At 59.0% G+C, this 226,113-nt stretch carries 222 protein-coding genes and 1 pseudogene (2 of these 223 running past the window's edge); 122 read left to right on the top strand and 101 right to left on the bottom strand.

Going from position 1 to position 226,113, the window contains the following annotated elements; all coding sequences use genetic code 11:
* Window positions 1-633 carry the 3' end of an MFS transporter gene (locus K0B93_RS08460; protein ID WP_219866790.1) on the top strand. 873 nt of this gene lie to the left of the window's left edge, so the window shows 633 of its 1,506 coding nt (coding positions 874-1,506); the start codon falls outside the window, past its left edge; the stop codon is at window positions 631-633.
* A 154-nt stretch (window positions 634-787) separates the two neighbouring features.
* Here K0B93_RS08460 and K0B93_RS08455 read toward each other — a convergent pair whose 3' ends face one another.
* The 3 genes from K0B93_RS08455 to K0B93_RS08445 form a co-directional block, all read right to left on the bottom strand.
* Complete coding sequence (locus tag K0B93_RS08455; protein ID WP_219866789.1) at window positions 788-1,204, bottom strand: globin; 417 nt, start codon at window positions 1,202-1,204, stop codon at window positions 788-790.
* A 155-nt stretch (window positions 1,205-1,359) separates the two neighbouring features.
* Entirely contained in the window at window positions 1,360-2,991 is a 1,632-nt protein-coding gene (locus tag K0B93_RS08450; RefSeq protein WP_219866788.1) for an antiporter, read from the bottom strand.
* A 255-nt stretch (window positions 2,992-3,246) separates the two neighbouring features.
* The gene (locus tag K0B93_RS08445; protein WP_219866787.1) at window positions 3,247-4,392 is read right to left on the bottom strand and encodes an NnrS family protein; all 1,146 of its coding nucleotides are present in this window, start codon (window positions 4,390-4,392) and stop codon (window positions 3,247-3,249) included.
* A 113-nt stretch (window positions 4,393-4,505) separates the two neighbouring features.
* On the opposite strand from K0B93_RS08445, the gene K0B93_RS08440 reads away from it, so the two are divergent.
* Window positions 4,506-5,069 (top strand): YIP1 family protein, encoded by a 564-nt coding sequence (locus K0B93_RS08440; protein WP_219866786.1) that lies wholly within the window; start codon window positions 4,506-4,508, stop codon window positions 5,067-5,069.
* Here K0B93_RS08440 and trhA read toward each other — a convergent pair whose 3' ends face one another.
* Together trhA and K0B93_RS08430 are read right to left on the bottom strand one after the other, a co-directional pair.
* Window positions 5,070-5,735, bottom strand: a complete 666-nt coding sequence (trhA, locus tag K0B93_RS08435) for a PAQR family membrane homeostasis protein TrhA (protein ID WP_219866785.1) — start codon at window positions 5,733-5,735, stop codon at window positions 5,070-5,072.
* A 287-nt stretch (window positions 5,736-6,022) separates the two neighbouring features.
* Window positions 6,023-6,733, bottom strand: a complete 711-nt coding sequence (locus K0B93_RS08430; protein ID WP_219866784.1) for a Crp/Fnr family transcriptional regulator — start codon at window positions 6,731-6,733, stop codon at window positions 6,023-6,025.
* Between the two features lie 203 nt (window positions 6,734-6,936).
* Between K0B93_RS08430 and K0B93_RS08425 the strand changes: the two genes are divergently transcribed.
* Window positions 6,937-7,854: an AEC family transporter gene (locus K0B93_RS08425; protein ID WP_219866783.1), complete on the top strand. Its 918-nt coding sequence runs from the start codon at window positions 6,937-6,939 to the stop codon at window positions 7,852-7,854.
* On the opposite strand, the gene K0B93_RS08420 is transcribed toward K0B93_RS08425, so the two are convergent.
* Window positions 7,851-8,510: a cation transporter gene (locus K0B93_RS08420; RefSeq protein WP_219866782.1), complete on the bottom strand. Its 660-nt coding sequence runs from the start codon at window positions 8,508-8,510 to the stop codon at window positions 7,851-7,853. The genes K0B93_RS08425 and K0B93_RS08420 overlap by 4 nt on opposite strands.
* Window positions 8,511-8,593: 83 nt before the next feature.
* A complete protein-coding gene (gene cadR / locus K0B93_RS08415) occupies window positions 8,594-9,052 on the bottom strand; it encodes a Cd(II)/Pb(II)-responsive transcriptional regulator (protein ID WP_219866781.1) in 459 nt (152 codons plus the stop codon).
* Window positions 9,053-9,312: 260 nt separating this feature from the next.
* Here cadR and K0B93_RS08410 point away from each other — a divergent pair, with 260 nt between their 5' ends.
* The 3 genes from K0B93_RS08410 (at window position 9,313) to K0B93_RS08400 (ending at window position 11,939) form a co-directional block, all read left to right on the top strand.
* Window positions 9,313-9,810, top strand: a complete 498-nt coding sequence (locus K0B93_RS08410; RefSeq protein WP_219866780.1) for a DUF4175 domain-containing protein — start codon at window positions 9,313-9,315, stop codon at window positions 9,808-9,810.
* A 79-nt stretch (window positions 9,811-9,889) separates the two neighbouring features.
* A complete protein-coding gene (locus K0B93_RS08405; RefSeq protein ID WP_219866779.1) occupies window positions 9,890-11,491 on the top strand; it encodes a BCCT family transporter in 1,602 nt (533 codons plus the stop codon).
* A complete protein-coding gene (locus tag K0B93_RS08400) occupies window positions 11,481-11,939 on the top strand; it encodes a universal stress protein (protein ID WP_219866778.1) in 459 nt (152 codons plus the stop codon). The genes K0B93_RS08405 and K0B93_RS08400 overlap by 11 nt, the downstream gene beginning before the upstream one ends.
* Here the strand turns inward: K0B93_RS08400 and K0B93_RS08395 are convergent.
* The 5 genes from K0B93_RS08395 to K0B93_RS08375 form a co-directional block, all read right to left on the bottom strand.
* Window positions 11,936-13,459, bottom strand: a complete 1,524-nt coding sequence (locus K0B93_RS08395) for an FAD-binding domain-containing protein (RefSeq protein ID WP_219866777.1) — start codon at window positions 13,457-13,459, stop codon at window positions 11,936-11,938. The genes K0B93_RS08400 and K0B93_RS08395 overlap by 4 nt on opposite strands.
* Window positions 13,456-13,599, bottom strand: coding sequence for a DUF2256 domain-containing protein (locus K0B93_RS08390; protein WP_324124437.1), 144 nt, complete (start codon window positions 13,597-13,599; stop codon window positions 13,456-13,458). Before K0B93_RS08390 ends, K0B93_RS08395 begins: the two co-directional genes overlap by 4 nt.
* A gap of 79 nt (window positions 13,600-13,678) precedes the next feature.
* A complete protein-coding gene (locus K0B93_RS08385) occupies window positions 13,679-14,296 on the bottom strand; it encodes a cation diffusion facilitator family transporter (protein WP_219866776.1) in 618 nt (205 codons plus the stop codon).
* Window positions 14,297-14,371: 75 nt separating this feature from the next.
* The gene (locus K0B93_RS08380; RefSeq protein ID WP_228743331.1) at window positions 14,372-14,986 is read right to left on the bottom strand and encodes an SCO family protein; all 615 of its coding nucleotides are present in this window, start codon (window positions 14,984-14,986) and stop codon (window positions 14,372-14,374) included.
* Complete coding sequence (locus K0B93_RS08375) at window positions 14,983-15,825, bottom strand: cytochrome c oxidase assembly protein (RefSeq protein WP_219866775.1); 843 nt, start codon at window positions 15,823-15,825, stop codon at window positions 14,983-14,985. Before K0B93_RS08375 ends, K0B93_RS08380 begins: the two co-directional genes overlap by 4 nt.
* A 128-nt stretch (window positions 15,826-15,953) precedes the next feature.
* Between K0B93_RS08375 and K0B93_RS08370 the strand changes: the two genes are divergently transcribed.
* Window positions 15,954-17,642, top strand: coding sequence for an HAD family hydrolase (locus K0B93_RS08370; protein WP_219866774.1), 1,689 nt, complete (start codon window positions 15,954-15,956; stop codon window positions 17,640-17,642).
* A 30-nt stretch (window positions 17,643-17,672) separates the two neighbouring features.
* Here K0B93_RS08370 and K0B93_RS08365 read toward each other — a convergent pair whose 3' ends face one another.
* Window positions 17,673-18,380: a substrate-binding periplasmic protein gene (locus K0B93_RS08365; protein ID WP_219866773.1), complete on the bottom strand. Its 708-nt coding sequence runs from the start codon at window positions 18,378-18,380 to the stop codon at window positions 17,673-17,675.
* Between the two features lie 104 nt (window positions 18,381-18,484).
* Window positions 18,485-20,017, bottom strand: coding sequence for a cryptochrome/photolyase family protein (locus K0B93_RS08360; protein WP_219866772.1), 1,533 nt, complete (start codon window positions 20,015-20,017; stop codon window positions 18,485-18,487).
* 201 nt (window positions 20,018-20,218) lie between these two features.
* Between K0B93_RS08360 and hemN the strand changes: the two genes are divergently transcribed.
* The 3 genes from hemN to K0B93_RS08345 all read left to right on the top strand — a co-directional run bounded on the left by hemN (window position 20,219) and on the right by K0B93_RS08345 (window position 23,667).
* The gene (gene hemN / locus K0B93_RS08355) at window positions 20,219-21,637 is read left to right on the top strand and encodes an oxygen-independent coproporphyrinogen III oxidase (protein WP_219866771.1); all 1,419 of its coding nucleotides are present in this window, start codon (window positions 20,219-20,221) and stop codon (window positions 21,635-21,637) included.
* A gap of 130 nt (window positions 21,638-21,767) precedes the next feature.
* On the top strand, window positions 21,768-22,763 hold the full coding sequence (gene ubiU, locus K0B93_RS08350) for a ubiquinone anaerobic biosynthesis protein UbiU (RefSeq protein ID WP_219866770.1): 996 nt from the start codon (window positions 21,768-21,770) through the stop codon (window positions 22,761-22,763).
* Window positions 22,764-22,776: 13 nt separating this feature from the next.
* Window positions 22,777-23,667, top strand: a complete 891-nt coding sequence (locus tag K0B93_RS08345; RefSeq protein ID WP_219866769.1) for a U32 family peptidase — start codon at window positions 22,777-22,779, stop codon at window positions 23,665-23,667.
* A 6-nt stretch (window positions 23,668-23,673) separates the two neighbouring features.
* Here the strand turns inward: K0B93_RS08345 and K0B93_RS08340 are convergent, their stop codons facing one another.
* From K0B93_RS08340 to K0B93_RS08310, 7 genes are all read right to left on the bottom strand, one after another.
* A complete protein-coding gene (locus K0B93_RS08340) occupies window positions 23,674-24,144 on the bottom strand; it encodes a cytochrome c (RefSeq protein WP_219866768.1) in 471 nt (156 codons plus the stop codon).
* A 45-nt stretch (window positions 24,145-24,189) separates the two neighbouring features.
* Entirely contained in the window at window positions 24,190-27,348 is a 3,159-nt protein-coding gene (locus K0B93_RS08335; RefSeq protein ID WP_219866767.1) for an efflux RND transporter permease subunit, read from the bottom strand.
* Window positions 27,345-28,718, bottom strand: a complete 1,374-nt coding sequence (locus tag K0B93_RS08330; protein ID WP_219866766.1) for an efflux RND transporter periplasmic adaptor subunit — start codon at window positions 28,716-28,718, stop codon at window positions 27,345-27,347. Before K0B93_RS08330 ends, K0B93_RS08335 begins: the two co-directional genes overlap by 4 nt.
* The gene (locus K0B93_RS08325; RefSeq protein ID WP_219866765.1) at window positions 28,702-29,340 is read right to left on the bottom strand and encodes a TetR/AcrR family transcriptional regulator; all 639 of its coding nucleotides are present in this window, start codon (window positions 29,338-29,340) and stop codon (window positions 28,702-28,704) included. The genes K0B93_RS08330 and K0B93_RS08325 overlap by 17 nt, the downstream gene beginning before the upstream one ends.
* Before the next feature lie 269 nt (window positions 29,341-29,609).
* Window positions 29,610-30,113 carry a ubiquinone anaerobic biosynthesis accessory factor UbiT gene (ubiT, locus tag K0B93_RS08320; protein ID WP_219866764.1) on the bottom strand — a complete coding sequence of 168 codons (504 nt, stop codon included), beginning with the start codon at window positions 30,111-30,113 and terminating at the stop codon, window positions 29,610-29,612.
* 177 nt (window positions 30,114-30,290) lie between these two features.
* On the bottom strand, window positions 30,291-30,947 hold the full coding sequence (narL, locus tag K0B93_RS08315; RefSeq protein WP_219866763.1) for a two-component system response regulator NarL: 657 nt from the start codon (window positions 30,945-30,947) through the stop codon (window positions 30,291-30,293).
* 65 nt (window positions 30,948-31,012) lie between these two features.
* Window positions 31,013-32,872 carry a histidine kinase gene (locus K0B93_RS08310; protein ID WP_219866762.1) on the bottom strand — a complete coding sequence of 620 codons (1,860 nt, stop codon included), beginning with the start codon at window positions 32,870-32,872 and terminating at the stop codon, window positions 31,013-31,015.
* A 199-nt stretch (window positions 32,873-33,071) separates the two neighbouring features.
* On the opposite strand from K0B93_RS08310, the gene K0B93_RS08305 reads away from it, so the two are divergent.
* The 15 genes from K0B93_RS08305 to K0B93_RS08235 all read left to right on the top strand — a co-directional run bounded on the left by K0B93_RS08305 (window position 33,072) and on the right by K0B93_RS08235 (window position 51,732).
* A complete protein-coding gene (locus K0B93_RS08305; RefSeq protein WP_219866761.1) occupies window positions 33,072-34,340 on the top strand; it encodes an MFS transporter in 1,269 nt (422 codons plus the stop codon).
* Window positions 34,341-34,453: 113 nt separating this feature from the next.
* Window positions 34,454-38,197, top strand: coding sequence for a nitrate reductase subunit alpha (locus tag K0B93_RS08300; RefSeq protein WP_219866760.1), 3,744 nt, complete (start codon window positions 34,454-34,456; stop codon window positions 38,195-38,197).
* Complete coding sequence (gene narH / locus K0B93_RS08295) at window positions 38,194-39,768, top strand: nitrate reductase subunit beta (RefSeq protein WP_219866759.1); 1,575 nt, start codon at window positions 38,194-38,196, stop codon at window positions 39,766-39,768. Before K0B93_RS08300 ends, narH begins: the two co-directional genes overlap by 4 nt.
* A gap of 10 nt (window positions 39,769-39,778) precedes the next feature.
* Window positions 39,779-40,519 (top strand): nitrate reductase molybdenum cofactor assembly chaperone, encoded by a 741-nt coding sequence (narJ, locus tag K0B93_RS08290; RefSeq protein WP_219866758.1) that lies wholly within the window; start codon window positions 39,779-39,781, stop codon window positions 40,517-40,519.
* A gap of 20 nt (window positions 40,520-40,539) precedes the next feature.
* Complete coding sequence (narI, locus tag K0B93_RS08285; RefSeq protein WP_219866757.1) at window positions 40,540-41,217, top strand: respiratory nitrate reductase subunit gamma; 678 nt, start codon at window positions 40,540-40,542, stop codon at window positions 41,215-41,217.
* Window positions 41,218-41,276: 59 nt separating this feature from the next.
* Window positions 41,277-42,083, top strand: a complete 807-nt coding sequence (locus K0B93_RS08280) for a peptidylprolyl isomerase (protein ID WP_219866756.1) — start codon at window positions 41,277-41,279, stop codon at window positions 42,081-42,083.
* A 138-nt stretch (window positions 42,084-42,221) separates the two neighbouring features.
* Window positions 42,222-42,971, top strand: coding sequence for a Crp/Fnr family transcriptional regulator (locus tag K0B93_RS08275; RefSeq protein ID WP_219866755.1), 750 nt, complete (start codon window positions 42,222-42,224; stop codon window positions 42,969-42,971).
* Window positions 42,972-43,014: 43 nt separating this feature from the next.
* Window positions 43,015-43,401: a putative zinc-binding protein gene (locus K0B93_RS08270; RefSeq protein WP_219866754.1), complete on the top strand. Its 387-nt coding sequence runs from the start codon at window positions 43,015-43,017 to the stop codon at window positions 43,399-43,401.
* Window positions 43,402-43,436: 35 nt separating this feature from the next.
* Complete coding sequence (locus K0B93_RS08265) at window positions 43,437-43,838, top strand: ribonucleotide reductase subunit alpha (RefSeq protein WP_219866753.1); 402 nt, start codon at window positions 43,437-43,439, stop codon at window positions 43,836-43,838.
* A gap of 162 nt (window positions 43,839-44,000) precedes the next feature.
* Complete coding sequence (nosR, locus tag K0B93_RS08260; protein ID WP_285368281.1) at window positions 44,001-46,103, top strand: transcriptional regulator NosR; 2,103 nt, start codon at window positions 44,001-44,003, stop codon at window positions 46,101-46,103.
* A gap of 65 nt (window positions 46,104-46,168) precedes the next feature.
* Window positions 46,169-48,067, top strand: a complete 1,899-nt coding sequence (gene nosZ, locus K0B93_RS08255) for a TAT-dependent nitrous-oxide reductase (protein WP_219866751.1) — start codon at window positions 46,169-46,171, stop codon at window positions 48,065-48,067.
* A 59-nt stretch (window positions 48,068-48,126) separates the two neighbouring features.
* Entirely contained in the window at window positions 48,127-49,392 is a 1,266-nt protein-coding gene (locus tag K0B93_RS08250; protein ID WP_219866750.1) for a nitrous oxide reductase family maturation protein NosD, read from the top strand.
* The gene (locus K0B93_RS08245; RefSeq protein ID WP_219866749.1) at window positions 49,392-50,324 is read left to right on the top strand and encodes an ABC transporter ATP-binding protein; all 933 of its coding nucleotides are present in this window, start codon (window positions 49,392-49,394) and stop codon (window positions 50,322-50,324) included. The genes K0B93_RS08250 and K0B93_RS08245 overlap by 1 nt, the downstream gene beginning before the upstream one ends.
* Window positions 50,321-51,151 carry an ABC transporter permease gene (locus K0B93_RS08240; RefSeq protein ID WP_219866748.1) on the top strand — a complete coding sequence of 277 codons (831 nt, stop codon included), beginning with the start codon at window positions 50,321-50,323 and terminating at the stop codon, window positions 51,149-51,151. Before K0B93_RS08245 ends, K0B93_RS08240 begins: the two co-directional genes overlap by 4 nt.
* A gap of 14 nt (window positions 51,152-51,165) precedes the next feature.
* Entirely contained in the window at window positions 51,166-51,732 is a 567-nt protein-coding gene (locus K0B93_RS08235; RefSeq protein ID WP_219866747.1) for a nitrous oxide reductase accessory protein NosL, read from the top strand.
* A gap of 25 nt (window positions 51,733-51,757) precedes the next feature.
* On the opposite strand, the gene K0B93_RS08230 is transcribed toward K0B93_RS08235, so the two are convergent.
* The 5 genes from K0B93_RS08230 to ytfE form a co-directional block, all read right to left on the bottom strand.
* The gene (locus K0B93_RS08230) at window positions 51,758-52,339 is read right to left on the bottom strand and encodes a DUF6448 family protein (RefSeq protein WP_219866746.1); all 582 of its coding nucleotides are present in this window, start codon (window positions 52,337-52,339) and stop codon (window positions 51,758-51,760) included.
* Between the two features lie 109 nt (window positions 52,340-52,448).
* Window positions 52,449-53,624 carry an AraC family transcriptional regulator gene (locus tag K0B93_RS19405; protein ID WP_219866745.1) on the bottom strand — a complete coding sequence of 392 codons (1,176 nt, stop codon included), beginning with the start codon at window positions 53,622-53,624 and terminating at the stop codon, window positions 52,449-52,451.
* Between the two features lie 22 nt (window positions 53,625-53,646).
* The gene (moaA, locus tag K0B93_RS08220) at window positions 53,647-54,639 is read right to left on the bottom strand and encodes a GTP 3',8-cyclase MoaA (RefSeq protein WP_219866744.1); all 993 of its coding nucleotides are present in this window, start codon (window positions 54,637-54,639) and stop codon (window positions 53,647-53,649) included.
* Between the two features lie 129 nt (window positions 54,640-54,768).
* The gene (locus tag K0B93_RS08215; RefSeq protein WP_219866743.1) at window positions 54,769-57,057 is read right to left on the bottom strand and encodes a nitric-oxide reductase large subunit; all 2,289 of its coding nucleotides are present in this window, start codon (window positions 57,055-57,057) and stop codon (window positions 54,769-54,771) included.
* A complete protein-coding gene (gene ytfE / locus K0B93_RS08210) occupies window positions 57,050-57,733 on the bottom strand; it encodes an iron-sulfur cluster repair protein YtfE (protein WP_219866742.1) in 684 nt (227 codons plus the stop codon). The genes K0B93_RS08215 and ytfE overlap by 8 nt, the downstream gene beginning before the upstream one ends.
* Window positions 57,734-57,924: 191 nt before the next feature.
* On the opposite strand from ytfE, the gene K0B93_RS08205 reads away from it, so the two are divergent.
* From K0B93_RS08205 to K0B93_RS08195, 3 genes are read left to right on the top strand one after another with little or no spacing between them, the layout of a single operon-like run.
* Window positions 57,925-58,140: a hypothetical protein gene (locus K0B93_RS08205; RefSeq protein ID WP_219866741.1), complete on the top strand. Its 216-nt coding sequence runs from the start codon at window positions 57,925-57,927 to the stop codon at window positions 58,138-58,140.
* A gap of 46 nt (window positions 58,141-58,186) precedes the next feature.
* Window positions 58,187-58,555, top strand: coding sequence for a YbaN family protein (locus tag K0B93_RS08200; protein ID WP_219866740.1), 369 nt, complete (start codon window positions 58,187-58,189; stop codon window positions 58,553-58,555).
* 21 nt (window positions 58,556-58,576) lie between these two features.
* Window positions 58,577-59,014, top strand: a complete 438-nt coding sequence (locus tag K0B93_RS08195; protein WP_219866739.1) for an Rrf2 family transcriptional regulator — start codon at window positions 58,577-58,579, stop codon at window positions 59,012-59,014.
* On the opposite strand, the gene K0B93_RS08190 is transcribed toward K0B93_RS08195, so the two are convergent.
* Both K0B93_RS08190 and K0B93_RS08185 read right to left on the bottom strand, forming a co-directional pair.
* Entirely contained in the window at window positions 59,002-60,093 is a 1,092-nt protein-coding gene (locus K0B93_RS08190) for a fatty acid desaturase family protein (RefSeq protein WP_219866738.1), read from the bottom strand. The two genes, K0B93_RS08195 and K0B93_RS08190, sit on opposite strands and share 13 nt — an antisense overlap.
* 51 nt (window positions 60,094-60,144) lie before the next feature.
* Window positions 60,145-61,248, bottom strand: a complete 1,104-nt coding sequence (locus tag K0B93_RS08185; protein WP_219866737.1) for a ferredoxin reductase — start codon at window positions 61,246-61,248, stop codon at window positions 60,145-60,147.
* Between the two features lie 192 nt (window positions 61,249-61,440).
* Between K0B93_RS08185 and K0B93_RS08180 the strand changes: the two genes are divergently transcribed.
* A complete protein-coding gene (locus K0B93_RS08180) occupies window positions 61,441-62,070 on the top strand; it encodes a TetR family transcriptional regulator (protein ID WP_219868069.1) in 630 nt (209 codons plus the stop codon).
* On the opposite strand, the gene K0B93_RS08175 is transcribed toward K0B93_RS08180, so the two are convergent.
* Window positions 62,067-63,503, bottom strand: coding sequence for a WS/DGAT/MGAT family O-acyltransferase (locus K0B93_RS08175; RefSeq protein ID WP_219866736.1), 1,437 nt, complete (start codon window positions 63,501-63,503; stop codon window positions 62,067-62,069). The two genes, K0B93_RS08180 and K0B93_RS08175, sit on opposite strands and share 4 nt — an antisense overlap.
* Before the next feature lie 221 nt (window positions 63,504-63,724).
* Here K0B93_RS08175 and K0B93_RS08170 point away from each other — a divergent pair, with 221 nt between their 5' ends.
* Genes K0B93_RS08170 through K0B93_RS08160 form a run of 3 tightly spaced genes read left to right on the top strand, consistent with a single transcriptional unit; the run spans window position 63,725 to window position 66,229 of the window.
* Window positions 63,725-64,108 carry a CidA/LrgA family protein gene (locus K0B93_RS08170; RefSeq protein ID WP_219866735.1) on the top strand — a complete coding sequence of 128 codons (384 nt, stop codon included), beginning with the start codon at window positions 63,725-63,727 and terminating at the stop codon, window positions 64,106-64,108.
* Window positions 64,101-64,838: an LrgB family protein gene (locus tag K0B93_RS08165; RefSeq protein ID WP_219866734.1), complete on the top strand. Its 738-nt coding sequence runs from the start codon at window positions 64,101-64,103 to the stop codon at window positions 64,836-64,838. Before K0B93_RS08170 ends, K0B93_RS08165 begins: the two co-directional genes overlap by 8 nt.
* Before the next feature lie 32 nt (window positions 64,839-64,870).
* Window positions 64,871-66,229 carry a TrpB-like pyridoxal phosphate-dependent enzyme gene (locus tag K0B93_RS08160; protein ID WP_219866733.1) on the top strand — a complete coding sequence of 453 codons (1,359 nt, stop codon included), beginning with the start codon at window positions 64,871-64,873 and terminating at the stop codon, window positions 66,227-66,229.
* 112 nt (window positions 66,230-66,341) lie between these two features.
* Here the strand turns inward: K0B93_RS08160 and K0B93_RS08155 are convergent, their stop codons facing one another.
* The 4 genes from K0B93_RS08155 to tmpT all read right to left on the bottom strand — a co-directional run bounded on the left by K0B93_RS08155 (window position 66,342) and on the right by tmpT (window position 72,178).
* Window positions 66,342-67,901 carry a SpoVR family protein gene (locus tag K0B93_RS08155; protein ID WP_219866732.1) on the bottom strand — a complete coding sequence of 520 codons (1,560 nt, stop codon included), beginning with the start codon at window positions 67,899-67,901 and terminating at the stop codon, window positions 66,342-66,344.
* A complete protein-coding gene (locus K0B93_RS08150; RefSeq protein WP_219866731.1) occupies window positions 67,898-69,193 on the bottom strand; it encodes a YeaH/YhbH family protein in 1,296 nt (431 codons plus the stop codon). Before K0B93_RS08150 ends, K0B93_RS08155 begins: the two co-directional genes overlap by 4 nt.
* 33 nt (window positions 69,194-69,226) lie before the next feature.
* Complete coding sequence (locus K0B93_RS08145) at window positions 69,227-71,149, bottom strand: PrkA family serine protein kinase (RefSeq protein WP_219866730.1); 1,923 nt, start codon at window positions 71,147-71,149, stop codon at window positions 69,227-69,229.
* 375 nt (window positions 71,150-71,524) lie between these two features.
* Entirely contained in the window at window positions 71,525-72,178 is a 654-nt protein-coding gene (gene tmpT / locus K0B93_RS08140) for a thiopurine S-methyltransferase (RefSeq protein WP_219866729.1), read from the bottom strand.
* Window positions 72,179-72,253: 75 nt separating this feature from the next.
* On the opposite strand from tmpT, the gene K0B93_RS08135 reads away from it, so the two are divergent.
* Entirely contained in the window at window positions 72,254-73,189 is a 936-nt protein-coding gene (locus K0B93_RS08135) for a D-2-hydroxyacid dehydrogenase (RefSeq protein WP_219866728.1), read from the top strand.
* A gap of 60 nt (window positions 73,190-73,249) precedes the next feature.
* Here K0B93_RS08135 and K0B93_RS08130 read toward each other — a convergent pair whose 3' ends face one another.
* On the bottom strand, window positions 73,250-74,497 hold the full coding sequence (locus K0B93_RS08130) for an OmpP1/FadL family transporter (protein ID WP_219866727.1): 1,248 nt from the start codon (window positions 74,495-74,497) through the stop codon (window positions 73,250-73,252).
* A gap of 200 nt (window positions 74,498-74,697) precedes the next feature.
* Between K0B93_RS08130 and K0B93_RS08125 the strand changes: the two genes are divergently transcribed.
* Window positions 74,698-76,059: a YihY/virulence factor BrkB family protein gene (locus K0B93_RS08125; RefSeq protein WP_219866726.1), complete on the top strand. Its 1,362-nt coding sequence runs from the start codon at window positions 74,698-74,700 to the stop codon at window positions 76,057-76,059.
* Here K0B93_RS08125 and K0B93_RS08120 read toward each other — a convergent pair.
* The 4 genes from K0B93_RS08120 to K0B93_RS08105 form a co-directional block, all read right to left on the bottom strand.
* Window positions 76,042-77,088: an HDOD domain-containing protein gene (locus K0B93_RS08120; protein ID WP_219866725.1), complete on the bottom strand. Its 1,047-nt coding sequence runs from the start codon at window positions 77,086-77,088 to the stop codon at window positions 76,042-76,044. The two genes, K0B93_RS08125 and K0B93_RS08120, sit on opposite strands and share 18 nt — an antisense overlap.
* A 110-nt stretch (window positions 77,089-77,198) precedes the next feature.
* Window positions 77,199-78,428 (bottom strand): DUF445 domain-containing protein, encoded by a 1,230-nt coding sequence (locus tag K0B93_RS08115; protein ID WP_219866724.1) that lies wholly within the window; start codon window positions 78,426-78,428, stop codon window positions 77,199-77,201.
* A gap of 258 nt (window positions 78,429-78,686) precedes the next feature.
* Window positions 78,687-79,427 (bottom strand): 16S rRNA (uracil(1498)-N(3))-methyltransferase, encoded by a 741-nt coding sequence (locus K0B93_RS08110; protein WP_219866723.1) that lies wholly within the window; start codon window positions 79,425-79,427, stop codon window positions 78,687-78,689.
* Between the two features lie 15 nt (window positions 79,428-79,442).
* The gene (locus K0B93_RS08105; protein ID WP_219866722.1) at window positions 79,443-80,792 is read right to left on the bottom strand and encodes an adenosylmethionine--8-amino-7-oxononanoate transaminase; all 1,350 of its coding nucleotides are present in this window, start codon (window positions 80,790-80,792) and stop codon (window positions 79,443-79,445) included.
* 132 nt (window positions 80,793-80,924) lie between these two features.
* Here K0B93_RS08105 and K0B93_RS08100 point away from each other — a divergent pair, with 132 nt between their 5' ends.
* The gene (locus K0B93_RS08100) at window positions 80,925-81,215 is read left to right on the top strand and encodes a DUF2505 domain-containing protein (RefSeq protein WP_219868068.1); all 291 of its coding nucleotides are present in this window, start codon (window positions 80,925-80,927) and stop codon (window positions 81,213-81,215) included.
* 8 nt (window positions 81,216-81,223) lie between these two features.
* Here the strand turns inward: K0B93_RS08100 and K0B93_RS08095 are convergent, their stop codons facing one another.
* The 3 genes from K0B93_RS08095 to K0B93_RS08085 all read right to left on the bottom strand — a co-directional run bounded on the left by K0B93_RS08095 (window position 81,224) and on the right by K0B93_RS08085 (window position 83,505).
* Complete coding sequence (locus tag K0B93_RS08095) at window positions 81,224-81,970, bottom strand: amino acid ABC transporter ATP-binding protein (protein ID WP_228743329.1); 747 nt, start codon at window positions 81,968-81,970, stop codon at window positions 81,224-81,226.
* Between the two features lie 13 nt (window positions 81,971-81,983).
* On the bottom strand, window positions 81,984-82,655 hold the full coding sequence (locus K0B93_RS08090; protein WP_219866721.1) for an amino acid ABC transporter permease: 672 nt from the start codon (window positions 82,653-82,655) through the stop codon (window positions 81,984-81,986).
* A 91-nt stretch (window positions 82,656-82,746) separates the two neighbouring features.
* The gene (locus K0B93_RS08085) at window positions 82,747-83,505 is read right to left on the bottom strand and encodes a transporter substrate-binding domain-containing protein (protein ID WP_219866720.1); all 759 of its coding nucleotides are present in this window, start codon (window positions 83,503-83,505) and stop codon (window positions 82,747-82,749) included.
* A gap of 302 nt (window positions 83,506-83,807) precedes the next feature.
* On the opposite strand from K0B93_RS08085, the gene K0B93_RS08080 reads away from it, so the two are divergent.
* Window positions 83,808-85,343, top strand: a complete 1,536-nt coding sequence (locus K0B93_RS08080) for an arylsulfatase (RefSeq protein ID WP_228743328.1) — start codon at window positions 83,808-83,810, stop codon at window positions 85,341-85,343.
* Window positions 85,344-85,470: 127 nt separating this feature from the next.
* Here the strand turns inward: K0B93_RS08080 and metF are convergent, their stop codons facing one another.
* The 4 genes from metF to K0B93_RS08060 all read right to left on the bottom strand — a co-directional run bounded on the left by metF (window position 85,471) and on the right by K0B93_RS08060 (window position 90,161).
* Window positions 85,471-86,340, bottom strand: a complete 870-nt coding sequence (gene metF, locus K0B93_RS08075; protein ID WP_219866719.1) for a methylenetetrahydrofolate reductase [NAD(P)H] — start codon at window positions 86,338-86,340, stop codon at window positions 85,471-85,473.
* A gap of 13 nt (window positions 86,341-86,353) precedes the next feature.
* Window positions 86,354-87,748, bottom strand: a complete 1,395-nt coding sequence (gene ahcY, locus K0B93_RS08070; protein ID WP_219866718.1) for an adenosylhomocysteinase — start codon at window positions 87,746-87,748, stop codon at window positions 86,354-86,356.
* Window positions 87,749-87,812: 64 nt separating this feature from the next.
* Window positions 87,813-89,003 (bottom strand): methionine adenosyltransferase, encoded by a 1,191-nt coding sequence (gene metK, locus K0B93_RS08065; protein WP_219866717.1) that lies wholly within the window; start codon window positions 89,001-89,003, stop codon window positions 87,813-87,815.
* Between the two features lie 156 nt (window positions 89,004-89,159).
* The gene (locus tag K0B93_RS08060; protein WP_219866716.1) at window positions 89,160-90,161 is read right to left on the bottom strand and encodes a metalloregulator ArsR/SmtB family transcription factor; all 1,002 of its coding nucleotides are present in this window, start codon (window positions 90,159-90,161) and stop codon (window positions 89,160-89,162) included.
* 225 nt (window positions 90,162-90,386) lie between these two features.
* Here K0B93_RS08060 and tkt point away from each other — a divergent pair, with 225 nt between their 5' ends.
* The 6 genes from tkt (at window position 90,387) to K0B93_RS08030 (ending at window position 97,414) form a co-directional block, all read left to right on the top strand.
* Window positions 90,387-92,387 (top strand): transketolase, encoded by a 2,001-nt coding sequence (gene tkt / locus K0B93_RS08055; protein WP_219866715.1) that lies wholly within the window; start codon window positions 90,387-90,389, stop codon window positions 92,385-92,387.
* Window positions 92,387-93,421, top strand: a complete 1,035-nt coding sequence (locus K0B93_RS08050; RefSeq protein WP_219866714.1) for a type I glyceraldehyde-3-phosphate dehydrogenase — start codon at window positions 92,387-92,389, stop codon at window positions 93,419-93,421. Before tkt ends, K0B93_RS08050 begins: the two co-directional genes overlap by 1 nt.
* Before the next feature lie 29 nt (window positions 93,422-93,450).
* Window positions 93,451-94,611: a phosphoglycerate kinase gene (locus tag K0B93_RS08045; protein WP_219866713.1), complete on the top strand. Its 1,161-nt coding sequence runs from the start codon at window positions 93,451-93,453 to the stop codon at window positions 94,609-94,611.
* A gap of 79 nt (window positions 94,612-94,690) precedes the next feature.
* Window positions 94,691-95,755, top strand: a complete 1,065-nt coding sequence (gene fba, locus K0B93_RS08040) for a class II fructose-bisphosphate aldolase (RefSeq protein WP_219866712.1) — start codon at window positions 94,691-94,693, stop codon at window positions 95,753-95,755.
* A gap of 294 nt (window positions 95,756-96,049) precedes the next feature.
* Window positions 96,050-97,039: a DnaJ C-terminal domain-containing protein gene (locus K0B93_RS08035; RefSeq protein WP_219866711.1), complete on the top strand. Its 990-nt coding sequence runs from the start codon at window positions 96,050-96,052 to the stop codon at window positions 97,037-97,039.
* Between the two features lie 15 nt (window positions 97,040-97,054).
* Complete coding sequence (locus K0B93_RS08030) at window positions 97,055-97,414, top strand: chaperone modulator CbpM (protein ID WP_219866710.1); 360 nt, start codon at window positions 97,055-97,057, stop codon at window positions 97,412-97,414.
* A gap of 19 nt (window positions 97,415-97,433) precedes the next feature.
* Here K0B93_RS08030 and K0B93_RS08025 read toward each other — a convergent pair whose 3' ends face one another.
* Window positions 97,434-97,607 carry a DUF6435 family protein gene (locus K0B93_RS08025; RefSeq protein ID WP_219866709.1) on the bottom strand — a complete coding sequence of 58 codons (174 nt, stop codon included), beginning with the start codon at window positions 97,605-97,607 and terminating at the stop codon, window positions 97,434-97,436.
* Between the two features lie 235 nt (window positions 97,608-97,842).
* Here K0B93_RS08025 and K0B93_RS08020 point away from each other — a divergent pair, with 235 nt between their 5' ends.
* A complete protein-coding gene (locus K0B93_RS08020) occupies window positions 97,843-99,783 on the top strand; it encodes a methyl-accepting chemotaxis protein (protein ID WP_219866708.1) in 1,941 nt (646 codons plus the stop codon).
* 42 nt (window positions 99,784-99,825) lie between these two features.
* Here the strand turns inward: K0B93_RS08020 and K0B93_RS08015 are convergent, their stop codons facing one another.
* A complete protein-coding gene (locus K0B93_RS08015; RefSeq protein ID WP_219866707.1) occupies window positions 99,826-100,791 on the bottom strand; it encodes an NAD(P)H-dependent flavin oxidoreductase in 966 nt (321 codons plus the stop codon).
* Between the two features lie 127 nt (window positions 100,792-100,918).
* Between K0B93_RS08015 and K0B93_RS08010 the strand changes: the two genes are divergently transcribed.
* From K0B93_RS08010 to K0B93_RS08000, 3 genes are all read left to right on the top strand, one after another.
* Window positions 100,919-101,647 (top strand): DsbA family protein, encoded by a 729-nt coding sequence (locus K0B93_RS08010; protein WP_219866706.1) that lies wholly within the window; start codon window positions 100,919-100,921, stop codon window positions 101,645-101,647.
* Window positions 101,648-101,779: 132 nt separating this feature from the next.
* Window positions 101,780-102,799, top strand: a complete 1,020-nt coding sequence (locus K0B93_RS08005; protein WP_219866705.1) for a rhodanese-related sulfurtransferase — start codon at window positions 101,780-101,782, stop codon at window positions 102,797-102,799.
* A 22-nt stretch (window positions 102,800-102,821) separates the two neighbouring features.
* On the top strand, window positions 102,822-103,553 hold the full coding sequence (locus tag K0B93_RS08000) for a DUF481 domain-containing protein (RefSeq protein WP_219866704.1): 732 nt from the start codon (window positions 102,822-102,824) through the stop codon (window positions 103,551-103,553).
* On the opposite strand, the gene K0B93_RS19400 is transcribed toward K0B93_RS08000, so the two are convergent.
* From K0B93_RS19400 to K0B93_RS07975, 5 genes are all read right to left on the bottom strand, one after another.
* Window positions 103,554-104,501, bottom strand: coding sequence for a YbgA family protein (locus K0B93_RS19400; RefSeq protein WP_219866703.1), 948 nt, complete (start codon window positions 104,499-104,501; stop codon window positions 103,554-103,556). It lies immediately after the preceding gene.
* 80 nt (window positions 104,502-104,581) lie between these two features.
* Window positions 104,582-106,819: a glycosyltransferase gene (locus K0B93_RS07990; protein WP_219866702.1), complete on the bottom strand. Its 2,238-nt coding sequence runs from the start codon at window positions 106,817-106,819 to the stop codon at window positions 104,582-104,584.
* On the bottom strand, window positions 106,816-107,874 hold the full coding sequence (locus K0B93_RS07985) for a lysylphosphatidylglycerol synthase transmembrane domain-containing protein (protein WP_219866701.1): 1,059 nt from the start codon (window positions 107,872-107,874) through the stop codon (window positions 106,816-106,818). The genes K0B93_RS07990 and K0B93_RS07985 overlap by 4 nt, the downstream gene beginning before the upstream one ends.
* A gap of 65 nt (window positions 107,875-107,939) precedes the next feature.
* Window positions 107,940-108,983, bottom strand: coding sequence for a DUF6160 family protein (locus K0B93_RS07980; RefSeq protein ID WP_219866700.1), 1,044 nt, complete (start codon window positions 108,981-108,983; stop codon window positions 107,940-107,942).
* Window positions 108,984-109,164: 181 nt separating this feature from the next.
* Window positions 109,165-109,824, bottom strand: a complete 660-nt coding sequence (locus K0B93_RS07975; protein WP_219866699.1) for a GntR family transcriptional regulator — start codon at window positions 109,822-109,824, stop codon at window positions 109,165-109,167.
* Window positions 109,825-110,072: 248 nt separating this feature from the next.
* On the opposite strand from K0B93_RS07975, the gene K0B93_RS07970 reads away from it, so the two are divergent.
* Together K0B93_RS07970 and gloA are read left to right on the top strand one after the other, a co-directional pair.
* Window positions 110,073-111,212 (top strand): alkane 1-monooxygenase, encoded by a 1,140-nt coding sequence (locus K0B93_RS07970; protein WP_219866698.1) that lies wholly within the window; start codon window positions 110,073-110,075, stop codon window positions 111,210-111,212.
* A gap of 511 nt (window positions 111,213-111,723) precedes the next feature.
* Window positions 111,724-112,272, top strand: a complete 549-nt coding sequence (gloA, locus tag K0B93_RS07965) for a lactoylglutathione lyase (RefSeq protein WP_219866697.1) — start codon at window positions 111,724-111,726, stop codon at window positions 112,270-112,272.
* 6 nt (window positions 112,273-112,278) lie between these two features.
* Here gloA and K0B93_RS07960 read toward each other — a convergent pair whose 3' ends face one another.
* The 7 genes from K0B93_RS07960 to K0B93_RS07930 form a co-directional block, all read right to left on the bottom strand.
* Window positions 112,279-113,235: a DMT family transporter gene (locus tag K0B93_RS07960; RefSeq protein ID WP_219866696.1), complete on the bottom strand. Its 957-nt coding sequence runs from the start codon at window positions 113,233-113,235 to the stop codon at window positions 112,279-112,281.
* On the bottom strand, window positions 113,232-113,888 hold the full coding sequence (locus tag K0B93_RS07955; protein WP_219866695.1) for a LutC/YkgG family protein: 657 nt from the start codon (window positions 113,886-113,888) through the stop codon (window positions 113,232-113,234). Before K0B93_RS07955 ends, K0B93_RS07960 begins: the two co-directional genes overlap by 4 nt.
* Window positions 113,885-115,324 carry a LutB/LldF family L-lactate oxidation iron-sulfur protein gene (locus tag K0B93_RS07950; RefSeq protein WP_219866694.1) on the bottom strand — a complete coding sequence of 480 codons (1,440 nt, stop codon included), beginning with the start codon at window positions 115,322-115,324 and terminating at the stop codon, window positions 113,885-113,887. The genes K0B93_RS07955 and K0B93_RS07950 overlap by 4 nt, the downstream gene beginning before the upstream one ends.
* Window positions 115,321-116,100 carry a (Fe-S)-binding protein gene (locus tag K0B93_RS07945; protein WP_219866693.1) on the bottom strand — a complete coding sequence of 260 codons (780 nt, stop codon included), beginning with the start codon at window positions 116,098-116,100 and terminating at the stop codon, window positions 115,321-115,323. The genes K0B93_RS07950 and K0B93_RS07945 overlap by 4 nt, the downstream gene beginning before the upstream one ends.
* A 91-nt stretch (window positions 116,101-116,191) precedes the next feature.
* On the bottom strand, window positions 116,192-117,223 hold the full coding sequence (locus tag K0B93_RS07940; RefSeq protein ID WP_219866692.1) for an asparaginase: 1,032 nt from the start codon (window positions 117,221-117,223) through the stop codon (window positions 116,192-116,194).
* The gene (locus K0B93_RS07935) at window positions 117,220-118,623 is read right to left on the bottom strand and encodes an aspartate ammonia-lyase (protein ID WP_219866691.1); all 1,404 of its coding nucleotides are present in this window, start codon (window positions 118,621-118,623) and stop codon (window positions 117,220-117,222) included. The genes K0B93_RS07940 and K0B93_RS07935 overlap by 4 nt, the downstream gene beginning before the upstream one ends.
* Before the next feature lie 74 nt (window positions 118,624-118,697).
* Window positions 118,698-120,176 carry an alanine/glycine:cation symporter family protein gene (locus K0B93_RS07930; protein ID WP_228739339.1) on the bottom strand — a complete coding sequence of 493 codons (1,479 nt, stop codon included), beginning with the start codon at window positions 120,174-120,176 and terminating at the stop codon, window positions 118,698-118,700.
* A gap of 178 nt (window positions 120,177-120,354) precedes the next feature.
* Here K0B93_RS07930 and K0B93_RS07925 point away from each other — a divergent pair, with 178 nt between their 5' ends.
* On the top strand, window positions 120,355-121,170 hold the full coding sequence (locus K0B93_RS07925; protein WP_219866690.1) for a helix-turn-helix domain-containing protein: 816 nt from the start codon (window positions 120,355-120,357) through the stop codon (window positions 121,168-121,170).
* A 47-nt stretch (window positions 121,171-121,217) separates the two neighbouring features.
* On the opposite strand, the gene K0B93_RS07920 is transcribed toward K0B93_RS07925, so the two are convergent.
* The 4 genes from K0B93_RS07920 to atzF all read right to left on the bottom strand — a co-directional run bounded on the left by K0B93_RS07920 (window position 121,218) and on the right by atzF (window position 128,124).
* On the bottom strand, window positions 121,218-121,487 hold the full coding sequence (locus K0B93_RS07920; protein WP_219866689.1) for a ComEA family DNA-binding protein: 270 nt from the start codon (window positions 121,485-121,487) through the stop codon (window positions 121,218-121,220).
* Window positions 121,488-121,869: 382 nt separating this feature from the next.
* Window positions 121,870-122,586 (bottom strand): GntR family transcriptional regulator, encoded by a 717-nt coding sequence (locus K0B93_RS07915; protein ID WP_219866688.1) that lies wholly within the window; start codon window positions 122,584-122,586, stop codon window positions 121,870-121,872.
* Between the two features lie 55 nt (window positions 122,587-122,641).
* Window positions 122,642-126,274 carry an urea carboxylase gene (gene uca / locus K0B93_RS07910; protein ID WP_219866687.1) on the bottom strand — a complete coding sequence of 1,211 codons (3,633 nt, stop codon included), beginning with the start codon at window positions 126,272-126,274 and terminating at the stop codon, window positions 122,642-122,644.
* A gap of 14 nt (window positions 126,275-126,288) precedes the next feature.
* The gene (gene atzF, locus K0B93_RS07905) at window positions 126,289-128,124 is read right to left on the bottom strand and encodes an allophanate hydrolase (protein WP_219866686.1); all 1,836 of its coding nucleotides are present in this window, start codon (window positions 128,122-128,124) and stop codon (window positions 126,289-126,291) included.
* Window positions 128,125-128,472: 348 nt separating this feature from the next.
* On the opposite strand from atzF, the gene urtA reads away from it, so the two are divergent.
* The 13 genes from urtA (at window position 128,473) to K0B93_RS07840 (ending at window position 139,820) form a co-directional block, all read left to right on the top strand.
* Window positions 128,473-129,771 carry an urea ABC transporter substrate-binding protein gene (gene urtA, locus K0B93_RS07900; RefSeq protein WP_219866685.1) on the top strand — a complete coding sequence of 433 codons (1,299 nt, stop codon included), beginning with the start codon at window positions 128,473-128,475 and terminating at the stop codon, window positions 129,769-129,771.
* 85 nt (window positions 129,772-129,856) lie between these two features.
* The gene (gene urtB, locus K0B93_RS07895) at window positions 129,857-131,461 is read left to right on the top strand and encodes an urea ABC transporter permease subunit UrtB (RefSeq protein ID WP_219866684.1); all 1,605 of its coding nucleotides are present in this window, start codon (window positions 129,857-129,859) and stop codon (window positions 131,459-131,461) included.
* 3 nt (window positions 131,462-131,464) lie between these two features.
* Complete coding sequence (urtC, locus tag K0B93_RS07890; protein WP_219866683.1) at window positions 131,465-132,589, top strand: urea ABC transporter permease subunit UrtC; 1,125 nt, start codon at window positions 131,465-131,467, stop codon at window positions 132,587-132,589.
* Window positions 132,586-133,410, top strand: coding sequence for an urea ABC transporter ATP-binding protein UrtD (urtD, locus tag K0B93_RS07885; RefSeq protein ID WP_219866682.1), 825 nt, complete (start codon window positions 132,586-132,588; stop codon window positions 133,408-133,410). Before urtC ends, urtD begins: the two co-directional genes overlap by 4 nt.
* On the top strand, window positions 133,410-134,108 hold the full coding sequence (gene urtE / locus K0B93_RS07880; RefSeq protein ID WP_219866681.1) for an urea ABC transporter ATP-binding subunit UrtE: 699 nt from the start codon (window positions 133,410-133,412) through the stop codon (window positions 134,106-134,108). Before urtD ends, urtE begins: the two co-directional genes overlap by 1 nt.
* Window positions 134,105-135,001 carry an urease accessory protein UreD gene (locus K0B93_RS07875; protein WP_219866680.1) on the top strand — a complete coding sequence of 299 codons (897 nt, stop codon included), beginning with the start codon at window positions 134,105-134,107 and terminating at the stop codon, window positions 134,999-135,001. Before urtE ends, K0B93_RS07875 begins: the two co-directional genes overlap by 4 nt.
* Window positions 135,002-135,042: 41 nt before the next feature.
* Window positions 135,043-135,345, top strand: coding sequence for an urease subunit gamma (gene ureA / locus K0B93_RS07870; protein ID WP_219866679.1), 303 nt, complete (start codon window positions 135,043-135,045; stop codon window positions 135,343-135,345).
* 156 nt (window positions 135,346-135,501) lie between these two features.
* Window positions 135,502-135,819 (top strand): urease subunit beta, encoded by a 318-nt coding sequence (locus K0B93_RS07865; RefSeq protein ID WP_219866678.1) that lies wholly within the window; start codon window positions 135,502-135,504, stop codon window positions 135,817-135,819.
* Between the two features lie 148 nt (window positions 135,820-135,967).
* A complete protein-coding gene (gene ureC, locus K0B93_RS07860) occupies window positions 135,968-137,671 on the top strand; it encodes an urease subunit alpha (protein WP_219866677.1) in 1,704 nt (567 codons plus the stop codon).
* 33 nt (window positions 137,672-137,704) lie between these two features.
* Window positions 137,705-138,235: an urease accessory protein UreE gene (gene ureE, locus K0B93_RS07855; RefSeq protein WP_219866676.1), complete on the top strand. Its 531-nt coding sequence runs from the start codon at window positions 137,705-137,707 to the stop codon at window positions 138,233-138,235.
* Window positions 138,213-138,920 carry an urease accessory protein UreF gene (locus K0B93_RS07850; protein WP_416383205.1) on the top strand — a complete coding sequence of 236 codons (708 nt, stop codon included), beginning with the start codon at window positions 138,213-138,215 and terminating at the stop codon, window positions 138,918-138,920. Before ureE ends, K0B93_RS07850 begins: the two co-directional genes overlap by 23 nt.
* 32 nt (window positions 138,921-138,952) lie before the next feature.
* Window positions 138,953-139,591 (top strand): urease accessory protein UreG, encoded by a 639-nt coding sequence (gene ureG, locus K0B93_RS07845; protein WP_219866675.1) that lies wholly within the window; start codon window positions 138,953-138,955, stop codon window positions 139,589-139,591.
* Between the two features lie 43 nt (window positions 139,592-139,634).
* Window positions 139,635-139,820: a hypothetical protein gene (locus K0B93_RS07840; protein WP_219866674.1), complete on the top strand. Its 186-nt coding sequence runs from the start codon at window positions 139,635-139,637 to the stop codon at window positions 139,818-139,820.
* Between the two features lie 319 nt (window positions 139,821-140,139).
* Here the strand turns inward: K0B93_RS07840 and K0B93_RS07835 are convergent, their stop codons facing one another.
* From K0B93_RS07835 to K0B93_RS07825, 3 genes are all read right to left on the bottom strand, one after another.
* Entirely contained in the window at window positions 140,140-141,666 is a 1,527-nt protein-coding gene (locus K0B93_RS07835) for a hypothetical protein (protein ID WP_219866673.1), read from the bottom strand.
* Between the two features lie 192 nt (window positions 141,667-141,858).
* Window positions 141,859-143,202, bottom strand: coding sequence for a hypothetical protein (locus K0B93_RS07830; RefSeq protein WP_324124351.1), 1,344 nt, complete (start codon window positions 143,200-143,202; stop codon window positions 141,859-141,861).
* A 130-nt stretch (window positions 143,203-143,332) separates the two neighbouring features.
* Window positions 143,333-144,013 carry an arginine N-succinyltransferase gene (locus K0B93_RS07825; RefSeq protein ID WP_219866672.1) on the bottom strand — a complete coding sequence of 227 codons (681 nt, stop codon included), beginning with the start codon at window positions 144,011-144,013 and terminating at the stop codon, window positions 143,333-143,335.
* Window positions 144,014-144,178: 165 nt separating this feature from the next.
* On the opposite strand from K0B93_RS07825, the gene K0B93_RS07820 reads away from it, so the two are divergent.
* On the top strand, window positions 144,179-145,450 hold the full coding sequence (locus tag K0B93_RS07820) for a mechanosensitive ion channel family protein (RefSeq protein ID WP_219866671.1): 1,272 nt from the start codon (window positions 144,179-144,181) through the stop codon (window positions 145,448-145,450).
* A gap of 258 nt (window positions 145,451-145,708) precedes the next feature.
* Window positions 145,709-145,930, top strand: a complete 222-nt coding sequence (locus K0B93_RS07815; RefSeq protein ID WP_416383198.1) for a metallophosphoesterase family protein — start codon at window positions 145,709-145,711, stop codon at window positions 145,928-145,930.
* On the opposite strand, the gene K0B93_RS07810 is transcribed toward K0B93_RS07815, so the two are convergent.
* Entirely contained in the window at window positions 145,931-146,374 is a 444-nt protein-coding gene (locus K0B93_RS07810) for a DUF3010 family protein (protein ID WP_219868063.1), read from the bottom strand. It lies immediately after the preceding gene.
* A gap of 29 nt (window positions 146,375-146,403) precedes the next feature.
* Window positions 146,404-146,748, bottom strand: coding sequence for a PBPRA1643 family SWIM/SEC-C metal-binding motif protein (locus K0B93_RS07805; protein WP_219866670.1), 345 nt, complete (start codon window positions 146,746-146,748; stop codon window positions 146,404-146,406).
* Between the two features lie 211 nt (window positions 146,749-146,959).
* Here K0B93_RS07805 and K0B93_RS07800 point away from each other — a divergent pair, with 211 nt between their 5' ends.
* The 6 genes and pseudogenes from K0B93_RS07800 to K0B93_RS07775 all read left to right on the top strand — a co-directional run bounded on the left by K0B93_RS07800 (window position 146,960) and on the right by K0B93_RS07775 (window position 151,316).
* Window positions 146,960-147,322 (top strand): STAS/SEC14 domain-containing protein, encoded by a 363-nt coding sequence (locus tag K0B93_RS07800; RefSeq protein ID WP_219866669.1) that lies wholly within the window; start codon window positions 146,960-146,962, stop codon window positions 147,320-147,322.
* A gap of 99 nt (window positions 147,323-147,421) precedes the next feature.
* Window positions 147,422-147,811, top strand: coding sequence for a hypothetical protein (locus K0B93_RS07795; protein ID WP_219866668.1), 390 nt, complete (start codon window positions 147,422-147,424; stop codon window positions 147,809-147,811).
* Window positions 147,812-147,963: 152 nt separating this feature from the next.
* Window positions 147,964-149,001 carry a transcription termination factor Rho gene (gene rho / locus K0B93_RS07790; RefSeq protein ID WP_285367360.1) on the top strand — a complete coding sequence of 346 codons (1,038 nt, stop codon included), beginning with the start codon at window positions 147,964-147,966 and terminating at the stop codon, window positions 148,999-149,001.
* Between the two features lie 160 nt (window positions 149,002-149,161).
* Window positions 149,162-149,425: pseudogene (locus tag K0B93_RS07785) on the top strand (glutathione S-transferase family protein); the annotation flags it as partial.
* Between the two features lie 218 nt (window positions 149,426-149,643).
* On the top strand, window positions 149,644-150,411 hold the full coding sequence (locus K0B93_RS07780; RefSeq protein WP_219866667.1) for a TIGR01458 family HAD-type hydrolase: 768 nt from the start codon (window positions 149,644-149,646) through the stop codon (window positions 150,409-150,411).
* A 14-nt stretch (window positions 150,412-150,425) separates the two neighbouring features.
* On the top strand, window positions 150,426-151,316 hold the full coding sequence (locus K0B93_RS07775) for an alpha/beta fold hydrolase (protein ID WP_219866666.1): 891 nt from the start codon (window positions 150,426-150,428) through the stop codon (window positions 151,314-151,316).
* Window positions 151,317-151,345: 29 nt separating this feature from the next.
* Here K0B93_RS07775 and K0B93_RS07770 read toward each other — a convergent pair whose 3' ends face one another.
* A complete protein-coding gene (locus tag K0B93_RS07770; RefSeq protein WP_416383197.1) occupies window positions 151,346-151,834 on the bottom strand; it encodes an Lrp/AsnC ligand binding domain-containing protein in 489 nt (162 codons plus the stop codon).
* Window positions 151,835-152,023: 189 nt separating this feature from the next.
* Between K0B93_RS07770 and ald the strand changes: the two genes are divergently transcribed.
* Window positions 152,024-153,148: an alanine dehydrogenase gene (gene ald, locus K0B93_RS07765; protein WP_219866664.1), complete on the top strand. Its 1,125-nt coding sequence runs from the start codon at window positions 152,024-152,026 to the stop codon at window positions 153,146-153,148.
* 49 nt (window positions 153,149-153,197) lie between these two features.
* Complete coding sequence (locus tag K0B93_RS07760) at window positions 153,198-154,586, top strand: alanine/glycine:cation symporter family protein (RefSeq protein ID WP_219866663.1); 1,389 nt, start codon at window positions 153,198-153,200, stop codon at window positions 154,584-154,586.
* A 285-nt stretch (window positions 154,587-154,871) separates the two neighbouring features.
* On the opposite strand, the gene K0B93_RS07755 is transcribed toward K0B93_RS07760, so the two are convergent.
* On the bottom strand, window positions 154,872-155,036 hold the full coding sequence (locus tag K0B93_RS07755) for a hypothetical protein (protein WP_219866662.1): 165 nt from the start codon (window positions 155,034-155,036) through the stop codon (window positions 154,872-154,874).
* Here K0B93_RS07755 and K0B93_RS19245 point away from each other — a divergent pair.
* The 4 genes from K0B93_RS19245 to K0B93_RS07730 all read left to right on the top strand — a co-directional run bounded on the left by K0B93_RS19245 (window position 155,035) and on the right by K0B93_RS07730 (window position 157,452).
* Window positions 155,035-155,673 (top strand): DUF4177 domain-containing protein, encoded by a 639-nt coding sequence (locus K0B93_RS19245; RefSeq protein WP_228743327.1) that lies wholly within the window; start codon window positions 155,035-155,037, stop codon window positions 155,671-155,673. The two genes, K0B93_RS07755 and K0B93_RS19245, sit on opposite strands and share 2 nt — an antisense overlap.
* Before the next feature lie 3 nt (window positions 155,674-155,676).
* Window positions 155,677-155,934, top strand: coding sequence for a membrane protein insertion efficiency factor YidD (yidD, locus tag K0B93_RS19470; protein WP_219866661.1), 258 nt, complete (start codon window positions 155,677-155,679; stop codon window positions 155,932-155,934).
* Window positions 155,912-156,307 carry a TM2 domain-containing protein gene (locus tag K0B93_RS07735; protein ID WP_219866660.1) on the top strand — a complete coding sequence of 132 codons (396 nt, stop codon included), beginning with the start codon at window positions 155,912-155,914 and terminating at the stop codon, window positions 156,305-156,307. The genes yidD and K0B93_RS07735 overlap by 23 nt, the downstream gene beginning before the upstream one ends.
* 104 nt (window positions 156,308-156,411) lie before the next feature.
* Window positions 156,412-157,452, top strand: coding sequence for a sodium:calcium antiporter (locus K0B93_RS07730; protein ID WP_219866659.1), 1,041 nt, complete (start codon window positions 156,412-156,414; stop codon window positions 157,450-157,452).
* Window positions 157,453-157,477: 25 nt separating this feature from the next.
* Here K0B93_RS07730 and rlmF read toward each other — a convergent pair whose 3' ends face one another.
* On the bottom strand, window positions 157,478-158,410 hold the full coding sequence (gene rlmF, locus K0B93_RS07725; protein ID WP_219866658.1) for a 23S rRNA (adenine(1618)-N(6))-methyltransferase RlmF: 933 nt from the start codon (window positions 158,408-158,410) through the stop codon (window positions 157,478-157,480).
* A 260-nt stretch (window positions 158,411-158,670) separates the two neighbouring features.
* Here rlmF and K0B93_RS07720 point away from each other — a divergent pair, with 260 nt between their 5' ends.
* Window positions 158,671-159,528: an ion transporter gene (locus tag K0B93_RS07720; RefSeq protein WP_219866657.1), complete on the top strand. Its 858-nt coding sequence runs from the start codon at window positions 158,671-158,673 to the stop codon at window positions 159,526-159,528.
* Window positions 159,529-159,608: 80 nt separating this feature from the next.
* Here the strand turns inward: K0B93_RS07720 and K0B93_RS07715 are convergent, their stop codons facing one another.
* Window positions 159,609-161,234 (bottom strand): hypothetical protein, encoded by a 1,626-nt coding sequence (locus tag K0B93_RS07715; protein WP_219866656.1) that lies wholly within the window; start codon window positions 161,232-161,234, stop codon window positions 159,609-159,611.
* A 261-nt stretch (window positions 161,235-161,495) separates the two neighbouring features.
* On the opposite strand from K0B93_RS07715, the gene K0B93_RS07710 reads away from it, so the two are divergent.
* The 3 genes from K0B93_RS07710 (at window position 161,496) to K0B93_RS07700 (ending at window position 164,616) form a co-directional block, all read left to right on the top strand.
* Entirely contained in the window at window positions 161,496-163,274 is a 1,779-nt protein-coding gene (locus K0B93_RS07710; protein ID WP_219866655.1) for a DEAD/DEAH box helicase, read from the top strand.
* Window positions 163,275-163,657: 383 nt separating this feature from the next.
* Window positions 163,658-164,140, top strand: coding sequence for an FKBP-type peptidyl-prolyl cis-trans isomerase (locus K0B93_RS07705; protein WP_219866654.1), 483 nt, complete (start codon window positions 163,658-163,660; stop codon window positions 164,138-164,140).
* A gap of 20 nt (window positions 164,141-164,160) precedes the next feature.
* Window positions 164,161-164,616, top strand: coding sequence for a metallophosphoesterase family protein (locus K0B93_RS07700; RefSeq protein ID WP_219866653.1), 456 nt, complete (start codon window positions 164,161-164,163; stop codon window positions 164,614-164,616).
* A gap of 72 nt (window positions 164,617-164,688) precedes the next feature.
* Here K0B93_RS07700 and K0B93_RS07695 read toward each other — a convergent pair whose 3' ends face one another.
* The 3 genes from K0B93_RS07695 to K0B93_RS07685 all read right to left on the bottom strand — a co-directional run bounded on the left by K0B93_RS07695 (window position 164,689) and on the right by K0B93_RS07685 (window position 166,740).
* Entirely contained in the window at window positions 164,689-165,117 is a 429-nt protein-coding gene (locus K0B93_RS07695; protein WP_219866652.1) for a c-type cytochrome, read from the bottom strand.
* Window positions 165,118-165,342: 225 nt separating this feature from the next.
* A complete protein-coding gene (locus K0B93_RS07690; RefSeq protein ID WP_219866651.1) occupies window positions 165,343-165,945 on the bottom strand; it encodes a DUF938 domain-containing protein in 603 nt (200 codons plus the stop codon).
* Between the two features lie 54 nt (window positions 165,946-165,999).
* Window positions 166,000-166,740 (bottom strand): NYN domain-containing protein, encoded by a 741-nt coding sequence (locus K0B93_RS07685; protein WP_219866650.1) that lies wholly within the window; start codon window positions 166,738-166,740, stop codon window positions 166,000-166,002.
* 241 nt (window positions 166,741-166,981) lie between these two features.
* On the opposite strand from K0B93_RS07685, the gene K0B93_RS07680 reads away from it, so the two are divergent.
* On the top strand, window positions 166,982-167,746 hold the full coding sequence (locus K0B93_RS07680) for a hypothetical protein (RefSeq protein ID WP_219866649.1): 765 nt from the start codon (window positions 166,982-166,984) through the stop codon (window positions 167,744-167,746).
* A 45-nt stretch (window positions 167,747-167,791) separates the two neighbouring features.
* Here the strand turns inward: K0B93_RS07680 and K0B93_RS07675 are convergent, their stop codons facing one another.
* The 4 genes from K0B93_RS07675 to K0B93_RS07665 all read right to left on the bottom strand — a co-directional run bounded on the left by K0B93_RS07675 (window position 167,792) and on the right by K0B93_RS07665 (window position 170,999).
* Window positions 167,792-168,241, bottom strand: a complete 450-nt coding sequence (locus K0B93_RS07675; RefSeq protein WP_219866648.1) for a hypothetical protein — start codon at window positions 168,239-168,241, stop codon at window positions 167,792-167,794.
* Window positions 168,242-168,556: 315 nt separating this feature from the next.
* Window positions 168,557-169,096, bottom strand: a complete 540-nt coding sequence (locus K0B93_RS07670; RefSeq protein ID WP_285367379.1) for a pyridoxamine 5'-phosphate oxidase family protein — start codon at window positions 169,094-169,096, stop codon at window positions 168,557-168,559.
* A 712-nt stretch (window positions 169,097-169,808) separates the two neighbouring features.
* Window positions 169,809-169,937: a hypothetical protein gene (locus tag K0B93_RS19340; protein ID WP_267460727.1), complete on the bottom strand. Its 129-nt coding sequence runs from the start codon at window positions 169,935-169,937 to the stop codon at window positions 169,809-169,811.
* Window positions 169,938-170,006: 69 nt separating this feature from the next.
* Entirely contained in the window at window positions 170,007-170,999 is a 993-nt protein-coding gene (locus K0B93_RS07665) for an MBL fold metallo-hydrolase (protein ID WP_219866647.1), read from the bottom strand.
* Between the two features lie 185 nt (window positions 171,000-171,184).
* Between K0B93_RS07665 and K0B93_RS07660 the strand changes: the two genes are divergently transcribed.
* The 5 genes from K0B93_RS07660 to K0B93_RS07640 all read left to right on the top strand — a co-directional run bounded on the left by K0B93_RS07660 (window position 171,185) and on the right by K0B93_RS07640 (window position 176,372).
* Window positions 171,185-172,501 (top strand): ferric reductase-like transmembrane domain-containing protein, encoded by a 1,317-nt coding sequence (locus tag K0B93_RS07660; protein WP_219866646.1) that lies wholly within the window; start codon window positions 171,185-171,187, stop codon window positions 172,499-172,501.
* A gap of 293 nt (window positions 172,502-172,794) precedes the next feature.
* Entirely contained in the window at window positions 172,795-172,953 is a 159-nt protein-coding gene (locus K0B93_RS07655) for a hypothetical protein (RefSeq protein ID WP_219866645.1), read from the top strand.
* 323 nt (window positions 172,954-173,276) lie between these two features.
* A complete protein-coding gene (locus K0B93_RS07650; protein ID WP_219866644.1) occupies window positions 173,277-174,101 on the top strand; it encodes a substrate-binding periplasmic protein in 825 nt (274 codons plus the stop codon).
* Between the two features lie 96 nt (window positions 174,102-174,197).
* The gene (locus tag K0B93_RS07645) at window positions 174,198-174,662 is read left to right on the top strand and encodes an AtaL-like protein (RefSeq protein ID WP_219866643.1); all 465 of its coding nucleotides are present in this window, start codon (window positions 174,198-174,200) and stop codon (window positions 174,660-174,662) included.
* A gap of 138 nt (window positions 174,663-174,800) precedes the next feature.
* Window positions 174,801-176,372: an inorganic phosphate transporter gene (locus K0B93_RS07640; protein ID WP_219866642.1), complete on the top strand. Its 1,572-nt coding sequence runs from the start codon at window positions 174,801-174,803 to the stop codon at window positions 176,370-176,372.
* On the opposite strand, the gene K0B93_RS07635 is transcribed toward K0B93_RS07640, so the two are convergent.
* The 5 genes from K0B93_RS07635 to K0B93_RS07615 all read right to left on the bottom strand — a co-directional run bounded on the left by K0B93_RS07635 (window position 176,350) and on the right by K0B93_RS07615 (window position 179,431).
* A complete protein-coding gene (locus K0B93_RS07635) occupies window positions 176,350-176,595 on the bottom strand; it encodes a hypothetical protein (RefSeq protein WP_219866641.1) in 246 nt (81 codons plus the stop codon). The genes K0B93_RS07640 and K0B93_RS07635 overlap by 23 nt on opposite strands.
* 42 nt (window positions 176,596-176,637) lie before the next feature.
* Window positions 176,638-178,446: a Na/Pi cotransporter family protein gene (locus K0B93_RS07630; protein WP_219866640.1), complete on the bottom strand. Its 1,809-nt coding sequence runs from the start codon at window positions 178,444-178,446 to the stop codon at window positions 176,638-176,640.
* Window positions 178,443-178,934 (bottom strand): MOSC domain-containing protein, encoded by a 492-nt coding sequence (locus K0B93_RS07625; RefSeq protein WP_219866639.1) that lies wholly within the window; start codon window positions 178,932-178,934, stop codon window positions 178,443-178,445. The genes K0B93_RS07630 and K0B93_RS07625 overlap by 4 nt, the downstream gene beginning before the upstream one ends.
* 23 nt (window positions 178,935-178,957) lie before the next feature.
* Entirely contained in the window at window positions 178,958-179,161 is a 204-nt protein-coding gene (locus K0B93_RS07620; RefSeq protein ID WP_219866638.1) for a hypothetical protein, read from the bottom strand.
* An 84-nt stretch (window positions 179,162-179,245) separates the two neighbouring features.
* Window positions 179,246-179,431, bottom strand: a complete 186-nt coding sequence (locus K0B93_RS07615; RefSeq protein ID WP_219866637.1) for a hypothetical protein — start codon at window positions 179,429-179,431, stop codon at window positions 179,246-179,248.
* A 229-nt stretch (window positions 179,432-179,660) separates the two neighbouring features.
* On the opposite strand from K0B93_RS07615, the gene K0B93_RS07610 reads away from it, so the two are divergent.
* Window positions 179,661-180,104 carry a cupin domain-containing protein gene (locus K0B93_RS07610; RefSeq protein WP_219866636.1) on the top strand — a complete coding sequence of 148 codons (444 nt, stop codon included), beginning with the start codon at window positions 179,661-179,663 and terminating at the stop codon, window positions 180,102-180,104.
* A 29-nt stretch (window positions 180,105-180,133) separates the two neighbouring features.
* Here K0B93_RS07610 and cls read toward each other — a convergent pair whose 3' ends face one another.
* The 5 genes from cls to K0B93_RS07585 all read right to left on the bottom strand — a co-directional run bounded on the left by cls (window position 180,134) and on the right by K0B93_RS07585 (window position 184,369).
* Window positions 180,134-181,546, bottom strand: coding sequence for a cardiolipin synthase (gene cls / locus K0B93_RS07605; RefSeq protein ID WP_219866635.1), 1,413 nt, complete (start codon window positions 181,544-181,546; stop codon window positions 180,134-180,136).
* A 213-nt stretch (window positions 181,547-181,759) separates the two neighbouring features.
* A complete protein-coding gene (locus K0B93_RS07600) occupies window positions 181,760-182,362 on the bottom strand; it encodes an NUDIX hydrolase (RefSeq protein WP_219866634.1) in 603 nt (200 codons plus the stop codon).
* Between the two features lie 168 nt (window positions 182,363-182,530).
* Window positions 182,531-182,737, bottom strand: a complete 207-nt coding sequence (locus K0B93_RS07595) for a cold-shock protein (RefSeq protein ID WP_070964605.1) — start codon at window positions 182,735-182,737, stop codon at window positions 182,531-182,533.
* A 318-nt stretch (window positions 182,738-183,055) separates the two neighbouring features.
* Window positions 183,056-183,724, bottom strand: coding sequence for a glutathione S-transferase family protein (locus K0B93_RS07590; RefSeq protein WP_219866633.1), 669 nt, complete (start codon window positions 183,722-183,724; stop codon window positions 183,056-183,058).
* Window positions 183,725-183,847: 123 nt separating this feature from the next.
* Window positions 183,848-184,369 carry a hypothetical protein gene (locus tag K0B93_RS07585; protein ID WP_219866632.1) on the bottom strand — a complete coding sequence of 174 codons (522 nt, stop codon included), beginning with the start codon at window positions 184,367-184,369 and terminating at the stop codon, window positions 183,848-183,850.
* Between the two features lie 257 nt (window positions 184,370-184,626).
* Here K0B93_RS07585 and K0B93_RS07580 point away from each other — a divergent pair, with 257 nt between their 5' ends.
* Together K0B93_RS07580 and K0B93_RS07575 are read left to right on the top strand one after the other, a co-directional pair.
* Window positions 184,627-186,219 carry a BCCT family transporter gene (locus K0B93_RS07580; RefSeq protein WP_219866631.1) on the top strand — a complete coding sequence of 531 codons (1,593 nt, stop codon included), beginning with the start codon at window positions 184,627-184,629 and terminating at the stop codon, window positions 186,217-186,219.
* Window positions 186,220-186,339: 120 nt separating this feature from the next.
* On the top strand, window positions 186,340-186,795 hold the full coding sequence (locus K0B93_RS07575; RefSeq protein WP_219866630.1) for a GatB/YqeY domain-containing protein: 456 nt from the start codon (window positions 186,340-186,342) through the stop codon (window positions 186,793-186,795).
* A 17-nt stretch (window positions 186,796-186,812) separates the two neighbouring features.
* Here the strand turns inward: K0B93_RS07575 and K0B93_RS07570 are convergent, their stop codons facing one another.
* Window positions 186,813-187,775, bottom strand: coding sequence for a DUF6635 family protein (locus K0B93_RS07570; RefSeq protein ID WP_219866629.1), 963 nt, complete (start codon window positions 187,773-187,775; stop codon window positions 186,813-186,815).
* A gap of 92 nt (window positions 187,776-187,867) precedes the next feature.
* Between K0B93_RS07570 and K0B93_RS07565 the strand changes: the two genes are divergently transcribed.
* Complete coding sequence (locus tag K0B93_RS07565) at window positions 187,868-188,227, top strand: rhodanese-like domain-containing protein (RefSeq protein ID WP_219866628.1); 360 nt, start codon at window positions 187,868-187,870, stop codon at window positions 188,225-188,227.
* 28 nt (window positions 188,228-188,255) lie between these two features.
* Here K0B93_RS07565 and K0B93_RS07560 read toward each other — a convergent pair whose 3' ends face one another.
* Window positions 188,256-189,149 carry a patatin-like phospholipase family protein gene (locus K0B93_RS07560; RefSeq protein WP_219866627.1) on the bottom strand — a complete coding sequence of 298 codons (894 nt, stop codon included), beginning with the start codon at window positions 189,147-189,149 and terminating at the stop codon, window positions 188,256-188,258.
* 47 nt (window positions 189,150-189,196) lie between these two features.
* Window positions 189,197-190,075 carry a hypothetical protein gene (locus K0B93_RS07555; RefSeq protein ID WP_219866626.1) on the bottom strand — a complete coding sequence of 293 codons (879 nt, stop codon included), beginning with the start codon at window positions 190,073-190,075 and terminating at the stop codon, window positions 189,197-189,199.
* 110 nt (window positions 190,076-190,185) lie between these two features.
* On the opposite strand from K0B93_RS07555, the gene K0B93_RS07550 reads away from it, so the two are divergent.
* The 14 genes from K0B93_RS07550 to K0B93_RS07485 all read left to right on the top strand — a co-directional run bounded on the left by K0B93_RS07550 (window position 190,186) and on the right by K0B93_RS07485 (window position 202,270).
* Window positions 190,186-191,322, top strand: a complete 1,137-nt coding sequence (locus K0B93_RS07550; protein WP_219866625.1) for a 4Fe-4S dicluster domain-containing protein — start codon at window positions 190,186-190,188, stop codon at window positions 191,320-191,322.
* A complete protein-coding gene (locus tag K0B93_RS07545) occupies window positions 191,319-191,789 on the top strand; it encodes a cyclic nucleotide-binding domain-containing protein (protein WP_219866624.1) in 471 nt (156 codons plus the stop codon). The genes K0B93_RS07550 and K0B93_RS07545 overlap by 4 nt, the downstream gene beginning before the upstream one ends.
* Window positions 191,789-192,616 (top strand): FAD/NAD(P)-binding protein, encoded by an 828-nt coding sequence (locus tag K0B93_RS07540; RefSeq protein ID WP_219866623.1) that lies wholly within the window; start codon window positions 191,789-191,791, stop codon window positions 192,614-192,616. Before K0B93_RS07545 ends, K0B93_RS07540 begins: the two co-directional genes overlap by 1 nt.
* A gap of 1 nt (window position 192,617) precedes the next feature.
* Window positions 192,618-193,400 carry an oxidoreductase gene (locus K0B93_RS07535; RefSeq protein WP_219866622.1) on the top strand — a complete coding sequence of 261 codons (783 nt, stop codon included), beginning with the start codon at window positions 192,618-192,620 and terminating at the stop codon, window positions 193,398-193,400.
* The gene (locus tag K0B93_RS07530) at window positions 193,390-194,679 is read left to right on the top strand and encodes a Ni/Fe hydrogenase subunit alpha (RefSeq protein WP_219866621.1); all 1,290 of its coding nucleotides are present in this window, start codon (window positions 193,390-193,392) and stop codon (window positions 194,677-194,679) included. Before K0B93_RS07535 ends, K0B93_RS07530 begins: the two co-directional genes overlap by 11 nt.
* Complete coding sequence (locus tag K0B93_RS07525; protein ID WP_219866620.1) at window positions 194,672-195,151, top strand: hydrogenase maturation protease; 480 nt, start codon at window positions 194,672-194,674, stop codon at window positions 195,149-195,151. The genes K0B93_RS07530 and K0B93_RS07525 overlap by 8 nt, the downstream gene beginning before the upstream one ends.
* On the top strand, window positions 195,144-195,425 hold the full coding sequence (locus tag K0B93_RS07520) for a hydrogenase/urease maturation nickel metallochaperone HypA (RefSeq protein WP_219866619.1): 282 nt from the start codon (window positions 195,144-195,146) through the stop codon (window positions 195,423-195,425). Before K0B93_RS07525 ends, K0B93_RS07520 begins: the two co-directional genes overlap by 8 nt.
* Window positions 195,422-197,761, top strand: a complete 2,340-nt coding sequence (gene hypF / locus K0B93_RS07515) for a carbamoyltransferase HypF (protein ID WP_219866618.1) — start codon at window positions 195,422-195,424, stop codon at window positions 197,759-197,761. Before K0B93_RS07520 ends, hypF begins: the two co-directional genes overlap by 4 nt.
* Window positions 197,734-198,000 carry a HypC/HybG/HupF family hydrogenase formation chaperone gene (locus K0B93_RS07510; RefSeq protein ID WP_219866617.1) on the top strand — a complete coding sequence of 89 codons (267 nt, stop codon included), beginning with the start codon at window positions 197,734-197,736 and terminating at the stop codon, window positions 197,998-198,000. Before hypF ends, K0B93_RS07510 begins: the two co-directional genes overlap by 28 nt.
* The gene (gene hypD / locus K0B93_RS07505) at window positions 197,997-199,103 is read left to right on the top strand and encodes a hydrogenase formation protein HypD (protein WP_219866616.1); all 1,107 of its coding nucleotides are present in this window, start codon (window positions 197,997-197,999) and stop codon (window positions 199,101-199,103) included. The genes K0B93_RS07510 and hypD overlap by 4 nt, the downstream gene beginning before the upstream one ends.
* A gap of 25 nt (window positions 199,104-199,128) precedes the next feature.
* Window positions 199,129-200,142, top strand: a complete 1,014-nt coding sequence (gene hypE, locus K0B93_RS07500; protein ID WP_219868058.1) for a hydrogenase expression/formation protein HypE — start codon at window positions 199,129-199,131, stop codon at window positions 200,140-200,142.
* A gap of 117 nt (window positions 200,143-200,259) precedes the next feature.
* Entirely contained in the window at window positions 200,260-200,955 is a 696-nt protein-coding gene (locus tag K0B93_RS07495; protein ID WP_219866615.1) for a VWA domain-containing protein, read from the top strand.
* Between the two features lie 715 nt (window positions 200,956-201,670).
* Window positions 201,671-201,763 carry a hypothetical protein gene (locus tag K0B93_RS19465; protein WP_219866614.1) on the top strand — a complete coding sequence of 31 codons (93 nt, stop codon included), beginning with the start codon at window positions 201,671-201,673 and terminating at the stop codon, window positions 201,761-201,763.
* Between the two features lie 129 nt (window positions 201,764-201,892).
* Window positions 201,893-202,270 (top strand): DUF1622 domain-containing protein, encoded by a 378-nt coding sequence (locus K0B93_RS07485; RefSeq protein ID WP_219866613.1) that lies wholly within the window; start codon window positions 201,893-201,895, stop codon window positions 202,268-202,270.
* Here the strand turns inward: K0B93_RS07485 and K0B93_RS07480 are convergent, their stop codons facing one another.
* Window positions 202,271-202,894 carry a TetR/AcrR family transcriptional regulator gene (locus tag K0B93_RS07480; RefSeq protein ID WP_219866612.1) on the bottom strand — a complete coding sequence of 208 codons (624 nt, stop codon included), beginning with the start codon at window positions 202,892-202,894 and terminating at the stop codon, window positions 202,271-202,273.
* 208 nt (window positions 202,895-203,102) lie between these two features.
* Between K0B93_RS07480 and K0B93_RS07475 the strand changes: the two genes are divergently transcribed.
* Entirely contained in the window at window positions 203,103-204,053 is a 951-nt protein-coding gene (locus tag K0B93_RS07475) for a homocysteine S-methyltransferase family protein (RefSeq protein WP_219866611.1), read from the top strand.
* Here the strand turns inward: K0B93_RS07475 and K0B93_RS07470 are convergent.
* A complete protein-coding gene (locus K0B93_RS07470) occupies window positions 204,030-205,001 on the bottom strand; it encodes a ribonuclease Z (protein ID WP_219866610.1) in 972 nt (323 codons plus the stop codon). The genes K0B93_RS07475 and K0B93_RS07470 overlap by 24 nt on opposite strands.
* A gap of 183 nt (window positions 205,002-205,184) precedes the next feature.
* Here K0B93_RS07470 and K0B93_RS07465 point away from each other — a divergent pair, with 183 nt between their 5' ends.
* Window positions 205,185-205,670, top strand: coding sequence for an NADAR family protein (locus K0B93_RS07465; protein ID WP_219866609.1), 486 nt, complete (start codon window positions 205,185-205,187; stop codon window positions 205,668-205,670).
* Here the strand turns inward: K0B93_RS07465 and codA are convergent.
* The 3 genes from codA to codB are packed head-to-tail and all read right to left on the bottom strand — an operon-like array spanning window position 205,659 to window position 208,852.
* The gene (gene codA, locus K0B93_RS07460; RefSeq protein WP_219866608.1) at window positions 205,659-206,915 is read right to left on the bottom strand and encodes a cytosine deaminase; all 1,257 of its coding nucleotides are present in this window, start codon (window positions 206,913-206,915) and stop codon (window positions 205,659-205,661) included. The genes K0B93_RS07465 and codA overlap by 12 nt on opposite strands.
* 29 nt (window positions 206,916-206,944) lie before the next feature.
* Window positions 206,945-207,568, bottom strand: a complete 624-nt coding sequence (locus K0B93_RS07455; protein WP_219866607.1) for a PucR family transcriptional regulator — start codon at window positions 207,566-207,568, stop codon at window positions 206,945-206,947.
* Window positions 207,569-208,852 carry a cytosine permease gene (codB, locus tag K0B93_RS07450; protein ID WP_219866606.1) on the bottom strand — a complete coding sequence of 428 codons (1,284 nt, stop codon included), beginning with the start codon at window positions 208,850-208,852 and terminating at the stop codon, window positions 207,569-207,571.
* A 282-nt stretch (window positions 208,853-209,134) separates the two neighbouring features.
* Between codB and K0B93_RS07445 the strand changes: the two genes are divergently transcribed.
* Window positions 209,135-209,782, top strand: a complete 648-nt coding sequence (locus K0B93_RS07445; RefSeq protein WP_219866605.1) for a DUF1294 domain-containing protein — start codon at window positions 209,135-209,137, stop codon at window positions 209,780-209,782.
* A gap of 20 nt (window positions 209,783-209,802) precedes the next feature.
* On the opposite strand, the gene K0B93_RS07440 is transcribed toward K0B93_RS07445, so the two are convergent.
* Window positions 209,803-210,717: a DMT family transporter gene (locus K0B93_RS07440; RefSeq protein WP_219866604.1), complete on the bottom strand. Its 915-nt coding sequence runs from the start codon at window positions 210,715-210,717 to the stop codon at window positions 209,803-209,805.
* Between the two features lie 123 nt (window positions 210,718-210,840).
* On the opposite strand from K0B93_RS07440, the gene K0B93_RS07435 reads away from it, so the two are divergent.
* The 10 genes from K0B93_RS07435 (at window position 210,841) to K0B93_RS07390 (ending at window position 219,233) form a co-directional block, all read left to right on the top strand.
* Window positions 210,841-211,737, top strand: a complete 897-nt coding sequence (locus K0B93_RS07435; RefSeq protein WP_219866603.1) for a LysR family transcriptional regulator — start codon at window positions 210,841-210,843, stop codon at window positions 211,735-211,737.
* A gap of 135 nt (window positions 211,738-211,872) precedes the next feature.
* Complete coding sequence (locus tag K0B93_RS07430; protein WP_219866602.1) at window positions 211,873-212,097, top strand: hypothetical protein; 225 nt, start codon at window positions 211,873-211,875, stop codon at window positions 212,095-212,097.
* The gene (locus K0B93_RS07425) at window positions 212,097-212,723 is read left to right on the top strand and encodes an NAD(P)H-dependent oxidoreductase (RefSeq protein ID WP_219866601.1); all 627 of its coding nucleotides are present in this window, start codon (window positions 212,097-212,099) and stop codon (window positions 212,721-212,723) included. Before K0B93_RS07430 ends, K0B93_RS07425 begins: the two co-directional genes overlap by 1 nt.
* Window positions 212,696-212,989 (top strand): antibiotic biosynthesis monooxygenase family protein, encoded by a 294-nt coding sequence (locus K0B93_RS07420; RefSeq protein ID WP_219868057.1) that lies wholly within the window; start codon window positions 212,696-212,698, stop codon window positions 212,987-212,989. Before K0B93_RS07425 ends, K0B93_RS07420 begins: the two co-directional genes overlap by 28 nt.
* Window positions 212,990-213,070: 81 nt before the next feature.
* Entirely contained in the window at window positions 213,071-214,066 is a 996-nt protein-coding gene (locus K0B93_RS07415; protein WP_219866600.1) for an NADP-dependent oxidoreductase, read from the top strand.
* Between the two features lie 150 nt (window positions 214,067-214,216).
* Window positions 214,217-215,518, top strand: a complete 1,302-nt coding sequence (locus K0B93_RS07410; protein ID WP_219866599.1) for an MFS transporter — start codon at window positions 214,217-214,219, stop codon at window positions 215,516-215,518.
* A 67-nt stretch (window positions 215,519-215,585) separates the two neighbouring features.
* A complete protein-coding gene (locus tag K0B93_RS07405) occupies window positions 215,586-216,041 on the top strand; it encodes a DUF4112 domain-containing protein (protein ID WP_219866598.1) in 456 nt (151 codons plus the stop codon).
* Between the two features lie 121 nt (window positions 216,042-216,162).
* A complete protein-coding gene (locus K0B93_RS07400; RefSeq protein ID WP_219866597.1) occupies window positions 216,163-216,603 on the top strand; it encodes a universal stress protein in 441 nt (146 codons plus the stop codon).
* 106 nt (window positions 216,604-216,709) lie between these two features.
* Window positions 216,710-218,635, top strand: coding sequence for a CocE/NonD family hydrolase (locus tag K0B93_RS07395; RefSeq protein WP_219866596.1), 1,926 nt, complete (start codon window positions 216,710-216,712; stop codon window positions 218,633-218,635).
* Window positions 218,636-218,705: 70 nt separating this feature from the next.
* Window positions 218,706-219,233, top strand: a complete 528-nt coding sequence (locus tag K0B93_RS07390) for a cyclic nucleotide-binding domain-containing protein (protein WP_219866595.1) — start codon at window positions 218,706-218,708, stop codon at window positions 219,231-219,233.
* Between the two features lie 56 nt (window positions 219,234-219,289).
* Here K0B93_RS07390 and K0B93_RS07385 read toward each other — a convergent pair whose 3' ends face one another.
* A complete protein-coding gene (locus K0B93_RS07385) occupies window positions 219,290-219,916 on the bottom strand; it encodes a class I SAM-dependent methyltransferase (RefSeq protein WP_219866594.1) in 627 nt (208 codons plus the stop codon).
* A 105-nt stretch (window positions 219,917-220,021) separates the two neighbouring features.
* Between K0B93_RS07385 and K0B93_RS07380 the strand changes: the two genes are divergently transcribed.
* Window positions 220,022-220,924, top strand: coding sequence for a LysR family transcriptional regulator (locus K0B93_RS07380; RefSeq protein ID WP_219866593.1), 903 nt, complete (start codon window positions 220,022-220,024; stop codon window positions 220,922-220,924).
* A gap of 66 nt (window positions 220,925-220,990) precedes the next feature.
* Window positions 220,991-223,024 (top strand): alkyl/aryl-sulfatase, encoded by a 2,034-nt coding sequence (locus K0B93_RS07375; RefSeq protein ID WP_219866592.1) that lies wholly within the window; start codon window positions 220,991-220,993, stop codon window positions 223,022-223,024.
* A gap of 4 nt (window positions 223,025-223,028) precedes the next feature.
* Here K0B93_RS07375 and K0B93_RS07370 read toward each other — a convergent pair whose 3' ends face one another.
* Entirely contained in the window at window positions 223,029-223,913 is an 885-nt protein-coding gene (locus K0B93_RS07370) for a LysR family transcriptional regulator (RefSeq protein ID WP_219866591.1), read from the bottom strand.
* An 89-nt stretch (window positions 223,914-224,002) separates the two neighbouring features.
* Between K0B93_RS07370 and K0B93_RS07365 the strand changes: the two genes are divergently transcribed.
* Window positions 224,003-224,752 (top strand): NAD(P)H-dependent oxidoreductase, encoded by a 750-nt coding sequence (locus K0B93_RS07365; protein ID WP_219866590.1) that lies wholly within the window; start codon window positions 224,003-224,005, stop codon window positions 224,750-224,752.
* 28 nt (window positions 224,753-224,780) lie between these two features.
* Here K0B93_RS07365 and K0B93_RS07360 read toward each other — a convergent pair whose 3' ends face one another.
* Window positions 224,781-225,473, bottom strand: coding sequence for a c-type cytochrome (locus K0B93_RS07360; RefSeq protein WP_219866589.1), 693 nt, complete (start codon window positions 225,471-225,473; stop codon window positions 224,781-224,783).
* A gap of 169 nt (window positions 225,474-225,642) precedes the next feature.
* Between K0B93_RS07360 and K0B93_RS07355 the strand changes: the two genes are divergently transcribed.
* Window positions 225,643-225,951 carry a hypothetical protein gene (locus K0B93_RS07355; RefSeq protein ID WP_285367424.1) on the top strand — a complete coding sequence of 103 codons (309 nt, stop codon included), beginning with the start codon at window positions 225,643-225,645 and terminating at the stop codon, window positions 225,949-225,951.
* Between the two features lie 118 nt (window positions 225,952-226,069).
* Window positions 226,070-226,113, top strand: the start of a protein-coding gene (locus K0B93_RS07350; RefSeq protein ID WP_219866588.1) for a hypothetical protein. Its footprint extends 604 nt past the window's final position; 44 of the gene's 648 nt are visible here — the first part of the coding sequence; its start codon is at window positions 226,070-226,072; its stop codon lies off the right edge, out of view.

Below are 226,113 nucleotides of genomic sequence, written 5' to 3'. Positions count from 1 at the left end.
AACAGCGTGGCTGCGCTGAACAGCACCTACTTTGCCAATTTTGGCGCCGAACTGGCCGTGGTCTCCATGTTGCCGATGTTTTTCGAGCAAACCTGGAGCCTGAGCGCGACTGCCGCAGGCCTCATCGCCGCCTCGTTTGCCTTCGTGAACCTGGTCGCCCGTCCCATGGGTGGGCTGGTGTCTGACCGGATGGGGAACCGCCGTTTCGTGATGCTCAGCTACATGCTCGGTATTTCCGTTGGTTTTGCCCTGATGGGGCTGATGAACTCCAACTGGCCGCTGATCATTGCGGTGGGGATTACCGTGTTCACCTCCTTCTTTGTCCAGGGAGCGGAGGGAGCCACCTTCGGCATCATACCCTCCATCAAACGCCGCCTGACAGGACAGATTTCCGGCATGGCGGGGGCCTACGGTAACGTGGGTGCGGTGGTTTACCTGACCATCTTCACCTTCGTCACCCCGACCCAGTTCTTCTACATCATTGCCGCGGGCGCCTTTATCAGCTGGGTTCTGTGCGTCATGTGGCTGAAGGAGCCGGAATCCGGCTTTGCCGAGGAGTACCAGGTGTCGTCGGTGGATCTTCAGATCGAGGAAGAGGAACGTCGCCGCCAGGCCGCTGCAACTGCGGGCTGATATTCGAAAGGGAGGCCAAAACCGCCAGGAGTAATCCTGGCGGTTTTTTTTTATTCAAGGAATTCCGGTGCCCCATACACGCTGAAGGCCGACGACCGTCTGCCAGGTACTCACTCCACGATCCCGCTCCTCGCGCGAGACCGTGCCGGGGCGGTCAGAAGTGGTCGTATCCGAACTTCATGTAGGTGATTCCGGGGCTCAGGATCAGCCTCCAGGCCAGTTCGACATCGTCGCAGAAGTCCGGATCGTAGGCCTTGACCGTGTCGATCAGGCACTCGAGCCAAAGGTCATAGAGGTGGGGTTTAATGTTCAGCTGGGCGGCGCTGTGCAGGTAAGCGATTCTTCGAAGCACATCGTCAATGGTGCCGCTGGCGTAGAACGCGACCAGGCTGAAGAACGATTTTTTCAGCATTCGGCGTTGCACATTCATATCCGTATTTCGAAATAGAATGCGAACTTCCGACGAGGATTTCAGGAAGCGCCGGTAGAAGGCCTCAAAGAACTCAATACCATCCGGCGACTCCAGGAGGACTCGGTCATAGCTTTCGTCAAAGATGTCATCGAACGACATGACAACCTCCGGTCTTTGATAGGAAGGCATAGCTCATATTTTAAAAGTAGCAGTCCAAAGGTTACATAACCATTCCGGTGAGAGGCGGTGCCTTGCCCGGCAAAGAAAAGCCCCGGTGCCATTGCTGGGACCGGGGCTCGAAGGGGGTGTGGGAATTACGGGTTCTTGATGTAGGCGTTCTTGCGCAGATAGAACCACCAGTTAACCAGCAGGCACACCGCGTAGAAAACCGCAAAACCGTACATGGCCACCTCCGGAGTGCCGGCCTGGATCTCCTGGCCCATCACCCGTGGCGCAATGAAGGCGCCGTAAGCGGCAACTGCCGATGTCCACCCCAGTACCGGGCCTTTCTGCTGCTGATCAAAGATGAAACCAATGCTGCGGAAGGTAGACCCATTGCCGATACCGCTGGCCGCAAACATGATGATGAAGAGGATCAGGAAGGGCGCGAAATAGGTGTTCGGATCGGTGCTGTTGTACGCCAGCATCATCACATAGCCGGTTGCGACCGAGGCACCGACCATCACCACCGAGATAATCTGGGTGACGATGGAGCCGCCCACCTTGTCGGAAATCCAGCCGCCGACTGGCCGGATCAGGGCGCCGACGAAAGGTCCCATCCAGGCCCAGGTGAGCGCGCTGGGGGCATCCGGGTTAACAACGCGTGTCATGGTGCCGTCCGCGGCGACTTCCATCATGTTGCCGAAAATGACGCTGATGGACAGCGGCAGCGCGGCCGAGAAGCCGATGAATGAGCCGAAGGTGAGGATGTACAGCACGGTCATGGACCAGGTGTGCTTGTTGCTGAAAATCGCGAACTGGTTCTTGATGTTCGGTTTGATGTCGCCAGGGATCAGTCGCAAGAGCGCCACGGTCAGCACAATGGTAACCGGCAGTGCCAGCCACATGTTCATCATCTGCAGTGCCCAGACACCGGCGATGGAAGTCAGCAGGCCGACGCCGTAGAGGCCGAGGATCTTGCTGAAGGCGGAAAGAGGGCTGCCCGGGTTGGGGGTGACCACTTTCAGGTTGTTCATACCGAACCAGCTGGCGAACGCCAGGGGAATCAGGAACAGCAACCAGATAAATCCGGCATTCTGGATCCAGGTGTCGGTGCCGGCATCAATGCGACCAATCAGGGTGCCGCTCGGGCTTTGCAGTTGCATCGGGTCGCCGGCCAGCGCCCCAAAAATGCCAATGGTCATGACCAGGGGGATCACAACCTGCATGGTGGTGACGCCAAAGTTACCGAGGCCGGCGTTCATGCCGAGGCCATAACCCTGCTTGCTCTTCGGGTAGAAGGTGCTGATGTTACTCATCGAACAGGCGAAGTTGCCGCCGCCGATACCGGAGAGCAGAGCCAGAGCCTGGAACACAATAAAGGGGGTGTCCGGATTCATAAGGGCGATGCCGGTACCCAGGGCAGGAAGCATCAGCAGCGAAGTGGTGAGAAACACCGTGTTGCGGCCACCGGCAATCTTGATCATGAAGGAGGCCGGAATCCGGAGGGTCGCGCCGGAGAGACCGGCGATGGCGCTTAGTGTAAAGAGTTGTTCAACGGAGAAAGGGAAGCCCAGGTTTTTCATCTGGGTGGTGATCATCCCCCACATCAGCCAGACGGCAAAGCCCATCAGCAGGCTGGGAATGGATATCCAGAGGTTGCGGGTAGCTATGCGCTTGCCTTCACTCTCCCAGAAAGACTCGTTCTCGACGTCCCAGTGTTCGATGTCGGCATTGGTCCTGTCTTTGGCGCCCATCGGTCCGGCGTCTGTTGTGCTATTAGCCATGATTTTGCTCCTCGGTTTGCTAACCCGGAGCCACGGCACCCGTGGCTTCTTGGGCTTTGCGGACATTGTGCAAATCAAGTAGCAAGCCAGGTCTTGATGAACATCAAGGAAGATGTTGGGTCAATTTTACTCGCGTTTTATGACAGTTTCAGTGACTGTGTCCGTGTCTAAAAAAGCAATAAAAACATATCGTTGTGGTGGTTGTACGCCCAAGGTGGTAGCCGGGCAGGCGCAGGATTCAGTGGAGGTAGCCAATCATTTCCGGCGCTGTTGGCTGTGGTGAAACAGGGTGAGAAGCAGGATCGCGACCATTCCGTAAGCCGTGGCCCAGGCCAGGGCGGATATCCAGAGCGCCTCTGGATGGGCAAACGGAGTGGCACCCGCGTACAGCCGAGCCAGTACAGCCACCGCCATGGCGAAAGCGATGCCGTGTACCTGCCAGGCTGGAGGAAAGGTCCGTCTCGCCCTCTGCCAGGCCAGGCGTAGCATCACACTGAGAGACAGGGTGCCGAGAGCGCCAATCGTAATCACATGCAACGCCGGTAAGGGATCAATTCCCTGCAAAAGCCTAACTCCCGTTATGCCCGCTCCGCCAGCCAGCCAAAAATAGCCAATAGCAAGCACCAGCAAGTCGTGCCGGTTCACGCAATACGAGAGTTTCCAGCGCGCGGTACGGATCACAATAAGAGCGGCTGACGATACTAAAAGAAGGCCGGTAACCGAGTCTGCAAGGGGCATGAACACCAGTATCAACGCCGCTGGCAGAATCACCAGAAGCGCACCTTCAATTCGTGGCTGCACCCTGGCTTCTATTGGAATGCCCCGCTTTTCCAGCGTTCCGGCCACAGCCGGGGCGATAATTCTCCCGCCCATGAATGTCATCAGCAATAACAGACCAAGAATGGCGGCCATCATGATCCGTCGTGTGTCGGGTACTGGAAGCTCGAAATCAGGAGGAGCAGCCGCCGCAATCCAGAAGATGACTGACAGTAGGCACAGAACCAGGATCAGCGGCCCGGCGATCTTGTTGCGCCACTTTTTGGCCGCCTGGAATCTTGGGACGGCGTAACGGGCAAGCAATAATGCAAACGCCGGGCTCAGCAGCTGGGATACCAGGCTGGCGGGCAACAACACCCAGCACAGGCGGGCCGCCAGCCAAAGCAGAAACAGGGGGGCCAGTACTTTCCAGGGTTGGGGACCAAGGGTATAGCCGGCAATCAGGGCCAACGCAAAACCGAAAATCAGCTCATGGCCATGTCCGGCGCCCAGAAGCCCCGCGGGCCACCCGGAACCTGACAGCACCGCATTAATCGACAAGGGCACGACCAGAGCTGCCCATACAGCTGCCGCCGGAAAAAACAGCCAGAAAGCGTGAAACGGTTTTGTCGTTGCTTTTGCCATTAGCCTGTTACCGATGCGGTGGCGCCGTCTTGCCTGAGATCATTGGGGCTTCTTGACCGTACAGACTGGCCCGGCTATCACTAAAATATAAGAACTGGTGAAAGGGGTTCATCATGTCTATTGCTAAATTGTTTCGCTTGCCCTTCTCGGGCAACGGCGTGTGGTTGGAGCTGCAACGCCAGAACTTCTCCATTCCTTTCCTTGCCTGGGCGGTGGTTGTTCCCTTGTCATTTCTGCCGCCGGTGCTGCTGTATTACGCCGGAACCCATTACGGCGCCGCCTTTCTGGCCGGGTTTGCCGACAAGGAGTGGCGTTTTATAACCACCATACTGTTCCTGGCGGAATTGCTGACGTTTTTTGTTATGGGGTGGCTTATCCGCGCCGTTCTTGAGGGGGACAAACTGGAAATCAGTTACCAGGACTCCTTCCTGTTGGCCGCAGTTGCGCCCATTCCCTTGTGGTTGTCATCCCTGGCGCTGCTGGTTCCTGTGCTGGCGGTAAGCGTTGTGGCTGTCGCTGTCGGTATGTTCCTGTCCTGCGCTCTGGTTTACCAGGGCGCCCGGTCTCTGTGCCACCGCTCCGACAACGATGTTGTCACCATGTCTGCCACCTACACCATAATGGCGGCGTCTCTGCTGGCCTGGGGTATCCTGATGGCAATGGTGTGGGCGTTCTGATCACACGGTGTAGGGAAGCACGCCGTAATAGATGGCACTGAAGTGAAGCGCACTGCCGCCGATGACAAACAGGTGCCACACCGCATGCATGTAGGGGATGCGGTCAGCCAGGTAGAAAATCACGCCGGCGGTATAAACCACTCCGCCGGCGATGGTCAGGTAGAGTGCGGTCTCGCTCAGGCTGGCAACCAGGTCGGAGGAGGCAAAGGTGATCAGCCACCCCATGGCAACGTAGATACCCACCCGGGCCAGTTTGAATCGATTTTTGAAGATGATCTTGAGTACGACGCCGGTCAACGCCAGTGACCAGATCACGGCAAACAGGGTCCAGCCGACGGTACCTCGCATGTTGACCAGCAGGAACGGAGTGTAGGTGCCCGCAATCAGCAGGAAGATGGCGCAATGATCGAGGGTTTTGAAAGCGCTCTTGAGTTCCGGGTGTCGCGCGCCGTGATAGAGGGCTGATGCCAGGTAAAGGAGGATCAGCGACGCGCCGAAGATACTGAAACTTACCAGCTTCCAGGTGTCCCCCAGCTGGCTTGCCCCAACGATCAGCGCGATCGTTCCAATCACGCTCAGAATGGCGCCAATTCCATGCGTCGCGCTGTTCAGCCATTCCTCGATGCGATGGTGGATGGACGTCGACGGAACTTCGTTGGTGGTCATGGTAACGGTACCTGTATTGGTCATGCCGGTACGGTACGTGAGCGTACAGGTGTACGCAACACTGCCAGATGAACATCCTGTGATCATGCTCAGAAAATCTGAACAACCTGCCTGAAATGTTCCGATATCACCCCGACGGTGTCGTCGTTAAGCTTGTTGTCATCAGTTTAGTTCAGGTTAGAGACGTCAGTGCACCAGCACGGCGTGACCTCATTGCCGAATTAACATATTGCGGAAAGCGTTGAGCATTTCAGGCAGTAGGGCATGGCCCTGCTGCTTTTTTTTGTTCAACGAAACGTTTTTTTCGTGGCTCCGGTTTTCAGGCGGGAGAAGGTGGCCGGTACGACTCCCAGCCACGAGGCCAGTTGGTTGTCCGGCACCCGCTTGACGAGTTCGGGGTATTCTTCCAGCAGCAGCTGATAGCGGTCCCGGGCTGGCAGGGTGTGTTTACGGAATTCACGCATGCTGGTCAGTTCTGCCAGCTCTTCGGTCAGAGCCAGGGCAAATCGGGGCCAGAGGCCTTCTCCGTGGGCACGAATGGTCGAGCGAAAGCGGGAGAAGTCCGCAACCCACAGCGTTGCCGGAGTAACCGAAGTCAGGCACAGGGTGTTGCGAACTGTGCGGGTGCGGCCAAACACCGGCCAGACCATGTCGCCCTCGGAGAAGAAGTGATGGATCGCCACCTTTCCGCTCGGGGCCTCCCGGAACAGTCGAAGAATGCCGTACTGGATGAGGTAAACGCGGCCCCAGGGCCGGTCGTGCTTTTCCAGTATGGTTTCGGCGTCGATACGCTGGGGCTGGAAAAGCCCCGACAAATCGGTCAATAGTCGCGTGTCCGCGTCATCCTGATTGTCGTTGAGGCGAATACCGAACACTCGACTCAATCCATGGAGCAGTGCCTCCGACTCCGAAGCCGATTCCTGCCGAACAATGCCCGCGTCCTCTTGCCCGAGTAGGCAGGGGGAGGAGGACATGTCCGGCCTGACGATGCTGTTCATGGCGTAGACCCTGTAATGACTGATCTGGCAATTATGGTAGCAGAGCGGCGCGGCACGAAATGATCTAAGTCATCGTGGTCCGGTAAGAATCTGATCAGAAAAGAAAAAGCGGAATTTTTGGAGGGCTGTAAATGGCCGTCCTACCGGGTTCGCGCTACACTTTGCGGTTTCGTCCGCCCGACTCTCTTCTGCCCGGAGTACTCATGGCCGCTGCGCTGGCATTGTTTATCAAGCTGATCCCCCTGTACGTGACCGTCGCGCTTGGCTGGGTGGCTGGCCGTTATCTGGAAGCCAGCGGCAGGCATATCGCCGGCATCATGCTGTACATCGTCACACCCTCGGTGGTGTTCTCGGGGGTGATGGCCGCGCCCCTGTCTCCGGAGGTCATTTTCCTGCCATTCCTGACGTTCGGAATAGCCTCGGTGCTGGGTATTGTTCAGCTCAAGCTGGCAAGGAAAGTCGTTACCGATGGCAGCGCCAGCATCATGCCCTTGTGCGTAGGCTCCGGGAATACCGGTTATTTTGGTGTGCCTGTGGCCCTGTTGCTCTTCGGTGAAGAAGGGCTCGGGCTCTACATTGTGTGCATGCTCGGCACCACCCTGTTCGAAAACTCGGTGGGGTTCTATCTCGCCGCCCGTGGCCGGTATGACCTGAAGGCCGCACTCTGGCGGGTCGCGAAGCTGCCATCGGTATATGCTTTTCTGGCCGCCGTATTCCTGAACCTGTCCGGCATCCGTATTCCGGACATGTTTGTTCCCTTGTTCGATAATCTGCGGGGCGCCTACAGTATTCTCGGCATGATGATCATTGGCATGAGCATTACCAGTTTTCGGGGATTGGCGGGCAATATCCGCTTCACCGGCCTGGCTTTCTTCGGCAAATTCGTGGTCTGGCCGTTGGTTGCCATCCTGTTCTGGTGGCTGGATGCCAATGTGCTGGGAATTTATGAGCCCGCCGTCCACAAAGCCATGTTCCTGATTTCAATCACTCCGATCGCCGCCAATACCGTGGTTATCGCGACCCTGCTCGACACATCCCCACGGCAGGCGGCGGGCACGGTGCTACTCACCACCCTGTTCGCCCTGGCGTTCATCCCGGTAATGATCTCCCTCGCATTCTAGCGGGAGCCCGATGACGAGGTGTTGGCGGCTGGCTGCATGGATTCGGATCGAGCCTCTGCAATGTCCTTGCGGGCATGGCGAACCACGCTCACGCCGGCCGTGACCGCGAGAGTCCCCATGATGGCCGCAACCATCAGGTCAGGCCAGGCGCTGCCGGTACCGAAGACCCCAAGCGCCGCCCCCATAACGGCAATGTTGCTGATGGCGTCGTTCCGGCTACACAGCCACACCGAACGCATGTCGGAATCGCCCTCCCGGAATCGGAACAGCATGACAGCGACACTGACGTTAGCGGTCAGGGCCAGCAGGCCGACGGCGCCCATGGTCAGAGGCTCGGGAGTAATGCCGGTTTGGGCGATCCAGATGGCGCGCGCCCAGACCACCAGGCCAAAGGTGGCCATGGTCAGGCCCTTGATCATCGCCGCCCGGCCGCGCCAGAGCATACCCATGGAGAGGACGCTCAATGAGAGGATGTAGTTGGCACTGTCGCCAAAGAAATCGATGGCGTCGGCCATCAGCGAGACCGAGCCGGATTGAATGCTGGCAATTCCTTCCACCAAAAACATCGCGAGATTGACCCACAGGGCAATCCATAAGGCGCGTCGGAACCCGGGCGCCGGTGATTTGGGGTCGGGGGCAGAGCAGGTGCACGCCATTACAAACCTCCTGATGGTGTTTTTAGCCATTTAAAACCCTGTAGTTGCTACAGAGTCAACCGGCTGCATAGGGGACGGGGCAGTCAGCTGTGGCCCTGGCCGTGGGTACCGGGTACATGGTTGTGTTTGTCAGAGGTTTCGAGGACTTCCAGTTCCGTAGTGAGGCCGTCAAGAATGCCACACTCCCGGACGGTCCGGCCCTCCGAGCAGGCTCTCTGAAGGTGTTCGAGCGTCTTTTCCAGACTCGCCAGCTCCTGCCGACGCTCGCGAACGTGGTGCAGGTGCCTTGCCAGCAAGGCGTCTACACCGCTGCAATCTGCCTCCGGATTCTCGGCAAGGCGAATCAGTTCGCGGATTTCGTCCTGCGCCATATCCAGGTTGCGACACCGTTTGATGAACAGCAGGCGATCCAGGTGGGCCGGACGATAGGACCGGTAACCGCTGGCGGAACGGTCAGGTTCCGGAAGCAAACCGATCTTTTCATAGTATCGGACGGTTTCAACGGGGATCTTGGCCCGTTTCGAAATTTCGCCAATTTTCATAGTGTTTCCGGTCTGTGGTCCGCGGTTTCCGGTCAACGTTCTCAGATTCAGGCGCATGGCTTTATCACCATAGCGCTCCGTGATGACCGGGACAATAAACAAACCGGGAAGCGGCCTGCGGTCAGCCTGCGCGATGTGTTTGCCGGGGAAAAATGACACACATCAACCCCGTGTCAGGCTTGTGCAAAAAATTCAGTTTCGGTTCAGTTTTGGCAACTACAGTGAAAGAGTACCGACAATCCTAAGCAAGGAGTTTGACTATGGTTTCCATGAAAAAAATCGTTGCCGTTGGTGTCCTGGCAGCCGCCCCGGTTTGGGCTTTCGCCCATGGCAGTGAGGGACCCTACTCAGGACACGGGCCTGGCATGATGATGAGCCCGGAACAGATGGAACAGATGCACCGTAACTGGTCGAGAATGGACGGCATGATGCAGCAGGTTCCCGAAGCCAGTTCGCCAGCCGAGCGCCAGCGTCTGATGGAGGAACACTGGGAGGCGATGGAAGAACAGATGGAGCTGATGCACCAGGGCATGATGGGGCCCGGCATGATGGGTAATAGCCAGGGCATGATGAACAATGGCCAGGGCATGATGAACAATCAGGGACAAAAGCAGTCTGGAAACGCCCAGGGTAAGGGGTCGGGAGCTGCCGGCATGGGTTATGAGCAGCGCATGGAAATGATGGACCGTCGTATGGACCAGATGCAGATCATGATGGAGCAGATGTTCAAGCATCAGCAGCAACTGAACCGGAATTGATCTCTGTCGTTCTTGAGCCGGAAGTGTGTGATAGCGTGAGGCCTTTCGTGACTCTTTTCTGAAATAATCGGAGGCTCTTGTGCTGGAGCGCCTGCAACGCCGATTAGGGCTGCAGACGATACCCGGGGTGTTCTTCACCGCTGCGGGAATGGCGGTCATGTTTGTGATCGTTGCCATTCCCTTTGATGAGGAAGTCTCCGGGCTGTTCGGGATTCTGACTGGCTGGGTGGCCAGTCATCTGGGTTGGTTCTATATCCTCTCGGTTACATCCCTGCTGCTGTTCCTTCTGGCTCTTGCCGTCAGCCGGTATGGCACTATCCGGCTGGGCAGTGACGATTCCCGCCCGGATTATTCCAACCTGACCTGGTTCACCATGTTGTTCGCAGCGGGTATTGGCACCATCCTGATGTTCTGGGGCGTAGCCGAGCCGATTTCCCATTTTTCCGAACCTCCCTTCGAGGGGGTCCGAGCGGGTAGTGAGCGCGCGGCCAGTGATGCCATGACCATCGCGCTTTACCACTTCGGCCTGCACACCTGGACCATCTTTGCCATGCCGGGGCTGGCCATCGGCTACTTTGCCTATCGGCACAATCTGCCCATGCGCATCAGCAGCCTGTTCTACCCGATTCTGGGGGACCGGGTTTTTGGTCCCTGGGGATGGGCGGTGGATGTCATTGCTGTGCTCGGCACCCTGTTCGGGGTTGCGACGTCGCTGGGCCTGGGCACTCTGCAGTTGAACAGCGGCCTGGCTTACCTTTTTGGTATCCCGTCCACGGGAACGGTTCAGGTTCTGTTGATCGCAATCATCGCCGGCATTGCGGCCACATCGGTGGCCCTCGGGCTGGACAAGGGGGTCCGGCGCCTGTCCCAGCTCAATATCGTGCTCGCGATAGTGCTTATACTGTTTGTGATAACCGTTGGGCCGACCGTTTTTATTGCCGAGGGCATCGTACAAAGTGTCGGAGATTATCTTGATGCCCTGCCGTGGCTGGCCTTCTGGACTGAAACCTTCAGGGATTCGGACTGGCAACGCCAGTGGACACTGTTCTATTGGGCCTGGACCATTTCCTGGGCACCCTACGTGGGAATATTCATTGCCCGGATTTCCCGTGGCCGAACCATCCGTGAGTTCGTCGCGGGCGTTCTGTTTGCGCCGACGGCTTTCACTGTGCTGTGGTTTGGCGTTTTTGGCCTTGCAGCGATTGACGTGGAGATGAACGGCAAGGTCGCGCTGGCTCAGCAGGTCCAGCAGGATCCATCGGTGGCAATCTTCGCGTTTCTTGAGGCGTTTCCCCTCGCCGACCTGGCCTCGTTACTCAGTGTAGTGATCATTATCATCTTCTTTACCACGTCGTCGGATTCCGCCTCGCTGGTTATCGACATGCTGACACGTCGGGACGACCAGCCATCGCTGGTGCGTCAGCGCATCTTCTGGGCGGCGGCCCAGGGTGTAATTGCCGCAAGTCTGTTGCTGGCTGGCGGTCTGGATGCACTGCAGAATGTGATTACCTCCCTGGGCCTGCCGTTCTGTGTGCTGCTGATCTTCATGGCAGTGGCACTGTTCCGGGCCCTGAGAGCGGATTACCGGGGTTACTCGGTCAGTGAGCTGGTGCAGGGACGTGCCTTCCCGGATGTGGAAGCCGTTAAGGTATCCCAACAGGAGAACCAGGATGTACAGTAAAATCTTGATTGCCATCGATCCTGAGGACGACGGTGAGGGCAAGCGGGCTCTTGAAGAGAGCGTCAAACTGCTCGATCAGGCCGGGGAATTGCACCTCGCCAGCGTCTTCAGTCCCGGCGGCGCCGGTTTCTTTCCCCACGTCACTGAAGATGCACCAGAGGAAAAAGAGGCGGAAGTACGGGGCACGCTCAGCCTGTTGGCCAGGAAATATCTACCGCTGAATCAGAACGCGACCTTGCACGTGGTGGCGGGCAACGCGGGCGAGAAACTGGTCGCGTTGGCGGGTACTACCTGTGCGGACCTGATGATCCTGGTATCGCGCGGTGCTACCGGGCGGTGGCCTCTGCGTCGTGCAACGGTGGAGTACGTCTCCGTCAACGCGCCCTGTGCGGTACTGGTGCTTCCGGCACTGTTGAAAGCGCCCGAAGAGGACGGTGAGGGACACTAATCGAACAGCGACAGTTGCGGACTGTCTGGCCCAGGCCCTGACGGCGTCCGGGGTCGCTGTTGCACGGGGCCCTTTCGGCTGCCATGACGATGCAGCACCCGGTCGGTTTCCTCGCGGGATACCTTGTATTTCCGGAACTCGCCAATCGCCTTGCGGGCGGCTCGCGCTGCCTGTTCGTGGTCACACACCGGGCTTATGTAGGTGTTACCACCGAACCGTTCCTTTTGCGCTGGCGTCATCAGCCAGGGCGTGTGAATCAGCTCCGCCGGCAGGCCTTTCAGTTCGGGTATCCATTGCCGGATGAATTTCCCTTCGGTGTCCAGCTTCCGGCTCTGCAGAACCGGATTGTAGATGCGCAGGGCGTTAATGCCGGTAAGCCCGGACTGCATCTGCGCCTGCGGATAGTGAATGCCGGGCTCGAAATCGGTGAATTGGCGAGCCAGGTGCAGGGCCGGATCGCGCCAATGCAGCCAGAGCTGGTAACTGGCTACGGCCATCAACATGGCACGCATTCGGAAGTTGATCCAGCCGGTCTGGCGAAGTGAACGCATGCAGGCGTCCACCAACGGCCAGCCGGTCTGCCCCTCCTGCCAGCGTTGCAGTCGCTCGGAATCGCCGGGGCCGGACTTCAAACCTTCCAGCTCCCGGTGCATGGCCCGGAACTCCAGTTCCGGCTCGTCTTCCAGTTTCTGGATGAAATGGCAGTGCCAATGCAGGCGAGAGCGGAAGCTGGTCAGGCTGCGCTTTTTCCGGGGCAGGCTGTTGGGGTGTTGGCCGGTATACTTGGCTCCCTGATAGATCTCCCGCAGGCTGACGGTGCCGTAGGCAATGTGCGGACTGAGTCGGGAACAGGCGCGCACCGCACTGGCCGGGCTGGAAATGTTGTATTGGTAGCCGACACAGCGCCGTTCCAGAAAGGAGGTCAACAGCTTCTCGCCCCGCTGGCTGCCGCCGGACTGTCGGTCGGGGCATGGTGTGGCGTCGGCCAGGCTTGGTGTGGTGGCCTGGGCCGCCAGGTCGTCGAGATTGGCGGGCGCTGCCAAGCGCTCCGGGGCAGCGACGGTTTCCTGCCGCATGATTCGCGTCCAGGCCTCGTCCCAGAGGTCCCGGTCCGGCAGCCGGCGAACCACGCCAAACTGCTGCCATTCCCGGAATTCGATCCCCTGTTCCTGGCACCAGCCGATCACGGCTTTGTCCCGGTCGAAGGTCCACTGGCCACCGGTCTCCTGGTGGCAGAAGACCCGCTTGATGCGGTGTGTGGATTTGAGCCGGTCAAGCGCCTCGTGCACGGGGCCGACCATCACCAGCAGGTTGCTGCCTTTGCCTCGGAGCTGCTTCCGCAGGTCCGACAGCGACTCCTCGATGAACTGCCATTGCCGCCTCGAGGTGTCCGGCAGTTGCCAGTACCCCGGCTCGATCACGTACAGCGGAATCACGGGCTCCCCGAGGTCCGCCGCAGCGGACAGCGGAGCGTGGTCGCGAGTGCGCAGGTCGCGCTTGAACCAGACGACGCTGGTCATAAGGGGGTACTCCGGTTACGTCGGCAGCGCTCGCTGCAGTAACGAACGGCTTCCCAGTCCTTTGCCCATTTCTTACGCCAGGTAAAAGGGCGGTGGCAGACCGGACAGGTTTTCGAAGGCTGATTCGGTTTCTGGTGCACGATAACGGTCGTATGTCCTGTCAGTAGCGGAAAAATACGTTACCGGTGCCAGTGAGGATCAGCAAACACCGGGCCGGGCTCAGCAACAGGCAACGTTTGGACAGTTGCTCTCTGCCCGCTCCCACTGGATGGTGACGTGCCGGATATTGAAGTCGTGAGCCAGCATCTGGGTAGCCTGTTCAATCAATCGGTCGTCGTCCGAGGCATCCGGCTTCACCAGGTGCACCGTCAAGGCATTTTCTGTGGTGCTGAGTGCCCAGATATGGAGGTGATGGACCGATCTCACACCGGGCAGGCGGTTTAGCTTCTCGTACACCTCGCGGGGATCAATATCCCTGGGCACGGCGTCCACGGCGAGGGTGACCGAATCTTTCAGCAGTTGCCAGGTCCCAAAGAAGATCACCGCTGCGATCACCAGACTCACCAGTGGGTCAATCCAACTGATGCCTGTCAGGATGATCACCAGTCCGGCGACCACGATACCCAGCGAGACCGCAGTGTCTGCTGCCATGTGCAGGAAGGCACCGCGAATGTTGAGATCGCCTTTCTGCCCGGCCAGAACGCCGTACACGGCTTCGATGGCAACGAAGGCCAGGTTCAGAATAACGGCAACGGCAAAGGCCCGGTTATGGGTGTTGAAGTGGTCACTGTGGCTGTGGCCATGACTGTGCCCATGACCATGAGGGTAACTGTGCATGAGTAAAAGCCTGTCCCGATCGTTTAACGGTCGCATTGCAAACCCTGTAGTCGTTACAGGGTCAAGGGTCTACCATCACCCTTCCGAAGCCAGGGCGGTCAGATCCTCGCTCATCATCTTCGGTGTCAGACCGGGACGAAACAGCAGGCGGGCATTGCCGGCACCGTCGAACACATAAACGGCGGCACTGTGGGATACCTGGTAGTTGCCGTCGGCGTCGGGTTCGTCGTAACCGAAGGTCGTGCGGTACCGCTTGGTGAGGTCTCGCAGCGCCGGTTCCCCGCCGGTCAGGCCGATGATGTTCTCGCCAAAGAAATCCACATAGCTGGCTATGCGTTCCGGCGTGTCCCGATCCGGGTCCACGCTCACGAACAGGGTTGTCACCCGGTCCTGCAGGGTCTCCGGCATCTGGTTGATGGCCTTGCTGAGGGCAGTCAGGGTGGTCGGGCAGACATCCGGGCAGGAGGTAAAGCCGAAAAACAGCAGGCGTATCTGCCCGGCGGAATCGGCTTCAGTCACCGGCTCGCCAGCGGAGCCGGTCAGCGTGAATTCCAGGTCCGGCATCAGGCTGCTGATGTCCTTGCCTTGCCAGGTCTCGCTGTCAGAACAGCCGGACAGCGTCAGCACAAGGCCAAGCAGGGCGGCAACACAGGGGCGAAATCGGGAGGTGGGCTTCCTGAACGGCATCATGACGCGGGTCCTTCGGTTACGGTGTCGCAACGGGTGAACTTGCCGTCCTCGTGCATGGCGCGGCGAAGGATGATCAGGATGCCGAGGATGCTCATCATCGCCGGTGGAATCCAGGTCAGCAGTCCACCCAGTAGCTGATCGGTTGCCGGTGGCATGGGCCAGGCCCGGCCACAGACTTCGTATACGTCGTAAACCATGCCCCGGGAGAACACAATCCAGGCGCCGAGAATCATCTGTGGAATCGCCACCAGGGCCAGCAACAGAATTCGTTTGCCATAGCCCAGAGCGTTGGTCAGCACCGGCGATCGGGCATCGAAAATCAGCCACCAGAACAACAGGCCATCCAGCAGCATGCTCCAGTTCATGAGCCAGTAGAGCTGACGGCTGAGCATGGCGTCGAAATGGATTGGTGGCCAGAGCCAGAAGTAGATCAGACCGACAAACAGTACCGAGGCCACCACCGGCTGCTGAAGCATCCGGTACAACAGCCCCAGCGGCTTGAGCAGACGACGCCCACGAGAACCGATCACCCTGTGCCAGAAGCGCAGAACCGGCAGCGGGTTGGACAGCGCAATCAGTATGGGGCCCAGATGATGAAGTATGAGGTGCTGGCCGCGGTGAACAAAGAACATGTACTGGGAGTAGTAATCAAAGCGGGTCTGCATCACGCCGTAACAGAGCAGTACCCCCGCCACAAAAGTCAGAATCCGGCCTGAACCCGGTCGCTCCTTCTCCGGCAGGCGCGGTAACGCCAGCCCGTACAGGCCCAGTACCACCATGAAACTGAGTACCGTCAGCGGTGAAAAATCGTAGGGCAGCAGGTAGCCGGCAGCAGACATCGGAAGCACTCTTTGTGTGCAAGTACAGGAAACAGCGTTTATCTTTTTTATCAGAGCCCCCCGAGTCTTACCGGCATGGCGGCGGATTTCAAGACCGGTTCAATCAGGTTTGCGGACGGAGAGAGTGCATGGCGCGATTCACCGATTCCATAGTGGCGCCTTCGGTGCTGATTTTTGACTGGCACGGCACGCTGGTGGACACCCACGACGCCATGTTCAGCGCCATGGAAGACATGCTGCCCCAGCTGGAGGAGTTGAACCTTGTCGAGCGGTTGTTGCCGGAGGAGAAATGCCGGACGGCAGACGATGCCAGGCTGGTGCGCTACATCCGCATCTTCCGGCGCCTGCACCCGCGGATTCTGGCGGAACGCCGGGTCTCCCGGACCGATATCTTCAACGCCATTTTCGGTGACGACCGCGACGCCAAACTGACAGCCCACAAAGCCTACAACGAGGCGTACCGGCGGTACTTCGGCAAGGTCCGGCCCTTTCAGCCGGGCGCCTATGAGTACCTGTCTGCGCTCAAGGCCATGGGCATTAAGCTGGCGGTCTCTACCAACCGGAACCGGGAGTTCCTGGACCGGGAGCTGGTGACCGTGGACGAAGGCCGCTGGCAACATCTGTTTGATGCGACCGTGTGTGCCGACGACGTCACCGAGTACAAGCCAGACCCGGAAGTCATCCTCAAGACACTGGAGAAACTGGGGCTGCCCGCGGATGATCGCGCCTGGTATGTGGGGGACAGCTATGTCGACATGCTGACGGCGAATAAGGCGGGAGTGGCCGGGGTATTCTATAACGGCGCATGCTGGGAACCCGACCGTATCAACAGCTGGTTTTCCTTTCGCGATGCTCCGTCGGCCATTCTCGATAGCTTCGAAGACCTGCTTGACCTGCTGGCGCTGCTGGAACGAAGCCACCCGGAGGCGTTCCGTCAGGCACCGGCCGAAGTGCGACCCAAACCCTTTCCGCCGCCCCGGCGACCGGAACCGCGGGTCGAGGCCGACTGGCATCCCGCGGTGGTCAAGCTTATCCGCCCCTCGGTGGTGCTGTTCGACTGGCACGCCACCCTGGTGGATACCCTTGATGCCATGTACCACGCCGTGGATGACATGCTGCCGGACTTTCACAAGCTGGACCTGATGGACCGCATGATGGCGCCCGAGGACAGCAAAACTCCGGAGGATGCGCGGCTGGTGGCCTATGTCCGGGAGTTCGCCCGCCTGCACCCGAAGGTGAAGGCCGACCGGAAAATTTCCCGGACCGATATTTTCGAGGTGCTGTTTGGCGACGATCAGGAGGCCAAGCAGGTTGCCCACCGGGCCTTCAATTATCACTACCGCACCCATTACGGCACGGTGAAGGCGTTTGAACCCCGGGTGCGGGATGTGCTTGAAGGACTGCGACGACTGCATATGCAGGTGGGTGTGATCACCAATCGCGACCGAGAGTTCTTCGAACATGAGCTGGCGGCAGTGGAGGACACCGGCTGGACCCACCTGTTCGATGTGGACGTGTGCGGCGATGACACGCCCCTGCGCAAACCGCACCCTGACCAGCTGTTGCTGGCGGTGCAGAAACTGGATTACCCGCCGGACCCCAGTGTCTGGTACATCGGGGATAGCACCACCGATGTGATCGCCGCCAAACGTGCGGGTCTGACCTCGGTCTTTTTTAACGGTGCCCAGTGGGATCTGCCCTGGCTAAGCCGGATCTTTCCGGGCACTCACAAGCATCCGGATAAGCCAGACGTCGTGGTCAACGATTTTTCGGAGTTCTGGGCACTGGTACTTGCCTGTGAGGTGGGGCCGCCATAACCGCGAGAAAGTGCAGGGTGCTCTCGTCCCTCAGGAAATCTGACCGCCCCTGCAATCGGCCAGGTAGCGGTTGAAACGAGACAGAAACCCCGGGTTTTCGCGGGTAAAACCGTTGCTGAGGTACAGGTACAGCGGCGCGTGGCGAAGAAAACGCTTGTGCAGCTTTTCCCTGGCGCCATCATTGTCGGTCTTCAGCCCCGCCATGACACGCTCGTCCATCACCGCCGCATCAATCCGGTTGCGCTCGAGTAGGGCCAGTAACTGCCCCGGCGAGGCTACAGTGAGGAAGATCTCATAGCCATTCGCCATCAGCCAGGACTCCTCGCTGCTGCCATCCACCACGCCGATTCGTGCAAGACGTGTATCGAGCTCTGGATCGACGGTGAAGAAGTACCATTTAGCCATGGCTACAGGTGCACTGCGGCGTGCGGTGGTGTCGAGCTTCGCCGAGGGATCAATTGCAAAGTAGCCATCGACCCGGTTGCGGCGTAGGGAGTGGATCGCCCGTTTAGGCGGCGTCACCCGGATGTTCGCAGACCAGCCGGCCTGCCCGGCTGCGCAGGCAATCGTTTCAACCGTCTCGCCGGCAACCTGACGTCGGAGGTCCGGACTGATGGCGTCAGTCACCTGGTAGGGTGGCGCCTCGAACGTGTAGAGGTTGAGTTCACGGGTCTGAGCCTGGCATACCGGGATTAAGAGAGCGCCCAGCAGGCCAGCAATGAAAGGCCGCATGTTCATGATGACCGTACTCGTTGCGCCGCGTGTTTGCTGTTCTTTGAGCGTAGCATTCCTGGCCGGGCTTCACTCTTGAACTTTAGGAGGTATTGCTCGATCCATCTGGCCTACAGCTGCTCAATTGTCGCCAGTAACGCATCGCCCCGTTTAAGCAGCGCTTCCCGTCTCTCCGGCTTTTGTTTGTCCCAGTTGCGATACATCATGCCCATCCGAGGATTCCCCGCGAATTGGTCCCGGTGGCGGTTGATAAAGTGCCAGTACAGGGCATTGAAGGGGCAGGCATCGTCTTCCGTGCTCTTGTTCACCTTGTAGTGACAATTGCTGCAATGGTCGGACATGCGATTGATGTATTTGCCACTGGCGGCGTAGGGCTTGGAGCCGAGATAGCCACCATCGGCGTGCATCACCATGCCCAGCACGTTCGGCAGCTCGACCCAGTCGTAGGCGTCGGCGTAGACCGCCAGGTACCAGTCGCAGATCTCCTCGGGGGTAACGCCGGCGAGCAGGGCAAAGTTGCCGGTGACCATCAGGCGCTGGATATGGTGGGCGTAGGCGTTGCGTCGGGTGGCATCAATGGCCTTGTTCATGCAGCGCATCCTGGTCTCGCCGGTCCAGTAGAACCAGGGCAGGCTGCGGGTGTTGCCAAGGCGATTCTCCCTGGCGTAATCCGGCATGTGCAGCCAGTAGATCCCCCGGACGAACTCGCGCCAGCCGATGATCTGGCGGATAAAACCCTCCACCGCGTTGATCGGTGCCCGGCCCGAGTACCAGGCCTGGGCGGCGGCCTCACACACGGTCAGGGGATCCAGCAGGCCGCAGTTGATGTAGGGGGAGAGAATGGCGTGAAACAGCCAGTCCTCGGTGTCGGAGATGGCATCCTGATAATCGCCGAAACAGGGCAGGGCGAAATCAATAAAGTGTTCAAGCGCCGCCTTCGCGTCCTCGGGCGTGACTGCGAAGTGGAAGTCCTCGGTGGTGCCGAAGTGATCGGCAAAATGTTTGTCCACCAGTTCAATCACTTCCCGGGTGATGGCATCAGGTTGGACGCGGAACGGAGCAGGCGCAGGCGGTTTGCCGGTCCACTTTTTCCGGTTGTCGGCGTCGAAGTTCCATTGGCCGCCCTCGGGCTCGCCATCACCCGTCATCAATAAACCGGTTTTTCGGCGCATTTCCCGGTAGAAAAACTCCATTCGCAGCTGTTTTCGTCCTTCTGCCCAGGCTGAGAACTCCTGCTTGCTGGCGATGAAACGGGTGTCCGGGCGAATCTCCACTGTCACGCCCAGCCGCTCGTGCCAACGACTGATCTGTTCGTGAAGCCGCCACTCTCCGCACTCGGTGGTGATGACGCTTCCCGCTCCCAGCGTTTTCAGCTGGTCGGCAACGACGGCTTCCAGGCTCTGGAGGTCGTTGTCCGGATGGAACGTCTGGTAATGCACTTGCCAACCATCCCGTTCGAGACGGTCTGCGAAGTGCCGCATGGCGCTGAACAGCAGCACGAGTTTCTTCTTGTGGTGATTGGTGTAGCCGGCCTCCTCGCCGACTTCGGCCATGACGATCCGGTCCCTCGTCGGGTCGGCATCAACGAGGGCGCTGATGTCGGGGGTCAGTTGATCGCCCAGGATCAGGATCAGGTTGGCCATATCAGGATGCTCCTCAGGTTCCAGCATGCCCCAAAGGGGGTAGCCTGAATACGCCAAGGGCACAAGGGTGGTTCAAAAGTCGGCGTGTTAAAGTGAAAGTCATCATCAACTGACCCGCATCAAGGGGCGACGGGCAATCGTCCGTGATAATGGGCCAACTTTCCGGTTTACGGATTCATTCCGACGTTCAGAGTTATATTTATGGCTTACGAAACCGCCGTCGCAGCTGCAGCAAACGATCTTCCGGCTTTCATCTGGGATGATGCCCTGATCCGCCGTTATGATCTCAGTGGCCCCCGTTACACCTCGTACCCGACGGCCGTGGAGTTCACCTCCGATTACACGGTGGAAGACATGGTGCAGGCGGCTGCCCGCAGCAAGGCCAGTGGCCGGCCATTGTCCCTGTACACGCACCTGCCGTTCTGTGCGCACCTCTGTTATTACTGCGCCTGCAACAAGGTAATCACCAAGAAACGCGACAAGGCGATGCCCTATGTCGAGCGGGTGCTGAAGGAGGCCGCGATCCAGTCGCGCCTTTTTGGGGCCGACCGGCCGGTGCAACAGCTGCACTGGGGCGGCGGCACGCCAACCTTCCTGCCGCGGGATGTGATGCAGCACCTGATGGCGGGCTACGGCGAACTCTTCAACCTGCAAACCGGCGACGAGCGTGACTACAGCGTGGAAATCGATCCCCGTGAGGTGGACCAGGATACCCTGCCCACCCTGTGGGAGCTGGGTTTTAACCGCATCAGCCTGGGTGTCCAGGATGTGAATCCGAAGGTGCAGAAAGCGGTAAACCGCATCCAGCCAAGGGAGATGACGGAGGCGGTACTGAATGAGGCACGCCGGATCGGTTTCCGGTCCATCAACCTGGACCTGATCTACGGCCTGCCGTACCAGACGCCGGAGAGTTTTGCCGAGACCCTGGAAGCGGTGATCGAGATGTCACCCGACCGTCTGTCGGTGTTCAGCTATGCGCACCTGCCGGACCGGTTCTATCCGCAAACCCGTATTCTGTCGGATACCCTGCCCACGCCCCAGCAGAAGCTGACGATCCTGCACAACACCATCAACCGCCTGCTGGAGGCCGGGTACGAGTACATCGGCATGGACCACTTCGCCAAGCCGGACGACAGCCTGGCGGTGGCCCAGCGGGAGGGGCGTCTGCACCGGAACTTCCAGGGTTACACCACCCACTCCGACTGCGACCTGGTGTCTCTCGGGGTTTCCGCCATCGGCCAGACCGACGATGCCTATTTCCAGAACAACCACGACCTGCCAGCCTGGGAAGCGGCTATCGACGCTGGCCAACTGGCGATTACCCGGGGTGTGGGCCTGAGCCGCGATGACCGCATCCGCCGTTGGGTGATCGGCCAGCTGATCTGCCAGTTCCGTCTGGACCGCGAGCAGTTTGCCGACACCTGGGGCGAGGATTTCGACCGCTACTTCGCCGATGAACTCAACCGCCTGCGGCCGATGATCAAGGATGAACTGGTGTCTGACGAAGGTCAGGTGCTCCAGGTTCAGCCTGCCGGTCGGTTGCTGATCCGTGCGATCTGCCAGATCTTCGACCTGTATAGGAAGGAAGGCGCCAGTCAACGGTTCTCCCGGATAATCTGAAATCGGGGTCAGAAGATCGGGGTCAGAAGAAGGCTTTCTTCTGACCGCACCTTCACTCCGCTGACAAAGGTCAAGGCACTCGCCCATCCCGGGCGCTACCCTCTAACCACTCATTCCAGCGGAGAAACCCATGGAACTCGTGTGCCCGGCCGGCAGCCTGCCGGCCCTGAAAACCGCCGTGGATAATGGTGCCGACGCGGTCTACTTCGGCTTCCGCGACAGCACCAACGCCCGCCAGTTTGCGGGCCTGAATTTCAATGACAAGCGCGCCGCTGAGGGCATTGAATACGCCCATTCCAAAGGCAGCAGGGTCTTCTGTGCCATCAACACCTACCCGCAGCCGGAGGGCTGGGAACAGTGGAAAAGGGCTGTCGACCGTGCTGCAGGCCTGGGTGTCGATGCCATCATCCTGGCCGACATGGGCCTGCTCGATTACGCCGCCAGCCGCTACCCGAATATTCCGCGCCACCTCTCGGTGCAGGGCTCTGCCACCAGCTACGAGGCGCTGTCGTTCTACAAAGATAACTTCGACATACGCCGGGCGGTGCTGCCCCGGGTTCTGTCTCTGGATCAGGTGCGGGGTGTCGCCAAACACAGTCCGGTGGAACTGGAAGTGTTCGCCTTCGGCAGCTTGTGCATTATGGCCGAGGGTCGCTGTTACCTGTCGTCGTACCTGACGGACGAATCGCCCAACACCCGCGGCGCCTGCTCTCCGGCGAAGGCCGTGCGTTGGCACGAGACGCCGGAGGGGCTGGAGTCCCGTCTGAACGATGTCCTGATTGACCGTTACGGCCAGGGTGAATCGGCCGGTTACCCGACCCTCTGCAAAGGCCGGTTCGAGGTGGAGGGCAGCGTCTACCATGCCATCGAGGAACCGGTCAGTCTGAATACTCTGGACCTGTTACCTGACTTGCAGGCGCTGGGCATCAGTGCGGTGAAGATCGAGGGTCGCCAGCGCAGCCCCGCCTACATTGCCGACGTGGCCCGCACCTGGCGCCAGGCCCTGGACAACCTGGAAAGAACGCCGGGAATGTTCACCGTGGAGAATGACTGGCGCAACACCCTGTCCGGGCTCTCCGAAGGCGGCCTGACCACCCTGGGCGCCTATCATCGCAAGTGGAAATAAGGTTCTGCCAATCATGATGAAACTTTCTCTCGGACCCATCCTGTGGTTCTGGTCCAAGCAGACCGTGTTCGATTTCTACGCCAAAGCCGCCGAATGGCCGGTGGATACCATCTACCTGGGTGAGGCCGTCTGCTCCCGGCGCCGGGAACTGAAGCCGGACGACTGGTTTGATCTGGCCCGGGACCTGAAAGCCTGCGGCAAGGAGGTGGTGATCTCCACCCAGACCCTGATCGAGTCGGAAGCGGATCTGCGTCGCCTGCGCCGGATCTGCGATCAGAATGAGTTCCTGGTGGAGGCCAACGATCAGAGTGCGGTGCAGGTCGCCAGCCGCCACCACATTCCGTTTATTAGCGGCCCTTCCATGAACATTTACAACGTCGCCACGCTCAAGGTGCTGGCGAAGCAGGGACTGAAAGGCTGGAACCTGCCGGTCGAGCTGGGCAAGGAGACCCTCGAGCAGCTGATCAACGGCCTGAAACAGGAAGGCCTGGAACTGCCCGCCGAGGTGTTCGCCTGGGGTTTTCTGCCCCTGGCCTGGTCGTCCCGCTGTTTCACTGCCCGCCATTACAACCTGCCCAAGGACAACTGCGAGTTCCGTTGTTTGCAGCATCCGGACGGCATGGAGTTGCGTTCCCGCGAATCCCGGGAACTGTTCCGCCTGAACGGTATTTCCACGCTCTCGGGGTCCCGATACGACCTCACGCGTGAACTGCCGGAAATGGAGCGGATGGGCGTGAACACGGTGCGCCTGAGCCCGGAACACCAGGGCATGGAGGAAGTGGTAAAACGCTTTGATCAGGTACGCCGGGGTGAAGTGCCTGCCACCGACCCGCTGCACCTGGTGGAGGCACCACCCTGCAACGGATACTGGTATGGCAAGCCGGGAATGGACCTGATCCGCTGAGGCCGATCAGTCCCTGACGGGTTTGACGCCAGGAAAGCGGTCAGACACATACGTGCTGTGACACTGGATGCAGTTGCCTGTCATTTTGCCGAACAGCTTGTGTTGCTTCTCCGTGTCGTCATTCCTGCCGGCCTCTGCCAGCGATGCCGCGAGTTGATGAAACTCCTTGTCCAGCTTGATAAAGCCTTCTGGTACGGCCGACATCAGATCTTTACGATCCTGTTCAGTGAGTGATTGCTGCAGGATGAAACTGTCGTAAATATCCCGGGCTTGCTTCGCAACCTTGTCATGCTGACCCATAACGATGGCCGAATGGATCTGTCCCATCGCCGTCTGAATCGATCGCATCTCTTCGCGCAGCAGTCGATCCAGTTTGCCGGTGAGCTTGGGAGTGACCGGTTCGGCAGCCGTGGCAGCGAATGACACAGTAAGGCTCAGGATGAGGATGCTCAGAAGCGAACTGTTTGTTTTTGTCATGAAGATGCCCCCTCTGTCGATGAATGTTGAGCGTCGTTCAGGCTATCAGTGTTGAGTAGTTTGCCTGTTGAGATATGTTAACTGTCCGCTGTCTGTTGAATCCTCAAGGCTATGGGGGTTGGACGAAGTGGCCCACCCCAGATCTTCCAGGATGACGTAGAGCGCCGGCAAACCCAGTAACACGACCAGAGTCGACACCAGCAGGCCGAACACCACGGAAATCACCAGCGGAATCACCGCCATGGCCTGGGTGCTGGTTTCGGCCAGCAAGGGCAGCAGGCCGGCTACGGTGGTGCTGGTGGTGATCAGAATGGCCCGGAACCGGTTCCGGCTGGCGGCGCCAGCGGCTTCGACGGTGCTCATGCCCTGTTCCCGATAGCTTTTGATGAACTGCACCAGCAGGATGGCATTGTTGACTACAATGCCGGCCAGTGAAGCAGCGCCGATCAATGATGGCATGGACAGGTTATAGCCCATGAGCAGGTGGCCCCAGGCCGCCCCCATGAAAGCCACCGGAATGGACAGCATCACGATGATCGGCTCCAGATAGCTGCGGAACTGGAACGACAGGATCAGGAAGATGCCCAGCAGGCCGATCAGCAGGCCCCGGGCGATGGACTGGCCGGTTTCCCGGGAGCGGGCGGTCCGGCCTTCCACCTGTAGAGTGATTTCCGGCCATCGTTCGCGAAGCTCCGGAAACACACGGTTCTGAAGATCGGTGACGATGGCATCGGCGTTGGTCATACGTCCGTTCACATCCGCCGACACTGTGACGGTGCGTAGACCGTCAATGCGGGTAACCTGGGCCCACTGACGCTCGTCGGTAATATCGGCCACCTCCCGCAGCGGGATCATCTGGCCATTCTTGCCGGTGATGACCGTGTCTTCCAGGAACGCCCGGGTAGTGCGCTCGGCGCGGCTCTGGCGGACCAGAATCTCGATGTGCTGGTCGCCGATCTGCACCGTATCGACAATATCGCCCAGCAACCCGGTGCGTATCTGGCCGGCGACATCGCTGGCGGTCAGGCCGAGGGCCAGGGCACTGTCTTTCAGTTTCAACGTGCGCTGGGGTTTGCCGGGGCGGAGGTCGTCCAGCACGTTGAAGGTGCCGGTGTAGTCGGCCACGTCGTTGCCCAGGTAGCGGGCCGCTTCTTTGAGATGGTCCAGGTCGCTGCCCTGCAATCGGATCTCGATCGGAATGCCCGCCGGGCCGAATCCCGGTTCCTGAATGGTCAGGGCAATCAGGCCAGGAATATCGCCGATTTCCTGGTACCAGCGGTCGGTCACGGTGGCCAGATCAACGGTGCGGTTTTCTGCGGTGAGCAGGTCGGCCATCACCGTGGCCACATGGGCGCCTTGCTCGCCGGCACCGGAGTGCTGGTTGAAGCGGGTCTGGACATTGCGCACCAGAGCCTGGCCATCCGGTTGCTCGGGGCTGTATTCCTTGTTCAGCCGGAGCATGGCTTCGGTAATTCGGTTGGTGATTTTCCGGGTCTGGTGCAGGGGGGTGCCCTGCGGCATCAGTACCCGGGCTTCCAGGACATCACCGTCGATTTCCGGCATGGCCTCCATACGCACATGGCCGCCCGCCATAAGGCCGACAGACCCCAGCAGAATGATCAGCATGCCGGCCAGCACCCCGTAGCGAAAGCGGATGGCGGTATCGGCCAGTTGCCCCAACGTTTCCCGGCTTGTTTCAAAGCCCCGGTCAAACCGCGCGCGAAAGCGGGAAACGGGTTTGTCCCGGCCTTTGCCCAAACCACTTTTCAGGTGATGGGGCAGAATCCAGAAGGCTTCGATCAAAGAGGCGGCCAGGGCGGCAATCAGCACCACCGGCAGGACTTCCAGTACCGAGCCCAGTTCGCCGGCCAGAAATGCCAGGGGTAAAAACACCGAGACGGTGGTCAGAAACGACGACAACACGCCCGGCAGGATTTCCAGGGTGCCATGGGTCGCGGCCTGCAGAGGCGTAGCGCCTTCAGTGGCATGGCGTGCAATGTTCTCGGTGATGACCACCGAATCATCCATCACGATGCCAATGGCCATCAGTAACGCCACCAGGGTGATCATGTTCAGGGACAGCCCGGTCAGGGCCATCATCACGAAGGCGCCGGCAAAGGCCGCCGGCAGGCCGAACAGTGCCCAGAAGGCCAGCCTGGGCCGGAAGAACAGGGCCATCACCAGCCCCACCAGCAGCAGGCCGGTAATGCCATTGCCGACCAGCATCTGCAGGCGGTCCTTGACGATGGAGGTCATATCCTGGGTGATCTCAAGGTTCACTGTGCCATTCCGCCGGCGCTTTTCCTCGGCAATAAAAGCCTGAAGGGCATCCATCACCCGCAGGGCATCTTCACCGCGGTTTTTGTGGATTTCCAGAATGATCGCCCGCTGGCCGTTGAACTCGGCGCGCTCTTCCTGCCGTTCATAAGTCTCAGACAGGGTGGCAATATCGCCCAGAGTGAGCACGGCACCGGCCTGGCCGCCCAGCACTGGCAGGTTGGTCAGCGTCTGCAAAGACCGGCGCTCGTCCACGAAACGTAGCTGGATATCCTGGCTGTCGGTTTCCAGGGTGCCCAGGGGCATGTCAACATTCTGACCAGTGATGGCCCGGGCGACATCCCGCACGCCCAAGCCGTACTGGCGCAACAGGTTCTGTGATATCTCCACCTGCCATTGGCGCTGGGACAGGCCCACCGGCACCACATCAGCTACGCCATCAATGGCAAACAAACGGTCTTCCAATTGGTTGGTATAGCTTTCCAGGTGGGCGAAACTCATGGGGCCGGTGACAGCAATGGCGGCCACCAGGTCGGTGCGGTAGAGCTCCCGGATGATCGGGTCTTCAGCTTCTTCCGGCAGGTCGGTAAGGCCTTCGATTTCGGTGCGGATATCGTCCAGAAACCGGCCCATATCGCCGCCGGATTCCATGCTGGCAATAGTCTGGGCCTGGTTGTCCCGGGCGGTACAGGTAACCTCCTGCATATGGTTCACCCGCTGCAGGGCTTCGCTCAGACGCTGGCAGAGGGCTTCCTCCACATCGGCAGCCGTGGCGCCCCGGTACTCCATGGTGATACTCACTTCCGGCGGCAGATAGTCCGGAAAGGTTTCCCGGGTAAGGCTGGGGGCGGCAAACAGCCCCGCCGCCAGTATCAGAATCAGCAGCAGGTTGCCCGCCGTGGGATGGCCCGCGAACCAGCGGATCATGGCTGATCTCCCGAGGCCGGTTGTTGCCCGATTTCCCCGGCAGCCTCGACCGCTTGGGAAGCCAGCAGAGTTCCGTCGATGGCGGGTACCAGATCATCCAGAACCAGCCGGTCTCCCGGTTTCAGGCCTTCACTGATAACGGCCAGATCCCTCTGCTGCCAGGCGACCGTGACTTCTCTTCGCTGCAGGCGATTGTCTTCATCGGCGAGGTAGACCACGCCCTGATGAACAGTGCTGGCCGGGATTACGATAACCGGCCGGGGAGTGGGGGCGCTAATACTGGTCTGCACGAACATGTTTCGTACCAGCGGCGGGCGGGCAGGCGGATTGGCGTTGCGGTAAGGTTCTTCCACCGAGATCACCGCCTGAACAGTCCGGGTGGCCGGGTCGAGACTGCTGGTGACCCGGGTAAGTTTCCCGGGCCAGTGGGCATCCGGCACGTTGGTGGGGGTTACCCGGACCTGCAGATCGCCCAGGGAGAATTGGTCATGAAAGTCGGTGAAGTTGTTGGTTGTGCCGGCGCCGGGTTCCGGCAGGCTGTCGTCCGACAGTTGTGACAACACCCGGCGCAGTTCTGCTACTTCCAGCTGCACTGTGGCCTCGGCCCGGGTTATGTCGTCGGCAATGAACAGGCTCTGGCCGGGGCTGACATGCTGGCCGATGTCGATATCGGCCTGATGGACCCGCAGGTCCCAGAGTGCTTCAAAGCGGGTGTCTTCCAGGTCTTCCCGGGCACTGGCAAGCGCGGATTCCGTTCTGGCCTTGCGGGCCTCCAGGGTATCCCGCCTGACAGGAATCAGGTTCAGCTGGTTTCTGAGGCTCTGGACCGCCTGTTCCTGCTGCAGGGTTGCCCGCTGTTGCTCGTCGTACCGGGTTTCAGAGAGGGCGCCCCGCTCGGTCAGGGTTCTTGCCCGGTCCAGTTCCCGCCTGGCCAGCGTCAGCCGGCGTTCTTCCAGCTTCAGCAGCTCACCCGTATTGCGCTCTTCCTGCGCCAGTTGTCGCAGTTCGGCTTCGATGCCTGCCAGATCCGCCTGGGCGGAGGCTTCGGCCAGTTCATAACGGGTGGGGTCGATCTCAAGCAACCGTGTGCCCGCGGCGATCAGGTTGCCGCTCTCCAGCTCCGGGTGCTTCCAGATAACCCGCCCGCCAACATTGGCCACAGCGTTCCAGCTTCGGGCCGGCAGCACCTGGCCATAGCCCCGGGCTTCGGTACGGAATTCCCGGGGCGTGACTGTCATTATGCGCACCGGGGTAGCGGCTACCTGCGCCTCTGCCCGTTCCGGCGGTTGTTTCAGCTCTATCATGATCACGACAAAGACGATGCCGGTCATCAGAGCCAGAGCCAGAGTCAGTTTATTTTTCCGGGTCATCGGGCTTCTCCTGAAAGCTGGCGCTGTATAGTTTGAAGATTCGGGGTGCCGCCTGCTCAAGGGTATGCATCTCGCCACTGACCATGGCCTGAACTACCAGCCCCTGAATAGCACCGAGATACAGCACCGCCGCAGCCTCGATATCGATACCGGAGGCGATGCGCCCCTGCTGGATGCCAAGATTCAGCAGCCCGACCACCTTCTTGCGGTAGCGGGCGAGTGTCTGGCGGATGATAGTTTTGGCGGGGCCGTTGTCTGGCTTCTGCAATTCCCCCAGCATCAGTCGCGGAATACCCGGGTGCCGGGCGATAAAGCCCACGTGGGCCAGGAACATGGCTTCCAGTGCCTGGTCTGCCTGCTGGTGTTGGTCGGCGGCACTGAATACCTGGCGGGTGAGCTGCTCTGACACCCAGCCCGCTACTGACTCCCACAGCCGGTTCTTGTTGGGGAAGTGTTTGAACAGGGCGCCCTGCGACAACCCCACTTCATCGGCAATACGGGCCGTGGTGAGGGTGGCCGGGTCCTGTTCGCTGCAAAGCTGGACGACCGCTTCGATGGTGGCAGACTGGCGCAGTTCGGTGCTCTGGTAGGCGCGTTTGGAGCCTTTTGGCTTTGTTGACATGGTAATACCAAAAGAAAGTAATCAATTACTTTATTCTGAAAGCCCGAAATGGTTTTTGCAACAATCTTCGAGTGTGAGGCGGCTGATGTCGTTTCCGGGTTCTGCCGTGGAATCGGGTTCTCCTTCCCTGGAAGTGGCTCGGGACCGGACCGGGTGGATACCAGCAAAAGCGCTAATGGGCAGCTATGGCGAGCCAAATGCGCCGGACCCTCTCCGAGGTATGCCTTTGAGCCGCCAGGTCTGCCCGGCACTGGGCTTGGGAAGCCCGGTTACGAGTTTGGGAACAGTGTCGTCCGAAAGCTGACAGTCCATTCCAGACCATCCAGCAGGTTCTTCAGCGCCAGCCCCAGCTCGGTGTCCCCCTCAATGACCAGACGGCGCTGGAAGAAGAGCTGGTCCGGGTCCTGACGCCGTTCGGCCAGGGTTCGGAATGCTGACAGGGAGCCGCGGATGATAGCTTCCCCTGAGCCGTCAACCACCCTCAGCCTGCCCGACCAGAATCCCAAAGTAATACCCGGGTGACCCTCGTTCAATTCCAGGCGGATCTTCCGTCCCTCGAAATCATCAAACTCGCCCTCGGCAATGGCCCGGGCGAACAGACGATTCAGGGGTGCTTCGGCCGCCAGTTGTTTGACCGGCATGGGGATGCGCTGGTCGACAGCGCCAAGCAGCGGGGCGGGGGACGGAAGGTATTCCCGGAGTACCGTCAGGGACTGGTCGAGTAATGGGTGGTGTGCGGGGAACGCGGTCAGTTTGGGTAACGAAAGGTGCATCGTCGGCTCCGTTATCTGGGACGGAGGCAGGGTAGGGGAAAACTGGTTTGGGGGCTTTGATATAACTCAGGGGGTGAAAGTGGGGTCAGAAGAAGGCTTTCTTCAGATCCCCGGGTGGCGGTGAAGTTGGGGTCAGATGAAGGCTTTCATTTGACCCCTTCTTTGGGCCGGCTTCCCTCAGCGGTGCAGACCTTCTTCCACGGCCCAGACCGCCACTTCCACCCGGGAGCGCAGGTTCAGCTTTTTCAGCAGGTGCTTCACGTGCACCTTCACGGTGCCGTCGCTTATGTCCAGTTTGCGGCCGATCATCTTGTTGGAGAGCCCCTCGGCAATCAGGCGGAGGATATCCTTTTCCCGGGGTGTCAGGCTGTCGAAGTCCGGGCGCGAAGCCTGCTGCGGCTTGTTGGAGCGCAGGGCCTGGGCCAGCAGTGTGGTGAGGCGCTCGCTGATCACCATCTTGCCGACGGCGGCCTGGTGCAGCTGCCGGATCATATCCTCCGGTTCCATATCCTTGAGCAGGTAGCCGTCAGCGCCTGCGCGCAGCGCGGCTACCACATCATCCTCGTGATCGGAGACAGTGAACATGATGATCCGGGAACTGATGTTCTGTTGCCGCAGTTTCTCAAGGGCTTCGATGCCGTTCATCTCGGGCATGTTCAGATCCATCAGGATCAGGTCCGGCTCGATTTCCGTGGCCAGGCGAATGCCGTCTGAAGCGTTGTTGGCTTCACCAACCACTTCCATATCGTCTTCCATTTCGATCAGCTGCTTGATGCCCTGGCGCAGAAGCGGATGATCATCAATCAGCAGAATGCTTGCGGGTATATCTGACATGGTTACTCTGGTTTCCTTTTCTGCGTTCCGGCGTGCTTGGAGGCCGCCCGTGTGTGTGGTCCGGATCAGGCGCTGGAGACTTCGGTCGGGATAAGGTTCCGGCTTTTCGGGATGAAAGACAATGACACTTCCACACCGCCTTCCTCCCGGTTCTGAACCCGTACCTGCCCACCCAGTGTTCGGGCGCGATCCTGCATGATGACCATTCCATAATGATTGATGGGCTGGTCGCCCTCGGGCAGGCCTCTGCCGTTGTCACGGATCCGGGCTTTCACTTTCGGTGACTCGAAGATTATATCGACTTCAACTTCGCTGGCGTCGGCATGCTTTACGGCGTTGGCAAGCCCTTCCCGAACAATCTGGAGGGTATGTATTTCCTCATTGGGCGACAGCGTATTCGGCGGCAGGTTGTAGACCAGTTGCACCGGCTTGCCGAGCCGTTCTGAAAATTCTTCAACGGTGTGTTTGAGCGCGGAAGACAGATCCGGGGTGTCCAGCTTCAGCCGGAAGGTGGTCAGCAACTCGCGCAGTTGCCGGTAGGCGCTGTTCAGGCCCATGCTGAGTTCATCCAGGATGGCCTCGTGGGTCGCCTCTTGCTCGCCGGTGATGTTGAGCCTGCGCAGGCGCGCTACCTGCATCTTCAGGTAGGACAGCGACTGCGCCAGTGAGTCGTGCAGCTCCCGGGCGATAACCGTGCGTTCTTCCGCCAGGGTCAGCTGCTGCTCCTCGGTAATCTGCCGCTCGAGGAAGATTGCGGTGGCCAGCTGATCGCTCAGGATTTCCAGCAGCTGGCGGGCGGTCGGTGCCAGATCCATCTGGACAGGGTACCAGACTTCCAGTGTCCCCAGCAGATGTCCGGGGGTGCGGATGGGCAGCAACAGGCGGCGGCCGTCATTGTTTTCAATCGGTAGGTCTTCGTACTGCTCGGGTTGCACCAGGCAGGCGTTGCAGTGGTGGTCCCGGCAATAGAAGGGGCGCTCCCGGGTCGCGGTGGTGACGGCCTGAATGGGCTGGGAAGAGTCCCGGTCATGAAGGTAGATCTGGATCGGGCCAATACCGAGCAACTGCTCCAGTTGCTGGAGCATGGGCACGGCGCCGTCGCACAGGTCGTGATTGGCGAACAGGCCATGACTGGCGGTATGAAGGAGCTGCAAGGCCGCGTTGCTCTTTTCCAGCTCATCGGTTTTGGTCCGGACGCGTTCCTCCAGTTCGTGATAGGTCAGGGCCAGCTCACTCGTCATCTGGTCGAAGGCATCGCCAAGCTGGGCCAGCTCATCGGAGCCTCTCAATTGAGCCTTGTGAGAAAAGTCGTGTTGCCGGACAGCGTCGGCAATGTCGACGAGTTTTCGCAGCGGACGCAACACCCGGTTTTTCATGTCAATGAACAGGGCGAGAATAATCAGGATGGAGAACGCGAGACTGATGATCTGGATCATGTGCAGCAGATCGATCCGGGCTTCCGTGCGCTCTTCAAGCATGGTGACCAGCTGGTCCACCTCGCGAACGTAGGTGTCCGTCGCGGAAATCAGTTGGGCACTCACCAGCGATCCGGGATCATGATTTTTCAGGGCTGGCTGCAGGTTGGACTGCCAGGTATCCAGGATCGACTGGTACTGCCGCGCCAACGGGTGCTCGGTATTGTCGGGTATGGCCTGGATAATACCAACATTAACCAGGCGCGCCATGTACTTCTCGGTCAGCGCCTGAAAAGCCTCGTTATCGCGCTCATGGTCGCGGGAGCCAGCCGCCCTCGACAGCAGCTGAAAGGCCCCCATCCGGAGTGCGCCGGCCTGATTTATGGCCGTTGCATTGCCTTCGATGCTTTTGGACACGGCGAGGGTGGCGGCCATGCTCACCAGAGCGGTCAGTATAATGGCTCCGACCACAACCGAGAGCCGGTTCACGAGAGATGTTCTGGATTTCATCAATAATCGTCTTGTCGGTTGCCCTGACACGATGCCGGAAGCATCAGCCTTCAAGGTAGTTGATGACGGCATTGGGTCGTGTTTTCTACCTCCTTGAGAATAGTCACTTACCCCAAGAGGCGATAGCCCATCATAGTCTTTGACCGTTTACAGGGCAAAAGATGAAACTGAAAGTTGGGTTTTGCAGGGAGAGCCATCTATGACGGCTGATTGGGAACGTGAGGAGGACCGGCTGACCTCGCTGGCCGTTGTCCTTCCGCTTGCGCTGATGGGGTTTGTTATTGCATCCGGCTGCTGGACATTGTTTGCCGTGGCCGGCGTGCACGTGCGGGCGGAGTTGGCGCTGACCAGCCTCCAGTTTGGCTTCCTGCTGGCGATGCCCATGGCGGTCAGTGCCTTCCTGGCGATCCCCGCCGGGCTGGCGGCACAGAACGTCGGAGCGCGCCGGGTCATGCTGTTATGCCTGGCGGGGTTGGCGCTCTGCATGATGCTTTTGCTGGTGACGAGGAGTTATGTCGGGTACCTGGTGGCTGCGGGGGGGCTTGGCCTGGCGGGCGGCTTTTATTGCGCCGGCCTGCAGTTTGTTACCGGCCACTGTCGGCCCGCACGTCTGGGGCTTGTGCTGGGGGTTTTCGGAAGTGGCGTTACTGGCGCCGGATTCAATTACTATCTGGTTCCGTTGTTTCACGAGGCCTTTTCCTGGCGGGGAGTCGCCCTGGCGTACCTGGTGGCACTGCTCCTGATTCTGGTCCTGATGGTGATGTTAACGTCGTCGGATGACGCCGGCGCGGACGCCGGTTCCCCGGTCAGGCTGGGCAAGCGGTTTGCTACCATCGCGCTGAATCGCCGCTGGCAGGTCTGTGCCTTTTTCGGCGTGGTTGCGGGCAGTTTTTTTGCCCTGGCACTCTGGTTGCCCGACTATTTGTCCTCCCAGTTCCGACTGGACGTCCAGACCGGTGCCCGGCTGTCGCAGTGGTTCGTGGTGCCGGGGGCCCTGGCTCAGATCGTGGGCGGCGCGCTGTCAGACCGGTACGGGTCGGCTGCCGTCATCAGCCGATCGCTGGTGGCCTGCCTGATCTCCCTGTTTGTGCTTTCCTACCCACCGATGACGTTGTTCATCCGGGGCGGCGAGACCGTCATTGAACTGGAGTTCGCGTTACCCCTGTTCGTCGAGGCCCTGTTCGTGGTGGCGCTGGGGCTTGCCCTCGGCTGTGCCATGGGCAGTCTGCAGCGGCTGGCGATTCTGGGCAGCACTTCCTCCGCGGCCCTGGTGGCCGGTCTCCTGCTGGTTGGCGCCTGCTCCGTTGCTTTTCTGCTGCCGGTGATTTTCGGCGCCGTGAACCACTGGCTGGGTATCCGTACCGCGGTGTTCATGATTCTGTTTGCCCTGCTGGCCGGCTGCCTGTGGATGTTCGCCCGGGACAGCCGCCATCGTGAACGCCGGTCCTTTCTCCACCGGGGGATATGAGCGCCCTACCACCAGTGAGGTAGGGGCAGGTTATGAGGTAGTAACCACGCAGATTTCGGGGATTTTCTCACACACAATGGTCTCAAATCGGAACAACGATCCGGAGAGAGACCATGAGTCATTTGATCGACAAGCTGAACTACTTCAGGAAGAAGCGCGAGCCGTTCGCCAACGGGTACGGTGAAACCCACGATGTCTCCCGCGACTGGGAAGACAGCTACCGCAAACGCTGGCAGCACGACAAGATTGTCCGCTCCACCCACGGCGTCAACTGCACCGGTTCCTGCAGCTGGAAAATCTACGTCAAGAACGGTCTGGTCACCTGGGAAACCCAGCAGACCGATTACCCCCGTACCCGTGCCGACCTGCCCAACCATGAGCCTCGCGGCTGTCCTCGTGGCGCCAGCTACTCCTGGTACATGTACAGCGCCAACCGCCTGAAGTACCCGTTGATGCGCAAGCACCTGATGAAACTCTGGCGCGCGGCGAAAGCACAGCATAACGATCCGGTCGAAGCCTGGGCCTCGATTGTCGAAGATCCCAAGAAGACCGCCGAGTACAAACCTCGCCGTGGCATGGGCGGCTTCGTGCGTTCCAGCTGGGACGAAGTCAACGAGCTGATCGGTGCGTCCAACGTCTACACCGCAAAGCAGCACGGTCCGGACCGCATCATCGGTTTCTCCCCGATTCCCGCCATGTCGATGGTGTCCTACGCCGCCGGTAGCCGCTACCTGTCGCTGATCGGTGGCGTGTGCATGAGTTTCTACGACTGGTACTGCGACCTGCCTCCGGCCTCGCCGCAAACCTGGGGCGAGCAGACCGACGTGCCCGAGTCCGCCGACTGGTACAACTCCGGCTACATCATCGCCTGGGGCTCCAACGTGCCCCAGACCCGGACCCCGGATGCGCACTTCTTCACCGAGGTTCGCTACAAGGGCACCAAGACCGTCGCCATCACGCCGGACTACGCGGAAGTGTCCAAGCTGTCCGATGAGTGGCTGAACCCGAAGCAGGGCACCGACGCCGCGCTGGGCATGGCCATGGGCCACGTGATCCTGAAGGAGTTTCATGTCGACAAGCCCAGCGAGTATTTCACCGACTACGTACGCCGTTACACCGACATGCCGTACCTGGTCATGCTCGATGAGAAGGACGACGGCAGCTATGTGCCGGGCCGGTTCCTGCGCGCCAGTGACCTGGTGGATGGCCTTGGTGAAGAGAACAACCCCGAGTGGAAAACCATCGCCATTGACGAGGCCTCCGGCGAGCTCACCGCTCCCAATGGCTCCATCGGCTATCGCTGGGGCGAGAAGGGCAAGTGGAACCTGAAGCAAACCGCCAAGGGTTCCGACGTCAATCTGCAGCTGTCGATGGTCGAGAAGCACGACGAGGTCGTCGATGTTGCCTTCCCGTATTTCGGCGGCATCGAGCATGACCATTTCCAGCACGTCGAGATCAAGGACATCCTCAAGCACAAACTGGGCACCCGCAAGGTGCAGCTGGCGGACGGCTCCGAGGGTCGTGTAGTGACGGTCTACGACCTGATGGTCGCCAACTACGGCATCAGCCGGGGCCTGGGCGAGGAGGACGGCGCGACGTCCTACGACGAGGTGAAGCCGTACACGCCGGCCTGGCAGGAAAAGATCACCGGCGTTCCGGCCGAGAAAGTGATTCGCATCGCCCGTGAGTTCGCCGATAACGCCGACAAGACCAAGGGCCGTTCCATGGTCATCGTCGGGGCCGGTATGAACCACTGGTACCACATGGACATGAACTACCGCGGCCTGATCAATATGCTGATCATGTGTGGCTGCGTTGGCCAGAGCGGTGGTGGCTGGAGCCACTATGTCGGCCAGGAGAAACTGCGCCCGCAGACCGGCTGGCAGCCGCTGGCGTTTGGCCTGGACTGGCAGCGTCCGCCGCGGCACATGAACTCCACCTCCTTCTTCTACGCCCATTCCGGTCAGTGGCGCTACGAGAAACTGGGTGTGGACGAAATCCTGTCGCCGCTGGCGGACAAGTCCAAATTCGGTGGCAGCCTGATTGATTACAACGTGCGTGCCGAGCGCATGGGCTGGTTGCCCTCCGCGCCTCAGCTCAACCGTAACCCGCTGGGCATTGCCGCCGAGGCGGAAAAGGCCGGCATGGAGGTGGCGGATTATGTGGCGCAGTCCATGAAGGACGGTTCCCTGGCCTTCGCCAGTGAGGATCCGGAAGCGCCCCAGAACCACCCGCGCAACCTGTTCATCTGGCGCTCCAACCTGCTGGGTTCGTCCGGCAAGGGCCATGAGTACATGCTGAAGTACCTTCTGGGTACCACGAATGGCCTGCAGGGCAAGGATCTTGGCCATGAAGGTGGCGCGAAGCCGGAAGAGGTGAAATGGCATGACGAGGCGCCGGAAGGCAAGCTCGACCTGCTGGTGACCCTGGACTTCCGCATGTCCACCACCTGCCTGTATTCCGACATCGTTCTGCCGACGGCCACCTGGTATGAGAAGAACGACCTGAATACCTCGGACATGCATCCGTTTATTCACCCGCTGACCGCCGCCACCGATCCGGCCTGGGAAGCCCGCAGCGACTGGGAGATCTACAAGGGCATCGCCAAGTCCTTCTCGAAAGCCGCCGAGGGCCACCTCGGTGTCGAGAAAGACGTGGTTACCCTGCCACTGTTGCATGACGCCCCGGCCGAGCTGGGCCAGCCGTTTGACGTGAAGGACTGGAAGCGGGGCGAGTGCGACCTGATCCCCGGCAAGACCGCCCCCAGCTTCATCACCGTGGAGCGGGACTACCCGAACACCTACGCCCGTTTCAGCTCGCTTGGCCCGCTGATGGACAAGCTGGGTAACGGTGGCAAGGGCATCAGCTGGAACACCGAGAAGGAAGTGAACTTCCTCAAGGAGCTGAACTACACCCACATCGACGGTGCCAACGCGGGTCGTCCGAAGATCGAGTCCGCCATCGATGCGGCGGAAGTGATCCTGACCCTGGCACCGGAAACCAACGGCCAGGTGGCGGTCAAAGCCTGGGCTGCGCTGTCCGAGATGACCGGTCTGGACCACACCCACCTGGCCACCAACAAGGAAGAGGAGAAAATCCGCTTCCGGGACATTGTGGCGCAGCCGCGCAAGATCATCTCCAGCCCGACCTGGTCTGGCCTCGAAGACGAGCACGTGTCCTACAACGCCGGATACACCAACGTCCACGAGCTGATTCCCTGGCGCACCCTGACCGGCCGTCAGCAGTTCTACCAGGACCACGAGTGGATGCGCGCCTTCGGTGAAAGCCTGCTGGTTTACCGGCCGCCTATCAACACCAAGGCCGTCGGCAGCATGCTCAACCAGCGCAGCAACGGTAACCCGGAGAAAGCGCTGAACTGGATCACGCCGCACCAGAAATGGGGCATCCACAGCACCTACAGCGACAACCTGCTGATGCTGACCCTCTCCCGCGGTGGTCCCATCGTGTGGCTGAGCGAGGATGATGCCAGGGACATGGGCATCGAGGACAACGACTGGATCGAGCTGTTCAACGCCAACGGTGCCATTGCGGCCCGGGCCGTGGTGAGCCAGCGGGTAATGCCCGGCATGGTGATGATGTACCACGCCCAGGAGCGGATCGTGAACGTGCCCGGATCGGAAATCACCGGCACCCGGGGTGGTATCCACAACTCGGTCACCCGGGTCTGCCCGAAACCGACCCACATGATCGGCGGTTACGCCCAGTATTCCTACGGGTTCAACTACTACGGCACCGTCGGCTCCAACCGCGACGAATTCGTGGTGGTGCGCAAGATGCACAACGTCGACTGGCTCGATGGCGAAGGCAATGACACTGTTCAGGAGGCTGTAAAATGAAAATCCGTTCCCAAGTCGGCATGGTACTGAACCTGGATAAGTGCATTGGTTGCCACACCTGTTCAGTGACCTGCAAAAACGTGTGGACCAGCCGTGAAGGCATGGAGTACGCCTGGTTCAACAACGTCGAGACCAAGCCCGGTATCGGCTACCCGAAGGAGTGGGAGAACCAGGACAAATGGAAGGGCGGCTGGATGCGCGACAGCTCCGGCAAGATCCGTCCGAAGATCGGTGGCCGTTTCCGGGTCCTGGCGAACATCTTCGCCAACCCGGACCTGCCGGAGATCGACGATTACTACGAGCCGTTCGACTTCGATTACCAGCACCTGCACACCGCCGGCGACAGCAAGCATCAGCCGGTCGCCCGGCCGCGCTCGCTGATCTCCGGCCAGCGCATGCAGAAGATCGAGTGGGGCCCGAACTGGGAAGAAATCCTCGGCACCGAGTTCGCCAAACGCCGCAAGGACAAGAACTTCGACCAGGTGCAGGCGGACATCTACGGCCAGTTCGAGAACACCTTCATGATGTACCTGCCGCGCCTGTGCGAGCACTGCCTGAACCCGGCCTGTGTCGCCAGCTGCCCGAGCGGCGCCATCTACAAGCGTGAGGAAGACGGCATCGTCCTGATCGATCAGGACAAATGCCGTGGCTGGCGCATGTGCGTCTCCGGCTGCCCGTACAAGAAGATCTACTTTAACTGGAAAACCGGCAAGTCCGAGAAGTGCATCTTCTGCTACCCGCGCATTGAGGCCGGTATGCCGACCGTGTGCTCCGAGACCTGTGTCGGCCGCATTCGCTACCTGGGTGTACTGCTGTACGACGCCGACCGCATCGAGGAAGTGGCCAGCGCCCCTGGGGAGCAGGAACTGTATGAAAAGCAGTTGGAAATCTTCCTGGACCCGTTCGACCCGAAGGTGATCGAGCAGGCGAAGAAAGACGGCATCCCGATGAACGTCATCGAAGCGGCCCAGCAGAGCCCGGTCTACAAGATGGCCGTGGACTGGAAACTGGCCCTGCCGCTGCACCCGGAATATCGCACCCTGCCCATGGTGTGGTACGTGCCACCCCTGAGCCCGATCCAGTCCGCCGCGGAAGCCGGCAAGGTCGAGTTCGATGGCGTGCTGCCGAAGATCGAAAGCCTGCGGATCCCGGTCAAGTACCTTGCCAACCTGCTCACCGCCGGTGACGAGAAACCCATCGTTCGTGCCCTCAAGCGGATCATGGCCATGCGGCTGTACAAGCGCGCCCAAACCGTGGAAGGCAGAGAGGACCTGCGGGCCCTCGAAGAGGCCGGGCTCACCAAGGCCCAGGCCGATGAAATGTACCGCTACCTGGCGATCGCCAATTACGAGGACCGCTTCGTGATTCCGACCAGCCACCGCGAGCTGGCCAAAGAAGCCTTTCCCGATGCCACCGCCTATGGCGAGCGCAACGGTTGCGGCTTCAGCTTCGGCGATGGCTGCAATGGCGACAGCGATTTCAACATGTTCGGTGGCCGCAAGCAGACCACCAGCATGGTGCAGAAGCTGTCGACCGTGAAGCAGGTTGACCCGAAACAGCTGCAGGAATAAGGAGGCCGAGATGCAACTTCTGAAAGTACTGGCACGGGTTCTTGAGTACCCCACTGAAGAACTCCAGGCCTCCAAAGATGCCCTGGTAGCGGCGGTCCTTGAGGACCCTCGGCTGCCCGGGCAGAACAAGGAACAGCTGCTTCGTGGCGTGGAAAGGGTGTGCGCCGGCGACTTGCTGGACATGCAGGAGAACTACGTCGCCATCTTTGACAAAGGCCGGGCAACCTCCCTGTTGCTGTTCGAGCACGTGCACGGGGAATCCCGTGACCGCGGCCAGGCCATGGTGGACCTGATGGAGCAATACCGCGCCAACGGCCTGGAGATCGACGCCAAGGAGCTGCCGGACTACCTGCCGTTGTTCCTGGAATACCTCTCTACCCGCCCATGGGATGAAATCCGCAACTGGCTGGAGGATATCCACCACATCCTGGGCCTGCTCGGCGAGCGCCTTTACCAGCGTGAGAGCTTCTATCACGTGGTGATGGATTCGTTGCTGGTGCTGTCCGGGCGCACGGTGAATCGCCAGGAGCTGGCCCGGATCGTGGCCTCGGAAGAGCGCGATGACACCCCGGAGGCCCTGGATAAAGTCTGGGAAGAGGAAATGGTGAAGTTTGTCGACGATCAGGGCGGTTCCTGCAGTACCGGCGGCGTGGTAGGCCAGCGCCGCCGGGAACTGGAGCAGACCCAGACCATTCACCTGAGTGATCAACTGATGACGGATGCCACACCCCGTCGGTCAGGGCGCGCCTGAGGGCGCAGGAGGAAATGACAATGTCTTACCTGAATACACTGCTATTTGGAATCTACCCGTACGTGGCCATCGCCGTGCTCGTACTCGGAACCTGGGCGCGTTACGACCAGGGGCAGTTCACTTGGAAAGCACATTCCAGCCAGATGCTGCGCAAGAAAAACATGGTGATGGCCAGTGGGCTGTTCCATGTTGGCGTGCTGGTGATCTTCTTCGGCCACCTGGTTGGCCTGCTGACCCCGCACGCGCTCTACGAGCCGTTCATGACCCCGGGCACCAAGCAGGTGATGGCGATCGTCGTCGGCGGCATTGCGGGCGTGATGGCGATTGTGGGTGGCGGAATGCTTGCCTGGCGCCGGCTGACCGACCCGCGCGTGAAGGCCAGTAGCACCTTCGCTGACAACATGATCATTGTGATCCTGGTCATCCAGCTGGCACTGGGCCTGCTCACCATTCTGCCCACCCTGGGCCATCTGGATGGCGGCACCATGCTCAAGTTCTCTGCCTGGGCCCAGGGGATCTTCACCCTGCAGGGCGGCGTAGCGGACTACATTGCCGACGTGCACTGGATCTACAAGACCCACATCTTTCTGGGACTGACCATCTTCGTGCTGTTTCCGTTCACCCGCCTGGTACACATGCTCAGCGTACCGGTGGAGTATTTTGGCCGGAAATACCAGGTGGTGCGCAAGCGCGCATAAAGCAAAACAGGGGGCCGGTGAACATGTTCACCGGCCCCGACATTACCGAGGCGACTACCATGCAACTCATCCCCGTCGGCGACGCCGAAAAGCCCAGAAACCAGTTCCCGCCGGTGTACGTGGGTGACACCCTGATCACCGAGGACGACATTGCCCGGGAAATGCAGCACCACCCGGCCCAGGAAGTCTCCGAAGCCTGGCACGAAGCCGCCAGGAGTCTCGTGCTCCGAGAACTGCTCCTGAAGCAGGCAAGCCGCCTGAAGCTGGACGAGATCACGGACGAGGAAGATCGAATCGCCCGGGTGCTGGAGCTGGAACTCAACGTTCCCGACCCCGTTGAGCAGGACTGCGAACGCTTCTATGCGGCGAACCCCAGCCGGTTCCGCAGCCCCACACTCATGGCAGTCAGCCACATTCTGCTGGCGGCGGCCCCGGACGATGTGCAGGAGCGAATTCGGCAGGAAGAGGTCGGTCGCCAGCTGCTGGCTGCTCTGCTTGATAGACGCTCCCGTTTCACCGACCTGGCCAGGCAGTACTCCGCGTGTGAGTCCCGACACCAGGACGGCAGCCTTGGCCAGATCAGCAAGGGCCAGACGGTCGAAGAATTCGAGCGCCCGGTGCTCAGTATGGAGGAAGGGCTCAGCCCGGAACTGATCGAAACCCGTTACGGCTGGCACATCGTTCGTGTCGATCAGCGCATCGACGGCGAACAGTTGCCCTACGAGCACGTCAAGCCGCAGATCCGACAGTACCTGAGCGAGAGCGTGACCAGACGGGCATTCCGTCAGTACCTGCAGGTGCTGGCTGCGGAAACCGGGGTGGAAGGCGTAGACCTGGAATTGCCGGATTCGCCGTTAATGCAATAGCACCTGACCTCTCCGATCGAACTCAATTACTCCGGAATAGCACCGGGACTACCCCCAACGGGGGAGCGATTTTCAAGCCGTGTCCTTCTAGTATTTAAAATATGATTTTCAATGCATGAATATGCAGGAGGGCACGCCATGGCGGTGATGCAAACAGCCGAAACCCGCTACGCCAAACCGGTGCTGATCGCTGTAAACAAACCATTCGACGATGAAGACGGTCTGGGGAACCTGCGCCGCCACGAGCTGTTCCGCAGCCTTGCAGGTAAAGATCTCGAACAGCTCGTTCAACAGTCTCGGCGCCTCCGCCTCGGTCACCACCAGTTGCTGTATCGGCAGGATATGCCGGCCCATCATTTCTTCTTTGTGATCTCCGGCCGCCTGCGTCTGTACCGACTGGACTCCTCCGGCATCGATCGCACTCTCGACAGCATCGCGCCGGGCGATTGCTTCGCTGAAGTCATGATTTATGCCGATCCTCCCCGGTACGCCTGCTACGCCGAAGCCCTGAAATCCAGCGAAGTGCTGATGATCCCCGTCAAAGCCTACCGGGAATTGATTGATCGACACCCGGAGTATGCCCAGGCCGCACTTCGCCATTACGCCAAGCGGGCGGTCTCCCGATTCCATGAACTGGAGATCATGACCGTCCAGAATGCCCGCGACCGACTGATTCGCTACCTGATCGACCTGCTTCCCAATGGCGTTGAGCAGGCCGGGGAAGTGGAGTTGCCGCTGCCCAAATGCCTGGTGGCCTCGCGTCTGGCCATGCAGCCGGAGACCTTCTCCAGGATCCTGGCCGACCTGAAAGCCAACGGCCTGGTCCGGGTCAATCGGAGCAAGCTGTTTATATCCGACCCGCAGCGGCTGGTCGAAATCAGCCAGTGAGCCCTGGCCCCAATTCCTCCAGGTTCTTTTCGCAGGAGGCTGTGTGACATCAAGAAAGCAACGCCCGCTTATCTATGCCTGTTCCGGCTGCTCCGATGTGGCGCAGTTGGCGAACAACGTCGCCGTCAGGTTGGATCACGCCGGAGAGTTTGAAATGTCCTGCATTTCCGGCGTCGGCGGGCACGTGCCGGCGCTGGTGAAAACCGCCCGGTCCGGTCGCCCGATCACCGTGATTGACGGTTGCCCGCTGCATTGCGCCCTGAGCTGCCTTGAGAACGTAGGGGTGACACCGGATGAGCACGTCCGGTTGTACGAATCCGGCTTCAGGAAACGTTATGGCCAGAGCTATGGAGAGGAAGCTGTTCGTGACGTCTGCGAGCAGGTCCTGGACCGTCGGGATAATCCGCAGCTAATCGCCCGGCAGGGGTGATCCGCTTTGCCTCATTTTATTCAGGAAATTGTCACATGATCAGTAACTACAGCGATTTGGTGCAAACAAGCCTCGCCCAGGTCGATGCCCAGCGGTTCCTTTTCGTTTTTTGCCGGGCCGAGTTGCCCGAAGACGCCTCCGCCGAAGAGAAGGACGCCTTCCAGCGAGGCGAGGGCGGTGCCCTGACTCCGGTGATCTGCGTCGACAAGACCCCGGAGGAGGCGCCGGATTTCGCGACCCTCGTGGAAGAGTCCCGCAGTACCGGTCAGGACTGGGACATGGTCTTTGTCGCGGCAATGTCGGGTCGTGGCGGCATGGAGCCCTCTTCCGACGAAGCCAAGCAGCCCCTGACGATGATGGTGGAGTCGATTCGACTGGGGCATATCTCCAACTACTTGCCGCTTAATACCCGGGGCGAAGCCGTCTCGCTGCAGTAATCCAGACGGCCGAAGCGCGCTGCGGCCTATCTCGTGAGTGGTATGTGATTTTTGTTAATTGGATCTAGACTAATTCTTAGTCGGGTTCTTCGGGAGACTGACTTGAGCGCACTGTTACGCACCGCCACCGGTCTTTTTTTCGCCGCCATTTTTGCGGTCGGCGTGCTGGCGCCAGCCGCCCGCGCCGAGGTCGTGAACGAGTACGAGCCGGTGGCCGCCCGTCAGGTGATTCAGAAAGCGTTTCCTTCAGTAACGGAGGTGCGTCCCCGGGAAGGCAACCGGGCAATACAGGAGCTGTACGCCGGCGACGAGCTCAAGGGCTATGTCTATCAGAGCCTCGATTTCGTCCAGACACCGGCCTATTCGGGCAAACCGATCAACGTGGTGGTAGTGCTGGACACCGATGGCCAGATCGTCCAGAACCGGGTCATCGAGCACCACGAGCCGATCCTGCTGGTCGGCATCCCCGAAAGCAAGATGCACGACTTTACCGATCAGTACATCGGTCTGAAAGCCGACCAGCGGGTGACCGTTGGCGGCACCTCCAGCGAGCGCAAGGTTGCTGTGGACGGTCTGTCCGGGGCCACCGTCACGGTGATGGTGATCAACGAAGTGATCATGCGCTCGGCCCACAGGGTTGGTGCCGAGCTGGGGCTGGTGGCAGGTGCCGGTGACAGCCGGCCGCCCATGTCGGAACTGGAAATCGGGCCCTTCGTGCCCCGGACCTGGCAGGAGCTGACCGGTGAGGGCTCTGTGCGCCGGCTGCTGTTGACCCGCGGTCAGGTTGATGAGGCCTTCGAGGGCACGGCTGCCGCGGAGGTGGACAAGGCCGCGCCGGAAGAACGGGACGACCCCCTGATTGATCTCTACGCCGCTTACCTGAATGTCCCTGCCATCGGCCGGAATCTGTTGGGTGAGAGCCAGTACCAGTGGCTGAGCTCGGAACTCAAGGAAGGCGAACACGCCATTGCCGTGCTGGCCAAGGGCGACTATTCCTTCAAAGGTTCCGGCTATGTCCGTGGTGGCATCTTCGACCGCATCCAGATTCGTCAGTACGGTGACACCTTCAATTTTCGCGACCTCGATTATTACCGTCTGAGCGACGTTTACGCCGAAGGCATGCCCGATTTCGATGAAATGGCTATCTTCGTTGTCAGGCAACAGTACAACTTCGACCCGGGCACGGAATGGACCCTCGAGCTGACCGTCAAACGCCAGACCGGCCCGCTGGACAGTGAGTTTCAGGTCTTCCCGCTCACTTATCAGTTGCCGGACCAGTACTACACCCGTCCGGAGCCGGTGCTGACCGAAGAGGAAATGCTGGCGGACCAGCCTATGTGGGTGCAGGTGTGGTACCAACGCGAATTCCAGATCGTGGTCCTCAGTCTGGGTATCGGTGTGCTGATGTTCATCCTGTTCTTTCAGGACTGGCTGGTGCAGAAGCCGACCATCTTCCGGTGGATCCGTCACGGCTTCCTGGTCTACACCCTGTTTTTCATCGGCTGGTATGCCCTGGGGCAGCTTTCCATCGTCAACGTGCTGACCTTCGTGAACAGCGTCATCCGTGGCTTCAGTTGGGAAACCTTCCTGATCGATCCAATGCTGTTCATTCTCTGGGCGGTCGTGGCCGCGATCATACTGCTGTGGGGGCGCGCGGTTTACTGTGGCTGGCTGTGCCCGTTCGGGGCCCTGCAGGAGCTGCTGAACGAGATTGCCCGCAGGCTCAAGGTGCCCCAGTACACCGTCCCCTTCGCCTGGCATGAGCGGTTGTGGGCCATCAAGTACATCATTCTGCTGGTGCTGTTCGGGGTCTCCCTCGAGTCCATGGCCACTGCCGAGCGGCTGGCCGAGGTGGAGCCGTTCAAAACCGCCATCACCCTGAAGTTCGATCGCAGCTGGCCCTTCGTCACCTACGCCGTCCTGCTGCTGGTGGTCAACCTGTTTACCCGTAAGGTGTTTTGCCGGTACATGTGCCCGCTCGGCGCGGCCCTGGCATTGCCGAGCAAATTGCGGGTGTTCGACTGGCTCAAGCGCCGGAAGGAGTGCGGCAATCCTTGCCGGCTGTGTGACCACGAATGCGAGGTCCAGGCCATTCATCCTGACGGTCACATCAATTACATGGAGTGTCATTACTGCCTGGATTGCCAGGTGACCTATTTCAACGACCAAAAGTGCCCGCCACTGATCGTCAAACGTCGTGGCAAACGCCGTGGTCACAACGCGCCAGGCCACCCGGACGAGATTCCGGTGGTGCAGGTGCCATGAGCAGTGAAAAAACTAACCACCAAACCAGAAGCAAACCGCCATTACCAATAACGGAGTTGGACGCGATGAAAAAGAGAGATGAGCTAATCAAGGATGCTTCCGAAACCGCAGAGAGCGGCCTCAGTCGCCGGCGTTTCATGGGGGCCGCTGCGCTTGCGGGCGTAGCCGGAGCAACGGGGCTGGGTACGGCTGTCATGTCCCGGGAGGCGTTTGCGGCAGCCGCCGAGGAGGCCCGCAACAACTTCGTGGTGCATCCCGGTGAGCTGGACGAGTATTACGGCTTCTGGAGTGGCGGCCATTCCGGTGAGGTGCGGGTTCTGGGTGTGCCCTCGATGCGGGAGCTGATGCGAATTCCGGTGTTCAACGTTGATTCAGCCACGGGCTGGGGCATCTCCAATGAAAGCAAGGACGTTCTGGGGCATGACAACACCCACCTGAATGGCGACGCCCACCACCCGCACATTTCCATGACCGATGGCCGGTACGACGGCAAGTACCTGTTCATCAACGACAAGGCCAACACCCGGGTAGCCCGGATCCGCCTGGACATAATGAAGTGTGACAAGATCACCACCATTCCCAATGTGCAGGCGATCCACGGTCTGCGACTGCAGAAGGTGCCCAAGACCAAGTACGTATTCTGCAATGCCGAGTATGTGATCCCGCATCCCAACGATGGCAGTGATACCAGCCTGGAGAGCAGTTTTACCATGTTCAACGCCTTGGATGCCGAGACCATGGAAGTGGCCTTCCAGGTGATTGTCGATGGCAACCTGGACAATACCGATGCGGATTACACCGGCAAATACGCCTGCTCGACCTGCTATAACTCCGAGAAGGCGCTGGATCTTGCAGGCACTATGCGCAACGACCGCGACTGGGCGGTGGTGTTCAACATCGAGCGAATCGAAAAAGCCGTCGAAAACGGCGACTACAAGACGCTGGGGGATTCCAGTGTCCCGGTGGTGGACGGTCGCGCGGGCTCGGAATTGACCCGCTACATCCCGGTGCCGAAGAACCCGCACGGTCTGAATACGTCACCTGACGGCAAGTATTTCATTGCCAACGGCAAGCTGTCACCCACCTGCACGGTGATTGCTATCGACAAGCTGGATGCCCTTTTCGCCGGTGAACTCAAAGAAGAACGTGACGTGGTGGTTGCGGAGCCGGAACTGGGTCTCGGGCCCCTGCACACCACCTACGATGGTCGTGGCAATGCCTACACCACCCTGTTCATCGACAGCCAGATCTGCAAGTGGAACATTGCCGATGCCATCAAGCACTACAATGGTGAGAAGGTGAATTACATCCGCCAGAAGCTCGATGTGCATTACCAGCCCGGCCACAACCACGCCTCGCTGACCGAGTCCCGTGATGCGGATGGCAAGTGGCTGGTGGTGTTGTCGAAGTTCTCCAAGGACCGTTTCCTGCCGGTCGGGCCTTTACACCCGGAGAACGATCAGCTGATCGATATTTCCGGCGAGGAAATGAAACTGGTGCACGACGGCCCGACCTTTGCCGAGCCCCACGACTGCATCCTGGTGCGCCGGGACCAGATCAAGACCAAGAAGATCTACGGCCGCGACGATCCGTTCTTTGCCTCGGCCCGGGAGCAGGCGGAAAAGGATGGCGTTACCCTGGAGGCCGACAACAAGGTCATCCGCGATGGGAACAAGGTGCGTGTATACATGACCTCGATTGCGCCGCAATACGGCATGACCGAGTTCAAGGTCAAACAGGGCGACGAGGTGACGGTTTACGTGACCAACCTGGATACCATCGAGGATGTGACCCACGGATTCTGTATGGTGAACCATGGCGTCAGTATGGAGATCAGTCCCCAGCAGACCTCCTCGGTGACCTTTGTGGCGGACCGTCCCGGGGTTCACTGGTACTACTGCAACTGGTTCTGTCATGCGCTGCATATGGAGATGCGGGGCCGTATGATTGTCGAGAAGGCCTGATCCTTGTCGCGCCGGAACCCCGTCGTGGGGTTCCGGTTTTCCTCTTTGAGACCCGATTGATGTACCGACTTTTGCGTTACGGGGTGGCCCTGGCAATCGCCTTACTGTCGTTGACCGCCAGTGCCGACCTGCAGCAACGGCTCGATGCCCTGGCCCCGGGCGCGACCTTCGAGCTTCCTCCCGAGCACCTGTCGCCGCTGACTATCAAGGTGCCCGGGGTGACCGTGACCTGTGCGCCCGAGACCGTGATTGACGGAGAGCGGCAGGGAAATGCGGTGGAAATCCAGGCCGAGGGCGTGACGTTCCGCGGGTGCCTGGTGCGCAACTGGGGCGACAACCTCAACGAACTGGATGCCGGGATTTTTGTGGCGCGGGAGGCCCGTGGCGCGGTGGTGCAGGGTAACCGGTTGCAGGGCCCGGCCTTTGGCGTCTGGCTGGATGCCACGCCGGACGTGACGGTGCGCAACAACACCATTCGCGGCGACGCCAGCATGCGGCCGAACGATCGCGGCAATGGGATCCATCTGTTCAATACCACCGGTGCGCTGGTAGAGGATAACGACATCCGCCAGACCCGGGATGCTATCTATATCGAGACCGCCAATCACAACGCCATCCGCAACAACGTTATGGCGGATCTCCGTTATGGCATTCACTACATGTATTCCATGGACAACCTGATTGAGGGCAATGTCACCCGGGGAACCCGGACCGGCTATGCCCTGATGCAGAGCAAGCGCCTGCGGGTGCTCAACAACCGGTCCGAGAACGACGAGAACTACGGTATCCTGATGAACTTCATTACCCAGTCAGAGCTGCGCGGGAACGTGGTGACCGGGGTGTCCCAGGGGCAGACCGCCGGTGTTGCGATCGGTGGTGCCGAGGGCAAGGCCGTGTTCATCTACAACTCCCTGTACAACACCTTTGCAGGCAATGTATTTGCCGACAGCAACATCGGCATTCACCTGACCGCCGGTTCGGAAGACAACCAGGTGTTTGGTAATGCCTTTGTGAACAACCAACAGCAGGTCAAATATGTCGCGACCCGTACCCAGGAATGGTCCCGCGAGGGCGAAGGCAATTATTGGAGCGATTACCTGGGCTGGGATCGAAATCAGGATGGGGTGGGGGATGTGCCCTACGAACCCAACGACAATGTTGACCGGTTGCTGTGGAAATACCCGGAAGCCAGGATCCTGATGTTCAGCCCGGCGGTCGATACCCTGCGCTGGGTTCAGGATGCTTTCCCTGTGGTAAAGTCCGCCGGCGTTTCTGATTCCCATCCCTTGATGCGCATCCCCACCGATTTGCGACCGGAGAGCTGATGAGCTGTTTTCGTCTTGAAAATGTGAGTTTCCGCTACGATAAAAAACCGGTATTGAAGGGTATCGATCTGCGCCTGGAATCGGGTGAGATCCTGGGCCTGTTTGGTCACAACGGGGCCGGTAAGACCACGTCCATCAAACTGATTCTCGGGCTGATGCAGCCGACCCAGGGGACCGTTTCGGTCCTGGACGGGCATGCGGGGGATCCGGAGGTGGCCCAATTCATCGGCTATCTGCCGGAGAACGTCATGTTCTACCCGCAGCTTACGGGCCGCGAGATCCTCAGCCACTTTGCCCGTCTGAAGGGGGCTTCGCCCGGACAGGTTCCCGAGTTGCTCAGCCAGGTGGGGCTGGCTGATGCCATGGATGCCCGCACCAAGACCTATTCCAAGGGCATGCGCCAGCGACTCGGTCTCGCCCAGGCGCTGCTGGGGAAACCTAAGTTGCTGATGCTCGATGAGCCCACCGTGGGCCTGGACCCGGTGGCAACGGCAGACCTTTACCGGCTGCTGCGGAAGCTGCGTGACGAGGGCACCGGCATCGTGCTCTGCTCCCACGTGTTGCCCGGTGTTGAACCCTATATCGACCGCGCAGCCATTCTCACCGACGGTGCCCTGCAGGCGGTCGGTGACCTGTCGGCACTGAGGCGGCAGGCCAACATGCCGGTCACCCTGTCACTGGATCCGGCGAACAGCATTTCCGCCCTGGAGAAGGTGATTGATGGCGCCTCCTCGAGCAATGGCCTGATGATCAAGACCGAACACGGCCGCTTGCGGGTGGACGTGCAACCGAGCGAGAAAATGCACCTTTTACGGGCAGTGATGGCCTCCGGGGAAGTGGCGGATATCAGTATCCACCAACCTAGCCTGGAGGATATCTACGTGCACTTCATCGGCTCTGGCGGCCTGGCCCACCGCGGAGGCAGTCAATGAACAGCATCTGGACTATTGCCCGCAAGGAACTCAGCGACAGTCTGCGTAACCGCTGGCTGCTGGCCATTTCCCTGGTTTTTGCGACGCTGGCCCTGGGCATCGCCTGGTTCGGCGCCGCCGCCTCCGGGCAAGTTGGCTACGCGTCCACCCCGGCGACCATCGCCAGCCTGGCCAGCCTGGGGATTTTCCTGATCCCGCTGATCGCACTGTTACTGGCCTACGACGCCATCGTTGGTGAAGAAGAGGGCGGTACCCTGTTGTTGCTGATGACCTATCCCCTCAGTCGCAGCCAGTTGCTGTTTGGAAAATTTCTCGGCCATGGTCTGACCCTGGCCCTTGCCACCTTCATTGGCTTCGGAGTAGCCGGTATCGCCATTGCACTTCTGGTGGAGGATGTTCGCATTGCCGGTCTGGCGGTCGCCATGTTCCGGTTTATTGCTTCCACGATCCTGCTGGGATGGGGCTTTATTGCGCTGGCGTACCTTGTCAGCGTCCGGGTCAGCGAGAAACCGGTTGCGGCCGGCCTGGCCCTGGCAATCTGGTTTTTCTTCGTGCTCGTCTTCGACCTCGCGCTGCTCGGCACACTGGTGGCGAGTCAGGGCCAGTTCAGCTCAGAGCTGTTGCCATGGCTGTTGATGCTCAATCCGACCGACATCTACCGCCTGCTGAATATCGTGGCCTTCAGCGATAGCGCCGAACTGAACGGAGTTCTCAGTCTTGGCGCCGAACTGCCAATCGGGGCCGCCGGGCTCTGGTTTGGATTGGTGCTCTGGTTTACTGTTCCCCTGACCGGGGCCATATTCCTGTTTCGAAATCGCCGTATCTGACTGGAGCTCTATTGATGTATTGCACCAACCAATATCTGCGCTTGGGATTCCTGATCCTGACGACCTTCCTGTTTGCCGCCTGTGGAAACAACGGGGAGCAGGCCGATGCAAAGCCCCAGCCGGTGCACTTTGCCTCCGGCGACGAATGCCACGTCTGTGGCATGGTAATCGAAGGATTCCCTGGTCCGAAAGGAGAGGCCATTACCGGGAAAGACCAGCGCGTGCGCAAGTTCTGCTCAACTCGCGATATGTTTGCCTGGATGCTCCAGCCGGAAAACGTGAATCGCGCTCACACCCTGTATGTTCACGATATGGCCCAGACCGACTGGCAAAGTCCGGATGACGCTGCCCTGATCAATGCCCGGGAGGCGTTCTACGTGGTTGACTCGGAACGGGATGGCGCCATGGGCCCGACACTGGCGTCCTTCGCCGAGCAGGCGGCTGCCGAGGTGTTCAGGAAGAAGTACGGGGGGCAGGTGCTTTCCTACGGGGAAGTCACCCTGGAACATATCAATACCGAGATGCCCAAGGGGGACATGCACGATATGGGAGACATGGACGCTTCAGCGATGGAGCAGTGAACGGTTCCTCCCCCCGCAAGATGTTTCAGTGCCCTACATGTTTATCGGCGATGATGTTATGGAGCTCTTCGATTGAGTGCACATAACGTACGTAGTTTTCGACGAATTCGCGTCCCTCGGCAACGGTCTCTGCGTCAGCGCCTTTCCTGACCTTGTGAAATTGCGTCAGAACAAATTTTGTGACGTTGTCACCCAGTTTCTGTGCCAGGGCATCAACATCACCGTCGGCAAGCGCCTTGTCGGCAGCTTTGGCCGCAACGGACGCGCTGCCTGCCGGCTGCAATCCGGTGTAGGGTGCGCCTTCAGTTGCCCGGTGCAGGCGCACGAGTGTCTCGAAGAAGAACTGGTCAGCCAGATCACGGGCCTTCGGATCAAGGTTTCGGACCTCAATGGTGCTCTGGAAGGCGATTTTCAGTTGGTCTTCATCTTCAGTTCCAACCCACTTGAGAACGGGCCTCAGAGACTGCTCATCAAGGGCTTCTCTTGCGTCTTCAATAACCGGCCCGTCCAGAGAATCACAGTGAGCGAAACTGACTGAACTCCAAAGCAGTGTTCCACTGAAAAGGGCAAGGGTGATGATTTGTTTGGTTTTCCTGGATGTGTTCATGATGCACCTCTCGGTAGTGTCCGGGATTGATGGGCAACATGGGGACGACGCCGCATGTTGCGCGTTGCAAATCCAAGGTGACCGAAAGTAAGGCTGCTGGCGTCCGGATTCAGGAATCCGAACGTTCGGATTTTCCGTCGAACGCGGATGACCGGTTCACGTTCAAGCGTCGGTACTGTGAAGGAGTCTTGCCTGTGGTCTTTCTGAACAGAGTGTTGAAGACTGATTTCGAGTTGAAGCCGGATTCGTAAAGGATGTCGGTGATGGACGCGGTATCTGTGGGATCCGAGAGGCGCCCCCTGGCATGCTCGATGCGGTAACGGTTCACGAACTCATAAAAGTTCATGCCCATTTTCTGGTTCAGAAATCGAGACAGGTCCCTCGGTGCCAGCTTTGCCTGTTGGGCAAGCCGGCTCATGGTAAGGTTGGAGTGCAGGTAGGGATGCTGCTGCGTCATCAATTGTTCGATTCGTGCTGCAAGTTCTTCAGCCGGTGGACCGTCGGTCTCTACTGAAGGTGGCTTCACTTCGGCAAGTGCGGGACCCGGGATTCCGGAAAAGACGGCAGGTTGTCGGAATGCCAGTACCGACATGGGTAGCAGAACAAGAATACTCACGACCGTGGTGGCAATAGTCAGCCCTTCGTGGCTGCCTGTTACCCGCATCACGTGGGCGAGCAGGCAGTAAACCAGACTCAGGGACCAGGCTGCGGCGTAGGCCAGGAGCAGGATTCTGAGCCAGCTCAGTTCCTTGTTGCCGAGATTGGAAAAGATGTTGCGGAGTTCAAGTCCGAAGCGCGAGATCATCCTAAGCGTTGCAAACAGATAACCGAGCATTACCCCGTGCAAGGCGAGGGCCACGGCGATGGAGTTCATTACACCTGGGTAGTGGCTATCCGACAGAATTCTGGCCTGTGCTTCTGTAGGCAGGCTGTAGTAGCCGACCGAGAATATAAGCCCCGCCGCGAGGACCGGCAAAAGATGTGATAGGTCCCGGGTTTTCAACTTAAAATCCCGATACATGACCGATTTGGTATACAGGTAGATGGCGCCGGGTTGGAGCATGCCCAGAATGGTGCCCGAGAAGGCGATGCCGGGAAATATAAAGGTGAGACCGGTGGTGTGTAGAAACACTTCCAGCAGGGTGCCGGCGATACCGGCAATCATAATCGCCAATAACCGTCGGGGCACTCGCTGGCCCCTAGCCGGTGCAATGCAAAGCACAATCAGGAAAAGGAACTGAGCAATAACGCCGAACAGGATGAGCTGGGGGAATGTGAGGAACACCGTGGCACCAACCGGGGTCGGATCAACCGCCGGTCATGTTCATGAATCTCAGGATCTGTACGTCTCCCTCACTGGAGAAGTGGTGGCGCTCCGGCTTCAGGTCCATGGCATTAATAATGGTCTGCCGGAGCTTGTCGTCGGTGACCGGATTGCCCCGCAGAACACGACGCAAGTCTACCGAGTGCTCGTTGCCAAGGCAGAGCAGCAATCGGCCTTCCACGGTGACCCGCACCCGGTTGCATGTGGAGCAGAAGTTGTGGGAGTGCGGGGAAATAAAGCCCACGCGGATCGGGCTGTCCGGCATACGGAAGTAGCGGGCCGGGCCTCCGGAGTCTTCGGTGGCGGGCACCAGTTCATGGTGCCGGCGAATGATACTTTGGACTTCATCACTGGTGCACAGGGCCAGCCCCCGGTCATGCTCGGAAATCTCGCCCAGAGGCATTTCTTCGATGAAGCTGATGTCCACCTGTTTCTTGCGAGCGAACTCAATCAGCTCGGGAATTTCCTCGTCATTACGCCCCTTCATCACCACCGTGTTGAGTTTGATGCCCCGGAAGCCAGCCTCTCGGGCCGCATCTATACCATCGAGTACCCGGTTAAGATTTCCGGTACGGGTGATGTTCCGGAATTTCTCGGCGTCCAGCGAGTCGAGGCTGATGTTGAGCCGATGCATGCCGGCTTTGCGTAACGGCTCCGCCATGGTCGACAACTGGCTGCCGTTGGTGGTCATGGCAAAATCGCGAAGGCCATAGGTTCCGACCTCTTTGACCAGTTCGAGGATGTCTTTGCGAACCAGCGGTTCGCCCCCGGTCAGGCGAATTTTCTCGGTCCCGAGCGCAACGAAGTTGCGGGCAACCCGCGCAATTTCTTCCAGAGTCAGAACCTGCTGGCGCGGGAGGAAGGTCATGTCTTCGGCCATGCAGTACACGCAGCGAAAATCACAACGGTCGGTGACGGACAGACGCACGTAGTTTACGGTGCGGCCAAATCGATCTGTCAGATTGCTCTGAGGCATCAGGTTGGTTCCTGTTACTGCGTGCTTTTCGATCAAGTATAGACGCAGTATCGCAAATTAGATCACTGATTCCGATACCCCGCGAGGAGTAACCCTCCGGAGCCTTCCGTGGCTCCGGTGAGATCAGGTTCAGGCCCGAGTGGGTTGCTGCTCCGGGATCGCGCCATCCTCGGCGGTGATCAGCGTGGGGAAAAACAGTGCTTTCACCACTTGCCAGCCCACGGCGAGGGCGCCGACGATAAACACTACATCGCCAACGGTGCGCACCCAGCGGAGCAGTTGCAGAATGTCACTCTGCATGAAAGCCTCGCTGCGAGCATACCAGAGGCCCTCGCTTGCGCTGGCGAAGAACTGGATCAGACCGATCGGCAACAGACTGGTGAACAGCATCAGAACCAGGCCAAGGTTCAGCCCCCAGAACCCCACTTTCATCAGGCGGTCGTTGAAAACCACCTGCGGGCGCAAATAGCGCAGGATCAGCAGGGTAAAGCCAAGCGCCAGGAAGCCGTAGACGCCAAACAGCGCGGCATGGGCATGGGTTGGGGTGGTGTTGAGCCCTTGAATGTAATAGAGCGCGACGGGCGGATTGATCATGAAGCCCAGCACTCCGGCTCCCAGCATGTTCCAGAAGGCCACCGCGACAAAGAACACCAGTGGCCAGCGGACATTTTCCATCCAGGGGGCTCTGGCTTTCAGCCGCCAGTTTTCCCAGGCCTCATAGCCCAGCACCACCAGCGGAACCACTTCCAGGGCGCTGAAGGTCGCGCCGACGGCCATCACTGGCGTTGTGGTGCCGGCGAAGTAAAGATGGTGGAAGGTCCCCGGCACACCACCGAGCATGAACAGGCTGGCGGAGGCCAGGCTGGCGGACGTGGCCACGGTTCTGGACACCAGGCCCATGCTGCAGAAAATGAACGCCAGGGCGGTAGTGGCGAATACCTCAAAGAAGCCTTCGACCCACAGATGCACGATCCACCAGCGCCAGTACTCCATGATCGAAATGTGGGTTCGCTCGCCATAGAAGAAACCGGCACCGTAGAACAGTCCGATTGCCACCACGGAGGCGGTAAGCAGGGCAAGCAGGTTCTTGTCGCCGGGTTGTCTCAATGCCGGAACGATGCCGCGCAGCATCAGCACCAGCCAGAAGGCGATGCCAGTGAATTTGCCAATCTGCCAGAGACGGCCAAGATCCACGAACTCATAGCCCTGATGGCCCAGCCAGAAGCTCAGGTGCTCGGGCATGATCTGGGCAATCGCAAGATAATTGCCGGTAAAGGAGCCGGCCACCACAATCACCAGGGCCCAGAACAGGACATCGACGCCGAGTTTCTGGAACTTCGGGTCTCGGCCGCCGTTGATGATTGGTGCCAGGAACAGGCCGGCAGCCAAAAAGCCGGTTGCAATCCAGAACAGGGCTGCCTGGATGTGCCAGGTGCGGACCAGGGAATAGGGGAACCACTCGGAAACATTGATGCCGTAGAAGCTCTGGCCCTCGACGGTATAGTGCGCGGTGAAACCGCCCAACATCACCTGGAAGCCAAACAGCGCGACCACCAGGAACAGGTATTTCCCGAGCCCCCTCTGGGAGGCTGTCAGGGCGAAGCTGGTCAGTGGATCCCGAACCGGCGCGGCCGGCTCTTCCTCGTCGTGTTTGCGCAGGAATGCCCAGGCCCAGACCAGGCCACCGATACCGGCTATCAGCAACACGACACTGACGATGGACCAGATCACGTTTTCCGGGGTGGGTTTGTTATCGATCAGGGGTTCGTGGGGCCAGTTATTGGTATAGGTGGCGTCGCTGCCGGGTCGTTCTGTAGCGGCAGCCCACGCGGTCCAGAAGAAGAACTCGGTCATCCGTTCCCGACGCTCCGCGCTCGGCAGGGTGTTTTCCTTCATCGCGTAGTTTTCCCGGGTGGAGCGAAGTTCCGGGGCATCGCTGAACAGTCGGCTGTAGTAGTCCGCGGTTTCGGCAATGGCTTGGGTTCGGCGCTCGGACAGGGTCAGGATGCCTGTCTCCGGATTGTAGGTATTGGTGCGGTACTCGGTTTTCAGATCGTACTGCAGGGCGTTTTGCTGTTGGCCGTTCAGATCCTCGTAGGGCATGCCGAACTCTTCCTCGGCCGCGAGATCCAGCCAGGCCAGCAACTCCCGGTGCAGCCAGTCGGCCGTCCAGTCAGGCGCCTGGTAGGCACCGTGGCCCCAGATGGACCCCAGTTGCATGCCGCCCACAGATTGCCAGGCGGTCTGGCCATCGAGGATAGTTTCCTCCGTCATCAAGGGGGCACCGCCGGCGCTGACGACCTGGTCAGGAATGGGCGGAGCGGAGCGGTAGACTTCAGTGCCGAAGTAACCGAGCAGAGCGAAGGTCAGGGTAAGAATGGCGATCAGGATCAACCAGAGTCTGCGGTAGTTAGCCATTGGAAGCGCCCCCCATGCGGCCGTCAATTCGGTTGAACAGGATGTTATTTTCGAGATGTATGTGTTGTTTCAGGTCGTTCTGGAAGGTCTCAAGGCCGAGATAAAGCGCCTGCCAGGTGTTGCAGGCACCCCGGGGCAGGCTCATCCCGTTGGTGGTGTCTTGGAGTTGATCCAGAAAAACCCCGTGATCCTCGTGTTCCTGTCGCATGACGGAAACAGGCGCCACGGCCATGCCATTGATGCCGCGGGCGATCATCGGAAACAGGAGTTGCTCCTCTTTGTCCATGTGACTTTCCAGCTGTTTTTGCATGCCGGTGAGTAGCCGTGTCAGGCCCGAAGGGCACTTCGCATGACCTCCGTGCACTCGCTCTACGCGCTTTGCCAAACGGATCAGTTCGGGAAGCTGTTCTCTGTGGATGTCGTGATAACGGTTGAGAATGTGTTCGATCAGTGCCTCAGTCGGGAGGTGAGCCGGGTTGGGCTCTCCGTTCTGCTGATCCGGGTGGGCTTGTATGTCCCGGGCAATTTGGTGGGCATCCAGCCCCCTGGTGTGGGCGGCCTGTGCCAGGGTCTCTGCACCTCCGCAGCAGAAATCCAGTTTGGCCTTGTGCAGGATGCCCGTCGCACCGGGAAAGTCCCGGGCAATCTGGCCTAGGGGCAGTGAGGTAATGTTCATGGTGTGTTCTCCTTCTTGAAAGGTTCAAAAATAATACCTCTTAATCTTTAAAGATGTAAACCAAATAAATGTTAAAGGTTGGTCCGGGGTTCCTTTAATTGGGTTCTGACGGCATGGTGATGGGGTTTGCAGTTTTCTTGATCCGCCTATACTATAAAAAAATATTAAAGATATATGTTATAGGTGGTGAGATGGAACGTTGGTTAATGCTTGCGAATGGCGCACTGATTTCTTCAGCAATGGGGTTGGTTATGACCGTTCTTCTGGCGTATCCGTACGCCGAAGCGATAGCCATGCCCTGGCAGATCCTCGCGCACATCGGCACCCTCTTGTTCGCGGTGGGGATTAAGGTCGCGTACGTTGCCAGGCTGGTGTTCCTGAGTCGTCTTGGAAGACCCGTCCACTGAATCCCGGTAAACTACATCCAGAATAAATATCTGTGAGGCACCGTTGATGGGCGTGCAATCAGGAAGAACCGGTTTTCAGTTTCTTGCGTATATATCTTTGGCGCTGGGAGCAGCCGGCGTGGTTCTGCCTGTGTTACCAACCACGCCGTTTGTTCTGCTGGCAGCATTTTTTGCTAGCAAGGGGTCTCCGGCTTTTGCCCGTTGGCTGGATCAGCACCCGCGTTATGGACCGCTGATCGCGGACTGGCGCAGCAACAGAGTGGTGCCAGCCAGGGCCAAGTGGCTTGCCTGCGTGATGATGACCCTGAGTTGGGTAACGCTATGGGCCCTGGGGGTATCGCCGCTGGTGTTGGTGGTTTCTGGCATTGCAATGACTTGCTCGGCCAGTTACCTGCTGACGCGGCCATCGATCTGAATTGAAACACTGGAGTATCGAATGCACATCACCCGTTACACTGACTACTCACTGCGCGTGCTGATTTATCTGGCGGTGCAGGGTGATCGCCTGGCGACCATTCAGGAAATTGCCGAGAGTTATGACATTTCCAGGAACCATCTGATGAAGGTGGTTCATCAGCTCAACAAGAAGGGCTATATCGAGACGATTCGTGGCAAGAAGGGAGGCATGCGTCTTCACATGCCAGCAAACGAAATCAGTATCGGGATTCTGGTGCGTGAGACCGAGCAGGATCTAAACATGGTGGAATGCTTTTCCTCGAAAAACGCCTGCCGGATAGCGCCGGTTTGCGGCCTGAAATCCATGTTCGGGGAGGCGTTGCAGGCGTTTCTCGGTGTTCTGGACAAGTACACCCTGGCCGACGTGATCCAGGATCAGCATCGGCCACAGTTGTTGCGGCTGCTTCAGGTCGCCTGACCCATCGTCAGGGCAGGCACTTTTGAGCGAACCCGGTCTGGCAGCGAGAAGGCGAAGATGCGTTTGAGCACCGTGCCATACTGCCGGGCGAAGCTGCCGGTGTTGTAGGGAATACCATGTTTCCGACACACCGCCTGCACCTGTTCCGATATTTCCGGATAACGATGGGCCGGGATATCGGGAAACACATGATGTTCGATCTGGTAACTCAGGTGGCCGCTTAACAGGTGTACCCACTTGCCCCCGGTGAAGTTTGACGAACCGGTCAATTGGCGCAGGTACCAGTGGCCCTTGCTTTCATTTTCACACTCCGCTTCCGTGAATGTCTCGGCGTCCTGGGTGAAATGGCCACAGAAGATGACGGTGGATGACCACAGGTTCCGTATCAGGTTTGCGCCGATGTTCCCGGCCAGCACGATTGGGGCGACCGGAAAGGTGATCAACGGGAAGAACAGGTAATCCTTGAACGCCTGCCGGCCACCCTTACGGAAGAAATCTTTCAGGAACGGAAGCTTCTCGTTCAGGGAAACTTCGCCACGACGAATCCTCTCGCTTTCCAGCTCGTGCAGGCCGACCCCCCACTGAAAGAACACACTCAGCAGTACGTAGTTAATGAACTGCAGGCTGTGCGGTGGCTTCCACTTATCGTCGTCACTCAGTCGCAGCAGTGCGTAGCCGTAATCCCGGTCCTTGCCAATGATATTGGTGTAGGTGTGGTGTTCATAGTTGTGGGTGCGGCGCCAGGACTCGCCGGTGCAGACCGTATCCCACTCGTAGGTCTGGGAGTGCAGGCTGGGATCGTTCATCCAGTCGTATTGTCCGTGCATTACGTTGTGGCCGATCTCCATGTTCTCGATGATCTTGGATACGCCGAGGGCGGCGGTCGCCGCGATAAAAACCGGGGGTACAAAACCGAACGGCATCATGGCGCGGCCGCCCACTTCCAGGGTGCGATGCAGCCTGATGATGCGGCGGATGTAGCGGGCGTCCCGCTCGCCGAGATCCGCGACAACCGCGTCCCGGATCGCATTCAGATCCTGTTCAAGTTCACTGAGCTGTTCGTCGGTCATCTTTTTCATGGTCTCACTCCCTGCGGCGCTTCAGCGCACCGCGGTTGCATTCGGTATTGGTTAAACGTCAATGGAAACCGGACCCTGGGGCACCGAGACACAAAGCTGGACGTTCTCCTCGCCGGGGCCGGATTTCTGGCCGGTCAGGCGGTTGATCACGGTGCCGCTGGTCTTTCTGCAACTGCACTGGTGGCAGATGCCCATCCGGCAGCCGTGGCGGGGTGTCAGACCGGCGGCTTCGGCGATTTCCAGCAGATTGGCGTCGCCCTCTGACCCCACCTCGATGTTGCTTTGGGCAAACTGGACCTGTCCGCCCAGGGCTTGATTCTCAAGGTTTGCCTGGGGCGCGGAAAAGAAGGTGCAGTGAATGTCGCGCTCCCGGACGCCGCGGCTCTGGAGTAGCTCTCCTGCCAGGTCCATCAGACCTTTCGGGCCGCACAGGAAAATCTGGCGGCCGTTGAGGCCCGGAACCTTAGCCAGATCCCCGTCCGACAGGTACCGGGGGGAAGCCTCGTCATGGGTGGGGATAATGCTCAGGCTCAGAGCGGGATAGCGGGCAGCCAGTGCCTCAAGCTTTTCTCCGGCAATAACGTCCTCAGACGTGCGTACGTAATAAAGCAGGCTGACCGGTGCCCGGTAGTCCTGCGCCGCCATGGTTTCAAGCTGGCTCAGGACGGGCGTAATGCCGCTGCCGCCGGCAATGAACAGAACCGGCCTGGCGGGGTCGGGCACAGTAAAGTCACCGAAGGCCTCACCGAGACCCAACACGGCGCCGACATCCAGGTGGTCGTGCAGCCAGTTGGTCACCAGTCCGCCGGGCAGGCGCTTGATAGTCAGGGAGATCAGCCGCTGGGTCTGCCAGAGGATCGGCGAGCTCGACAGGCTGAAGGTTCGGTTGCGACGGATGCCATCAATTTCGATACAGATGTTCACATGTTGCCCCGCCTCGAAACCCTGCCAGCGGCGCGCCGGTTTCAGGACAAAGGTTTTGGTGTCCGACGTTTCCTGAAGGATCTGTTCTACCCGTGCCGGTGTGTACTCCTGTATCCACATCGGGTTGACGCGTTCCAGCAGCGGATCAAAGAAGGCGGCCGGGTCTTCTCGATTAAACAGTTGCTTGCCGAGCCACTGGAGTGCCGTGCTCTGGTTGTCTCTCGCTAACATAGCGTTTCTCCATGGTGCAATCTGCACGCTTGTGTACAGCTGTTCACTAATGTGTACGACTGTACACAGAGAGGTCTGTTATCACAATGGGGGGTGTGGATCTGGCATAAAATGACAAGCATTTGGTACTTTAATTTTTTCGGATGTGTACACTTGTCATCGGAGTTCAACAGCAATCGGTATGAGCAGTCCATGGCGGAAAAACAACGCAGAAAGCCGGGTGAAACGCGCGAAAAACTCATGGGGGCGGCGCTGACCCTGGTCGGCAAGGGAAGGCACTTCGCCAGTCTGGGAATACGGGAGTTGACCCGGCAGGCGGGCGTGGTACCAACCTCCTTCTATCGCCACTTCCGGAACATGGATGATCTCGGGCTGCAGCTGGTGGATGAGCTGGGCCTGGTCTTGCGCCGCATGATGCGGGAAGCCAGGGGGCACGTTTTACAGGCGGATAAACTGATTGAGGAATCGGTGGACATCTTCATCAGCCATGCCCGGGCCAACCGCAGTTTCTTCCTGTTCATGGCGCAGGGGCTGGCGGGCGAGAGTCGGGCCATACAGGATGGCATTCGAAGCGAGATGCGATTCTTTGCCAGCGAACTGGCGAACGACCTTCGGCGGTTAAGGCTGGTTGACCACCTCAGCGACGGGGATCTGGACATGACCTGTGATCTGGTGGTCCGCAGCGTGGCGTTCAGCCTGACAGACCTGCTGGGGGTTGCCGAGGACGACGACTACCAGATCGACCAGATCCGGAAGCGGACAATCCGCTTCCTTCAACTGATCTTTGTGGGTGCCGCTCACTGGGAAAGCGGCAAGAGCTAACTCTTCTTGCGTGCAGTGCTCGCAGCCTTCTTCGGTTTGGGCGGAATCACCAGGGCTTCCAGTTCATCCAGCGCCTCTCCCGTGTAGACCGCCAGTTTCTGCATGCTGGGCAGAGTGTCCCGGCAACCGGTGTAACCGAAATTCAACGAACCGTCATAGCTCAGGCATGTGATGTTCAGAGCGCCGCCGTGGGCAATCAGCGACACCGGGTACATCGCCTCAAGCTTGGCGCCCTCGAGGTAGAGGGTGCGTTGCGGGCCTGGAACGTTGGAAATGGTGACGTTGAACACTGGGCGCATCCGGCCGCCGAGCCCGGACATTAGTTGCAGGATGTAGGGCGACATCAGCAGCATGGTGTATTGGGTCAGGGCGCTTTTCGGCAGCTTCTGCAGGTGCTCCTTGGCGCGCCGGGTGGAGGACTTGATTTCCTGCAGCCGGTTCAGCGGGTCCGGCTCATCGGTTGCCAGCGAGGCGATCATGAAACTGATTTGGGTGCCTGTGCCCTGATCGTCGGATGGACGAATATTGACCGGAATGCCGGCCGTCATCGCGGTGTCCGGCAGGTCGTCCTGCTCCAGCAGGAAACGACGCAGCGCGGTGCCACACAGGTACAACACAATATCGTTCAGGGACGCCCCGGTTTCCGTTGCCAGCTTCTTGATGCGATCCAGTTGGTAGTGCTGGGTCGCAAAACGACGCTGTCCGGTAACCCGGTGATTGATCTTGGAGACGGGGCCCATAAATGGCGCTGTTAATCCATCCTCCGGGTGTCGTACCGAGTGCAGCAGGCGGTTACCGGCCTGCCAGAGCCGCGGCGCCATATCGGCCTGCAACTTCAGTGCGTCCATCGCCTGGGACACCGCGGCGGGAATGCTTGCCTCGGAGTCGGTCTTGCTGCCGCGCCGACGTTCCGGTTTGACGGACCAGGGCGGTGGCATGTCGCGTTTGTCCGGATCGGTGGTCAGCACCCGCTGCATCAAACGAACCCCGCTGATGCCATCAATCATGGAGTGGTGCATCTTGGTGTAGAGGGCGAAGCGATTGTTCTCCAGCCCCTCGATGACGTGGCATTCCCAAAGCGGCCGGGCAAAATCCAGCGGATTGGAATGCAACCGGGAAACCAGGATGCCCAGCTCCCGTTCGCCGCCGGGGCGGGGCAGGGCTGAATGGCGTACGTGGTAATCCAGGTCTATGGTCTTGTCGACCTTCCAGGCCGGTGCCACCAGGCGTCCAAGGAATCCGGACCAGGCCAGTTTCAGGTTCCAGGGTGGTGCCACGTCGCCGGTTTCTTTCATCCGGGTGACGAGGTCGCGTAAAAAGGTGTCGGGAGCGCCATCGGGCAGCGAAAAAATCTGCAGGTTTCCGACGTGCATCGGGGTGTCTTCAGACTCAACGGCCAGCCAGGAGGCATCCAATGTTCCCAGGCGTTTCATTCCTTGTAGTACTCCACGGGTGTAAGGGATTTTTACTTGTTAGCTGCAAGTATACTGATAACCAGACTTGTTCACGATGTTACTTCCCGGAAAGTTCCGTCTTTTGCGACATTTAACGCCTTTGCCCGGAGGCCTCCCGTCAGACTTCCGTTGAGTGTTCACCCCGGCCGTTAATGGCTATGCTTTGATTTTAACCGGTATCTGTCGGCGGAGCCCTCGCGATGCAGTTTCTAAACGGAATAACGCTGTTGCTGGTGTACCAGTTGGTCGGCGAGGTCACCGTGCGCCTTGCCGGGGTACCCATACCCGGGCCGGTGCTGGGGATGGTGATGCTGTTCATTACCCTGTGGATTCGTGGCCAGGCGCCGGAATCCGTCGAGCAGGCATCGTCGGCTCTCCTTGCCCACCTGTCCCTGCTGTTTGTCCCGGCCGGTGTCGGCATGATGGCGCACTTTGACCGGATTGCGGATGAGTGGATTCCCATCACATTCGCCCTTCTGCTAAGCACGGTGATCACCATGGTGGTGACAGCTTTGGTCATGCAGTTGACCACTCGCTGGCTGGTGAAGCCCGTCGCCGCCACAGAGGAGCAGGGCCATGAATGAGCCGGGGTTGCGGGATATCTGGGTCTACCTTTCGACCTCTCCTTTGCTGGGGCTGACCATCACCCTGGTCGCTTATGGACTTGCGTATCGCTTTTACCTGCGTACCGATTCGAATCCCCTGGCGAATCCGGTCGTGACGTCCGTGGCCATGCTGATCGGGTTGCTCATGCTGACGGGAACGTCCTACAGCGATTATTTCGAGGGCGGGCAGTTCGTCCATTTCCTGCTGGGGCCGGCGACGGTAGCCCTGGCCGTTCCCCTGTACCAACAGTTTTCCCGGCTTCGACAGCTCTGGCTGCCGGTGACGATTTCGCTATTCTGTGGTGTTGTGATTGCCGCCGGTAGCTCCATCGGTCTGGCCCGACTTCTGGGCGGGTCTCCGGAGATTCAGATGTCCCTGGCACCGAAGTCTGCAACGGCGCCGGTGGCCATGGGCATTTCCGAGAAAATTGGCGGGCTTCCGTCTCTGACGGCGGTTCTGGTGGTCGCCACGGGCATTACTGGCGCGGTGTTGGGAACCAAACTGTTCGAGTGGATTCGGGTTCGGGATGACGCCGCCAAGGGCATTGCGATGGGCGTTGCGGCCCACGGTATCGGAACTGCCAGAGCGTTTCAGGTAAGCTCTCAGATGGGCGCGTTTTCCGGCCTGGCAATGGCGCTTTCGGCCTTCGCAACGGCCTTGCTGGTCCCCTGGTTGGTTGATCTGATTGAATATCTGCTACCGGTTTAATAAACAAATAACAAAAGAGGAAGTCCAGACAAATGCAAACCAAATTTCTGCTCGAAGAAAGCCAGATGCCGAAGTACTGGTACAACCTGCAGGCGGATCTGCCTGAGCCGTTGCCGGCGGTGTTGCACCCGGGCACCCAGCAACCGGTAGGGCCCTCGGATCTTGAGCCTCTGTTTCCGATGGCACTGATCGAACAGGAAGTGACCACTGAGCGGGAAATCGAGATTCCGGAGCCGGTACGTGACGTGTACAACCTCTGGCGGCCGGCGCCCCTGTACCGGGCTCACCGCCTTGAGAAGGCGCTCGGCACACCAGCAAAGATCTTCTACAAATACGAAGGCGTGAGTCCGGCGGGTAGCCACAAGCCCAACACCGCCATTCCCCAAGCGTTCTACAACCGGGAAGCGGGCATTCGCACCCTCACCACCGAAACCGGTGCCGGTCAGTGGGGTACATCGCTGTCCTTCGCCGGGTCCCTGTTTGATATCGACGTTACGGTGTTTCAGGTGCGGGTCTCTTACAACCAGAAACCTTATCGCCGGGCCGTCATGGAAACATACGGCGCCAAGTGTGTGGCCTCGCCCTCGGAACTGACCGAGTTTGGCCGCAAAGTGCTGGCAGAAAACCCGGACCACACCGGGAGTCTCGGCATTGCCATTTCCGAAGCGGTGGAACTGGCCGTGCAGGATCCGAACACCAAGTACGCCCTGGGCTCGGTTCTCAATCATGTGTTGCTCCATCAGAGCGTCATCGGCCTGGAAGCCATGCAGCAGATGGAAATGGCGGACTGCTGGCCGGACGTTATTGTCGGTTGTACCGGTGGGGGCTCCAATTTTGCCGGTATTGCCTTCCCGTTTATGGGCCACGCGCTGAGAGGCGGTGAGAAATCCCGCATCGTTGCTGTAGAACCCTCGGCATGTCCCACCCTGACACGCGGCAAATACGCCTACGACTATGGCGATACCGCCCATATGACGCCGCTCACCAAGATGCACACCCTGGGCTCCGGTTTCACACCGCCGGGCTTTCATGCTGGTGGTCTGCGGTACCATGGTATGGCACCGCTGGTATCCCACGCCAAGGAGCTGGGATTGTTTGATGCAGTGTCCTACACCCAGCGCGAATGCTTCGAGGCGGGCGTTCTGTTCGCCCGGAATGAAGGTATCGTACCTGCTCCGGAGGCCAATCATGCGGTCAAGGGCGCCATCGACGAAGCGCTGCGTTGCAAGCGGGAAGGCAAGGACGAGGTAATCCTCTTCAACCTCTGCGGCCATGGCCATTTCGATATGGCGGCCTATACCTCCTATTTTGCGGGTGAACTGAGCGACCACGAATACGACGACCAGGAGTTGGCAATGGCATTGTCCGGGCTGCCTTCGGTCAATGCCTGATCAGTCGTCCCGGCGACGCTGAAAAACCCTACCCCCGCCGCCGGAGTTCAGGTGCCGGATGGCGGTGGGTGTCCCTTCGGGATCCCGGCCCTTGGGGCCGGTTGGTTCCAGGTCAGTCCTCCTCGAGCTCCCTCGGAGGGCAGTGATATTCCTCGACCATGGTGCCTTCGTCGACGCTTTCCAGATGCACGTCAAAGCCCCACAAGCGGTGCACATGCCGCAGCACTTCCTCGGTCTCGTCGCCGAGGGGCACCCGGTCAACCGGGATATGGCGGAGGGTCAGTGACCGATCGCCCCGCACATTCACGTTCCACACCTGAATGTTGGGCTCCCGGTAACTGAGGTTGTACTGCCGCGCCAGCTTCTCGCGCAGGATCCGGTAACCGGGATCGTCGTGAATGGCGGTAACCCGGTAAACATCTTCCTGGTCGTCGTTCTGGATGGCGAACAGTTTCATATCGCGCATCACCTTGGGTGACAGGAACTGCTGGATAAAGCTCTCGTCCTTGAAGTTCTTCATGGCGAAATGAAGGGTTTCCAGCCAGTCAGTGCCGGCAATGTCCGGGAACCATTCGCGGTCTTCGTCGGTCGGGTTCTCGCATATCCGGCGCAGGTCCATGAAGATCGAAAAACCCAGAGTGTAGGGGTTCAGCCCCGAATACCACGGACTGTTGAACGGGGGCTGGTAAACCACGGCGGTGTGGCTCTGCAGGAACTCCAGCATGAAGCCGTCGTTGACCAGGCCCTTCTCATACATTTTGTGCGTCAGCGTGTAATGCCAGAAGGTGGCCCAGCCCTCGTTCATCACCTGAGTCTGCCGTTGGGGGTAGAAGTACTGGCCCAGCTTGCGCACGATACGGACAATTTCCCGCTGCCAGGTTTCCAGCAGGGGCGCATTCTTCTCGATGAAATAGAGAATGTTTTCCTGGGGCTCTTCCGGGAACCGTCGCTGGCGTTTGACCGGGTCTTCGTCATCGTCGAGTCGCGGAATGGTGCGCCAGAGGTCATTGATCCGGCGTTGCTGGTACTCCTCACGCTCCTGCTGCCGTCGTTGCTCCTCAACCGCCGAGATGGGGGCCGGGCGCTTGTAGCGATCTACCCCGTAATTCATCAGGGCATGGCAGGAGTCGAGAATCTGTTCCACGGCATCCACGCCATGACGTTCTTCGCATTCCGCCACGTAATGGCGGGCGAACACCAGGTAATCGATGATGGCGCTGGCGTCGGTCCAGGTGCGGAACAGGTAGTTGCCCTTGAAGAAGGAGTTGTGACCGTAGCAGGCGTGGGCAATGACCAGCGCCTGCATCGGCAGGGTGTTCTCCTCCATCAGGTAGGCGATGCAGGGGTTGGAGTTGATGACGATTTCGTACGCCAGCCCCATCTGGCCGCGCTGGTACCCTTTGGACGTGCTCAGGAACTGCTTCCCGAAGGACCAGTGGTGATAGCCCACGGGCATTCCGACCGAACTGTAGGCGTCCATCATCTGCTCGGCGCTGATGACTTCTATCTGGTTCGGATAGGTGTCCAGGCCGAACTCGGCGGCGCACTTGGCGATTTCATCATCGTATTTCCTGATCAGATCGAAGGTCCACTCCGAACTGGTCGAGATGGGCTGGCGGTCCCCAACGTGCCCGTTTTCCGGAACGTCGGGACGGTCCATCATATCGGTCATGCGGCTTTCCTCTCGAACAGCTGGCGGAATACCGGATAGATTTCACCCGGGTCGGCGATCTGTTGCATGGCAAAGCTCTGGGGGAAGCGCTCCATGATCTTTTCGTATTCGTACCAGAGCATCTGGTGATCCTGGGGTGTAATCTCGATATAGGCGTAGTACTGCACCAGGGGCAGGATGCTGTCGGCCAGAATCTTGCTGCAGACGGGCGAATCGTCGTTCCAGTTATCACCATCCGACGCCTGGGCGGCATAGATGTTCCATTCGGAGGGTGGGTACCGGGACTCGACAATCTTCTTCATCAGCTTCAACGCACTCGACACGATGGTGCCGCCGGTTTCCCGGGAGTAGAAGAACTCTTCTTCGTCGACTTCTTTGGCGCTGGTGTGATGACGGATGAACACCACGTCGATCTTCTTGTAGTTCTTCTTCAGGAACAGGTAGAGCAGGATGAAAAAGCGCTTTGCGATGTCCTTGTGCATCTGGGTCATGGACCCGGACACGTCCATCAGGCAAAACATGACGGCGCTGGTCGCCGGTTGCGGGTGCTTCCGGTGCTGGCGGTAACGCAGGTCAATCTCGTCGATGAACGGAATCCGCCGGACGTTCGCCTTCAGGCGGGCAATTTCTTCCTCCAGCACCTGAATCTGATCTTCATGGCTGAAGGCGGGATCCAGATCTTCCGGCGCCGATTTCAGGTCCGCGAGTTGTTCCTCCAGCTCCCTGATCTTCTTCTTGCGGGCTCCGCCGAGACCAAGCCGGCGCGCGTGGGCGCCCCGGAGTGACCGCACCACATCCAGCTTGGCGGGCACACCCTGAGTGGTGAAACCGGATCGGACGTATTTGAACGCGTCAGTATCCTTCAGCTTCTTGCGGGCGAGGTTGGGCAGTTCCAGATCGTCAAACAGGAAATCCAGGAATTCCTCCTGAGTGATCTGGAAAGCAAACTCGTCCATCCCCTCGCCATCGGGGCTGGCCTTGCCCTGTCCCTGGCCGCCGCCACCGCCCCCGGGCGGTTTCGGGATGGTGTCTCCCGCCACGAACTCCTGGTTGCCCGGATGCACCACCTCGCGGCGACCACCCTGGCCATGGTGGAAAATCGGTTCCTCGATGTCGCGGGTCGGGATGCTGACGTTTTCGCCCCGCTCGATGTCGGTAATCGAGCGCCGCTGCACCGCGTCCGCCACCGCTTTCTTGATGTGGTGGCGATAGCGGCGCAGGAACCGTTCCCGGTTCACCGCGCTCTTGTTTTTCCCGTTCAGTCGCCGGTCGACTACGTGGGTCATACCCATAACGTTACTCCAGTTCAGCGCTCGGTCGCTGACTTAGTGAGACTTACGAACCCTCAGGTACCATTCTGCGAGCAGACGCACCTGTTTCTCCGTGTAGCCTCGATCGACCATGCGCTCGACGAACTGCTTGTGCTTCTTCTGATCTTCCTGGCTGGCTTTCGGGTTGAAGGAAATAACCGGCAGCAGATCTTCGGTGTTCGAGAACATCTTCTTCTCGATCACGCTGCGCAGTTTCTCGTAACTGAGCCAGGACGGATTGCGCCCCTGATTGTTGGCCCGGGCGCGGAGCACGAAGTTGACCACCTCGTTCCGGAAGTCTTTCGGGTTGCTGATGCCGGCCGGCTTCTCGATCTTCTCCAGCTCGTCGTTGATGGAGGAGCGGTCGAGAATTTCGCCGGTTTCCGGATCCCGGTACTCCTGGTCCTGGATCCAGAAGTCGGCGTACGTGACGTAGCGGTCGAACAGGTTCTGACCGTATTCGCTGTAGCTTTCCAGGTAGGCGGTCTGGATTTCCTTGCCGATGAACTGCACATAGTGCGGTGCCAGGAACTCCTTGATGAAGCGCAGGTAGCGCTCCTGAACCTCGGCCGGGTACTGCTCCTGCTCGATCTGCTTTTCAATCACATACAGCAGGTGCACCGGGTTGGCCGCCACTTCCGCGGTGTCGAAGTTGAACACCTTGGAGAGGATCTTGAACGCGAAGCGGGTGGACAGCCCGTCCATGCCCTCGTTCACGCCGGCTGCATCCCGGTACTCCTGGATCGACTTGGCCTTGGGGTCGGTGTCCTTGATGTTCTGGCCGTCGTAAACCCGCATTTTCGAGAAGATACTGGAATTCTCCGGTTCCTTGATGCGCGACAGCACCGAGAACTGCGCGAGCATATCCAGGGTATCGGGGGCACAGGGCGCACCGGCCAGGGAGCTGTTTTTCAGCAGCTTCTTGTAGATCTCGATTTCTTCGGTCACCCGCACACAATAGGGCACCTTCACGATGTATACCCGGTCCAGGAAGGCCTCGTTGTGTTTGTTGTTGCGGAAGGTCTGCCACTCCGATTCGTTGGAGTGGGCGAGAATCACACCGTCGAAGGGCACTGAGCCCATGCCTTCGGTGGTGTTGTAGTTGCCTTCCTGGGTTGCTGTCAGCAGCGGGTGCAGCACTTTGATCGGGGCTTTGAACATCTCCACGAATTCCAGCAGCCCCTGATTGGCTTTGCACAGGCCGCCGCTGAAGCTGTAGGCATCGGGATCATCCTGGGAGAAATCTTCCAGCATCCGGATGTTGACCTTGCCCACCAGGGCCGAGATGTCCTGGTTGTTGTCATCGCCCGGCTCGGTCTTGGAAACGCCAATCTGGTCGAGTACCGACGGGTATTTCTTCACGACACGGAACTGGCCGATGTCGCCTCCATACTCGTGCAGGCGCTTGACCGCCCAGGGTGACATGATGTTTTTCAGGTACCGGGCCGGGATGCCGTATTCCTCTTCCAGAATCTGGGCGTCTTCGGCGGGGTCAAAGAGCCCCAGCGGGGACTCGTTAACGGGCGACCCTTTGATGGCATAGAACGGCACTTTCTGCATCAGGGATTTGAGCTTTTCGGCCAGGGACGATTTACCGCCGCCCACCGGGCCAAGCAGATACAGAATCTGTTTCTTTTCTTCCAGTCCCTGGGCAGCGTGGCGGAAGAACGACACAATGTTCTCCACGGCATCTTCCATGCCGTAGAACTCGGAGAATTCCGGATAGCGCTTGATAACCTTGTTGGAAAAGATGCGTGACAGGCGGGAGTCACGAGAGGTATCGATGAGTTCTGGTTCGCCGATGGCAATTAACATTCTCTCAGCGGCCGTGGCGTAGGCCGTTGGGTCCTTTTTGCAGATCTCCAGGTATTCCTCCAGGCTGAATTCTTCCTCCTGGGTACTCTCATACCTATCTTTAAAGTGCTGCATGATGGTCATAGATAGCCCCTCGCTTGCTCTCTTATAGTCAGCTCTCAGTTCACGCAATGTCCCCGTTGCATCGGTTCCGCCAGTCTGGGCGGTCTGTTTAGTTATGGGTGGAAGGAATGGATACTTTCAAGCCGCCCGACAATCTCGCTGCCGCGGCGGCCTGCATACTCTGAGCTTAGTTCACGGTCGAAAAATTGGACAGTGGGGAAGTGGTTAAGGTTCATTAAATTGTGTTACGGGGTGGCGGGTGCTTGGAGGCTGGAGCGCGTGCGGGGTGATTTTGCATCCTCTTGTTGAAACTCGCTTTGCTCAGACAAACAAGAGGTTGCAAAATCACCCTGCACACAATCCGATCGCGCTACATGCGGTAACGCGCTTTGAAGGTTAACGCTTGGTGAGACGAAATACGCTTTCGGTGGCGCCGGCCAGGCCTTTGCGTTTGGTGAACGGGTGGTCCTTGGCCAGGGTGTTGGTGAGGACGTGTTCGATCTCGTAGTCCTCGCCGTAGAGTTCCCGGACTTCGTCGTCGCTGACGTTGAACGGGGGGCCTTTGATCTCGGTGTCGTAGTCGAGCGTGATCAGCAGGATCTTGGTGCCGTCCGGGATGATTGCCGTCAGGTGTTCCACGTAGCCCTTGCGCATGTGTGGTGGTAGGGCGATCAATGCGGCCCGGTCGTAGACCAGGCGGATGTGTTTCAGGTCGTCCGGAACCAGTTGGAAGAAGTCGCCGCACCAGAGTTCAAGATCGTCGTGCTTGAACGTGGTGAAGGGCTCGCCCGGGTGCACCTTGGCTTTTTCGCCGCCTTCCTCGAAGAAATCCTTACAGGCCACGTCGCTGAGTTCAACGCCAATGACAGGATGACCGCGGTCATGGAGCCACCACATATCATGGGCCTTGCCGCAAAGAGGAACGAAAACGGCACTGGTGGCCTTGCCGGCCAGTTCCGGCCAGTGATCGTAGAGGTACTGGTTGACGGTGCCCTCGTGAAAGCCGATTTCCTTTTTGGCCCAGCGTTCGTGCCAGAACTGATGTTCCATGGTTTTGCACTCCCTGATTTGGACGTTTGGTTCAGTCTACCCTAATCTTTGCCTGTCTTGATTCAGGAGAAAAGTATGAAAGCCGTGTTCCTTGATGCCAACACATTGGGTAACGATGTGGACCTTACCCCGATTGAACGTATCACCGGTGGTCTGGTGAAGCATGGAAAAACCGCGCCGGCCGAGGTGCTCGAGCGCATCCGTGGCTTTGATACGGTCATCGTCAACAAGGTGGTCCTGACGCGGGAGCATTTCGAGGCCTGTCCGGAACTCGACACCATTGCTGTGGTGGCCACCGGGCTGAACAACATTGATCAGGCAGCGGCAAAAGAGCACGGTGTCCGCGTGCTTAATGTCACCAACTACGGCCGCGCAACGGTCGCCCAGCACACCATGGCGCTGATTCTGGCGCTGGCGACCCGGCTCCTGGATTATGACCGGGACGTGCGGGCTGGCCGCTGGGGTCAGAGTGACATGTTCTGTCTGATGGACCACCCCATTATGGAACTGGAAGGTCGGACTCTGGGCGTGGTTGGCTATGGCGATCTGGGGCAGGGTGTGATTGAGCGCGCCGAGGCCTTCGGCATGAAGGTTATTCTGGGCGCCCGGCCCGGACAGCCGGCCGGTGAGGTGGAGGGCTACCCGAGGTTGCCTTTCGACGAGTTCCTCCAGAAGGCGGATGTCATATCTCTGCACTGCCTGCTCACCGACGAAACCCGGAACCTGATTGGGGCCCGGGAATTGAAGATGATGAAAAACGACGCCCTGCTGATCAACACCAGCCGTGGCGGGCTGGTGAATGAACAGGCGCTGGCAGATGCGCTGCGGGCGGGCGAGATAGGCGGTGCCGGATTCGATGTGCTGACGGAGGAGCCCCCGCGCAATGGCAACCCGTTGCTGTCGGGCGACATTCCAAACCTGATCGTCACGCCGCACTCGGCCTGGGCAAGTCAGGAGGCCCGGCAGCGTATTGTCGACATTACCGCCCGGAACCTTGGCTCGGTCGCCTGACCCGGGAGTAAACAAAAAGCCCCGGCGTTGGCCAGGGCTTCTGGATGAGCTTTGACCTGATCAGAACGACCAGCCGACACTTGCGGAGGCGCCAAGCTGGTACATTTCCAGGGTGACAGTCTGGTTAGTGGCCAGCGGATTCGGGCCGGATACTTCTTTTTTGGGTGAGAAAAAGGCCATGCCGGACAGCGCCAGCTGATTGCTGATATTGTGGGTAAACCCACCGGTGAAATGCCACTCCTGGATTCCCGGCGCCAGTATGTTGAGAAGTACGTCCTCGCTGGAGACCGGGTTTTCCCCGTAACTTACGCCGGCCCGCCAGGCATGGTTCCGTGTCTGCTGCCATTGCCAACCAAGCTTGAATATGGTCATGTCATCCCACCCGAAACCGGCGCCCTGATCCGAGCCCAAGGGCGCTGTCATCAGGTTGGGAAGCAGCGGGTTGCCCACACTGTCGATCTCGCTGTAGCGGATGTGCTGTATATCCAGCAGGAACCAGTGATCCTCGATACCCGACCAGGCAACCCCGGCATTGAACATCTGGGGAATGTCGAAATCGCCCTGTTCGGCGAACAGGCCCCGGTATTTGTCGAACTCATCCATTTTCAGGATATTGCGCCAGCTCACGCCGCCACGGAGCGAGTCGGTAATCTCACCTTGCCAGCCGATCTGGTAGCCGTAGCCCCAGGCATCGTCAGTCCCCCTGTTCGACACGGCACTGCCGTCAGACGAGAAGGCTGCGAAACCTTGCAGGCCCTCTGCCTCGAACCGCTGATAGGCGATAACCGGTGAGATACCGATGGCCTGGTTGTCGGAAAACTCCCAGGACCAGGTTGGTGCAATGAACAGTTGCTCGAGGTTTACACTGGTACGGCCGCCATAAAACGGGCCACCGTTACCGCCCGGGTAGTCGGTATTCATGCCACCGTTGGCGAACACGGATACGCCGAACGCAGTATTCTCGGACAGCGACCGGTTGAAGCCGAAATGGGGAATGGCAAACGCATCGCGGCTGCTTTCATAGGTGCCGGGTGTAAGGGGAAACATGTCGTTCTGGGTCGGGTTGCCGTCCACCGAGTACTGGCGTTTCGGTGAGAACACCTCAATGCCACCGTCCATCCGATCGCCAATGAATGCCATGCCGGCCGGATTGGTAGCGGCAGCGATGCTGTCCTGGGACAGGGAGCTTCCGGCGCCGGCCATGCCTTTGTTAACGGTACCGTATCCATGGCTGAAATAACCGTTGGTTGCCAGCGCGGATGCCGGGATGAGAGCCAGAACTGCGGCCATTGTCAGTCTTGAGCGCATAGGTGAACACCTGTTCGTATAATACCGTCACATTTACGACACACTTTCTACAGAAAATCTTTTATAATTTGAAGTGATTAAAAATGATATGTTTATAGTTTTTGGGTTTGGGCTCGCAAAAGAGACGTAATTGGCCATACTCTGTTGTGTCAGGTATCTACCTGATAACTTGTATAAAACTTTATAGAGCAGGGTGTTGAGTGGCTTCCTTCCAATTTAAAGAGCGGCTCCAGTCCGCCGAAGACTGGATCCTGGCAAACCCCAATCCGCCACAAAGCTGGCCCTGGACCTGGCTCTATAAAGTCGGTCGCTCGGCGTATGCGCTGGCCCGGGACGTGCTTAGCGGTCAGTTGACGCTGCACGCGATGAGTCTGGTCTACACCACGCTGCTCAGCATCGTGCCCCTCCTGGCCCTCAGTTTCTCGGTGCTCAAGGCCCTGGGCGTGCATCAGCGCATGGAGCCGTTTCTGTTCCAGTTCTTTGAGCCGATGGGCCCTCAGGGTATCGAGCTGGCGGAGAAAATACTGGGCTTCGTGGACAACATGAAAGTCGGCGTGCTTGGCTCGGTCGGCCTCGCCCTGCTGGTGTACACGGTGGTCTCGCTGCTCCAGAAGATCGAGCGTTCCTTCAACATGATCTGGCGGGTGCCGGACATGCGGTCCATGGCCCAGCGCTTCAGTAACTACCTCAGCGTGATTATGGTGGGTCCCTTGCTGATGGTCTCGGCCATAGGCATCAGTGCCACCATCTTCTCCTCGACCTATGTCCAGGCGTTGATGAAGATCGAGCCGTTAGGTTCACTGATCCTCGTGGCCAGCCGATTCACGCCTTTTTTCCTGGTGGTCGGCGCTTTCACCTTCGTCTACATCTTCATGCCGAACACCCGGGTGAAACTTCGCTACGCCTTTATCGGCGGATTGGTCGCGGGCGTTTCCTGGCAGGCTGGCGGTATGCTGTTTGCGTCTTTCGTGGCCGGCTCAGCCAAGTACGCGGCCATCTACTCGAGCTTTGCGATCGGGATCATTCTGCTGATCTGGACCTACCTGAACTGGATGATTCTCCTTCTCGGCGCCAGTCTGGCGTTCTATCTCCAGAATCCCGGTTCGGTGGCCAAGCGTCGGCAGGTCCAACTGGCGCCCGAGCTTCAGGAAAAAGTAGCCCTGGCGCTGATGTGGATGGTGGCCAAGCCCTTCAATGACGGGGAGGCAGCGCCGCAGCAGGAAGTGCTCGAACATCGGCTGCGGGTGCCGGGTGAGGTTACCCGTGGGGTGAGCGACAAGCTCATCCGTGCCGGGCTCCTGTCGTTGGCCGGGCGTCAGGGAGATCAACTGGTGCCGGGCCGAAGCCTTGATGGCATCTCCATTGCTGATGTGCTGAAGGTAGTGCGCCGTGATGAGGACCGCGTGGCGGATCGCCTGCCGGTCTACCTGCCGTTCGATCTCCTGCACGGAACAGAGGAACGGCTATCAACGTCGTTTTCGGAACTCCTGAAATCCGGCAAGACGGTCGAGGAAACCATCGAAGCGGAGGAGCAGGAGGCGGTCTCACACCCGGGTGGTTGAACGTCCACCTTCCTGAAGCATTGCCGTCAACGAATGCTGCAACTGATTAATCTGCTCCGGTGCCAGCTGGAGGACCTTCGGAAGGTCCTCTTCGGCAAGGTTGCGCTGGTTCGCGTGCCGAAGCACCTCCCGGGTGCCGATGATCATGCCGTCGTTCAGCGGTGTCTGTGTCTGCCGCGGTGCCGGACGCTCCGCGCCGAGTAGCAGTGCATTGAACTGGGGCGGAAGATTCCACTCATTGGCCAGCAATTGGCTGGTGGCCCATTGATGCCGTACCAGTGAATGCCGGATCAGAGCCGGGGTCGGATCGCTTTTCAGGCGCGCCCGGCAGATCCGGTGCAACTCCCGACGAATGGTGATGTAGGCCAGTGCCGGCAGCAGTCCCGCCATGAAATGGGCGCTGGAATCGGCTTTCTGCGCCCGTGCGCTGAGTTCGGAAGCCCGGGCGCAGGTCAGCCCCCAACGCCAGACCCGTTGGGCGAATAGGGCCTCCTGGCTGTTGCGGGCGGCCATCATGGGGCGCATTACGGCGGCGGAGACCACGTTGCGAATACCGTCCAGCCCGAGCAGAAACACCGCCTGGTCAACCGAATCGATGGTTTGGTCCCCGTGGCGGAAATAGGGGCTGTTGGCCATTTGCAGCAGTTGGTCGGTCAGGGCGGGGTCGCCCAGAATGATGTCCGTCAGGCTTTGGCGGTCGGTGGTGTCGTCCGACAGCGCCCGCATCAGCGTCGGAAGGCTCAGGGGCTGGCGCGGCAGTTCTTCCAACCGGCCTGCACTCAGGCGCTGCTGCAGTTCATCAATGACTTCGGTGACGGACGATAAGTCCCCCTCCAGCTCAGACGGCGCAACATCAAGCAACCAGCAGAACAGGTGTTCTTCCAGTTGACGGGCGAGCAGGGCACCGGTTTCAGTGTCTTCGTCGGTGAATTGGTCCTGGGCCGGGTTGAAAAGTCGCGGCTCTGGTGCCGGCGAGACCGGTTGAGGTTTCGAAAAAAAGCCTGAAATCCAGGAAAGAAAACCTGGCATCCGTTGCCTCCGGGTCAATCAGTAGCAAAAAAATACGTATCCCTGACCGCGGAGTATAGTCGGCGGCCAAATGGTTGCACAGAAAAGGGCTGATTGATTAAGGCTATTGTCTAGAGCACGGATTGGCCGAAAACAAACACCAACTGGCAGATGCCCGCGGCCATCCCGAGGAAAGCCCCGACCAGAATCAGTTTGATTTCGTCTTCCTGGAAGCACGGCCGGAGCAGATCCTGAAACTCTTCGGAGGAGAGGGCGATCATTCGTTCCACCATGATGGATTCGACCGCCCGGGCGCGATCCTTTTCGAAGACCGGGTTGTTGAACGACGTCTGTGAGATTTCGATCGCTTTTTCGCCTACCTGTTGCTTCAGGGTGGCAAACCCGGTGGGGCCGAAGGCCATCTGAGTGAGCGCTTTGCCCATGCCGGCGGTTTCGTCCACCAGGGGTTTGATGTGCTTTTTCACCATGTTGCGGGCCCGTTCCCCTTTCGGGCCTTCGAGAATCGCGTTGATGATGTTGCCCACCGTGAGGATTTCATGGGTAACGATGTGGCAAAAGGATTCGGCAACTGCTGGCTGGCGTTTCAGGAACAGGCCCTGGATACGGAAAGGCCCGACTTTCTTGGCGTGCAATGGTCGGAAAATCACGTTCAGGGCAATCCAGTTGGTGGCCCACCCCACCAGGAGCCCGAAGAAGGGCAGCACCCACCAGCTTTGGTAGAAATACCAGACAGCCATCTGGATCAGGCCGAACAGGAACCCGAAATACAGCCCGGAGTTGACGATAAACCGGAACTCAACCTGGCCACATTCGAGGAAGATCCGGTTGAGCAGCTGTTTGTCGCTGGCCAGCCGTTCGATCACCATGCCCTTGATGTCGAGCAGGTCCTCAATGTTCGTGGAGACGTCCTCTACCAGGTTATCCACCAGTTGCGGCGTGGATTTGCGGACCCGGTCATACACCATGTTACGAGCGGAGGACGGCAGGTTTTCCCAGAATGTCGGGTATTCCCGCAGCATCATTTCATCAACGTATTCCTCAATGCGCGGATCGACAGAATGAACAATGTGGGTAGCGAGAATCTTGGGATCGATCTGCTGGAAGATTTCCCGCACGGTGCCGATCTTGGAAATGGTGGCATCGACGCTGATGGCAGCCATTTTCCGGGCTTTGGACGGAATGATGCCTTGCCAGCCCAGCAATGGGGGTTTTCCCACGAATTCCAGCGGGTAAAAAGTCATCTTGATGGCGAGCCAGTTGGTCGTCCAGCCAATCAGGGCAGCAATGACGGGAATGCTGAGGTACTGCCAGAATTCAGGGGTGATGAAAACGTTTGTCATCCGCTACTCGCCAGTATCCGTTGTTGTTGCTGTGGGGCATGCAACCCTATGGGAAAGCCTCTCCAAAACCCGCTCAAGCACGTCCATGTGGCGCTTGAGCTACGCCATCCATGGCTCCGCACAGTTTTGGAGAGGCTTTCCCACAGCGTTGCCCAGGCTCAGGCAGCCACTCTCATTAGTCATGCAGTCAGGGATAATGTTGGTAGAGGTGTGTACTGTCAATGACTTGGGTGCCAGTCTGAGGCGGCGTTACGGCCGCTAGGCCGATTCGCCCAGATCTCCCCACAGCCACTGGCACAGGGCCATGGCCGCTACCGGAGCGGTTTCGGTCCTGAGCACGCGAGGTCCCAAAGCCACTGGCAGGAATCCGTTTTGCTCGGCGAGGGCAATTTCGTCTGCGGTAAGCCCGCCCTCCGGACCAATCATCAGGGCGATGCGGCCGGGCTTTGCCATGGCGGTGAGGGACTGTTCCGTGCGGTGATGGAGTACCAGCCGGATGTCGCAGTCACGGCTGTGCTCCAGCCATTGTGCCACGGTCATTACGGGCAGGATTTCAGGAACCCTGGCCCGACCGCACTGTTCGGCGGCACTTACGGCCACCGACTGCCAGTGTCGCAGGCGTTTGTCTTCCCGGTCCCCTTTGAGCTTCACATCGCACCGCTCGGTGGTGAGAGGCACAATGCGGGTGACGCCCATCTCCACCGCTTTCTGAACGGCATAATCCATGCGGTCGCCTTTGGACAGCGTCTGGCCAAGGACAATCTCCAGGGACGATTCGGTCGGATTGGTCTCAGGCTCGCCCACCAACACCTCCACCTGTTTCTTGCCGGCGGCGGTGATGGTGGCCGGATAGTCCTGACCGTCGCCGTTGAAAAGGCGCAGCGCCTGTCCCGGCTGCATACGCAGCACCCGCCCGACGTGCTGGGCGGCGTTGTCGTCCAGCTCGGCAGTAGCGCCGCTGTGCAGCGGCGAGTCAGTATAAATTCTGGGGATGCGCATGCCTTCGTACCCTGGTCAGTCCCGGACGGCGATTTCGATGCCTTCGGTCGCGACCTGTGCCAGGTGACGGATCTGGTCTTCGGTGATGACGTAAGGCGGCATGAAGTAAACCACATTACCCAGGGGGCGAAGCAAGGCCTGACGGGTCAGCGAGTGCTGGTAGACCCGAATGCCCCGGCGTTCCTGCCAGGGGAAGGGCGTTTTGGAGGCCTTGTCCTTGACCATCTCCACGGCCAGGGTCATGCCATGCTGGCGAATATCGCCAACGTTGGGATGGTCGGCCAGGTGGGCCACGGAATCCGCCATGCACGCGGAAAGCTGGCGATTGCTTTCTATCACATTGTCGTCCCGGAAGATGTCCAGGGTGGCCAATGCCACGGCGCAGCCGATCGGGTTGCCCGTGTAGCTGTGTGAATGCAGGAAGGCTTTCAGGGTTTCGTAGTCGTCGTAGAAAGCGTTGTAGACGCTGTCAGTGGTCAGTACCACCGACAATGGCAGATAGCCTGCGGTCAGCCCCTTGGACAGGCACATGAAGTCCGGGGTGATGCCGGACTGTTCGCAGGCAAACAGAGTGCCGGTGCGGCCAAAACCGACGGCAATCTCGTCTGCAATCAGGTGCACACCATAGCGGTCACAGGCTTCGCGCAGTTTGGTGTGGTAGATCGGGTGGTGCATGCGCATGCCGCCGGCGCACTGGATCAGCGGTTCAACCACCACGGCGCAGATTTCGTCGTGCTTCTCGGCGAGCAGCTTTTCCATGGCTTCGAACTGACGCAGTGCGTAGGCTTCGTCGGTCTCGCCCGCCTCTTTGTTGAACGCGTCAGGGGAGGGCGCGGTCAGGACTTCCATCAGCAGGGGCTGGTAGGTGTCCTTGTACAGCGCCACGTCGCCCAGGGCCAGCGCCCCGAGGGTTTCCCCGTGATAACTGTTGCTGAGGTTCACGAAGTTCTTTTTGCCGGGCCGCCCGTGGTTCTTCCAGTAGTGGAAGCTCATTTTGAGAGCGGCTTCAATCGCCGAGGAGCCGTTGTCGGCGTAGAAGCACTTGTTCAGGCCTTCCGGGGTGACTTCAATCAGGCGCTCGGACAGATTAACCACCGGCTCATGGGTGAATCCCGCGAGGATGACGTGTTCCAGTTGGCTGATCTGTTCCTGAATGGCCGCGTTGATTCGCGGATTGGCATGGCCGAACAGGTTGACCCACCAGGAACTGACGGCATCGATGTACCGATTGTTCTCGAAATCTTCCAGCCAGACCCCTTCACCCCGTTTGATGGGGACCAGGGGCAGCGTTTCGTGGTCTTTCATCTGGGTGCAGGGGTGCCACACGGACTTGAGGCCGCGGGCCACTAGGTCGGCATTGCGCATGGTGAATCTCCGGTCTGGCTGTCAGTTTCAAATGTTGGCTGTTAACCTGAGCGGATATTACAGTTAACGGCGCGAGCTGACCACCTTGCCAACGGCCTCTGACCTGCCGGCCAATGCTGTGGATTTCCCGGCATTCTGGCCAGTTTCCACAAGGAGTGGAACGAAGTCCGACAGGAAGAACACTGGTTTCTTAAGAGCGAAGGTGAGTGGCACTGTGAATTCCGGGTTCGCATTGAGGGCGTGCCCGCGAAAATCCAGGGCATGATGAGGCTTCAGGGAGACAGCCTGTCCTGCACGAATCAGGTCAACCTGATAGTCCGGTGCGATGTGCCGTTGCTGGGAAAGAAGATTGCCAGGTTCCTGGCGGATGATTCCCACGCCAAGATTGAGCGTGAGTATCAAACCACCCGCCAGTTACTCTGAGGCAGTGATCAGTGGGCGAGGACCCGGGACAGGAATGCCTGGGTACGTTCGTTCTGGGGGTTATCGAACACCTCGTCCGGTTTGCCCTGCTCGACGATCTGACCTTCGTGGATATAGATCACCCGGTCGGCCACTTCACGGGCGAAGCCCATCTCGTGGGTGACGACCATCATGGTCATTCCTTCCTTGGCCAGCTCGCGCATGACGTCCAGCACTTCACCGATCATTTCCGGATCGAGCGCTGATGTCGGCTCATCGAACAGCATCAGGCGCGGTTCCATGGCCAGAGCGCGGGCGATGGCAACGCGCTGCTGCTGGCCGCCGGATAGCTGGCTCGGGTACTTGTCGGCCTGATTGCCGATGCCCACCCGATTGAGCAATCGTTCGGCGGTGGCGTTGGCGACGGTCTCCGAGCTGCTCTTGACCTTCTGTGGCGCCAGCATGATGTTCTTCTTCACCGTCAGGTGCGGGAACAGATTGAACTGCTGGAACACCATGCCGACTTCCTTGCGGATCTCGGCCAGGGATTTCGGGTTGCCGCTCTTCGGCGCGAGCGGATGGCCATCCACCGTGAGGTGGCCGGATTCGAATTCTTCCAGACCGTTGACGCAGCGGATCAGGGTGGACTTGCCGGAGCCACTGGCGCCGATGATAACCACCACTTCGCCTTTGGCGACAGTGAGGTCAATGTCTTTCAGGACATGCAGCTTGCCGAAGTACTTGTTCATGCCCTTCATTTCTACAATATCAGTCATGAGTCGCTTTCCTTCAGACAGAGGCCAGACCGCGCCGCTCAACGTAGCGGAGGATCAGGGACAACGAGAGGGTAATGGCGAGATACAGGATCGCGACCACGAAATACACCTCGAACGCGGTGAAGGTATTGGCGATGTAGATCTGACCCTGGCGGACCAGCTCGCCGACACCAATGACCGAGAACAGTGACGTGTCCTTGATGCTTACAATGGCCTGGTTGCCCAGGGGCGGGATCATCCGGCGGAATGCCTGAGGCCAGATGATGGACCAGAAGGTCTGGGTCCGGGACAGGCCAAGGGAAAGGCCGGCTTCGGTCTGGCCTTTGTCGATGGACTGGACGCCACCGCGCACGACCTCTGAGATGTAGGCGCCGGAGTTCAGGGCAATGGCCGCGATGCCTGCAGTCAGGGGGTCGATGGGGCCGCCGATCAGGTCAGGCAGGCCGTAAAAGATGAACAGCACCTGCACCAGGATGGGCGTGCCGCGGAAGATTTCGATGTACGCGGTTGCCGGCCAGCGCAGGAACCATTTCTTGTTGATGCTCAGAAGGCCGAAAAAGATGCCGAGGGCAAAGCCGATAATAAGGCCGCCAAATGAGATCAACAGGGTGTAGGGAATCCCCTCGAGTAGAAAGGGAATGGAGTCGATGGCCGCTTGCCAATCGAACTGAAACTGGAATTCCACAGTGAGAATCTCCGAAGGGTTTTGCAGTCAGGAATAGCCGGGGTGGAGTCACCCCGGCGCAGGGAATCAGACCCTGTGGGTCCGGCTGCCCTTACATGCCTTCCGGCATCGGGCCAAACCACTTCTCGTAAATGGTCTTGTAGGTGCCGTCTTCCTTCATGGCAGCGAGGGCCTCATTCACGTCGTCAACCCATTCACTGCCGTCCTTGAGCGCAATGCCGTACTGCTGGCCTTCATACAGCTTGCCAACGGTCATGACCTTGCCTTCTCCCTTGGTGCGGGCGAAGTAACCAACGTTCGGAGCGTCGTAGAAGACCGCATCAATGGCCCGTGACATCAGCGCCATGTACATGTCGGAGCTGCCCGGATACGGGGTAACGCCGTCGTCCTGATCGAGGGTCTTCATCAGGTAATCGTAACTGGTGGACCCGATCTTGGTGCCGATCTTCTTGCCTTCGAGGTCTTCCAGCGTCTTCACGCTGTCCTCACCCTCGCGCACCAGAATGCGCAGACCGGAGTCATAGTACGGGTCGGAGAAATCGACAATCTGCTCACGCTCTTCGGTGATTGTGATGCCGGCAATGGCGATGTCCACGTTGCCGGTTTGAAGAGCCGGGATGATGCCATTGAAATCCATGGTGTTGAGGTCAATTTCAAAGCCGGCACGCTTGCCCACTTCGCGGATGATCTCCATGTCGAAACCGATCATCTCACCGGTTTCCTGATCCATCATTTCAAACGGAACGAAACTCGGGTCCGTGACGACGCGCAGGGTCTCTGCGCTGACGGTTCCTGCGGCGACGGTGAGTGCGAGGCTGGCGCCAATGGTTTTCAGCCATTTTGTACTCATGCTTTCTCCTTTCGCTTTCTATGATGCTCCGTCTGCCCGGTAAGGCAGGCCGACAATCACGGCTGGTGACTGTGAAAGCCGGGGAGCGTTAATGGAACTGCATCGCAGGGAGTTTAGCTGAATGATCAGCAATTTGCAGGCCAGAGCCCAAATGCGCGGGGGATCATGTCTGTAAAACGCAACGGCTAGCGGTCCATGCAGGGTGGTCTAAACTAAGCAGCGAGCGGGGGTTGGCCGCGGATCGTTCCAGGGTTTTTGTCCGAGTCGCTCCTGTAAAACTGGATTTGATGGAGACTGATGCAATGGAGATGTTTCGGATCGCCCTGGTGGCGTGCGCATTGATGTTCCTTTCACTGACGTCCGCCACCGCAGCGGATAAGCCCAATATCCTCATAATCTGGGGCGACGACGTTGGAATGTGGAATATCAGCGCCTATCACCGTGGGATGATGGGGGGCTCCACTCCCAATATCGACAGCCTTGCCACTGAAGGAATGATTTTCATGGATCATTATGCCCAGGCCTCCTGTACGGCGGGGCGGGCCGCCTTCATTACCGGGCAGTACCCAATCCGTACCGGCTTGACGACGGTCGGGCTCCCGGGGGCCAAGGAGGGGATCCAGGACAGTGATCCGACCCTCGCGCAGATGCTCAAGGACCATGGCTACGCCACCGGACAGTTTGGCAAGAACCACCTGGGCGATCGCGATGAGCATCTTCCTACCGCCCATGGCTTCGATGAATTCTACGGCATCCTCTACCACCTCAATGCCGGGGAGTACCCAGAGCAGTACGACTACCCCAAGGACGAAAAGGTGCTGGAGAAGTACGGGCTCAAGCAACGGGGTATCATCCACTCCAAGGCATTGCCGGATGGCACGCAGGAGATCAGGGACCTTGGCCCGTGGGGCCGGGAGGTGCAACGAAATCTTGACCAGGACGTGCTGGAGGAATCCAAGCGCTTCATCAAAAAGGCAGTCGATGACGACAAGCCGTTCTTCGTCTGGCACAACACCACCCGCATGCATTACCGCACCAACCTCAACGAGGAGTATGAGGGCAAGAGCGGTTACGGGCTCTACGCGGACGGCATGATGGAGCTGGATGACGACGTTGGCGAGCTGCTTGAGCTTCTCCAGGAGCTTGAGGTGGACGATAACACCATCGTGATGTTCTCAACCGATAACGGGGCCCCCTCCAATTCCTGGCCCGATGGTGGCAACCATCCCTTCCACGGCGAGAAGGGCGTGGGTGGCTGGGAAGGCGGTTTCCGCGTGCCGATGCTGGTGAAGTGGAAAGACAGGATTCCGGCCGCAACCCACACCGGGGAGTTCATGACCATGGAAGACTGGGTGCCCACACTGATGGCCTGGGTCGGCGACGATGACATCAAGGAAGACCTGCTTGATGGCATGCAGATCGGTGGGAAGGACTTCAAAGTCCACCTGGACGGTTACGACCAGAGCGACCTGCTTCTGAACAACGGTAAAAGCAAGCGCAAGGAGTTCTTCTACTTCACCGAGACGGTTTTCCATGGAATGCGCTATGGTGACTGGAAGCTCCTGTTCATCGATCAGGAAGAGTGGTTCCGGGCAGAACAGACGCCCCTGTCCACGCCGATCGTGATCAACCTGAAGCTGGACCCGTTCGAGCGTTTCATTGAAGCCCGGGGCTATGACGAGTGGGCCGAGAACCGGAGCTGGATTCTGGGACAGGCCGGGAAAGGCATTGGCAGGTTCGTTGAGACGTTCAAGGAATATCCGCCCAGCCAGAAAGGTATGTCGGTGCAGGTCACCAATCTGAGTGAGATGATCAATAACCAATCCATCAGCCGGTAGTCGGGATCGCTTCTGGCAGGATGGCAAAGAAAAAGGCGCTGCCGAACACGCACGTGCGTGTCGGACAGCGCCTTTTTTGTGGCTGCCAGAACGCCCGGGCGGTACCGGGCCGCCTGGCCAGGCGTGATCAGAAGGAGATCTTCTCCCGCTCGCTGATGCCAAGGTTTTCCCAGATCCTGAGGCTGGGCTGCGCCTGGTTCAGCGTGTAGAAGTGCAGGCCGGGCGCGCCGGCCCGGAGCAGTTTCTCACACATATTGGTCACCACCTCTTCACCGAACTTGCGGATGCTGTCGGTGTCATCGCCGTAGGCTTCCAACTGCTTGCGAATCCAGCGGGGGATTTCCGCGCCACACATGTCGGAGAACCGCACCAGATTGGAGAAATTGACGATGGGCATGATGCCCGGCACCACCGGAATGGTGACGTCCATTTTTTCCAGACGGTCGATGAAGTAGAAATAGCTGTCGGCATTGAAGAAGTACTGGGTGATAGCGCTGTTGGCGCCGGCCTTCACCTTTCGGGCGAAGTTCTGCAGGTCCTCTTCGGCGTTACGGGCCTGTGGGTGAAACTCCGGATAGGCGGCCACCTCAAGGTTAAAGGTGTCGCCGCTGTGCTCGCGAATGAATTCCACCAGCTCGTTGGCGTAGCGGAGCTCGCCGGCCGCTCCCATGCCCGAGGGCATGTCGCCCCGAAGGGCAACGATCCGGTTGATCCCGTTCTCTTTGTACAGATCCAGCAGTTCGCCGATATCCTGGCGGGTGCCGCCCACGCACGACAGGTGGGGCGCGGTGGAAATGCCCTGCTTATGCAGGTTGAGCACGGTTTCAATGGTGCGGTCCCGGGTGGAACCACCGGCACCGAAGGTGACCGAGAAAAAGTCCGGGTTCACCTCGGCCAGCTGACTGCGCACATTCTGCAGCTTTTCCTTGCCCGGATCGGTCTTGGGCGGGAAAAACTCGAAGCTGAAGCGGCGCTTGAACTGTTTCTGACTTTGCATGGGAACGGTCCGATCAGTACTTGTAGCTTTCCGGCTTGTACGGGCCTTCGACCGGTACACCGATGTATTTGGCCTGCTCCGGGGTCATCTTGGTGATGACGCCGCCAAAACCTTCGACCATGGCGCGGGCCACTTCCTCGTCCAGGTGCTTCGGCAGAACCTGAACGTAGACACCCTTCTCGCGAGCGTCTTCCGGAAGATCGGCAAACTTGCGCTCGAACAGGTAAATCTGAGCCAGTACCTGGTTGGCAAACGAGCCATCCATGATTCGTGACGGGTGACCGGTCGCATTACCCAGGTTCACCAGGCGTCCTTCGGACAGCAGGATCAGGTGGTCATTCGTTGCCTTGTCGCGGTAGACCACGTGGACCTGCGGTTTGACCTCGTCCCACTCCCAGTTCTTGCGCATGTAGGCGGTGTCGATCTCGTTGTCGAAGTGCCCGATGTTGCAGACCACGGCCCCGCTCTTGAGCGCCTTGAGCATGTGCGCGTCGCACACGGTCATGTTGCCGGTGGTGGTGACCAGCAGGTCGGTGTTTTGCAGCAGGGCCCGGTCGACGCCCGCCTCGGTGCCGGTGTTCACACCCTCAAGATAGGGGGACACCACTTCGAAACCATCCATGCACGCCTGCATGGCGCAGATCGGATCGGCTTCGGTGACTTTTACAATCATGCCTTCCTGGCGCAGGGACGCAGCTGAGCCCTTGCCGACGTCGCCATAGCCGATCACCAGCGCCTTCTTGCCGGCGAGCAGGTGGTCGGTGGCGCGCTTGATGGCGTCATTCAGGCTGTGACGGCAACCGTACTTGTTGTCGTTCTTGGACTTGGTGACGGCGTCATTCACGTTGATGGCAGGCACCTTCAGGGTGCCCTCGCGCAGCATTTCCTGCAGGCGGTGTACGCCGGTGGTGGTTTCTTCGGTGACGCCGTGGCAGTTGGCCAGGATCTCCGGGTATTTTTCGTGGAGCAGCGCGGTCAGATCGCCACCGTCGTCCAGGATCATGTTCGGTTCCCAGCCGTCGACGTCGGCACCGACGGTGCGCTCGAGGCACCAGTCGTATTCCTCGTCGGTCTCGCCTTTCCAGGCAAACACCGGGATGCCCTGGGCGGCGATCGCCGCAGCGGCCTGGTCCTGGGTGGAGAAAATGTTGCACGAGGACCAGCGCACAGAGGCGCCCAGCTCGATCAGCGTTTCGATCAGCACGGCGGTCTGGATGGTCATGTGGATGCAGCCCATGATATTGGCGCCTTTCAGCGGCTGCTCGGCTTTGTACTTCTCGCGGAGCTTGATCAAGGCCGGCATCTCGCCTTCGGCGATGTTGATTTCCTTGCGGCCCCAACCGGCGAGGGAAATATCGCGGATTTTGTAGTCGTCAAAATTGTTCAGTTGTTCTGCCGGAGTGCTCATGGATGTTCTCCTGTCAGTAATTTGGGCTTGGGCGCATGCCTTCTGTCATACGCCCGAAACAGATTTAGATACCAGCGGCGTCTTTCAGTGACGCTGCGCGGTCGGTCTTTTCCCATGGGAAGGCGGTGAAGGATTTGCCGCCCACCGTCATCTCGAACGGCTCGCGACCAAAGTGGCCGTAGGCAGCCGTCGCCCGGTACATCGGGTGCAGCAGGTCCAGCATGTTGGTGATCGCGTACGGACGCAGGTCGAAGTGCTCACGCACCAGCTGGATGATCTTGTCGTCGCCGATCTTGCCGGTGCCGAAGGTGTTCAGGGAGATGGAGGTCGGCTGTGCCACGCCAATAGCGTAGGAAACCTGGATCTCGCACTTGTCGGCCAGGCCGGCAGCCACGATGTTCTTGGCGACGTAACGGCCAGCGTAGGCGGCGGAACGGTCAACCTTGGACGGATCCTTCCCGGAGAAGGCACCACCGCCGTGGCGGGCCATGCCGCCGTAGGTGTCCACGATGATCTTACGGCCGGTCAGACCGCAGTCGCCCACGGGGCCACCGATCACGAACTTGCCGGTGGGATTGATGTGGAACTGGGTGTCCTTGTGCAACAGTTCTGCCGGCAGAGCGTGCTTGACGATCAGCTCCATCACGGCTTCTTTCAGGTCCGCCTGGGTCACGTCTTCGTCGTGCTGGGTGGACAGAACCACCGCATCGATACCGGCAACGCGGCCGTTCTCATAGCGGCAGGTGACCTGACTCTTGGCATCCGGGCGCAGCCAGGGCAGCAGCCCGCTCTTGCGGGCCTCAGCCTGGCGCTGGACCAGCCGGTGCGAGAAGGTGATAGGAGCGGGCATCAGTACGTCGGTTTCGTTGCTGGCATAGCCGAACATCAGGCCCTGGTCGCCAGCACCCTGATCTTCCGGCTTCTGGCGGTCAACGCCCTGGGCGATGTCGACGGACTGTTTGCCGATGATGTTGATCACACCGCAGGTGTCGCCATCGTAGCCGACTTCGGAGGAGGTGTAGCCGATGTCCTTGATAACACCACGCACCAAATCTTCCAGATCCACCCAGGCGCTGGTGGTGATTTCGCCGCCGACAATGGCAACGCCGGTTTTTACCATGGTTTCGCAGGCTACGCGGGCGTGCGGGTCGTCGGTCAGGATCGCGTCCAGAACCGCGTCGGAAATCTGGTCCGCGAGTTTGTCCGGATGGCCCTCGGAAACCGACTCGGAAGTGAAGATGCTGTAGTCAGACATAGAGTTGCTGCTCCTCGTTGAGCGATTCAAATTCGTGCCGGTGGGTGTCACAAATGACAGGTGCCGGCGACCGCGTTTTTGGTGTTTTTCGGGTATACGTAGAACTACTTACACCCATATCAAAGTTTTTTGATATTCCATTTTGGCCATTCCGTTTCAGGACTGGCCCGTTGTCTTCCAGAATTCCCGGACCTGCACCTGAAAGCCATTGCGCAGGCCGATAAACAGTTGTTCTCCGGCGTTAAGTCCCGCCTCCGCCGCCCAGGCGGTCAGCTCCTCCGGTTCAAAGCCGAGCCAGAGATCGCCGCAGTTTTCCTTGGCCCAGTCCTGATCGTGGCTGCACAGTTCGCTGATCACGAAACAGCCGCCGTTATTCATCAGGGCCGCGGCGTCCAGAAAGATGTCCGCCGGGCTGGGCACATGGTGCAAAACCATGTTTGCCACCACCAGGTCGAACGCATCGCCGCGGGCAAGCAGGGTGTCGGTAACGCCCTCGATCATGTCCACGTTGTTCAGCCGCTCGTCGATGCAGGTCCGGGTGGCCTTGGCCAGCATGTCCCGGCTGTTGTCCAGCGCGACCACGTGGCTGGACAGCTCAGACAGCACCTTGAGGAAGGCTCCTTCGCCCGGCCCGATCTCCAGGGTCGTTTGCCAGGCCTGTTTGGCCGCCCGCTTGCGCAGTAACTCCGCCACCGGTGCGGCGTACAGGTCGAAGGCAGCAATCAGTTCCTGCTGCTCCCGGAACTGTTCCGCGTGGCGGGCAAAGAATACCTGGGACTGGTCTGCCCGCTGGGTCCGGATGGCCTCGATCTTCTCCTGCAGGTGGCCGGGCAACGCCACCCGGTCGACGGTTTCGAAGATCTGACGGATGGTCTGATCCGTCAGCTTGTCACTGTCCAGGTGCAGGGGGCGACGATAGAAGATGGCGTTGCCCTCGCGCTGCGGCTCCAGCAGGCCGGCCTTGTGCATCACCTTCAGGTGGTGGCTCATGCCCGACTGTCGCATCTCGAATAACTGGCTCAGTTCCAGTACGCCGAAGGTGTCCCGGCGCAGCACACGCAGAATCTCCAGGCGTAGCGGATCGCCGCTCGCCTTGAAGATCGGAGCCAGGGCGTCCACGGAGGACAGGTCGTTCGCGTGTGCATTCATGGATGTCATGGTTGCGAAGTGTAGGTCGGTTCCGGTGGTCAATCAATAGCCATATCAAAAAATTTTGATATAGATTTATCATTCTTTGAAATCAGTCCATTTCGGGAATCCGCAGCGCCACTTTGTGCGAATAGCTGCATACCGATTTGCCCCGGCACACAGTAATCGGCGAAAATACGCGCCTCTTTTTTAGACAGTCCGAAATCTTTCCCGAAAAACACTGGAGAAACGTCAATGCCGTCCCGTAAAGATCTCGCCAACGCCATTCGCGCGCTGAGCATGGATGCGGTTCAGAAAGCCAAGTCCGGCCACCCGGGTGCGCCCATGGGTATGGCGGATATCGCCGAGGTACTGTGGAACGACTACCTGAGCCACAACCCGGCCAACCCTCAGTGGGCCAACCGCGACCGCTTCGTGCTGTCCAACGGTCATGGCTCCATGCTGCAGTATTCACTGCTGCACCTGAGCGGGTACGACGTTTCCATTGATGATCTCCAGAATTTCCGCCAGTTGCATTCCAAGACCCCGGGTCACCCGGAATACGGCTACACCCCGGGCGTTGAAACCACCACCGGTCCGCTGGGTCAGGGCATCGCCAACGCGGTCGGTTTTGCCCTTGCTGAAAAGGCGATGGCTGCGCAGTTCAACCGCCCTGGCCACGAGATCGTGGATCACTACACCTACGCTTTCCTCGGTGATGGTTGCCTGATGGAGGGCATCTCCCACGAGGTGTCGTCACTCGCCGGTACCCTGGGCCTCGGCAAACTGATCTTCTTCTACGACGACAACGGCATTTCCATTGACGGTGAGGTCGACGGCTGGTTCACCGACAATACCCCGCAGCGTTTCGAATCCTACGGCTGGCAGGTCATTCCCGCCGTTGACGGGCATGATCCGGACGCCATCCGCGCGGCGATTGAAGCTGGCCGCGCCAACACCGAGCAGCCGACCCTGATTTGCTGCAAGACCATCATCGGCTTCGGCTCGCCGAACAAGCAGGGCAAGGAAAGCTGCCACGGCGCGCCGCTGGGCGACGACGAAATTGCCCTGACTCGGGAGCAATTGGGTTGGGACCACGGTGCGTTCGAGATTCCGTCCGAGATTGCGGCGGCCTGGAACGCGCGCGAGAAAGGCGCCGCGGCCCAGTCCGAGTGGGAACAGAAGTTCGCGGCCTACGAAAAGGCCGAGCCGGAGCTGGCGGCAGAGTTCAAACGCCGGATGGCTGGCGAACTGCCGGCCGATTTCTCGGAGAAGGCCCAGGCCTATATCCAGGAATGTCAGGACAAGGGCGAGACCATCGCCAGCCGCAAGGCCTCCCAGAACACCCTGAATGCCTACGGTCCGCTGCTGCCGGAACTGATGGGCGGGTCGGCCGACCTGGCCGGCTCCAACCTCACCATCTGGAGTGGCAGCAAGGGCCTGACCAAGGAAGACGCCAGCGGCAACTACATCTTCTACGGTGTGCGCGAGTTCGGCATGGCGGCGATCATGAACGGTATCGCCCTGCACGGCGGTTTCGTGCCCTACGGTGCGACCTTCCTGATCTTCATGGAATACTGCCGCAATGCGGTCCGCATGGCGGCGCTGATGAAGCAGCGTTCCATCTTTGTCTTCACCCACGACTCCATTGGCCTGGGTGAGGACGGACCCACGCACCAGCCGGTCGAACAGCTGGCCAGCCTGCGCACCACCCCGAACATGAGCACCTGGCGTCCGGCCGACACCGTGGAATCTGCGGTGGCCTGGAAGGCAGCCCTTGAGCGCAATGACGGCCCGACTGCGATGGTGTTCTCCCGCCAGGGCCTGCCGGCCCAGGCGCGTGATGCCCAGCAACTGACCGATGTCGCCAAGGGCGGTTACGTGCTGTCTGACAGCGAAGGGACACCGGACCTGATCCTGATCGCCACCGGTTCGGAAGTGGCGCTGGCCCAGGATGCGGCCGGCAAACTGCGGGAGCAGGGCAAGAAGATCCGTGTCGTGTCCATGCCGTCCACCGATGTGTTCGAGGCCCAGAGTGCGGCCTACAGGCAGCAGGTGCTGCCGCTGGAAGTGACCAACCGCATTGCCATTGAGGCAGCCATTGCCGACTACTGGTACAAGTACGTTGGTCTGGACGGTCGCGTTATCGGCATGACCACTTTCGGCGAGTCTGCGCCAGCGGGCGAGCTGTTCAAGGAATTCGGCTTTACCGTCGATAACATCCTCGAGGTGGCCTCCGAACTTCTGGAAGCGTGATGACAGAGACCGCGCCGTTTCGCATAGCCATCAATGGGTACGGCCGGATCGGTCAGTGCGTGTTGCGGGCACTCTACGAAAACGGTTATCGCGATCACCTGCAGGTGGTCGCGATCAATGAGCTGTCAGATATCGACACCATTGCCCACCTGACGCGCTATGACTCCACCCATGGCCGGTTTCAGGGGACCATTGACGTTGAAGACAGCGATCTTATCGTGAACGGCGACCGGATCCGGATTCTGAATCATCCGGACCCGGCTGACCTGCCGTGGCGTCTGCTGGACGTGGACCTGGTGCTGGAGTGCTCGGGTGCCTTCTCCGATCGGGAGACGGCCCAGAAGCACATCGATTCCGGGGCCGGGCACCTGCTGTTCTCCCAACCGGCCGAATCCGATGTGGACCGCACAGTGGTCTTTGGCATCAACGACGGCGAACTGACCGGCAACGACCTGATTGTTGCTGCCGGTTCCTGCACAACCAACTGCCTGGTGCCGGTGATCAAGGTGCTGGACGATGCGCTGGGCGTAGAGTGGGGCACCACCACCACCATCCACGCCGCGATGAACGACCAGCCGGTAATTGACGCCTATCACCATCAGGATCTGCGCCGGACCCGCAGTGCCCTCCATAACATTGTCCCGGTTGAAACCGGTCTGGCACGCGGGATCGAGCGGCTCCTCCCCCGCATGGAAGGCCGTTTCAGCTCCGTGGCCATGCGGGTGCCAACCCTCAACGTGTCGGCAATCGACATGGTTGTTAATGTTCGCACCGCCACCTCGGTGGGAGCGGTTAACAAACTGTTAGAGGGCGCCGCAAACAGTGCTTTAAACGGTATCCTTGGCTACACCGATGAGTTGCTCGCCAGCTCCGACTTCAACCACGACTCCCATTCCGGGGTGGTCGACGGCGGCCAGACGCGGGTAACCGGGGGCAACCTGGTGAAAGTATTATGCTGGTTCGATAACGAGTGGGGTTTTGCGAACCGGATGCTTGATGTCAGCCGCTGTTGGCTGAGCAAGACTGACAACTGAATTTAAGACCAAATCAAGGGAACAAGAGTATGGCCATCAAAAAGATGACTGACCTGAACCTCGCCGGCAAGCGGGTATTGATCCGCGAAGATCTTAACGTGCCGGTCAAAGCCGGAAAGGTAACCAGCGATGCCCGCATCCGTGCCTCCCTGCCGACCATCAAGGCAGCGCGAGACGCCGGCGCCAAGGTCATGTTGATGTCCCATCTTGGCCGTCCGGAAGAAGGTGTCTACGACGAGGCTTCCTCCATGAAGCCGGTGGCCGAGCACCTGTCCGGCATGTTGGGCCAGGACGTCCGCCTGATCACGGACTACCTCGACGGCGTCGAGGTGGCTGACGGCGAAGTGGTGCTGTTCGAGAATGTGCGCTTTAACAAGGGTGAGAAGAAGGACAATGAAGAATTGTCCAGAAAGTACGCGGCCCTGTGTGACGTTTATGTCATGGACGCTTTTGGCACCGCCCATCGCGCCCAGGCCTCCACACACGGTGTGGCCCGGTTTGCCCCGGAAGCCTGTGCCGGTCCGTTGCTCGCCGCGGAACTGGAAGCCCTGGGTAAGGCGCTGGACAACCCGGCCAAGCCGGTGGTCGCCATCGTGGGCGGCTCCAAGGTGTCCACCAAGCTGGACGTGTTGAACGCGCTTGAAAAGGTCTGTGACCAGATCATTGTGGGCGGCGGCATTGCCAATACGTTCCTGGCCGCTGCCGGCCATCCGGTGGGCAAGTCGCTGTGTGAACACGACCTGGTGGACACGGCCAAGGACATCGCTGCCCGAGTAGAAATCCCGCTGCCGGTGGATGTTGTGGTCGCCAGTGAGTTTGCCGAGACGGCCACCGCCACCACCAAGAACATCTCGGATGTGTCCGCTGACGACATGATCCTGGACGTCGGCCCGGAAACCGCGGGCAAGTTCGCGGATCTGCTCAAGAACGCCAGGACCATCCTCTGGAACGGTCCGGTTGGCGTGTTCGAGTTTGACCAGTTCGGCAACGGCACCAAGGCGCTGGCCGAAGCCATTGCCGAGAGCAATGCCTTCTCCCTGGCCGGCGGCGGAGACACGGTTGCCGCCGTTGACAAATACGGCGTAGCTGACAAGATTTCGTACATTTCCACCGGTGGTGGCGCCTTCCTGGAGTTCGTGGAAGGGAAGACCCTGCCCGCAGTTGCAGTATTGGAAGAACGCGGAGCCTAACAGCCGACGCCAGCGGCAGACGCCATCGTCTGCAAAGATTTCAATCGACTAATCAACGTCTAAACGAAGGAGACGACCCATGGCCCTGATTTCGATGCGGCAACTTCTGGATCACGCCGCCGAGCACGGTTACGGTGTGCCAGCCTTTAACGTGAACAACCTGGAACAGATGCGCGCCATCATGGAAGCCGCCGACAAGACCGATTCCCCGGTCATTGTTCAGGCCTCTGCCGGTGCCCGCAAATACGCCGGTGCGCCGTTCCTGCGACACCTGATCCTCGCGGCCATTGAGGAATTCCCCCACATTCCGGTGGTTATGCACCAGGATCATGGCACCAGCCCGTCGGTGTGCCAGCGTTCCATCCAGCTGGGCTTCAGCTCCGTGATGATGGACGGCTCCCTCGGTGAAGACGGCAAAACGCCGACCGAGTACGACTACAACGTCGACGTGACCCGTCGTACCGTGGAGATGGCGCACGCCTGCGGCGTTTCCGTGGAAGGCGAGCTGGGTTGCCTGGGCTCCCTGGAAACCGGCCAGGCCGGTGAAGAAGACGGCATCGGCGCTGAAGGTACCCTGGACCACAGCCAGATGCTGACCGATCCGGAAGAGGCGGCCGACTTCGTACAGAAAACCCACGTCGATGCCCTCGCCATCGCCATCGGCACCAGCCACGGGGCTTACAAGTTCACCCGTCCGCCGACCGGCGATATCCTGGCCATTGACCAGATCAAGGCCATCCACGCCCGGATCCCGGACACCCACCTGGTTATGCACGGTTCCAGCTCCGTGCCCCAGGATTGGCTGAAGATCATCAACGAGTTCGGTGGTGAGATTCCCGAGACCTACGGCGTTCCGGTTGAAGAAATCGTCGAGGGCATCAGGCACGGCGTTCGCAAGGTCAACATCGACACCGACCTGCGCCTGGCCAGCACCGGTGCGGTTCGCCGTTTCCTGGCGGAGAACCCCGCCGAATTCGACCCGCGCAAATTCCTGAAGGCCACCATGAAGGCGATGACGGACGTTTGTATTGACCGTTACGAAGCCTTCGGTACCGCCGGCAACGCCAGCAAGATCAAGCCGATCAACCTGGAGCAGATGTTCGAGCGGTATGCCTCCGGTGAGCTGGATCCGAAAGTGAAGTAAGTTCCTGTGCTACTGCCCCTTGACTTTTAGAGCTCGGGGGCAGAGCCCAGGACGAACAACCGTTCAGAAAACGCCCATGAATACATCCCTGTAGGGCTTGGTCGCGCCATCCCTGGCGCTCCACATTTCTGAACGGTTGCTCCCCCTGCGCTCTCTGAGCCTGATCTCCCCGCGCCAAATGATCTGTCTCAACTGAAAACAACACGAGCCTTGTAATTTCCCGCACCTCATCAAATATAGTAACTAGTATCCGGACAATTCGACCGGAAACAGGAATCTGTGGTGAGGACACGAATGGACTTCAAAGACTATTACGCCGCCCTCGGTGTGAGCGAGTCTGCCTCCCCCGAGGACATCAAGAAGGCCTACCGAAAACTGGCCCGGAAATACCATCCGGATGTCAGCAAGGAAACCGGCGCTGACGAAAAGTTCAAGGACGTCGGCGAGGCCTACGAGGTGCTTAAAGATCCCGAAAAACGGGCCGAATACGATCAGTTGCGCAAATATGGTGCCCGAGGGGACGGCTCGTTTGAGCCGCCACCTGGCTGGCAGAGTGCGTCCGGCTTTGGTGGCGGTGGCTATACTGACGCCGACGCCCGGCAGTTCAGTGATTTTTTCGAGGAAATCTTTGGAGGCGGCGCACACGCAGGGGGCTTTTCCCGGGGTGGATTCGGTGCAACCGGCAGGGCGGGAGGATTCCGCCAGAACATGCGTATCCGGGGTGAGGATGTCCACGCCAGGCTTGCGTTGTTTCTGGAGGAAGTTTTTCACGGATGCGAGAAACAGGTCTCGTTTACCGTGCACGAGCCGGACGAGCACGGCCGCATGATGCCGCGGCAGAAGACCCTGAAGGTAAAAATCCCGGCCGGGATGCGGGAGGGTCAGCATTTGCGCCTGAAAGGTCAGGGCTCGCCAGGCAGTGGCGGCGGCGACGCCGGTGATCTGCTACTGGAAATTGAACTGGCGCCGCACCCGACCTTCGCGGTAGAAGGTCGGGACGTCCTGGTTACGGTCCCCATTGCGCCCTGGGAGGCCGCGCTGGGGGCCAATGTCACGGTGCCGACGGTGGGTTCCCGGGTCAATGTGAAAGTGCCCAAGGGGTCGTCCAGTGGCCGGAAACTGAGACTGAAAGGCAAGGGTTTTCCGGGCAAGCACCCGGGCGACCAGATCGTGGTTCTCCAGATTGTGATGCCGGAGCACCATGCCCCGGAAGCCGAAAAACTCTACAAGCAATTGGCGGAGGCAGAAAGGAATTTCAACCCACGCAGTAAGCTGCACGTGTAATCATGGAGTAACGGCATGAGCAGGAACAACGAGACGCTGACGGTCGAGATTGTTGAGCCTCAGGCAACCTTCACGCTGCGCGAAATTTGCGAGCGAGGCGATTGCCACGCGGAACTGGTGTTGAAGATGGTGAGCTACGGGATTATCGAGCCCGTTGGAGCCCTCACGCAGGAGCAGGATCGACAGTGGGAATTCGATCTTGCTGCACTTCTGCGTCTTCAAAAGGCCATGCGGCTGCAGCGGGACCTGAAAATGAACCTGCCGGGATTGGCCATGTCACTGGAGCTCCTCGATGAAGTGGAGACCATGCGCCGGGAAATCGGCCGCCTTCGGCAGCAGTTGGGTCAGCTCTCACCGGATCAGGACAGCGACTGATCGTAAAGCCTGTTGTTGTTTACTTGCCGCTGGAGAGTTTCTCGATTTCCGCGTAGATCTTTTCGGCCTCCTCCATAAGCGTGCCGTGGGTGCGCAGGTCTCCGTTGCGTTGGGCATGCAGCGCCTTCTCGAGTTTGTCCTCGTAAGCTTTCTGCAGTTTTTTCTTTGGATCGCCTTTCAAAAATCCGAGCATGGTCGTGCTCCTTCCTTCGAGTGTTTTCAAGAGTACGGGGTGGCTGTTTAAAAGTTCACTCAACCCCGGGTTCCGGCTCCCTCACGGGAATCCGCACTGAAATAACTGCAACAAAATCCTACATAAAAACGCTCCCCTATGGTCCGGGTTTTGCTGAAACTATGCGAGATAAACCGCACGGGACGCTGGAAATAAACGCGAAGGATGCTGCAGTACCCACGTTGACGGAGTCCTTATGACCCCTCGATTTTTGAAACAGCTGGCCACAAGTCGGCTGCTAAGACCTGTTTTCCTGATACTGGTGATCGCCGGTCTGGCTCAGGTGGTGGTCAGTCAGTGGCTGATTTCAAACCAGGTTGAGCGCCTGGTGGCGACTGCCGGATCCGCTCTTGAGTCCAGCAGCAGTGAAGTCAGTCGGTCCTTCGGTGAAACCCGTGAAGATGTCCGGGGGCGCCTGCAGATCATGCGCGAGAAGACCATCGACGAACTGGCCAGCGAACTGACCCGGCAGCAGACGGACCAGCAGGAGCGCGTGGCCAGCAATGTTCGTTCCGCGGTGATGGCGGAGGCCCAGGGGCTGGCCAACGTGCTGGCGGCGGTTGCGGCCCCCCTGATCTGGGACCGGGACATTCCCCGCCTGACCGATCTCGTGGAACTGGCGGATGCCAGGGAGTCGGTGCTGTTTGCCATTTATTACGACCAGTACGGCGAACGCATGACCCGGTACGTGGATCGGACAGACGATCGGGTGCGCACCCTGATGGAGCAGGGAGAGGGCCGGGGTGCCGCAAACCGGGTTCTCGATGCGGCCAGCCGCGACCCCAACGTGGTCATCATTACCGCCGATATCAAGCCTCAGGGCTCGGCCATCGGCCAGCTCAAGCTGGGCTTGTCGCTCGAAGGCATCAATCGTGATCTGGCCCAGCTGGAGGAGGAGTTCAGCGCCACCATCTCGGGCAGCATAGAGGCGTCACGCCAGACCCTGCAGGCAGAAACGGAACAGGTGAACCAGCGGCTTCAGCAACAGCTGGCCGGCATGGGCGCCGATACCCAGGCGCGAATTCAGAACACCGTGGATTCCCTGAATCGTGAAGCCTCCAGCCTGGCGGCCAATCTTTCGATTCTGGCCATTGGTTCGGTGCTGGTGCTGATTATCCTGGTTGCGGCGGTGCTCGGGGGCGGCCTGTTGCCCCGGGTTCTGCGGCTGAGCTCGGCGATCTGGGGCATTGCGGACGGTGAGGCCGATCTGACCCGACGGGTGTCCCTGAAAGGCCGGGATGAGCTGACCGAAATGGCGCGGGGCATGAACCAGTTCATCGCACGGATCCAGGAGCTGGTTTCGGATGTGAAAGCCTCCGCCGAATCCGCTGCCGGGCAGGCACGGGAGCAGGGCGATATCAGCCGTGAGGCAGTATCGGCAGTAAACCATCAGCAGCGAGAGGTCGCCGACGTTTCCGAGACCATGGCCGCCATGTCGCGGAGCATCGCCGAGGTGGCCGACAGCATTCAGGAAGTGGCCGGATCGGTGCAGACCATTGGTGCGGAGAGTGAGGCCACCGCTGGAATTTCCCGGGACGTCCGGGAGCGGCTTGACGGCGTGGTGCGCAATGTTGAGTCGGCGGTAGCGGCGGTCAATGAGCTCAACCACCAGAGCACGGAAATCAATTCGGTGCTTTCGGTGATCGGTGCCATTGCGGAGCAGACAAACCTGCTGGCCCTGAATGCGGCTATTGAGGCCGCGCGGGCGGGCGAGTCTGGCCGGGGATTCGCGGTCGTCGCCGATGAGGTCCGGACACTGGCCAGCCGAACCCAGGAATCCACCACCGAGATCCAGACGATCATCGAGCGCCTCCAGCAGGGCAGTCGCCAGGCGGTGTCGGTCATAGACCGGGTGTCGGGTCAGGTGGCCGAGTCTTCAACAGAGTTCCGCAAGGCGGATGAGCACTTCGAACAGATTAACCAGTTGCTTGGCAGTCTGCAGGAGCGGGCGCTGACTATCTCTTCGGTAGCCGAGGAGGAGGGGCAGCATGCCGGCAAGGTCAGTGTCAGTGTTGAGGACATTGCCCGCTCGTCGGAAACCACTGTCGAGGCCATCCACCGCTCGGACAATGCCAGCCGCCGGATCGGCGAACTGCTGACGGCGCTTCAGGCCAAGGCGTCACAGTTCCGCGTGTAACGGCATCGGGGCCGCCTTTGCCGGGTCAGGCTGCCCGTCTCATCAACCGCAGAGCCGGGCCCGGGCGGCATCGTATTCCGATTTCAGTCGGCTCACCAGTGCCTGCACGCTGAGCACGTCATGGATCTGACTGACACCCTGGCCGGCTGACCACACGGTCTTCCAGGCTTTTGCCTCATCGTCCACCGGTTTCAGCTTCTCACCGTAATCAATGTCCCCGGCCTGGTTGAGTTTGTCCATCGGATAGCCGGCGGCCTCGAGGCTCTGGCGCATGAAGCTGGCGGGCACGCCCGAAACGGCGGGCGTGTGGATGATGTCCGCCGACACCGCCTCAATAATCATGTTGCGGTAGGCCTCCTCGGCCTGGGATTCCACGGTATTGATAAAGCGGGTGCCCAGGTAGGCCAGGTCCGCGCCCATGGCCTCGGCTGCCAGCAGGTCCTGCCCGTGTGAAAGGCCACCGGCGAGCAGCACCGTGCCGTCAAAGACCTCGCGGATCTCGTGCACCAGGACAACCGGGTTGATGGTGCCGGCGTGTCCACCGGCGCCTGCGGCCACCGCGATGATGCCGTCGACACCCGCCTCGGCGGCCTTGCGCGCGTGCTTCTGGTTGGTGACGTCGTGAAATACCGCGCCACCGTAACCGTGCACCGCGTCGACGACCTGGCTTGCTGCGCCCAGAGACGTGATGACAATGGGCACTCGATGTTTGACGCAAAGTTCCAGGTCCGACTGCCAGCGCGGGTTGGTGCGATGGACAATCAGATTGACCGCATAGGGAGCCACCGGGGCTCCGGGGTTCTGCTGCCGGAAGCGGTCAAGCTCGGAGTTCATTTGTTCGAGCCAGGCTTCAAACCCTTCGCTGGTGCGCTGGTTCAAAGCGGGAAAACTGCCCACCACCCCCTCCTTGCAGCACGCCAGGGCCAGTTCCGGGCCGGAGATCAGGAACATGGGCGCCGCCACCAGAGGCAGGGTCAGGTTGCCGGAGAGGGATGCTGGTAAGGCCATGAGTTTTCCTTAATTTTTGTTGGAACTTATATAGGTTATAAAGGATCTTAGCCTGCCGGGGTGGTCCTGAATACGGTCGCTGCCCCGGGAATGCGTGGAAAATACTACCAACAATAAGGAGCCCGCAATGGGTGAAGCAAAACGTCGCCGGGAAACCGGAGCCCCAGCGCCACAGAAAACCGGCAATAAGCCCCTGTATATCGGCGTGGCGGTATTGGTCTTGGCCGCTGTTGCCATCGGTCTGTTTTTCCTGACCGCCAAACCGAAGCCCTCTTCGAGTGAGCTGCCTGTTGCCGCGTCCAACGCCGATCCGTTTCCGGCCGAACTGGACCGGTATGGCGTGTCGGTGGGGCCCGCTGATGCCCCGGTTGTGGTGCGTGAGTTCGCAGACTACCAGTGCCCGGCCTGTGGCCGCTTCTCTGACGCCAGCCAGAAGCTGAAAGCACAGTATGTTGAAGCCGGAAAAGTCCGCTTTGTCTATTTCGACTTGCCGCTGCAGCAGCACCAGAATGCCATGCCGGCCGCCCAGGCAGCCCGCTGTGCCGGTGATCAGGATGCCTACTGGGACATGCATGACCAGCTTTTCGCGGCCCAGTCCGAATGGAGCAGCTCCGACGATCCGGTTGCCACGTTCACCCGTTATGCCGGGGATCTGGGCCTGGAGGAACGGCGATTTCGCCGGTGTATGACCACGGAGCTGCATCGTGAAGCCGTGGAAGAAAGCCGTCGTGTGGCCATGCAGTTGCGGGTTGCCAGTACGCCAACGGTGCTGGTGGACAATATCCGGCTGCCCCGTCCCGGATGGGGCCAGCTGTCCGCCGTGGTGGAACGGGAACTCGCCAACACGACCGAGTGACCGGAGGGTTTCGGCCAGTCCGCACTTGATCCCGGGCCAGAGTTGGTGAAAAATTGCGCCCTCTCTGGCTTGAGCCTTTGAATGAAACCAAACCCATGCTCCGGATTTACGGTCCGGCCCGCAGGAGAAAACATGAGCAATGATGTAGTTGTCTGCGCGCTTTACAAGTTCGCAGTTCTGAATGATTACCAGTCCCTTCGCCAGCCGTTGCTGGACACCATGTTGGCCAACGAGGTCCATGGCACCCTGTTGCTGGCGCGCGAGGGTATCAATGGCACCATCGCCGGCAGCCGCGAAGGTATCGATGCGGTCAAGGCGTGGATCGACCGTGATCAGCGTTTCGATGGAATTGACTACAAGGAATCGTTTGTGGACATCCAGCCGTTCAAGCGCACCAAAGTGAAGCTCAAGAAAGAGATTGTCACCATGGGCGTGGACGGGATCGATCCGAAGCGCATTGTTGGCACCTACGTGGATGCCCGGGAGTGGAATGACCTGATCTCCGATCCGGAGGTGGTGCTGGTGGACACCCGAAACCAGTACGAAGTGGAAATCGGCACCTTCGAGAATGCCCTGAACCCGTCCACGGACACCTTCCGGGAATTTCCGGACTACGTGAAGGAGAATCTCGATCCCTCGAAACACAGGAAGGTCGCCATGTTCTGCACCGGCGGTATTCGATGCGAGAAATCGACGGCCTATCTGAAAGAGCAGGGCTTCGAGGAGGTCTACCACCTCAAGGGGGGCATTCTGAAATATCTCGAGGAAGTGCCGGAGGAGCAGAGCCTGTGGCACGGGGAATGCTTTGTCTTTGATGACCGGGTCACGGTGAACCACCGTCTTGAACGGGGCGACTACGACCAGTGCCATGCCTGCCGGCGCCCGATTACCGAGGACGACAAACAGCGCCCTGAATACGAGCAGGGCGTGAGCTGCCACCAGTGCATCGACTCGTTGACCGAGGAGCAGAAAGCGCGGTTTGCGGAACGTGAACGACAGATGCGGCTGGCGGAGCAACGGGGTGAAGCCCACGTGGGTGGCGATGCCGCTCGCATCATCGCCGAACGAAAGGCTCTGAAAAGAGCGGAACGCGAACGTCAGGCGCGAAAAAGTCTGGCTGGCGAAAAGCATCGTAAATCCGCGGGAGCCTGAACCGACAAACCAGGAGCACTTCATGGAACTCAAGAACGCGGTCGCGATTGCCCTTATCGGAGCTGCTCCACTTGCCCAGGCTCAGGACCGGGGCGACGTCAACTCTGAGTTCGAGATTGGAATCCTGGTGACATCAGGCAATACCGAGGAAAGCAACCTGAATGGCCGGCTGGCCATTGGTAATGAATTTCCGCGCTGGCGTAACATGGCCGAGTTCAGTGCCAGGCACACCGAGTCGGAGGACGAAACCACGGCCGAGCAATACCAGGCCGAGGGCGAGACCAACTACAAGTTCGACGAGCGCCAGTACTGGTTCCTTCGGGGCGCCTGGGAGGATGATCGCTTTTCCGGTTATGACTTCGAGTCGTCGGTCACCGCAGGTTACGGTAATCGCCTGTGGGAGTCTGGTGATCAGTCATTCTGGAGCGTCTCCACGGGTCTGGGTTACCGGTACAATCGACTGGATGAACCCGATGAGAACGGCGAAAACGCCGAGGATTCCGCAATCGCCCGATTCGCCACCCAGTTTGATTACGCGATCTCCGACCGCGCCCTGTTTCGTCAGAAGCTGAGCACAGAAGTAGGCCTGGAGGAAAACAATACCATCAGTGAATCGGAAACCGCGTTGCAGGCGACCGTGGTCGGTAACCTGTCGATGAAAGCTGCGTTCCGGGTCAAACACGTCTCCGACCCGCCTGAAGGAAAAGAGCGTACGGATACTGAAACCGCCCTGACCCTGCTCTACACCTTCTGATCAGACGTTGTTCCGCAACCCCAGTTCATCCGGGTAGGGAGTGAGGTAGTGCTGGACGGTCAGGTAATCCACCGGCTCCCTGCGTTGCGCCATGCGCAGCAGGGTCATGGGCACAACGAGCGGCACCTCGCCGCGGCGGTAGGCTTCCATCTGTTCCAGCAGCACTTTCCGGTCTTCATCCCCCATGGAGTCGCGGAGGTAGCCCATCAGATGCTGCATGGCGTTCATGTGTGAACCCCGGCTGACCTTCTGGCTCATGGCCTCCATAAACAGGTGAATGTACCGGTCGGCAAGAACGTCCAGAGGCTCCGACTTCAGGTCGCCCAGCATGGGGCCGAGCTGGCGGTAGATCTTTTCCGAGTGCGCCAGCAGCTGGAATTTGTGGCGGGTGTGGAATTCGATCAGCGCCTTCGCACTCAGGTTCTCCCCGGCCACATTCTGCATCCAGTCGTCGTAGGCGAAGACCCGTTCGATAAAGTTTTCCCGGATCAGGTCATCGTTGAGCCGGCCCTCCTCTTCCACCGGCATCAGCGGATAGGTGCGGATCAAGGCTTCGGCGAACATGCCCCGGCCGTCCCGGCGCGTCACCTGGCCACCCTCATTGTGGACCTTGATCCGTTCCATACCGCAGCTGGGGGATTTCGCCATCAGGATGTAACCGCGCAGGTTGGCAAGCGTGGGCATTACCGCATCGATGAAGCCCTGCATGGCGTCGGTGTGATCGTTCTCGCCCTTGGTTTCGATCAGCCGTAATCCTTCGGGGTATTCCCTCAGATGTATGGCCGGGCGAGGCACTCCCAGGCCGGCCTCGAGCTCGGGACAGATCGAACGGAACTCGAAATGCCTGGACAGGACCTGGGTGCAGTAGCGGGAGTGTTTGTGTCCGCCATCATGACGGACCTCCTTGCCAAGAAGGCAGGTACTGATACCGACGGGAATCTCGCTCACGTAACCTCTCCGATCAATAAAAGGGTCTCTGTAATACGTGATTTCAGTCTAAACCGATCAAGTAGAGAAGGTGAAACCGATCAGTGCGCCCGGTGCCGTTTTTTCTTCTTCGCCTCGAGGGCGAGACAGTTGGCATAGATACCTCGAACGTCCCGGGCGAACTGCTCCACAGAGTAATCTCCTGCGAATTCGAGAGCCTGGGCAGCGAGCTCCCAACGGAGCTCGTCGTCCTCGAGCAGCCGCTTCACCTCGTGAACCCACAGGTCCTGATTTTCAGGCGTCTTGAAGCCGTTAAATCCCTGCCGGACCACGTCTTCAATGCCGCTGGACCGCACCGCAACCACGGGCAGGCCGGCGGCCATGGCTTCCAGGATGACCATGCCCTGGGTTTCCGATTTCGAGGCAAACAGGAAGGCATCCCCCAGGTGGTACCAGGTGCTCATGTCTTCGGGCGGGACGGCGCCAACGAGGGTGAAATGCCGTTGCAGGTCCAGCTCCTCGATTTTCTGTTGCAGTCGGTCACGCTGGTGTCCGTCACCGATCATCAGGAACCGGAAGGGGACGCTGGTTTCCCGGCGCAGGGCGTCGATTGCCTCGATCATGAAGTCGATGTTCTTCTCATTCGAGAGTCGGGAAACGCTGATGAACACCTTCTCGTCATCCAGCTCCAGTGTTTCCCGCAAGTTCTGGATGTCCTCCTCGCGAACCTCCTGAAAGCGCTGGAATTCGATGCCCGTGGGCTGGACGTACGTGGGGGTCTTCACACCAATCATGCGCAGGTACTCTTCCGTTGAGTAGGTGGGCACGATCACCGCGTCACACTTGTTGGCGAAGTGCTTGATCAGGGCGTGGGAAATCAGGTTGCGGAACAGCATGCCGGGCAGGGGCACGAAGTGGGCATAGTGTTCGAGCCGGGTGTGATAAGTGTAGATGGACGGAACCTTCAACGTCCGCGCCAGGAACAATCCCAGGGATCCCAGCCAGAAGGGATGGTGCAGGTGGATGATGTCCGGGCGGAAGGCTTTGACACCCTTGCGAATGCGAGCCAGGAATATATTCGCCAGACGGAATTCCCCTTTCTCGCCCATGGCCAGCAGGGAGGGTACCCGCAGAACCTGCTCCTCGTTCTCAGGCTGATCCTTGTACCGGGGAGCAACGATGAGGAGCTTGTCGCCCAGCTTTTCCAGGCCCCGGCGCAGGCGCTCGATGGAAATGGGCACGCCGCCGATGAACGGCAGATAGTTGTTGGTGAACATGGCGACGCGAAGCGGCTTTTCCAGCCAGGGCGACGGATCCAGGTCGTAGTCCGGGTAGTAGTCCTTGGCGACGAAAATCGTGGTGTAGAGCTTGATGGTGATGGCCACGAACACGGCGAGGATCAGGATGAAGTTCAGGTAGCCGGAATAGATCAGGGAGTAAATAAAGAACCACAGGCTCTCCAGCTGTTTCAGAACCGGATGCTGGCCGACTTTCAGCCGTTCCAGGGAATGGCTGATTTCGCCGTCTGCCCCAACGCTGACCTGCACGAAGTGGTAGAAGCTGGTCTCGTTGTTAAGGACCAGGCCGCCGGCGCCACCGGTGGTGATGAAGGTGGTCTCGCCTTTTACGGCTTCCGAATAGAGCGACAGGTTGGCCGAGAACACCAGATCAATGTCGTGCCGCTGGATCTCCTGCAGCAGCGCACTCCGGAATTCCGGGGGTTGCAGGTAATCCTCACGCTGATCGAAAGGCGCATTCTTCTCCGGCTCCAGGGGCGGATGGCCGATGAACAGGATACGGGCTTTCGAGTTGTCCTGGGCCAGCAAGTCATTGAGCCAGCGAATCTGCCACTGCCAGGGCGTCTTGCCGGTGCTGTCCAGAAAGATCAGCCGGCTGCTGCCAGCCTGGATGCTGAAAAAATGCGGGCCAAAATGGTCGTAGAACCGAAAACTGCCGAAGTCCTCGTATTCGTGGGCGCCAAAGGTCAGCAGGTATGGAATCTTGAGGTGTCCCAGGCTGCCATAGAGCGCCCGGTACTTGTCCTCGCTGCCGCCACTGACGGCGTTGCCCGCGGACACCATGAAATCAAGCCCGGAGCTGTTCAACTCGGGAATGATGCGTTCCTCGAAGATGCCGATGGAATTATTGATGTTACCGACCACGGCAAAGCTGACCGGGAGGTCCGGGGTGGTGGTTTTCTGGATACGCTCCACCTGCTCGGTATGGAGGCCCTTGAAGTCCTTCATGAACAGGTTGAGATAGGCTTTGTAGCCCACCAGCAGGATCACAATAACCAGGCACAGGTAGAACAGCAGTTTCAAAGGGTTTCGGAGGATCATTCCGGGTTCTCGCGGTCTTTTATCAGTTCCCTCTGCAACACGATCAGCCCGATGATCATGCCCAGGTATATGGTCAGCAGGCGCCAGCTAACGGTCACCAGCACCAGATGGTTGCCCGACAGAATATCGCGAAAGAAGCTCCCGAATACACCTTCGGAGATGCCCGAGGCGCCAGGGGTGGGCGAGAAATACATGATGAACGTGGTCACTACCAGCAGTCCCAGGGTTACCAGGTAGTCCACCTGATACCCGAGGCTGTGAATCAGCAGCGCCGGAAAGCTGAACAGGCTGAGCAGGAACAGGGCGGTGAAGAGCACCGACAGAAGCACGTACTTCGGCTTGCCCTTGATGTAATCACCGAAACTGTCCGAGAACCGGAGCATTTCCCGCCGGGCCTTGAACTGCCAGCGCCGGTGCCGCTCTTCGCTGATCAGGTGGAGGTGGCGAAGCGTCACTAGCAGCCGGGTCAGTGGCACGATCAGCCAGTGGGTTCGAAACAACAGGATGGCAAAGAACCCAAGGTAGAGAAAAATGAACACCGCGAGTGCAACACCAATGTTGCCGGTGATGGTGTGATCCTTCAGCGCCCTCAGGGTCAGCAGGAAAACCGGTGTCAGTGTGAAGATAAACAGCACGGCCAGGACTGTGCGAATCGTCGTGGCCGCCGTGGCCCGCCCCATGGGCACGCCGTGCCGGTGCAGGTACCAGATCTGGGCGAAGCCGCCCCCGGTCGCCATGGGCGTCACGTTGGAGAAGAACAGGTTGATGAACACCAGTCTGAACATCACCTTGAACGGCAGCCGGTGCCCGAGGGCGCGCAGGGTATAGTGCAAACGCAGGCCATCGGAGAGGAAATAGACCAGCAGCAGAAGCCCCGCCATCAGCAGCGTTGAGGGCGCAACCAGTCTCGGGTCGAAGGTGATACTGCGTCCGGCAAACTGATCGTAGACCGTGTACAGGCCGGCCGCGGTCATGCCGATAAAAATCAGGCTGAAGACGGTGAGTCGTCGCCAGGACGTCCGTTTCGGGTAATCGCTTTCGGTGAAGTCGGTCATGGGCTGCCCGTCAGGTTAAGACGGGCAGTTTACAGGAGGTTATGCGCTGGTTGTCCAGTCGGGGGTCAGTGGCCATACACCATCATTGTGGTGTCGGTGATGGCAAAGTCGGTGAACTGCACGCTGCCTATGCTGTTGGGTCCGATCCGGAACGTGGGCATGTCGATGTCCGCGCGGAACTCGACATCGTGCACCGACAGACCTTCCTTGCCGGAGGCCGCGCTGGTTCCCCGGGACAGTTTGGCGGTGGCGCTGGCCATGCCGAAATGGCCGAGGGTGTCGTTCCCGCGCCGGTTGTGAATCTGGAGCCCCTCAATGCCGACGGCGGCGAAGTTGAAAACCAGAATCAGGTCGGCCGCGTCCCAGTCCAGGCTGCCGTTGGTGATTTCGAAATGGGTGTCCAGCTGCAGCTCCGATCCGGACACGGTATTGCCGTTGACCAGGGTGCGCGTGTTGGTGCCCCCGTTGCGGATCACCAGATCGGTCGGGCCGACGTAGCCCTGCAGCAATACATTGGAAAAGAGGTTGGTGGTGCCTTCACTGCCGCTGGTCGTGAGGCTGTCGACAGCCAGCTCGAAGTCCACGGCCCTCAGGTAGTCGTCCAGTACCGTCGGGTCGCCGTAGTCAGTCGCGCCCAGGTGGATTACCAGGTCACCGCTGTTGAACTGTTTGCCGAATTCGCCTGCAACGCTGTATTTGGCGAGGGCATCGGCGACATCAGCGTTGCCGGTGCTCAGCAGCCCGGCATCGGCCCGCCGTGCGATCTCCGAGAATCCGTGCTCCAGCACTTCGTCCTGGCCGGCGATATCGATGGTCACCTTCATGTTGTCCAGAACCGTGTCGTTCTGGCCGGAAAGTCGGAGACCGTTCACGTTGATCGAGCCTTCGTCGATCCAGCTCAACCGATCAACCGAGACCTTGGTTTCCATCTCGATCGTCACACCTGCCTGGCCGGTGACACCGGCAAGGGCACTGTCATCCATCGATCTGAATTCGGCCATGGCCGGCAAGGGCAGGGGAAGCGCGATCAACAGGGCGGCCAGGTGACACGATGGACGGTGTCGTCGAGCGGGTGATGCACAGCTGGAACAGGCGTGTGACAGAGTCATGGTGGCCCCAAAATCCATTTTCGGTGTTTGTTGTTGTGTACGAGGAAAGCCTACCAATGCTTTCCGGGCCGCAGGACAGCACAACCAATGCAGCGGACATTCGGTTTTGTTACACGTTGTTACGATAGGCGGGATGGTGCCACAGGTCTGTGAGCTGAATCACAACCTCAGGGGCCTTGTCCTATGAGGTCAACGCTTGCTGGATCAGTAACTTCTGGTGCTCCGCGAAGTCGCGGATCAGCGCCTGGGCCTTGGCGCTATCCCGGGAAAGAACCGCCTGAGGCAGGTGGGTAAAGAACTTGCTGATCTGGTCCAGACCCTTGCGGTAACGATCCGCGCTCAGATAGTAGGCCCGGCTGACGGCGGGCTTGAAGTTGGAAAGGGCTTCGGTCAGGTACGGGTTGCCCACCACCTCGCAGCAGGCTTCCATGACCGCGAAGCTGGCTTCGACAATGGCGGTGATGTTCGCGGATGGTTGGTTCATCTGATCAACCACTTTAGCCACGGCATTGAGCAGTGGCTGCCGGTCCGGCTCCTGCCAGCGTTCACACAGCCGGGCCGCGAGCATCATCAGCAGGTGCATGTATACGTCATACAATTCCGAAGCGTGTTCGGCATCCAGGCGGGTTGCCGAGGCGCCCTTGCGTGGAGTGATGTCCACCAGATGCCAGCGTTCCAGCGTATACAGGGCCTCCTTCACCGAGGCCCGGCTAACCTTCAATTCCCCCGCCAGGGTCGCTTCCTGAATGCGTTCCCCCGGCCGGATCTGCCCGGTCATGATCCGCTCCGCCATGTAGTTGGCAATTTCTTCTGCCAGGGTGTTCGGCACCTGAAAATCCATAAGGGCTCTCTGAACAGGACGTAAAAGCCGGCTGGCCGCAGATAGAATCAGCCCGGCGCTGAAATCTGTGTGCATGAGTCTATCACAGCCATCCTGAGGGGGAGCCCCAACCCTTTGATCTCCGGGCGGCTTCCCGGTCGTGTTCAATATTTTCCCGGTAGGCATTGACGACTGCAATATTGTAGGACAATAATGCACAAAACAACAGGTGGCGATTCGTCACCCAGAGAATGCCGAAGGAGAGAGTCATGAATACCAGCCAGTTGTCGGTCAGCCGGGAGGCGACGCGCCGAAGAATCCTGCTGACCCTGAAGAAGTACAGCTACCTGATCGCCATGATCCCCCTGGCCCTGCCGCCCCTGTTGCTGGCCGCCGGTCATGCCACCGGCCTGGTTAACCTGTTTTCCTGGGGCGTTCCGGTGGTGGTGTTCGGCATCATTCCGATACTTGACATGCTGTTGGGCAAAGATGGCCTGAACCCCGATGAGGAAGCGGACGTGCCTCGCATGAACAGCGAATTCTTTTACCGGGTGATCACCCTGGGCTGGGTGGCAGGCTTCGGCATCCTGCTGGTGTGGAGCATGCTGGAACTCGCTTCGGGCACGTTCAATGCGGTCGGCGGACTTGGCTGGATAGTGTCCATTGGCATTGTGGGTGGCCTTGGTATCAACGTCGCCCACGAGCTGATCCACAAGGACGCAAAACTGGAAACCCGCGCCGGAGGCCTGTTGCTCTCGTTGGTGTGCTACGGCGGCTTCAAGGTGGAACATCTGCGTGGCCACCACGTGCATGTGTCCACGCCGGAAGACGCTTCATCATCCCGTTATAACCAGTCGCTGTACGAATTCCTGCCCCAGGCCTACGTCCGCAACTTCCTCAATGCCTGGAAACTGGAAGCCCAGCGCCTTGAGCGCAAGGGGCTGAAGGCCCTCAGCTGGCGCAATGAACTGGTCTGGTGGTACAGCATCAGCGCGCTGGCGCTCACCGCCTTTGCGATCGCCTTTGGCTGGCTGGGTGCCGCCTTCTTCCTGGGGCAGAGCTTTATTGCCTTCACCTTGTTGGAAATCGTCAACTACCTCGAACACTACGGTCTGCATCGCCGCAAGCTGGACAACGGCCGGTACGAACGCACCACCCCCGAACACAGCTGGAACAGCAACTACTTCCTGACCAACGTCTTCCTGTTCCACCTCCAGCGCCACAGCGATCACCACGCATACGCCAAACGCCGCTACCAGGTACTCAGGCACCACGAAATTGCCCCGCAGTTGCCGGCCGGCTATGCCGCAATGATTGTCGTCGCCATGTTTCCGCCGCTGTGGAAGCGGATCATGAATCCGCGGGTGGAGGCTTATTACCGGGGGGAGGAGCATCAGTTGGCTTCCTGATTTGGTCTTTGGCCTCCACTCGTTTGGTGGGGGAGGTGGTGATCGGGGGAATTTTTCTCCAGAAGAATCGCAAACTCGCTTCGCTCAGACAGCGATTTTCTTCCGAAAAACACCCCCGATCACCACTACCGAACCCGGTGGAAGTAAAAGTAAAAATGTTACCGAACAAGGGAGGCAAGGGCATAGAAAACACGGGATAGAAGGTGCGTTCATGTGTTCCATGGTGTTTTACAACAGCTTGACGGCGGTGGTGTGGGGGTAGTTTCTGCAGGGAAAACCGGATGTCTGAGCGAAGCGAGTTGCGGTTTCCCGGAAGAAACTACCCCCACGCCCCAGCCACCCCCCCAGGCGCAAAAAAACTTCAGAGCGTCTCTGAAGAACCGCCGCTACAGCGGCCCTCCGACCCCGCCGGTTCGTCTCTGTCCGCGGGGTCTTTTTTTATACCCTTGAAATCCCTTTGAAACGCACACAGGTATACTCTCTGAATTCTGCGAATAAAGAAGGGAAAAACATGCCCAAGCATTTTGAACACGCTGCCGGCCTTTACGAAGAACCCGTTCCCGAAACCGAAGGTTATGTCTTCAACCAGACCATGATGCGCATCAAGGATCCCGAGCGTTCCATGGATTTCTACACCCGTGTTTTGGGCATGCGCCTGGTTCGCAAGCTGGACTTCCCGGAAATGAAGTTCACGCTGTACTTCCTGGGTTATCTGGATGATCGCCACGCTCAGCAGGTCCCGACCGACGACGCCTACCGCACAACCTATACCTTTGGCCGGGAAGCCATGCTCGAACTGACCCATAACTGGGGCACCGAGGACGACAAGGATTTCGCTTACCACAATGGCAACGACGAGCCCCAGGGCTTCGGCCACATCGGCATCGCCGTGCCGGATGTGTATGCGGCCTGTGAGCGCTTCGAGAGGCTGGAGGTTGAGTTTGTGAAGAAGCCGGACGACGGCAAGATGAAAGGTCTGGCGTTTATCAAGGATCCGGACGGCTACTGGATTGAAATCCTGCAGCCGAACATGATGCAGAAGCAAAGCAAGGGCAGCTGATTCGAGCTAGCTCGCGGTATCGGCGTCTGCGCCGGTACCGGCCTTCCCGCCATAACGTGAGGCCACGATCACCGCTGCCGTTAGGATCAGCGCGCCGGCGATGCCGATAGGCCCCAGAATCTCTCCCAGGAACGCCCAGGCCAGCAGGGCCACGAACAGGGGCTCCAGTGTCACGATGATGCTGGACAATGTGGCCGGTGTGGTGCGCATGCCGGAAAAAAAGCTTACGTAACCAATGCAGGTCGGCACCACGCCGATGTAGGCCACCATCAGCCACTGCTGAATCCCCAGCGTTTCCAGCCCCGCAAAACCGCCGGACAGCCAGACCACCGGCCCCAGGATCAGTGCGGCGGTAAAGAAACAGATAAAGGCGGTGGTGAACACCGGGGTCCCGGCCGAGTTGTAACGGCTGGTGAGGGTGAATCCGGTGTAGACCACGGCGGCCAGCAAGGCCATCAGGATGCCCGCCAGGCGCAGGGTGCCGGTGGTGTCCATGTCGCTCAGCACCAGCATGGCGGTACCGAAGATGGCCGCAATGAGCGAGAGCACGGTCAGCAGGCCGGGTTTCTCGCCCAGCAGCGGAGCAGCCAGAATGGCCACCAGTACCGGCGGCAGACACAGGGCGATCAGGGTAGCGATACCGGCGCCTGTCAGATCGACCGCGAGCAGGTAGCTGCCTTGGTAGAAAGCCTGGAACAGCCCGAGCGCCGCCAGGGGTAAAGCGGCTTTCAGCCCGAGGTGTCGCAGGGACGTGCCAGGCGACCGGGTGCCGGGGCTGGCACGTCTGAGCCGCCCCTGTTCCCGCCGCATCAGCAGCCAGAAGAACGGCAAGGCCACGACCAGGCGCAGGAAGCCCAGGGTAATGGCTTCAAGCTCGGTACCGGTAAACAGGAATTTCGCAACTATTCCCGTGGTCGCCCAGAGCAGGGCTGCCAGGGCGATCAGCAGGGCGCCTCGAATCATTCAATAATCAACACAATCAGCTCTTTCGGACCGTGAACGCCGTAAGCAAGGGTTTGCTCAATATCGGCAGTTTTGGAAGGGCCAGAGATTAGCAGGGCATTCGTCGGCATGCCAGCGGCCCAGTTCTGGGCCGTCATGGCGTCCCGGAACGTGGTGTAGAGTTCCGAGGCATAGAGCACCGCCACGTGTACCGGGGGCACCAGGCTCATCAGCCGTGGTTCGTCCGCCGTCGGCCACAGGATCAGCGAGCCGGTTTCGGCAATGCCGCCGCGGGTGGACGTAATACCGGCATCGACGTCGTTGAACAGGGCGGGCTGCCAGCTTTCGATGGGCTCATCGTAGATCAGGAGGTTCGGCAGGTCCTCTCGCTCGGCAACGGACCGGAGCTTGAGTCCGATTTCGTGCTCCCGCGGAATCAGCAGGTTGCGCACCCCCCGGGTGGAGAGGACTTCGGCCAGACGGTCGAGCCAGTTGTCATTGCTGCAGTGGTGGACTTCACCGTGCACCGATTCAATGGCTTTCTCGAACAGCGCGATGCGCTCCGACGTTGACCAGTCCGGCCGTTCAAGCACGGAAAAGTCACATTCGGGGGCCGTCAGTTCGCCGCCGCTGCGGTTGCGCAGGCGCTGGAGGATGGTTTCTCGGGAACTCACTGGCCGCGCTCCTTCATTCGTTCGTGGAGGGTTTTCGGGGCGAGCTTGGGCGCTGTTCGATATTGGGTCCAGCCGCCGATCTGCCCCGGCTGCAGTTTGCGGAAACGGGCCGCCATGTTGGTGCCGAAACGGTAGGCGCCGGGGTGTGCGTGCATCCAGCTCCAGCCCTTCCAGATCATGGCTTCCACCGCGCTGCGTTTGGCGCCATGGCCACGGACCTTGGCCGGGTGCAGCTTGTCGCCATCCACGGATTCCTGGCGCAGCCGCACCAGCAGGTCCGGAATCGGAATCTTCACCGGGCAGACTTCGCCGCAGGCGCCGCACAGGCTGGAAGCGCTGGGCAGATGCCGGCCCTCATCCAGGCCGATCAAATGCGGCATCAGGATCTTGCCAATCGGGCCCGGGTAGGTGGTGCCGTAAGTGTGGCCACCAACGCGGGTGTAGACCGGACAATGGTTCATGCAGGCGCCGCAGCGGATGCAGCGCAGGGTGTCGAGCAGCTCGTCGTCCTGGTAGATGGAGGAGCGGCCGTTATCGACCAGCACCAGGTGCACTTCTTCCGGGCCGTCCAGTTCGTCGGGCTTGCGCGGGCCGGAGATCATGTTGAAGTAGGTGGTGATGTGCTGGCCGGTGGCCGAACGGGTCAGCAGCGCCAGCAGGGCAGTTACGTCTTCCAGGTTGGGAACCACCTTCTCGATGCCGGTAACCGCAATGTGGCAGGGCGGCACGGTGGTGGTCATCCGGCCATTGCCCTCGTTTTCCACCAGGCAGAGGGTGCCGGTTTCCGCGACGGCGAAGTTCACGCCGGAAACACCCACGTCTGCGTTCATGAATTTTTCACGCAGTTGCAGGCGGGCGCTGGCGGTCAGGTATTCGACATCGTGGGACAGGTCGGTCCCGGTCTTCTCGTGCAGAAGCTTGGAGATTTCATCGGTGTTCTTGTGAATCGCCGGCATGATGATGTGCGAGGGCGTTTCGTCCGCCAGTTGCACAATGTATTCACCGAGGTCCGATTCCAGAGCTTCGATGCCCTGCTCCTCAAGGTAATGGTTCAGTTCCATTTCCTCGGACACCATGGATTTGCCCTTGATGACGGTCTTCGCGTCCCGCGCCTTGCAGATGTCCCGGACAATGCGGCAGGCTTCATCGCCATCCAGTGCCCAGTGCACCTTGACGCCGTTTTCAGTCAGCTTCTGCTCCAGCTGCTCCAGCAGGTCCGGCAGGTTGGCCAGTGCCCGCAGCCGGATGTTGGCGCCCAGATCCCGCAGGGTCTCCAGATCCCAGCCTTCGAAAGCGCTTTTGCGCTTGGTCATCAGCCCGTCCATCGCCTTCCGGAAGTTCCGGCGGATCTTCGGGTTGTGAATCGCCGCCTTGGCTCGCGGGTGGAATTCCTTCACATCAATGTGGTGGGGTGAGTGCTCGGCGGTCTCGCTCATGACTGATCCCCCTTCGTGCCGTTGGTGCGTTCCCACAGGAAGCTGAGAATGTGCTGACCCGTGATCGGCTTCCGGTTCTTCTCGGCGTAGCCGTCTATGTTCATCAGGCACCCGCAATCGGTGGTGACGAACGCCTTCGCGCCGGTGTCCACCAGCGTGTCCACCTTTTCACTCACCATGGCGCCGGAGATCTCCGGGTGGCGGATGGCGAAGGTACCGCCGAAACCGCAGCATTCCTCGGTCCGGACCTGCTCCACCAGGTTCACGTTGCTGAGTTGGCCCAGCAACTTGGGGCCCACCTCGGCCACGCCCATTTCGCGGCGCGCGGAACAGGAGGTGTGCATGGCAACGGTGGTGGGTTCACCCAGATCGTCCAGTTTGATGTGGCAGACGTTCAGCAGGAAATCCGTCAGTTCCCAGACCCGCCCGGCGACTTCGGCGGCTTTGACCTCGTGCCCGGTGTCCTTGAACAGGTCCGGGTAGTGCTTGCGCATCATGCCGCCGCAGGAGCCGGACGGCACCACGATGGGCCAGTCCTCGGGGAACAGATCCAGTTGCGCCATCGCCACCGCCCGGGCTTCATCGTGGTAGCCGGAGGTGTAGGCGGGCTGGCCACAGCAGGTCTGGTCCTGGGGAAAGATCACCTCAATGCCTTCCCGCTCCAGCAACTGAATGCCAGCCATACCCGCGTCCGGGTAGAACATATCCACCAGGCAGGTACCGAAGAAATAGACTTTGGAAGGTTTTGCAGGGTAAACCTTGATGGGATCAACCATGTGCCGACGCTCAACCGTTTTGGAATTATTACCACGTAATAATAGGGTGGCGATGGTCCTCTTGCTAGACGACTTTATGGGTACGGTCGGTTCAGCAATGCCCTCCGGATTCGAGCGGGCTGCAATCGCCCTGAAGCGGGCTCTGGAGCGACTCCTGGAGAGCTCGACCGGAATGCCCGGTGGCCAGCAGGACATGCAGTTTGGCAAAGGCGGCTTCCGGGGTCAGGTCTGCTCCCGGGATCACACCGATCCGGTCGAGTACCGCACCCGAAGCGTAGGTTTTCTGGGCCACGCGGCCTGCGGGGCATTGGCTCACATTGACAATCGCGATGCCCCGATCGATGGCCGCTGCAAGCACATTGATCAATGCGGTGTCAGCATCAGGAACATTGCCTGCGCCATAGGTGAGGATGATCAATCCCTTCAATTGGGGAAGAGCCAGTGCGGCGTCAACCAAAGCGGATGAGATGCCCGGAAAAAGGGTCAGAACCGCGACGGAGCGGTGGTCGAGCTCAGGGATCTGAACGTTTGGTTGACCCGCCGGAAGCAACAGGTCACGGCGCAGTTCGAGACCGATCCCGCATCGACCGAGCAACGGCGCGTTTGGGGAATCGAACGCATCCAGTTCACTGGTCTTTAGTTTTCTCGCCCGGTTCCCACGAATCAGTTTGCTCCGGAAACAGATGCAGACTTCAGACACATCGGCACAGGCTGCAAACACCAGCGAGTTGACCAGGTTTTCAATGGCATCGGTACGAGCCTGCTCAAGCGGAAGTTGAGAGCCGGTCAAGATCACTGGCTTGTCGCAACTGCCGAGCATGTACGACAGTGCCGAGGCAGTGGCCGCCATGGTGTCCGTACCATGGAGCAGGACAAACCCATCGTACTGATGCCAGTAGTCGACGAGGGTGCGGGCAATGATGGTCCAGTCCTCGGGCGTGATATTCGCGCTGTCGATAAGCCGCTCAAGCTCGACCACGTCGTAGTCGGGCAGGTCATCGAGCCTTTCTCGGAGGTAGCGTCCGAGGCGCGCGCCGAAATCAGCGCCGGGAACGTAAGCGCCCTGTGAGGCGACCATTCCAATTGTGCCGCCGGTGTACAGCACCAGAATCCGACGACTCACAGCCAGTCTCCCGCCGGCGCGAGCATGGATCTGGGAGAAAGCAGCCGGTCAAGGGCCTCGGCATCCAGCAGGCCTTCGTCCAGCACCAGCTCGCGCACGGTGGATCCGGTGTTGAGTGCTTTCGAGGCAATCCGGGTGGCGTTGGCGTAGCCGATCCTCGGAACGAGGGCCGTGACAATGCCAATGCTGTTGTCCAGGTGCCGCGCGCACTGCTCGGTGTTGGCGCGAATGCCCTGAATGCACCGGTCATCCAGCATGCTGCAGGCGGCCCCCAGCATTTTCATGGAATTGAGCAGGTTATAGACGATCATGGGTTCCATCGCATTCAACTGAAGCTGTCCGGCTTCCGCTGCGAGGGTAACGGCAAGGTCACTGGCAATGACCTGATAGGCGGTTTGATTTACCGCTTCGGGAATGACTGGATTGACTTTGCCGGGCATGATCGACGAGCCCGGTTGAACCGCCGGCAGGAGAATTTCCCCCAGGCCCGTCCGCGGACCAGACGACAGCAGTCTGAGATCATTGCACATTTTCCCCAGCTTGACCGCGAAGCGCTTTAGGATGCCCGAGAACAGCACAAAAGCACCCATGTCCGAAGACGCCTCCACCAGATTGCTCGCGGAGACGAGCGGCTTTCCGGAGATTTGGGCTAGGTAGCCAACCGCAAGTTTCTTGTACAGGGGGTGAGTATTGATCCCGGTGCCAATGGCGGTGCCCCCGAGGTTTACTTCACAGAGCAGTCGGCTGGCTTCGTGCAGGCGATCAATATCCTCGCCGAGGTTCACGCCGAATGCCTCGAATTCCTGGCCCAGGGTCATGGGGACGGCATCCTGAAGCTGGGTACGCCCCATCTTCACGACGTGGTCAAACTGCCGCCCCTTCTCCTCCAGGCTTTCCTTGAGGTGGGTAATTACCTGCTCCAGGGGTTCCGCAGCAAACTGGACTGCGAGGCACACCGCCGTGGGGTAGGCGTCATTCGTGGATTGCGACCGGTTGACGTCATCGTTCGGATGAAGATGTTGGTACTCGCCCTTGCCGTGTCCCAGCTTTTCGAGTGCCAGGTTGGCGATTACCTCATTGGCATTCATGTTGGTGGAGGTTCCGGCACCACCCTGAATAAGGTCGACCACAAACTGGTCATGCAATGTCCCACCGATTATGTCATCGCATGCCGCAATAATGGCCTCCGCCTTATGGGGTTCCAGGTCTCCAAGGTCGCGGTTGGCCATGGCCGCTGCCTTTTTCACCATCACCAGGGCCCGAACCAGGTGTGGAAAGTGGCTGATGGGTACGCCCGTGATCGAAAAGTTATTCAGTGCGCGTTGAGTCTGGATGCCGTACCAGGCGTCGGCCGGTACGGGTAGATCACCAAGGAGGTCGTGTTCGGTGCGAGTGTTCATGGCTTGGGGGTTTCCTTGCGGTGAGGCAACAAGAACAGGGAATGGCGGCCCTCAGGTGGGGCCGCCAGGTGCGATCAGGATCGTTCCGGCGCAGGCTCGAGAGCCCGGCGAGCCCGGTTCTGAGCCCGTTCGATATCTTCCGGTTCGAGCTCCCACGCTGTGGCATCCACATTCATGTCCTGGAAGCGGGCAGCATCGAAAACAGGTTGTTCGATTCCCTCGGCAATCTGGCCGTCGAAGTCCTTCAGGATGCGCAGGCCAGGCTTGAACAGGGCGATCAGGGCGATCAGGTTTACGAGAGCCAGCAGACCCATAGTGACGTCTGCAAAACCAAACACCGTGCCCAGGTCAGTGGTGGCGCCCCAACAGACCAGCCCAATGATGGCCACTCGGAACGAGTTGAAGAAATTCTGGTTCTGGGTGCTGAAGAAGTTAATGCTGTTCTCACCGAGATAGTAATTGTAGAGAATCGTGCTGAAACCGAAGAGCATCAGCGCAACACTTACAAAGCTGCGGCCCCAGTCACCCACGTGATCTGCAAGGGCGGATTGCGTCAGGGCAACGCCTCCAACATCGCTCAGGGTGTTGGGATCGTAAATCCCGCTCAGCAGGATAATAAACGCCGTCGACGAGCAGATGATGAGCGTGTCGATAAACACCGAGAATGCCTGAACGATGCCCTGATTGGCGGGGTGGGGCACGTAGGCCACCGCCGCGACGTTTGGCGCACTGCCGAGGCCTGCCTCATTCGAAAACAGGCCGCGTTTGACCCCCATCAGAATGGCGGCACCAATGCCTCCGCCAACGACAGGCTCGAGACCGAACGCGCTGTTGACGATGAGCATGAAGACATCCGGGATGTGGTCGATGTTCAGCGCAAGAACGACGGCCGTGATCAGCAGATAGCTGCCAGCCATGAGCGGAACCAGAAATTCAGCCACCCGGGCGATGCGGCGAACACCACCAAAGATGATCAGGCCTACCACCATCGCCAGTGCAATGCCGGTATAGAAAACGGGAACGCCGAACGCGTCGTCTACCGAGGTCGCAACCGCATAGGATTGCAGCGCGGTAAACCCAAAGCCGAAGGTCAGCAGCAACAGGACAGAGTACAGGCCCGCCATCCACTTCCAGCGGGCGCCAAGGCCCCGGGAAATGTAGTGCGCCGGGCCACCGCGATACGTGCCGTCCGGTTCAGCCACCTTGTACGTCTGGGCCAGTGAACATTCGAGGAAGCTGGTGGCCATGCCCATCAGGCCAACCACCCACATCCAGAAAACGGCGCCGGGACCGCCCAGCGTGATGGCAACCGCCACGCCAGCGATATTGCCCCCGCCGACCCGACCGGCCACCGAGAGCAGCAGCGCCTGGAAGGAACTGAGATGGCCATGCTTGTCTTTCTGAAAGGCCTGACTGGCGCTCAGAATCCGGAACATGCGCCCAAAATAACGGAATTGAACGAAACGGGAGGCAACGGTGAATCCGATACCGACAGTGACCAGCAGCGCAATGAGAATCTTGCCCCATAGCAATTCGCTCAGAAACTCGAACATAAGCAACTCCGACAATGATTGTTGTTGTGCGAAGCTTTCATTTAACCAACCGGGCACCCCTGCTAGAATTCGCAGGTCATTGATGAGTAGACGCACTCTGGCGCGGTAACAGCGTCAAGTCGCGCTAGTGCAAGTTGGCGCACTGGCTTTCTTTAGGTAAAAAAGAGCGATACACCCAATGCATCCGGATCTGGCTCAGAATCTCAGGCTGCTCTGCAGTTACTACACATCGATTGCAGAGGTGTGTCGTCGTCTTGGAATCAACCGCCCGCAATTCAACCGGTATCTCAGCGGCCAACACAAACCGTCAGCGAGCACGCTGCGTCGTCTGTGTGAGTTTTTCGGGGTAAACGAACAGGAAATACTGTTGCCGCACGGCCAGTTTCAACGGGTGGTTGATGTGCGCCCGAGGGTCAAGGCGCAGCCCAACCAGGAAGAGGAACTCATCCAGACGCACCTGGACAGACTCGATGGCGGGGCTCGGGGCGATATTGAGAACTACCTGGGCTACTACTACGAGTACTACCAATCGATGTCTGCGCCCGGGAAGGTCCTCCAGAACCTCGTGTGTCTTGAGCGCCAGGGCAATCGCGTCGTGTTCCAGCGCACGGAACGGATGCGGGCATCGAGCAACGAGCCGCCCTGCCACAATCGGTATCAGGGCATCGCCTATCTCCTGACCGACAGGCTGTTCCTGGTGGACTATGAAACGCTGAATTGCCACGAGATCACCCAGACCATTCTCTTCCCCAGTTTCAGAAACCGGGTGACGCGATTGACCGGGTTGAAGATCGGCGTTTCAGACAACAGTGAACGTATGCCGTGTTGCGCGAGGGTGCTGTACGAATACCTGGGCCAAAGTGTGAACGTCCGCAAGGCGCTTGCCCGCTGCGGTCTGCATGAGTTGAACAGTAGCCGGATTGACGCGTCCATTCGCGCTGCGGTCCGCAATGATCTGGCGCCGGACGAGTATCTTTTCAGGGCGCGGCACTAGGGGGGCCGGGTGCAGGCAGCGACCACGGCCGCCGCCCGCAGAGGAGGTCACTTCACGGTCAGGCGTTCGGCGTTCTTCTCGATGGTACGCTCGCCAATGCCTTTCACGTTCGCCAGGTCCTGCGGCGCTGCAAACGGGCCGTTGGCTTCGCGGTAGGCCACAATGGCTTCGGCCTTGCTCTGGCCCACGCCAGTAAGCTCGGCGAGGGTGGTGACATCGGCGGTATTGATGTTGATGGCAACCGGCTCGGCCTGGGCGAAGCCCGTCATGAGGCTGAACAGCAGAACGAGGGTGGCAATTAACGGAGTACGGTTCATAGAAGTGAGTTCCTGATACTGATTGTCGTCTTGTGATGTTGCCGGGACGCAAACAGCCGGAACGAGTGCACGGTCAGGACCACATTCCCTGTGATCCCGAATTCCGTGGCTGACCCCTGCCTGATCCTTCAGGCCATGCGCTCATCCTGAGCACTTCATCCTTGCGATCTTCCATGTGAGCCCAGATCCGTAGGGCAACTCCAAATCCCTGGAGCCATCTTCCATGAGCCAACGTTCCTTGCTGGCTTGTCATCCCTGACAATTTCCATTCTACAGGGGAACGAAGTGTTACAAATCGGAGAATCGCTCCGAGGGGTGTGCGATATGTCTTACAAACCTGTAAGCATTTCGGCGGTTGACAAAATGAACGTAAGTTCAGTGTTTATGCGTCCTGCGAAGCAATTTGCTGCCCGCTCCGGTGAGCCGCGGCGGCCTCCCGGATTCGCTCCATGGTGATTTCCCGAACCGCCTTCTGGCTGGCGCGAATATGGTGCGTCAGCCGGTCCGCGGCCTCACTGGCCTGGCCGTTGCGAAGGGCTTCCAGAATGGCCGCGTGTTCAACATAGGTGGCATCCACCCGGTCATCCCGGGTGAAGTCCAGGCGCCGGATAATCCGCAGCCGGTCGGTAATCTCCCGGTGAATCCGCGTCATCTCGCGGTTGCCGGCGGCGGCCACCAGATCGCAGTGAAAGCTCTCGTCCAGTGCCCGCACCGTGCTGCCCACCGCGCGCTCGGAGGGGTGGTCGGGGTTCCAGATGGCGGTCAGCATCCTGATGGCAGAAGGCTCCTCCGACAAGGCGCAGATCTTGTGCATGGCGGCGCGTTCCAGGGTGATGCGCAGGTCGTAAAGCTCTTCCACCTGCTGGAAATCGAACGGCTTGACCTGCCAGCCACTGCGGAAAAGGACCTCCACATAGCCCTCCCGCTGCAATCGGTAGAGGGCCTCCCGAACCGGCGTCCGGCTGGCGTGCAGGCGGGTGCCCACGTCGCCCTCGCTGAACTTGTCACCGGGGATCAGGCGGAACTCAAAAATGTCGTCCTTCAGGGCCTCGTAAACCCTGTCTGCCATGGACTCTTTTCTTTTGCTGGTTGTTGCCATTCGTATTCGCTCCGCTAAATTCGAGAGGCGTCTGTCGTTGGAGTTCCACAGGTAGTCAGACCTCAATGCTTAACAAAGGCTCCCCGGGCGTAACAGCCTTGCCCGGTTCAACATGCAATGCACTGATGGTTCCTGCAAGCGTTGCGTTGATCTCAAACTCCATCTTCATGGCCTCGACGACGACCAGGGCATCGCCCTCTGCAACGGTATCGCCGGGTTTGACCAGGCACTTCCAGATGTTTCCGGCAATCTCCGCGCTGACCAGCTCCCCGAACTTTTCCAGATCCGAGGCATCCGCTTTTGGCTGCGCCTTGGCCAGTTTGTCGAGCTCCTCGGCTTCGCTGTCTTTCCACAGGGCGACTTCCCGGGCGTAGGCCGCCTGCTGCATCTTCCGGAACTCGGAAATGGAGTCGGCGTTGGCGTCGAGGAAGGCCTGGTGGGTTTTCAGATCGAAGGTTTCTTCATCGATCCTTACGGTCAGTTGGCCGGCACGGAACTGGTCGCGCATCTCGTCCAGCTCGGCCTCGGTGACCGGGTAGTAGCACACCTGGTCAAAGAACCGCAGCAGCCAGGGTGCGCCCTCGGCGAACTGGGGATTCTTCAGGTATTTGTTCCAGATCGGCAGGGTGCGGCCCACCAGCTGGTAACCGCCGGGGGAGTCCATGCCGTAGATGCACATGTACACGCCGCCGATGCCCACGGTGCCTTCGGCGGTATAGGTTCGGGCCGGGTTGTACTTGGAGGTGAGCAGCCGGTGACGCGGGTCCAGCGGCACGGCGCAGGGGGCCCCCAGGTAAACGTCACCCAGCCCCAGCACCAGGTACCGTGCCGAGAACAGTACATCGCGCACTTCTTCCCGTGTTGCCAGCCCATTGATGCGCTGCATGAAGTCGACGTTGTTGGGTAGCCAGGGCGCGGTATCCCGCACGGACCGACGGTATTTGTCCACCGCTTCCAGGGTGGCGCTGTCTTCGAAGGCCATGGGCAGGTGAATCACCCGGCTGCGGACCTTCAGTTCGTCCGTAGGCGGCAGCGTGGCTTCCAGGTCCAGCAGGTACTGCATCAGGGCCTGCTGCGGCAGGATGCGGGCGTCGTACCTCAGCTGCAGGGAACGCACCCCCGGGGACAGTTCCAGGAGCCCGGCGGGCTGCACATCGGCGATGGCTTCCATCAGGGCATGGATGCGCAGGCGCACGCCAAGGTCCATGACGTTGGGGCCGTATTCCAGCAGGATGTACTGGTCACCGGCCTGGCGGTAGGTGACTTCCGGTCGGCCGTCGGTTTCCTCCAGATGGGCCAGGATTGTGGCGGACAGACCATTCAGCGGTGCCAGGTCCGGTTTGGCCAGGGCCGCCACGGCCGGTGCCACCAGAGTCCTGATCGCCAGCTCCTGGCGTTCGGAGAGACTCACGGCGGTGTCGTTATCAATGGCCACGAACCGGATGGTGTCGCCGGGTTTCACCTGGCCGACCTTCCACAGCTCCGCCTTGGCGATGGTCACCGGGCACACGAAACCGCCCAGGCTGGGGCCGTCCTTGGTGAGAATGACCGGCATGTCACCGGTGAAGTTGATGGAGCCGATGGCGTATTCACAGTCGTGGATATTGGAGGGGTGCAGCCCCGCTTCGCCACCGTCGGCTCGGGTGAACTCCGGCTTGGGGCCATTCAGGCGAATGCCCAGGCGGTTGGAGTTGTAGTGCACTTCCCAGTCCTGCTCGAAGAACTTCTCGATGGAGTTCTCGGTGAAGAAATCCGGCGCACCATGGGGCCCGTAGAGCACGCCGATTTCCCAGTGGTTCGGGTAGTCCGGAATCAGGTTCGGGTCGGCCGGGGCCGGGTCGTGGGTGGGGGCGGTTGTCGTGCAGGCGGGCAGGGCGATCTGGCTGATGCCCAGCATGTCGCCGGGGCGCAGGGGCCGGCCGCCGTGGCCGCCGAACTGGCCCAGGGCAAAGGTGGAGCGGCTGCCCAGGTACACCGGAACATCAAATCCGCCACGCACCGCCAGATAGGTGCGGCAGCCCTTGATGGCCTTGCCGACGGCCAGCACCTGGCCGGCTTTGACGGTGATGGGCGTCCAGAAGGCCACCGGCTCATCGTCCAGCGTGGCGTCCGAGAGCGCGCCGGTCAGCGCCACCACGGCATCCTTGTGGAACTTCAGGCTGGGTCCGATCAGGGTGGCTTCCAGCCCTGCTGCTTCGTGGTGATTGCCCACAATACGGTTGGCAAGGCGGAAGGCGTAATCGTCCATGGGCCCGCTGGGTGGCACACCGATGTTCCAGTAGCCCACGCGGCCCGGGTAATCCTGCACGGTGGTGTAGGTTCCGGGTTTGACCACTTCCGCCACGGAGGGCCTGAACTCGAAGCCCTCCAGCGCCCGGGTGGACACAATGCCGTCGGCAAAGCTGGGCTGGGCCACCACCTGGCGAAGGTAATCCAGGTTGGTGGCAATGCCCATCAGCCGGGTTTCGGCGAGGGCGGCTTTCAGCTTCGCCAGGGCATCGGCGCGGTCGGTGCCATGTACGATCAGCTTGGCGATCATGGGGTCATAGTGGGCCGACACCTCGCTGCCGTTTTCCACCCAGGTATCCACCCGCACGCCGTCTTCCGGCCAGTGTACGTCGGTCAGCTCGCCCGGGGAGGGCTGGAAATCCTTGAGCGGGTCTTCGGCGTAGATGCGCACTTCCATGGAGGCCCCGTTCAGCTCCGGCTCGAAGCTGGCCAGCTCCGGGCTCTCGCCGGCAGCAATCTTCAGCATCCACCCGATCAGGTCCAGCCCGGTGACGGACTCGGTTACCGGGTGCTCAACCTGTAAGCGGGTATTTACTTCGAGGAAGTAGAACTCGTCCCGGTCGGCGTCGTAGATGTACTCCACCGTACCCGCGGACCGGTAATTCACCGATTGGCCCAGGGAGACCGCCGCATCCAGCATCTTCTGGCGGGTGGCCGCCGGCAGGTTCGGGGCCGGGGTTTCCTCCACCACTTTCTGGTTGCGGCGCTGCAGGGAGCAGTCCCGCTCACCCAGGGCGACGACGTTGCCGGCGCCGTCACCGAATATCTGCACTTCCACATGGCGGGCACGGGCGATGAAACGCTCCAGAAACACGCCGCTGTCGTTGAAGAAACTCTGGCCCTGACGGCGTACGGTTTCGAAGGCATCCCGTAGTTCACGCTCGTTGTCGCAGCGGGTGAGACCGATGCCGCCACCGCCGGCGGTGCTTTTCAGCATCACCGGGTAGCCCAGGCGTTCGGCGGTGGCCAGGGCTTCGTCCAGACTTTCCAGCAGGCCGCTGCCTGGCGCCAGGGGCACACCGGCGGCTTCCGCCAGTTCCCGGGCCCGGTGCTTGAGGCCGAATTCACGCATCTGGTCCGGCGTCGGGCCAACGAAGGCAATGCCGTCCGCCTCGCAGGCCTCGGCGAAATCGGCGTTCTCGGAGAGAAAGCCATAGCCCGGAATAATCGCCTGGGCACCGGTGTGCCGGGCGGCGGAGAGAATCTGGGCCTTGTCGAGGTAGGTTTCACTGGCACCGTTGCCGGTCAGGCCCACGGATTCGTCCGCGAGGGTCACGTGCAGGCTGTGGCGGTCCTGATGGGAATAGACAGCCACGCTGCCAACGCCCATAGCCTTGAGAGTGCGAATGGTGCGAACCGCGATTTCACCCCGGTTGGCGATCAGTACTTTGGTAAACATGATGGCGGCTCTCCTTATGCCGTTCCGGATTTCAGGGCGGTGATGTAGGCGCGCCAGCCACCGAATTCAGTGACGTCCCGGGCGCCGTCGAAGCCATAGCCTTCGCAGATGAAGCCATTCACCCATCGGCCATCGGCGAGTTCCACATTGCCGATACCCAGCGGGGCAGGGATCAGATCCACAAAGGAGCCGAAGGCCGACGCGGGCATTTCCCAGACTTCCACAATGATTTCCTCGCCTTCACTGTCAGCCACCCGTCTTAACCCGGGCTTGGGCGGGGTGGTATTGGGCAGGGCGTAAAGCCGGTAGTTGGCGGCGGTGGTGGTCTGCTCCAGCAGCACCGAGTAGCGCTCCGTCAGCTGCGTATTCAGGGGCATGCCGCTGAGGTGGGCCCCCACCACGGCCACCTGGATGGTCGGCGTGCTGATGGCGGCGCCGGGCGTTTCTTCCGGTCGGGGGTTCCCGGTGGCGCCCAGCGGAGTTGGGTGGGCGTTCAGCCACTGGCAGGCCAGGTGTTGCAGTTCGGTGTCTTTCCAGGCCCCGCTGATCAGGGTGACACCGAAGGGCAGGCCGTCGTCCCGGAAGCCGGCGGGTATGGCCAGGGCGCTCATGTCGGCCAGGTTTACGAAGTTGGTGTAGGTCCCGAGCTGGCTGTTCAGGGCCAGCGGGTCAGCGTTCACCGCTTCAATCGTGGGAGCGGTGGGCGCCGTGGGCACCAGCATGGCATCCACATCCACCAGGAGTTCATCAATCTGGCGCTGCAGCTCTTCCTTGAGGTACTGAGCCTTGAAGGTATCGGTGGCGCTGAACTTGCCGGCGCTGTCGATGATGCCCCGGACCACCGGGTTCATCTCGTCCCCGTGGCTGGCCCTGAACGTCTCCACTGCGGCATGGCGCTCGGCCACCCAGGGGCCCTCATAAAGCAGCGCGGCCAGCTCCAGCATGGGGCTGAAATCCATCGGAATCAGCTCCACATCCTGCTGTCGCCACTGACTGATGGCGGTGTTCCAGGCGGCTTCGGCTTGCTGGTCACCGAACCAGTGCGGATGCTCCGGAATGGCCAGCCGTTTGATTGGTCCCGGCCGGCGCAGGGCGGGGCCGTCCAAGGGCAGGGCGTAGGGCGCCTTGCGGGAGAAGGCATCGGCGGCGTCGTAACCGGCCATGGCCTCCGACACCAGCCCGGCATCGTTCACGGTGAGCGCAAAGATGGATACGCAATCGAGCGAACGACAGGCGGGCACGACGCCGCGAATGCTGAACATCCCCCGGGTGGGCTTCAGCCCGACCAGATTGTTCAGCCCCGCCGGCACCCGGCCGGAGCCGGCGGTATCGGTACCCAGGGAGAACGGCACCAGGCCGCGCGCCACCACCGAGGCAGACCCGGAGCTGGATCCACCGCTTACCACGTCCGGCTTGAAGCTGTTTGGCACCGCACCATACGGGGAGCGGGTGCCCACCAGCCCGGTGGCGAACTGGTCCAGGTTGGTCTTGCCGATCACCACCGCGCCGGCGGCTTTCAGTCGGACAATCGTGGTGGCGTCCTGCGCGGGGGAGTAGGCAAATGCGGGGCAGCCGGCCGTTGTTTCAAAGCCGCGGACATCGATGTTGTCTTTTGCCGCGAACGGAATGCCGTAGAGCGGAAGAGCACTCCTGTCGCCACCGGCGGCTTCCAGAGTCAGCGCCAGTTCGGCCAGGGCACTGGCGAGGCCGTCGCCATCGAGCAGCGAAATCCAGGCGGCATCTTCGGTATCCAGCCCGGTCAGCAGCTCACCCAGCAATGACTCAGGCTTGGCGCCTTCTTTATAGGCGCTCTGCCAGTCCTTGATGGTCCATCCGAGAGTTGAAGGCATTGGTCGTCCTCATGTGCGTTATCAACTTGTATACATGTGGGATGGCAATGCCTGTGCCATTTGCCGATTTTTATTGATAAACATATAAAAAACAGTAGGTTAAACTTTTTTGGCGAAAGGTTGGTGTTTTCAGGTGCGCCCAAAGCCGGTGCGAGCGCACCAGAATTGAGCCGTAAAACAGCGGCTCAGCGCAGTGGTAGCGGGCACTCCGTGCGTTCTTGGTTGCTTGTATACTAGATAAGTGACTGTTTTGTAGGAACATTGGTGGAATGTGGAACAGCTGATGCAAAGGTTCTGTTGCGTTTCATGACGAACTGCATACCCCAAACCAAGAAAAGGACGCACAACATGAGCATCAAAAAACACGTGAAACTGGGCCTCTCTGCACTGGCGCTTTCCATCTCTTTCAATTCCGTCGCTGCGGAAGATCCCATCAAGGTTGGTATCCTGCATTCCCTCTCCGGCACCATGGCCATCAGTGAGTCCACCCTGAAAGACACCATGCTGATGCTGATCGAAAAGCAGAACGAAGCCGGCGGTGTGCTGGGTCGTCAGCTTGAACCGGTGGTGGTCGATCCGGCCTCCAACTGGCCGCTGTTCGCCGAGAAAGCCCGCGAACTGCTGGCAAAAGAAGAAGTGGACGTGATCTTCGGTAACTGGACCTCGGTGTCCCGCAAATCCGTACTGCCGGTGGTGGAAGAGCTCAACGGCCTTCTGTTTTACCCGGTGCAGTACGAGGGTGAGGAATCCTCCGAAAACGTCTTCTACACCGGTGCCGCGCCCAACCAGCAAGCCATCCCGGCCGTGGATTACCTGATGAACGACATCGGCGTTGAGCGCTGGGTGCTGGCCGGTACCGACTACGTCTACCCGCGCACCACCAACAAGATCCTCGAGACCTACCTCAAGGACAAGGGCGTGGCCGCGGACGACATCATGATCAACTACACGCCGTTTGGTCACTCCAACTGGCAGTCCATCGTTTCCGACATCAAGAAGTTCGGCAGCGCCGGCAAGAAAACCGCCGTGGTCTCCACCATCAACGGCGACGCCAACGTCCCGTTCTACCGCGAGCTGGGTAACCAGGGCATCGACGCCGCAGACATCCCGGTTGTGGCCTTCTCCGTGGGCGAGCAGGAGCTGTCCGGTATCGACACCGGTCCTCTGGTTGGCCACCTGGCGGCCTGGAACTACTTCATGAGCGTGGATTCCGACGCCAACTACGACTTCATCGACGCCTGGGTTGAGTACACCGGCCAGGAAGACGCGGTCACCAACGATCCGATGGAAGCGCACTACATCGGCTTCAACATGTACATCGAGGCGGTCAAGAAAGCCGGCACCGTGGATGTGGACGCCGTGAAAGACGCCATCATCGGCGTGAGCGTGCCCAACCTCACCGGCGGCTACGCCACCATGATGCCGAACCACCACATCACCAAGCCGGTGCTGATCGGTGAGATCCAGGACAACGGCCAGTTCTCCGTAGTCTGGGAAACTCCGTCCACCGTGGCTGGCGATGCCTGGTCTGACTTCCTGCCGGGTTCAAAGGACCTGATCAGTGACTGGCGCAAGCCGCTGTTCTGCGGAAACTTCAACGTGGTTTCCGGCACCTGTGGCGGCAAGGCCGAAGTTGCTTCCCAGTAAGGGCTGACTGAGCCTGCGGGCGGGGAGACAGTCCCCGCCCGCCTTCACCTGGCAACACATCTATTCTCAAGGACAGGACGCAACCATGGGCATCATCCGATCGCTCAGCCCGCTTCTGGTCGTCTGTTTTCTGCTCTGGCCCGCCCTCACGCAGGCCCAGGTGGAAGACACGGAAGCGCAGCAACTGCTCACCGCCCTGGCGGAATCTTCCTTCAAGGAAAAAAAAGACGTCGTTAACCGCATCGCCGGCAGTGGCGACGAACGTGCCCGCGGCTGGCTCGAAGCCTTCGCCAGCAACAAACTGGGCCGCATCGAATCCAGCGGGCAATTCATCATCGTGCTGGAAAACCGGGGCCGCGACTGGACCGTGGAAAGTGCGCTCACCCGCGAAAACCTCGGCGAAGTCTCCCGCCGCGACATCGACACCATCCGCGTCAACAACGCCCTGCGTAACGAGCTGGAAGGCATCCTGTCGGTGATCGATCTCAAGAGTCCCGATGAGGACAACCGTTTATCCGCCGCCCGCGCCCTTAAAGGCAGCGTGGACGACACCCTGGCCGAGCGCCTGCCGGAACTGATCGACGCCGAAGAGAGCGAATCGGTTCAGGCGGCCCTGACTGAAGCCCTCGCCATTTACCGCGTGGAAGAGCAGGGCGATGTCGCCGCCGTGGCGACCCTCTCCGGCAGCCTCAACTCCGAGGCCCGGGCCGCCCTGCAGCAGGCCATGCGCAGCGATGACCCGCAGCTGGTCTCCGCCGCTCAAGCCGCGATGAAAAGCATCGAACAGAAACTGAAACTGAACCGCGCCGCCGAGACCCTCTACTTCGGGCTCTCCCTCGGCTCGGTACTGGTGCTGGCCGCCATCGGCCTGGCCATCACTTTCGGGGTGATGGGCGTGATCAACATGGCCCACGGCGAGCTGATCATGCTCGGCGCCTACACCACCTGGGGCATGCAGCAACTGCTTCCGGGCCAGCCCGGCCTGGCGCTGGTGCTGTCCATTCCCGCCGGTTTCCTGGTGGCGGCGCTGGCGGGCATCGCCATCGAGCGCAGCGTGATCCAGCACCTCAAGGGCCGCCCGCTGGAAACCCTGCTGGCCACCTTCGGCGTCAGCCTGATCCTGCAACAACTGGTGCGCACGGTGATATCGCCCCTGAACCGCACCGTGATCACCCCGGACTGGATGAGCGGTTCGGTGATGATCAACGAGGCACTCTCCCTGACGCTTAACCGCATGTACGTGATCGGCTTTGCCCTGGTGGTATTCGCCGGCCTGATGCTGATCATGCGCAAGACCCGTCTGGGCCTGGAAGTGCGCGCCGTCACCCAGAACCGGGCCATGGCCCGCTCCATGGGCATCAAGGCCACCAAGGTGGACATCCTGACCTTCGGCCTGGGCTCCGGTGTGGCCGGCCTGGCCGGTGTCGCGCTGTCCCAGATCACCAACGTCGGCCCCAACCTGGGCCAGAGCTACATCATCGATTCGTTCATGGTGGTGGTGTTCGGTGGGGTGGGTAACCTCTGGGGCACCCTGCTGGCGGGCCTGTCCCTGGGCACCATCAACCAGCTGCTGGAACCCTGGGCCGGCGCCGTGCTCGCCAAGATCCTGGTGCTGGTACTGATCATCCTGTTCATCCAGAAACGGCCGAAGGGGCTTTTCCCCCAGAAAGGCCGAGCCGCGGAGGGTTGAGGTATGTGGTTAACAAGACCCTTGCAGGAACGGTCCACCCAGATCTTCCTCGGCGTGCTGTTTGCCGCCCTGGTCGTTGTCAGCGCGCTACACGTGTTCATGCCGCAGGACAGCGCGCTCTATGTCAGCTCCTACACCGTCACCCTGTTGGGCAAGTACCTGTGTTACGCCCTGCTGGCGGTGGCGGTGGACCTGGTCTGGGGTTACCTCGGTATCCTCAGTCTCGGCCACGGCGCCTTCTTTGCGCTCGGCGGTTACGCCATGGGCATGTACCTGATGCGCCAGATCGGTGATCGCGGCGTCTACGGCGATCCGATCCTGCCGGACTTCATGGTGTTCCTGAACTGGCAGGAACTGCCCTGGTACTGGCTCGGCTTCGACATGGCCTGGTTTGCCTTCGTGATGGTGCTACTGGCCCCGGGCATCCTGGCCCTGGTATTCGGCTTCCTGGCCTTCCGCTCCCGGGTAACCGGGGTGTACCTCTCCATCATCACCCAGGCGCTCACCTTTGCGCTGATGCTGGCGTTCTTCCGCAACGAGATGGGCTTTGGCGGCAACAACGGCCTGACCGATTTCAAGGACATCCTCGGCTTTGACCTGCGCACCGACGCCACCCGCCTCGGCCTGTTCATTGCCACCGGCATCGCCCTTGCCATCGGCTACGTGGTCTGCCGCGGCATCGTCACCAGCAAGCTCGGCCGGGTGAGCGTCGCCTGCCGCGATGCCGAGGCCCGTACCCGCTTCCTGGGCTACCGGGTGGAACGGGTGCAGCTGTTCGTGTTCGTGGTCTCCGCCATGCTCGCCGGCGTGGCCGGTGCGCTCTACGTGCCCCAGGTGGGCATTATCAACCCGAGCGAATTCTCGCCGCTGTTCTCCATCGAGATCGTGGTGTGGGTGGCCCTCGGCGGCCGCGCGACCCTCTACGGTGCGGTGATCGGCGCGCTGCTGGTGAACTACGCCAAAACCGTGTTCACCGGCGTCATGCCGGACGCCTGGCTGTTCGCTCTCGGCGGCCTGTTCGTGCTGGTGACCGTGTTCCTGCCCAAGGGCATCGCCGGCTTGCTGTTCCGTAAAAAGAAAGCCGATGACACCAGCCACACACCCGCCGCGCAGGAGGCCACCGCATGAGCATTTTTCAGGAGCTGAGTGACCGGGAACACGTGTTCGAGTTTCTCACTCAGGTGCAGTCGCCGGTGGACGTGCGCCACGGTCCGATCCTGTACCTGGACGACGTGAACGTGAGCTTCGACGGCTTCAAGGCCATCAACAACCTCAACCTCACCATCGACGACGGCGAGCTGCGCTGCATCATCGGCCCCAACGGCGCGGGCAAGACCACCATGATGGACATTATCACCGGCAAGACCCGCCCGGACAGCGGCTCGGTGTGGTTCGGCAGCCGCCACAACCTGCTCACCATGAACGAGCCGGACATCGCCTCCCTGGGCATCGGCCGCAAGTTCCAGAAGCCCACGGTGTTCGAAGCGCTCACCGTGTTCGAAAACCTGGAGCTGGCCATGGCGGCGGACAAGCGCGTGTTCCCCACGCTCACCGCGATCATGAAACCGGAATTCCGGGACCGCATTGACGAAGTGCTGGAGATGATCGGCCTCAAGGAGCTGCGTGATGCCCTGGCCGGCATCCTCTCCCACGGCCAGAAGCAGTGGCTGGAAATCGGCATGTTGCTGATGCAGAAGCCGCGCCTGCTGCTGGTGGACGAACCCGTGGCCGGCATGACCGAACAGGAAATGGAACGCACCGCCGAGCTGCTCACCAGCCTCGCGGGCAAGCAGTCCGTGGTGGTGGTGGAGCACGACATGGGCTTCGTGCGCTCCATCGCCCGCAAGGTCACCGTGCTGCACCAGGGCAGCGTGCTGGCGGAAGGCTCCATGGACCAGGTCTCCAACGACCCGGAAGTGATTAAGGTCTATCTCGGGGAGGAGGCGTGATGCTGAGGATCGAAAAACTGAATCAGTTCTACGGCGAAAGCCACACCCTCTGGGATCTGGATCTGGACGTGCCCCAGGGCCAGTGCACCTGCGTGATGGGCCGCAATGGCGTGGGCAAGACCACCCTGATGAAATGCGTGATGGGTGAGGAAACCGTGAAAAGCGGCTCCATCCTGTTTGCCCAGGACGTGGAGCTCACCCGGAAGAAAATTGAAGACCGCTCTCGCCTTGGCATCGGCTACGTGCCCCAGGGCCGGCAGATCTTCCCATTGCTGACCGTGGAAGAAAACCTGCGCACCGGCCTGGCCGTGCGCAAGGACGGCAGCAAGAAAATCCCCGAGCGGGTGTACGAACTCTTCCCGGTGCTGAAAGAAATGCGCCACCGCCGCGGCGGCGACCTCTCCGGCGGCCAGCAACAGCAGCTCGCCATCGGCCGGGCGCTGGTGATCGAACCGCGCCTGCTGATCCTCGACGAGCCGGGCGAGGGCATCCAGCCCAACATCGTGGCACAGATTGGCGAGGTCATTCAGAGGCTGATCCAGGAAGACGGCCTCACCGTGTTGCTGGTGGAACAGAAGCTCCCGTTCGCCCGCAAGTACGCAGACCGCTTCGCCATCCTCGACCGCGGCCGCCGCGTTGCCGAAGGCGAAATCGCCGAGCTGACCGACGACCTGATCAAGAAACACCTGACGGTATGACGGTCTTTCAGCCTTTGCCTGCCGCCAACGACTCCGGCCACCGCTTTGACGAAGGCCGGCGCTGGGCGGCGTCGATCTCGCTGGGCTTCGACGCCCGCCAGGATGGCGACAACACCGCCACCCGCATGACCCACGTGCGCCATCAGGGCCCGCTGCGGGTTCAGCGCCCGTTCTACCCGGAAGGCCGCAACGGCTGCTGCCATGTGTACCTGCTGCACCCGCCCGGCGGGCTGGTCAGCGGCGATGCCCTGAGCATCCAGGCCCGGGTCGGCGAGGGTGCCCACACGCTGCTGACCACCCCGGCCGCCGCCAAACTCTACAAGGCCGACAGCCACGGCGTCGCCTGGGCCCAGCACACCCGGTTGCAGGTGGAGAAGGGCGGCATCCTCGAATACCTGCCCCAGGAAACCCTCGCCTTCGACGGTTCCCGGGGCGAACAGAGCACCACCATCGAACTGGCCACCGGTGCCAAATGCCTCGGCTGGGAAATCCTTGCCCTCGGCCGCCCGGCCAGCAAACTGCCGTTTATCTCCGGCCACCTCGAACAGAAATTCCGCCTGCTGATGGACGGCCGCCCCCTGTGGCTGGAACGCCAACCGATGGATCCAAACCACCCCAGATTCAAAGGCCACTGGGGCCAAGGCGGCGCCACCGTACAGGCCACCTTGTGGGTCGTCGGACTGAACGACGAAGCCGCCGCCATCGAAGAACTCCGGGAAACCCTGCCCGACAACCACCGCTGGGCCGTCACCCGCCGCCGGGGCGTGGTGCTGCTGCGCTACCTGGGGCAGGAAAGAAACGAAGCCTGGGCTCTGTGCCAGCGGGCCTGGGAACTGCTCAGACCAAGACTCACCGGCCAGCCAGCCAGCGTTCCCCGAATCTGGCTGACCTGAACAATATCCGAACTGCCTAGCGAAAGACGGAGCGAAAAACGATGGAATTGACGCCCAGAGACAAAGACAAACTGCTGCTGTTCACCGCAGCCCTGCTGGCCGAACGCCGCAAGGCCAAGGGCCTGAAGCTCAACTACCCCGAAGCCGTCGCCCTCATCAGCGCCGAAATCATGGAAGGGGCCAGAGAAGGGCGCACCGTCGCCGAACTCATGACCGCCGGCACAGAAATCCTCACCCGTGAGGATGTGATGGACGGCATCGCCGACATGGTCGACGAAGTGCAGGTGGAAGCCACCTTCCCGGACGGCACCAAGCTAGTCACCGTCCACAACCCAATTGTTTGAAAGGCCAATGAGAAGCTACCTGCGTTGCCGCTGCGGCGTTAAAAGAAGGCTCAAATTGCTCATTTATACGCGCATAAACTGCGCTTTTTCGCCTTCTTTTGCCTTGCATCGGCTGCCTCGCCAACGCTTCTCATCGGCCTTTACAGGAGGCTATTTATGATCCCTGGTGAATACGATTTGAAAGACGGCGACATTGAACTCTGCGAAGGCCGCGAACGCATCCAGATAGACGTGGCCAACACCGGCGACCGCCCGGTCCAGATTGGCTCCCACTACCACTTCGCCGAAGCCAATCCGGCCCTGGATTTCGACCGCGCCAAGGCCAGGGGCTACCGACTCGACGTCGCCGCCGGCACCGCTATCCGCTTCGAACCCGGCCAAAGCCGCGAAGTGACGTTGATTCCATTCAGCGGCAGCCGAGAAATCTACGGTTTCCGACAGGAAGTCATGGGCAAGTTGGACTCCAAGAAGTGATTAGCAGGGCCGGTCGGGGCGTCCCTTTCGGGAATGTGCGGAGCCATGGATGGCGGAGCCCAAGCGCCACATGGATGTGCCGCCAGGAGCGTTTCCCGGAAGGGATGTCTCGACCGGCCCCAGCACCCAAGTTAAAACGAGGGATACGATGAAGATAACCAGACAAGCCTACGCCGACATGTACGGCCCCACTGTGGGTGATCGAGTCCGCCTGGGCGACACCGACCTGTGGATCGAAGTGGAAAGCGACAGCACCCACTACGGCGACGAAGTAAAATTCGGGGGCGGCAAAGTCATCCGGGACGGCATGGGCCAGAGCCAGCGCGCCGACGACTCGGTGATGGACACCGTCATCACCAACGCCCTCATCCTCGATTGGTGGGGCATCGTCAAAGCCGACGTCGGCATCCAGAAGGGCCGAATCGCCGCCATCGGCAAAGCCGGCAACCCCGACACCCAGCCAGACGTCCAGATCGTCATCGGCCCCGGTACCGAAGTCATCGCCGGTGAAGGAAAAATCCTCACCGCCGGCGGCATCGACGCCCACATCCACTTCATCTGCCCCCAGCAGATCGAAGAAGCCCTGATGAGCGGCATCACCACCATGCTCGGCGGCGGCACCGGCCCGGCCACCGGCACCAACGCCACCACCTGCACCCCGGGCGCCTGGCACATCGGCAAAATGCTCCAGGCGGTGGACTCCATGCCCATGAACATCGGCTTCCTCGGCAAGGGCAACGCCAGCCTGCCGGAATCCCTGGAACTGCAAATCCAGGCCGGCGCCATTGGCCTGAAACTGCACGAAGACTGGGGCACCACCCCGGCCTCCATCGACAACTGCCTCACCGTGGCGGACAAGTACGACGTGCAGGTGGCCATCCACACCGACACCCTGAACGAATCCGGGTTCGTGGAAGACACCCTGGCCGCGTTCAAGGAACGCTGCATCCACACCTACCACACCGAAGGCGCAGGTGGCGGCCACGCGCCGGACATCATCACCGCCTGCTCCAAACCCTACGTGCTGCCGTCCTCCACCAACCCGACACGGCCCTACACCGTGAACACCATCGACGAACACCTCGACATGCTGATGGTGTGCCACCACCTCGACCCGAACATCCCGGAAGACGTCGCCTTCGCGGATTCGCGCATCCGCCGGGAGACCATCGCCGCCGAAGACATCCTCCATGACCTGGGCGTGATCTCCATGATCGCCTCCGATTCCCAGGCCATGGGCCGGGTGGGCGAAGTGGTGTGCCGCACCTGGCAGACCGCCCACAAGATGAAACAGCAGCGCGGCCTGCTGCCGGAAGACGAAGACCGGGGCGCCGACAACCTGCGCGCCAAACGCTACATCGCCAAGTACACCATCAACCCCGCCATCACCCACGGCATCGCGCACGAAGTGGGCTCCGTGGAAGTGGGTAAGCTGGCGGACTTGGTGCTCTGGAGTCCGGCGTTCTTCGGCGTGAAACCGGCCACCATCCTCAAGGGTGGCATGATTGCGGCGGCGCCCATGGGCGATGCCAACGCCTCGATCCCCACGCCCCAGCCGGTGCACTACCGCCCCATGTTCGGCGCCTTCGGCAAGGCCGCCAGTGCCACCCGCCTGAGCTTTGTCAGCCAGGCCGCCATCGATGCCGGCATTGGCAAGGAATTGGGGCTGGACAGCCCGCTGTCCGCCTGCAAAGGCGTGCGCACCGTGCGCAAGAGCGATATGAAACTGAACGACGGCTGCCCGCACATCACCGTAGACCCGCAAACCTACGAAGTGCACGCCGACGGCGAACTGCTTACCTGCGAGCCGGCCACCGAACTGCCGCTGGCCCAGCGTTATCACCTTTTTTGAAGAGACAGCTCATGGCTGTTCCAGGAGACCGACATGCTTGAACTTACCCAACGGGTCGGACCGGTTGAGACCACAGAAATCCACGACCACCTCACGCTGCCGTTCGAGCTGCGCATGCGCGGCCGCCTGCGCACCAAAACCGACACCGGTTACGACGTCGGCCTGTTCCTCGATCGCGGCCCGGTGCTGCGCGAAGGCGCTTTCCTGCAGGCCGAAACCGGCGAGATCATCCGCATCCGCGCCGCCGATGAGCCGGTAGTAACCGCTCACATCGAGCCGGGCCTGGCCATGGCAAGGCTGTGCTACCACCTGGGCAACCGCCACGTGTCCCTCGCGATTGGCAGTGACGAGAGCAGGGAGGACGGACAAACCGGCTGGGTCCGCTTCCCGCCGGACCACGTGCTGGAGGAACTGGCTGAACGCCTGGGCGCGACGCTGGAGCACCACCGCGCGCCCTTCGATCCGGAACCGGGAGCCTATGCACAAGCCGGCAATAGCAATGGGCATTCCCACGGTCACTCACACAGCCATGGCCACCACCATGACCACGCTCACTCCCACTGACAGCAGCCAGACCCCCGTGGGCGATCTCGCCCTGCTGGGGCTGCTGCAACTGGTCAGCCCCGCATTGCCCATCGGTGCCTTTGCCTGGTCCCAGGGCCTGGAAAGCGCCTTTGAACTGGGCTGGGTGAATAACGAAGACGAGCTGGGGAACTGGCTGGAAGGGGTGCTGGAAGACGGCCTGACCAACTGCGAACTGCCGCTGCTGATCCGGGTTCAGGAAGCCTGGGCGAACGGCGATGGCCAAACCGTGGCCCAGTGGAACGAATGGCTGCACGCCACCCGGGAAACCGCCGAGCTGATCGACGAAGACATCCGCCTGGGGGCGGCCCTGGTGCGCCTGCTCGTCAGCCTGGACCTGTTACCGGAAAAGGACCTGATTCCGGAAGACCCCGGTTACGTCACCCTGTTTGCCTGGGCCGCCCACATGCGCAGCGTACCGGCACGGCAGACCCTGCTCGGCTTCGCCTGGGCCTGGCTGGAGAACCAGCTCGCCGTTGCCTGCAAGGCCATGCCCCTGGGCCACACCGCCGCCCAGCGCCTGACCGAACGGCTGCGCCCGAAACTGGTGATGGCCGTGGACAACGCCCTGGAGAAAGACGACCACGAACTTGGCCCGGTCCTGCCGGGGCTGGCGCTCGGCAGCGCTCTGCACGAAACCCAGTATTCACGGCTTTTCAGAAGCTGAACCAACAAAGAACAGAAACAGGAGAACACGCCATGAAACATTGCCTGAGAGTAGGCGTCGGCGGCCCGGTCGGCTCCGGCAAAACCGCCCTGCTGCGCCAGCTGTGCAAGGCCCTGAAAGACCACTACGACATCGCCGTGGTCACCAACGACATCTACACCCGCGAAGACGCCGACTTCCTGCTCAAACACGAGGCCCTGCCAGCCGACCGAATCCTCGGCGTGGAAACCGGCGGCTGCCCGCACACCGCCATCCGCGAGGACGCCTCAATGAACCTGGCGGCCATCGACGACCTGCAAAGCCGCCACCCGAACCTGGAACTGGTGCTGGTGGAATCCGGCGGCGACAACCTTTCCGCCACCTTCAGCCCGGAACTGAGCGACCTCACCCTGTACGTGATCGACGTGTCCGCCGGCGACAAGATCCCCCGCAAAGGCGGCCCCGGCATCACCAAATCCGACCTGCTGATCATCAACAAGATCGACATTGCCGAGCAGGTTCATGCCTCGCTGGAGGTGATGGATCGGGATTCGAAAAAGATGCGTGGGGAGCGGCCGTTCGTGTTCACCAACCTGTATGACGGGGTAGGGCTGGAGACGATCATCAGCTTCATTCTGGAGCGGGGCATGTTGCCGGAACGCAGGCCCGGGAAAGTGGCTGAAACGGCCTAGCGGCACCGAATTTAAACGTTTAACGCACTACGGAGATCCATTCATGAAACTACGCAATCGACTTACTTTGACGGCCAGCCTGCTCCTTGCTTCTGGCGTAGCTTGGGGACATGCCGGGCATGAAGCGCTTGGTGATGGTGTGCACATTGAATACCTGCTGGTGGTTGGTGCAGCTGCAGCCGTGGGCCTCTATGGCCTGATGCGGCACCAGCGGGACGGACAGGACTAACGCTCAAAATGGCGGGCCCGTATTAGCCTAGTATCGGGTATGCCTGATAAAAAGCATTGGTAAAACAGAAAGCTGCGTGGCAATGCCTTGCAGCTTTTTTTGTGGCATAGAATTTACGTATTTTCGTTCTTGGGGGAGGCAAGCAGCGTTGGGAGGCTCTGGCTTAGGTAGCTAAACACTGCGACATTCTGCTTGACAGGGATAACGGCTGATTGACCTCTCTGTACTGATACAGGCTCTTTTGCACCTTTGGTATTTGATACCCTTGGGGAATAGATCTGTGTCGGTTTTCACGGTTTTCAGATATCGATTAGATGATTTAACCCCAGTTTTTCTGAAATAAAAGCGGAAAAATATACTTTCTCTGTTCTAGAGGGCTGTGCTTGTTTTCACAATGAAAAATTCCTAAGTGTATACAGTATGCGATAAACTCTTTTGCCCTGCTATCATGTTCTTCTCCGATCCATTTTTTTAATGTTCGGAAGGAGATGGAATCTTTCCTGCCGAGTTTCTGGAAAATTATGCCAATATTTTTCCTCCAAGGCTCATAGTCTACCGATGAGATCGCATTCTCTCGTGCTTCGGCTTGCAGTTTGGAATAGGCTTCTAAGACGAAGTCGCGTTTAATAATAGGGTATTCATTGTTTTCATCTATCGTTATCGGATCTGGTTCATTCTTACAGTATCTTGAATGGGCAACAGACGAAACGATGTCAAGGAATCTAACGTAAATTCTTGGTGTTGCATTATTGTTAGCAAAGCAAAAATGATTTTCTAAATAATCGAAAATGTCCTCATTTTCGATTATTCTTCCATTGTTGTTGTAGTGCTTTACCGTTCTTGGGAAGATGCAAGTAATTATTGATTTGTATAGGTGATCTTTCAGGTCGACTTTTCTTGCATCTCGAATATCAAATTCCTTTCTTATTTTTAAAGCCTTAAGGAAATAATTTTTAACTCTCGTCGCAATGCTGACGTTGATTTTGTGTGGTCGGTATAGTTCAGTTTCGTTAACTGCAATCTGCAAATGGCGTCCCTTACGAATAAAGTGTTTTTCTATGTTGCTGATAATTCGCTCGCCCATAAAAAATCGAATGTCGTCGGCACCCCATTTTATATGTACGGTTCTTGGCTCTATTTTGTCTCGGCCGCCTAGTTTTGCAAAATTAAGTTTTTCATAAAGCTCTGGTCTTAGAGCGGCTTTTATTTTTATTTCTGAGAATCGTGTATAGTACCTGCATGTTTCTACCAGGCCTTGGATAACCATTTTCTGGCTATCAAAGTTTTCGCGGGAGGCAAAATCATCTAGATTGTCTACCAAGACATAAAGAATAGACTTGTGAAATTTAAGAGCATCACAGATGTCATTTTTTATCGTGTCAATTTTAATCAATGGAAGTGGGCTTCCAGACGGATCTAGTTCTGAATTTTCGGCCGATAGATAGAAGTCAGGAGTCGGTATCTGAGGATTAGAAAGGTCGAACTTAACGCCAGCGCTACCTTTTATCCCTTTTAAGAAATCCATAAAACTCTTGTTGTCTTCGAACTTGTCTAAAAAAGAAATAGATTCCCTGTTTAAGCTAGACGTTATTTTCTTATGTCCGATTTTTAGCTCTTTTAGTATTCTATAGAGAATGTAGATTTCCCAAAAATAAAAAAGGTCGTTGGACTTTTCTGGGTCGAATCCTTTAAGTCTTTCGCTAACAATTGACCTAACTGAACTGTATTCCATAACTTCGTTTATAGGTATTAATATTTGGTGGTAGTCTTTTGGGTTATAAAACGATTTCTTCCCCCTCAGATAGAAGCCTAAACATTGCGCTTTTGCCAGCTCCTTTAGCTCCAACGAGAAACTCCTTCTTCCCACCGACGAAAGAAGTGAAGGGATCAATTTCACAGAAACAAAGCTCAAGAAGCTCATCGTCCCACGCGTCGATGGAGCCAAACTTAAAGTCTTTGATAACTCTCGGATCTATATGTTTTTTTAGATTTTTGATCATTTTTCGTTAGTCACTGAATTTTATGAATTTTTAAGCTATCACCCTTGCCCAGCTTCTATCTCTTGCTGTTTGGCCTCAGGGTCTCCTTTCGTGATTTTTGGAGGTGGTGCTATCCAGGCTTTCAACAACTGCCCAGCCTCCTGATAAAAATGCGGCACAGCTTTTTCCAACTCCTCAACAAACACCTTCCGCCCACTGAACTTCCCGGCAAGATCCACTTCATAAACTACTTCAAGTGTCGTGGCTGCGGTGTTTGAGTTATCGGATTCCAGCAACTCCGGCGAATCTCGTAACTCTCTCAGTGTCTGGTAGGTTGTTTCTGCCTTGCCGGGCCTAGTGGCGCGGATATGGAATCCCGCTGGCTCGGTCTTCTTCAATTGCCGCAGGAGCCAGTTAACTCTGGCTTTTGTGCTCTGCTTGTCTTTCGGCGCGGCAAGGCGCATTGAGCAATAAATCATGCGCCGTTGAAGGTCTGCGGTTACTTCCAGATCAGCCGCTGCATTAATAATGTTGAGAGCGCAGTGCAGGGCAGGTGTTTTACAGAACGCATCGGCGTCGTCCTTCAGGCGCATGGAAGGGTCGAGGCGGTGGTTGTTTTTCAATTTCAGGGAAACATCGCTGCCCGTTAGTCGAGACATGATCAAACAAAGGTCCCGCTGCTCCTGGTGCCAGGCGGCGATGGTGTTCTGAACCTCGTCGCTGCTTTTAGCGAGTGGGGCATTGCTCTTCACTTTATTGACGACGTCTTTCCATTCCGCGTTCATCTGGTCGAAGTGGCTGATGCCGGAACGGTCGCTTTCAAGGTAGCGCAGTATTTCGCTAAGGATGAACACCTGATCGTGGTCCTCAACACCATCATTTTTTAGCAGAAGCTGGCACTGGGTTCGGATGAATGCCCATGACCAGTGGAAGAGCGCGACAGTCTTAGTAGCGTTCTTAGAGAGTTTTACCGGGTGATGGGTTGGCAGCGCGGCGAACTGGTTGGTGATGGTGATCACGGCATCCAGTTTGTGGGTTTTCGCTTGCTGAAGGTAGCGTGATACTTGGTCTTCCCCAATGGTGTCGTTGCCGACTTTGGCTTCTATCAATGCCCGCCATTCACGCCGGCCGGTACGAAGAATCAAGAGCCCGTCCGGGCGATCCTTGAGTTTGACTGCTTTCTTGTCTTCGTTCTGGAAAACCACTTCTGTCCAGGCTTCGAGGGTGGCGCTGGTCCCGACGCGGACGTTCAGGGATTTCAAAAGAGATTGGCGCAACTCAAGCACGGAGCGGAGGCCCGCGAGGATAATGGAGACGGATTTCTGTTCTCTTGCGCTGTCTGCGGCTATCGGAATGAGTCGGGCAGGTTCTCCGCCAGTGAGGAAGTCAGGACGGTTTTTCACAGCTAGCTCCATGCTTTTATTAGATTTAGTTTCCTAACTAAGTCTAGCAGTGATTTACCATTTTTCCTGTTAACGAGGTAATGGAAAACCGGGACAGATCTATTTTCTCGGCTTCTCTGATGGCCCAGCGCTATTCCTTAAGCCGGACGAGCAACCGGCCATCCTCAACCTGGATATAATCCACACCGGCTGCAAAGGATTGCCAGAAGCCCGGGTTTGCGCCGAACTCGTTGACCAGGTCCACGTTCTTGAGGTTACCCAACCAGGCGTTCGGAATGGGTACGCCCATCAGGCTGACGCCCCTTAACTTAACCAGGGGACGACCGTTGGCAAAGGAGAGTTCTACGCCAGCATTCACTCGTAGGGTTCTGCCGCCGAGCACAGGGAAGTTCTCTTCAAGAGGTACCAGAAGGACGGCGCTCAACAGATCGTCTGAAAGGTCGACGGCAAGTCTCTGGGCCAGATCAGTGTTGTTGGCCAGCAAACCGTTGAGTTCCCGCTCGCTAAAATGGACCTCCCGGCTGGCGCCTTCCTCACTGTAGGCTTCCGGCTGCAACGGGCGGCCAGATTCGCCGCCCTGGGTATCAATACCCAGACTATTCAGCTTGTTGTTAAGTGAGTCCTGTTCACTGGCATTCAGGGTTACGGGTTCGAAGTTCTCAGGAAACACATAGTGGCTTAACCACCAGTAACCGACGCCGACGGTGGCAACGATGGTGATCAGGACAATGCCAAAGACATGCAAACCACTGAAGCCCTTCTTTGCGGGTGGCGGCGCTGATGCGGTTTTATCCTCGGTTGTCTCACTCATTGCCAATGTCACCTGATTGCAGTTTGAATCCTCTGCCACGGTCCTCGTGTTCGTATTTCATAAGATCGTTCGCGACAGATGTATTTCCTGAATCCTATACTGTCTAGAGGCTGAATGCTGCCAAGGGCGGCCAGTTACTGAGTTCTCGTTACCCGGGAGTTGTCGATGGGGGAAAGCTGGCAGGATTTGCTGGTCGCCATGCAGGAAATAAGCTTGCAGGATGTTATCCCGCAGGCCGCGGTACTGGTCTTTTCGGGGATGGCTGCGTTCTATCTGCATCGTCTCATTGCCCAACATACCGGTGCCGATTCCCAGGGCGTGCGACACTTTACGCAACGCACCATCCAGCGCCTTGCCTTTCCCATCTCGATGCTGCTGATGGTTCTACTGGGTCGCGCGTTACTCGCCGCGCTGAATCAAGCCCATTGGGCCCTGGATCTGGCTATCCCGCTGCTGATCTCGTTCGCCCTGATCCGCACCCTGGTTTATATGTTGCGCAAGGGGATGCGAAGCGGCCCCCTGGTCAAGGCTTCGGAAAATGTAATCAGTACGCTTATCTGGCTGGTGGTGGGCCTGCATCTCGTGGGCTTGCTACCCGGATTGCTTGAGGCCATGGATAGCCTGGCTTTCACCGTGGGCGACCTGCGCATATCCCTGTTGGCAGTCATCAAGCTGCTCCTGCTGATGGGCCTTGTGTTAGTGGTTGCCATATGGCTCTCGGGCATTATCGATCGGAGACTGTCCCAGTTGCCGTATCTGAGCCCCGGTGCGGCCGTGGGTTTCTCCAAAGTCAGCAAGCTGGTGCTGATCACCGTTGCTGGACTGTCCGTTCTTAACCTGGTCGGTATTGATCTCACGGCGCTCGCGGTGTTCGGCGGTGCCCTGGGTGTTGGCCTTGGCTTTGGCCTGCAGCGTATTGCCAGCAATTTCATCAGCGGTTTTATTCTTGTGTTCGACCGCTCGATTCGCCCCGGTGATGTGGTCAGCGTCGGTGAGAAGTTCGGCTGGGTGGTCGCACTGCATGCCCGCTATGTGGTGGTGCGCAACCGCGATGGCGTGGATACGCTCATTCCCAACGAAAACCTGATTACCACCGAGGTGATTAACTGGTCTTATTCGGACCCCAACGTACGTCTGAAGATCCCGGTTTCGGTCAGCTACAGTGATGACGTTGAGCGTGCTATGGCAATCATGTTGGAGGTGGCCCGGGAGCACCCCAGGGTGATTCCGGAGCCGGAGCCGGTGTGCCGGTTAACGCAGTTCGGCGACAACGGCATTCATCTGGAAGCCCGGGTCTGGGTCGCGGACCCGCAAGAAGGTTTCGGTAGCGTAAGCTCTGACATTAATCTGGAAATCTGGCGTCGATTTAAGCAAGAAGGCATCACCATCCCATTCCCCCAACAAGACCTGTACATCAAGGAAGCGCCAGCGAAATAGAAAGCCGGGACAGATTTATTTCGTGGTTTGAAAAATAGATCTGTCCCGATTTTCCTTCCCTGCAGTCAACGCCGTCGCTGATTATAATAGTGGACCTTGAACCGTCGTAGAGAACCCTATGCCAATCGAAAAGAATCAGGTGGTCTTGTTTCACTAAAGCGTCAGTGATGACCAAGGCAACGAAATCGAAAACTCCCGTGGCGGCGAGCCGAACGCTGAAGCCCTGGAGGTCTTGAATTCCTCGGCCACGTTTTCTACATGCTCCACGACGTCAAAACCCTCGACCTCGATCCACAAGGCCGGTATCGCGTGGTGATCGCCGGCCATTCCCACAAACCCCGAAACGAGTGGGTCGGCGACGTGCTTTATTTCAATCCCGGTGGCGCCGGGCCGCGGCGCTTTACGCTGCCGATCACGGTAGGACGGTTGGAGGTGACCGAAGACGATGTAGTGGGTGACATCATCGAACTGCCGGTTTGATTATTCGACACCACTACCCTGTAGCTGCCCTACGTAGGCGGCGGTAAAGGCCGCTTCCTGAAAGGCCTTCAAACCTGTGTCGGGAAACGCAATTGGCAGCGGGTTGGCCGCTAGGGTGGATTTGATCAGTGCCGGGGGCAGCAGGGTCACCGTCAACTCAATACCGGTGATCAGTTGAATGGCCGCTTCCATTTTAAAGCTGATGGCACCGCCGGCAAATTTGCCTTTTGGCATCCGCTCTTTGATCGCGACACTGGTGACCCCGTACTCGGCCATTAGCTCCGCAAAGGCCGCCTGGAACCGCTTCAGATCTTCACGGCTGTGGTTTTTCGGCAGTGACAGTTTGCGCACCTTGCACTCCGGCAGGTTGAACTGCCCCCTGTCCATATTCAGCAAACACACCACCGCATCGCTGCCCGTCAGTTCAACCCCGCAAACAATCATAGCCATTGCCCTCTATACCCCGGCTGTCGTCAGCCGCAGCACTTCTTGAATTTGATACCGCTGCCGCAGGTGCAGACGTCGTTGCGGGAGGGCGATTTAACAGTGGTGACGGTCCCTCCTTTGTTCAGGAGGGCAGTGAGCTCGTTGATGGACTCAACGGCGCCCTCGCGGGTATCAACCGAAATAGTCGCGTGCAGTTTGGCCCTGGCCACCTGTGCCTCAACTTCCTGCTTGCGCGCCTCACTGGTAACCACCAGCGTTAGCGGATATTTCCTGCTACCACTCTTCTGGCTGGCGTTGGTCTGAAAGCCGCCGTAAGCGGTGTGGTGCTGGCGAGCGTCTTGCCGACCCTTGAAGAAAAATTTATCTGACATCGCGACATCCTGGTGGGGAGAATACCCGAGCTACTGCCGGGAGGAGTCTTTTAGCACGCTTGCGGAAACGGCGATATAGGCAGATGTAATTTCCTGAGACGGCCCGGCAAAACAAGCACAAGGAGACAGCCATGAGCGGGAGCCCCCTGAAAAATCGCATATCGAGTTGACTACACTGAGGTAAGGCCCATTGCAGATGAGGGGAACGGCAATGATTGAAGTGTTAACTGGTTTTCCTGATAACGTACTGGCGTTCGCTTGTCATGGCCATGTCACGAAGCAAGATTACGAGTCGGTTCTTATGCCCGCTGTTGAGACGGCGCTTGAGAGTCAGTCCAAGTTGCGGCTCTACTACGAAACGGCCTCGGACTTTGATGGCATCGCCCCTGGAGCAGTCTGGGAAGATACCAAGGTGGGCTTGGGCCACATGGATCGTTGGGAGAAGTTTGCCGTTGTCACCGATGTGGGCTGGATAGGCCACACGATGAAGCTTTTCAGTTTCCTGATGCCTGGAGATCTACGCGTGTTTTCGACTGATCAAGCGGCTCAGGCGCGGGAATGGATTGTGGCGTGATACCTTAGTTTCTATTGTTAACGCCACGCCACGCCCCGGCGCTTCCAGAAATCGGGACAAATATAGAGGTCCCATGCATCTATTCAGGCTGTATTCACGATGAAATCAATCGCCCTGGCGTCACTGTTGGTCATCCTTCTGGGGTTTCTCGGTGTTCAGTATTACATTACTTCCGTCCCTGCTCTTGAGGCTCCCATCACCGTTGGTGAAGTCCGGGAAGTGAAGTCTGAAAAATCCCTCGTGGTTACCCTGGTGGACAGCGAAGGGCAGCGGTTTACCGTCGGTCTCAGGGGCGATACCGCGAAACCGGAGGAAGCCGCGCTTTTCTATATCCGGAATCCGGATGTCATTCCCTATGTGTTCTGGCCGAATCTTCGAAGTAACGATGAGAAACGGGTTCTGGAATTGCTGGAGGACCTGATCGAATCTGACGCGTCAGACGTTGCCGCCGTTCGCAGCATCTACTCGGTCTTGAAGGAACGTAACTGACGATCAAGCGTTGCGTCTTCTAAACTTGAGTGAGCGCCAGCCATAATTGTCAGCGAGCCCACTGCCTCGCATCGCGACTCCGAAATCAGGTTGAGGCCCAATGCCATGCCAAACCCCCAGGGACTCTGAAAAAACCGGGACCGACTTATTTTGTGCACACTGTTTTTTTGACGTTATCAGCCCATTTCGAAAAATATCTATCAAACGAGAGCTATCAAACAATCATGACGAGAAAGACATTAAGTTTAACCCGAAAACGAAACAAAGATGCTAAACCAGTGGCTGAGGAAGCCGAAGCTATGGTTGAAGTTGAGGCTGATCCACAAAAACGTTTTTTAAATGCTGTGGCTATCAATCCAACGCCGGGGATTCGCTTGGAGTCAGGTTCAGAAAAACTCACGGTGCGCGCGATGGATTTGATCACGCCGATTGGAATGGGGCAGCGAGGTTTGATAGTTGCACCGCCGGGGTCTGGAAAATCGACGATTTTAAAACATATTTGCCAGGCGGTGGGAAAGGCGTATCCCGAGATTAAACTTTACGCGTTATTGGTAGATGAGCGACCCGAAGAGGTCACTGATTTCAGGCGTAGCGTCCCGGCTGAGGTACACGCTTCTTCTTCGGATGAAAGCTATGCTCATCACGTTCGCGTTGCCGATGAGCTTCTTGATATCGCCCGCCAACAAGCTGGCGAGGGTCACAACGTCATGATTGTGATTGATTCTCTCACGAGGCTTTCGCGTGTGCATAATGCGGAGCGAAAGGGCAGCGGTCGTACTATGTCTGGCGGGATGGATGCACGAGCGATGGAGATCCCGCGGAGGTTGTTTGGCGCTGCACGAAACATTGAGAATGGCGGCTCGCTGACCATTTTGGCAACCGTTTTGGTGGATACCGGCAGCCGTATGGACCAGGTTATCTTTGAGGAATTCAAGGGCACGGGGAACATGGAGCTGGTTTTGTCGAGAGACGTTGCGAATCAGCGAATCTTTCCCGCGCTGGATATTTCGAAAAGCAGTACACGCCGTGAAGAGCTGCTGTTGGATCCAAAAGATTTAGACAAAATAAGAGCATTGCGCCGGGCGCTTGGCGGTCTCAAACCGCTGGAGGGCACAAAAAAGCTGGTTGAGCTGCTTGAGAAGTACCCCACAAATGCCGAGCTTCTGAAAAATATCCCCGGGCCAGGATGATGAAGTAGGAAAACCGGGACAGATCTATTTTCAGCCCCGGTTTTCCCTAACATTGTCGGCTTTTGAAACCAGGTTGCTAAACCAGCGGCATTGAGTTGAACAGACCTGGCTTTCGGCGAAGGCCTACCATTTTCTTCCCGACGAGCCTGCGCAACACCTCCTCAATCCGGACGCGGGCTATCTGCTGGGCTCCAGGCTCACGGTGGCCGATATCGCAACTGCTGCATTGTTTGGCACCCTCGTCCACAGCTTTCCGGAACTCGCCGCAGATCTGGAACACAACGCCCCCCGGGTGGCGGGTCTCTGCCAACGAGTGGAGGACCATCCGTCGATCAGGCCTTTTCTTGAGGATCAGCGAAAGGAGTTGGGTAAGGCCTACTGTGGTGGTCAGATTGAGCGGTCCCTGCGGGACGTCATACGGTAGCGCCGAAATACTGTTGGGCCAGCTGTAACCAGGCGACTGCTGACGCCGGCCCCCGGCGCTATACTCTTCCAATCACGGTAGGGCGGCTGGAGGTGACCGAAGACCGTGTCGCGTGTGAAATTATTGAACTGCCGGTTTGATCCATCCGGTCCGCCGCTTCCAGAAACCGGAGGAAGCCGCGCTTTTCTATCTCCGAAATCAGGTTGAGGCCCAACGCCATGCCAAAACCCCAGGGACTCTGTATCGACATTTCCGGTGTGCTCCACGAAGGGGGAGAGGTCGTCACCGGCGCTCGGGAAGCCATTGCAAAGGTCCGCGAGGCGGGAGTGCCATGCCGCTTTCTCACCAACACTTCCCGCAAGCCGTCCCGGGCAGTGCTGGACCAACTCCGCGAACTGGGTTTCGAGGTCGATGAGAAAGAAGTGCTGACGGCACCGGCCGCTGTCGCGCGTTACGTGAAGGCCCGGAAACTTAAAGCCTGGCTGCTGGTGCATCCTGACATTGAGGAGGAGTTCGAACCGGCTTCATTTTCCGATGCAGATGCAGTCGTGGTCTGTGATGCCGGTGAACGCTTCGATTACCGTCGGCTGGATCAGGCCTTCGCTCTGCTGATGGAGGGCGCGCCCCTGCTGGCGGTGGGCATGAACCGTTACTTCAAGGCATCCGACGGCCTGCACCTGGATGCCGGCCCCTTCATTCGCGCCCTGGAGTATGCGGCCGGGGTGGAGGCCACCATCATTGGCAAGCCCGGCGAGGTCATGTTCCAGGAGGCCTGTGACAGCATGGGGCTGGCGCCGGGCGACTGCCTGATGATCGGCGACGATGTGGAAGCGGATATTGGCGGCGCCCGGAAGGCGGGGCTCCAGGCGGCGCTGGTGAAAACGGGCAAGTATCAGGAATCGGATGGAGCCCGGGCCGCGGAACTCGGCGCCGGTGTTTTCGACGATATCGCCGCTGTGGCATCACACTGGCTCAAAGTTCAATGAAACGAGGGATTAACATGATCGAAACCCCACTGGAATTTCCGAGTCACGGTACAACCTGTCGCGGTGTTCTTTACACCCCGGATGCCGACAGTAAAAGTTTACCGTGTGTCGTGATGGCGCATGGTTTTGGGCTGACTCATGCCAGTGGTCTGGCACCGTTTAAAGAAGCCTTCTGCAATGCGGGTTATGCGGTCTTTGCCTTTGACTACCGCCATTTCGGTGAAAGTGACGGTCAGCCACGACAGACGCTGAGCCCTCGGAAGGAAGTGGCAGATTGGCTGGCGGCACTGAATTTTGCGCGGCAGCTGGATCGTATCGATGGGAGCCGTATTTGCCTGTGGGGGGCGTCGTTTTCTGGCGGGCTCGTGATTGCGGCTGCGGCAAAGGATGGAAACGTGCAATGCACCATCTCCCAATGCCCGATGATGGATGGTCTGGCGTCTTTGCTGGGTGTTGTCGGTTATGCCGGCCCTATGCAGGCGATGCGCCTGACCTGGCACGGAACGGTCGACTGGCTTCGTCGTGGGCTGGGGATGTCTCCCCGGTACGTTGCGTCGGCAGGCCGCCCCGGCGAGTTGGGCATGATGACGGCTGAGGACTGCCAGGAGGGGTATGTTCCTTTGCTGGCCGATAATGCGTCGAATTACGTTGCAGCGGGCGTGAGTTACGCGTTTCCCTTTTTCCGGCCCATCCGGTTGGCCAGCAAAGTCACCTGCCCGGCACTGGTGTTGATTTGCGACCAGGATACGGTCGCCCCGGCGAGTGTTGCGGCCAAAGCGGCAGAGAGAATGCCGAACGCGGAAGTGAAGCACTATCCGGTCGGTCATTTTGATGTTTATCGGGGCGAAGCTCTGGATCAGTCAATCGAAGATCAGCTTGATTTCCTGGCCCGGTTTTTCCGGTGAAGGCAAAAGCTGGGGCAGATTCATTGCCATCAGCCGACGCCATGCTCCATAACACTCTTCATGCTCAATACCTGCCCTTCCGTCACGGTCTCCATGACGATGTAGCTCCGTGAATCATTCACCCCCGGCAGCGCCAGGATGGTTGCGCCCAACAGCGAACGGTAGTGCTCGACATCCGCCACCCGGGCCTTGATCAGGTAATCGAAATTGCCGGACACCAGGTGGCACTCCTGGACTTCCGGAACGTCGATGGCGGCCTCCTTGAACTGTGCGAACACGTCCGGGCCGGTTCGGGTCAGGCTGATCTCGACAAACACCGTGAGGCCGATGCCCAATTTACGGGCGTTGAGGATGGCACGGTAGTTCTTGATATAGCCGTCCCGTTCGAGCTTCCGGACTCTTTCCAGGCAGGGCGTCGGGCTCAGGTTCACCCGGTTGGACAACTCGTGATTGGTGATCTTCGAGTTGTTCTGCAGCTCATCCAGGATGGCCAGGTCGATACGGTCCAGTTTCCGCATGGCGTTGCTCCTCATACCAGTAAGTTTCGCCGAAATAGAAGAAAATACTGTAGTTGAGAAAACAAAAGGATCAAATAATGAATTAGTAGTTTTATTCGGGATTTTATCCTGTCGGCCCTGATTAGACTTTAAAACGTCAGCGTGACCCGTGGGTCGCGTTCATTCACTGCCCGACAGGAGCAAATGCCTATGATTGTGGGTGTACCCAAAGAGATCAAAAACAATGAATTCCGGGTTGGACTGACGCCAGAGGCGGTCCATGAGTTGGTTGCCCAGGGCCATTCGGTGGTGGTGCAGACCGGTGCCGGTGCGGGTATCGATCTTACCGATGAACAATACGAGTCAGCAGGCGCCAGGCTGGTCCCGTCGGCCGAAGCCGTCTTCGAACAGGCGGAGATGATCGTCAAGGTCAAGGAGCCACAGGCCAGCGAGCGGGCCCTGCTGCGGCCTCACCACACGCTGTTTACCTACCTGCATCTGGCGCCGGACGTACCTCAGACCAAAGACCTCCTGGCCAGCGGCGCTACCTGCATCGCCTATGAGACCGTGACTGACAGTAACGGCGCGTTGCCGCTGCTGGCGCCCATGTCGGAAGTGGCGGGCCGTATGAGCATTCAGGCCGGCGCTCACTGCCTTGAGAGTTCCCGGGAAGGTCGGGGGCTGCTGCTGGGGGGTGTTCCCGGTGTGAACGCGGCCACGGTGGTGGTGATTGGCGGCGGCGTGGTGGGGTTCAACGCCACCCAGATGGCGGTCGGGATGGGCGCCCGAGTCACTGTGCTGGACACCTCCATTTCCGTGTTGCGCCGATTCGATGCGGTGTTTGGTAATCGGGTCCAGACCCTGTTTTCTTCCTCGAAGGCCGTTGCGGACGCCGTGTCGCAGGCGGATCTGGTCATTGGTGGTGTGCTGATCCCGGGGGCGGCCGCGCCCAAGCTGGTCAGTCGCGAGCTGATTTCCCGCATGAAGCCCGGCGCGGCGGTGGTGGATGTGGCCATCGACCAGGGCGGTTGCTTTGAAACCTCAACGCCGACAACCCACGCCGAGCCCACCTTCATCGTGGATGGCGTGGTTCATTACTGCGTGGCCAACATGCCCGGCGCGGTGGCCCGAACCTCCAGTTACGCCCTGAACAACGCCACGCTGCCCTATGTCCTTCAGATTGCCAACAAAGGGGCCCCCCGGGCACTGGCAGACAGCGCGGGGCTGCTGAACGGTTTGAACGTGGTCAATGGCGTGCTGACCTGCCCATCGGTAGGTGCGGCCCAGGGTATCGACTCCATCACCCCGGATCAGGGGCTGGCACTGATGCACTGATCCTTAACGCTCTAAACACCATACGACAACAACAAGAGGTATTGATCCAATGGATTCTGTGAGTTCTGTATTAGGGGACATTAACGCCATCGTCTGGGGGTGGCCCATGCTCATTCTCATTCTGGGCGTGGGCTTTTTTATGAGTCTTGGCCTGAAACTGATGCCGATCCTGCGCATCGGCACCGGGTTCAAACTGCTCGCCGGCGGCGTCAAGGTCGGTAAGGATGAAGAGCAGACCGGTGAGGTGTCGCCTTTCCAGGCGTTGATGACCGCCATGGCGGCCACGGTTGGCACCGGGAATATTGCGGGCGTTGCCACGGCGGTGTTCCTCGGCGGCCCGGGCGCGCTTTTCTGGATGTGGGTGACCGCCCTGGTGGGTATGGCCACCAAGTATTCGGAAGCGGTGTTGGCCGTGCGGTTCCGTGAAGTGGATGAGGAGGGCAACCATGTCGGGGGCCCGATGTACTACCTGAAGAACGGCCTTGGCCGGCGCTGGGCCTGGCTGGGTTCCGCGTTTGCGATCTTTGGTGCCGTGGCCGGATTTGGTATTGGTAACACGGTTCAATCCAACTCCGTTGCCCAGGTCATGGAAACCAACTTTGGCGTGCCCGAACTGGTGACCGGCCTGGTAGTGATGGTACTGGTTGGAGCCGTGTTGATGGGCGGAATCCGGCGCATCGGCTCAGTGGCCGGCAAACTGGTGCCGGTCATGGCCGTCGCCTACATCCTGGCGGGCCTGGTGGTGCTTGCCATCAATGCCGATCAGATTGGCCCGGCCATGGCGCTGATCCTTGAGAGTGCGTTTTCAGGGCACGCGGCGCAAGGTGGCTTTGCCGGGGCGGCCGTTTGGGCGGCCATTCGCTTCGGTGTCGCCCGTGGTGTGTTTTCCAACGAGGCCGGCCTGGGCTCTGCCCCCATCGCCCATGCGGCCGCCAAGACCCGGGATCCGGTTCGTCAGGGGTTGATTGCCATGCTGGGTACCCTGCTGGACACCCTGGTCGTCTGCTCGGTCACCGGCCTGGTGATTGTCACCTCCGGTATCTGGGATTCCGGCGAGTCCGGCGCCGCATTGACCTCGGCGGCCTTCGGTCTTGCCTTGCCGGGGGTGGGGAACTATCTGGTCGCCATCGCGTTGGCGTTGTTCGCCTTCAGCACCATCCTGGGCTGGTCGTTCTATGGCGAGAAATGTGTGGAGTTCCTGTTTGGCACCCGGGCGATCAAGCCATTTCGGGTGCTGTGGATCCTCGCCGTTCCCCTCGGCGCGGTTCTCAGCCTGGATTTTGTCTGGTTGGTGGCCGATACGCTGAATGCGCTGATGGCCTTGCCCAACCTGATTGCCATCGTTGCCCTCAGCCCGGTGGTCTTCCGATTGACGCGGGATTACTTCGAGCGCCAGGCGCTGGGTGTGCCCGTGGAATCCTCGGGAGCCGGTTCCTGAGGCCAGACGCTGGCGCATGATCAAAAGGGGGCGGATTGACTTCAGGAGGGTCAGTCTGCCCCTTTACACTTTGTAACATATTGAAATATAAATAAAAGGTAAGGGTGGAATCGCGTGTATTTCTGATATTCTCGGAGTGGTTCACAAACCTGGTACGTGACTGATGGGAGGATGGAGATACTGGATTCCTACCCGTCATACCGGGCAGGTCAGACCACCTGAACAATGGGATTTACACCAATGAATATGAAATCACTGCTCGTTTTTCTATCTCTGAGTGCCACCTCATTGGGTGCCGTTGCCGATGACACAGCCGACGCTGCGCTGGGTGGCGGTATTGGCGGAGCAATCGGGGCTGCCATCGGCAACGAAGTAGGCGGCAGGGACGGTGCTATTCTCGGCGGTGCCGTCGGTGCGGCAACGGGAACAGCCATTACCACTAGAGATCATGATAGAGAATACTATCGCGACCATGATCGCCGTCGTCATGACTATGATTATGACGATCGCCGGTCTTACCGTAAGTCTGGTGGCCATTTCTGCCCACCGGGCCAGGCGAAAAAGGGCAACTGCTGAAACGCGACAAGCCTGCCATTCGATCTGTGCGCATCAAAAAGCCTTTCTCCAACGGGAAGGCTTTTTTTTCGACCCTGAACCACCTACTGAAGTAGTGGTTTGTTCCGGCTATGGGGTCTGCCAGGAAGCCGCCGCACCGGTGTGTGCGGCCCGCGGTATTTTTTCCCTGCCGGTAGTCCAGCTGTGGTTTGGCGGGCAGCGATTCGCGGAATTCGCGAGGGTGTTTTCCATGGGGGAGGTGCGGTCGGCTCTGGAGCGGCCCAGATTTACTCAAAAAAATGGAGATGTTATGACGGAGCAGCGTTTTACCGAATACAAGATGGTCCATATCACGGAGGGCGGCTGTGGCACATTGCTGCTGGGCTCCTCCGGCTTGCCCCTGAAAAAAATTGAAGCGGAACTGAACCGCTACGCTTCTGAAGGTTGGCAGGTTGTATTCCAGGTTCTGGAGATGAAGCGCTTCTGGCTGTTTTGGCAGCGTGAATCTGTGATTGTTACGTTGGGGCGCTAACAGGTGCTGAAGACGTTAGCTCTGAAGGCCATCGGGTTTTATCGTCGAACGGGTGGCGGCATCCGATGGTTTGGCATCGACTGCAATTTTGAACCGAGTTGCTCTGCCTATTCTGAAGAGGCTATCCGGCAATTCGGTCTTCGCAAAGGCCTGGCATTAACTTTTCACCGTCTTCGTAGGTGCAACAGGTCGGACGCGATCTGTAAATGCATCGAGCCGGTCACCTGGGATATCGAGCATGTTGAAACAAGAAGAAGTTGATGCCGAGGAAGATTCGCTCAGAAAGGCGATTCGCGAGCTTTCAGATGAGCAGCGGGCAGAATTCTATCGGCAAGCGGGGAAAGCGGTTAAGGATCCGGACACATATGCTGCATTGAACTGGTTTTTTATCACCGGATTGCACCATTTTTATCTGGGGCGCTGGCAATCGGGGCTGATTGATATTGGTGCTTTGCTTTTTGCTATTGGGTGTTTCGCAGCTGGTTTCGTTTGGCCGGGTGTTATCCTTCTTTTGATCGTTTATTCCTGGGAATTGTGGCAACTGTTCCGGTCCCAGATTATCGTTCAGAACTGGAATAATCGGCTTTATCGGGACTTGTTGAGTCGCTACCAACACCGCCGGTACCTCGGTTAACATCGGCTGCCAGCGCACAGAACGGATTCTGTGCTTCAACAGCAAGGAGAAGCTGGTGCCAAGACAGGCCAGGGTGATTGTGCCCGGCTTTATAAGGGAGGGCGATGGTGCCGATCATGGATCCGGACAGCTGGACGCTGTTACAGAGCATCGTGGTTTTCAGTATCTGTGCCCTGGTGATTGCTATCGCGGGGACACGCATCACGCGCGTGGTCGACCAGCTCGCCGACCGGACCGGGCTGGGTGAGGCGACAGCTGGAGCCGTGCTTCTGGGGGCAGCGACATCCCTAAGTGGTGCGGTGCTCTCGGTAACGGCCGCCTACCAGGGGCACCCGGAGCTGGCTGTCAGTAATGCCCTTGGGGGCATCGCGGTGCAGACCTTTTTCCTGGCCATTGCCGACATTGTCTATCGTCGCGCGAACCTGGAACACGCAGCTGCCTCAGCCCCGAACATGATGCAGAACGGACTGCTGATCGCGCTCCTGGCGTTGATCCTTTTGGCACCGAGCTTGCCGGATGTGACCCTCTGGAACATCCACCCCGTTACCCCAATACTGCTGGGCTTCTATTTCTACGGCACCCGGCTCATCCAGAGTGCCGGCGACAACCCCATGTGGCGCCCCTCCATTACCCGTGAGACCCGGGAGGACGAGCCGGAGACCAAGAACCAACTGGCATCAATGAGCCGTCTCTGGACGGAATTCACAGTGCTCATGGCAACGCTTGGAGTGGCTGGCCTGGTAATGGAGCCCGCCGCCACGACAATCAGCTCGGAAGCCGGGTTAAGCCAGACAATCGTCGGTGTTCTTCTGACAGCGATCAGTACGTCCATTCCGGAGCTGGTAACGTCAATTGCCGCGGTAAGGCAGGGTGCGCTCACACTCGCGGTGGCTGGCATCATCGGTGGGAATGCCTTCGATACGCTTTTCATGGCCGCTTCGGACATCGCCTACCGGGACGGCTCGCTCTACCACACGATGACCGCCGACTCGGAACGTTGGGTCGCACTGACCCTCTTGATGTCGGCCATCCTGATCATGGGGCTGATACGTCGGGAACGCTATGGCGTCGGTCGAATCGGTGCAGAGAGTCTGGCGATCATGGTGCTCTACGGGCTTGGTGTGGTGTTGATGTTCACTGGCTGAATTGGGCGTTCAAAAGCCCCTTCGCTCAGATGAATGTCCAGGCCAATACCCTCGTAATCTTATTGCCCTGCTTCATCTCTATTTCCCGTATATCGACTGCACCGAGCTTACGAATCAACTTCTTTGCAGGCTTAACATTGTCGGCTTTTGAAACCAGGCTGGTAAACCAGCGGCATTGAGTTGAATACACCTGGCTTTCTTTTATTAGCTTTTTGAGAAACAGCTGTTCGCCCCCCTTGCACCAAAGCTCTGCTCCCAGTCCGCCAAAATTCAGAGTGGGGGATTTGGTTTTTGCTTTCTGTTCACCTCGACTACGAGCAAGGTTATTGAGTTTAAGCTGGCTACCTTTAACTGCTTCATCGAGCGAGGCATGGAAGGGTGGGTTGCACACGCTGACGTCAAAGAACTCCCCGGCTTGAATGATCCCTTCAAAAATGTGGTTTTTATCGGGTTGCGTGCGCAGCGCGAAGCGGTCTTTGAGTGTGGGATTGTTGGCGATTATCGTGGCAACGTTCTCAAGCGACTGAGTGTTAATGTCACTACCGACACACTGCCAGCCGTAAATTTGGCAGGCCAGTATCGGGTAGATTCCATTTGCTCCAGTTCCTATATCGAGCAGCTTGATGTTGGGCTGTTCAGGCCCAAGCAAGTCAGCAATGTAATGGATATAGTCGGCTCTGCCCGGGATTGGAGGGCAAAGCGCGCCTTCTGGTATATCCCAGTCGACAATGTCGTAGTATCGGTTTAATAACGCGGCGTTGAGAGTTTTTACTGCCAATGGGTCTGCGAAATTGATGGAAAGGTCGCCGTGAGCGTTCGGTTTCACATGGGGAGCTAGCGCTGGGTGGTTTTTTACGAGAGCTGGGAAGTCATAGCCTTGGTTGTGTAGATTCCTCGGGTGCAGACCTTTGCGAACTGGCCTGGCCTGGTTTTTCTTACTTCGATGGACGGTGCTCACAGTAATAGGCCTGAGGCTTGGAGTTCAGAAGTAGAGTGGGTCTGGCTTAGTCCGTGATTATAATCTTTATGTATTTGTTGCGCATACTCGGCAGTTCGAGGGTAGCGACGGACCTGGGCATGATCGCTGCGGCAACCAAAACGGTTAGCGTCTACAGTCAATGTTCAGGGGCAATACGGCGGTTTGCAGGATTAGTAGTCCTGGGTTGCACCTATTCGCCGGATTTTCGACTTTCAGTAACTGGTAGAGAGGCAGCTTGGATGGCGACTATAAAACCCGGTGGCCTGGGAATTAAAACACGCCTTTTCCAGATCATTTTCGAGTCTGATACCCGCCTGGCCAAGGGCTTTGATGTTTTTTTGGCGTTGCTGATATTCCTCAGCGTGGGGATTATTCTCCTGGACAGTGTGCCGGAATATCACGCCCGCTACGGTGAGCTTTTTTTTGGTGTGGAGTGGGGCGTAACGCTGCTGTTCACCATTGAGCTGGCCCTGCGCATCTATTGCCTGGAGAAACCGAAGCTTTACCTGAAAAGCTTTTATGGGATTATCGACGTGCTGGCTGTCTTGCCCACCTGGCTGGCGCTGTTGTTCCCGGGGGCCCAGACTCTCGTCGTCGTGCGTCTGCTGCGGACCCTGCGTCTGTTCCGGGTACTGGAAATGATGACGGTAGTGGGCGAGGGCCGCCTGCTGATGGAAGCCCTGATTCGCAGCCGGCACCAGATCCTGCTTTTTCTGTTTGCCGTGCTGATGGTCGTCACCATCTTCTCTTCTTTGCTCTATCTGATTGAGCCGGCCGAGGCCGGCTTTACCAGTATTCCCACATCGATCTACTGGGGCATCGTGACACTGACAACCGTGGGCTATGGCGATATAACCCCGGTGACTGGCTGGGGCCAGTTCATTTCCATGATGATCATGTTGACGGGCTACTCGATCATCGCGCTGCCCGTCGGGGTTTTTTCCGCGGAAGTGATTCGCACCCTGCGCGCGGAACGTTACTCCGATGAAGCCTGCCCGGGATGCGGTAAACATCGCCATGAAGTCGACGCCAAATACTGTAAACACTGCGGTACCTGGCTTAATGAAGAGACGCCCGACCCGCGCAGCTCCGGATGATGTTCTTCGAGCCAGAATTATCCGGCTCACAGGAAAACCGGCCTCCGGGCGGGAACCTGGAGGCTCCCGCCCGGACGCGCCTAGCTTCTCCCTGCCAGCATCTGTATTCGTTTGATCGAGCCGCGCTCTGTTTCCGGGGCTGTCTCCAGCAGTCGACGGGCCCACTGCCCGGCGGATCCGGTATCGCCGCCCAGATCGGCCGCAAGGGCCGCTCCTTCCAGGGTGTTATACCGATTCGGCCAGGTTTGATCGGACTGCTGATAAGCGTCGAGAGCTTCGGCCGGGCGATCCAGGGCGAGTAACAGATCGCCAAGAGCCTCGTAGGGGGGGAGCAGGGTTCCGGGGCTGACCGGATGCTTCTCGACACTGGCTTCCAGCTGCCCGGCGGAACGCATCAGTTCGATGGCACGGTCTGGTTCACCCTCGGCCTGCGCAATCCACCCGGCAAGAATCCTCCGATCCACCTCAATGTAGGTCGAGAAACGCGGATCGGCAGCGGACCGGGCGGTTTCCGCCAGAGTCTCTAGGCGCTGTTCAGCCGTGCGGGCGGCTTCCAGATCACCGGTGTGGACGGCCCCAAGCCCGCGTGCAAACCAACTCAGAGCCTCGGGCCAGGGGAACATGTCCCAGTTAACATAGTCGACCGCACGAGGGGTAATGGCGGCCGCCGCTTCCCAATCCCGCTCCTCAACGGCCAACCTTGCGGGGATGGATGCCAGGTGGAAGGCGCCGGGGAAATTGGCCTGGTGTGGTCCGTTGGCCTGGGCGGACTCCCAGACGCTGCGTGCCGCGCTGTCTTCACCCCGCTGGAGGTGGCCATAGACCAGATAATCAAGGGCATGAATGTAGTGGAACGACGTGGCGCCATCGACCTTGTGATCGACCGCCACGTCTGCGGACTGCTGATTCCATTCGATCATCTGGGGCCAGTCACCGAGCCGCACATAAATGTGAGACGGCATGTGCAAGGCATGGGGAACGCTGGGGGCTATCCCGGTATAGGAGTCCACGATTTCAGTGGCGTTCCCAGCTCGGCCATCGGCATCCGTGGCATGTATGGAGTAATGCACGGCCCCGGGATGGGTGGGCTCGGCCTCCCAAACCGCACGCAGTACCTGTTCTGCTTCGTTGTACAGCGCCTTGCGGTCTTCGGCGGAAAGCGCCAGCGTCAAGCGGGACAAGGCATAAAGGGTAGCGACGTTAGCGTCGTCCGGGAAGGCCTGATAGGCCTGGTCCATACCCTCAATCCAGCCGGCCAGCCGCTCCCGGACCTGGTCGGTATCCGGCTCGAAGAACGCAGCGGTAGCGTCTATCAGCAGCCGTTCACGCTCATCTTCGGCAGCGTCACGCGCTTGCTGGATTTCCTGGCGACCCAGAGTGATATCCTCAGCAGTCGGTGTTGTGCCCCATAATGGCTGGAACAGCGATGTGGCGACACCCCAATGGGCCATGGCACAGTCGGGATCGGCCTGGATAATGGCGCTGAACTCGGCGCGGGCCTGGGTGTACATCATGTGATGCATCAGGCCCAGTGCGTGATCGACGTCAGCGCGCACACCGTCATCACAGTCGGCCTGAAAATTGACGGTGCCGACGTCATCCCCGGCGCTATGAGGATGATCTTCATTCATGGTGTCCTGATGTGCCAACGCGGGAGGGATAAAGCTCAGAGTAACCGCAAGTACTAAGTAAGAGATTGTGTTCATGACATGACTCCAGTGGACCGTATTGGTGGTGGAGCCGGCATGTCTACTCCGGTCAGAGTCTGAATACGAACTGCCAGTTACTGGCTCTGCATGCGCAGCTTATCACCTCAAATTTAGTCCTTTCGTGGCTGATTTAACAGCTACAGGCCTACTACGGGTGATGAAAAAACCGGGACAGATTTATTGATGCCTCACAGGCAACGGCAGCTGCATTTGCTAGTATGACCGCCTTCTCCTCCTGATAGCGATTAAGCACCACGAATGAATGCGCCTTTCAAGCTGCGGCCTTACCAGCAGGAAGCGGTCGATGCCACGCTAAACCATTTCCGCAAGTCGGATGAATCCGCCGTTATCGTGCTGCCAACCGGTGCGGGTAAAAGCCTGGTCATTGCCGAGCTGGCCCGACTGGCCCGCCGCAAAATTCTGGTGCTGACCCACGTAAAAGAGCTTGTGGAGCAGAACCACGCCAAGTACCAGAGCTATGGATTAGAAGGCGGCATCTTCTCCGCCGGACTGAAGCGTAAGGAAAACCGGCATCAGGTAACCTTCGCCAGCGTGCAGTCCGTATCGGCGAATCTGGATCAGTTCCGGGATGAGTATTCGTTGGTCATCATCGATGAGTGCCATCGGGTCAGCGGTGAGGAAACCAGTCAGTATCAACGGATCATCGAGCTGCTACGGCAACAGAACGATTCCCTCAAAGTGCTCGGGCTCACCGCCACCCCCTATCGCTTGGCCATGGGCTGGATCTACCGCTATCACTACCGGGGCTTTGTTCGCGGCTCTGGTGAAGAGCAGGATAAGCCCTTCCAGCACTGCATCTACGAATTGCCGTTGAGCTACATGATCAGTCGGGGATATCTCACCAAACCCGAGTTGGTGAACGCGGCGGTGGCGCAATACGATTTCTCCGCGCTGGCTCAGGATCGCTTTGGCGAATACGCCGAGAAGGACGTCAACCAGCTGCTGAGCAAACACAAGCGTGTGACCCGTGCCATCATTGAGCAGGTGATGGAGCTGGCCACTGAGCGCCAGGGGGTGATGATCTTTGCGGCCACGGTGGACCATGCCCGGGAGATCACCGGCTATCTGCCGGAAAACCAGACCGCCCTGGTGACCGGCGCGACCGATCTGAAAGATCGGGATCTGCTGATCCAGCGCTTCAAACAGCGGCAGTTGAAGTATCTGGTGAATGTGTCCGTGCTGACCACGGGCTTTGATGCGCCCCATGTGGACTTCATTGCCATTCTTCGGCCTACCCAGTCGGTCAGCCTGTATCAGCAGATTGTGGGCCGCGGGCTTCGTCTGGACGAAGGCAAGCAGGATTGTCTGGTGATTGATTACGCGGGCAACAGCGTGAACCTGCATCACCCGGAAGTGGGGGAGCCGAAACCGAACCCCGATAGCGAGCCGGTGCAGGTGTTCTGCCCGGGCTGTGGTTTTGCCAATATCTTCTGGGGTAAATCAGACAGTGACGGCCGCGTGATCGAGCATTACGGGCGCCGTTGTCAGGGACTGCTGGAGCCTGCGGAAGAGGGTGAGAGTGCCTTGCAGAACGAGCGTCCTGAACAGTGCGATTACCGTTTCCGGTTCAAGGAGTGCCCGCACTGCGGTGGCGAGAATGACATCGCGGCCCGTAACTGTCAGCAGTGTCGAAAAGCCATTATCGACCCGGATGATCAGCTACGAGATGCCCTCAAACTCAAGGACGCCATGGTAATCCGCTGCGCCGGCATCACGTTAAGTGTCGCCGGCAGCAAGCTGAAGATCACCTACCACGGCGAGGATGGGGAAGAACTCAGCGAGTCGTTTGATTTCAGCAAGCCGGCACAGCGCACCGTCTTTAACAAGCTGTTCGGACGTCGTTTCGCCAACAGCCAGGCCCCGAAAGCGTTCAGCAGGGCGGATGAGGTGCTTGAGTTGCAAGCCTTGTTGTCGGCACCGGATTTTGTGATAGCCCGCAAGCAGAAGCATTACTGGCAGGTGCAGGAACGGATCTTTGATTATCAGGGTACTTATCGAAAGGCGAATGAAGCCTAAAGTGCCCAAGTGACCGTCAACTCAGCTATCATGCCTCCCGACCGCACAGAAAGGATTCTGTGTTCTTCAAGCAAGGAGAGGCTGATTGCCGGAGTGCGAAATGATTAAGCCTAGTTGTTACAGCTGTCGGAAAAAATTTGAGCCATCGGCGCTGAGGGTTTCCTACTCCAAAAACTACTGTGAGGGCTGCGGGGTGGGGTTGTTTGGTGAGGATTACTTCAGTTTCACCAGAAAGCCCTCCCCAACTACCCGGAAGAACCTGGCTGTCCATTTTTCAGTGCTGCTTTTCGGGGTTGCCTGCTTTTCGTTATGGTTTTTTCTCCCCTGAAGTCGGCGCCGCTGCCGGCTATAATGGCGTACTTTAAACCGTCGCAGAGAACCCTATGCCAATCGAAAAGAACCAAGTCGTCATGTTTCACTACAGCGTCCGTGATGATCAGGGCAACGTCATTGAAGACTCCCACGGCGGCGAGCCGAACGCCTACCTGCATGGCCACGGCGGCGTTATCCGGGGCCTGGAAGAAGCCCTGGAAGGTCGCGATGCCGGCGATACGTTCAGCGTTACCGTCACTCCGGAAAAAGCCTACGGTCCGCGCAAGGACGATGCCCTGCAACGTATGCCAATCAAGCATCTGGTCGGTGCCAAACGCTGGAAGAAGGGCATGATCGCCCAGGTGCAAACCGAGCACGGCCCTCGCCATGTGGTTGTCGTTAAGGTCGGCCACAAGTTTGCCGATGTCGACACCAACCATCCGATGGCCGGTAAAACCCTGACCTTTGATATCGAAATCCTTGAAGTCCGCGCTGCCGATCCGGAAGAGCTGGCGCACGGCCATGTGCATGGGCCGGGTGGGCATCATCATTGAGGAATTAAGGGGGCGTAAACATGCAAATCGGCGTCATCGCAGACACCCACAGCAAGATGCGCCCCGAAGCCCTTGAGGTATTGAAGGGCGCGGACGTGATTCTTCACGCCGGTGACGTCGGGCGCGACGAGGTTATGGAAGCGCTGGAGTCCATCGCGCCGGTGGTGGCGATTCGCGGCAATATCGACACAACAGGCCGTGCCGCGAAGCTTCCCGATGTTCAGGATCTGGAATTCCTCGGCCACGCTTTCTACATGCTCCACGACGTCAAAACCCTCGACATCGATCCGCAAGGCCGTTATCGCGTGGTGATCGCCGGCCATTCCCACAAACCCCGTAACGAGTGGATCGGCGACGTGCTTTATTTCAATCCCGGTGGCGCCGGGCCCCGGCGTTTTACCCTGCCGATCACGGTAGGGCGGCTGGAAGTGAGCGAAGACGGCGTGGCGGGTGAAATCATCGAACTGCCGGTTTGATCAATCCGGCCCGCAGCGTCAGTTCAGTTTCGATCCAGATTTGTCTGCACTCTCAATCAGCCAAGCAGCGGCTCAATGTGAATGTTCACCGAGCAGATAGTGAACCAGCGCATTCAGGCTTTCTTCGGACATTCGCCACCGTGGCATCGTATCGTCTAATGGCTCCCCGTCGGGACCGATGCCGTTCACGATGGCGTCTTTAAGCGATGATTCGTCGTAGGATGCATGGTCGTGGCCGTCGTTATGCTCTTGCTCCAGTGCCTCTTCCGTTAAAGCCGGAGCCACCACCCAGAATCGAGGCCACATGATTGCGCCGCCTTGCTTGTCCGCACTGTGGCATGTGGCACAGCTGCCACCATGCATCTGCATATGATGGTGCCCACCCACAGGACGGATCCGCTCACCGGAGTTTGAGACGCCGGTAAAATAGAGGCGTTCCCCTTCACTAGTAAAGCTACTGGGAGCGTTCTCGACGCTGTCCCAACCGCGATTGGTATCCATGCATCCGGAAACTCCCACTGCGACCAGGGCAAGCCCCACGAAACTCCCGATCCAATTGTATTTCACTGTTTCAGTTACCCCTTTTGCCTAAGGAAATGCTCGATGCCCAAATTTTTGCGTATCGTAACTCTGGACTGGGCGTGATAGAGAGCAGAAGTCGTGAATCGGGCCAGGTCTGTGGTGCGACAACAAGGAGAACCTGAAGATCAGCCAATGGCTGTAATCTCATGGCATTCGTTGAAACACGAGTAGCCGGTTGTTGGCAGGCATGGGGTGATTTTCGGCAAGCGTCATCCCGGCCGATTCCGCCAGAGCGCTGAGGTCCAGCAGGTCCCGGATGCCCATATGAGCGGCCTGGGATCTCAGGTGCTGATCAAAACGGCGGTTGCTGTCACTCGAGTATTCGCCACGGTTATTGAACGGGCCGTACAGGCAGAAGGCACCGTCCTCTGGCAAGCGCTCACCGATACCCCGGAACATCTGTTCGACTTCGCTCCAGGCCATGATGTGCGCGGTATTTGCGGAGAAGGCCCAGGTGAAGGATTCAACGGGCCAGTGGTCAGTACCAACGTCCAGATCAATGATCGGTAGAATATTGGGTAGTGCGGCCCGTTCCAATCGAGGGCGACTTATGTGTGTAGCATCGGGATGGTCGGTCGGTTGCCACTGCAGGTGGGGCATGGCCTTTGCGAAATGCACGGCGTGCTGTCCAGTGCCTGTCCCCACCTCCAATACTTTGCCCGGTGCCTCAAAAACCTCACGCAGTCTTCCCAGGATCGGGGCTTTGTTGTTCTCGCAAGCTTGAGAGAAGGGCAGGTTGGTCGTCATCGAGTCATACTCTCCTTTCTTTGAACGCCATGAAAACCGGGACAGATCTGCTTTCTAGGGGCTTTTGATGTAAAAAACGTTCTTGTCCCGGACGCTCATCTCGAATAATTCACTGGCGCGAATGAGGTCACTCAGCTTTTTGTACCCGTAGTTCACGGGGGAGAAAGAGCTGTTGTTGGAAATGTACTGGCCAACCTTGCCGAGATGCGCCCAGCCATCGTCATCAGCCGTTTGTTCCACCGCCGTTCTGAGAGTCCGCACCAGAATGGTGTCACCCCGCAATTTGTTGCGGCCCCATTTGGTTTCCACAGTTGGTTTGGGCGCACCTTCGTCGCTGGCGCTATCGGTTTCCTCACTGCTTTCGCGCAGGTTCTCTGTGTAAATAAATTGGGAGCAGGCGTTCACAAAGGGCATGGGAGTTTTGCGCTCGCCGAAACCGAATACCGGTAGCCCGGCCTCGAGAATGCGCATGACTAAGGGCGTAAAGTCAGAGTCGCTGGTCATGAGTGCGAAGGCATCGACATTTCCGCTGTAGAGTAGATCCATGGCGTCGATGATCATTGAGGCGTCAGTGGCGTTTTTGCCAGAGGTGTAGGCAAATTGCTGAACTGGCCGAATGGCGTTCGCGTGCAGTTTTTCGATCCAGCCACCCAGTTGCGGACCATTCCAGTTGCCGTGGGCATGGCGTACGTTCACTGCACCGTACTTGGCAAGTTCCTGAAGCACTCCTTCAATCGATTGGTGGCTGACGTTGTCACAGTCGATGAGGAGGGCGATTTTGTAGTTAGTGTTCATCTTCTCTGAGCTGTCCCTGTCTTGGATGGTTCATTGCCATGTTAGCAGTAATAAAAACGGGACAGCTTTATTTTGGATCGAAAATCAGGAGTCGGTCTTCCTCGTTTACACCAAAAGCGAGAGTGGCATGAAATTTCTGAGCGCCTTATTTTTACCTCAGGCAAAAACGCGGAAGTGAAGATGAGCCGGTGTTTTGGTGTTAAATTGATAGAGCAGAAACCCTTTTGGGGGAAGGTCTGTCATGTCACTCCAGAACAAAAAAATGAGTTTGCTGAACCGGACATTTATAGGTGGCTGCAAAAGGATCTTTAAGCCAATTTTTCGCCGATCCGCCCGTCAGGTTCTGAAGGGCCGGCTACTGGATCTTGAAGAGCCGGAAAGGGGGCGGTGGCTTGAGTCAGATGTAAAAGAGTATCTCAAGCAAACATGGACTCGGTCTGACTTGCTGATGTCAATTGCCGAACTCGATCATTTGCCTACCTTTGGCAACCGTCTTACCGTATTTCTCTCAGTAATCACGACAGCCGCGTACCAGGAGATGATGGCCCGCGGAGTGCCTTCGGAGTATGCCAAAACACTGGTGGGCGATCTGGGCTGGAAGGTTTATAACTGGATGCTAACGGCCGTATCTATGCCTTTTCGTGTCACTAGCCGCAATCCTGCAAGGCGCATGGAGAGGGTTCTCCGGGCGCTAATGGTTTTCCCGTTCAGCGCGCCGGGTGCTCCAGGTTATGAAGTGAAAGTATGGACGGAAGGAAGCAATACCCATACGCACTGGACCCACTGCCCACCGCAAACCTTTGTTCGTCGCGTCATCGAATTGAATGGCGACCAGGGCGAGCTCGATGCCTTCTTTAAGTCCTGGTGTCTTTATGATTGGCCGGGCGCGGATGTAATCGCCAACGACGGTCAGCACGGACATTACACTCGCCTGCATACCCTCTCCAGAGGCGGTTCGGTTTGCGATATGTGCTGGCATGGTTGTGCGAAGTCTGGAAAGGAGTGAACGTGAAAAGCGGGCTGATCGACTCAGCCCGCTCTCAGCTTTACCTTACTTTACGGGAAGCAAGGGACACTGGAAGTAGACCGGCGGGCCGTCCGGAAAAGATCCCGGAGTGATGACCAGGTGACCCATGGCTTCGTGATAGTCGATGTCCTCATCGGAGGTCAGAACCGGCACGATGCCATGATACATAAACCCGGGTCCGGTCCATTCTACAGTGTGTGTGAACCAACGGCCCCCATTATAGGCCGGATTGCCAGGCGCTGCTTCGGAGACTGGCAGCTGACCTTCCGGGTTATTGGAATTGGTCACCACATAGAGGGCGTCAAAGGATTGAACGTTGTTGGTCCCGGGGGCCGGCAAGGTGGTGGTTCCTTTGGTGCCCCAGACTTCGCCATCACCCCAAAGGGCGGGCATGAAATTCGGCTGGCCGGGGTCTGCGTGAGCCAGACTGGTCATGAGAAAGCTTCCCAGTAAAAGCAGAGCGATACGTGACATGGTGGATTCTCCTTGGCAGTATATTTGTCGCGTTTTGCCTTCCAGCCCGCAAGATTTCCAACGGACTTAGTTTAGCTTCTGCCATCCCTAACGAGAGTTCCTCATATAACGATAACGACGTGATCACCATTTCATAACGACGATGGTGTTTGCGGCATGCAAGCCCTGAAAAAGGAGATAATGGACAATCAGAACACCAGCTGTTCCATCTTGGCCAGAAACCGTTCACGTCGGGGATTCGATTTTGCCAAAGCATGGACTCAAGCCGAAGTAATCAGCGTTTCCTCAGATATCTCCGGCTACCCGATTAATAGATTACTTGAGTAATCCCGTAGGCTTGCCGTCAAGACTCAAGGTGTTGTTCTCTTCCTGATACTCCCTCATTCCCTCTGAGCCAAGGCGATCAGCCCATTTAATGAGTGTTTTGCGCTGACCAATAAAATCATAAAGCGGCACCCCATATCCGCATGATGTCAGCACCAAATCTACAGAAAGGTCATGGATTTGTCGCAAACCAGGCGTATCGGGGAAAAGCCTATATAGTTCATCCCATTCTGAGTTTCTAGGGTGTACCGATGTTGCTTTCCCGTATGCCCTTAAAATTAAAGGTTTCCGATCAAACGAGCACCACATCAAAGTCATGCGAGGGTTTTCAAGAAGGTGTGCCGCTGTCTCATTCTCAGCGCCCGTAAGATTGAGCCAAACAATTCGATTGGGGCCTAACACTCTGAGCGAATCCATTCCTTTCGGAGCAATATTCACTCGTCCTTCGTGAGCAGCAGTTGCTACGAAAAACATCTGTTGCTTCTCAATAAAACTACGATGTCTCTCGTCAATCCCTTCAAATCTCACCACCTAGGTCTCCTTTTTGCCACTACTTTTAACACCAAGGGCATCCGCCTGCCGCGCTTGCGATTTATTATTCGGGAATAAGCGTATCACGGACGCAGCCCTGGTCCGGCCAAGCCGTATCATTCTGCGAACCCAGCTTGGCTTTCAATATGCTATCCAATTAATAGCGCTATTTTTAAGATAGTGGCAGCGTCTTAACAAAAGACCAAAACACCTTTACCGACTCAGGCACCTCCTGTTTCTGCAACCTTGGAAATGATGGATTCGGGCGGCGTGGATAAATGCCTCATTTCCGCATGGGCGGCTCCGGGAAAAATGATGATATCCAACGACGAGGTCGCATCTTTTGTGGAAGAGGCACCAGAACGGCTAGTAAGGGTTCTACCCTGGTTGTGGGATTTGCCTCCTACTGATCGCAGGTTTTATCCGGTGTACACAGCCTGCGCCGAACTGGGCATACCCTTCTGCACACAGATCGGCCACACCGGCCCCCTAATGCCCAGTGAAGTAGGGCGTCCGATCTATTTGGACCAAGTGGCACTGGATTTCCCTGGAAATATCCAAGGAAGAACAAAACGTAAAAATGCGAGAGCAGTACATTTCGCAACGCTGCCATCACCGGTGACAGAACTGCAGCGAAACGGAGGTGACCTGCGCGCCAGCTTGGCCAGGGAGTTGCCCGCCAGAGCGGTGCCATGAACCAGGGGCAGGTCAGTCAGTGGCTGCAATCGAAAGCTATTGCCTGAAAACCAGCAGCCGGTTGTTGGCTGGCATCACGCAGTCTCTCCAGGATCGGCGCTTTGTTGTTCTCGCAAGCTTGAGAGAAGGGCAGGTTGGTCATCATCGGGTCATACTCTCCTTTCTTTGAACGCCATGAAAACAGAGGAAGCCAGCGCGGTGTTTTTCACGCCAATTATTGCGGCGACCACACTTCCCCGTGGTGCATCACCCGGAAAGCCGACTCACTGATGCCCTTGCTCTCCAACGCCAGCCGCAGTCGCCGGGGTGGCTCGTCCATGGGTTCATCGGTCAGCACGAACGTGCCCCAGTGCATGGCTACCGACTGGCGGGCGCCGATATCCTGGTGAATCTTCACCGCCTCTTCCGGCGCCACGTGCACCGGGGCCATGAACCAGCGCGGGTCGTAGGCGCCGATGGGTAGCAACGCCAGATCAATGGGCGCAAACAGCTCGCCGACGTCGCGAAAGACCTGGCCATAACCGGTATCGCCGCCGAAATAGAACCGAAAGCCGTCCAGTTCGAGGAGCCAGCTGCACCAGAGCGAGGTGTTGGTGTCGGTGGCGGTGCGTCCGCTGAAGTGCTGGGTCGGCAGGCAGAACACTTCGTTTTCGGTGGCCAGGGGCGTCGATTGCCACCAGTCCAGTTCCACCAGGTTGTGGACGCCGCGCTTCTCGAACCATGGTCGAAGCCCCATGGGAATACAGAAGCAGAGGTCATCCCCGAAGCGTCGGTGCAACTTGCGCACGGTTGCTTCGTCGAGATGGTCGTAGTGATTGTGGGAAATCAGTACCAGGTGGATCGGCGGCATTTCGGCCACCGTCAGGGCCGGCGGCGTGAAGCGCTTGGGCCCAACCAATTGGAAGGGACTGGCACGGTCTGACAACACCGGGTCGGTCAGTACGTTCAGGCCCCGATACTGGAACAGAAATGATGCATGCCCCAGCCAGGTCAGTTGTGGCTCTGCCGGCGGGTTCAAGAGTAAGTGGCCATCCGGACGCAGCAGCGTGTAGCGTTTACCCTGCGGGAAACGGCGGCCGGGGGCCAGTTGCCAGCGCAGGAAATCCCCCAGTCCATGGCGGGGCACGGGCTCCAGGTTTCGATACCTGCCCCGGTGAAAGTGGGGCTCCGCGGCAAGGGCGGCGAGGCGTTCACGGTCGATGGTCATGGCTGGAACTCATCTTCATTTTCGGGTGCCGGGAGGCATGCGTCAGGGAAGTTGCCTCTGATGATTGAGGGCTACAGTAAAACACATCCTGCAGGGTCAGGGGCGGTGTTCGTTGCGGCCGCGTTGCCAAGGGCTCAGGGGAGAGCTAGATTGAATGGCCAGAGGACGTGAAACAGGCTGGACGGATGAAGCCACTGTTTTTGATCGTAGTTTACCTTGTCGCTGTCACATTGCCGTTGGTTTTGTCCTCCTGGGTCGGAGGGCCGCCACGCCAGTTCCACCAGGAACTGGCATCGGGCCTTGGCATTCTTGCCTTTTCGATGGTCCTCGTGGAGTTCATTCTGTCCGGCCGTTTCAAGACCATTTCAAATGGCGTCGGACTGGATGTGACAATGCGGTTTCACCAGATCATGGCGCGCACGGCACTGGTTTTTGCACTGTTGCACCCGTTTCTGTACCAGGGGACGCCGTCAGGTGGTCTACGCCCGTGGGACCCCACGCGCGAACTGACGCTCACGAGCGATTTCTCCGCTCTGTCGACAGGCATTGCCGCGTTTCTGCTTCTTCCAAGCCTTGTGCTACTGGCGATCGGTCGCACCCAACTGGACTACAAATACGAGACATGGCGCCTGTTACATGGTATCGGCGCGCTCCTGATCGCGGTTCTTCTGTTGCATCACACCGTGTATGCAGGGCGTTACGGATCGCAGCCTGTGATGACCTGGGTGTGGCTGGCAATGACTGGAGTGGCGGTCGGGTCACTCCTGACGGTTTACCTGCTGGTTCCCCTTCTGCAGAAGGCCCGACCCTGGCGCGTGACCTCCGTGGTCCGGTTGACGCCAAAGCAATGGGAAGTGACGGTGGAGCCAGACGGTCATCGTGGTCTTGATTACAAGGCCGGCCAATTCGTCTGGCTAAATGTGGGGCACACCCCCTTCTCGATGAAAGAAAATCCGTTCTCCATCTGCTCAGCGCCGGCGGTTGGACCCGAAATATCCTTCATGATCAAAGAGCTTGGCGACTTCACACGAACAGTTGGCCAGATAAAAGACAGAACGGTCGCCTATCTTGACGGCCCTTATGGCAATCTTTCTGTCGATGGTCGCGCAGAACCCGGGGTCGCTCTCATCGCGGGTGGCGTTGGCCTTGCTCCCCTGCTGGGCATACTCAGGCAAATGCGCCTGACCGGCGATTCGCGCAAGGTGAAGCTGATCTACGGAAATCGGATTGTTGATCAGATTGCCTATCGTGAGGAATTGGATGAGGAGCTGGGTGCGGAGGACGTAGTCTATGTGCTGTCAGAACCGCCAGAAACCTGGCACGGAGAGACAGGCTTCATAGATGCAGCGCTGATAGATCGCGTCTTTTCAGAGAAAGAGTTCAGCGAATGGGTCTTCGTGATGTGCGGACCGGCGATCATGATGGATATCATTGAAGATCACCTGATTAAGAACGATACGCCCTCTCACCATATCCTATCGGAGCGGTTCAACTATGACTAATCCAATCAGGCGGTTGAGCCAGCGGCAACGGGTTTCTTTGATAATCTGGGTTCTGAATATCACGTTATGCCTGAGCCTTTTCGTTTTTGTGTTGCGCTGATTCATGGCTTTGCATTTCCCCGTAACATTCAGGCATCCGATAAAAAGGTTTTTCAGAAATATATTGTGGCTGGCAGATGAGGCAGAGACTGCCTTTCCAGCTTGCGACGCTTACGCCAAACAATTTAATTCTATTTCGGTTATTATGGTTGTTTGAAGTTGGTGAATAAGCCGACAGTTACCTGGAGATCATAATGAGCAAGAAACTCGAAAAAGTTACGTTAACGTCTGCCGCAATTGAGGAGCAGACTGCTGCTTATTTAAAGTCGGGCGGTGCCGTTGAGTATGTAGGCAAGGGTAAAAGTGGACAGTTCGCGTCCCAGAATTCAAAGCAGGTTAACGCGAAAAAGTAACAGGGGCAGATTGATCTGGCCCCGATTTAAATTAAAGATTATCCCGAATATCTTCTGGTGCATTCGAGTCGTGTCGGACAAGACGAAGACGACCCTTTTTCAAGAAAGGGTATAAGACTCGAACCTGGCCGATCAACCGAAACCGCTCTATCTTGCGAGGGTCTCCCCGGCCTTCGGTTTTCGGATTTTCCCCACTTATTGTCGGATTCAGCGATGTGACTTAGTCTGTCGGTGAATTGAACCCTGGCCTTACAGTACTACCCTTAGAGATTCGAGGGGTGTTTGGCTTTTAATTGCGTGCTCCAAGGAGAGGCAGCAAAGTAATGAGAATTGCCGCTAAAACTCTCATATGGACGTTATGGGCAGTGGCGGTTTCGCCTGCCTGGCCTGAAACTCAGGCGAGGGGATCACTTACCGTCTCGGTTGCTGCACCCGCCTACTGGTGTCCGTACGCCTGTGACGTCACAGGACCACGTTCTGGCTTCACAGTGGACATCGCCCGTGCCGCGCTTGAGTCCGAAGGGTACAAGGTCGTGTACGAAAACCTGCCCTATGACCGGGCACTTTTTGAGGCAAAGCGGGGGCGTGTTGACGCCATAGTGCCTGCGTTCAGGGCGGAGGCCCCCAGTTTTATTTTTCCCTCCTACGCGGTTTCTCTGACCGAATATTGCTTCTACGTCCCGCAGAACGAACCACACCGCTATCACGGCCTGGCTTCACTCGAGAACATGCGGTTCGTGGCCACTTCGGGCTACAGCTACGGCGCCGAGATGGATGCTTATATTTCTGATAATCAGGGCAAGCGCGTCACCCTGATAGGAGGCGGTGACGTATCCAATCGCCTGCGAGAGCTGGTAAGAAGGGAACGCTTCGATGCATTGCTCGATGATCGGCTTCTGTTCGAATCCAGTCAGAACCGCGAGGGTCTTCTGAATGCCGGCTGTCTCGACGAACGCCATGCCGGTTACCTGGCACTCTCCCCGGAAGACCCGGACCGATCAAGTGCCATTGCCCAGGCCTTCGAGCGCGGTTTCAAGAAGCTCCAGGAGAACGGGCAGCTTTGCAGGATTCTGGAAAATTACGGGTTAGGCAGCGATGCCGTGCCCGGCCTGGGCGGGGAGTACTGCCCACCCACCCATCGTCGTTAGTCGTTTGTTCCACGGTGGTAGGCGAGCTGCATCTTTTCGAAAGGTCTTGTGGCTGGCACGGTGTCTGATAGATGGCATCACCAAGCAGGAGGCCAAATGACGTTTGAGCACATCGTTCAGATAAACGACCTGACGAAGCCAGAGCTGCCGATCCTGACCCGATTCCAGATCTGGGAAGGTTTGGTACTCAGAGCCCGGCGCCCGGACAAGTTCCTGGTAGGCGTTGAAGAGTATGAGATTCTTGAGCAGGAACCGGCCTACATGAAACGGTGCCTGCAACTGCCAGGGCTGCAGATAGTCGACGAAGTAAGGTTTTTACCGGAGTCGAGAATCGAGTACCGAACTCTGCCAACCGATGCGGTTCCGGCGGCAACGCTTGTCATGGATATTGAAGAGCCCGAACCGGAATCGATTTTTATCCGTTTTCGATATTACTCAGCCAGCATCGAGAACGAGGGCGATTCGATGCCGTATGACCAGTTTCTCCAGCAGGCCTATGTGCTCACCGATATTGAAACGGTTCAGATCATCCGGGAGCTGGCGGGGACTGGCGCGTTCTGAAGCTAGCTGGGCACCGGTTCCTCTGATTTGCGCAAATCCTTTCGGGCCTGAGTACCCTGGGCCGAGCCGGCCCCGATTGTGTGGCTTTGGGCTACATTGTATTGGGGTGAACGGTTACTCACGGATGGCAGCGCAATCATGGAACTGGAACAACTCAATGCCATAGAAAAGGCGACTCGTTACGGGCGTGCCGAGGTTTTTCGGATCGGCGTGGCGGTGATTTTCCTTGCAGGGGTCATGTTGTATGTCCGCTCGATCGGGGCTGATGCTCCGAACATGGTCATCCTGGTGGCGGCGGCGATGATCGGCGGGTACATGGCGATGAACATCGGTGCCAATGATGTTGCCAATAACGTGGGGCCTGCCGTCGGGTCCAAAGCTCTGACCCTGGCCGGGGCCATCGCGATAGCGGCGATCTTTGAGGCCAGTGGTGCGCTGATAGCGGGCGGCGATGTCGTCAGCACCATCAAGAAGGGGATTATCGATCCTGCGCTGATCGGAGATCCCGATACGTTCATCTGGCTCATGATAGCCGCGCTGCTTGCCGCGGCGCTCTGGCTGAATGCGGCCACCTACGTCGGGGCGCCTGTCTCCACGACCCACTCGATCGTCGGCGGTGTGATGGGCGCGGGTATAGCGGCGGGCGGTGTGGACATAGTGGATTGGAGCCAGTTTGGCCAGATCGTCGCCAGTTGGGTTATATCGCCGGTACTCGGTGGGGCCATCGCAGCACTTACCCTGTACCTGATAAAACGCCGGATCACCTACAAGCGTGAAATTGCTCAGGCCGCCAGATACAACGTGCCTCTGTTCGTCGCAATAATGGCGGGGGTCTTTGCTACGTATTTAGTGATAAAGGGGCTGGGCAAGGTCGTCGACATCGGGTTACTGCCTGCTATCGGATTCGGCGCGCTCATTGGCATCATCGTATGGCGGCTCACAAAATGGCTTGTTACCCGTCCTTCGGTCGAGGTGGAAAACAGCAAAGCGGGAGTCGACAGTCTGTTCACCTCACCGCTTATTTTTTCGGCTGCACTTCTGAGCTTCGCGCACGGGGCGAATGACGTTGCGAACGCGGTAGGCCCGCTGGCGGCGATCAATGAAACCATCCTTCACGGCGGCGTGGTGGCACAGGCGGCGATCCCTGGCTGGGTGATGTGGGTGGGGGCACTCGGGATTGCCCTCGGCCTGGCACTGTTCGGCCCCAAGCTCATACGCACTGTCGGATCGGAGATAACGGAGCTCGACCGCATGCGTGCCTTCTGCGTGGCCATGGCTGCGGCGGTTACTGTCATCATCGCAAGCCAGCTGGGCCTTCCCGTGAGCTCGACCCACATTGCCATAGGGGGCGTGTTCGGCGTGGGCTTCCTGCGCGAGCATCTTAAAACTACCTATCGCGAGAAGATTGCCGAGATTGAGGTGCGCCATGCCGGAGAGGACCGGGAAAAAGTAGAGCGCGTGCTGAAGGAATTCGAGGAGGCCTCATTCGAAGAAAAAGGAGAAATCCTCAAGAAGCTCAAAAGCACAGATGGCCGCTACGCACCGATCTCGAAAAGCGAACGTAAGAGTCTGAAAAAGCTTTACAGGCAGGATCTCGTCAAGCGTTCCGCGGTTTTGAAAATAGTGGCTGCCTGGCTGATCACGGTTCCGTTATCGGCACTGCTGGCGGCTATGCTGTTCTTTACCATCAGGGGGATGCTTCTGCCATGAGCTCCCGCAGCTTGGCCAGTTGTGCCTCGACCACGCGCAGGCGAACCTCGGTCTGGGCGGGGGTTTCCTCGGGTGAGCCGGAGCTCAGTCGTTCGCGGTATTTCGCCTGCTTTTTTTCCAGCGCCTGTTCGAGTTGCGTCAGGTCCTTGAGCTTCAGGGCCTTGCCCTGGTCGTGTTCGCCCAGAACATCATCGAGCTTTGCTACCAAGTCCTTGAAACCCATTGTCCGACTCCGCCTTGGTCCGGGAGGCATTCCCGTGATGCGTCAGATGTTAACCCCCGCCTGACCCTCATCGCTCACTGACAATGCCTCGGTGGTTCGGGCAGCGTCCACATCCGTGGCCGTAAGGAGCTCGCGTGTACCTGTCAAAATAGCATCTACGGTTTCGCTGGCATAGGCAGAATCATTGAGCAGGGACGTCGCCATGGCGGAATCAATCTGCTTTGTGCCCAGAAGTTTCGTAACCCGCGCGACCATGGATTCGCGGTCCACTCGCGCACTCACAGCAATCTCGTCGAGCTCCAGTATGGCCGTGCTGGCGTCGTCAAATTGGCCTTCGTAAAGTCGATGGGTTTCGCGCAGTACAATCGCGACCCTGAGGCGCAGATCATTGTATTCCCGGCGGATCGCCGCGTTATTGGCAGCCAGGTAGGTCGTGAGGTTCTTGCGCAGGTGTTTGACGTGCTTGATGGCTTCCACCATCTCGGCAGCGGCGTGCTGCAGGCGGTAGAGTGATTCGGTGGAACTGCCCGGGGACATGCGCGTCATGCACCCGGAAATGAAGTCGAGGATGGCATTGTAAAGACGTTTGACGCGCTGCCGGTATAGCAGGTCAATGTCGATGTCGATGCGCTCCCGGTTATTGTTGATCATCGCCCGCAGGTCATCGCAGTTGCAGATCTGTTCGCGGTGAAGGTGAAGGCCATGGGCGAGGATGACGAAGGCCTGGTCGAACAGGTGCCAGACCTCCCTGCGAACTGCCACGTTGGCGCTATCGGGGGAGTCCATCGCAGCGGGGTTCAGGTATCTCGGCTCGGCCGCAGCCTCTTCCGGCCCCTCCGGCAACCAGCGCTCCAGCGCGCGCGCCAGCTGGGAAATCCGTGGCAACATGACGGCGACACCCAAGCAGTTGAACAGGGTGTGGAAGACGGCGAGCTTGACGGTATAGTCATCGTCGGCGATCGACATGAGCGCCGACAGACCGTCGACGGACCAGCGCAGGGGCTCGACCAGCACCAGGGCCATCGCCGCCGTCGCCAGGTTGAAAAAGAGGTGGGCGCCTGCCAGGCGCTTGCCGGCGATGTTTGCGCCTAGGCCGCCGATCAGGGCGGTTACTGTCGTGCCGATGTTGGCACCGATCGCCAGGGCCAACGCGTTCTCGTAGGTAATCTGGCCTGTGGCCAGGCCGGCCAGGGTGAGGGCCAGCGTTGCGTGGCTCGATTGCATGATGACCGTCGCGAGAATTCCGAGCCCCGTATAAACAAGCAGTCCGGTTATACCCGTTATCGCGTATGCGCGCAGATCGACTGCGGCCTGGTAGCCTTCGAACCCGTCCTTCATGAAGTCGATGCCGAGAAACAGAAACCCGAGGCCGGCCAGAATCGCACCGGAGGCTTTCAATACGCGGGAGCCCTGGAAATTCAGCACCACGCCGAAGACGAGCATTGGCAACGCGAAGGCCGAGAGACTCATTTTCATGCCGATGGTGGCGAACAGCCAGGCCCCGGTTGTGGTGCCCAGGTTGGCCCCGAAGATGATGCCGATGCCGGTGATCAGCGGGAGCATGCCGGCGCTGAGGAACGATATGGTGATCACCGATACCAGGGAGCTGGACTGCATGATCGCGGTGCTGACAATGCCGAAACCGAGACTTTTCGGAATCGTGTCCGTGGTCCGACGCAGCACGCTCTCCAGGAATCCGCCGGTAAACTGGCGAAACCCGTTCTCGAGCGACAGCATGCCAAACAGGAAGATCGCCACCCCGGCCGCCACCTGCTTGAACTCGGGGCTGGCCCAGAGCGCAAGGGCCAGAAGTCCGAGTAGGGCAGCGAGGACGAGACGGCGGTAGTTCATGGCAAGGCCTGCACCAGGTCACCAAGAGTCAGCTCGCCGCCTTCAACCACCCGCGTCGTAATCCCTCCATGGCCGCGCATGGCGTTGTAACCGCCCGGCCCAAGCGTCGTCTCCATCTTGCTGCAGGGGTGACAAAGCCCCGTGTACTCCAGGATCACCCCACCGATCCGGAAGGTTTTGCCTTTCAGGGCATGCAGGTTCAGGCCGGAGACTACAATGTTGCGCCGGAAAACCTCGGGGCCAATGGCCTCCCGATGCAGGCAGGAGGCAATCGCGTGCAGGTGTTCTTTCTGGATCAGGGTTACCTGTCGTTTGCTGGTTTCGCGGCCCTTGAACCGATCGCCTTCGAGGCCCTTGCCGGGGCTGACTGTCACGCCGTCGAGTGACTGCATGGCCTCACCACGGGCGGGGCGGATACCAATCCATTCCACCCGGCCGCATTGGGGGAGGGTGTCCAGCAGAGTTTGAAGGGGAGTCGCGTCGGGCATGGGAGATCGCTTTGAAGAATTGCTCAAAGTTCAATGAACCGCGGGGTCAACATGAGCGCAACCCCGACAGCCACCATGGCCATGGTATTGGTCACGAGGTACGGATAAAGAATCAGCGCGAGACCGCACCAGCGGGCGACCATATTCGACTGCCTTCGCCCGTAAATGAAATAACCGATACCGATGGAGCTGAAAATGAGCCCCCAAATCAGGGTCGCAGTTTCCATAGCGTGAATGTCTCCGGCAGAAAAGGCCCTACCTTAATCCGTTACGGGCCTACTTCACAGACGTTTAACTGACCCGGAATCAATTCAGTGACGCGGATTATTTTTATCAGGGGATGACTTATCGTCGGATGCGTTGTCGTTCGATGTGAGGTAGAAATCTTTTTCCTCGAAGGTTTTCATATCCGGATCTTCGATGTTGTTCCTGCGCCGGCCCTTATTAAGCCAGTAGGCCAAGCCAGCGATAATAATGATCAGTATGATCCACTTCATGCCCGATTCCTCCGCACGGTGATGTATCTCCTATTCAGGCCTTGGCGGGGCGATTCGTCAACCAAACCGGGATAGATTTATGTACGTTTTATCCGCTACCCGGCCTAAACTGAAACTATGGCGAGTCGCCTTTGAGTGAGATTTTCTGAGGCGTCATGGCCCTGACATCACTTCCAGGCTCAGCGCCATGTCCCGAGAGGGCGATAGGTGGCCGAGAAGGAGCACACCCATGAACCGACACTCCATTATTGTTAAACCGGGTGATTATGATCGTGCGTTGAGTGTTGTCGGCACGAACATAACCGTTCTGGCGACCAAGCAGGATACGAAAGGGCAAGAGTTTACCTATCAGTCCGGAGAGAGCGGCATGGGGCCGCCCCCGCACAGTCACGAATGGGACGAGGCGTTTTTTGTGATCAAAGGGAGTGTTGATTTCACTTGCGATGGGAAGCAGGAGACGTGTTTGCCGGGTACCCTGGTTTTTGTACCTGGCGGATCGGTTCACTCGTTCCAGTACGGGCCGGAGGGCGGCGAAATGCTGGAAGTCACCGGAGCCGGCAGCCTGGCAACCCAGATGTTTACAGCTGTCGACAGAGAGGTTTCTCCGGGGCCGCCGGACATTGAAAACATCACGGAGGTGCTGGCCAGGAACGGGGTTTCGTTGCACCTGTAGAACAGCCGGGCCGGAATTTTCACTATTCCCTACAGCACGGGCGACGCCAGCCTCGATAGCTTAACGCCCAGCCGCCACCACAGGGGCCGATCGTCCAGACTGTCGGGATCGATCGGCTCTGCGTGGGCAAAGTCTTGTTCGAACATGGCTTCCATCTGGGTGGCGAATCCCTCATCCACGATCACGGCAGCCACCTCGAAGTTGAGGCGGAATGAGCGGTTGTCAAAATTGTGGGTGCCGACGCTCGATACGCGGTCGTCGACCAGCATGACCTTTTCGTGAAGAAAGCCGGGCTGATAAGCGTAAAAGCGAATGCCGAGCCCGCGCAGTTCCTCGATGTAGTGGAATGCCGCGAGGTAGACGGGCAGGCTGTCGCCTTTGCCGGTGGTGATGATCCGAACGTCGACGCCGCGAAGGGCGGCCAGCTGCAGCGCTTTCATGACTGCCTCATCCGGAACGAAATAGGGAGCCGACAGCCAGATGCGCTCTCGGGCGGCGCTGAGTGCCGAGACAAAAAACAGGCTGGCCTTCTCCAGGTGCCCGGTGGGCGCAGTGGGGAATATCATCACCTGCTGATCGGCGTTGGTGGCCGGTGTCGGTGCCCATTCCAGTTCCGGGATTTCCCGGGTGGCCCAGTACCAGTCGGAGAGGATCGTCAGTTGAACCTGGACCGCTGCGGGCCCTTCGATCTTTACGTGTGTGTCGCGCCAGGGGCTTAACTCCGGGTCGAGCCCCAGGTATTCATCACCCACGTTGTGGCCGCCAACCCAGGCCTCGCGGCCATCGACCACCACCATTTTCCGGTGATTGCGGAAATTGAGCTGGAACCGGTTTCGCCAGCCCTGGTTGGGTTTGAACGAGCTGACCTCAATGCCGGCGGCGCGCATGTCGGCCACGTATGTGTCGGGCAAATCGGAACTGCCGACTTCGTCGTACAACACCAGAACTTTTACGCCCGCACGGGCCCGTTCTGCCAGTGCGTCCTTGACCCGCCTTCCCAGGCCATCGTCGTGGATCATGTAGAACTGGAACAGAATATAACGTTCCGCCCCGGCGATTCCCTCAAGGATACTGTCGAAGGTGGCCTCGCCATTCACCAGCAACTCCACGGCGTTGCCTCTGACGAGATAAAGTTCTGATAGCCGGTGAACGGCGTTATACCAGGACGGGGCCTGACTCTCGGGGATCTTCCACGCCGCGAGTTCCTTGCGGTACCCCTCAACAATCTGGTCGATTTCATCGGCGCGTGCTTCGTACGCCTCTGCCATGCCCTCGAACTGGTTCCTGCCGAACACCGCATACGCCGGAACGGCGACAAAGGGCATGGTGACCAGAGATACAGTCCAGGCCACCGCGCCCGTGGATGTGCGGGTCGTCAGGGCAGCATGCATGGCCATGATGATGCCCACGACATAGAAACTGGTTACCAGAAGTCCGATCATGCTCTTTCTTGATAGTCTCACTTTGGCTGCTGCTTAAGTGTTGGCGAACGCCGGGTGTTTCGGCCCGAAGGCGCATGGAGTGGAGCAATGTGTTGCTTTGCCTGCTGCTTTCACGTTCATTGTGGGGCAGGTCAGGGCGGGCGGTGCTAATTACGAGTTAAGTCCATAGGGCTGAGGAATGCCAACCAAAGCCGGGGGATAATCTGTGCCCTTTTATTCTTGTTTCGATGTGGTCACAGCGTTGTGCGAACGGTCCCATGCCAGGAGTTCCTGCAACATGCTGTAACTCAGCCCCCAGATGCAGTAGCCCTGATATCGGCAACAGGGCATTTTCAAGGTGCCGAACGGCGTGCGCCAGGGCAGTCGGCTCTGGTTCTCCCTGGCGGCGAGGTAGTTGAGGGGCACCCACACCGTTTGTTCGACTTCGTGGTTCAGCAATACAGATTGCGGTCCCCGCCATTCGTAGACGTAGGGTGTGACTACCATCGGTCGCCAGCGGCTGTGTTGGCGGGTAACCAGGTCAGAAAGCCGGGCCTGGAAGCGGCCATGGCGTACCAGGTCGACTCCGGTTTCTTCGAGGGTTTCCCGTTCGGCGGTGGCTCGGGGTGTGGCATCCTCCGGTTGCATGCGGCCTCCGGGAAAGGCCATGTCTCCGGACCAGGGATCACCTTCCCGACGGGCCCGCTGGATGAACAGCAGCTCCACGCCACCATCGTCAGCCTGTCGGTAGATCAAGGCCACGGAGGCGCGGGCGAGGCGACGACGGAGAGGTAATTTGTGAGGGCGCAGGGAATTCGCCCAGTGTTTGGAGGCCACGGCGGTTTGTCCTTTGCTGTCAGTCGGAAGTCTACTCTGGCTAGAGTAAACCCGATCCGATCATGTCAAAGCAAAACCGGGACCTGTTTATTTCTCGTGTGCCATAAAATCTGGCAATAAAAAAGGCAGCCCAGAGGCTGCCTTTTCAATCACGTTTTTACCTGTTAATTACAGGCCAATAACGTTCTCTGCCTGTGGGCCTTTCTGGCCCTCGGTCACGGTGAACTCAACTTCCTGGCCTTCGGCCAGAGTCTTGAAACCGCCACCCTGAATAGAGCTGTAGTGAACAAAAACGTCCGCACCGCCTTCACGAGTAATAAAGCCAAAACCTTTTGCTTCATTGAAGAACTTAACGTTGCCTGTAATGGTAGACATAATATATATCCTGATATTGATCATTAGTGTGCCGCCAAGAGATCGTTGTGATCTTTGATCAGCGATATGCGGGAAATAAAAAAACTGGCAGGATCAAAAACAGGACAACAGGTGTGAAACACAAAAGGTCTTATTCGTGAAATGCTTTGCTAAATCTTTCCAACGAACGAGACAGTACGCTAATTAACAGGTACTGCATAGCTAAGTTTTTAATTATTTTTATAACTCCTTACAATCCCGGCGAACCGGGGCATATTTATTCGTTGCTTTTCAGGCTCTCCCATCCGGGAGTTGGTATTTTTTGATACTTTCAAAGACTCAGGCGAAGTCGTATCCCCCACCTTTCTCAAGGCCCCTCTGGTACGCCGGCCTGGCGTGTACCCGCTCCACCCAGGCGCTGATGTTCGGCCGGTCCTTGCCGACGATACCCCGTGCCACGGAGGCTTCCAGCGGGAAGCTCATCTGGATATCCGCCGCGCTGAGGTTATCGCCGAGAAACCAGGTGTTTTTCGCCAGGTGGTCTTCGACGAAATCCAGGTGCGTCTTGATCATCGGGCCGATGAAGGTTTCCGTGGTTTTGTCGGCAATGCCCTTGGCCACCGGTTTGATAAAGAACGGCATCGGGCTGGTTTTTACCTTTTGGAAAACGAGGCGCATCACCAGCGGCGGCATCAACGAGCCTTCGGCGTAATGCAGCCAGTAGGTGTAGTCCAGCCACGCCTGACCACCGGTTTCCGGCAGCAATGTGTCCTTGCCATAGGTGTGGGCAAGGTATTCGATGATGGCGCCGGACTCCGCTACCACCAGATCACCGTCGGTGATCACCGGGGATTTGCCCAGCGGGTGAACTTTCTTGAGGCTTGCGGGCGCCAGCATGGTCTTGGGGTCACGCTCGTAGCGCTGGATCTCGTAAGGCACACCCAGTTCCTCCAGCATCCAGAGAACGCGCTGTGAGCGGGAATTATTCAGGTGGTGAACCGTAATCATGAAGAAATTCCTTTGGAATCAGAAAAATGAGCAGGTTAGCAGAGTCGTCTGCAAATGGCTCCTCGGTTCAGGACCATCATGCTATATCTGCGGCCTCACTCCCTCGGGTTCGCCATGCCGTAGTCACTCCATATGGTTCCGTCTGAACCAATGCTGAATCTCTACTGCCTCTAATTCCAGTCCAGTCATGTCGAACACACCAATATTGACATGTTCATACTGTACTTGAACGAAGTGCACCAACTCGTGCGCAAGACTGTCGAGTCTGCTCGTTCCAAAAACCACGATTATATTTTCTCTGGGGAAGTAGCAGGAGCAAATGATATGGAACCGTTCTTCATTTTCTCCCAGCCATGAGTTGAACATACTCGCTGTCACGTCAAGGTCGGTTAGTAGCAGTGGCGCCGGAACTTCATCGCTGAGCCTTACCCCCATTTTTTTTGCGACAATCAGTAATATGTCGTGACTGTACTGCCTGAAGTCTGAAATCTCCCTGATCTGCATGCCCGGGAAGCGCTCTGCAACGTCGTCATTGAAATCAGCTTGTTCCAGGGCTTTGTCTTCCGCAAAAACAACAGCCGTCAGCAGAATAAGGGCAATCCCTAAGGCAATAGAGAGCTGAATTCTTTTGTCATGCTGTGACATAGCGCTGGTGAGAGCCTCGCAACGATAATTGCCCAGAGATAGCGGGCAGATGGAGATCGCGTAAAGCGTGATCGGGTGGGGGCCTTCTAGAGTATAGGCCTGGATTTGCGGTCACTGATTTGGGGAGAGTCAGTCGCCTATCGACGAGGTTCGGGCGGAGGGCGCCTTTGATTCTTAGAGGTCAAAATATTAGGGTGGCATCAGGGAGGTTCACTTTCAAACAGGCTGCCAGACCATGCGGCCGAGGAGGCTTCACATTGGGTGACGTCGCTATAGATGATTATCAGACCGATTACGTGGCGGGACAGGACAATATCGCCCGGTTCGGTTTCGATATCCACAACATCGTGTTTCCGTTAACGGCGCTGCTGATCGTTGCGTTTGTTGTGGCTACGCTGATTTTCCCGTCCGGAGCGAAAGAGCTCCTTGATAGTGCCAAGAATGGTGCGATCGCGATCTTTGACTGGGGGTTCCTCCTCAGTGCAAACCTGTTTGTTCTTTTCTGCCTGGCGCTGATTTTCATGCCGGTGGGCAAGATTCGAATTGGCGGTGTCGACGCCAAGCCTGAGTTTTCCATGATGTCGTGGTTTGCCATGCTGTTTGCTGCCGGTATGGGCACGGGGCTGATGTTCTGGTCGGTCGCCGAGCCGGTTGCCTATTACACCGACTGGTATGGCACGCCCCTGGGGGTGGAGCCAAACACAACTGAAGGCGCCCGTCTGGCGATGGGGGCGACTATGTATCACTGGGGTCTTCACCCCTGGGCGATCTATGCCATTGTTGGCCTGTCGTTGTCGTTCTTCGCCTACAACAAGGGGCTTCCGTTGACGATCCGCTCGGCCTTTTTCCCCATCCTGGGTGATAAAGTGTGGGGCTGGCCCGGCAATGTGATTGATACCGTGGCCGTTCTTGCGACCATCTTCGGGCTTGCCACCTCGCTGGGCTTCGGGGCCCAGCAGGCCGCATCCGGACTGTCCTACCTGTTCGATATCGAGGGTGGCCTCAGTGCTCAGATAGGCGTAATCGCGGGTGTAACCGCGGTCGCAACCTTTTCCGTCATCCGCGGTATCCATGGTGGTGTGAGGTTGCTGAGTAACGCCAACATGGTAATGGCAGGTCTGCTGCTGGTGTTTGTGATATTTGCCGGGCCCACGCTCGCCATCTTCAACTGGCTCTGGGACACCACGGTTTCCTATGCCTCCAACATGGTGGCGCTGAGTAATCCGTTCGGGCGTGAGGAAGATACCACCTGGTTCCATGGCTGGACGGTGTTCTACTGGGCTTGGTGGATTTCCTGGTCGCCGTTCGTGGGTATGTTTATCGCACGGGTGTCGAGGGGCCGCACGGTGCGTGAATTTGTTACCGCGGTGCTGATCATTCCCACGATTATTACCGTTTTCTGGATGAGTGCGTTCGGCGGCAGTGCCCTTGACCAGGTCCGCAACGATGTCGGGGTGTTGGCGTCCGAGGGGCTGACCGAGGTGTCTCTGGCGATGTTCCAGGCACTGGAGAACATTTCGCTCTCGGGGCTAACCTCGTTCATCGGTATTACGCTGGTCCTCACGTTCTTCGTGACGTCTTCGGACTCCGGTTCCCTTGTCATCGACAGCATCACATCGGGTGGCAAGATTGATGCCCCGAAAGCCCAGCGTGTCTTCTGGGCGGTTACCGAGGGCTCGATTGCCGGTGTCCTGCTGTTTGTGGGCGGTGAACAAGCACTGAATGCCCTTCAGGCAGGTGCCCTGAGTGTCGGCCTACCGTTCACCCTGGTCCTGCTGGTGATGAGTTACAGCCTGTTCAAAGGCCTGCACCACGAGCGCGGCCTGCTGGTTGCCGAAGGCAAGATGTGATCCGGGAAAACCGGAGCGGTTTATCGCCTCCCCGATTGAACCTGCTCCGGTTTTCCGTTAAATCTACCGCCTCGCACACTGCGAAGTCAGTCCCTTTAACTCACGAACAGGAGCTCGGCCATGGCGGAAGCATCACTCAAGGAACAACTGAACGCCGCGGTTAAAGACGCGATGCGGAACAAGGATAAAACCCGGCTTGTCACTCTGCGCATGGCCCAGGCTGCGGTCAAACAGATCGAGATTGATGAACGCCGGGATTTGTCTGACGAGGACGTTCTGAAGGTGCTGGAGAAGATGCTCAAGCAGCGCCGCGATGCCGCCAGTCAGTACGATGATGCCGGCCGTGAAGAACTCGCGGATAAGGAACGGGCGGAGATGGTGATTATCGAGGAATTCATGCCGGCCGCGCTGACCGAGGATGACCTCGACGCCCTGATCCGCATGGCCATTAGCTCAACCGACGCCCAGGGCATGCAGGACATGGGGCGCGTGATGAACGAGCTGCGTCCCCAGGTGACTGGTCGGGTTGATATGGGCCATCTGAGCAAGAAGGTGAAAGCGGCGCTGGCGGGCTAAGTAAGAGCCGGCGCAGGCTAGCTCAAGCCCGATTTGATCATATCGAAGGTGTCCAGAATGCGCGCCACAAACTGGTCTTTCGGGCGGAAGCTGCTTTGGGTGCTGAGGGTGACGTCCCTCTGCAGGTGATCCAGTAGTTTGTTCAGGCGCCGCCGATGCAAACCGACCGCCGCCTGAACGGGATCGAAAATAACCCCGGATAAAGCCGCAAAGGCTGCCAGTGCGGCCATGACCGCGACCATCACGCTGGCCGTGGTGGCCAGCGAAGGCTCGGGTGGAAAGAAACTGTAGTACCACCCGCCAATGGTTTCCCCGAGGATAAAGTCCCGGGCGGCCAGGGTTTTTGCGAGCATGGACGCGAGCACCACCCCGAGCCCGATTCCCCCCGGAGTGAACTTCTGGAACGCAAACGCACCCAACACGGTGCATGAAATGCTGTTGGTGATATCGGCAGACGCCGTCCGGCTCACCCGGTACTGGCCGAGGGCATCCGCGACCAGCGGCTCAATCAGTTTGCTGAACTTCTGGTGGTCGACGGGGCCCAGGGTGTGGCGCGCATAGGCCGCCTCCAGGGCCTCAACCAGGTAGCTCTCCAGCAGCGGGCCTTTCTGGCCATTGTTCAGCAGTTCCACCTGAATCAGGTCCGAGATGTGCTGTTGTACGCGGGTGGTAAAACCGGCAGGTACACGATCTGCCGCATGGTGCAGCCACTTCAGGCCGGTTCGTTTGGGGACCAGAACCCTGACCAGACAGGCCAGGGCGTATATCGGCGCCCAAAGCAGATTGGCGGGTGCCCGCAACATGTCCCATCCCAGAGCCATGCGATTGGTGGCGATGGCGCCCGGGTAGTGGAAATGGCGGTCAATAAATGCCGGGATCCGCGCCCGGCAGTCGTCAAAGTAGCGCTCAATGCCGGAGCGGATTGCCTGCTCGATCTCAACTTCGGAGACGTGTTGCTCGGGCGATGTGACAATGGGCATAGTGACAGGCGCATCTGCAGGCAAGTGAGTGTCTGGCGCATTAAACCGCAATTGAGATCAACGGGCCACCGGTCCAAACGGAGTAAATCATTATGAGTTTGAAAACCCTGCAAGAAATCGTCGCAGAAACCAAGGCCTCTCTGCATTGCCTGACGCCCGAAGCGGCGAAAGCGCTGATGTCCGAGCACAGTGATGCCCTGGTGATCGACGTGCGTGAGCCCGGTGAAGTGGCTGAGAAGCGCCCGGCCGGTACGGTCAATATTCCACGGGGTGTGCTCGAGATGAAAATCACCGATCACACCACGGATCCGGACCGGACCATCCTCTTGCACTGTGCGACCGGTGGTCGTGCCGCGCTGGCAGCGGCGGCCCTGGAGCATATGGGCTACCGGAACGTCAGGGTCATTGACTGCAGCAGCGATGAATTGATCACGCATCTCGGCGCCGGGTGACAGCGCCTCTGAAAACCGGGGTGTCCGGTCAGCTTCGATTACGGACTGCGAAGGCCTGGCGTTTAAGGTCTTTGATAATCTCGGGCACCTTGAGCGGCAGCAGGGCCCCGGCCGTTTTCAGCAGGGAAATAATGAGATTCATCCGTTTGTACCAGAGCAAACTCTGAATCTTTTTCTTCATCGGGTGGTAGCCTTCCAGGTACAGCTCATCCACACACTTGGCGTTGTTGGTGAGGCTGTAGGCGCTTAAATCCAGCGGCACCGCAATGTCCGCCTTCTTCAGCTGCTTACGGGTATTGAAGTCGATGCCAATGTTGATGGCGTTGCTGATCACATCAAAGGTGTCTTCCGGTTTCGGGTACCGGCTGACATGGCTCAGATCAACGGCCACGGTGATACCCGCGCCCATTTTCGCCAACGGCGAGATCGGGACATTCTCCACCAGTCCACCGTCCACCAGAATCCGGCCGTTCACCTCCACCGGCACAAACAGCCCGGGCACGGCCATGGATGCGCAGACGGCGTCTGCCAGATTCCCCTCCCGGAAGACCAGCTGCTCGCCCGTCTCGATATCCGTGGCGCAAATGGCCAGCGGAATCTCGGCATCTTCGATCCGGCAATCCCCAAGGTCCCGGTGGATCATCTCCCGAATGGCGTTGGTGCTGAACAGCCCGCCGCGCTCGAAGGTAAAACTGATGATCTTTGACAGGTTCAGCGTTGAACAGATGGACAGTATGGACTCAGCCGGTCGGCCGAAGGCGTAGTAACTGGCAACCAGCGCCCCGGCACTGGTGCCCGAAATGCAATGAATCCGGATCTGCTCTTCCTCGAAGGCCTTCAACACGCCGATATGCGCTATGCCCTTGGCAGCACCGCCGCCCAACGCCAGACCGATGCGGGTATTAAAGGGATTGAGTTTCATCCATGAGCGCCTGTTAATTTGTCAGAGAGGAATAATCTGGAGCGATTCTACCAGTCGAGCCGGAAACTACCCAGCAGGGCGTCGCCCAAACGCACATCTCGAGTCCCTGCCTGCAGGTCCCGATACCGCACCCGGGTATCGACACTCACGCCGAGTCCCAGAACCACGCCTGGCCATATCGCTCCCCCCGAGCTTATCCGGTAGCTCAGCTCCGCCCGCCACTCACGCAGATAGAGCGCGCCTTCGACCTCACGGGCCGCATCGAGCGTGGCCCAGCGATCTCCGTCCCGTGCCAGGTGAAGTGCCCAGCGGTTCCCGGGGCTCTGCCAGCGCAGGAGGACCGGCAAATCCGCCAACCAGTGGCCGCTCTCGCCGCTGTGTGTCCAGCGCACTCGGGGGAGCCAGCCGAAGGAGCCGAAGCGATGATCGCCACCGACGCCCAGGCTCAGAGGTGAGTCCTTTCTGACTGCCCGGAACAGCGCTACACGCCCATTCACCACGTCGTCGTGGAAGCTCTGGTACTTGAACATGTTGGACGTACCGGCCAGGCCCGCACGGGCTTCCACGCGGTAAAGCCGATGCTGCCACTGGCCGCCGACCATCAGCCGGTGCAAGTGGCCGTTGTGGGCCGGCTCACCGGTGTCGATGCCCAGGATCTGGTAATCGTAATCAAGGCCGATGTCCCCTGCGGTGCCCTCGGGACGCCAGCCAAGCCCGCGCTGGGAACGGCTCACCTCCGTGGCCGCGGGCATCTCGCCCGGCCAGTCGTAAGGCTGCCACTGTCGGTACGCCAGGTAAAAGTCGCTGGAGGCCCGAACAGCAGGCGCCAGGGCGATTAGCAGGAGGACCGCCAGGGGCAACAGCCAGAGGGCGGCGCGGCCGGTGTTTCGATATCGGTGGCCCTTGAACACAATCCTGTATCTCATTGGGATGAGCTTATCCCATCTTTGACAAAATGCCCGGCCTTGCCAAAGCTTCTACTGGGGAGTTAATGGATTTTTTTATTCCCTGGTTTTCAAGCAGGGAAGGTCGGTCTATGGACAACGTTGACGATGCCTCTGTCATCACTCGGGAAGGCTTGCAGTGCTTGCTGGATGCTTTGTCCGGACGGGGGTATATGGTCGTCGGGCCAACTGTTCGCGACCACACCATTGTGTACGAGCAGCTCACCCGAACGGACGAACTTCCCACCGGTTGGACGGACGAGCAGGATGGTGGTCACTACCGGTTGAAACGTCGCCCGGATGACGCACTGTTCGGCTATGCCGTGGGCCCCCATAGCTGGAAACGTTTTCTTCACCCCCCCAGGGTTTCCTTGTGGCAGGCGACTCGCGACGGCGACGAACTGCGCTTCGTACCCGCCCGGGATGATCCGCCCCGTTACGCGTTCTTTGGCGTACGAGCCTGTGAGTTGGCGGCCATCGGCATTCAGGATCGTGTGCTGATGGGCGACGACTATATCGATCCTCACTACCGGTCCCGTCGGGAGCAGGCTTTTCTGGTGGCGCTCAACTGCTCCGTGGCTGGCGGCACCTGCTTCTGTGATTCCATGGGGACCGGGCCGGACGTAAAGCACGGGTACGATCTGGTCCTCACCGAGCTTCTGGACGACAACAGCCACCTTTTCCTCATTCGATCGGGCTCGGCCGAGGGCGCGGAGATTCTCGCCGAATTACCCCGGACACCGGCAACAGCGACCCACCAGGCAGCCGCCACGGCGATTGTCGAGAAAACCCGCAGTCAGATGGGGCGGAGCATGCCACAAACCGCCATCCCTGCCTTACTGATGGATAACCTGGAGCATCCTCGCTGGGCCGACGTGGCCGACCGGTGTTTGAGCTGTGCCAACTGCACCATGGTGTGCCCCACGTGCTTTTGCTCAACGGTAGAAGACACCTCGGACCTGGAGGGCCATACTGCGGAGCGCAGCCGGCGCTGGGATTCCTGTTTTACATCGGATTTTTCCTATATTCACGGCGGCAGCGTGCGCAACTCGACTCAGTCCCGCTACCGCCAGTGGATGACCCACAAACTCGCTACCTGGGTCGATCAGTTCGGAACCTCAGGCTGTGTGGGGTGCGGCCGTTGCATTACCTGGTGCCCGGTGGGCATTGATATCACGGAGGAAGTGCGCGCCATCCACGATGATGTTTCATCGGGAGCAAAGGAATGAAAGACATTGCCCAGATCGTGGGTGAGCATCCGTTCTTTCAGGGGCTGGAGAGCGATTTCTGCAATCTGGTGTGCGGCTGCGCCCGCAATGTCAGGTTCAATCCCGGGGAATACCTTTTCCACGAAGGCGGGGACGCCAATCACATGTTCCTTATCCGCTATGGTCAGGTAGCTCTGGAAGTTGCTGTGCCGGGGAAACCGGCGGTCAGTTTCCAGACGCTTCATGACGGCGACCTGGTGGGGGTTTCCTGGATTCTGCCCCCCTATCATTGGGCCTACGACGCACGCGCGATCACGCTCACCCGAGCCATCGCGATGGACGCCCACTGCCTGAGGAAGAAGTGTGATGATGACCCGGTTCTGGGTTACGAAGTCCTGAAACGATTGCTGCCCATTCTGACCAGTCGACTTCATGCCACACAAATGCAGATTCTGGATGTTTATGGGGCTCCGGAGCCGCCCGAGTGATGTCAGACGATCTGATGGTACCTGAACCGGTGCGGGTTCTTAGCCGACAACAGGAGTTGGAAACGACCTGGACACTTGAACTGGAGGCGGGCCAGGCGAGTCGCGGGCCCTGTTTGCCGGGCCAGTTCAATATGCTCTATGTGTTCGGCGTGGGAGAGGTTCCCATCAGCGTGAGTGGCGATACCGTTCAGTCAGAGACCCTGGTTCATACGGTGCGGGCCGTGGGGCCGGTGTCCAGGAAGCTGGCGGCTCTGAAGCCGATGGAGATCGTTGGCCTGCGTGGCCCCTTTGGTGTCGGATGGCCGATGACGCAAAGCGAGGGCTCGGATTTGCTGATCGTGGCCGGTGGGTTGGGTTTGGCACCCCTGCGCTCGGCTGTTTACCACGTATTGCGTAATCGGGAGAAGTACGGGCGGATTATCCTGCTCTACGGAACACGTAGTCCCAACGATATTCTCTATTCCCCACAACTGGAGGAATGGAACCAACGTCCGGATTTTGAGGTCCACATTACCGTGGATCACGCCGATAGTGACTGGCAGGGCATGATTGGTGTGGTTCCTGCCCTGGTGCCGACGCTGGGTTTCGACCCTGAAGACACCGTGGCGATGGTGTGTGGCCCGGAAATTATGATGCGTTTCACGGTCAACGCGCTGCGGGATGCCGGTGTTGAGGACGAGGCGATTTTTCTGTCCATGGAGCGAAACATGAAATGCGCGCTCGGACACTGCGGCCATTGCCAGTTTGGAGCGACGTTTGTGTGCAAGGATGGCCCGGTGCTGCCCTTTGACCGGGTCCGCGGATTACTGAGCCTCAAGGAGTTCTGACATGGCGCGCCCGGATCACAAACCGCGCCTCGGCGTCTGGAAGTTCGCGTCCTGCGATGGCTGCCAGCTGAGTTTGCTCGATTGTGAGGATGAATTGTTGCAGGTCGCCGGTGCCGTCGATATCGCCTATTTCCCGGAGGCAACCCGCGGCGGTATCCGCGGTATTTACGATCTGTCCCTGGTGGAGGGCTCCATCACGACGGCTCACGATGCCGAGCGTATCCAGGACGTGCGCCGGCGCTCTCGAACGCTGGTAACCATCGGTGCCTGTGCTACGGCCGGCGGCATCCAGGCGTTGCGTAACTTCGCCGATATTGATGACTTCATGGCAGCGGTCTACGCCCGTCCCGAATATATTGAAACCCTGTCGACGTCTACGCCGATCTCCGACCACGTGGCTGTGGATTTTGAACTGCGTGGCTGTCCCATCAGCAAGCACCAGTTACTGGAGGTGGTGTCGGCGTTTCTGTGCGGTCGGCGACCGGTCACGCCGGCCCATAGCGTGTGTCTCGATTGCAAGCTCAGGGGCAATGTCTGTGTGATGGTGGCTCATGGAACCCCCTGTCTGGGGCCGTTGACCCATAGCGGCTGCAATGCCTTGTGTCCGTCCTATAACCGGGGTTGTTACGGCTGTTATGGGCCGAAGGAAAACCCTAACGCGCCAGCGCTGAGTGAGCGACTGGAGCAGCTGGGTATGGGGCAGGCCGAGCGGTTGCGCTTTTACCGGAATTTCAACGCCTGGGCCGCCCCGTTCCGTGACGAGAGCGAACGCCATGAGCCGTAAGACCATCAAGGTGGACTATCTTGCGCGGGTCGAGGGTGAGGGTGCCCTGAATGTGACGATCCGAGACGGCCAGGTGAGCAAGGCGGAGCTGCGCATCTTTGAGCCCCCACGGTTTTTCGAGGCTTTCCTGCGTGGGCGCAATTTTGCCGAGGCACCGGATGTGACCGCCCGCATCTGCGGAATCTGCCCTGTGGCTTATCAGATGAGCGCGGTGAGTGCGATGGAGAACGCGCTGGGTATCGAGGTCGAAGGGCCGCTGAGAGCCTTGCGTCGACTGTTGTACTGCGGGGAGTGGATCGAAAGTCACGCCTTGCACATCTACATGCTCCACGCCCCGGACTTTCTGGGCTACGCCGGGGCAGTGGACATGGCCAGGGATTATCCCGACATCGTCAAACGGGGGCTGTCCCTGAAGAAAGCGGGCAATGCCATCATGACCCTGCTGGGAGGGCGGGAGATTCACCCCATCAATGTGCGCGTGGGGGGATTCTATCGAGCTCCGACCCGCAAGGAGCTGCAACCGCTGGCCGAAACCCTGAAGCAGGCCCGCGAGGATGCCCTGGCGACTGTGCGCTGGACAGCTGGTCTGAACATGCCGGAGGCCGAGCGGGACTATCATCTGGTCGCGCTGCACCACCCGGATGAGTACGCCATGAACGGCGGACGCATCCTGTCGAACCGTGGGCTGGATATTGCTGTCGAGGACTACAACCGTCACTTTGTGGAGTCCCACGTTCAGCGCTCGACGGCGCTGCACTCGCACTTGCGCGAGCATGACTGTTATCTGGTCGGGCCGCTGGCACGCTACAGCCTCAATTTTGCCCAACTCTCTCCACTGGCCCGGGAGGCGGCGAAAGAAGCGGGTTTGGGGATCACCTGCAACAACCCGTTCCAGAGTATTGCGGTGCGCAGCGTCGAGGTTGTGTACGCCTGCGATGAAGCGCTGCGGATAATCGACGAATACCGCGAACCTGAGCGACCGTTCGAACCCGCCGAGCCGAAGGCGTCGGAAGGCTTTGGTTGTACCGAGGCGCCGCGGGGTCTGCTGTTTCACCGTTACCGACTTGATGACAACGGCGACATCCTCGAGGCGCAGATCGTGCCGCCTACAGCACAGAATCAGCCCAGCATTGAAGCCGACCTGAAAGAACTGGTGGGCGGCTGGCTTGATTTGCCGGCCGATGCCCTCCGCGAACGCTGTGAGCAGACCATTCGCAACTACGATCCCTGTATCTCCTGCGCCACGCATTTTCTCAAACTGGATGTCCGCCATGAGTGATGCTTCCCGGCCGATCAGGGTCATTGGTATTGGCAACCGGGACCGGGGAGATGATGCTCTCGGACCGCTGGTGGCGGACGCCCTTGTTGAACGCCTGCCGGAAACCGTCGACGTGGTCGAGCACAGCGGGGAAGTAGCTGGTCTCGTGGACCTGATGACCGGTGCCCGGGCGGTGTACCTGGTCGATGCAGCCGTCATGGGTCTGGAGCCGGGGAACCTCCGCGTGTTCGATGCCAGCGCCGTGCCACTGCCAGCTCTGGGCGGCGCGTTTTCGTCCCATGCGCTGGGGTTGTCTGAAGCGATCGAACTGGCCCGCGCGCTCGATTCACTGCCGCCGGTATGCCAGGTGTTTGCGGTGGAGGCAGCCAGTTTCGGGGCGGGCGAGGGGTTGTCCCCGCCCTTGGAGGACACACTTCCCCGGGTGACTCAGGCCGTGATGGATAGAATCCGGCAGGAGAATGAAGATGCATGAAACGGCGCTGGTCAGGAATCTGGTTCACAGGGTCGAGAAGCTGTGCGCGGAGGAACAGGCCCAGCGTGTAGTGGAGGTGGCGGTATGGCTGGGCGCGCTGTGCCATATGTCGCCGGAACATTTCACCGATCACTTCCGTCAGGAGGCAGCTGGCACCTGTGCCGACCAGGCTCAGCTCCGGATCGAAACGTCTGGCGATATCAATCACCCCAACGCCCAGGATGTATTGTTACGGAGTCTGGACGTGGAGACGGAGGATGAAGCCAGCCCATGAAGGACGAATGCCGGGTAGAAGCTCTGCCAGTGCGTTGGCAGGTTCGTGTCCAGGGCCTGGTTCAGGGTGTGGGTTATCGGCCGTTTGTCTATCGTTTGGCGACCGGTTTGGGCCTGACGGGCTGGGTTGGCAATACCCCGGATGGCGTGACTATTGAGGCCGAGGGGCAGCCGGAGGTGTTGCAGAGCCTGGTCGAATCGCTGAGGGTGCAGGCTCCGGCGAACGCCCGCGTCGAAGAGGTTCATGCGGAGGTGGTTGCCCGGTCTCCGGTGTTTCAGGCATTCCAGATTCGCCAGAGTCAGGAGGAGGGCACTGCCTCCACCCGGCTGCCTGCGGATCTGGCGCCCTGCCGGCAATGCTCCGAGGAACTGCACGATCCCATCAACCGGCGTTACCGGTACCCGTTTATCAATTGCACGGACTGCGGCCCGAGATACAGCTTGATCGAGGGGTTACCGTACGACCGCGCCCGCACCGCGATGAGACACTTTCAGATGTGTCCCCGTTGCCTGGCGGAGTACCACGATCCGGCCAGCCGGCGCTTTCATGCCGAACCCAACGCCTGCCCGGACTGCGGTCCGCGCACGGTGTTGTGCCGCGCCGATGGCACGGTGCTGGCAAAAGATGAGGCCGCCCTGTCTGAGGCGATCAGTCGTCTGGCGGCCGGAGACATCATTGCGCTGAAGGGCCAGGGCGGGTTTCAGTTGCTGGTCGACGCCCGCAATACCCGGGCCGTTCACACTCTGCGCGAACGCAAGCAACGGCCACGAAAGCCCCTGGCGGTGATGTTCGATTCGCTGGCCTCTGTGCGGCAGAGGTGTGCGGTGTCGATGCCGGAAAGCCAACTGCTCACCGGTCCGGAGCGTCCCATCGTCCTGCTTCAAGCGCTTCACCATGGTCTGGCCGCCAACCTGGCGCCCGGCCGGGCAGAGCTCGGTGTGATGTTGCCCTGCACACCGTTGCACGAACTCCTGCTCGATGATCTGGGGTTTCCCGTGGTTGCCACCAGCGGCAACCTCAGCGGCGAGCCGATTGCTGTCGATAATCAGGAAGCGTTGGCGCGCCTGGGCGGGATTGCCGACGGGTTTCTGATGCACGATCGGCCCATTGTGCGCCCTCTGGACGATTCCGTGGCTCGGGTGGTGGCAGGGCGGGCACAACTGCTCCGGCGCGCCCGTGGCTTCTCGCCGAATCTGTCTCTGCCCCTTACGTTGCCCCCCGGCTGGGGGGCGACCGGGGGCCATCTGAAAACCACCGTGGCCCTGAGCACGGGCCACGGGGCGGCGGTGCTCAGCCAGCACCTGGGTGATATGGACAATGCCCTGGGGCGGGAAGGCTTCGCTCGCACGGTCGATGATCTGCAGAGGTTGTTTGCGAGTGTGCCCTGGCGTTGGGCACACGATGGCCATCCAGACTATTACACAACGCACTTCGCCCGGGCCCGTTGTGATGCTCCGTGTGCGGTTCAGCACCACGTGGCACACATTGCGGCGGTGATGGCTGAGTATGGAATCACTGAGCCCGTGCTTGGGGTGGCCTGGGACGGCAGTGGGCTTGGCAATGATCATACGTTGTGGGGCGGAGAATTCCTGCGTCTGGATTCGCAAGGGTACGAGCGGGTGGCGCATCTGCGGCCGTTCCGACTCCCGGGTGGCGAAGCGGCCATGAAAGAGCCCCGTCGCTCAGCCCTCGGGCTGCTGCATGCGTTGATGGCTGAACAGGCTGACGAGTGGGAAACCCTCGCCCCGGTGAACAGCTTTACCAAAGCCGAAAAAAAGCTGTTGATGCAGGCCCTCAAGGCCGGCCTGAACGCGCCGGAAACGTCGAGTGTGGGGCGACTGTTTGATGCCGTGGCCGCACTATCCGGCGTCTGCTTGCGGGCCAGTTATGAGGGGCAGGCCGCGGCCGAGCTGGAGGCAGTCCTGGGACGCACCGACACCACATCCCCCTACCGCTTCGAGCTGCCGGAGCCGGAGGCTGCTCGACCCTGGCAGGTTGATTGGGCGCCGGCGGTTTTCGCATTGCTGGACGACATGGAGAGGGGGGAGCCGGTGTCCGGGATTTCGGCAGCTTTCCACCAGGGGCTGGTCAACGCCATTGTGGCGGTGGCGAAACAGACTAAGCTGTCGAGAGTGGTGTTGGCTGGCGGATGTTTCCAGAACGCCTGCTTGCTGGAATCGACCATAACAGCACTTGAGGGTGCCGGATTTCAGGTGTTCTGGCCGTGCCGGCTGCCGCCCAATGACGGCGGCCTGGCGGTGGGTCAGCTGGCCTGGGCAACCGGTGCTCTGCAGGGCAGGGAGGGGCCATGTGTCTGGCCGTACCGGGACGCGTGATAAGCATTGAGGGCGACGATCCACTCACCCGTCAGGGGCGCGTCGATTTTGGCGGTATCGTCAAGTCGGTCAATCTGGCCTATGTGCCGGATGTGCGAGAGCAGGAATACGTGCTGGTGCATGTGGGGTTTGCCATTACCGTTGTAGACCCGCGGGAGGCAAAGCGTGTTTTCGAGTATCTCGACACCCTTGAACAGGAGGCGGGCGAGTCGGAATCAGGGGGGCCGATGCCGCGATGAAGTATCGTGACGAATATCGCACGCCTGATGCTGCCCGCGAGTACGCCGATGCCATTGCCCGCATTGTTACCCGCCCCTGGACGCTCATGGAGGTATGCGGGGGGCAGACCCACGCCATTGTGCGCTTCGGGGTCGATCAACTGCTGCCGGACGCCATCTCCCTGATTCACGGGCCGGGGTGCCCGGTGTGCGTGACGCCCATCGCCTACATCGACAAGGCCCTGGAAATGACTGCGCTGCCGGGCGTCATCCTCTGCACCTTTGGCGATATGCTGCGAGTGCCCGGAACGCAATCGGACCTGTCCGTTGCAAGGGCTCAGGGAGGGCAAGTCCAGGTGGTGTATTCGCCGCTCGAAGCGCTGACGGTGGCCCGACAGAACCCGGAGCATGAGGTGGTGTTCTTTGCCGTCGGATTTGAGACCACAGCCCCGGCCAATGCCATGGCGGTCTACCAGGCTCATCGCGAGGGGCTTGGGAATTTCTCGGTGCTGGTCTCGCAAGTGCTGGTGCCACCGGCCATCCGGGCCTTGCTGGAGCGCCCGGGCAATCGAATTCAGGGTTTCCTGGCGGCTGGTCATGTCTGCACGATTACCGGATATGAGGAGTACGAACCCATTGCCCGTGAGCACGGTGTTCCGATTGTCGTGACCGGCTTTGAACCCCTGGACATCCTCGAGGGAGTCTACCGCTGTGTCCGTCAACTGGAGCGGGGCGAGAGCCGTGTTGAAAACCAGTACAGCCGGGCCGTCCGCCGCCCGGGTAACGCCATGGCCCAGCAGGTGATGCAGACGGTCTTCCAGGTGGTGCCCCGGCAATGGCGGGGCATGGGAGGCATTCCTCGCAGTGGTCTGGGGTTGTCACCCGCCTACCAATCCTACGACGCCGAAACCCGTTTTGGTGCAGTAAGCGGCGGGGCCGAGAGGCAGGGAGAATGCCTCAGTGGAGCGGTGTTGCGGGGCGACATTCGCCCGAACCAATGCCCCGCCTTCGGCACCCGCTGCACTCCGGAACGCCCGATGGGAGTAACGATGGTCTCTGAGGAGGGCGCGTGCGCCGCCTATTACCGGTACCGACGACCGGCGGGAGGTTCAGCCCGTGAGTGACCGTTGCGACAATCATTGCCCGCCGATGAACGATGACCATGACGTGGTAAAAATGGCCCACGGCGGCGGTGGCCGGGCGATGGCGGAGTTGCTTGATGGTATTTTCCGTCCGGCGTTTGAAAATCCCTGGCTGGCAAAGCAGCACGACGGCGCTGTGGTGGACATGCCCGGTGCCATGGCGTTCACAACGGACTCCTACGTGGTGCGGCCGCTGTTCTTTCCGGGCTCGGATATCGGGATCATGGCGGTGCATGGCACGGTCAACGACCTCGCCATGTGCGGGGCGAGGCCGCAATACCTGAGTGCCGGTTTTATTCTCGAAGAAGGTTTGCCGCTGGCCACGTTGCGCCGGGTTGTCGATTCCATGGCCGGTGCGGCAGCGGATGCGGGTGTGCGGATCGTAACCGGCGACCTCAAGGTGGTGGAGCGCGGCAAGGCGGATGGTGTCTACATCAATACCGCCGGAGTCGGACAGGTTGTGGCACCCCAGCCGGTAGAGCCTTGCCGGATTCAGGCCGGCGACCGCATTGTGCTTAGTGGCGATATTGGACGCCACGGCGTCGCAGTGATGACGGCGCGGGAGAAGCTGGACCTGGAATCGGCGATCGAGAGCGACTGTGCTTCCGTTGCGCCGGCTGTTCTGGGGTTGTTGGCAGAGGGCATAGATGTCCACTGTCTCCGCGATCTTACCCGCGGGGGCCTGGCCAGTGCCCTGGTGGAAGTCTCGGAAAGCGCTGGCCTGGCAGCGGAGATCCGTGAGGCTGATATCCCGGTCCGGGAAGACGTCTCCGCGTTTTGCGAGCTTCTGGGGCTGGACCCATTGCATGTCGCCAACGAGGGCCGCTTTATCGCTATTGTGGCCGAAGACGATGCGGCCCATGCCATGGAGGTGCTCGGACAGTATCCGGTCACCGAAGCGGCTGTTGAGATCGGCCGTTTCGTGCAGGGGGCCGCCGGCGTGGTTACAGCCTCCAGCATAATTGGTGCGACTCGGGTCATCGACAGGCTCTCTGGAGAGCAGTTACCCCGCATTTGCTAAGGTAAAAGGCCGGGAAGCAGCTCAAAATTCCGGCATTGGCGGTGGCCTGTGAATCGGGTTGCCTTTGCCCTAGGATTCCAGAGAGGGTCAAATTAATCGAGACGGTTTAAGACATTTATGTCCGACAAAGAGCTACGCCCCAAATCCGATAAACAGGCCATTGACCAGTTTATCCACCAGGTTCAGAAACTGCCCAGTCAGGGTGGTGGTCAGGGGCGGCTGATCTTCGCCCTGGACGCCACAGCGAGCCGGGAGGCAACCTGGGATCAGGCCTGCCACCTGCAGAGTGAGCTGTTCATGGCAGCCAGGGACCTGGGCGGCCTGGCCATCCAGCTGTGCTACTACCGGGGCTTCGGTGAATTCAAGGCCACGAAGTTTGTCACCGAGACCGGTCAGCTCCTGAACCTGATGAACGGCGTGTCCTGCCTGGGTGGCCACACCCAGATCAAGAAGGTGCTGGCGCACGCCGTCAAGGAGACCCGCAAAGAGTCTGTGAAGGCCGTAGTATTCATTGGGGACTGCTGCGAGGAGCCGGTGGACGAGCTCTGCCACAGTGCCGGCGAGTTGGGCATGCTGCGCACGCCGGTGTTCATGTTCCATGAAGGCACCGATGCCCACGCCCGGGCGGTGTTCCAGCAGGTGAGCAAGCTGTCCGGAGGTGCCTATGCTCCCTTCGATCGCAACAGCCCGCAAATTCTGAAGGATCTTATGGCGGCGGTCGCTGTCTATGCGTCCGGAGGCGCCAAGGCCCTGGAGGATTTTTCCAGCCGGAGTTCGGCGGAAGTGAAGCGCCTGACCAAGCAGATCCGATAAGATAACTGCCAACACAACAGTGGGCCGACTAGCCCGGAGTTCTGAGTGCACATAACACTCCTATTTCTCGTGGTGTCACTATTTGCGGCTTTATGGCTGCGCAGTTTGCCGCGTCGCCAGCGCGGGCCGGCTGCGATCAGGTTGGCGCTGTTCGTCGGGATCGGGATTGTGGTGGTGCTGGCCGTTACCGGCCGATTGCACTTTGTCTTTGCCTTGTTGGCGTTTCTTTACCCCCTGCTGCGCCGTGTACTGCCGCCTCTATTGATGGGGCGCATGGCGGGTGCGGGCGGAAGGAACGCAAAGGCCAAACCGGGCAATCAATCCCATGTGACCAGCGACATTCTCGAAATGACTCTGGACCACGACTCCGGCGCCATGACCGGCAAAATACTTAAGGGCCCCATGGCCGGCCGGGAACTCGCGGATCTGGGCGAGGGCGAATTTCTGGAATTGTTACGCTACTGTCGGGCCCATGACGAGGACTCGGCCCGGCTGCTGGAAACCTACCTCGACCACCGGTTCGGAGACTCGTGGCGCACGGACGACGAGGCCAATGCCGAAGGCGAGGAGTCCGGCGAGCGCAGCAGTACCGGCAGCGCCGGCGGTCCTCTGACCGAAAGTGAGGCCCTGGACATCCTCGGGCTTCAGCCTGGTGCCAGCCGAAAAGAGATCATCCAGGCGCACCGCCGGATGATGCAGAAACTGCACCCGGACCATGGCGGAAGTAACTACCTGGCGTCGCGTATCAATGAAGCCAAGGAACGCCTTCTGGGCTGACGTTTCCTTGTTTCGCTCTGGAACCTGTTGATTTATCTTTCGCGTGGTAAAGAACTTGGAAGAACCGCGCCGGCGTCGACTATGATTTGAGAACCGGTGGCGTGGAGAGATCCATGCGGATCGAAAACAACGGACACTCGGTTCACGCAGGCGGTCGCAGTTGGATACCTTCCGGGATGATGAGATGCAAACCAGTTTCCTTGAAGTAATAACCGTGGTGGGCTTTGGGATTGAGGCCTTCGGAATCCTGGTGATAATAATCGGGTCCGGCATCTCAACCACGACATTCGTTCGCACCTATCGCAGCGTTGAAGAGGGCGTGGCCTACAAAAAATACCGGAAGGGTTTGGGGCGCTCCATCATCCTTGGCCTGGAGTTTTTGATTGCTGGGGACATCATACGGACGGTGGTCGTGGCCGATTCCCTGGAAAACGTCGGTATCCTTGCGCTCATCATTTTAATCAGAAGTTTCTTGAGCTTGACGTTGCATCTGGAAGCTGAGGGGCGTTGGCCTTGGCAAAAGGACAGTGCGCCGTAGTTAACGACTGGGATCCGGGCTGAATATCATCCGCAAAAAGTTCCGGTAGAGCAGAACCTGTCTTCCCAGGTGTTTGTTGTGATCGAAAACCCGGGTCAACAGGATTCCACCCTCGACGACGGTGGTAAACATGTCTGCCAGTTCCTCCAGATCAACTTCCAGGCGCGGGGGATAGATTTCGGCAATCGTTGCCAACCGCTGTGCGATCAATTGCCGCCAGGTCAGGACGCCCTGACGCACCATGTCCGCAACCTGTTCATCAGCCTGGTAGCGTTCATAGGTAAAGGTGACAACCAGGCAGCCCGGGTGCGTCATCTCCATCCTGGTCATGGTTTCGGCAAACAAATGCAGGAATATCAGCAGTTGTTGGAGGGGATCTTCCGAGAGGGAATCGGCGCGGGCGAACAGATCGGTGAAGACCTGGTTGTCTTTTTCCAGGTATCGCTTGACCAGCGCCCTGGCCATCTCGTTTTTATCAGCGTAGTGGTAGAAGAAGCCGCTTTTGGTGATGGCGGCGGCATCCACGATTTCGTCGATGCCTGTGCTCGAAAAACCCCGCCCCAGAATCAGGGTTTCCGCGGCAGCCAGGATTCGTTCCTGCGTAGCATGGGACCGGTTTGACATGGTGGCCTCGCTCTCATCGATGAAACTGCACCCGGGGTACAGTTTTCCGCTCAATGATCAGATGAAATGCCCCAAGAAACTGCTTATACCTTTGATTTAAAGCCTGTCGACTGAAATTTCAATTCCCACCTGAAGTGCTTACCTGCACCTGCCCTGGTGCCTACTATAAAAGACTCACAACAACCCCAAGCCCAGGAGGGACCAGATCATGAGCGCCTACAGACAAGCACTTCCACAGCTGGGCGACCAGCTTTTCATTACCGACGGCGGCCTCGAAACCAGCCTGATCTTTCATGAGGGAATCGAGCTTCCCGAATTCGCTGCCTTCGTGTTGTTGAATGATCAAGAAGGTCGAGATGCGTTGAAAAAATATTATCGGAGCTACGCGCGGATAGCAAAGCAGGCGGGTCTTGGCTTCATTCTGGAATCTCCGACCTGGCGTTCGAGCCCGGAATGGGGGCAAAAGATCGGCTACACAACGGCGGAGTTGCATGACCTGAACACGGCGGCGATCGGACTGATGGAATCGATTCGTGAGGAATTCGAGAGCGCCGATCAGCCCTACGTTATCAGCGGATGCATTGGGCCGCGGGGGGACGGTTATCGGGCCGAGAACCGGATGACCGAGACCGAAGCCCGTGACTATCACGGGGAACAGATTGGCAGTTTTGCGTTGAGTGCGGCCGATTGTGTTACCGCAGTCACGATGAATTATGTCGAGGAAGCCAGTGGCATTGCCCTGGCTGCCCGTGATCGGCGCATTCCGGCGATTATTTCCTTTACCGTGGAAACCGACGGTCGACTCCCGAGCGGTGAAACCCTGGATGAGGCCATCGCTCTCGTTGATGCGGCGAGCGATGGCTATCCGGCCTATTACATGGTCAATTGTGCTCACCCCAGTCATTTTGAATCGAGCCTGGCGGCGATGGAGCGTATTGACCGTGTACGCGGCATCCGCGCAAACGCCTCCCGGTGCAGTCACGCCGAACTGGATGAGGCCGACGAGTTGGACGATGGTAACCCGGAGGAATTCGGGCTGGACTATCGGCGCCTGCTAGATCGTTTTCCCAGCATAAACGTGGTGGGCGGTTGTTGCGGGACGGATCAGCGTCATATTGAGCAAATAAGCCTGCGATTAGTCAGCCAGGATGCGGCTTAGGGACAGATCCTTTTCCAGGCGGTAGCTGTCGAAATCCCGGGCCAGGAAGAGCTGCCCCTGGTAGTGCTGCATGGCTTCTGCTGCCAGTTGGTTGATGTTGGGTGTGCCCTCGGGCCGGGACTGGTACCGGGAACTGAAGTGGGTCAGCACCAGGTTGGGCAGGTGCACCTGCTGGGCAAACCGGGCCACCTGTTGGGCGGAGCTGTGTTGCGGCCACGGGCCGACCCGGTCGGCCACCTCCTGGGTGTAGGTGGCCTCATGAACCAGCACGTGGCTGCCCGTGCAGGCATCGGCCAGCAAGCCCGGGTCGTCGTTGTCGCCGGCTACGATCAGCCGGCGGGCAACCCGGGGAATGTGTGTGTAGTCCTCACTCCTGAGTACTCGGCCATCCGCAAGGGTTACGTCATGGCCTTTCTGCAGCTCGCCCCAGCCAGGTCCGGCGTCGATGCCATACTCCCGCAACTTGTCCACCAATAGCTGCCGTTCCAGATTCCGCTCGGTGAAAACATAGGCCCGACAGGGTACCCGATGGGACAGCGCCACGTTGGTCACCCCGAGGTGCTCATCCTGCCAGTGGAAGTCCGGCGCTTCGGAATCGATGAAGTTCAGGGGGTAGCTCAGGCTGGAGTCGCTGTTCTCGAGCACCGCGTTGATGAAACGTTCAACCTGGGCAGGGGCGATGATGTCCAGTGGTTCCGTCCGTCCCAGCATGGATGCGCTGGTAAGAAGTCCTGGGAGGCCAAAGGTGTGGTCGCCGTGGATATGGGTGATGAATATCGCCCGCAACTGCATGACCGAGTAATGAACCCGCAGCAACTGGTGCTGCGTGCCCTCGCCGCAGTCCACCAGGTACCAGGGCTTGTGGCCGGACCGGGAAAGCGCGAGGCCGCTGACATTGCGCGATCGTGTCGGTGTTCCGGCGGATGTGCCCAGAAAGGTGAAGTCCATGGATCCTCGTTTTGCGGTCAGGTTGCCCCGGGAAATTTTAATGAAGTCAGGTGGAACAGGGTATATGCCATCTTATCTGTTAACCTTTCCCCAGTAACGCTCGCTTGCGTGAGTCCGCCGCCGGAGTGATATGGGCGAGAGGCTTCTGTAAGCTCATTATTCATTTCCCAGGCGGTAGCAACTATGTCTCTTTTCCCGGCAGACAACGGTGAGAACGATCTGTTCCTTTCACGAACCGATCCAGAGAACCCATTTGGAACCCACGCCGCGTATAGCTTCGAGCTGGAGGGCAAGGTCTGGCCCACCGTGGAACACTACTTCCAGGCCATGAAATTCACCGATGAAAACCGGCAGGAAAAGATCCGAACGGCAACCACACCCGCTCGCGCGGGAAAGCTGGGCCGCAAGCGCCATAAGAGCTTGCGGCCAGACTGGAAAAAGGTCCGTGAAACCGTCATGACGCGCGCGGTGTATACCCGCTGCCGCACCTATCCCGACCTGGCGCAAGCGCTGCTTGAGACCGGCGACCAGAAGATCGTCGAAAACAGCAATTACGATTACTTCTGGGGTTGTGGCCGAGATCGGCGTGGCCACAACGGTTACGGCAAAGTTCTGATGAACGTCCGGGCCAAATTGCGTCAGGAGCAGGCGGAAGCTTCAGAGCAGTAGGCCTGCCTCGTAATCTGTGGCCTCCCGCCTTACCAATACTTTCCCATCCCGAACCGAGGCCAGCACCGGTCGCTGGCCCAGCAATACTTCGTAGGGTGTCTGTCCCTGCTGCACGATGCACCGCGCCGGCATGCCCTTGGCAATGCCGTATTCCTTGAGGTCCAGGGCGGCAGCGCCGTTGTCGGTGATAAGTTCGAGCGAGCGGTTGATCTGACTCATCCCCAGCATGTGGCAGGCGTGCAGGCCGACATCGAGGGTGCGCAGCATGTTGCCGTTGCCAATCGGGTACCAGGGATCCCGGATGGAGTCCTGGCCGAAGGCGACTTTCAGGCCGGCATCCAGTAGTTCGGGTACGCGGGTAAGGCCCCGCGGCTTCGGGTAGCCATCAAAGCGCCCTTGCAGGTGCAGACTTTCGGTGGGCATGGACAGGAACCGCAGGCCGGATTTTTTCAGCAACCGGAACAGCCGGCTGCAATAGGCATTGTTGTAGGTGCCCATGGCGCAGGTGTGGCTGGCAGTGACCCGGGAACCGTAGTCCAGCCGCAGGGCTTCGGCAGCGAGCACTTCCAGGAACCGGGACTCCGGATCGTCGATTTCGTCGCAGTGTACGTCTACGAGGCGATCGTGTTTGTAGGCCAGCTCTACCAACCATCGAACCGATTCGGCGCCGTAGTCTCGGGTGAATTCGAAATGAGGGATGCCGCCCACCACGTCAGCGCCCAGACGAATGGCCTCTTCCATCAGATCCCGGCCGTTCGGGAAGGACCAGATGCCTTCCTGGGGAAAGGCGACGATCTGCAGGTCTACATAGCTGGCGGTTTGCTCCCGCACCTCCAGCATGGCCTTGAGCGCCGTCAGGCTTGGGTCAGTCACATCCACGTGGGTGCGCACGTACTGAATGCCATGGGCGGCGAAGAGTTTGAGGGTTCGGGTGGCCCGGCTGATGACATCCTCGTGGTTCAGGGTGGCCTTGCGCTCGGACCAGCACTCGATGCCCTCGAACAGGGTGCCGCTCTGGTTCCAGCGGGGCTCACCGGCCGTCATGGCCGCGTCCAGGTGGATGTGCGGTTCTACAAAGGCCGGGGTGACCAGGTTGCCGTCTGCATCCAGTTCATTGGCCCGGGCCGCCACACGATCCGTCTGTGCGGTAATCTCGGCGAAGCGGCCCCCGGTGATGGTCAGGCGATGCAGGCCGTCATGCTTGGGAAAGCGGGCGTTTACTATGGCATCCAGGTGTTCGGTCATGTTGTCTCCTTTACGTGGCTCTCGGATGGTTAGGGCTTTAACAGCAGGTGAGCCAGCAGCAGTGTCTTGAAGTGCTCGGCCGGGTCGATGCCCTTGGGCAGCGATTCGGTCATTTGGTTCATTCGGTTGCGAACCGTATTCCGGTGGCAACCGAGGGTGTCGGCCATGGCGCTCTGGTTGCCGCGGCAGTCGATCCACGCCTCCAGCAGGTCGGCCGAGCCGGCCAGGGTTGCGGCCTCCAGCGCCTGCCCGTCGGTGTGTTCAGACCAGACAATGGCGCGGCCGATGGTTTCGGTCACCTCGATCATCGGCAGGGAATAGGGCTGCTCGAACAGCGGGATCGACAGCTCGTCCGCCAGGCGGCACAGCGTGTTCGGCAACTGTCCGATGTAGGCATCTCCGGTGAGCACCACCAGCCCGGAAATGTTGCACTCCTTGCCCTCGTACAGGCATTCGGCGAGGTTCTGTGGGCTGCGATGCCGGCTGATCCCGGTGACGAACACCAGCTCGCCACCCTTGACCCAGACCTTGAACGAGCGGTTTTCCGCCACGTAGGGCCATCGGACTGCGTTGTCCGCGGCGGCGCTTCCGCCCCGCAGCCGGATGGCCTCGAGGCCGGGCAGGCGAAGCATGTCCCGGCATCGCAGTGGCACTTAAAGGGCTCCTATTACCTGGGCTCTGCGTTCGCGCACGGCCTGGCTGATCAGAAGAACGAGGCCGTAACTCGCGGCGGCAACAACCACACCCACAATGGGCGCGATCCAAGGTGAAGTGTAGGCCGCCGCCGAACCAATGGCATAGGCCGCAAGGCCGGGAACATTGAAGGCCGGCAGGGTTACCTGGGTCAGATCCGGGTACTGGCGTTTGTAGCCGACAAAGTAGCTGGCCATGATCACGCCGCCGATTGGCGGGATAAAGGTACCAAGGAGTACGAGAAATGGAATTAGCCATTCGTACATGCCCATCACGGCGAGCATGGTGCCGATGGCCGCGCCGGCGATGGTGACCAGTTTGCGGCGACGGGTGCGCAGCAGGTTGCAGCCGGCGACGGCGAAGTTGTAGACGGTGTTGTCCTGGGTGGTCCAGAGGTTCAGGAACAGCATCAGGATGCCGAGCGTTGCCAGTCCCTGGGCGACCATGATGTCGACGATATCGGCCTGCTGGTATACCAGTGCCCCAAAGGCGCCGATCAGGGTCATCAGGCCATTGCCAAGAAAGAACGCCAGCAGTGTCGCGATCACGGCAGTCTTGCCGGTCCTGGCAAACCGGGTCCAGTTGGTGGCCTGGGTGCCACCGCTCACAAAGGTGCCGAACACCAGCGTGATGGCAGCGGCGATGGTCATGTCATTCGCCGGGGTAATCGCCAGCAACCCGGACAGGCCACCGGCATCGGAGGTGGCGATGGTCATGCTGACGGCAACCAGAATAATCATGGCGGGCACCGCAAACCGGGACAGCAGTTCCAGCCCCCGATAGCCGATGAAGGCGGTCACGCAGAAACCGAACCCGAACACCACCATCAACGGTGTGGTCAGGCTTTCTGGCATGCCCGTCAGCTTGACCAGGAGGATGGCCATGGTCGCAGTGCCCCAGGCGTACCAGCCGATCTGGGTGAAGCCGAGAATGATGTCCGAGAGTTTGCTGCCCACTTCGCCGAAAGTGAACCGGCTCATCAGGGCCGTGTTCAGGCCGGTTTTCGCGGCAATATAGCCGAGCACGGCGGCGTAGGTGCCCAGCAGCAGGTTTCCGATGGCCAGCACCATCAGCATGGTCGGGAAATCAAATGCGACACCGACACTGCCACCGGCCCACATAGTGGCGGTGAAGAAGGTGAAGCCAAGAAGCACCAGGCCCATGGACCAGACGCTTTTGCGTTGATCCATGGGGACGGGGCTCAGGGGATAGTCCTGTTCTTTCGGGGTTACCTGGGTGGTCATGACGATCTCTCCGTATCGTGAGTAAACACGTTGGGAGATGGCAACGTTTGTGCCATGGGTGGGTAAAAGCGGTGGTAGGCTCCGGAATCTCGAACGTCGCTTGTGCACAATGCACAATACAGGTTGGTTGCCGGGATGGGGGCTGGGTGGCGTGCGTTTCCCTGGTGCGATTTTCGGGGAGAGTCCCGGAAATGGTGCACACATTTCGGTCATGGTGGTTCATGGCTATCGAGCGCGGCTATAATCCCCGGGAAAATTCAGGCATTGAAGGGAGAACGCCCCTTGCATCATAAAGGATTACTCACGGCGTGGAGCGACGATAAAGGCTTTGGCTTCATCACTCCTGCCGTTGGTGGTGAGCGCGTTTTCGCTCACATCAGCGCCTACGCAGGCCGTGGCCGGCCGTCGGCAAACCGGGAGGTGAGATACTCGCTCACGGAAGATTCCCAGGGCCGCATTCGGGCCGGGAAGTTCCAGTACGCCGGTATTGGCAGGCTCAGCGCGAGTGTAGCGCCCGGTTTCTGGCTGGCCTTGCTGGTGGCGATTGGAGTGATCGGTGGGTTGGGCAGTGCCTACCGATTCGGATACCTGCCCGTGATCGTGCCGGCGGTCTACGCGGGTATGAGCCTGCTGGCGTTGGCGATGTACGCTGTAGACAAGGCAGCGGCCGTGAAAGGTCATCGGCGGGTACCGGAGAACCGCCTGCACCTGTTGGAATTGCTCTGTGGCTGGCCCGGTGCCCTGGTCGGCCAGCAGTTTTTCCGCCACAAAACCCGCAAGGGGGCCTTTCAGTTTGGCTTCTGGCTCTGCGTTATCCTGAACGTCGGTGCGCTGGGCTGGTTGCTGCTCTGGCCCGAGGCCGAGTTTGCGCGGCGGGAACTCGGCATTGACCATGCCCTCTCCCTCAACCCCCTTGGCGGTATCTATTGAGGGCCGTGGCGGTTATCCACTCATGCCGAGTGCCGCGGTGTGCGATTGCTCAGGCGCAGGCCGGCAATTACGATCACCGCCCCCAGCCAGATGGTTAGCGAGTATCGCTCGCTAAACCACACCACCCCGATGATTAACCCAAACATTGCCGCCACAGCACCAAGCTGACTGTAGAAAACCGGGTTGGAACGCTTCTGAAGTTCGAACCCGCAATAGTAGGTCAATGCTGTGACAAGGCCCTGCAGGAAGATGATCGATATTACTCTGGGCCCGAACTGCAATGCCATCAGTTGGGTTCCGGACAAGACGGCCAGTACGCCAAGCAGCGTGGCCGCTGCGAGCAGGGTGCCCGCAGCCAGATTCATCGGTTTGGCCCGGTCGGGCCAGGCCACCGACCGGTATACATTACCGATCGACAGCGCGGTCGGGATCAATAGGCCGAGGGCGAACCAAAAACCGTTTGACTGGCTCATCTCGGAATGTCGCTGAACAACAATCCAGGCACAGGCGGACACCGCGACCGACAGGCCTGCAAGCTTCATCCAGCTTCGTTTTTCCAGGCCCATCGTGGTCGCGATCAGGAAGGTGAATATCGGGGGCAGCGCATACATGATGGCGGTAAAACCTGCGCCCAGTTTGGTCACGAGGTAGAAGGCAATGGCATTGGGAACGGCGATGCCTGTTAGACCACTGATGACAAAGTAGATGGTCAGCCGTTTCTCCGGGGCCCATGCAAACTTCGGCGAACACAAGAACAGAACCAGGCCTGCGATCAGTGTTTGCCAGAAGGCGTAGGTGAGGGCGGGAACACCCGACGCTGTTGCCGTTTTCGCCAGCGCCAGCATCAGAGCGATCAGAAATCCATTGGCTATCAACAGTCCCCAGACGACGGTCTGGGATGGCAAGGTCAGGCGCTGTTGTATCGATGCGAACATTTGGTTTGCTCCAACGTGAAACCGTGAACGTTATGGGCCTCAGTGTGTCGGAGTTCATTGGATTGATAATCGGAGCGTTTCGAACAATACTTGTTCCAATTTGGAAATTATTAGGAAGTGAGTGTGGCTACGGACAAGCTCAATGCCATGAAGATCTTTCGGCGCGTCGCGGAACTGGGTAGTTTCACGAAAGCGGCAGAGGATCTGGACATTACTGCTGCGACGGTCAGTAAACACATCGCGTTTCTCGAGCGAGACGTCGATACCCGCCTGATCAATCGCACGACACGCCGGATGAATCTCACGGATGCTGGCCTGGTCTTTCTCAAGCGCACCCAGGCCCTTCTGGATGACCTCGAGGATGCCGAGCTGGAGGCCCGGGGCTTTCAGGCAGAGCCAAAGGGCTCGATCAGAATCAACGTGCCTATGTCCTTTGGCCTGACCCACATTACGGAGGCCATCGACAGCTTCCTGAATCGATACCCGGAGATTGAGGTCGACCTGCAACTCAGTGATCGCATGGTCGATCTGGTCGAGCAGGGAGTAGACATTGCAATCCGGGTACGCAGTTCGCTCTCTGATTCGAGTCTGCTTGCCAAACCGCTCAGGAGGTCCAGAAACATCGTCTGTGCCTCGCCACGCTATCTGGAAAGCGCGCCAGCGATTCGCTCACCTGCCGACCTTGAGCGGCATAACTGCCTGGCCTTCACCTTTCACGACCGGCCCAGAGTCTGGGAACTGGGGGGAGAGGAAGTCACCGTGAACGGCAATTTCCGGACGGACAGCAGCCTCGCGATCCGCCAGAGCCTGCTGAGAGGCATGGGGGTGGGGTTGCTGCCGCGTTTTCTGGTGCAGCAAGATATCGAGAACGGCGCGTTGATTCCTCTTCTCGAAGCCTTCCCGCCCAGGCCCTACACCGTCTTCGCGCTTTTTCCCCCTGGCCGAAAGCAGCCGACGAAAGTACGGCTCCTGCTGGAACATCTGGATCAGCATCTGGGCGACAGGCCTTATTGGGAATAGCGCGGTTAGCTCAGGTCTGATCAATTCGTGGGTTTTATTGTTACCTTATTGGAAATTATATAGTTCCATTCCATCCATTTAAGCATCTCTGGCGGTTTCATAAAGTGGCGACTCCAACCTGAAGGAGGCACCGTTATGCATCGCCAAACCAAACTCTACCATTCCATTGTTCTGTCCCTGTTTCTGGTGCCGGCATCGGCCAGTGCAGCCGATGTGGCTGCAAGCCCCTGGGGCCCTGCTGACGAGATCGGTCGTTTGAACTTGATAACTCCTGAGTCCAGGCAAGCGCCACTGAAGATCCGTGGTGGAGATGCAGCTCCGTTGCGGTCGATCGCAATTCCTTCCGCGGAGGTGAAATAATGGACATTCATGCAGCCTTGGACTGGCGTTATGCAGTTCGTGAATTTTCGCCGGAGAAGCTGAGCACCCAAGCCGTTGAAACGCTGATCGACGCGGCCCGGAAAAGTGCCTCTTCATACGGCTTGCAGCCTTACAAGATGATCATTATCGAATCCGGCGCGGTACGCAGAGACCTCTTGCCGCACTCGTTCGGGCAAGAGAAGGTATTGGGCTGTTCCCATCTGGTGGTCTTTGCCGTGGACAACCGGGTCGGTGATCAAACGGTGGATCGTTACGTCGAGCAGTATTTGAAGGTCCGAAGGGTTCCCTTCGAGGACATTGCAGGCTACGCCGGTCATATGAAGCAAGCGCTGGCCTCCAAGTCATCCGCCGAAAAAAGGGAATGGGCGCACCAGCAGGCCTACATCGCGCTTGGGACTTTGCTGACCGCAGCGGCCGCACTTCAAATCGATAGCTGCCCGATGACCGGCTTCGACCGGCAGGCTTACGATCAGGTTCTGGGGTTGTCTGAACGTGGGCTCGAAACGTCGTCAATTGTCGCCCTGGGACATCGAAGTGCGCGGGATCACAGCGCCGCAATGGCGAAAGTGCGTTTTGAATACGAGGATGTCGTCATTCGGATGTAGCGCCCGACAATTTTGAGGCGTTCAAAGAGACCTGGCGCGCCACAACCAATTGTATCCATGAAACGGTACCAGGCGCACTTGGGAGCTTCATGCCGCGGGCTTCCGAATCCGCGGAAGAGATTCTGACGCTCGCCAGGTGGGAGTCCCTGGATTCCTGGCGGAAGTTTTGGCAGGGCCAGAATAAGAAGCAGATGGAGGGAATGCGACAGCTTGGCAAGCGCCTGTCTGTTGAATGTTACGAAGAGGTTGAGGACCACACCCGCTGACCGCCCTTTAACTAAAGCCTTCGTCCCTCCATAGTGGTACCTGTCAGAGGTTCGATGAAATTCCACAGGAGGCAACTACCGATGAGCACCTACAAAGCAATTAATCTCGTGAAGCGACCTGCCGGGACAATCGGTCCGGAACTGTTCGAGGTGGTGGAGAAAGATGTACCGGAGCCCGCCGATGGCGAAGTGCTGGTCCGTCAGACCTACATGTCCCTTGATCCGGCGATGATGGGCTGGATGAGTGAGGACACCGACAGCTACATTCCACGAGTGGAGCTGGGTGACGTCATGCGCTCCTCGGGCATTGGCGAGGTCGTTGCCTCCAAACACCCGGATTTTGCCGTTGGCGATCAGGTCATCGGGATGTTTGGCTGGCAGGAGATGGCCCTGACCGATGGCTCGGGTGTGAGCAAGGTGGATAAGAGCCTGCCCCCGGAAATGGCGCTGTCGGTTTTTGCCCTCCCGGGGCTGACCGCTACCCAGGGCCTGTATGGCTATGGTCACCCCCAGAAGGGCGAGACGCTGGTGGTGTCCGGTGCCGCCGGTTCGGTCGGCTCCATTGTGGGTCAGCTGGCCAAGGCCGATGGCCTTCGGGTCATCGGTGTGGTTGGCAGCGATGAGAAGGCGGACTGGATCATCAATGAACTCGGCTTCGACGGTGCCGTCAACTACAAGACGGACGACCTTGGCGCGAAACTGGACGAATTGGCGCCGGACGGCATCGATGTCTATTTCGAGAACACCGGTGGCCCCATCCAGGACTATGTGTTCGAACGGATGAATGCCCATGGTCGCATCGTGGTGTGTGGCATGATTGCCGACTACACCTCAGCCAACCCGCGCCCTGGCCCCAACTGGATGCGCATCATCAAGAAACGCCTGTCCATTCAGGGCTTCACCATGCCCGACCACAGGGACAAGACGAAAGAGCTGCATGCCAAGCTAACGCCCTACGTTCAGAGCGGACAAATCAAATACCGGACACACGTTCTGGAGGGGCTGGAGTCGGCCATGAGTGGGTTGTCTCTGTTCCTGACCGGTGAGAACAAAGGCAAGCTGATGGTAAAGCTCTAAGGCCCGAGTTCCCTGTGCAAGATGTGCGTGCACGCATTGACCAAGGGTGACGACAAAACGTAACACGATGATATGATTCTGAACGTCAGACAGTAGGCGGGCCGCCATTGTTGCTGGGCCGATCTTCTTTTCACCGGTTGTGGAGATGCAATGGAACAGCCCACCGAAGTCCAGTCGTCGGGCGCGCAGGAAAACAAGCGGGCACTCTGGTCCTGGGCGCTCTATGACTGGGCCAACAGCGCCTTTTTCACCATCATTCTCACCTTTGTCTTTGCCCAGTATTTCAGCGTATCGGTGGTGCAGGACGAGGTCGCCGGCACCAATGCCTGGGGCAACATTGTGGGGATCTCCGGTGTGTTTATCGCGATCCTGGCGCCGATGCTCGGGGCCATTGCGGACCAGACCGGGCGTCTCAAGCCCTGGCTGATCAGCTTTACCCTGCTGTGCGTGGTCTCATCCGCTATGCTGTGGACCATTACGCCGGATCAGGACCAGTTCTGGAGCGCTGCACTGTGGGTGGGCCTGGGCACCCTCGGTGCCGAATTTGCCTTCATTTTCTACAATGCCCTGCTGCCGGACCTGGCCAGCCAGGAGCGCACCGGCCGCTGGTCAGGCTGGGCCTGGGGTCTTGGCTACGTCGGAGGTGTAACCAGCCTGGTTGTCGCGTTGTACGGGTTTATCGAGGCTGACGCCAACCTTTTTAACCTGGATCGGGATCAGGCCGAACACGTTCGTGCGACTTTCGTTCTCGTCGCTGTCTGGTATCTGGTATTTGCCCTGCCGGCGTTTTTCTTCATCCCGGACCGGCCCCCAACCGGTCTGGGCCTGGCCAAAGCTACGCGCGCCGGGTTCCTCCAGTTGAAAGAATCCATCGCCCATGTCCGCCAGTACAAGGACATCGTCCGCTTCCTGATCGCTCGCATGCTGTACACCGACGGCCTGGCTACGATCTTTACGTTCGGGGGCGTGTACGCCGCCGGCACCTTCAATATGGGGCCCACCGAAGTCCTTCAATTTGCCATCGCCCTGAACGTGACGGCAGGCCTGGGCGCGCTGGGCTTTGCCTGGATCGACGACGCCCTGGGCGGGCGAAACACCATCCTGCTGGCGCTGGTGGGGCTGGGCAGCAGCGCGCTGGCCATCCTGGTGGTGGATGGTGCGACGGCGTTCTGGGTGTGGGGGATGATCCTGGGGATTTTCGTGGGGCCGCTGCAATCGGCCAGCCGGTCTCACCTGGCCCGGGTGGCCCCGCCACATCTCCAGACCCAGATGTTCGGCCTGTTCGCGTTTTCCGGTAAGGCCACCGCCTTCGCCGGCCCGTTGCTGGTGGGGTGGGTGACTGCGATTACCGACAGCCAGCGCTGGGGCATGAGCACCATTCTGGTGTTCCTGCTGATCGGCTTCGTGCTGATGTGGAAGGTGCCGTCCACGGAGGCCAAGGAACCTGACTAATGCTGATTCAGGACCGATCCCCTAATCACGGGTGGGAGTGCATGCCTAACCTGCTTCTGGAGATGTGATGGCAAAGCCTATTGAAGCCCGGCAACGGGCAATACTCCAACGGCTGGAAAAGTTCAGCCGGTTTACCGACAGCAGCATCCCGATTCCATTCACCCGCGTGACGATCGGTGTGGACGCTGTTATCGGCCTGTTACCGGGGATTGGCGACCTCGCCGGCCTGGTGTTGGCAAGCTACGTGCTCGTCGAAGCGCATCGCGCCGGCGCCGGCACGGCGCTCAAGCTACGCATGGTGCGTAACATGGGTATCGACTTTCTGGGTGGCCTGTTGCCGGTGGTGGGCGACGCCTTTGATGCGGTCTACAAAGCCAATACCCGCAACACCCGACTGCTCAAACACTACCTCGAGGAACAGCTTGCGGTCGAGCCACCAAGGCAGCCGTTTCCCTGGATGACCCTGATCTGGTTGTCTATCCTGTTTGCGGCTATTACGGTGGGTCTGACGCTGGTTTTTTAGGCAATCGCATGGAAGGGCTTCAAGAAGTGCGGCCCTCCTCTCGGCGTTGATCTGAATCAACCACGCCGATCCTCAAAGGGTGATAATTGAAAAACATACATCCTGCGAACGAGGTGTCGTCATGGACAAGGATTCTCCAAGTATCGTGGTTGCCTGTGATGAGTCAGTGCATTCCCTGAATGCGGCGAAAATGGCAGCGGAACTGGCAGACGCTATGGGCCACCCGCTCAAACTGTTAACCGTATATCCTGCGTCGAAGGAATCGGTGCTGGTGATTTCCGGTGTCGAGCACAGTGAGATTGAGGCTGGCAAGCACGATTACAGCCGGAAAGTGTTCGACGCCGCCAAGGATGCCATCCGTGGACGGACTGACGCTGCAGAAGAAGTTCTTCTCAGCGGAGACCCGGCGCACGAAATTCTGGAATACATGAACGCCCATCCGGGGACGCACCTGGTGCTGGGGCGCCGTGGTCATTCCCTGGTACGCAGTCTCACCCTTGGCAGCGTCAGCGAGAAGATTGTCAGGCACGCCCACGGGGCGGTTACGGTCGTGGGAGCCTGAGGCTTTTTGTCCTTTTGGGCCTTTGTTGAAACGGGACGGAACAGAGTGCGATCGAGTCCCGTTATTCCTTGTTGCTTTCTGAATGAAACAACAAGGAGAACAACAAATGCCTCATTCCATCCGCTCACGAATGCCCCTTCATCGCCTGATTCCATGGTTCCTCGCCCTGGCTGTTGCCGGATGCGGAGGAACCTCCTCCGACGATGCCACCGATCAGTCCGCCCAGAGCAACGCGGCACCCCGGCCGGCGTGTGAGAACCCCGGGGAGGGGGCGCCTCCCAAATGCCAGCTGCCGCCACCGGTGTCCTGTTCTGACGATGCGCCAGGGGAGGGCGGCCGCAGCTATCCGGTTATGCTGACTTCCGCCAGTGGTGAAACAATAGCCTTTCAGGTGCTTGAACCGATCGGTGGAATCGATTGCGCCCGGGGCCACCCGCTGGTCTTGCACGGTCACGGATTTGGTGGATCCCGCAGTACGGAAGGTTTCGAAAACTATCGCGAGGCCGGTTTTGCGGTCATTTCAGTGGATCAGCGGGGCTTTGGTGAGAGTACCGGTACCGTTCGGGTGATGGACCCCGAGTTCGAGGGCCGGGATCTCATCCAGATTCTCGATTGGGCCGAGGCAAACCTCGACTACCTGCAATACCGTAATGAGCCCGGCCTTCCCGAGGCGTTGAACCCCAATCTTGTTGCTGGCGCTATTGGCGGCAGTTACGGGGGTGGCTTTCAACTCCTGCTGCACGGCCAGGACCCGCGCCAGCGGCTTGATGCCATGGTGCCGGACATCACCTGGTACGATCTTCGTTACAGCCTGAATCCCGGCAACGTCATCAAGACGGGGTGGGATCTCGTGCTTGTGGCAGGGGGCGAAGCGGGCTCCACCGGCGGTGGTAACGACGGCCTGGACCCGATCATTCGGGAGATCCTGGCTCAGGGGGCAACCCTGAACCGGTTCCCTGACGCCGGCCTCGATTTCTTCTATTACCACAGCCCTGCGTATCGATGCACCGGTGAGCCGGTTTCAGTCTCGGACGCTCCGGATCTGCTGAATTACCAGATCAATCCACCGGCATTCGATGTTGAACCAACCCCCTACCCGAAGGTGGACGTGTTGCTGACCCAGGGCATGAAAGACACGCTGTTCAACTTCAACGATGCCTGGCGCAATTTCGAGTGCCTGAAAGCCCTCGGCGGCGATGTGCGGCTGCTGACCCACCAGACGGGTCACATACTGCCGGTTGAGGCGCCCGAAGAGCTGCAACCGGCGGAATATGTGGATCCCACTGCAGGGTTGCTGGAACTGCCGGGCTTTCAGGGTGCGGCAGGCCAGTTTGCCTGCGGCAAGATCTCCATCTCAGACGCAACACTGAACTGGCTGGAGCATCACCTTCAGGGCAAGCCACTTGCCAGTTTCTTCGATGGGACCGGCTCCGAAGTGTGCCTGTCACTGGATGATGGCCGGTCAATCAGCGTGCCTTTTGACAGTTTCCCGGCGCCCGACCCTGAGGGCGGGGTGCTCGAGGGAGAGAACGTGGTCGAGCGGGCGGTGGCAACCGACCTGCCAGTCGCGTCGGGGTATGAGGCGGTAGCAACGGCCTCACAACCGCCCGCGGCACTGATTCTTGGGAAAGCGGGTGAGTCTGGCCTGACATTGGGGGGCATTCCCACTGCGAGACTCACGGTGTCTGATCTGACAGGCCGTTCCAGTTGTGATGTGGAGCTGGATCCTTACGCCGCCGGTTGTGATCCGATTGTGTTTGTCGGCCTTGGGAAACGGGGCGCGGACGGGAGTCGCTGGCAACTGATCGACGATCAGATCAAGCCGGTGCGAGGTCTCAAGGATCAGGCGGTCATTGAACTGGTGGGGGTTGCTGAATCTCTGGCACCCGGCGATGAACTTGCCTTGCTGGTGTACGGATTCCACCCGCAATACCCGGCAAGCTGGTCCAGGGATGCGTTGGTACCCTTCGTAAATGTGGAGGGCACGGTGCAACTGGCAGTCTTGCAGGGAACGCTGGAAAACGCCTTGTAGTGCCGGGGCTGGGGCTTGTTTGGATGGAGGCTATACTTCAGATATAGCGATTCAATCAGGTGGCGGTCAGATGCGCGAAATTGATGCCCTGAGCTACTGGCACGAGCAAGGCCCCGGCTATTTCAGCGAGCTCTCAACCTTCGGTGCGCTTCCAGAAGAGGCGATACTGCGGATGATGAGGAAGGGGCGCCTTATCCGGGTAGAAGCCGGTGAGCGCCTGTACGCAGTTGGCGAACCCAGCGAGGCTTTCTACATCGTGCTGAACGGCAGTTTGCATTCCCTGATGCCGCGGCAGGATGGTGGATGGACGCTCGCGCGCTGCCATGAGCCGGGTGATGATATGGGCTTTGTTCCAATGATCGCCCTCTCTGACAGGCCGGCTACCACGAAGGCTGAAACGGATGCCGTCGTTCTCGAGATTACCTGTGGCCACTTCCTGGATCTTCATCAACATGAGCCGGACGTTTTTGGCCTGATGCTCCTTAATCTTGCCCGGGGCATGGCCAGGACGATCATTAACATGGCGTCGATGTTGGCAGAGCTTGATGCCCAGTTGCACAAGATCTATCCAAAGGTTCGCGGTTCAAAAGACAAATGAAGCGCCCGTCGCAACGAGTTCCTTCAGGGCGCCTCTGCCGGGCCTTCCTTACTCAGCTACTTCTCTTTCGTGGCGATCAGGAAATAGACGTCTTTCGTGCTCTCCGGTACCCAGCGAAACTGAATCCGGAAGCCTGCGCTTCTCAGGTCGCGTTCGAGTTCCTTTCGGGACAGAAAATGGACATAGGGAGTCAGGTGTAAGTAGTGAGCCAGTGCTGCGACGGGTCTCAGATAGCCCCGGGTGTCTTTCAGGCAGGCGGTGTTGCTGACAAACACGCCGCCCCGCTTCAGCAGGGCAAAGATGCGTTCGATTGTGGACGCAGGATCCGGAAGCAGGTGAAGGATGTTCAAACCCAGGATGGCGTCAAACTCCTCATGTCGGTGGTCCAGGTCTTCCAGCGTGGCCACCTCGAAACGGAGGCCTTTGGCCGGCCCATCGGCCATCCGCTTCCTGGCAATGTCGATCATCCTTGGAGAGGCGTCTGTTGCGAGGTAACTGTTGACCAGGGGCGCATGGACCAACGCGGTGGAGCCCGTGCCGCAGCCGAATTCCATCACGTTCATGCAGGGGCGCAAATACCGCTGGGTGATCTGGAGTTTCCGTTGGTAGGCCCCGGGGTCGGCGATGGGGCGCCGGGCATAGCGCTCGGCAGAGCGATCCCAGTACTTCACAGATGAATTCATGTCGCCCCCCGGGTAGTCAGTCGTCTTTGAACAGTCGGTGCCATTCTATCTCTGCAATTCTGTTGCTAGAATTGCCAAAATGGCACTACTGGTATTCATATCTGAATGGACTGGCGAACCGTAACGTTTGACTGGAATCGTGCGAGGGCTTTCCTCGTGACCGCTGAGGAGGGCTCGTTATCCGCGGCAGCCAAGGCGCTGGGGATTTCCCAGCCTACCCTGGGCAGGCAGGTGGCCGGGCTGGAGCAGGAACTCTCGACGGCCCTTTTCGAGCGGGGTAGCCGAGGGCTGGAGCTCACCCAGCACGGGCTGGAACTGCTCGACTATGTACGGGCGATGGGAGACGCGGCGAACAGTCTTTCACTTGCTGCGGCCGGAAGAGCGACGTCCATTGAAGGCGAGATCGCGATCTCCGCCTCCGAGATCACGGCGGCTTATATTCTGCCGCCGATCCTGAAGAAATTACGATGCCAGTATCCGGGAATCCGGGTCAGCCTGGTGGCCTCCAACGAAGCCAGCGATCTCAGGCGGCGGGCCGCAGATATAGCGATCCGGAATTTTCGTCCGACCCAGCCCGATCTGATTGCCCGCAAGGTCGGGCGCTTCTCGGCCACGCTCTATGGAACCTCCGACCTTGTGAGCCATCGTCCCGAAGACTGCCAGAAAGCGGGTTACATCGGGTTTGTGTCGGATAATGAGAGGTACATGAGCGCACTGGCCGCCCGTGGCATTGCGTTGAACGAAGAGAGTTTTTCCGTAAAAACCGACAGCCATCTGGTTCACTGGGAAATGACCAGGCTGGGCCTTGGTATCGGGATGGTGCCCACAGACATTGGCGATGCAGAATCAACCCTCGAGCGGGCCTTTCCTGACACGGAGTTTGGTGGTGACGTGTGGCTCGTTTCCCACCGGGAGCTAAGGATGAACCTCCGGGTTAGAACGGTATTTGATTATCTTGCTGATGAACTCGGGGCTTACTTCCAATGGGCGGATTCGTCGCGCTCTTGATACAGAATCCACGTTGACCTGATGACAACTCTCGCTCACAAAAACAACAGACTGGCAGTTTTATCCATGTCCTTTTCTCCCAGAGTTTTTCTTTCCCCTTTCCTGGGCATTGCGCTCGCCTTGGCCGGCTGCGATTCTGGCCCGGACCAGTCGTCCCAAGCCAATTCCGCCGGCCACAGCGCCCCGACGGCAAGTACCGGCAAAGCCAATCAGCAAGTGCTGGAGCAACGACCGTTCGACGACCATTCCGACTTTGCGAATGCCCGCCGCGGCCTGATTGCAGAGGACCCGGAGCTGGTGACTGAGCATCGCGGTGGCGGTGAGGTCTGGAACATGCCGGACTATGACTTCGTGGACGCTGAGGGCGAGAATGCGCCTGCTTCGGTCAACCCCAGTCTCTGGCGCCAGGCGGCCCTGAACAATATTCACGGCCTGTTCAAGGTCACCGAAGGGCTGTACCAGATCCGTGGTTACGATTTGGCTAATATGTCGATCATCGAGACCGACACTGGCTGGATCCTGGTGGATCCACTGACTGCGCGTGAAACGGCCAGCAAAGCCTTCCTGTTTGCCCGGGAACACCTCGGGGAGAAACCGGTGCGGGCGATCATTTTCACCCACAGCCACATTGACCATTTCGGTGGCGTGCGGGGAGTTTTGCAGCACCTGTCTGATGCCGAGAAGGCCAACCTGCGGATCATTGCTCCCGCCGGTTTTGAAGACGAAGCCACCAGCGAGAACATCATCGCGGGCCCTGCCATGACCCGGCGCGCGATGTTCATGTATGGCAAACGCCTCCGACGGGATGATCGTGGCCATGTAGGCACCGGCCTGGGCAAGGGACCGGCGTTCGGGACCCTTGGTTTTGCCGCACCAACCGATGTGATCAGCGAGACTGGCACGGAACTCATCGTAGACGGGGTGCCCCTGGTTTTCCAGATGGTGTCCGGTTCGGAAGCACCCTCGGAATTCACCTTTTACCTGCCCGAGCGGAAGGCGTTCTGCGGCGCTGAGCTGGTGAGCCGCAATCTGCACAACCTCTACACCCTGAGAGGTGCGAAAGTACGCGACGCCCGAATCTGGAGTGGCTACATCGACGAGGCCAGGCGGCGATTTGCCGAAGCCGAGGTGTACTTTGCCAGCCACCACTGGCCGCTCTGGGGCCGGGACAACATTCAGGACTTCCTGCTCAAGCAGCGCGATACCTACAAGTTCATCCATGACCAGAGTGTGCGGATGATGAACCAGGGCGCGACGCCGCGCGAGATTGCGGAGAATCTTCAACTGCCGGCGGCACTGAATGAGGAGTTTCACAACCAGGGCTACTACGGCACTGTCTCCCACAACGCCAAGGCGGTCTATCAGAGCTACCTGGGTTGGTTTACCGCCAACCCGTCAGAACTCAACCCGCTACCGGAAGCGGAATCGGCAAAACGGTATGTTGCCATGATGGGCGGCGCCGATAAGATCCTGGATCAGGCCCGGCAGGATTTCGAGGCTGCCTCGGATATGTCTGCGACCGAAGGTCGGGATACCTATCGCTGGCTCGGCGAGTTGCTCAACCATCTGGTTTTTGCGGACCCGGACAACAACGAGGCCAAGGCGCTGTTGGCGGATGTGTACGATCAGCTTGGGTACCAGGCCGAATCGGCGCCCTGGCGCGATTTCTACCTGACGGGTGCCTACGAGTTGCGTCACGGTTCGCCGGAGGAAGGTATCAAGCCGGCCATGATGCGGGAGGTACTGCTCCATACACCGGTCTCCCTGTTCTTTGACAGTATGGCGGTACGCCTGAATGCCGACGATGCCGAGGGCGAAGCCATGACGATCAAGATCACCTTCACGGACCTTCAGGAAAGCTACCTGCTAACACTGCAAAACTCGGTGCTGCACAACCGGCTGACCGACGCCGATACCCCCGCCGACGCTACTCTCATGCTGACGCGGCCCATGTTTGTCGACCTTCTGGTGGGTAATGCCGGCCTGAAGGAACTGCTGTTCAGCGATGACATCCGCTTTGAGGGCAGCAAGCTGGACCTGCTCGGTTTCTTCAGCATGCTGGATAAGCCCGAGGGGCGGTTCAATGTCGTGACACCCTGAGTTATCAGGTCTGACGCAGTCGTTCTCCGACCTCGTCCATGAATCGCCGGATTCGTGTGACGTGCCTCAAATCCGGGTGCGTCAGAATCCAGAGTTCTGTCGTCAGTGCTGGCACCGGTTCGGAGAGTCGCACCAGCTGCGGATCGGCGTCTCCGAGATAGCAGGGCAGTACCGTAATGCCGCTTCCCCCCCGAGCCGCTACCTGCATACCGTGCATGGTATCTACCCGGTAATGGCACTGCGCTGCCCGGCCTCCCTCGCTCATCCACTTTTCCAGTGTCGTATCCCCCATGTGAACGTCCGGTCCTACCCACGGTTGCTCAGAAAGGTCCGTGATGGAGAGGGGGCGTCGCTCGGTTTGCCACTTAACCCGCTGACCATAGACCGCCAGAGCAATATCGCCAACGCGTCGGCCGATGAGGGTTTCAGGCGGGTTACGGGTAGGGCGTATGGCGATGTCCGCCTCGCGCTTGCTCAGGCTGTGAATCTGGTTGGAGATAACTACTTCCAGGCTGATTTCCGGATAGTTGGAGCGGAAGTCGGAAAAAATGGGCGCCAGAAGGCCGGTGAACAGGGTGTCGGTGGTGGTCACCCGAATGCTGCCGGAAAGCTTCAGGTCTTTCCCGGCCAGTCGCCGTTCAGCAGCCACGATATCGGTCTCGACACGGTTTGCGACGGCGGCGAGATCTTCGCCAGCCGGGCTTGGAGAGTAGCCGGTGCGAGACCGTTCAAACAGGGCCACGCCGAGACGTTCCTCCATGTCTGTGAGCCGGCGAAATACCGTGGCATGGCTGATACCCAGTCGCCGCCCGGCGCCTGACAGTGTGCCCGTGTCGGCAATGGCCCAGACAATCTGAAGATCGTCCCAGCGAATGCGTTGTTCATTCATGCAAAGTTAGTTCTCAGTTTTAGGGAATTCCTGTGTGCTGAGGAACAGCTTAGGCTGTTACGAAACAGATGCAACAGGAGCGAAGCGATATGAATGTGCTGATTGTACTGGCCCATCCGGAGCGGGCGTCATTCAACGGCGGTCTGGCAAGCGTGGCCGAGGAGAGGCTTCGAGCCGAGGGACATGAGGTCGAATTCGACGATCTTTACCGGGAAGGGTTCGATCCGGTGGAACGGGCCGGGCACTACGCCGAGCGGGTTGATGAAGGCTACTTCGCGCCGTTGACCGAGCAGCGCGCCCATTACGAGCGCGGACCGCTTCCCACCGATGTTCAGCGTGAGATCGCCCGCCTGGAATGGGCGGACCTTGTTATCTTCCAGTTTCCCCTGTGGTGGCACGCACAGCCGGCTATCCTCAAGGGCTGGTTCGACCGGGTGCTGGTCTACGGTGGGCTCTATTCCGGCAGTCGGCGCTACGACCGTGGCCATTTTCGCGGCAAACAGGCGATCTGTTCGGTCACGACTGGCTCCCCGGAACACGCGTTCATGCCGTTCGGCCGGGCAGGGAATATGGTCGAATGGCTGTGGCCGATCCACTCTTCGCTGTATTACGTCGGTTTTGATGTGCTGGCTCCCCAGGTCAGCTATGGCATTCAGGGAGGTGGAATCCGGTATCAGGAGGAGGGTGTTTTTCGGGAGCACCTGGAAACTGCAAAGCAGGCCTGGGTCTCACGGATTGAGGGATTGGGCAGAGAGACGCCGATCCCGTTTACCGGATGGGATGACTGGGATGATGACGGCGTACTGAAGCCGTCTCATCCCATGCGTTGGCGTCTGTGACGCAAGCCTTGGGAGGCTGGTGTTCCGGTCAGTGCGTATGTCCGTCTGCGTAATGGTCATCAGCCTCAGTGCCCTCTTTCACGGAACCCTGTTCAGAGGCTCCGCTGCTTTCCCCCGAGTGATGGCTGGACGCTTTCATTGAGGATTCCCCGGCCATCATGCCTGCCATTTCGCTGTGGTCATGGTCATGGCCATCTCCCGCCACGGCATTCTCGCCTTCGGCGGGCTGAATGAGCGCTGCATACTGTTGTTCCGACAGTTCGGGTAGCTGCTGTAAAAAAGCCGTAAGCTCCCAGATTTCCTCGTCTGCGTGGGTCTCGCCCCATGCAGGCATGCCGGTCATTTTTATCCCGTTCTTGATCACCCAGAAGTGGCTTGCAGCGTCGAAATGGCCTTCGGTGGTCAGGTTCGGTGGTGTCGGGTTCAGACCCTGACGCAGCAGCGAACTGTCTTTGCCGGGCTTGAGGTGGCACGCGGCACAAAGCTGATCGTAAGCCTGTGCACCCTGTTGAATCATGGCTTCTGTGCCCAGGTCACCCGGCACATCGATCGTTTGGCTTTGAGCCTGAACCGATCGTTCCATCGTTGTGTGAATGAGCCATTTCATTTCCGGACTGTGCTTGTCCGTTGCGGCCACGTTGTAAATTCCACTCTGAACAACTGCGGCGCCCATGAGTGCCAGAACGACGAAGGCCGCAATGAAACCGAACAAAAATCGCATTGTTTTCCCATAACCTATGAATGTCGGGCCATTGTGAATGGATTCGGCCGGAATCTCATCCCCGGAGCGTATGAAAATAACGGTGTCACCGTAGAATGGCGGCGTTTTCTGTTAGTATTCCGCAAGATCCGAACACCGGTTTATTCCCAACCTCTGGAGAGAACTACCTGTGAAACGCCCTTTATTGTTCGCCATTGCCGCTACCACGATGTTGTCTGGATGCCAGACCTCCGGCTACATGACAGCAGCCGCGACGGATGGCGATGGAGTCACCTGCGGTGAAATCTATCAGGCGTTCAATGCCTATGAGCAGGATCGGCAATCGGCGGCCGCACTGGCCCAGCTGAGCCGGCTGGTCAGTCCGGAAGCGGGCAGCTATGCAGATATGGGCGTCAACTCGGCGTCGAAATACTACGACCAGATTGTCGCCAGCGCGAACATTGCGCTGGCCATTCGGGGTTGTCAGCCGGTTGGCTGAGTAGTGTCAGCTTTTTAAACACTGACTGTCCCCGGGTAGCGCTAAGTGATTGTTGTTAAGACTTCGGCATCAATAATGCTTGGGCACTTGCCTAGCGTCTCACAGGGAAGTCAGTGCCATGCGCTCAATAATTTCTATTCTCCTTTTGCTCGTAAGCTCAGT

The sequence above is a fragment of the Marinobacter sp. F4218 genome (assembly GCF_019443085.1).
Classification (GTDB): Bacteria; Pseudomonadota; Gammaproteobacteria; order Pseudomonadales; family Oleiphilaceae; genus Marinobacter; species Marinobacter albus.
Note: the sequence above shows the minus strand (reverse complement) of the source record. Positions and strands in the feature narration are given on the sequence as shown.

Bases quoted from the DNA above. Each gene is read 5' to 3' on its own strand.
- K0B93_RS08455 (WP_219866789.1), bottom strand. From the start codon at position 1,204: ATGTCGTTCGATGACATCTTTGACGAAAGCTATGACCGAGTCCTCCTG.
- K0B93_RS08450 (WP_219866788.1), bottom strand. From the start codon at position 2,991: ATGGCTAATAGCACAACAGACGCCGGACCGATGGGCGCCAAAGACAGG.
- K0B93_RS08445 (WP_219866787.1), bottom strand. From the start codon at position 4,392: ATGGCAAAAGCAACGACAAAACCGTTTCACGCTTTCTGGCTGTTTTTT.
- K0B93_RS08440 (WP_219866786.1), top strand. From the start codon at position 4,506: ATGTCTATTGCTAAATTGTTTCGCTTGCCCTTCTCGGGCAACGGCGTG.
- trhA (WP_219866785.1), bottom strand. From the start codon at position 5,735: ATGACCACCAACGAAGTTCCGTCGACGTCCATCCACCATCGCATCGAG.
- K0B93_RS08430 (WP_219866784.1), bottom strand. From the start codon at position 6,733: ATGAACAGCATCGTCAGGCCGGACATGTCCTCCTCCCCCTGCCTACTC.
- K0B93_RS08425 (WP_219866783.1), top strand. From the start codon at position 6,937: ATGGCCGCTGCGCTGGCATTGTTTATCAAGCTGATCCCCCTGTACGTG.
- K0B93_RS08420 (WP_219866782.1), bottom strand. From the start codon at position 8,510: ATGGCGTGCACCTGCTCTGCCCCCGACCCCAAATCACCGGCGCCCGGG.
- cadR (WP_219866781.1), bottom strand. From the start codon at position 9,052: ATGAAAATTGGCGAAATTTCGAAACGGGCCAAGATCCCCGTTGAAACC.
- K0B93_RS08410 (WP_219866780.1), top strand. From the start codon at position 9,313: ATGGTTTCCATGAAAAAAATCGTTGCCGTTGGTGTCCTGGCAGCCGCC.
- K0B93_RS08400 (WP_219866778.1), top strand. From the start codon at position 11,481: ATGTACAGTAAAATCTTGATTGCCATCGATCCTGAGGACGACGGTGAG.
- K0B93_RS08395 (WP_219866777.1), bottom strand. From the start codon at position 13,459: ATGACCAGCGTCGTCTGGTTCAAGCGCGACCTGCGCACTCGCGACCAC.
- K0B93_RS08385 (WP_219866776.1), bottom strand. From the start codon at position 14,296: ATGCACAGTTACCCTCATGGTCATGGGCACAGTCATGGCCACAGCCAC.
- K0B93_RS08380 (WP_228743331.1), bottom strand. From the start codon at position 14,986: ATGATGCCGTTCAGGAAGCCCACCTCCCGATTTCGCCCCTGTGTTGCC.
- K0B93_RS08375 (WP_219866775.1), bottom strand. From the start codon at position 15,825: ATGTCTGCTGCCGGCTACCTGCTGCCCTACGATTTTTCACCGCTGACG.
- K0B93_RS08370 (WP_219866774.1), top strand. From the start codon at position 15,954: ATGGCGCGATTCACCGATTCCATAGTGGCGCCTTCGGTGCTGATTTTT.
- K0B93_RS08365 (WP_219866773.1), bottom strand. From the start codon at position 18,380: ATGAACATGCGGCCTTTCATTGCTGGCCTGCTGGGCGCTCTCTTAATC.
- K0B93_RS08360 (WP_219866772.1), bottom strand. From the start codon at position 20,017: ATGGCCAACCTGATCCTGATCCTGGGCGATCAACTGACCCCCGACATC.
- hemN (WP_219866771.1), top strand. From the start codon at position 20,219: ATGGCTTACGAAACCGCCGTCGCAGCTGCAGCAAACGATCTTCCGGCT.
- ubiU (WP_219866770.1), top strand. From the start codon at position 21,768: ATGGAACTCGTGTGCCCGGCCGGCAGCCTGCCGGCCCTGAAAACCGCC.
- K0B93_RS08345 (WP_219866769.1), top strand. From the start codon at position 22,777: ATGATGAAACTTTCTCTCGGACCCATCCTGTGGTTCTGGTCCAAGCAG.
- K0B93_RS08340 (WP_219866768.1), bottom strand. From the start codon at position 24,144: ATGACAAAAACAAACAGTTCGCTTCTGAGCATCCTCATCCTGAGCCTT.
- K0B93_RS08335 (WP_219866767.1), bottom strand. From the start codon at position 27,348: ATGATCCGCTGGTTCGCGGGCCATCCCACGGCGGGCAACCTGCTGCTG.
- K0B93_RS08330 (WP_219866766.1), bottom strand. From the start codon at position 28,718: ATGACCCGGAAAAATAAACTGACTCTGGCTCTGGCTCTGATGACCGGC.
- K0B93_RS08325 (WP_219866765.1), bottom strand. From the start codon at position 29,340: ATGTCAACAAAGCCAAAAGGCTCCAAACGCGCCTACCAGAGCACCGAA.
- ubiT (WP_219866764.1), bottom strand. From the start codon at position 30,113: ATGCACCTTTCGTTACCCAAACTGACCGCGTTCCCCGCACACCACCCA.
- narL (WP_219866763.1), bottom strand. From the start codon at position 30,947: ATGTCAGATATACCCGCAAGCATTCTGCTGATTGATGATCATCCGCTT.
- K0B93_RS08310 (WP_219866762.1), bottom strand. From the start codon at position 32,872: ATGAAATCCAGAACATCTCTCGTGAACCGGCTCTCGGTTGTGGTCGGA.
- K0B93_RS08305 (WP_219866761.1), top strand. From the start codon at position 33,072: ATGACGGCTGATTGGGAACGTGAGGAGGACCGGCTGACCTCGCTGGCC.
- K0B93_RS08300 (WP_219866760.1), top strand. From the start codon at position 34,454: ATGAGTCATTTGATCGACAAGCTGAACTACTTCAGGAAGAAGCGCGAG.
- narH (WP_219866759.1), top strand. From the start codon at position 38,194: ATGAAAATCCGTTCCCAAGTCGGCATGGTACTGAACCTGGATAAGTGC.
- narJ (WP_219866758.1), top strand. From the start codon at position 39,779: ATGCAACTTCTGAAAGTACTGGCACGGGTTCTTGAGTACCCCACTGAA.
- narI (WP_219866757.1), top strand. From the start codon at position 40,540: ATGTCTTACCTGAATACACTGCTATTTGGAATCTACCCGTACGTGGCC.
- K0B93_RS08280 (WP_219866756.1), top strand. From the start codon at position 41,277: ATGCAACTCATCCCCGTCGGCGACGCCGAAAAGCCCAGAAACCAGTTC.
- K0B93_RS08275 (WP_219866755.1), top strand. From the start codon at position 42,222: ATGGCGGTGATGCAAACAGCCGAAACCCGCTACGCCAAACCGGTGCTG.
- K0B93_RS08265 (WP_219866753.1), top strand. From the start codon at position 43,437: ATGATCAGTAACTACAGCGATTTGGTGCAAACAAGCCTCGCCCAGGTC.
- nosZ (WP_219866751.1), top strand. From the start codon at position 46,169: ATGAAAAAGAGAGATGAGCTAATCAAGGATGCTTCCGAAACCGCAGAG.
- K0B93_RS08250 (WP_219866750.1), top strand. From the start codon at position 48,127: ATGTACCGACTTTTGCGTTACGGGGTGGCCCTGGCAATCGCCTTACTG.
- K0B93_RS08245 (WP_219866749.1), top strand. From the start codon at position 49,392: ATGAGCTGTTTTCGTCTTGAAAATGTGAGTTTCCGCTACGATAAAAAA.
- K0B93_RS08240 (WP_219866748.1), top strand. From the start codon at position 50,321: ATGAACAGCATCTGGACTATTGCCCGCAAGGAACTCAGCGACAGTCTG.
- K0B93_RS08235 (WP_219866747.1), top strand. From the start codon at position 51,166: ATGTATTGCACCAACCAATATCTGCGCTTGGGATTCCTGATCCTGACG.
- K0B93_RS08230 (WP_219866746.1), bottom strand. From the start codon at position 52,339: ATGAACACATCCAGGAAAACCAAACAAATCATCACCCTTGCCCTTTTC.
- moaA (WP_219866744.1), bottom strand. From the start codon at position 54,639: ATGCCTCAGAGCAATCTGACAGATCGATTTGGCCGCACCGTAAACTAC.
- K0B93_RS08215 (WP_219866743.1), bottom strand. From the start codon at position 57,057: ATGGCTAACTACCGCAGACTCTGGTTGATCCTGATCGCCATTCTTACC.
- ytfE (WP_219866742.1), bottom strand. From the start codon at position 57,733: ATGAACATTACCTCACTGCCCCTAGGCCAGATTGCCCGGGACTTTCCC.
- K0B93_RS08205 (WP_219866741.1), top strand. From the start codon at position 57,925: ATGGAACGTTGGTTAATGCTTGCGAATGGCGCACTGATTTCTTCAGCA.
- K0B93_RS08200 (WP_219866740.1), top strand. From the start codon at position 58,187: ATGGGCGTGCAATCAGGAAGAACCGGTTTTCAGTTTCTTGCGTATATA.
- K0B93_RS08195 (WP_219866739.1), top strand. From the start codon at position 58,577: ATGCACATCACCCGTTACACTGACTACTCACTGCGCGTGCTGATTTAT.
- K0B93_RS08190 (WP_219866738.1), bottom strand. From the start codon at position 60,093: ATGAAAAAGATGACCGACGAACAGCTCAGTGAACTTGAACAGGATCTG.
- K0B93_RS08185 (WP_219866737.1), bottom strand. From the start codon at position 61,248: ATGTTAGCGAGAGACAACCAGAGCACGGCACTCCAGTGGCTCGGCAAG.
- K0B93_RS08180 (WP_219868069.1), top strand. From the start codon at position 61,441: ATGGCGGAAAAACAACGCAGAAAGCCGGGTGAAACGCGCGAAAAACTC.
- K0B93_RS08175 (WP_219866736.1), bottom strand. From the start codon at position 63,503: ATGAAACGCCTGGGAACATTGGATGCCTCCTGGCTGGCCGTTGAGTCT.
- K0B93_RS08170 (WP_219866735.1), top strand. From the start codon at position 63,725: ATGCAGTTTCTAAACGGAATAACGCTGTTGCTGGTGTACCAGTTGGTC.
- K0B93_RS08165 (WP_219866734.1), top strand. From the start codon at position 64,101: ATGAATGAGCCGGGGTTGCGGGATATCTGGGTCTACCTTTCGACCTCT.
- K0B93_RS08160 (WP_219866733.1), top strand. From the start codon at position 64,871: ATGCAAACCAAATTTCTGCTCGAAGAAAGCCAGATGCCGAAGTACTGG.
- K0B93_RS08155 (WP_219866732.1), bottom strand. From the start codon at position 67,901: ATGACCGATATGATGGACCGTCCCGACGTTCCGGAAAACGGGCACGTT.
- K0B93_RS08150 (WP_219866731.1), bottom strand. From the start codon at position 69,193: ATGGGTATGACCCACGTAGTCGACCGGCGACTGAACGGGAAAAACAAG.
- K0B93_RS08145 (WP_219866730.1), bottom strand. From the start codon at position 71,149: ATGACCATCATGCAGCACTTTAAAGATAGGTATGAGAGTACCCAGGAG.
- tmpT (WP_219866729.1), bottom strand. From the start codon at position 72,178: ATGGAACATCAGTTCTGGCACGAACGCTGGGCCAAAAAGGAAATCGGC.
- K0B93_RS08135 (WP_219866728.1), top strand. From the start codon at position 72,254: ATGAAAGCCGTGTTCCTTGATGCCAACACATTGGGTAACGATGTGGAC.
- K0B93_RS08130 (WP_219866727.1), bottom strand. From the start codon at position 74,497: ATGCGCTCAAGACTGACAATGGCCGCAGTTCTGGCTCTCATCCCGGCA.
- K0B93_RS08120 (WP_219866725.1), bottom strand. From the start codon at position 77,088: ATGCCAGGTTTTCTTTCCTGGATTTCAGGCTTTTTTTCGAAACCTCAA.
- K0B93_RS08115 (WP_219866724.1), bottom strand. From the start codon at position 78,428: ATGACAAACGTTTTCATCACCCCTGAATTCTGGCAGTACCTCAGCATT.
- K0B93_RS08110 (WP_219866723.1), bottom strand. From the start codon at position 79,427: ATGCGCATCCCCAGAATTTATACTGACTCGCCGCTGCACAGCGGCGCT.
- K0B93_RS08105 (WP_219866722.1), bottom strand. From the start codon at position 80,792: ATGCGCAATGCCGACCTAGTGGCCCGCGGCCTCAAGTCCGTGTGGCAC.
- K0B93_RS08095 (WP_228743329.1), bottom strand. From the start codon at position 81,970: ATGACTGATATTGTAGAAATGAAGGGCATGAACAAGTACTTCGGCAAG.
- K0B93_RS08085 (WP_219866720.1), bottom strand. From the start codon at position 83,505: ATGAGTACAAAATGGCTGAAAACCATTGGCGCCAGCCTCGCACTCACC.
- K0B93_RS08080 (WP_228743328.1), top strand. From the start codon at position 83,808: ATGGAGATGTTTCGGATCGCCCTGGTGGCGTGCGCATTGATGTTCCTT.
- metF (WP_219866719.1), bottom strand. From the start codon at position 86,340: ATGCAAAGTCAGAAACAGTTCAAGCGCCGCTTCAGCTTCGAGTTTTTC.
- ahcY (WP_219866718.1), bottom strand. From the start codon at position 87,748: ATGAGCACTCCGGCAGAACAACTGAACAATTTTGACGACTACAAAATC.
- metK (WP_219866717.1), bottom strand. From the start codon at position 89,003: ATGTCTGACTACAGCATCTTCACTTCCGAGTCGGTTTCCGAGGGCCAT.
- K0B93_RS08060 (WP_219866716.1), bottom strand. From the start codon at position 90,161: ATGACATCCATGAATGCACACGCGAACGACCTGTCCTCCGTGGACGCC.
- tkt (WP_219866715.1), top strand. From the start codon at position 90,387: ATGCCGTCCCGTAAAGATCTCGCCAACGCCATTCGCGCGCTGAGCATG.
- K0B93_RS08050 (WP_219866714.1), top strand. From the start codon at position 92,387: ATGACAGAGACCGCGCCGTTTCGCATAGCCATCAATGGGTACGGCCGG.
- K0B93_RS08045 (WP_219866713.1), top strand. From the start codon at position 93,451: ATGGCCATCAAAAAGATGACTGACCTGAACCTCGCCGGCAAGCGGGTA.
- fba (WP_219866712.1), top strand. From the start codon at position 94,691: ATGGCCCTGATTTCGATGCGGCAACTTCTGGATCACGCCGCCGAGCAC.
- K0B93_RS08035 (WP_219866711.1), top strand. From the start codon at position 96,050: ATGGACTTCAAAGACTATTACGCCGCCCTCGGTGTGAGCGAGTCTGCC.
- K0B93_RS08030 (WP_219866710.1), top strand. From the start codon at position 97,055: ATGAGCAGGAACAACGAGACGCTGACGGTCGAGATTGTTGAGCCTCAG.
- K0B93_RS08025 (WP_219866709.1), bottom strand. From the start codon at position 97,607: ATGCTCGGATTTTTGAAAGGCGATCCAAAGAAAAAACTGCAGAAAGCT.
- K0B93_RS08020 (WP_219866708.1), top strand. From the start codon at position 97,843: ATGACCCCTCGATTTTTGAAACAGCTGGCCACAAGTCGGCTGCTAAGA.
- K0B93_RS08015 (WP_219866707.1), bottom strand. From the start codon at position 100,791: ATGGCCTTACCAGCATCCCTCTCCGGCAACCTGACCCTGCCTCTGGTG.
- K0B93_RS08010 (WP_219866706.1), top strand. From the start codon at position 100,919: ATGGGTGAAGCAAAACGTCGCCGGGAAACCGGAGCCCCAGCGCCACAG.
- K0B93_RS08005 (WP_219866705.1), top strand. From the start codon at position 101,780: ATGAGCAATGATGTAGTTGTCTGCGCGCTTTACAAGTTCGCAGTTCTG.
- K0B93_RS08000 (WP_219866704.1), top strand. From the start codon at position 102,822: ATGGAACTCAAGAACGCGGTCGCGATTGCCCTTATCGGAGCTGCTCCA.
- K0B93_RS07990 (WP_219866702.1), bottom strand. From the start codon at position 106,819: ATGATCCTCCGAAACCCTTTGAAACTGCTGTTCTACCTGTGCCTGGTT.
- K0B93_RS07985 (WP_219866701.1), bottom strand. From the start codon at position 107,874: ATGACCGACTTCACCGAAAGCGATTACCCGAAACGGACGTCCTGGCGA.
- K0B93_RS07980 (WP_219866700.1), bottom strand. From the start codon at position 108,983: ATGACTCTGTCACACGCCTGTTCCAGCTGTGCATCACCCGCTCGACGA.
- K0B93_RS07975 (WP_219866699.1), bottom strand. From the start codon at position 109,824: ATGGATTTTCAGGTGCCGAACACCCTGGCAGAAGAAATTGCCAACTAC.
- K0B93_RS07970 (WP_219866698.1), top strand. From the start codon at position 110,073: ATGAATACCAGCCAGTTGTCGGTCAGCCGGGAGGCGACGCGCCGAAGA.
- gloA (WP_219866697.1), top strand. From the start codon at position 111,724: ATGCCCAAGCATTTTGAACACGCTGCCGGCCTTTACGAAGAACCCGTT.
- K0B93_RS07960 (WP_219866696.1), bottom strand. From the start codon at position 113,235: ATGATTCGAGGCGCCCTGCTGATCGCCCTGGCAGCCCTGCTCTGGGCG.
- K0B93_RS07950 (WP_219866694.1), bottom strand. From the start codon at position 115,324: ATGAGCGAGACCGCCGAGCACTCACCCCACCACATTGATGTGAAGGAA.
- K0B93_RS07945 (WP_219866693.1), bottom strand. From the start codon at position 116,100: ATGGTTGATCCCATCAAGGTTTACCCTGCAAAACCTTCCAAAGTCTAT.
- K0B93_RS07935 (WP_219866691.1), bottom strand. From the start codon at position 118,623: ATGAACACTCGCACCGAACACGACCTCCTTGGTGATCTACCCGTACCG.
- K0B93_RS07930 (WP_228739339.1), bottom strand. From the start codon at position 120,176: ATGTTCGAGTTTCTGAGCGAATTGCTATGGGGCAAGATTCTCATTGCG.
- K0B93_RS07925 (WP_219866690.1), top strand. From the start codon at position 120,355: ATGCATCCGGATCTGGCTCAGAATCTCAGGCTGCTCTGCAGTTACTAC.
- K0B93_RS07920 (WP_219866689.1), bottom strand. From the start codon at position 121,487: ATGAACCGTACTCCGTTAATTGCCACCCTCGTTCTGCTGTTCAGCCTC.
- K0B93_RS07915 (WP_219866688.1), bottom strand. From the start codon at position 122,586: ATGGCAACAACCAGCAAAAGAAAAGAGTCCATGGCAGACAGGGTTTAC.
- uca (WP_219866687.1), bottom strand. From the start codon at position 126,274: ATGTTTACCAAAGTACTGATCGCCAACCGGGGTGAAATCGCGGTTCGC.
- atzF (WP_219866686.1), bottom strand. From the start codon at position 128,124: ATGCCTTCAACTCTCGGATGGACCATCAAGGACTGGCAGAGCGCCTAT.
- urtA (WP_219866685.1), top strand. From the start codon at position 128,473: ATGAGCATCAAAAAACACGTGAAACTGGGCCTCTCTGCACTGGCGCTT.
- urtB (WP_219866684.1), top strand. From the start codon at position 129,857: ATGGGCATCATCCGATCGCTCAGCCCGCTTCTGGTCGTCTGTTTTCTG.
- urtC (WP_219866683.1), top strand. From the start codon at position 131,465: ATGTGGTTAACAAGACCCTTGCAGGAACGGTCCACCCAGATCTTCCTC.
- urtD (WP_219866682.1), top strand. From the start codon at position 132,586: ATGAGCATTTTTCAGGAGCTGAGTGACCGGGAACACGTGTTCGAGTTT.
- urtE (WP_219866681.1), top strand. From the start codon at position 133,410: ATGCTGAGGATCGAAAAACTGAATCAGTTCTACGGCGAAAGCCACACC.
- K0B93_RS07875 (WP_219866680.1), top strand. From the start codon at position 134,105: ATGACGGTCTTTCAGCCTTTGCCTGCCGCCAACGACTCCGGCCACCGC.
- ureA (WP_219866679.1), top strand. From the start codon at position 135,043: ATGGAATTGACGCCCAGAGACAAAGACAAACTGCTGCTGTTCACCGCA.
- K0B93_RS07865 (WP_219866678.1), top strand. From the start codon at position 135,502: ATGATCCCTGGTGAATACGATTTGAAAGACGGCGACATTGAACTCTGC.
- ureC (WP_219866677.1), top strand. From the start codon at position 135,968: ATGAAGATAACCAGACAAGCCTACGCCGACATGTACGGCCCCACTGTG.
- ureE (WP_219866676.1), top strand. From the start codon at position 137,705: ATGCTTGAACTTACCCAACGGGTCGGACCGGTTGAGACCACAGAAATC.
- K0B93_RS07850 (WP_416383205.1), top strand. From the start codon at position 138,213: ATGACCACGCTCACTCCCACTGACAGCAGCCAGACCCCCGTGGGCGAT.
- ureG (WP_219866675.1), top strand. From the start codon at position 138,953: ATGAAACATTGCCTGAGAGTAGGCGTCGGCGGCCCGGTCGGCTCCGGC.
- K0B93_RS07840 (WP_219866674.1), top strand. From the start codon at position 139,635: ATGAAACTACGCAATCGACTTACTTTGACGGCCAGCCTGCTCCTTGCT.
- K0B93_RS07825 (WP_219866672.1), bottom strand. From the start codon at position 144,013: ATGAGTGAGACAACCGAGGATAAAACCGCATCAGCGCCGCCACCCGCA.
- K0B93_RS07820 (WP_219866671.1), top strand. From the start codon at position 144,179: ATGGGGGAAAGCTGGCAGGATTTGCTGGTCGCCATGCAGGAAATAAGC.
- K0B93_RS07815 (WP_416383198.1), top strand. From the start codon at position 145,709: ATGCTCCACGACGTCAAAACCCTCGACCTCGATCCACAAGGCCGGTAT.
- K0B93_RS07810 (WP_219868063.1), bottom strand. From the start codon at position 146,374: ATGATTGTTTGCGGGGTTGAACTGACGGGCAGCGATGCGGTGGTGTGT.
- K0B93_RS07805 (WP_219866670.1), bottom strand. From the start codon at position 146,748: ATGTCAGATAAATTTTTCTTCAAGGGTCGGCAAGACGCTCGCCAGCAC.
- K0B93_RS07800 (WP_219866669.1), top strand. From the start codon at position 146,960: ATGATTGAAGTGTTAACTGGTTTTCCTGATAACGTACTGGCGTTCGCT.
- K0B93_RS07795 (WP_219866668.1), top strand. From the start codon at position 147,422: ATGAAATCAATCGCCCTGGCGTCACTGTTGGTCATCCTTCTGGGGTTT.
- K0B93_RS07780 (WP_219866667.1), top strand. From the start codon at position 149,644: ATGCCAAAACCCCAGGGACTCTGTATCGACATTTCCGGTGTGCTCCAC.
- K0B93_RS07775 (WP_219866666.1), top strand. From the start codon at position 150,426: ATGATCGAAACCCCACTGGAATTTCCGAGTCACGGTACAACCTGTCGC.
- K0B93_RS07770 (WP_416383197.1), bottom strand. From the start codon at position 151,834: ATGCGGAAACTGGACCGTATCGACCTGGCCATCCTGGATGAGCTGCAG.
- ald (WP_219866664.1), top strand. From the start codon at position 152,024: ATGATTGTGGGTGTACCCAAAGAGATCAAAAACAATGAATTCCGGGTT.
- K0B93_RS07760 (WP_219866663.1), top strand. From the start codon at position 153,198: ATGGATTCTGTGAGTTCTGTATTAGGGGACATTAACGCCATCGTCTGG.
- K0B93_RS19245 (WP_228743327.1), top strand. From the start codon at position 155,035: ATGATAGAGAATACTATCGCGACCATGATCGCCGTCGTCATGACTATG.
- K0B93_RS07755 (WP_219866662.1), bottom strand. From the start codon at position 155,036: ATGATCTCTAGTGGTAATGGCTGTTCCCGTTGCCGCACCGACGGCACC.
- K0B93_RS07735 (WP_219866660.1), top strand. From the start codon at position 155,912: ATGTTGAAACAAGAAGAAGTTGATGCCGAGGAAGATTCGCTCAGAAAG.
- K0B93_RS07730 (WP_219866659.1), top strand. From the start codon at position 156,412: ATGGTGCCGATCATGGATCCGGACAGCTGGACGCTGTTACAGAGCATC.
- K0B93_RS07720 (WP_219866657.1), top strand. From the start codon at position 158,671: ATGGCGACTATAAAACCCGGTGGCCTGGGAATTAAAACACGCCTTTTC.
- K0B93_RS07715 (WP_219866656.1), bottom strand. From the start codon at position 161,234: ATGAACACAATCTCTTACTTAGTACTTGCGGTTACTCTGAGCTTTATC.
- K0B93_RS07710 (WP_219866655.1), top strand. From the start codon at position 161,496: ATGAATGCGCCTTTCAAGCTGCGGCCTTACCAGCAGGAAGCGGTCGAT.
- K0B93_RS07705 (WP_219866654.1), top strand. From the start codon at position 163,658: ATGCCAATCGAAAAGAACCAAGTCGTCATGTTTCACTACAGCGTCCGT.
- K0B93_RS07700 (WP_219866653.1), top strand. From the start codon at position 164,161: ATGCAAATCGGCGTCATCGCAGACACCCACAGCAAGATGCGCCCCGAA.
- K0B93_RS07695 (WP_219866652.1), bottom strand. From the start codon at position 165,117: ATGGATACCAATCGCGGTTGGGACAGCGTCGAGAACGCTCCCAGTAGC.
- K0B93_RS07690 (WP_219866651.1), bottom strand. From the start codon at position 165,945: ATGACGACCAACCTGCCCTTCTCTCAAGCTTGCGAGAACAACAAAGCC.
- K0B93_RS07685 (WP_219866650.1), bottom strand. From the start codon at position 166,740: ATGAACACTAACTACAAAATCGCCCTCCTCATCGACTGTGACAACGTC.
- K0B93_RS07680 (WP_219866649.1), top strand. From the start codon at position 166,982: ATGTCACTCCAGAACAAAAAAATGAGTTTGCTGAACCGGACATTTATA.
- K0B93_RS07675 (WP_219866648.1), bottom strand. From the start codon at position 168,241: ATGTCACGTATCGCTCTGCTTTTACTGGGAAGCTTTCTCATGACCAGT.
- K0B93_RS19340 (WP_267460727.1), bottom strand. From the start codon at position 169,937: ATGATGACCAACCTGCCCTTCTCTCAAGCTTGCGAGAACAACAAAGCG.
- K0B93_RS07665 (WP_219866647.1), bottom strand. From the start codon at position 170,999: ATGACCATCGACCGTGAACGCCTCGCCGCCCTTGCCGCGGAGCCCCAC.
- K0B93_RS07660 (WP_219866646.1), top strand. From the start codon at position 171,185: ATGAAGCCACTGTTTTTGATCGTAGTTTACCTTGTCGCTGTCACATTG.
- K0B93_RS07655 (WP_219866645.1), top strand. From the start codon at position 172,795: ATGAGCAAGAAACTCGAAAAAGTTACGTTAACGTCTGCCGCAATTGAG.
- K0B93_RS07650 (WP_219866644.1), top strand. From the start codon at position 173,277: ATGAGAATTGCCGCTAAAACTCTCATATGGACGTTATGGGCAGTGGCG.
- K0B93_RS07645 (WP_219866643.1), top strand. From the start codon at position 174,198: ATGACGTTTGAGCACATCGTTCAGATAAACGACCTGACGAAGCCAGAG.
- K0B93_RS07640 (WP_219866642.1), top strand. From the start codon at position 174,801: ATGGAACTGGAACAACTCAATGCCATAGAAAAGGCGACTCGTTACGGG.
- K0B93_RS07635 (WP_219866641.1), bottom strand. From the start codon at position 176,595: ATGGGTTTCAAGGACTTGGTAGCAAAGCTCGATGATGTTCTGGGCGAA.
- K0B93_RS07630 (WP_219866640.1), bottom strand. From the start codon at position 178,446: ATGAACTACCGCCGTCTCGTCCTCGCTGCCCTACTCGGACTTCTGGCC.
- K0B93_RS07625 (WP_219866639.1), bottom strand. From the start codon at position 178,934: ATGCCCGACGCGACTCCCCTTCAAACTCTGCTGGACACCCTCCCCCAA.
- K0B93_RS07620 (WP_219866638.1), bottom strand. From the start codon at position 179,161: ATGGAAACTGCGACCCTGATTTGGGGGCTCATTTTCAGCTCCATCGGT.
- K0B93_RS07615 (WP_219866637.1), bottom strand. From the start codon at position 179,431: ATGAAGTGGATCATACTGATCATTATTATCGCTGGCTTGGCCTACTGG.
- K0B93_RS07610 (WP_219866636.1), top strand. From the start codon at position 179,661: ATGAACCGACACTCCATTATTGTTAAACCGGGTGATTATGATCGTGCG.
- cls (WP_219866635.1), bottom strand. From the start codon at position 181,546: ATGATCGGACTTCTGGTAACCAGTTTCTATGTCGTGGGCATCATCATG.
- K0B93_RS07595 (WP_070964605.1), bottom strand. From the start codon at position 182,737: ATGTCTACCATTACAGGCAACGTTAAGTTCTTCAATGAAGCAAAAGGT.
- K0B93_RS07590 (WP_219866633.1), bottom strand. From the start codon at position 183,724: ATGATTACGGTTCACCACCTGAATAATTCCCGCTCACAGCGCGTTCTC.
- K0B93_RS07585 (WP_219866632.1), bottom strand. From the start codon at position 184,369: ATGTCACAGCATGACAAAAGAATTCAGCTCTCTATTGCCTTAGGGATT.
- K0B93_RS07575 (WP_219866630.1), top strand. From the start codon at position 186,340: ATGGCGGAAGCATCACTCAAGGAACAACTGAACGCCGCGGTTAAAGAC.
- K0B93_RS07570 (WP_219866629.1), bottom strand. From the start codon at position 187,775: ATGCCCATTGTCACATCGCCCGAGCAACACGTCTCCGAAGTTGAGATC.
- K0B93_RS07565 (WP_219866628.1), top strand. From the start codon at position 187,868: ATGAGTTTGAAAACCCTGCAAGAAATCGTCGCAGAAACCAAGGCCTCT.
- K0B93_RS07560 (WP_219866627.1), bottom strand. From the start codon at position 189,149: ATGAAACTCAATCCCTTTAATACCCGCATCGGTCTGGCGTTGGGCGGC.
- K0B93_RS07555 (WP_219866626.1), bottom strand. From the start codon at position 190,075: ATGAGATACAGGATTGTGTTCAAGGGCCACCGATATCGAAACACCGGC.
- K0B93_RS07550 (WP_219866625.1), top strand. From the start codon at position 190,186: ATGGACAACGTTGACGATGCCTCTGTCATCACTCGGGAAGGCTTGCAG.
- K0B93_RS07545 (WP_219866624.1), top strand. From the start codon at position 191,319: ATGAAAGACATTGCCCAGATCGTGGGTGAGCATCCGTTCTTTCAGGGG.
- K0B93_RS07540 (WP_219866623.1), top strand. From the start codon at position 191,789: ATGTCAGACGATCTGATGGTACCTGAACCGGTGCGGGTTCTTAGCCGA.
- K0B93_RS07535 (WP_219866622.1), top strand. From the start codon at position 192,618: ATGGCGCGCCCGGATCACAAACCGCGCCTCGGCGTCTGGAAGTTCGCG.
- K0B93_RS07530 (WP_219866621.1), top strand. From the start codon at position 193,390: ATGAGCCGTAAGACCATCAAGGTGGACTATCTTGCGCGGGTCGAGGGT.
- K0B93_RS07525 (WP_219866620.1), top strand. From the start codon at position 194,672: ATGAGTGATGCTTCCCGGCCGATCAGGGTCATTGGTATTGGCAACCGG.
- K0B93_RS07520 (WP_219866619.1), top strand. From the start codon at position 195,144: ATGCATGAAACGGCGCTGGTCAGGAATCTGGTTCACAGGGTCGAGAAG.
- hypF (WP_219866618.1), top strand. From the start codon at position 195,422: ATGAAGGACGAATGCCGGGTAGAAGCTCTGCCAGTGCGTTGGCAGGTT.
- K0B93_RS07510 (WP_219866617.1), top strand. From the start codon at position 197,734: ATGTGTCTGGCCGTACCGGGACGCGTGATAAGCATTGAGGGCGACGAT.
- hypD (WP_219866616.1), top strand. From the start codon at position 197,997: ATGAAGTATCGTGACGAATATCGCACGCCTGATGCTGCCCGCGAGTAC.
- hypE (WP_219868058.1), top strand. From the start codon at position 199,129: ATGAACGATGACCATGACGTGGTAAAAATGGCCCACGGCGGCGGTGGC.
- K0B93_RS07495 (WP_219866615.1), top strand. From the start codon at position 200,260: ATGTCCGACAAAGAGCTACGCCCCAAATCCGATAAACAGGCCATTGAC.
- K0B93_RS19465 (WP_219866614.1), top strand. From the start codon at position 201,671: ATGGCGGAAGTAACTACCTGGCGTCGCGTATCAATGAAGCCAAGGAAC.
- K0B93_RS07480 (WP_219866612.1), bottom strand. From the start codon at position 202,894: ATGTCAAACCGGTCCCATGCTACGCAGGAACGAATCCTGGCTGCCGCG.
- K0B93_RS07475 (WP_219866611.1), top strand. From the start codon at position 203,103: ATGAGCGCCTACAGACAAGCACTTCCACAGCTGGGCGACCAGCTTTTC.
- K0B93_RS07470 (WP_219866610.1), bottom strand. From the start codon at position 205,001: ATGGACTTCACCTTTCTGGGCACATCCGCCGGAACACCGACACGATCG.
- K0B93_RS07465 (WP_219866609.1), top strand. From the start codon at position 205,185: ATGTCTCTTTTCCCGGCAGACAACGGTGAGAACGATCTGTTCCTTTCA.
- codA (WP_219866608.1), bottom strand. From the start codon at position 206,915: ATGACCGAACACCTGGATGCCATAGTAAACGCCCGCTTTCCCAAGCAT.
- codB (WP_219866606.1), bottom strand. From the start codon at position 208,852: ATGACCACCCAGGTAACCCCGAAAGAACAGGACTATCCCCTGAGCCCC.
- K0B93_RS07440 (WP_219866604.1), bottom strand. From the start codon at position 210,717: ATGTTCGCATCGATACAACAGCGCCTGACCTTGCCATCCCAGACCGTC.
- K0B93_RS07430 (WP_219866602.1), top strand. From the start codon at position 211,873: ATGCATCGCCAAACCAAACTCTACCATTCCATTGTTCTGTCCCTGTTT.
- K0B93_RS07425 (WP_219866601.1), top strand. From the start codon at position 212,097: ATGGACATTCATGCAGCCTTGGACTGGCGTTATGCAGTTCGTGAATTT.
- K0B93_RS07415 (WP_219866600.1), top strand. From the start codon at position 213,071: ATGAGCACCTACAAAGCAATTAATCTCGTGAAGCGACCTGCCGGGACA.
- K0B93_RS07410 (WP_219866599.1), top strand. From the start codon at position 214,217: ATGGAACAGCCCACCGAAGTCCAGTCGTCGGGCGCGCAGGAAAACAAG.
- K0B93_RS07405 (WP_219866598.1), top strand. From the start codon at position 215,586: ATGGCAAAGCCTATTGAAGCCCGGCAACGGGCAATACTCCAACGGCTG.
- K0B93_RS07400 (WP_219866597.1), top strand. From the start codon at position 216,163: ATGGACAAGGATTCTCCAAGTATCGTGGTTGCCTGTGATGAGTCAGTG.
- K0B93_RS07395 (WP_219866596.1), top strand. From the start codon at position 216,710: ATGCCTCATTCCATCCGCTCACGAATGCCCCTTCATCGCCTGATTCCA.
- K0B93_RS07390 (WP_219866595.1), top strand. From the start codon at position 218,706: ATGCGCGAAATTGATGCCCTGAGCTACTGGCACGAGCAAGGCCCCGGC.
- K0B93_RS07385 (WP_219866594.1), bottom strand. From the start codon at position 219,916: ATGAATTCATCTGTGAAGTACTGGGATCGCTCTGCCGAGCGCTATGCC.
- K0B93_RS07380 (WP_219866593.1), top strand. From the start codon at position 220,022: ATGGACTGGCGAACCGTAACGTTTGACTGGAATCGTGCGAGGGCTTTC.
- K0B93_RS07375 (WP_219866592.1), top strand. From the start codon at position 220,991: ATGTCCTTTTCTCCCAGAGTTTTTCTTTCCCCTTTCCTGGGCATTGCG.
- K0B93_RS07370 (WP_219866591.1), bottom strand. From the start codon at position 223,913: ATGAATGAACAACGCATTCGCTGGGACGATCTTCAGATTGTCTGGGCC.
- K0B93_RS07365 (WP_219866590.1), top strand. From the start codon at position 224,003: ATGAATGTGCTGATTGTACTGGCCCATCCGGAGCGGGCGTCATTCAAC.
- K0B93_RS07360 (WP_219866589.1), bottom strand. From the start codon at position 225,473: ATGCGATTTTTGTTCGGTTTCATTGCGGCCTTCGTCGTTCTGGCACTC.